The organism is Streptomyces sp. NPDC056580, from assembly GCF_042793175.1.
Taxonomy (GTDB): Bacteria; Actinomycetota; Actinomycetes; order Streptomycetales; family Streptomycetaceae; genus Streptomyces.
Genome location: NZ_JBHTVE010000006.1, coordinates 333,945 through 512,024, shown reverse-complemented (window position 1 = coordinate 512,024; position 178,080 = coordinate 333,945). Strand labels below are relative to the sequence as shown.

The window sequence follows — 178,080 nt, the reverse complement described above, 5'->3', positions numbered from 1 at the left end:
CCTGAGCTGAGGTGAACAGTGCGCATCCGTGCACACAGCTGAGGTCAGAGCAGGCTAAAGATTCGCTTCACCACCGGGCTGAAGCCCGGTGCACTGCGAATAGACCCGGTAGCGTGAGCCGGCACACCGAACTCGCAGCAGTAATCGCCATGCCACTCACCGGGGAGCAGTCCGCTTCCGTCGCCGTGCGGGCCGCGCGCCGGTGTCGTCCGCGGCGGTCGTGGGCGTCGGCCGCGGCGGTCGTAGGTCCGGCACGGCCAGGCATCGTGCGCCGACTACGGGTGCACCCGCGCCGAGTGCCGCTGGGCTACCCTGCGTGACCGCCGCCAGCGCAACCAGGACCGCGCGCGGTCTGTCCGCCCGTTTCCCACCGCATGCCGCCGCTCGGTGGGCTGTACGGCTACGCAAGCACGGCAGGTCAGCGCAGGACATCGCCGACCGGACCGGTCTGTCCGTGCCCCTGGTCCGCCCGCGTGCTCCGGACCCCACGCACGGCCAGACGGTCCGGGACATCGCCCTCACGTCCGCCGACGCCATCCTCGGCATCCCCCTCCCCCACCGCCGCAACCCCGGTATCCCCGGGCTGACCGACTCCACCGAGGCGTCCCGGCTGCCGGCCGAGCTGGCACGCGCCGGATGGCCCGCCACCACACTCGCCTTACGCCTGGACGTCACCCCCCTATCGTCGCCGAGGTCCGCGACGAACGCCCCCGCCTCCGCCTCGACCTGGCGCTACGCATACGCCGCCTGCACCGCGACCTGATCAGCCTCAAGCCCGCCGGCCACGGCATCCACCCCACCGACCTCGCCCGCACCCGCGCCGCAGCCACCCGACGCACCGCGACGGCAGCCGCCTGATCCGGATAGCTCCAACACGATGTCGCACCGTCGTCGTTGATGCGCCGCGCAAGGCCTTGATGAATGTGTGCACGAGAACCTCGTGAACAGAGCGAACCGCTGCTGTTCGCGCTTGTTGGTGTCAGAAGCTGGTGTCAAAGTCCCCCGCATGCCCGGTCCTGGCGGGGGGCTTGTGCAGGGGTCACCATGATTCGGCCTGCAAGAACAATCTGATCACTTCCGCCAAGATCCATATGGAGAACCCCAGACAGGCAAGCCACAGGCCCCACAGGATCCAGCGGGCCTCTCGTCGCATATGCATGAGGCGATCATCCTCACTCCTGGCGCTGTCGTGGGCCGATTTCACAGCCACGCGGCAGCAGTGTCAGGTACGGGGCCTCCAGCGCCCGCAAGGCCCTCACTGTCGAAGACCCTGCCGCGGCCCGGGACCCGAGCATCTGCATGACATCGCGATCCTGGCCCGGTCGCTGCTGACCTTGGGTGCGAGCTGCCCCCGCCGGGCCCCCGAACTCCCATGTCGCACTGCATCCCCTGACGGTGCGGCACGAGGCAAGACGCCCGCATTAGCCCGGCTGGGCACGCCTCTGGGCTGTTGCGGGACAGACTCAGCCTTCCCACAGAGCGCCATGCCGTGGAGTGCGGGATCAACCGGGTGAAACGCCACCGGACGGTGGCCACTCGCTACGACTGTGAGGATGTTGGGGTGCCGCCTTGGGCGGCGGTCTGGCCCGCGATACGACTGGCCCTGGTGCCTTGCGTTTGATCTGCCGACTGCCGTCTGAGGCGGTGCATGCTGCCACCGAAACGGTGGGCGTGTCCCGATAGGGGCCTTCGCGACAGGCACCGTCACAGTCCTGACCGCCACACCGTTCCGGCGTCAGCCACCGGCGTTCCCGAGGCGATCAGGAGACAGGCGACCATGTCCAGCATGACCCAGCAAAGCCATCCAGGCCACGACGCGACTGAACAGCACGAACAGGTCCTGCTCGGAGTCGGCACGCACAAAGACGTACATGTGGCTGCCGTCATCACCGGCACGGGAGTCCTGCTGGACACACGAGGCTTTCCTACGACCCGGGAGGGCTATCGCCAGCTCCTGTCGTGGGCACGTGCTTTCGGGCAGTTACAGCGAGCCGGGGTGGAGTGCACAGGTTCCTACGGAGCCGCTCTCACCCGTTATCTGCACCATGAAGGCGTCAGGGTCACCGAGGTCAACCAGCCCGACAAGGCCGCCCGGCGCCGGCACGGAAAGTCCGACTCCATCGATGCGGCGGCCGCCGCCCGGGCGGTCCTCTCCGGCCGGGCCACGGCCACCGCCAAGACGACCGACGGCCCGGTGGAGACGATTCGGCTGTTCAAGATGGCCAAGACCTCCGCGGTCAAGTCCCGGTCCATGGCCATCAACCAGCTCAAGGCCGTGCTCGTGGCGGCAGAGCCGGCCTTGCGTGAGTCGCTGGCAGGGCTGAGCAACCCCAAACTCATCCACCGGTGTTCGCAGCTGCGGCCCGCGTCCGGCACAGGGCCGCAGGCAGCATCCCGCCATACGCTCCGGCTCCTGGCGAGGCGGATACTGCACCTCACCGAGGAGATCAACGACCTCACGGCCCGGATCAGGGCTGCGATCGAAGCCTGCGCACCCAAGCTCCTGGGCCTCTACGGCGTCGGTCCGGACACGGCCGCAGCCTTGCTGACCGCGGCTGGTGACAACCCCGACCGCCTGACCAGCGAGGCCTCATTCGCTGCCCTCTGCGGTGCCAGCCCCGTGGAAGCATCGTCTGGAAAGACCCAGCGTCGCAGGCTCAACCGCGGCGGCGACCGCCAGGCCAATTCAGCGCTCTACACCATCGTCCTAGCTCGCCTGCGCTGGGACACCCGCACCCGTCACTACGTGGAACGACGCGTCACCGAGGGCAAAACACGACGCGAAGCCATCCGATGCCTCAAACGCTACGTCGCCCGCGAGATCTACCAAGCCCTCCTTATATCCAGAAGGCAATCCCCGGCACCAGCACACGCCAGTTGACATCCATAGGGGCATCAAACTCGCGGTCCGCTACGAGGCGACCGTGCTGGTCGCCGCCATCAACGAGTGGCTGCGACCAGGACGTTCACAACGGACCCTGGCTCGCCTTCTCCTCCAGCGCTCGAGTGGTCGGCCGCTCGCGACCCCAGGCGGCCAGCGGCTGGAGTGCGTCGTTGAGGCGCATGCCGTCCTCGGTCAGCGAGTACTCGACGCGGGGCGGCACCTCGTCGTAGGAGACGCGGCGCACGACGCCGTCCGCTTCCAGCTCCCGTAGGTGAGAGGCCAGCACCTTCTCGGTGATGCCGGGAAGCAGCCGGCGCAGCTCGCCGAAGCGGCGGTAGGGGTGCTCGTGGAGCGCCCAGAGGATCAGCACCTTCCACTTGCCGCCGATCACCTCCATCGCGGTATCGATCCCGCAGACGTGTCCGTCTGGTGCGCCCGGCCGGTTCAGCGTCGTCATGCCCCACCCTTCCGACGTGCTCGGTCACCCCGGGGTAACCACCCACTACCAAGTGCGTACTTGATCGCCTCCGGGCCTGTGACCAGCCTAATCGGCATGGCACACAATACTGTTGAGAAGACTTCCGTCACGCTGTTGGGCCTCGGCGCGATGGGCACCGCGCTGGCCCGAACCTGGCTTGCCGCCGGTCACCCGCTCACCGTCTGGAACCGCACCCCGGCCCGTGCCGCAACACTTGCCACCGAAGGTGCACGGGTCGCGGACAGCGCCGCTGAGGCGGTCGCGGCGAACGCCCTGATCATCGTTTGCCTGTTGGACGACGCCTCGGTCGAGGAGGTGCTGGCCGGCGCCGACCTGGCGGGCCGGGACCTGGTTAACCTGACCACCAGCACCCCTGCCCAGGCCCGCGCCCGGGCCGAGTGGGCCCGCGAGCGCGGCGCCCGCTACCTGGACGGCGGGATCATGGCTGTCCCCCCGATGATCGGCGTCCCGGAAGCCGGCGGCTACGTCTTCTACAGCGGCTCGCGGGAGCTGTTCGGGCGGCACCAGGAAACCCTGGCCGTCCCGGCTGGCACTACCTACGTCGGCGGGGACGCCGGTTTCGCGGCCCTGCACGACGTGGCCCTGCTCAGCGCCATGTACGGGATGTTCGCCGGTGCCGCGCACGCCTTCGCCCTGATCCGCAAGGAGGACATCGACCCCGCGGCCCTCGCCCCGCTGCTCACCGACTGGCTCATCGCGATGGCCCCGGCCGTTCACCAGACCGCCGACCAGCTTCGGAGCGGCGACTACACCAAGGGTGTCGTCTCCAACCTCGCCATGCAGGTGGCCGGCACGCCGACCTTCCTGGGCACCGCCGAGCAGCAGGGTGTCAGCCCGGAACTGCTCAGCCCCTACTTCGAGCTGATGCGTCGCCGTCTGACCGAGGGCAGCGGCGAGGAGGACCTAACGGGCGTGATCGACCTGCTGGTGCGCTGACCAGCCACTCGCCAGAGGCGACCGTGCTGGTCAAAGTCTGTAACGAGACGCTGTGACCAGCACTTCACAACACCCCCTATGCCGTGACCGGATAGGTTCACCGAGGTCTCGTGGTCTGCGGGTGCGTGAGGCACCACCGCTCCCCGGTTCCGACTGGTCGCAGGGCTGAACGACCTCGTTTGCGTGGTTGTAATCAACTTGCTGCCCGCCCCGTCGGGCGGGCAGGGTCTGGATCATGCTTGAACTACGCACCTTGGAAGCAGACGACTGGCCCCTTTGGCGGGAGTTGCGACTGGCCGCGCTTGTTGAGGCGCCCTACGCGTTCGGATCGACGCTGGCCCAGTGGCAGGGCTCCGGGGACCGAGAGGAACGCTGGCGTGCCCGTCTGTCGATTCCTGGCGCGCACGATCTCGTCGCGCTCCTCGACGGCCTCCCTGTGGGCATGGCCAGCGGAGTGCCGGGCGAGGGAGCAGAGAACGTGGAGTTGATCTCGATGTGGGTCAATCCCACGGCTCGAGGCAAGGGCGTGGGCGACTGTCTGATCCAGGCGGTCGAGCGGTGGGCGGCGGAGCGCGGTGCCACCACGCTGCGGTTGTCCGTCATGCCGGACAACCGCAAGGCGACCGCGCTCTATGAGCGGCACGGTTTCACGGACACGGGTGAGCCCGGCGATCTTCTGCCCGATGGCGTGGGCAGGGAGCGGGTCATGGCGAAGAGCCTGGCCGTTGTCTGATCTCCGCATCCGGGCACGGCGGGATTCCCCACGTGCTCAGACTGCGGCGGCAAGGGGGCGTCCGCCCCAGCGAATGCCCTTCTCGCTGCGGACGCGAGCACGTTCCCGGCGTTGTGCGGCGAGCATGTCGGGGTGGCGGGCGTTGGCATAGTGCCAGCACAGGTAGGCGTGCAGCGCCCGGGTCTGCACCGTGTGATTCGGATGCTTGGAGTTGGCCAGGGTGAACTGCCGCAGCGGGCCGCAGCGGGCGAAGTGCGCCTCGAGAGCTCCTTGGGCCACGCCTGGCGGCAATTAGGGCCCGTTGCGAACGTCTCGGCATCGCCTGCGGCTGCAAGCCACGGCCGGCAGGTGTCTCCTTCTCCTATTGCGGTCTCATGAGGTCCTGGTCCTCGCCCCATGCATCCAGTACCTCGCTGTGTCCGGCCTCTCGGGTGGCCGCCTCGACAAGGGCGAACAGGTGTCGCTGCAGGGATGGGTCGCCTGTTGCCGAGATGTGCTCCACGGCACGGAGCAACACGTCGGTGTTCCAGCCCGGCAGTGGATGTCGGGCAAGCTCCCACTCCAGGTACTTGTTGTAGGGGCGGGGGCGGCAGTCGATGGCGAAGAGCAGCTCGAGTAGAAACCGGATGCTGTCGGCGGCGTCCAGGCGAGCGGCCAGGGCCTGGCCGTCCCGGTGGTTCTTGATGGAGCGGTAGAGCGAGTTGGCGTAGGCGTCGAGCCAGCCACTGGCGTCCTGGAATGCCTCATCTGCATCCAGGCGCGCCTTGTCGGCGAGGATCCGGGCGATGCCTCCATCGAGCCGGTCGAGCACGACGTGGGCTCGGGCGAGGGCGTAGCGTTCAAAGCCTGGCAGACGGCGGGCGCGTCACCGGCCTGGCCTGTGGTGACGGCCAGGCCAGGGTCGTGCATGGCCGTCTGCGGTCTGGTGGATCTTGGTGCTCAGTCCGCCGTGCGTTGGTCTCCCTTGTGCGCCCTCGTACGGCCCGGGGACGGCCCGAGGCTCAGACTGGCGGATCCGGCTGTCAGTGCTCCATGGCACTGTGCCGCCATGACAAAGACCGCAGAGCTTACCCTCTTCGCCGACTACTTCCAGCTCCATGTGTCCGATGCGGATTCGGACGGTGATCTGAGCGACGCATGGACGGACCAAGCCGTTGCCGATCACCTTGCGGTTGTACGGGACGCGCTTGGCATCGGTACTGCCGTAAACGTCAATGTGTCCGTCACGGTCGCCCTCCTCCCCCAGGAACCTGAGGATGACAGTCCCGAATTCGATCACGTGGTTGAAGCCAGCCTCAACGTAACGCTGGGGCGGCTGACGGTTCTGGGCTGCACGGACTACGCGCCAGAAGCGGCAACGTTCGAGGTCCTCCCGGGGTGGAATCGCGTCCGCGTGTCCCGCAGTAACTTGGCACGGGCTACTGAGGCGGACGTCGACTCGGATAAGAGCCCCGAGACCATCGAGAAGGTCCGCATCCAAGTGTGGCCGGCCCCCGAGGCCCCGTCAAAGATCATCAAGCGGTGGATGTAAGACGCTGTCCAGTCGCCCTGGTGCGGCATCATGCCCAGAGGTCGGCGCAGCGGCTTTGGGCTGGAGTTTCAATGACCGAGTCAAGGCTGCGGTCGCCCTCCATCCGTGAGGGCGAGACCTCGTCCCGAAGGGTGGGACCAGTACGCGGGCGCGGATGGGGCACGGTACCTCGCGGGCAGCGCTGATCTATCAACACCTGACCAGCGACCGGGACCGTGCGATCGCGGATCGACTCCGGGCCATGATCCACAAGGTCGGGGGGCTCCGGATAGAAGATGTGGACTCCGCGTGGAATCGAGTGGCAAGCGTGTGGCGCGCACTCAGAAATGACGAAGAGCCAGCTTTAGCGCACGATCTGACATGGATGTTCCTCAATCCCCTTGTCCCCCGTGAGTTCGCGGAAACTGAAGGCGCTTCAGCGGGAGCCCCAGGGTCTGACGCCCCGATGTGACGGGGTGGACCCGTGGGCTCGCGGCGGAGTCGCGGGTCGGCTTCACCTGGCAACCAAGCGAAGTCGAAACACCCGTCGAGTGGATCTTGTAAGACGTTCCGTTACGTAGGGTCGGGCTTGATGAATGCCTGCCGGCTGTACGCAAGCAACTCACGTACCCCGGGGCTGTGCGCGCTCTTCCAGATCAGGGCGAGCACTGCGGGTTTATCGACGTCATCGATGGTGTGCGCGGTGAGCCGATCGCGGTAGCGCGCGGCCATGGATTCGCTGAGGATGGCTACGGCGAGCCCGCGGGCGGCGAGATCGGCAATGGCGTCGGCGGCGCTGGCTTGAAGTGTGATCGTGGGTTGAAGGCTCTGTGCGGCGCAGGCCTGGTCGAATACCGTGCGGATGCCGGTGCCGCGCGGCATGCACACGATCGGGTGTGCAACTAGGTCACGCAAGGCGACCCGTCGCTGTTTGGCCAAGGGGTGACCGGCCGGAACTGCCGCGACGAGCCGCTCGCTGATGAGGGTCAGCGCCTCCAGCCCGTCGGGGGCGGCGGTTGCGGCCCCGATGAGTGCCAGGTCGATGGTGCTGGCGCGCACCTTCTCGATGAGCCGGTCGGAGCTGTCCTCCACCAGTGAGATCTCCACGCCGGGATGCGCTTGGTGAAACGTGGCGAGGGCGTCGAACAGCGGCGTGAGGGTGCAGCCGATGACCATTCCGACGGTGAGCCGACCGCGGATCAGGTCGGTCACCTCGCCCACCGCCTGGCCGACCGCCCCAGCGGCGGCGAGCGCGGAGCGGGCGTGTTCGAGCGCGGCCTTTCCGGCGACCGTGAGGGTGACGGTGCGGGCCGACCGGTCGAACAGCTCGGCGCCGAGTTCCCGCTCCAGCTGGCGGATCTGGGCGCTGACGCCGGACTGGCTGATGTGGACCCGTTCGGCCGCCCGGGTGAAGTTCTGTTCCTCGGCGACCGCGACGAAGTATTCCAGCTGCCTCAGATCCATGACTGCAGATTGTAGCTTGCAGAAGATCCATCTGTTGGACTTCTGATCAGGAGGAGGCGACGCTGGGAAGCGCCGAAGCCCGACGTCAGGAGGAATCCATGCCGGAGTACGAAAAGGCCATGCGCCCCGAAGACATCACCCGATTGTTCGTCGAACGATCCAACGCCGGTGACGCGGCCGGGGTCGCCGCACTCTACGAAGAGGGTGCGGTGATGGCCTATCCGCCCGGCGACCGGACGGTGGGCCGGGAGGCGATCCGTATGCTGTGGGAGAAGGTGCTGGCCGACCGTCCCCACTTCGAGCGGGAACAACCGCTGCCGACGCTGATCAGCGGCGACATCGCCCTCACCTCGACCCCGCCGAAGGACGGGGCTGGCGCCCGGGCACAGGTCGTCCGGCGTCAGCCGGACGGAAGCTGGCTGCGCCTGCTCGACCAGCCCGAGTTCACGCCGCCCACCCGCTGAGTTCCCCGCCCCCCGTGTTCGCGAACGGAAGACCGTTTCATACCGCTCGCGGTGTCGTTGACCGGCGGAAATCGCAACGACGTCACACGGTTGCTGCCTCTGCTGGACAAGGTTCCATCGGTCGCGGGTGTCGTCGGCCGGCCTCGACGCAGACCCGATGCCCTGCTCGCCGACCGCGCCTCCGACCACGACGAGTACCGTCGTCCGCTCTGGGATCGCGGCATCCGCCCCGTGATCGCCGAACGAGGCGTGGAACGGCCCTGGCCTCGGCATCTTCCGCTGGGTGGTCGAGCACACGATCGCCTGGCTGCACGGCTTTCGACGGCTGCGGATCCGCTGGGAGCGGCGCGACGACATCCACGATGCCTTCCTCGCCCTCGCCACCTGCCTGATCACCTACCGAGACGTCCAACGCCTTTGTCAGGACCTCTAACGGTTCGTGGCGGCGGGCGCTGTGTGGGCGACACGGGCCAGGGTCGCGGGCAGGGCGACGACTCCGGTGACCGCCATGGCGACGGCAAGTCCCGTGCGCCAGCTCCTTCGTGGTCTGTCCTTGTGGCTGACTCCGTTCAGCTGGGGAACTGGCCCAGCGAGTCGCCGACGTTCGCGACCATGCCGAGCGTTGCCGGGCCGAAGGAGAAGGAACCCGCGGCGGTGGCTCCCGATGAGGTGGTACGGAACACCCACACGGCACCGACGCCGTGGTTCTCCCCGGGCGCCGCCACGACGGGCTCCGCCCGGCCGTCGCTGTCACCGTCGACGAGGTGGACGCCACGACCGAACAGGTCGACGGACTCGGCGGTGCCGGGGACATTCGCGGTGTTCTGGCTGAAGACCTTGGTGCCGGCACCGGTCGGCCCCTTCGGGCCGCCCGGGACCACGGCGAAGGTGCCCGCCCAGTCCAGCTTGCCGACGGCCTCCTGCCCATTGCCTGCCAGGACGTCCCCGTACCCGTCGCCGTCGACGTCCCCGATGGAGAGCGCGGAGCCGAAACTGTCGCCTTCCTCCTGGGTGCCGGGAACACCGGGGGTGTCCTGGTCGATCACCCGGGTCGTGGTGGTGCCCGGGCCGGTCGCGGTGCCGTAGTTGATGTGGAGCGAGGTCCCCCCGACGACGAGGTCGGCTCGGCGGTCGCCGTTGAGGTCTCCGAGGCCCACCTGGGTGCCGGGCGCGAGGAGTCGCCCCTTCCCGTCCTTCAGGGTGATGGGCGACAGCAGGCCGTGGCGGCTGCCGCGCAGGTAGTTCAGGTGGGACGGGGTGTACTCCTCGTCGTCCGGTGCGATCGCGCTGACGCCGACGACGAGGTCGGTGATCCCGTCGCCGTCCACGTCGCCGGCTGCCGCGGCGTAGAGGGGGTCGTAGCTTCCGGCGACTTTGATCCCCTGGATCGAGGCGGCGCTGCCGTCCCGTCCGAAGGGGCCGTACTCCACGCGGTCGGGCCGGACCAGGTCCTGGTGCCCGTCTCCGTTGAAGTCACCGGTGGCGGACACGCTCTCGCGGTAGGCGTCACTGCCGGCAGCCCGCAGGACCGTCCCGGAGACGAAGCCGCCGGGGGCACCCCACAGCACGGTCCTGCTGCCCTCCAGATCGACGCCGTCCTGCGTCCAGTTCTCGGAAGCGGCCGTGACCACCAGGTCGGTGAACCCGTCCCCGTCCAGGTCGGCTGCGTCGAGCCGGGACCCGAAGTGGTCGTTCACCTCGGGCGAACCGGGGACACCCGCGGACGCCTGCGAGTACACCTGCTTCGCACGGGTGCCGAGCCCGCTCGCGGAGCCGTACAGCACGGCGACGTATCCGGCCCCGGTCTTGCCGCTCACCGTGCCGGACGAGGCGGCGACGGCCAGATCCGCGTACCCGTCCCCGTTGAAGTCCTCCCGCACCCGGATGGTCGCGGGCGCGGCATGAGCGGCCGGCACGGGAGCGACGGCGGTGGCGGACAAGAGGGCGAGGGCGATGACGAGCGTACGTCGCATTCTGGGTGCGGCAGGCTGGAACACAGGAACTCCGGCAATCTGAAGGGATGTTGACGACCGAGAGGATCAAGATCCCTCCAGGCTGCCCAGTACGACTCACCACGTCGCCGGTTGGTTGCCCTGTTGGGTGCCGGAAGTTTCCCTGGGGTTAACCTCCCCCTTTCGCTTCAAGTGGTTGAGCTGCGGCGATGGCGGAGGACTGGTGCTGTCGGCCTCTGGTCGTTGAGTGGGCATGGCTTGGGCCCGACGCTCGGGCCGGGGTCTCCAGCGGGTTCCTTGCCACCGCTTGAGCGGCCGGGTCCGGGACAGGAGCGCTCATGTCGATCGCTTCTTTCGCGCGGATCACAGTGGGCTGCGGATACCGACGTCAGCGGTCGTGCGTCCCATTCATTCCAAGCTGCGCCTCGCCCAGGAAGACCGCCGGTGCGGACCAGCGTGGAGGTGGCTCCCGGCGGTGGTCAGGTAGGGTGAAATCGAACGATTCGGCTGATAGAGGAGAAAAGCTGAATTCGGATTCAGCATTTCTCCTGGCATTACATCGAGGCGTAACACCGAGTAGCTCACCATGACTCCAGGTGACCATCGGAGGCCGCCGTGCTCCCTACGCATCGTCGGACCGCGACCGTCGACGCCCAGCAGGTGTTCTATCGCGAGGCGGGCCCCGCGCGAGCGCCGACAATACTGTTTCTGCACGGACTCCCCAGCAGTTCCCACACGTTCCGACACCACATGCCCGGCCTATCCGACCGCTGCACGTTCGATCACCTGGCCGCCATCACCCGCAGCTCCATGAGTACTACCGCACCAGCCAGGTTCCATCGCTGGCCGTCCGGGGCGAGCGCGACGAAATCTTCGGGCCGGACGAGCTCGCCTTCTCGCAAGATCCGCCCGACGCCGAAACCCATATGCTCCCAGCCGGTCATCTCCCCCCTGGAAACGCACCTGGACGCCATAAGCGTTACATCCACGGATTCCTCGGCCGCGTGACCGGCTGAGGACGAGGAGGGTGAGCGGTGGCCACCTTGATATCAGTCAACGTAGGGATGCCCAAGGACGTCTCCTGGCACGGCAGGACCGTGTACACCGGGGTGCTCAAGCGGCCCGTGTCCGGGCCGCGGATGGTGAGGCGGCTGAACATCGACGGAGACGGTCAGGGCGACCTGGACGGACACGGCGGGGAAATGAGGGCCGTGCTGGTCTACCAACTCGACTCCTACCGCTTCTGGTCCGAGAAACTGGGTCGGGACGACCTGACGCCGGGCAGCTTCGGGGAGAACTTCACGGTCGACGGGCTCCCCGACGACGAAGTATGCATCGGCGACCGGTACCGGGTCGGCGGAGCCCTTCTGGAGGTCTCGCAACCGCGGGTGACCTGCTACCGGGTCGGCATGCGCTTGAAGGAACCGCGCATGGCGGCGCTGCTGGTCGCTCACCATCGGCCCGGCTTCTACCTGCGTGTCATCGAAGAGGGCGAGGTGGAGGCCGGGCAGCAGATCGTCAAGGTCTCCACCGGCCCGGAAGCCATGACCGTCGAGGAGATCGATTCCGTCCTCTACCTCTCCGGTCACACTGCCGACCAGGTGCGCCGTGCCCTGCGCATACCGGCTCTCAGCCCGGGCTGGCAGGGCTCGATGCGGGATCTGCTCGAACAGACCGACAAGGGCGCGACCGCGTCGTCCGGCAGCGCCGGCCTCACCGTCGCAGCCAACGTCCCGCCCCCGGCGTGGCGCGGCTTCCGTCCTCTGACCGTCACGGACGTCCATCCCGAGAGCGAGAACGTGATCTCCTTGAGCCTGGCCGCGGCTGACGGCTCTGCCCTGCCTGCCGCGCTGCCGGGACAGTTCCTGACCGTGAGGATGCGCACGACCGAAGACGGGACGTCCCTGATTCGCAGCTACTCGCTGTCAGGCCGGCCCGGCACGGGCACATACCGGATCAGCGTGAAGGTGGAACCACACGGCCTGGCGAGCACCTACGTGCGCGCGCACGTCCGGACCGGGGACAGCCTGGAGTTCGCCGCACCGCGCGGCACCTTCTACCTGCCCAGTGGTGACACGCCGGTCGTGCTGGTGTCCGCCGGCATCGGCGCGACTCCCGTGCTGGCCATGCTGCACGCACTGGCGGACGCCTCCTCCGGCAGACAGGTGTGGTGGCTGCACGCCGCCCGCAACGGCCGTGAGCATCCCTTCGCCCAGGAGGTCCGTGACCTGGTAGCACTCCTAGCCGACGCACGCTCCATCGTCTACTACAGCAAGCCCGACCGAGCCGACGAGCGCGGCAAGGACTACTCGGAAGAGGGCCGCATCTCCAGTGAGCGGATCCTCAGTCTGGGCCTGCCCACAGATGCCGACGCTTACATCTGCGGGCCGGCGGCCTTCATGGACAGCATGACCGACGCGCTGGTCAAGGCCGGCCTGCTGCCGTCCCACGTGCACACCGAGAACTTCAGCGGCGGCCCCTCCCTCACTCCAGGGGTCAAGGGCACGCCCGCGGCAAGGGCGCCACACCAGCCGGACGGCGCGCCTGGCGCCGGTCCCTCCGTCTCCTTCGCCCGCAGTGGACTGACCGTCGCGTGGAACGACAACCAGAGCTCCCTGCTGGAACTCGCGGAAGCATGCGACGTTCCGGTCCAGTGGTCGTGCCGCACCGGCGTCTGCCACACCTGTGAGCTCGCCATGATGTCCGGGGCCGTCGACTACTCTCCGGACCCGGTCGAGCCACCGGGCGAGGGCAACATCCTGATCTGCTGCAGCAGACCCGCGCAGGACGTCGTCCTGGATCTCTGACACCTGCCGGCCCCGCAGGCAGACCTTCTCGGCGGAAGGACAATCGAATGATTCCCAGGACGGCAGCGGTGGACCCGGATCAATCGGAGTGGGACGTGATCGTCCTCGGCGGTGCCACGGGGGGGGTGAGAACGCCGGACAGTACAAGCGCGGATCGCCGGGGACGCCATCGCGGCCCGCGCCGCCGGCCGCGCCGACCTGCCGTCCGCCACGGCCGGACACGTCGGGGCACCGCAGGTCGTCTTCACCACGCCGGAGGCCGGCAGCGCCGGCGCCACCGAGCAGCAGACGCGCGAGGCGATAGTTGGTATGTGATCGCAGCGAGCGGGAGTGCATTGACCAGCAAGGACATGGAGGGCGAGGTTGATCCTTTCAGAAAGACCTTCGCGAGATCGGTGTCAGCCTGCGGGACGAAGGTGATCGGCTTCGAGTGCTCGCTCGTGTGGAGCCGCTCTACGGGTTGCCGCCTCGGCCGCGCAGGCCGCCGGCAGTTCGACTGCTTCCCGGGCAGTGGGTCCGCTGGCAGTTGAACTACCGGTTCACCAGCGCCCTGGGAATCCGCGGTTGGTCGTACTGGCTCGACACGTTCAACATCGCTTATGGCCCCGTCGACCGGGAAGTCTTCCTCTCAGAGCCGACCGTGATCCTCGATGAGCGCGGGCCAGTTCGATAGAGCAGGCGGACCGCACCCAGACGGCTGCTCGTTCCGCTTGGGCACGGGTGGTGGCGAGGCGGTAGGAGTCGGTGCCGGTTTCGAAACCCCGGCCTGATCAGACCTCGCCTCGTGCGTCGGTGCCGTCCGCGACCGCTGTCTGTCGCTCTGTCGAGGGTGACCTCCTCGTGGAGCGCGACCCCAAGAGCGGTCATCGCAGGAGCGAGACCTGCGTCCCGGGCCGGGCTGACGGGCTGGCCGTCGAGCGGCAACTGTGGGATTCCCTCCGTCCGGCTGCGAGCGGCCCTTCAGGGCCGTGCGGCACCACGGCGGAAGGTCGCCGAGGAGAACCGCTTGCACTCGCCGGTGGCCTCGTCAAGCGCTTGTCGTTCACGCGAGGGGCCTTCACTTCATCTCCACCGGGCCGGCCGCGGTGACCACTGTGCGGAGACCGATGGTGGCCGTCGCCCACCACCGCCTACGGGCGTAAGAGACGGCGCACCCGCGAACGGCCCGGGCGCGAGCAAGTGATCTTCCTGGCGCCCGAGCCGTTGTGTCAGGCGCCGACCAGGTCGAAGAGACTCTGGAAACGCCAGGCGACGTACCTATCCCGACGGGCCCGCTTCACCGTGCGGCCGATCAGGACTAATAGCTCCGGACGTTCCAACTGCCGGACGCGGCTTCCTCGCTGCTGAGGCACGTCGCGGTCGATATGTTGTGGATCTTGACCCAGGCGCCGTACCGCAGGGTGTAGGAAGTGCCGCCGATCTTGTAACACCTGACGACGGCCTGGTAGGAGCCGGAGCCAGTGTTGCACAGCACGTTGAAGGAGTTACCGGTGTAGCTGCTTGAGCAGTTGTAGGGCGATGCATAGGCCGGCGTGCCGACAAGGACGGCACCCATCACTAGCGCGCCGCTGACCGCGGCGGCGCCCAGCAGTCTCGCACCGGCCTTGCGATGTACCAGGTTCACGCTCTCTCCTTCGGTTGGTGGCCGTCGAGCCAAGTGACCACGAGCTATGGGAGTGCGGGCAGTGATCCCGACCGATCACCAGCCGCTGGTCACCAGCCTGAGGCAATGCGGCTGTTGCCGCGGCGTTGAGTGGAATGATTCGAGCAGGTTCGAAGGGACAGCAGCGGTCAGTGGAAGATTCGTTGAGCAAGTCCACTGTGAATGCGCCCGGACTCGACTGTTCCCGCTTCGTCATTCGCCGCTGCACGAGGCCGTCACGATGCCCCCGGCACGAAGGGTGCCCACCTTGAGGAGCGCGGAGGCGGACTGTCACGCATGGCCGGCGTCGCCCTGTGCAGGGCTGGGCAAGCGCGTCCGCGTCGATCGTGCCGTTGCGCACGAGGTGCCGGCACATGGCTGTCGTGATTGTTGTGGCCGCTGCATCCCCGACCGACCACAGGGTTCCAACGACGAGCCGCCACCCGACGTGCTGAAGTGCTGACGTGTACAACGCCCCGGCACCGTCTGACAGGCGGTCAGGCAAGCCAGTTCACCTTGGGTCGCATGTGAGCAACTCAGTCTCCTGTCAACACCTGTCGGTGATCACGCCACTGGCATGAGCCGCTCCTCACCGACAGGCACGGTCGCAGCCACTCAGACGCCGCTTCCTGCACCTCACGTGTTCCTGTTGCTCTACCGCCACTGGCAACGAGCAACCAAGCGAAAGTTGCGTCATCGGCCGGCTAGCTACTCCCACCATGCCTCGCTCGTGCCGGATCATCCCGCCCCGATGTGGGCGTTCCTGAAGCGTGCTGCTGACGTACGGGGGAACACCGCTGTACATGAGCGGAAAGTACGGCTTCCGCACCCGACATGAACGTCAGAGCAAAGGAGCCCACTCCATGAGGCGTTGGGTGCCTCAGAATGAGATTGTGAGCCGCCTCGAGGCCCTCGAGGCCCTGCAACGCCAACCGACTCCTCCTCCCCTGCCCGGCCAGACAGCCATCAACATCGGCACGATCAGGCATCACATGTACGAAGGTCCGGGCCCCTGTCGCGCTGACCTGTTCGGCACGCCATGTGGGGCACACCGAGACGAACACCATTTGCTACCCGACGGCGAAGGTTAGGGCATCGCATCGATGCGGGACGGAGACGAAACACCGCCTGCCGTCTGCTGCGGCTGCCGTCGATCCGCAAGGAGTTCGCCGACATCGCCGACCGGGCGGTGAAGGACCAGCTGACCTACGCGGCTTCCTTGCCGAGCTGCTGACGGCCGCGACGACCTTTTGTCCATCGGCGAGTTGGGATACACGGAACTGGACCGGCACGGCGCGAGTTGCTGTTCCAGGTCCTGACCGAGCGCGAGGAGAAGTACAGCGTCGCTATCGCCTCCGACGAGTCGTTCGGCGGCTGGACGAAGGCCTTCACCGACCCCCGGCTCTGCGCGACCATCGTCGACCGGCTCTCCTTCAACGGCACCATCATCGAGACCGGCACCGACTCCTACCGGCTCGCCAGCACCCGGGCCCGGGTCGAAGCCCCGGCCAAGGTCGGCTGACCCGGTTTCTAGCCCGTTGGTCCTGCCGGCCCGGCGCCTGGACCAACGACATCACGTCTCGTCATTGAGCAGCGAATACATGAACATGTCCCGGCGCTCGTTCCCGATCTTCTGCCACCCCCGCAGCAGTCCCTCGCGTTGGAACCCCGCACGCTCGGCAGTGCGCACGGAGGCCGTATTCCACGGCTCCACCCACAGTTCGAGCCGGGGAATCCGCAGATCCCGCAGGGCCCAGCCGGCCACGGCGTTGACAGCAGCCACGGCGGCTCCCTGACCGCGCGCCGACTTGACAACCCAGTAGCCCAGCGACGCACGGCCCTGTTCCAGGTCCCTCAACCACAGCCCCACCTGGCCGACCGGAAGACCGGCAGAGGTCACGATGACGAACGTATACCCCGCCCTCGTGATCGCCCGGCCCCACTGCCGTTCGACGAACGCGACGCCTGCCGGCTCGGAATACGGCGAGGGCACCGTCGTGATCAACGGGATGTAGTCATCTTCCGCCGCCTCACGGACCAGCGGAAGGTCAGAAAGACGCCACGGTCGCAGCGCGAATCCCTCGTCAGCGGCGAGTTCAGGCACTTCAAGGGGTTGCTCCATCCGCCCATCCTGCCGTGGTCCGAGTCCGGCCCGCACTCGGGTTTCGAGCACCGCCAGTCCTCATCCTTCCGTTCAGCGCCGGCACGGCAACGAAGCACGATGCTGCTAGCGGTCGGCCTCGCCATGCACGACGCTGCGGAAGCCTTCCTGCAAGAGTTCGGCGGTTTGACTGTGACCGTCAGCGGACCAGGGATCAGCTGTGCACGCACGCCGTTCGAGCTGGACCCCGAGCTGGCCTGGGCGAGGATGACCGATTCACGGAGTGGGGCGAAGCGATCGGACGCCATCTCTCCCCGATCGGCGAGCTGGACCACGGCCGGTTCTTTCTGGGCATATACGAAGTGGGCGTGATCTATCTCGTCGAGACCTGGGTTGCCAGCTTCGGAGCGATGCCTCACGCCATGGAGAACTTGGTTCTCGGCGTGGCTCCTAGCCGAGTCGATGAGGTTCCCCTCTGCGACGCCCCAGTTCCAGGGCAGGGTGAGACCGGCGATGACAGCGTCGCGGTCGCGGTCGATACCCGCGGCAAGGGTGTGGAGGCCGGGCAGGTTGTCATTGCGGACGGCGCCGAGCCACTCGTGCAGCCGCTGGCCTTGCCGCTCGGTGAGGATCTCGGCGAAGGAACGGACGTGTCCGGTGAGTGCATCCAGTTTCGGGGCAGTGGACCAGGACGGCCTTGAGGCGGAGCTGTTCCGCCTCGGTGAGAGTGTCGGGGTGGCGGAGGATGCAGCCGGCGACCGTGCGAGGTGACGGTGACGGTGGCGGTGACGGTGGCGGTGCAGTGACCGGATCTGCCGAGAGGCGCTTGGCGCGGAAGTAGGCGCGAACTCGCTGGTAGCTGCCTTTGTAGTCGAGCGGGACGATCTCCTCCCATGCCTTCCAGGCGTTGGTGCAGCCTTGGTTTTAACGATCGTCCAGGTAGGGCTTGTACTCATCGAGTACGGAAGGGCGCCCCTGCCACACGTCCACTGATAGCATCGCCAGGTCCGGGATGGACGGGAACAGCAGCTCCTCCAGCCTGAGCAACCTCTCTTCCACGGCGCCGCACTGTCGGCCACATCAAGATCGGCACTGGTCGTTTTCGGGCAAGTTCCCGAAGGCCGATCCGAGCGTCAGCCGTCACTCAGCGTGCGCGCTTCACGGAAAGCGAGCCAGAGCCCGAGAACCGACAGCAGATGTCCACCACTTCGGGAGGCGCCCGAGCGAGCCCGGGAATCGAACTGCCGAAGGCTCCTGTCGTCGCCGGCACGCCCAGGCGACCTCCGCGCCGACATCGCGGCCGAAGACGTCGCCGCCGCCCTCATCGGCACGTTCGCGGTGGCCCCCGGCCTGAGCAGGAATCCCAGGCCGATCGCCTGCTGAACCTGCTGATGGACGGACTCCGCCGCTGCTCGTCGAGCAGGGACCTGTCACCCGGTGGCTTCGCCCCTGCTGCCGGGGCGAAGCACGAAGCCGATGAGCCGGTAGCGGACGAGCGGGGTGACGCCGTCTTCCAGCCGCACACCTCGCTCGGCGCGGGCGGACCCGACAGCGCCGGAAGGGCGGCACAGAACTCGGTCCAGCTCGCCCAGTCCTCGACGTGGCATCTGCGGGTGCTTGGCGGGTGGGCGTCGGCCACGGTGGGCAAGGCCTGGCGGTCGACGTGGTCGAGCGCGGCCCGGGTCGCGGTGTCACCCGGCACCGGCACAGAATTCTGGCGGTCACCCCGGCCGACACAGATGGTTCACCGGGCACGCATGGGTAACCCGGCAGATGTCTGCGACCGGCTGCGCACCCGCGCATGGCGGCGGCATTGGGCCACGCACGCTGGAGGAAGCTTGTGAGAGGCGAACCGGCAATCCCGTCCTGCGAGTCGCGTTTCCCTGCGGTCACGGCGAGCATCGCGGCGGCCCGGCACTGGGTCCGCGACTGTGTGGAAGGTTTCGGCGGGCCGCTGCGTCGGCACCCGGTGACTCAGATCGCCGAACTAATCGTCTCGGAACTGATCACCAATGCCATCCGTCATGGTGCCGGCCCGCCCCTGATCCGAGTCACCTGGACCGGTCGGCTGCTGCGCATCGCGGTCAGCGACCACGGCGACCGCCAGCCCCGCATGTGCGCCACTTCGAGCACCGAGCCCGGCGGCTTCGGCATGCAGCTCCTCGAACGACTCGCCCTACGCTGGGGCGTCACCCCACGCCACCCCGGCAAAACGGTCTGGGCGGAACTCAGTCTCGAATCCTGAGCTCGCCCCTCCCAGACCAGGATCGCCACGACGGGAAGAAGAGCGGGTCCCCTGACCCGCCACAGCTCACCTCACCGGGAACCAAGCTGACCCTGCCGGGTCCTGTGGCAACCGCAGGTGGATGGGCCGGTAAAGGCGAGGGACGGCCACGCGAACACCGGGTGGCGTGCGCCCGACATCCGGCGCCGGCAGGGCTGCGGGGGGGGGTGGCGTGACCGCCCCGCACATGGGCCAAACTGGGACCCCGGCCCGATACCGGCGGGCCGGGGCCTCCACAGTCACACGGTCGGCCGCGGACTAGTACTCGTCGTGGTGACGCTTGACCACCCGGAAGCTGGCCAGCACACCCTTGTCGACGTCGACGCCCTCGACGCAGCCCGGGCGCACACCGTAGGCGGAGCTGTGGCGTCCGACGGTGGCGATGGGCGCGCCGTTGTCGCAGACCGCCCCGCGGAACACCTCCACGGTCCTGCGGCTCTCGTTACGGATGTTCAGCGTCTTCGCACCCAGACCGCTGACCACCGTGATGCAGTCACCGGCGCGGGCGGAGTACGACCGCTCGTTGATCTGGATACGGCCCCCCTCCTCCTCACCCCGGCCCTCGTTGTCCTCGCCCCGGCCCTCGTTGTCCTCGCCCCGGTCGTTGCCCCCGCCCTCGTTGCCCTTGCTGTTGTTGTTGCCGTTGTTGTCGCCGTTGCTGTTGTTGCCGTTGTTGTTGCCGTTGCCGTTGCCGCCGCCGGTTGCGGCGGCAACGGCGGCCGGGGCCTCCTGGGGCGCCGGAGCGGAGGCGGCCGACGCATAGGTCATACCGGTCGCGGCCAAGGCCGCGGCGGCCAACACAGCGGCCGTGACCACGGTCGAACGAAGCTTCATCTCACTATCTCCTGTCGTACAGAGAGACGCCGACCCGTCGGCCGACTCGTGGATGAACCTACCTACAGCCGACACGACGGGCATTTTGGAAAGTCAGGGATTCAGCTCCGAACAGGGTATTCTTTGACTTTTTCATGCAACTGACGGAACCTCATAACAGGTCCCAATAAAGCTGATTGAAGTACTATTAGGCTTTCAGGGTGATGTTTTGATGCCGCCTCACGTATGGCGGCGCGTCGCTGCGGACCCGATGAGCTGAGCTGTGCTAGCCCGAGCACGTCGACGGGCCGCACGACAAGGCGGCCGGTGTCACCACACCCTTCCGCCACCCGCCGCTCAGGGCCCGGGCCGGGGCGGGCCTTGCCGCCTTCAGTCCGCTACGAGCGGGAAGCTGCGAGCCGGGCCGGAGCATCGGCTCGCGGAGGGGTGGCCATGACGCACGGGCTCAGCGGGCTCAGCCCAGGTCACCCTCGCCGCCGGCCGGGTTGGTTGCGACAGTTCGGCTGGACCTGCGCCTTTCCACGTGAGGTCTTGCGTTCAGTCGGCCTGACGCTGGAGAACCGGGTGGGGCGGAGACGGCTGTGACGACGAGGATCAGCTGACCCAGGAACGGATCGAGCAGTTGTCCGCCCTCCGTATGCGCTGGAACTGAGAGGCCGAATCAGTGCGCGAAGATCAGGAAGATGATCACGGTCGCTACCGCGCTGATGAGGAGGGAGCCTAGGCATCCGATCCGGTTACTGAAGAAGATCATGGGACCCGTGTACCCCGAAATCACCGAGTCGCATCGGGCTGGCTCCGTGGTGCGACGCCGTCAGCGTCGCACCGGGTGGCCTCGCGGGCACTGGGCGACCGCCTCGGCGTCGGCGATCACCCGGCTCATCGCGCGCTCCCGGCACCAGCGAAAGGAACCCGGGCGCCGGGGGCCACCTGCTGAGTCAGCGCGCCGTGGGTTGGGGGCCCTGGAAGGTGAGGTGGTGCGGCACGACGCGGTCGGTGGGTACGGGCACCGACGCCAGGCGGACGGCGGACCGCCCACGGGAAGCGGTTCAGCCGTGGAACTGGTTCGCCGGGACCGGAAGGCCGTAGTGCTCGCGCAGGGTCGTGCCCTCGTACTCCTCGCGGAACAGGCCCTTGCCACGCAGGACCGGCAGCACGTGCTCCACGAAGGCCGCAAGGCCGGACGGCAGGGCGGGCGCCATGATGTTGAACCCGTCCGCGGCACCGCCCTCGAACCAGGCGGTGATCGTGTCCGCGATCTGCTCGGGCGTGCCGACGAACTCGAAGTGGCCGCGCCCGCCGCCGAGCCGGGAGATGATCTGGCGAACCGTCAACTGCTCGCGCACCGCGAGATCGATGATCAGGTCCGAACGGCTCTGCGAGCCTTCCAGCTTCGGCCTGGCGAGGATGAAGTCCGGCAGAGGCGCGTCGAGTGCGAAGACCGACGGCTCGGTCTCGAACACGGCGGCCAGCTGGCGCAGCCCGTACTCCGGCACGCGCAGCTCGTCGAACTCCCGTGCGAGCTTCCGGGCCTCCTCCTCGGTCGACCCGATGTAGGGGACGATGCCCGGCAGCACGATCACACCGTCCGGGTCGCGCCCCGCCGCCCTGGTGCGGGCCTTGATGTCGGCGTAGAAGGCGACGGCGCGTTCGTACGTCGTGTGGGCGGTGAAGATCGCCTCGGCGTGGCGGGCCGCGAAGTCCTTGCCGTCCTCGGAGGAGCCGGCCTGGACGAGCAGCGGGTAGCCCTGCGGTGGACGCTCGACGTTGAGCGGGCCGGCCACCTTGAAGTAGCGGCCTCGGTGGCCGAGCCGGTGCAGCCGCGCGGGGTCGGCGTAGCGTCCGCCGGCCTTGTCCGCGAGGACGGCCTCGGATTCCCAGCTGTCCCACAGCGCTCTTGCGACTTTCAGGAACTCGTCGGCGCGGGCGTAGCGTTCGGCGTGGCCGGGACGGTCGTCGAGGCCGAAGTTGGCGGCCTCGTCGGCCCCTGCCGAGGTGACGATGTTCCAGCCGGCGCGGCCTGCGCTGACGTGGTCGACGGACGCCAGTCGGCGGGCGAGGTTGTACGGCTCGTTGTAGGTCGACGACACGGTCGCGATGAGGCCAATCCTGCTGGTCGCCTGGGACAGCGCGGTCAGCAGGGTCAGCGGTTCGAGCTGGCCCGGCGGCCGGAACTCGCCGGTGCCGACGAGGGCGGGGCCGTCCGCGAGGAAGAGGGAGTCGAACTTGGCGCTCTCGGCCAGCTGCGCCAGCTCGATCCAGTGCCGCAGGTCGAAGTCCGCCCGGGGGTTGCTGTGCGGGAGCCGCCAGGCCGCCTCGTGATGGCCCGCCTCCATGAGGAAGGCGTTGAGGTGGAGCCGCCGTTCCGCGCTCATGAGGTGACCTTCAGCTTGGAGCTGTCGTAGCCGGCGGGGAGGAGGTTGTCGGTGATCGACTTGACGTCGACCTTCCGGGTGATCTGGCCCGCCTCCAGGAAGGCGTCGGCGAGCTTCTGCTCCAGCTCGATGTCCGACTGCTGCACCGGGGTCACCCGGTTCGAGTAGGCGGCCAGGGACGCCTTGGCGTCGTCCAGCGGGATGCCCTGCTCCTTCGAGAGCGCCTGGGCGTACTTGTCGGGGTTCTTGACGGCCCAGGCGAACTCCCGCGAGAGCCTCTTCAGGACGTCCGTGAGAGCCGCGCGTTTGGTCTTGTCCTTCAGCGACGTGTCACTGGCGACGTAGTAGCTGCTCGTCTGGTCGATCGGTGGGAGCCCCTTGACGAGGATCCGCGCGCCGTTCCTGACCGCGATCGCCGACTGCGGGTTCCAGATCGACCAGGCGTCCACCTTGCCGGTGTTGAACGCTGTGGCGCCGGCCGCCGGGTCGAGGAAGACCAGCTTCACGTCCTTGGGGGTGAGGCCGACGCTCTTCAGCGCGTTCAGGGCCAGACCGTGGGCCGAACTGCCCTGCGGAACAGCGATCCTCTTGCCCTTGAGGTCGGCAGCGGTCTTCAGTGCCGAGCCCTTGGGCACGATGATGTTCTCGACCGCCTGGTCGGGTGTGAGCGAGCGGTTGACGGCCACGATCTTGAAGCCGTACTCCTTCGCGGCACCGGTGATGGGCGGTACGTCGCCGACGCTGCCGAGGTCGATGTCGCCCGAGGCCGCGGCCTGCACGAGCGGCGGGCCGTAGGTGAACCGGGCGAACTTCACCCTGTAGGGCGCTTTGTCGAACACGCCGGTCAGCTTCGCCAGCTCCTGGCTGCCGTCACCGCCGTTGTCGCCGATGGTGAAGACGTACTTGCTCCACTCGGGGTGCTTGGCGTCGCTCGTGCCGGCGGCGTTGCTCAGCGGCGCGTCGGTGTCCGGCGACGACGATCCGCAGCCGGCCAGGGTAGCCGCCAGGGCGAGCGAGCCGGCGGCGCCGATGAGTCCGGTGGTTCTCTTTCGCATGGGTTGCCGTGCTTTCTGTGGTGGGTGTTCGGGGAAGTCAGTGCTGGCCGGCGAGGCCGAGGTCTTCCAGGAGCCGGGCGCGGAGTTCCTCGCGTGCGACGCTCGCTTCGCGGTCCGCGGCACAGAGGTGCACCTCGTGCGAGGTGCCGATGCGGCCGTTGCTCATGACGACGATGCGGTCCGCCAGGGCGATCGCCTCGTCGACGTCGTGGGTGACGAGCAGCATGGCGGCGTGGTGCCTGGTCCGCAGTGCGCGTACGAGGTCGTGCATGCGCAGTCGTGTGATGGCGTCGAGGGCCGCGAACGGCTCGTCGAGCAGCACCAGTTCGGGCTCCGAAACCAGTGCTCGCGCCAGCGACACCCGTTGGGCCTCGCCTCCGGAGAGCTCCTTGGGCCATGCCTTCTCACGGCCCGCGAGTCCGACCTCGGCGAGCACGTCGCGGGCCCGCTGGTCGGCGTCGGGTCCGTGCAGGCCGAGGGTGACGTTGCGCAGGACCCGTTGCCACGGCAGCAGCCGGTCGGCCTGGAAGACGATCGCACGCCGCGCCGGGACCTCCACGCGTCCTCCATCGGGACGGTCGAGTCCGGCGAGCAGCCGCAGGAGGGTGCTCTTGCCGCAGCCCGACGGGCCGAGCAGGATCACCAACTCCTCATCGGCGATCGTGAGGTCGAGGTGGTCGAGCACCACCCGGTCACCGAACCGACGGACCACCTGCTGGACGGCGACCCCGGTCTGCCGACGGGGCTCGGACGCGACTGCGCTGCTCATGACGCCTCATAACTGGGTCGCCACCGCAGCAGCACCCGCTCGAGAGCCCGGACGAACTGGTCGGCGAGCAGACCGAGGAGCGAGTAGATCACCAGCCCCACGAAGACCTGGTTGGTCTGGAGATAGGTCTGCCCCTGAGTGATGAGGAACCCGAGTCCTGCGTCGGCGTTGACCGTTTCGGCGGCGACGAGGCCCAGGACGCTGTACGCGAGGGAGAACCGGAGGCCGACCAGGAACCCCGGCAGGGCCCCGGGCACCAGCACGCGCGTCACCAGGCGCCAGGTGCCCGCGCCCGTCGTGCGTGCCATCTCGATCAGCCGCTGGTCGACGCCCCGGATCGCGGCGAACAGGTTGAGATACATCGGGACGCCGGCTCCGAAGGAGATCAGCAGCACCTTCGTGAGCTCGTCGATGCCGAACCACACGATCATCAGCGGCAGCACCGCGAGGAGAGGGATCGTGTTGAGTACCTGCACCAGGCCGTTGAACAGGTACTCACCGCTGCGCAGCAGCCCGCCGAGCACACCGGTGATGACGCCCGCCGTCAGCCCGATGGTGAGACCGGTGCCGGCCCGCTGGAGCGAGATGGCCAGGTCGGGCCCGAGGACGCCCTGCTGCCACAGATCGGCGGCGGACTTCACGATGGAGGTCGGTGCCGGAGCGTAGGTCTTCGCCAGCACTCCGGCCCGGGCGAGCACCTCCCAGGCGATGAGGATCACGACGGGAGTCGTGTAGATGCCCAGCGGCCAGCGCAGGCGCTCGCGGAGTGTGCTGAGCGGCGCTCGACGGCGGGCGTCGCGGGGCAGGAACACCTCGCGTTCCCGCGCGCTCGTCGTCTCGGTGTCCGGGCTCTCGCTGACGGCGGGTGCCTCGAGGCTGAGCTCGGTCATGCCGCCACCTCCAGCACACTGCTGTAGTGCGAGGCGTCGCCGACGAGTTGCTCGCTGCGGCGTCCGTCGACGCCGACCGGAACGTCTCCGGCGATCGTCACCCGGTTGAGGCGGCGGGGGTGGTCGTCGTAGTTGTCCGCCCCGTAGTGCTGGGTGATCCGGTTGTCGAAGATCAGCAGCTGGTTGGGCGCCCAGTTCCAGCGCAGGATGTTCTCCGGACGGGTCACGTACGACTGGAAGATGCGCAGCAGTTCGGCCGACACGCTGCTCGACAGACCGGTGATCCGCTTGGCGAACCCACCGATGAACAAACCGCGTTCGCCCGTCAGCGGATGCACCCGCACGACCGGGTGCTCGGCCTCGTAGGGCGTCGAGACGAAGATCCGGTCGTATTCCTGCCGTTGCGACGTCGTGGCCGAAGGGCGGGCGTAGTCGTACCTGTTGGTGTGCACGACGCACAGCGAGTCCGCGAGGGCCCGCAGCGGTTCGGGCAGGTCTCGGTAGGCCGCGGCGGCGTTCGCGATGAGCGTCTCACCGCCGTACGGCGTGGTCACGACCGACCGCAGCGTGGTGGCCTGCGGCGGGTTGACCACGAACGAGACGTCCGTGTGCCACTCGTTGGCCTTGGACGTCTCGCTGTCGACGGCGAGCACGTGCGTCGTACCGTCGGCGGCCGGCACGTTCGGGTGAGCGGTGGTGAGGTCGCCGAACCAACCGGCCACACGTTCCTGACCGGCATTGTCGAGGTTCACGTCGTCGAACACGATCGCCTTGTGCTCGTTGAGGGCGTCACGCAGCGCGGTGACCGTCGAGGGTTCGGGCGGCGCGGTGAGGTCGACGCCCTCGACGACCGCGCCGATGCGGCCGGTGAGTTTGCGGATGGACGGAGGCATGAGGGGGTCCCTCCCGAACAGTTGGGGCACGCCAAGGGGTGCTGTGTGTCGGAACGTTGGGCAAATGCGCTGGCACTGCGCAGGACTGTTCGACCACGCGCCGGACGCTGGGCCGGGCGGACCGGAGAGGAGAGCACGTGGCCGCAGGACCGCTGCAGCGGCGTTCTCAGCGACCGCGGCGGCGTGCGCGAACAGGGCCCCGGCTCACACGAGAAGGAGAGGAGACGGGGAGCCCTCAGGAGGTGGGGACGACGATCCCGCGGGGAGGCGTCGCGGTGTCAGCGGCTTTGCACCGCCGCTGCCAGGCACGCGCCACGGGCGCACACCGGCCGCCGCCGGGGAGCACTTCCCGGGTCAGCGACAACAAAACGCGCTGGAGACGTGCGCCAGATCGATGTGGCGCCGCCGGGTCAGGTCCACGCGCGGGTTCATGGTTCGGGAGTTCAGCAGAAGTCCACCAGGCTGGTCAAGAAGTTCCCGGGCAGGTCTTGCATTGCGGACACGGAGAACGTCTCCGCCTCTTCGGGACGCGCTCACGTCACCTTCCGGCAGCAACGAACGTGCGGGCACGCCCACGGGGTCGGGCCTGATCGCCCCGCAGCTCGCCGTGTCCTGGCCGCCGTGCGAGCGGCATGGCGTCTTCCGCCACGCCGGCACCCTTCGCTCGGTCGCCTACCGCCCGGTCGCCCCGGGACCGGACTCCCCGGCGGCCGCGGCCCAAACTCTGCGTGACGCGGCGGCGGCGTTCGAGTGAGCGTCGCCGCCGCGCCGGCGGTGACTGCGCGGAGAGTCAGCGCGGAGCGAGGAGGCGTCCCGTGTTCTGCAGGACGTACCGTGCCACGTTCGTGCCGAGGGTGATCCCCGCCTCGTCGGCCGACCGGGTGTGGATACCGGAGAAGACCCGGGCGTCGACGTTTTCGTCCGAGAGCTGCTTCCACGTGGTGTAGGTCCGGGTCACGCCCGGCGCCGTGGGACTGGTCAGTGCGAACGGAGCGGTACGCGGACCTACAAGCGCCGACAGCACGGTCTGCGCGGCGCCCGCGTAGGTGTTGTGGCCGCTCGGGTAGTCCGGGTGCGCCGGCGTGTTGTGCAGCGGCATCCAGTCCGGGTCGGGATCGAGGCTGCCGGTGCGGATCGCGGTGACCGGACGCCAGCGTTCGTAGGCGTACTTGCTGTCGGAGGTGGCGATCTGCGTGTCCACCAGTGCCACGTGGAACAGCGCGACCAGCCGGGCCTGCCCGGCGATCCCCTGGTCCGTGCGGGAGAGCGCCACGCGCAGCGGCTCGGTGTAGAGAGTGAGGGAGGAGCCGAGCCAGAAGGTGGCGGTCTCGGTCTGGTGAGCACTGCGCACCGTACTGTCGACGGCGCCGTACGCCCGCACCTCCGCGAGGTCGACGGCATAGCGCCGCGAGTCCAGGGCGGGCGGCGGACCGAGCCGGAACTGGCTCTGCGTCCTGAGCTGGAACGGCTTGGCGAGACGGTTGCCGTACTGGGCCGCCGGCGCATAGTCGGGTGGCGTCGGCTGCCACACGCCCGGCGCCGCGGTCTTCACCGGATAGGGCGCGTTGACCGAGGCGGGGTCGAGTCCGTCGCCCTGCCTCGACGCGAGGACGATGTCCGCCTGTCGCTCTCCCTCCGTGACGCCCCGCTCTTCGGCCGGGCCGTCGGGAATCGCGTCGAGGGTCTCCTTGAACGTCGCGTCTAGCTGCTCCTTCCGGCTCGGGGCCGACGTCACCAGCGCGCGGTGTACGGCCCCGGCAAGCGCCGCCTCCTGATACGCACCGCGGTCGACACCGGCGGGCACGCTCCGGGTCGCCCGGGCGGCTGCGAGCCAACTGATGGCCCAGGTACGGCTGTTGGTGATCTGGGTGGGGGCTCCGGCCGTCGCGATGGTTTCGGCTGTCGCGTCGTACCAGGCGAGAGCCGTGGACGTGCGGCCGGCCGCCGAGGCTTGCGGAACGGCGACGGAGGCGGTCAACAGGGTCGCCGCGCCGAGGACGACGAGGGCGGGCCGGGTTCTGGTCGAACTCACGGGTACTCCTTGGGTTGCGGTGGGGTGAGGGAGCCGACGAGTGCGGCGCCCGCGCCGCGGGTGGTCAGGTCGTCTCCTTGGGGCGGGGGACCACGCCGGCGTGCTTCGCCGTCGCGGATGCCGGCGGACGGGACGGCGTGGCGGCCCGGCGCAGCAGCGACAGCAGCGACAGCAGCGACAGCAGCGACAGCGGCAGGGTCACGGCTCGGTGACATGGACGAAGCCCATTCCGGGGGCGGCGGAGCGGAGTTCGACGTGGAAGGCGTCACTGCCCGCGCCCGGGGCGTGGAGGTGGGAGAAGTCGATGACAGGCAGGGCTGTGGACCGGGCCATGGAGGTTTCCTTCACGGCAGGGCTGATGCGGGCGTCTCACAGCTACGCCCGGAGAGCGGCTGGTCGAGGACGGGAGAAGGCTGCAGGCAGAGAGAGAAGTACGAGATGGCGAGCCGTCGAACGGTGATCAGCGACAGACCTGGTCGAACTGGTCGGCGCGGCGGCTCACCCAGAACGGGTCGAGCAGCACCGTGTGTGCCCCGCCAGTGGTCTCCATGGCCCGGATCAAAGCACAACGGGAAACATGCGTCCACCATGCGTCCCAGCGGACGAGGTGCCCCTCCGCCGTGCTCGGCCTTGACACCCACAGGGGCGGGCGACGTACGTTGAACGGCAAAGTTCCTGACCGGTGGAGGCTTTGATGCACGTACTGGGCGCGGCGCCGCGCGGTGCGTGCACCGGTGCGCGGCTCATCACCCGGCGGCATGTCGACTACTGCCGTACCTCCTCCGCCGTCTGTCCTTCCGTAGGCGTCTGACCCCCGCCGGCCCGTCCCGCCGGCGGTCTCGTCGTGGCCCTGTGGCCGCGAGTCGTCGTGTTCCCGGAAGGAACCCCATTGACCGGCCCCGCCCTGCGCCTCGCCCTGGAGATCGACGGCGACGGTGCCCACCCCGCGGCCTGGCGCCGCGCCGCCCACTCCCCCGATCAGCTGCTCACCCCGCGCCGTGTGGCCCAGGTCGCCGCCGTCGCCGAGAACGCCGGGTTCACCCTGGTCACCCTTGATGACGGAGTGCTGCCACCCGGCGCCTCACCGGATCCGGTGGGCCGTATGGGTGCGGTGGAGCGGGCGGCTTTCATCGCGGCGTCCACGAGCACCATCGGGATCGCGCCCGTCGTCCCGGTCACGTATGCCGAACCCTTCCATGTCTCCAGCCAGTTGGCGTCCCTGGACCACATCTCCGCGGGGCGCGCCGGATGGGTGGTGGCGGAGGAGGAGCATCCTGAGGCGGCCCGGGCCTGGGGACGGCCGCTGATCGCCGACGCCGGCGCGCGGGTCCGGGAGTCCCAGGACGGCGTGGAGGTGGCCCGCGCCCTGTGGGACTCGTGGGAGGACGATGCGGTCATCCGGTCCGTGGCCACGAGCCGCTACCTCGACCGCGAGCGGCTGCACTACATCGACTTCACGGGCGAGACGTATGCCGTCAAGGGCCCGGCGATCGTGCCGCGCCCGCCGCAAGGGCAGCTTGTCGTCCTGGGCCGGCCGGACCGGGTTCCCGCCGCACAGCTCGACGTCGCTCTCGTCGAGGGACGCGACCTCGCGTCGGTCGGCACGGCCGCTGCCGGCGCCGATGCGCCCCGTGTCTTCGCCGAGGTCGAGGTGGCACTGGACACCCCACAGGTCACGGCCTCCGAGCGCGTCGCCGACCTGGAGCGGCACGCGCCGTGGAGGGACCGGGGAAGGCTTCGGCACATCGGTTCCGCCGATCAACTGGTGTTCGTCCTCGCAGAGTTGAGCCGTCACGTCGACGGCGTACGGCTGCATCCGCTGGTGCTGGACGAGGACCTGCCCGTCCTCTCCCGTCTCGTGCTGCCTGCCCTGTCCGAGCGGCGCCTCGTCGCCCGCCCGCTGCCCGGTACGTCTCTGCGCTCGACCCTCGGTCTGGAGCGCCCCGCCAATCGCTTCGCCGCCGCTGCCGTGGCCGCCCAGGAGGACGTCCGATGACCCGCACCGATCCCCTCGACGTCCCCCGGCCGCACGCCCAGCTGCACTTGGGGGTGTTCTTCCAGGGCGTCAACCACTGGACCATCTGGTCAGCCCCCGACAGTGGCTCCCAGATCGACCCGGCCTCTTTCCGCCGGATCGCCCAGACCGCCGAACGGGGCCTGTTCGACGCGTTCTTCCTCGGCGAGGGGCTGCGGCTGCGCGAGGTCGACGGCAGGATCCACGATCTGGACGTGGCCGGGCGGCCGGACGCGATCACCCAGCTCGCGGCACTGGCCGCGGTCACCCGCCACATCGGCCTGGTCTCCACCTCCAACTCCACGTTCAACGAGCCCGCCGACCTCGCCCGCCGTCTCTCCGGCCTCGACCTGCTCTCCGAAGGCCGCGCCGGATGGAACGTGGTGACCACGGACAACGCCTGGACCGGCGCGAACTTCCGCCGCGGCGGCTACCTCGACCACGCCGACCGCTACCGGCGCGCCGAGGAGTTCCTCACCGTGGCCCGCGCGCTCTGGGACGGCTGGGAGGACGGTGCGATCGCCGACTCCTCGGGTGCACGGGAGTGGTCCGTGCCCGGTGCCGTACATCGCGTACGCCACCGCGGACCGCAGTTCGACGTCGACCTGGCCCCGACCCTGCCGCGCAGCGCCCAGGGGCATCCCGTGATCTTCCAGGCCGGTGACTCCGGCGAGGGACGCGACTTCGCGGCCCGCAACGCCGACGTGATCTTCTCCGCGCACGGCAACGACTTCGACGACGCGCTGGCCTTCGCCGAGGACATCCGAACCCGGCTGCGCGCCGTCGGCCGACCCGACGACGACCTGCGGATCCTGCCCGGCACCGAGATCATCATCGGCGCCACCGAGGAGGAGGCCCAGGAGAAGAAGCGCTGGATCCGGCTCCAACAGGTGACGCCGGCAACGGCGCTGGGGATCGCCGGGCTGCTGTGGGGCATCGACCTGTCCGACCGCGACGCCGACGGGCCCCTGCCGAAGGAGGATCCGGTGGTCACCGAGAACGACGGCTCCTTCGGCGCCCGGCGCAACGCCGACCCGCGCGCGGTCGTGGCCGAATGGCGGGTCAAGGCGGAGGCGCACGGCTGGTCGCTGCGCGAGACCGTCATCGCGCTCGGCCCGCAGCGCGGGCACGTCGGCACTCCGTCCGGCCTGGCCGACAAGTTCGCCCACTTCGTGCGGCACGGCGCGATCGACGGGTTCAACGTCACGCCGTACCTCATCCCCGACGGCCTCGACGACATCGTCGACCGGCTCGTCCCGGAACTGCAGGAACGCGGGATCTACCGCACCGAGTACACCGGCGCCACCCTGCGCGAGAACCTCGGCCTGCGCGAACCTCTCACGCACCGGTCCGCGCGGGACCGGCAGCAGGCGAGCTGAGCACCGGGACGGCCCTTCCATTGACGTCCGAGGACAAAGGGACTGAGGACACATGACTGACAAGAAGCTGTCACACAGGGACCGGAATGCGCATGCGTCCGGCGCCCGTTCTGACTGACATGACTGTTGGAGTAGCGCTCAACGCGTCCGACGCGCCGAACCAGGTCGACGCCACCGTTCAGCTGGCCCAGGAGGCCGCGGGGTTCGGTATCACGTCGGCCTGGTTCGGGCAGACCTTCGGCGCGGACTCACCCCAGCTCGCGGCGATCGTCGGGCGGGAAGTGCCCGGACTGCAGGTCGGCACCTCCGCGATCCCCGTCTTCGGCCGCCACCCGCTGCTGGTCTCCAGCCAGGCCCAGACCGCCCAGGCCGCGACCCATGGCCGCTACCACCTCGGCCTGGCCCTGGGCACGAAGCTGCTGACCGAGACCGGCTTCGGCCTGCCCTTCGAACGCCCCATCGCCCGGCTGAGTGAATTCCTCACCGCACTACGGAAGTTGACCGAGACCGGCACAGCCGACTTCCACGGTGAACTCCTCACCGCGACCACCCCGGTCCCGGCCCGGGTACCGGGCGCCGAAAGCGGTGTCCCCCTGCTGGTCGCCGCGATGGGCCCGCAGGCGCTGCGGGTCAGCGGCGAGCTGGCCGACGGGATCCTGCCCTACCTGGCGGGACCGCGCGCCCTGGCGGAACACATCGTGCCCGCCCTGACCGCCGCGGCCGAGGCCGCCGGCCGTCCCGCGCCCAGGATCGTGGCCTTGGTGCCCGGCGTGGTCACCCACGACGTGGACGCGGTGCGGGCCAAGGCCACCGAAAGCCTCGCGTTCTACGAACAGATCCCGTCCTACGCCCGAGTCATCGAACTCTCCGGCGGCCGGCGGGCCGCCGACCTGGCCGTGATCGGCGACGAGAAGTCCGTCGAGGCCGAGGTACGCCGTTACCGCGACGCCGGCGCCACCGAAGTCGTCTTCTCAAGCACCGAGATCGCGGGAGAAGCCGACCGCCGACGCACCTGGCGGCTCCTCGGCGAACTGGCCCGCTGAGCACGCCGGTTGAACCTACGGCCCGACCTGCTGCCCCTGTCCCCCCTGACGAGGGAGATCCCATGACCACCGAGGCCACCACGACCGACTTCCACACCTTCGCCGAGAACTGGCTGGAGTGGCACCGCGCCCAGGAGGCCCGGCTCTCCGCCCCGCACGGGTTCCTGGCGATCACCGGCCTGCACTGGCTCGACGACCGGCCCCAGCGCTTCCCGGACGCACCCGGTGCATGGCGCACCGGCGCCGCCGGGATCGTCGTAGACCTCGATGACGGCGAGGAACTGCTCGTCGACGGAACGCCGGTGCACGGTGAACACCGCTTCGGCGTCCTTCCCGAACGCGGCGGCGTCGACGCCGTCTGGAAAGACGCCGTCATCGAGGTCGCCAGGCGCGGCGGCCACGACATCGTGCGCCCCCGGCACCCGGGCGCGCCGCTGCGCACGGCCTTCACCGGAACTCCCGCCTACGCCCCCGACCCGCGCTGGGCCGTGACGGGACGCTACATCCCCTTCGACATGCCACGACCGACCACCGTGGGCGCCGCGGTCGAGGGCCTGGAGCACGTGTACGAGGCTCCGGGCAGAGTCGAGTTCGAACTGCAGGGGCGCCGGCTGTCGCTGACGGCGTTCCCCGGCCATGGCGCGGGCCGACTGATGGTGCTGTTCACCGACGCGACCTCCGGGGTCACCACCTACGCCGCCAACCGGGCCCTCACCCTGGAGCCGCCCGCCGCCGACGGCACGGTCCTCCTGGACTTCAACCGGGCCGCGAACCTGCCGTGCGCCTACACGGACCTGGCCACCTGCCCGCTGCCCCCGGCCGAGAACCGGCTGCCGGTGGCCATCGAGGCCGGCCAGAAGATCCCCCGCGAGCGCGGCGGCTCCTGAGCCGTCCCCCGGCCGTTGACCAACGGAAAGATCTCTCCGTACGATCAACAGTGGCATTGAGTGTCAGCGTCAAGCCCTGGCTCGCTGACCGGCAACCCTCCCACGCGGTGTGGGGTGCTCCAGGTGAAAGCCCGGCGGGATCATCGACGATCCCGCAAGCGCGTGGCCCCGTGGCCGGGGCCCGGAATGTGGAGGACCGGCATGCGGCACGGTGGTGACCTCAGCGCCCGCTTCGCCGGCGCCACCGTGTTCTCCCGGTTCTCGCGTCGGCGCCACATCGACCTCAAGCGCTCGACCAGCTGTCTCTGTCAGGTCTGACGGGCCCTCCCGGCGCTGGTCGCAGTCCGGCACCGGTCCCGGCCGCATCCGTCTGCGCCTGAACCTCGCTTTCCCCTGATCCCCGTCTGCACAGCGCTCCCCCGGCGTCGGCATCGCGTCGGCCGGCGCCGCACGCCCACGTACGGCCGGGCCCCGTACCACACCCGCGCCTGGTGACACGAGTAGGAGAAACCCTCCGTGACCGCACTTCCCCATGTCAGAACCTCCCGGTGGGCGGCACTGACCGCCCTTGTGACCACCAGTGTCCTGCTGACCGCCTGCGGATCGGGCGGCGGCGACGCAGGCAGCGGCACCGGGCAGCCCACGTCCGGCGGCACCCTGACCTTCGCGGTGGGCTCGGACGCCGGCTGCGTGGACCCGCAGCAGGTCGCCAGCAACGAGACCATCTATTCGCTGCGTCAGATCGTGGACTCCCTCACGGACCAGGACCCCGGAACCGGCAAGATCGTGCCGTGGCTGGCGAAGAGCTGGGACGTCAGCTCCGACACCACGACGTTCACCTTCCATCTGCGCCCGGGTGTCACCTTCAGCGACGGGTCGAAGCTGACCGCTCGGGTGGTCAAGGACAACTTCGACGCGGTGCCGAAGCTCGGCGCCCTGGGGACGCTCGCCGAGGGCTATCTGAGCGGCGTCAAGAGCACCACGGTCGTCGACCCGCTCACCGTCAAGGTCACTTTCAAACAGCCCAACGCCCAGTTTCTCCAAGCCACTTCGACTCACTCGCTGGCGATCGAGTCGTCGGCGAGCGTGAAGAAGACCCCGCAGCAGAAGTGCAGCGACGGGGTGATCGGATCCGGGCCCTTCGTGTTGAAGCAATACGTGCAGAACCAGTCGATCACCCTCGTCAGGCGCACGGGATACGTGTGGGGTTCCTCGCGGTGGAGCAAGAAGGGCGAGGCGTACCTGGACCAGCTGGTGTTCAAGGTCGTCCCGGAGGCGGGTGTACGGGCGGGCAGTCTCCAGTCCGGCCAGGTGGACGCGATCAGCAGCGTCGGCAAGGCCAACGAGGCGGCGCTCAGGGGCGGCCGGGTCACCCTTCAGAGACGGGCCAACCCCGGCGTCGTATTCGGTCTCGGCCTCAACAACTCACGGCCGGCCCTGAAGGACGCGCACGTGCGCCGGGCGATCCTCTACGCCATCGACCGGCGGCAGATCGCCGACACCGTGTTCCCGACCGGCACCCAGCCGGCGACCAGCGTCCTCGCCCACACCACGCCCGACTACACCAGCCTCGCCCCGGACCTGACGTCCGACGCAGCCAAGGCCAAGTCGCTGCTGGACGGGGCAGGCTGGAAGACCGGAAGCGACGGAATCCGCGCCAAGGGCGGCAAGAAGCTGAGCCTGACCGTCAAGTGGTTCCCCAACGCGGCCACCAACCAGCCCGCGTTGGAGTTGATCCAGCAGCAGCTCAAGGCCGTCGGTGTCGACGTGGTCCTCAAGCAGCTCCAGGTCACCCAGTTCGCCCCGACGCTCCAGTCCGGTGACTTCGACGCGGTGTGGGGAAACGTGACCCGGGCCGACCCGGACATCCTGCGCAGCTCCTTCTCCACCAGGCTGGCCAACTTCTACCACCTCCCTGCGAGTTCCCTCGACACGGCGCTGTCCGAACAGGCCGCGACCGTCGATGCGGCGAAGCGCCGCCAACTGGTCGGCCAGGCACAGCGGTCGCTCGTGCAGAACGCCTACTACGTGCCGGTGGTGGAGCTCGAGACCCAGCTGGGGGTGTCGAAGAAGGCGCACGACCTGGACTTCGACGCCTCCAGCCGGCTCCAGCTGCACGACACCTGGAAGGGCTGACGCGTGCGCCGCTATGTGATCAAACGGCTCGCGCAGGCGGTCGGGGTGCTGTGGGCGGCGTACACGGTCTCGTTCCTGGTGCTGGACTATCTGCCGGGCGACCCGGTCACGGCGATGGCCGGTGCCGGGATGGACTCGGGCCAGGTCGATCCGAAGCAGATCGTCGCCCTGCGGCACGAGTACGGCTTCGACAAGCCGGTGCCGGTGCAGTACGCCGAGTACCTGGGGCGGTCGGTGCGCGGGGACTTCGGCGACTCGGTGTCCACCGGCCGCCCGGTCACCTCGACGCTGGCCGACGCGCTGCCGCAGACACTGCAGCTGACCGGCGCGGCACTGCTGCTCGCGGTTGTCCTCGGTGGCGGTCTGGCGGTGCTGGCCACCTACACCTCTGTACGCGGCCTGCGTCAGCTGCTGCTGTCACTGCCGCCGCTTGGGGTGTCCGTCCCGACGTTCTGGGTGGGGTTGCTGCTCGTCGAGACGTTCTCCTTCCGGTTGCAGTGGTTCCCCGCGTTCGGCAACGGCGGAGTCAAGGGGCTGGTACTGCCGGCGCTGACTCTGGCGGTGCCGACCGGCGCGCAGATCGCGCAGGTGCTCGCCAAGAGCCTGCTCACCGCGCTGGACCAGGCGTATGTGGAGACCGCGCGGGCCAAGGGCGCCGGCCGGTGGCGGGTCCATCTGCGGCACGCGCTGCGCAACGCGTCCCTGCCGGCGCTGACAGTCGTCGGCCTCCTGGTGGGGCAGCTGATCGCCGGTTCCGTCGTGGTCGAGACGGTGTTCTCCCGCGACGGCCTCGGCCGCGTCACCGCGGCGGCGGTCACGGCCCAGGACATCCCACTGGTCCAGGGGGTGGTGGTGTTCGGGGCGCTGATCTTCGTGACGACAAACCTGGTCATCGACCTGGTCTATCCGCTCCTCGACCCGCGGATCGTGGTGGCCTCGGACAGGAAGGCAGCCTTCGCATGAGCCAGAGCCTTGTGCCCGACATCGACGACCCGGCCGAGGCGGCACCGGGACCAGCCCGCCCGGTCGAGGCGGGGACCGATCCTGATTCCGGGCGCCGCGTGGAGGTACGGCGACTGCTGCGGTTCCTGCTTCTCCGCCCGGGACTGGTGATGTCGGTCGTCGTCCTCGTGCTGGTGGTGCTGGCCTCGTTCCGGCCCGGCCTGTTCACCTCGCAGGATCCGCTGAAGGGCGTGCCGTCGCAGAACTTCCGCGGCCCGAGCGACCGTCACTGGTTCGGCACCGACGAGTTGGGCCGCGATGTGTTCTCGCGGGTCGTCCACGGCGCCCAACTGTCGCTGAAGGCCACGCTGATCGCCGTGCTGGTGGCCTTCGTGGTCGGCGGCCTGCTGGGACTGGTCGCCGGGTTCGTGGGCCGCTGGGTGGACGACGTCCTGATGCGCTTCGTCGACGTGCTGCTGTCCATCCCCGCGCTGTTCATGTCCCTGGCCCTGGTCACCGCGCTGGGCTACGGCACGGTGAAGGTGGCGGTCGCGGTCGGCATCGCCAGTGTGGCCGCGTTCGCGCGGGTGGCGCGCGCGGAGGTGCTGCGAGTGCGGCAGGCGACGTTCGTGGAGGCGTCGCGAGCGAGCGGAGCGCGCTGGTACTCGGTGCTGGGCCGGCATGTGCTGCCCAATGCGGCGGGCCCGGTGATCGTGCTGGCCACCCTCGACTTCGGCTCCTCCATCCTGGCCGTGTCGGCGCTGAGCTTTCTCGGCTACGGGGCGCCGCCGCCGGCCCCGGAGTGGGGGACGTTGATCTCCGACGGTCGCAACTACCTCGCCAACGCCTGGTGGCTGACCGCACTGCCGGGGCTGGCGATCGCCGCGACCGTGCTGGCCGCCAACCGCATCGCCCGGGCCTTGGACGGCGAATGGTCCCGGCAGCGATGACTGACGAACGTGAGAACGGTGAGAACGTGAGCACACCCCTGCTCCAGATACGCGGCCTGTCGGTGTCGTACCGCACCCGGGGCGGCACGGTCGAGGCCGTCCGGGGCGTGGACCTCGACGTGTGGCCGGGACAGGTGACGGCGGTGGTCGGCGAGTCCGGCTCCGGCAAGAGCACGACCGCGCACGCCATCACCCGGCTCCTGCCGGCGAACGGCAGCATCGAAGCGGGCACCGTCCGCTTCGGCCGGCACGACCTGGCCACCTTGTCGGAGGCGGAACTGCGCACCGTACGCGGGAGACGCATCGGACTGGTCCCCCAGGATCCGACCGTCTCCCTCAACCCGGTCAAGCGCATCGGCGACCAGGTCGCCGAGGTGCTGCGCATCCACGGTCTCGCGACCCGTCGCTCGGCCCCCGCAGAGGCGGTCGCCGTCCTGGACCGGGCCGGACTGCCCGGCGCCGCCGTCCGGGCCCGGCAGTACCCGCACGAACTGTCCGGCGGCATGCGGCAACGGGCACTGATCGCAATCGCCATCGCCGCACGGCCCGAGCTGATCATCGCCGACGAGCCCACCAGCGCCCTCGATGTCACCGTGCAGCGGGTCATCCTCGACCATCTCCAGCGCCTCACCGCGGAGTCGGGCACCGCCGTCCTGCTCGTCACCCACGATCTCGGGGTCGCCGCCGACCGGGCCCAGCGGCTGGTCGTGATGTCGCGAGGCAAGGTGGTCGAGGCAGGTCCCACCCGTGACGTCCTCGCCGACCCCCAGGACGACTACACCCGGCGCCTGCTGGCCAGTGCCCCGAGCCTTGCGACCGCCCGGCCCCGCACCCCGGTCTCCCTCCCCAAGGCGGACGCGGCACCTCTGGTCGAGGCACGCCACCTGGTCAAGGAGTTCAGACTGCCCCACGCCGGAGACGGGCCCCGCACCCTGCGCGCCGTCGACGACGTCAGCTTCACCCTCCACCGGGGCCGGACCCTCGCCCTGGTCGGCGAGTCGGGCTCGGGCAAGTCCACCACCGCCCGCCTGGTGCTCCGGCTCGCCGACGCGATCGCCGGACAGATCCTCTTCGACGGCACCGACGTCACCGCCGCGCGCGGCGCCCAGGCCCGGCAACTGCGCCGCCGCGCCCAACTGGTCTACCAGAACCCCTACGCCTCCCTCGACCCCCGCTTCTCCATAGCCGAGGTGATCACCGAGCCGCTGCGCGCCTTCGGCGTCGGCGACCGCGCCTCCCGGCTCGCCCGCGCCCGCGAACTGCTCGACCGGGTGGCGCTTCCCTCCGCCGCACTGGAGCGCCGGCCGGCGGAGCTGTCCGGCGGACAGCGGCAGCGCGTGGCGATCGCCCGCGCCCTCGCTCTCTCCCCCGACCTGGTGGTCTGCGACGAGCCGGTCTCCGCCCTCGACGTGTCCGTGCAGGCACAGGTACTGGACTTGCTGGTCGAGTTGCAGGCCGACACAGGGGTGGCCTACCTGTTCATCTCCCACGACCTGGCCGTCGTACGCCAGATCGCACACCAGGTCGCCGTCATGCGGGCCGGCCGGATCGTCGAGACAGGGCCGCCGGAGGAACTGTTCACGCGCCCCCGCCACGCCTACACCCGCGAACTGCTCGCGGCGATCCCCGGCGGCGGTGCTCCCTCCCGCGCCCCCGAGACCACCACGAGCCGAGGACCAGCGTCATGAACACACACCCACCATCACCTCGTTGGCTTTCCCACCCCGGGCGACTTCGCCGACGACGACCCCTGCGCCGGCCCGGAGGAGACCCTCCAGCGTCCCGGCGTCATAGCCGCGGGTCACCGCGCCGACGGTGGCGGCGGCCTTCACCGACTGCGAATCGATGATCGCGGCGGTGGGCGCCTGCTTCTTCCCGGCCAGGGCGCGCAGCATTGTGCGCAGCCGGCCGTAGAGCTCCTTGATGAAGTCGTTGTCGCGCCAGCGGCGGAGGAACCGGTACACGGCCCGCCACCTGGGGAGGTCGGCGGGCAGGCTGGCCCAGCGCACACCCTCGGCGACCAGATAGCGCACCGCATCGATCAGCTGGCGGTGGCAACAGCCCTCCGGGCGGCCCCCTTGTCCGTTCAGCCAGGCCGGGACGGGCAGCAGTGGCCGCACGATCGCCCACTCCGCGTCGGTGAGGTCGGAGCCGTAGCGGCGGCTCCGGTCCGGCTGGCCGGCGGCATTCCCGAGCCAGTGTGCGAGGCAATCGCACGACATGCCGGAACCGGACGCGGACGGAGCAAGCACGCCACCGTGGGACACCAGGGCCGCCTGGAAGTTCGAGCAGCAGCCGTATCCCTCGGTTCGTAAATCGCTTCTTACCCGACGAGCGACTGCGTCCCGATGACGTTCAGGAGCGCCAGCCGGTCGGCGTCCTCGGTGCCGGGCTGGGCGGAGTAGACCATGATCCGCAGGTCGCTGCCGGTGACGCTGAGGATGTCGCAGTCCAGGGTCAGCGCGCCGACAACGGGGTGGTCGACGGTCTTGCGGGCGGCCTGGTGCTCGCCGACCGCGCCCGACTCCCACAGCGTCTCGAAGTGGGCGCTGCGACGGCGCAGTTCGGCGATGAGGGCCTTGAGGTTTCCGTCGTCGGGGTAACGGGCGGTGGTGCGGCGCAGGTCGGCGACGAGGGAGGCCTGCAGGGCGCCCCTGGATTCGGGCGTCTGGCGCACGCGGCTGTCGGGGTTGAGGAAGTTGCGCCAGACGCTGTTGAGGTCGTCGCCCTGCCATTCGCCCATGAGAGCCGTGTAGAGGGGGTTGGCGAGCAGTTGGTTCCAGGCGGCGTCGAAGACGGCGACGGGTGTGCCGGTCAGGCGGTCCAGCATGCGGTGGACGCCAGGGGTGATGTGCCGCGGGACCATGCCGGGCCCGGGCGGCGCGAGGCCGGCCAGGCGGAACAGGTGGGCGCGTTCGTCCTGGGTGAGCCGCAGGGCGCGGGCCAGGGCTTCCACGATCTGGGGTGAGGGGCTGGTGGCGCGTCCCTGTTCCAGCCGGATGATGTAGTCGGCGGAGATGCCGGCCAGCTGGGACAGTTCCTCGCGGCGCAGCCCGGCGGCACGCCGGCGCCCCCCGCCGGGCAGGCCGACGGCCTGGGGCGGGACATGATCGCGCCAGTGGCGCAGGGCCGCGCCGAGTTCTGTGGTCGCCATACCGTCGATTGTGGCAAATGCGTCGATGACCAGCCTGGTACTGCCGTTCCCAGGAAAACCGGTCTACTGGCTGGTCGCACGGTCCTCGCCGACCGTGGAGGCATGACACGAGCACGATTCCCTGAACGACCCGTCGTAGGGTTCATCGGGCTGGGTGACCAAGGCCTGCCCATGGCCACCGTGATCTCCGAAGCCGGCTTCCCCCTGCACGCCTGGGCCCGGCGCCCCACCTCCCTGGACGGCCTCGCCGAGGTCCCCCACCAGCGGCACGACACGCTCAGTGAGCCGGCCGCCGCCTGCGACATCGTCTGCTTGTGCGTGGGCACCGACGACGACGTCCTGCGGCTTGCCGATCAGCTACTCGAAGACCTTCGTCCCGGCGCCATCGTGGTCAACCATGGCACCGGCCTGCCCGGCCGCGCAGGAGCGCCGGCTGACCGTGATGGTCGGCGGTCCGCAGTCCGCGGCCGAACGCTGCACGCCGGTGTTCCGCTCGTTCTCCCGCCATGTGGTGCACCTCGGTGGCGCCGGAGCGGGTCAGACGGCAAAGCTGTTCAACAACGCGCTGCTGATGTTGAACCAGGCGGCGATCGCCGAGATCGTCGAACTGGCCACCCGGCTGGAGCTGGACCCCGCCCGGCTGGTGGAGATCCTGAAGCTGGGCAGCGCCGCCAGCGCGGCCCTGTCCCTGCTGAACACCATGGTGCGGCCCGACAACGTCGACCACCTCTCCGCCGTCGAAGCCCTCGACATGCAGCTGTTCGACCAGGCCATGCGCCAGGCCGGAATCGACTACACCCCGGTCACCGAGCGCGGCCTGGCCGGCGCACACGGGCTCACTCAGCTCGTGCACCGCCTGAGTGCCTGAACCACGACCGCCTTCACTCCGCACAAGGAGGGCCCCGATGTCGGCCGACGGCGTGACGCAGCTGGTGCTGCGCGAACGCCAGAGCCGGGACCGCGGCCGGTACACCGGGATGGCGGCCTGCTTCGCCGACGACTCCATGGTCCAGATGAGCTGGTTCACCGGCAGCGGAGCCGAGTTCGCCCGCCAGACCCGCGCTGTGGCCGGGCGCGGCGGCTACGCCGTGCACCGGCTCGGTACACCCGCCGTCCGCATCGAAGGCGACCGTGCACTGGCCGAACTGCCGCTGATCATCGAGTGGCGCATCGACGTCCACGGCACGGAGGCGGATCTGGCCTCCGCCTGCCGCTCGCAGTACCGAGCCCAGCGCGGCACCGACGGCCACTGGCGCGTCGCCCGGACCACCTCGATCTACGAGAAGGACACCCTCGTCCCCGTTCTGCCGGGCGCCCGGCTCACCGTCGACCCGGAGGAGCTGGCCCGCTACAGGCCCTCCTACCGGTTCCTGGCCTGGTACCTGAACCGCAAGGGCTACACCGTCGGCGACCACCACCTCGGCCACGACCGGACCGAGGCCGTCGCTGAGCACTACCGCGCCGAACACGCCTGGCTCCGCCAGGACCCCACCCCGGCCGCTTCGGCCACCCTCTGAAAGGAAACACTCCCATGAGCAAGCTCGCCCTCGTCACCGGCGCCACCTCCGGCATCGGCAAGGCCTTCGCCGAACGCCTCGCCGCCGACGGCTACGACCTGATCATCGTCGGCCGCAGCAAGGACCGCCTGGAGGAGTTCGCCACCGCCCACCCCGAGGTCACCGTCCGCACCGTGGCCGCGGACCTGTCCACCGACATCGGCGTCGACACCGTCGCCGACATCTGCGCCACCGAGCCGCTGACCATGCTCGTCAACAACGCCGGAGTCGCCCACTACATGCCGCTGGCCCAGCTGCCCGCAGACAAGGCCCGCGAACTCGTCCACGTCAAGGTCGTCGCACCGACCATGCTCACCCGCGCCGCCGTCGCCGGCATGCAGGAACGCGGCGAAGGGAAGATCATCAACGTGGCCGGGATGATCGCCTTCAGCGCTCCCGCCGACAGGTCCGTGATGCCCCGCCGCGCCGTTTACGCCGGCAGCCTGGCCCACCTCGTCGCCATGTCGCAGACTCTCAGCGCCGAGCTGGAGGACACCGGCGTCCAGGTCCAGGTGCTGTGCCCGGGCGTGGTCGCCACCGAGTTCCACACGCGCCAGGGCCTCGACATGAGCGTCGTACCCCGCATGAGCGCCGAGGACGTCGTCACCGCCGGCCTGCGCGGCCTCGAACTCGGCGAGGTCGTCTGCGCCCCCGGCGTCGAGGACGCCGGCCTGCTCGACGCCGTCTTCCAGGCCGACCTCGCCGCGTTCGGTGGACAGAGCCCCGCTCTCGCCTCCCGCTACCGGGCCAGCTGAACCAGGCCCCCGGCCCCGGCCATGCGGCCGGGGGCCTGGCGACACGGGAACTGCCGCCTGTCGGCTACTCGAACAGTTTGGAATTCGCTTCTGAGGCCAGCGCGCAGTAGGGAGGACCTGCCGCTGCCCGAGGCACCGAACACGGCGGGGAACCGGCGGACACGGGTCAGTTCGACCAGGCGGTCGGTGAGCTCGTCACGGCCGAAGAACAGATCGGCGTCGCCCGGCTCGTACCGGGCCAGACCCCGGTACGGAGGCTCGGCGTCCTCATCCTCGGCGCGGGCCTCCGCCGCTACTTCGGCGGCCGCCTGCCGCCAACGCTCCTCCCACTCCTCCGGATCACCGCCGCACGCCCTCACGTAGGTCAGCACGACGGGCAGGGCCGGCAGCCGCTCACCACCAGCAGCCTGCGAGAGAGTGCTTACCCCCTGACCCGCGCGCTGCGCCATGACCCGGTAGGTCGGGCTTCCGGCTTCGGCCCGGAGTTTGCCCAACTCGGCCGCGAACCGCGCCACCGGCCCGGTGCTGGGATCGAGTGGGCTCTCAGGACGTCCCGCCATCGACAGCTCACCTCTCCAGCCGCCCGCTTCCCCCGTGGACGCGGCGCGAGGCCCGACAAAGTACGCAATCTCCTGGCAGAGGACGACCCGAAGCCCCCTCTATCGGCCGACGCCGCAGCGCCACGCCCCGTGACCTGCAGCGAGTCCATTGTTCGGGGCGGCGAAACCGGCTGCCCATTCAATTCCCGACCCGCTGAACTCGGTGATGCACGGCGGTCGCCCAGGCCCAGGGTCAGTCGTCGGACGGCTCAAGGGACCTCCGGCGCACACACACGTGGCCAGGCGGCCCACCACCCGAGTGAAGCACTGAAGGAGCCAGCGTTCATGAGCGAGAGCGAACAGACACCGCCTTACCCGCAGGGCGGCGCGGGGGTCTTCGACGTCGACCCCGACCAGACCGGCGTCAGCCAGGACCCCGCCCACGAGGTCACCTCCGACCTCGACGCACTCCCCGACGACATGGAGCTCTGAGACCTGCCATGGGAACCGCACAGGGAATGATCGCCGCCGCCCGCAAGCTGCTGGGCACCACCGAGCACCCGCCCGAGGGGTAACTGCCGCAGCGCCCCGGCCAAGAGACGGCCGCCGCCCTCGGCATGGCGCCTGGAACGGTCAAGAGCGCTCTGCACCGTGCTCTCGCCCGGCTCCGTCAGGAGTTGCGGCGCCGCGACCCCGACTCCGCTTCGGCGCCGGCAGCCGGCCGTGGATGCCCACCGGCCAGCCGCCGGGCACGCTGATGCAGGGGCCGCACCGCAGCGCCAACGGATGTGAGAAGTCTGGGATGTTCAGCCACCACGGTTGGCACCATGGCCCCATGGAGAAACGCGAGGACAGCCGAACGCCGTCTGGGGGCTGCACGTTGAGGTTGCAGGTATCGGCTGAGCGGGGTGTGGAGGCGGAGGCGCATCTGGTGTCGCTGCGGGATTGGCTGGCTGCGGAAGAGACGCTGCGCGGCCGGGTGGAACTGCTGGCCCGCACGCCGCAGCCAGGGCAGATGGGGGCCGCGCTGGACGTGCTGGCGGTCGCGCTGGGTTCCGGCGGAGCGGGAGCCGTGCTGGCTCGTTCCTTGTCGACCTGGCTGGTGCAACGCCGTGCGGACGTCACCGTGCGCATGAGCCGCGGCGATGGGCGGGAGGTCACCGTCGAGGTCCGCCGGACCAGCGATGCGCAGGCGGTGATCGGTGCGGTCGGGCAGCTGCTGGAGGGCGGGGAGGAGTGAGGCAGAGCGCGCCGCGCTTCCCCGACGGTGCCACTTCCCGGGCGGTCCTCATCGGGTGCAGCGATTTCACCGACATTGATCTGCCCGCGATTCCCGCCGTGGGCGCCAACCTCGCGGGCCTTCGCTCCGCGCTCACCGACCAGACGCACGGCATTCTGCCGCCGGAACACTGCCGGGTGCTGGCCGACCCGGCCGACCACCGCAGCGTCGGTGCGGCACTCGCCCAAGCGGCACGCGAGGCTGAGGACCTGCTGCTCGTCTACTACGCCGGACACGGACTCCTGGACGAGGACGGGCTGCTCCACCTTGCACTGTCCTCCACGGATCCCGGTCACGTCGGCTTCACGGGTGTTCCGGCCGACCTGGTCAAGCGCCACCTCGGCCGGGCCCGGGCACGCCTGCGGGTCCTGGTGCTGGACTGCTGCTTCTCCGGCCGCGCGGTGGCCGCCATGACCGAATCGGGCAGCCTGCTGTCGGCCCAACTCGACGTGAGCGGCACCTACACCCTCACCTCCACCACGGCCACCGCACCCTCCCACGCGCCGCCCGGGCAGCGTCACACCGCTTTCACCGCCGCCCTGCTGGATGCGCTGAGCCATCCCGAGCCGCTCACTCTGGACGACATCCACCAGCACGTCGACACCGTGCTGCACGGGATGGGGCTGCCGCGACCTCAGCGTCGCTCCGTCAACGCCGCCGGGGAACTCGCCCTCGTCCGCGGCCCCGTGCGGCCGCACGCAGGGCCGCCGACCGGCGGTGAGGGAGAGATCCGTTTCCGTGAGCCGCCCTCAGAGCCCCCGACCAGGCACGACACCATCAAGGCCGTCCTGCTGCTTACTGTCGTCACTGCGGCGATGACGCTGTTCGGTGGAGGGCGCGTGACCTTGATCTGGGGCGCCGTCGCAGCCCTCGTCTTGGGTCCGGTCCTCCTTGTGAACGTCCGCCGAAGAGATGTCCACTACGACCTTGTCGTCGACGGGGACGGATTGCGGACCGAGCACGGCACGCGTACGGCTCATGTGCCGTGGACGGACATCGAGTGCGTGGGGGTACTACGCAGGGCGCCGGGTACGGTATCGATCGCCAACGTGCTCATCGTGCGGCTCAAGGCCGACGCTCCGCGGCCGCCAGGGTTCCACAAGAGGCTCAACCAACGTCTCCCGGACCGGCGCTACGTCATCGCGGGAACGCTGGGTACCTACGGCGCCGACCCCATGCGCCTACGCTCGGCGATCGAACGCTTCGCCGGCGGTATCTACCGCACCGACCAACAGCTACTGGAGATGGACCCACGGCTGCGTTGAACACGGATGTCCGCGCGGCCGAGAAAGGCCGACGCTCTCCGCTCGTGTCACTTGCGCCCGGTTCCAGCCACTGAGCCGTCGATCCCCCGCCCGCCGCGCCCCGGCCGTCCCGGAAGGCGGCCCGGGCGCGGCGTACCAGCCCCGCACCCGCGCCGCAGCCACCCGACGCACCGCGACGACAGCCGCCTGATCCGGGCAGCTCCTACATCCGACCGCTGATGAGGCTCCCCTGCAACGGCGGCACCGCGGACCGGGCGTCGGTCATCGACGAGGTGCCCGCGGCGTTGCGCCCACTTCTGGACGAGCCCGCCTTCCAGGACGAGGGCATCGATGCCCCTAGGATCACCGCCTGCCTGTGGCAGGAGAGCGGCGACACCGTCTGGCGCACCGGCTCGGCCATCGACTTCCCCGCGGGCAGCGAAGACCCGGACGGCTCGGGCTTCCTCTTCCACCTCCTCACAGACCGTTCCGCTGAGACCGTTCAGGCATGGTTCGAGAGCTACTACGAACGCCCCGTTCCCCTCGACGCCGTCCGCCACGTCCTCGCCGGACACGCCCTCACCCCCGCGGTTGCCAGGGCACTCAACCCGGCCGCCCACCTCCCGGACAGCGCCGCCGCACAGTGATCGGCGTAGCTGAGAGTGACGGAGGCCGCCGGTGCCTGGAGACACCGGGCCGGGCCGCAGGGGTGGAAGGGTGGCCGCCTGTTCCCGCAGGCGCAGCTCGGCGTAGATCTTGTCGGAGGCGGCGTCGGTGCGGGAGTTGCTGTGTCTTCCCCTCCCGTCCGTAGTGGGCGGCGGCAGTGTAGGCGCGCACGACGTGACGGGCCTGGGCCGGCTGCGTGGCACGCTGCACGGGCACGCCCGGGTCGTCGATGCCGCGCTCGCGGTCGCGCTGGCAGTCGGTGATATCGGGTTCGAGGCCGCGGGCACTGGGAGGCCAGCCGGCCGATGCGGGCTTCGACACCACAGCCTCGTCTAACCCCGCATCCCAGACGGCGTCGGCGGCCTGGTGAAAGTGAGCAGCCGGTCGACCTCGATGAAGTCAGCGAACAGATACGTGCGCAGGGCAGCGGCGAGATCCCACTCCGGGGCATCATGAGACTCATCCAGGTAGACGATCGTCTCGCGAGCACCGAACCCGTGGAGCACGTCCATAGCGTTGCCCAAAAGACCCAGGGGCAGGTCCAGGCCGCAGGCATCCGGGGCGACCGTGAGGCTGCGGATCACGCCGACCCCGCCGACAGGACGCCCTACGATGGCCTGGGCCAGCACCCGCCCACAGCGGCGGACCTCAAGACGCTTGCCGGGCGGCGAGACGGTGTCCTTCAGCACCACGTCCCCGAGGTGGGGCAAGCCTGCGACGGGAAGCTCGGCACGCAGATACCGGCACCGCCCCAGACCGGTGAAGCCCACAGCCAGGAGGGCTTCGTGCGTAGCCCGGCCTCGGCGCTCCGGCAGACCTATCAGGCCCCCGGTGAGGGCGGAAGCGAGCGGGAAGGCGTACACGAGACGGGCGCCGCTCCATTCCAGAGCCCGAGCGATCAAAGTCGCGGCCGTCTCGAAGCTGTCACGGCAGTGCAGCCACAAGATCAACGATGCGTCGTCGTAGGGGCGCCCGGCACAGCAGACGATGCCGCCAATGCCGCCATCGGGCGTGCACCGCACAGTAGTGACAAGCCCGTCCAGCGCCGCCCACGCAGCCGGATCAGATACTGAGCGGCCGGCCAGCGCGTCGTCGAGCATCAAAGCGGTGCAGATCGGCTGCCCAGGCAGCCGATCTTCCGCAAGCAACTCAAGCACCGCCGCCTCATCCGCCGACTCATACGGACGGAGACGGGGTGATCGGAACCGGCTCAAGCTGATCGCCACGTCATACCTTTCGGGAGTTTTCGGTCTTATCCCAGCTTCCTCCCCACAGGGCCAGCGACGCCAGCCCCCACCAGACCACCGTTGGCCTGTGCCTGGTACGGCCTCGCAACCTGGCTGCCGCCGGCCGCCGGGCCAGGCGCCACACGGAGCCCCCCGAGCGCTGCCCGTCATCACCCTGACTGCGGTGCGGTCCACTGTCAGGCGTCGTAGGGCTGGCGGAGGGTCCAGTGGGCGGATGTGAAGGCGTCTGTGGACGCGCCGCTCCGGGCGACCATTTCGTCCATCGCGCCTGGGCGTCGGTGGCACGCGATGACGCCGAAGAGGTCGAACAGCACGATGGGTCGGCGGGGGGACATGGCGAGGGTCCCCGAGGTCCGGTGGTGGGTGTCAGGGCGGTGGGGCAGGGCGCGGGCGAGGGAATCCGGGGATGTCAGGGCGTTGGTGCCGGCGGGGGCGAGGACGACGCTGGTCGCGCCGCCCGCGTGGCGGGCGTTGATCGCCGCGCGGGCCTGGTGGGGCGTGCCGGCGATGCTCAGTTCGCGGACCCAGTCGGCGGGCATGGTCCGCCTACGACCTCGACGACGCCGCGGTGAAGAAAGCGGGCATCGCCTCCGCCCGCCGCACCATCGTCGCCACCGACGCCGCCAAACTCGGCCGCACCGCCTACGCCTACGTCGGCCCCGCCACCCTCCTGCACACCCTCGTCACCGACACCACCGCACCCGTCGAAGACGTAGCCGCGCTCGAGGGGGCGGGCACCACGGTTAAGACCGTCTGACCGAACCGCCGTGCGGGCGCGCCGCCCCGGCGGAGGCCGGCCTCGTGGCCCGCTTCCCGCTCACCTGGGTCCCGACCTTGCCGGGATCCGCGCGCGAGCCTCCGCCTGCGGCTTGTCGTGCGCTCAGCCTGGTCGGGCAGCTGAGTGCCGGCCTTCCAGCGGAGTGGCCGCGGCCCGGGCTCGGTGTGAGACGTCTCGGTCCCGGCGGTGTCAGCGTCCCCGCGCTCCGCACGCTCATCGGGGAGGCCCAGGTGTCCGGCGACGATGCTCCGGCCAGCTTCCGGACGCGCTCGCGCGTTCTGGCTCGCGCCGACCGGATCACGGTCAGGGCCTTCGGGGCGCCGCGGCCAGAGTGCCGACGAGGCGGGAGACGGTCGGGGCGGAGGCCACCGGGCCGAACACGGCCGGCTCGGCCCGCGTCATTACGACATCAGCCAGGCAGTCCCCGCCCAGCGCGACCGCCAGGGCGCTGCGTCGCAGACGTTGCGGAGCATGAACGCGGCCGGCCTTGCCCGAGAGGCGGCAGGGCCTGCCGTGTCGGACGGGCCCTGGAGGGGTGGCGGGTCAGTCGCTGCCGGGGTGCTTGCCGGGGACGCCGACACCGGGTGAGAGCGGCGTGGGCGAGAGAGTGGTGTCCTCCTCACCGGGTTCCAGCAGGGTGTCGGCGGCGCCGACGATGAGCGGGTCGGGTGTGCCCACCGCCTCGTGGTCCTTGCTCGCGTAGTCGATGCGCGACAACAGACTCCGCATGGTCTCCAGTCGGGCCCGCCGCTTGTCGTTGCTCTTGACGACGGTCCAGGGGGCGTGGGAAGTGTCCGTGGCGCGGAACATGCCGACCTTCGCCTCGGTGTAGGCGTCCCAGAGGTCCAGGGACGCCACGTCGGTGGGCGAGAGCTTCCATTGGCGCACCGGGTCGACCTGCCGGATCGCGAAGCGTGTGCGCTGCTCGGAACGGGACACCGAGAACCAGAACTTCACCAGCACGATGCCGCTGTCGACCAGCATCCGCTCGAAGGTCGGGCACTGCTCGAGGAACAGCTCGTACTCCTCCTGGGAGCAGAAGCCCATCACGCGCTCCACACCGGCCCGGTTGTACCAGGAGCGGTCGAAGAACACGATCTCCCCGGCCGTCGGCAGCTGCGCGACGTACCGCTGGAAGTACCACTGGCCCGCTTCGCGTTCGGTGGGCTTGTCCAAGGCGACCACGCGTGCGCCGCGCGGGTTGAGCCGCTCGGTGAGCCGTTGGATCGTGCCGCCCTTGCCCGCCGCGTCACGTCCCTCGCACACGACGACAACGCGCGTGCCGGTGTCCTTGACCCAGCGCTGGAGCTTGAGCAGCTCGATCTGCAGCACCCGCTTGGCACGCTCGTACTCCTGGCGTCCCACCTTCCGTTCGTAGGGGTAGTTCTCTCGCCACGTCCGGATGGGGCGCCCCTCCGCGTCCAGCACGATCGGCTGCTCCCGCCGACTGGCGTCCACAGTCAGTCCATCGAGCAGCTTCATGGCGTCTTGCGCGTTCATCAACTGGCATTCCGTTCGGCTCTCGCGGTCGGTCCAAGGGAGACACGAGTGCCCCGTCCGACCCCGCCCATTGGTGGCGCCGCGATGGACGACACCGACCACCGCGAGAGCGGTCGCCGACCCAGGGCCGTCGCGCCGAACAGTTCACGGAACGCGAGGGTTGACCGGGCGGCCGGCCTTCACGGCCTGCTCACCGCCGAGCAAACGGGCCTGCGGGACTTCCGGGCGGCTACGCCCGCGGTCTCGACGAGGCTGACTCAGGCCCCGCGCTCTCCCGTACCCGCCCACATCAGGCGGACCGGCACCCAGTAGCGGTTGGCGCGGACGGCGATCTGGCTGTAGCGGTCGCCCCTGGGGTGAACACCCTCCCGGTCTCGAACGGTTTCTGCGGCAGGCCGCACCGAGCCTTGCGAAGGCCGTTCCCGCGCCTGCGGGGGTTGCTCCTACCGGTGGTGGCGGGCGCGCGATCACGACGCGTCGTCCCCGCACCCGTGGGGGTAGCTCCTCCTGGGGCGAGGGCTGGGGCGTGCGCGGCTCGTCGTCCCCGCACCCGCGGGGCCGGCTCGCGGCGCTGATTGCCCGGGGTCGGTGCGCAGTGCCCTCGCGGTCCGCTCACAGGCGCGGGCGAGCTGCCCGCGGAACCGGGCGATCCGTGAATTGGACAGCGCGTCCTGCCGCAGGGCCGCGAGCGCCTGAACCCACTCCACGGCGCGACTCCCACGCGACGGTCGACGACACGGCATCTCCGCCGTGTTCAGCTTCGCCGGGACGGGTGGCGGCGGCTGCCTCGGCCGGGCGCCAGCCGACCGATGGTGACCGGCAACCTGGAACGGGGCGCGGCCCTCGCGACAGCTTTCGCACCCCACCGGTGCGGTCAACTGAAGTTGACGGAGAAGAGTAGGTCAACTAAAGTTGACGCATGGCTGGAGTTGATATCTCGTCGATCACCGACAATGCCGATCCCCTCGAAGCACTGCGCGAGGCAGCCGCGCTGCGCCAGCGCCTGGAAGGACAGGAAGAGGTTCTGGTGTACCGGGCGCGGGCGGCAGGGACAACGTGGACGCAGATCGCCGAGGCGCTGGGGGTCTCTAAGCAGGCCGTGCACAAGAAGTACGGCGGCCGGCGCCTGTTCGGCCGGACGGAAGCCTGACGCGATCATGACCTCACTTCTCGATGATCTGGTGCGACGAACGGCGGAGCGGCTCGGCGCCCGACAGCGGGGCGTCGTCGCGGTGGGCGCCGTACGGGGCGGGCAGTCCGCACTGCACGGCGCAGACCCCGGCACGCTGTTCGAGATCGGTTCCGTCACCAAGACGTTCACCGCGCTTGTCCTGGCACAGCTCACGGTGCGCGGCGCCGTGAGTCTGGACCAACCGCTTCGCGACCTGTTGCCCCGCGACATCCCGGCTCCGGAACGCGGCGGTGAGGTCATCAAGCTGGCTCACCTGGCCTGCCACACTTCCGGCCTGCCCCGGCTACCCAAAGGCCTCATGCCGCGGAGCCTGTTCCGGTCGGACCCCTACGCCGGCTGCACGGGCGAGCTCCTGATGGACGGATTGCGGCGCACCCGTCTGCGGTCGGTGCCCGGTACCCGCTTCCGCTACTCCAACCTCGGCGCCGGTCTGCTCGGACTCGTCCTGGCACGCCATGTCGGCACCGACTACGACACGCTTATTCAGGCAGAGATCTGCCGGCCCCTCGGTATGGCCGACACACGCGTGGTTCTCGACCCCGGACGCAGCGCACGACTGGCCGGCGGCCACTCCCGCGCCGGCCGTCCCCGCCCACCCTGGCACCTGGCCGCCCTCGCCGGCGCCGGCGGGCTGCACTCCACCGTGCCCGACCTGCTCACGCTGGCCCGGGCCCAGATCGGCCCCGCGCCCGAAGAACTCGCCGAAGCTATCGCTCTCACCCACACCACCGCCCACCGCATCAACGCCAGAGCCGCTGTCCATCCCGGCTGGATCTCTACCGACCACCCGTCCCGCGGCCGGCACCGGATCCTGTTCCACACCGGCGGAACCGGCGGTTACCGCAGTCTGCTGGCCATAGCCCCCGACGACCGAGCCGCAGTCGTCGTCCTCAACGCCAACACCCGCCCAGTGGACCGTCCCGGTCTCAACCTGCTCGCACAGATCATCGCCTCCGGGCCCGGTCCGCACCCCGCCCCTGCCTCCACCGGCGCTTGACCGGGGGTGTTTCCGAACCCCGTAATGGCAGGTCACGCGCTGCTCGTCCGGATCAAGAGCTTTGTGGAAGCCTTCGGGGAACGGTCACTGTGGCCGTTCCCCGAACGGAAACCCACGGGACTCAGGCGACGAAAGCGGCAGAAGCGCGGCCATGGGGACCAACGGAGCAGCCAGTGTCAATGAGATCGGCCGTGGCCTTGGAAACCGGCCCGGCACGGCGTCAAGGTGGTGGTCACCACCTTCATCCTCAGCACTCCGGCTATCAGGCTACCGAGCCCACGCAGCGCAGCTGACTCAGGGAACATGTCTGGTGTCAGCTGACGGGGATCGGTACACCCATTGTCATCGGCTGCTGGCAGCATCACCGCTATGAACGCCACATTCACCACCCCGCCGCGGCCGTTCGACGTCACCGCGCTCTTCCCTCAACTGGCCCCGCTGGCGCGGACGGCGACTCGGCTGCACCCGCGGCCGGGGGCGCCGACCGTGCACGACAGCTCCGTCGGCGGGCCGCTCCTGTGGCCCGCCGGCGAGCTGTGGCCGCAATGCGAAGAACCGCACGACAGGCATGCGGCGCTCAGGATCAACTCCCCGGACGACATTCGGCTCCAGCGCCGCGTCCTCGCCGCAGCGGCCGAGCGCCTTCACCTCGACCCCGAGGCACCTGAGCGGACCCCCGAGGAACAGGAGACCTTGGATCTGATCAGGGCGGGCCGCCCATGGTTCGACGGCCCGATCCCTCTCGTTCCCGTCGCCCAGTTGTACGCCCGCGACATTCCCTTCCCCTGCCCGCCCGACGCGGACCTGCTCCAAGTCCTGTGGTGCCCCTTCGACCACGAGATGGCCCACCCGAAGACCGCCCTCTTCTGGCGGTCGTCCGCCACCGTCACCGACGTCCTCGAGGCACCGCCCGAGCCGCCGATCGTCCAGGTCGGCTGGTACCTCCCGGAGCCGTGCCTGCTCTCGCCGGAGCAGGTCACCGAGTTTCCCAACCCCATGGATCTGGACAAGGAGCTTCGGGACCAGCTGGACGACATGAGCCGCTGGGAGACGATCGACCCCGCGCAGTACAACGCGTACGCGGACGATCCGGGCGAGCTCTACCTGAACAACCTCTGCACCGCCCCCGGCTGGAAGACCGGCGGCTGGACCCGCTGGAGCCCCACCGACCCCGTCGACCGCGCCTGCCCGGAGTGCGGCACCGAGGCGGTCCCACTCCTCACCATCGCCTCCTCGGAATGGGACGGCGGCAGCGCGACCTGGATCGCCGAGGAGGACCGGCCGACCCCGGGCCCGCCGCCCCTGGGCGCCCGGGACGGCAACTTCACCTTGATCGACATCACCGGCGGCAACAACCTGCAGCTCCACGTCTGCCCGTCTTCTCCGTACCACCCCCACTTCGAACTGCTCCAGTGAGCTCGTGCGGACGTCCTCCGCGCCGACGCCTACACCACAATCGACACCGCGATCGACTCTCCGGTGGGCCGCCTTGGCCAACTACCGGAGATCCGAACGACGGGCCCTTAAGCCCGCAGTCAGGCTTCGTCAACGCAGGGAGCCGACCTGCCAGCGATGGCCACGCGCCACCGCAGTCGTGGAAGTAGTTGCGCATCTTCACGGTGAGACACCGAGGCATCGCGGCCGTATGGAAGGAGAAGGCACTTACCTTCGCACGACCTTGCCGGAGGTAGCTCACTCGTGGCCATTAGCAAAGCCGCCCCGCCCGAGGCGATTTCCCAGGCTCAGGCTCGGCAACCACAGGCCGGCGGGGAGCCCGGCCGACGAGGCCAGGAGGGGTGGCACTTCAACTCCTCCCTCGCCCTGACCGTGCTCCTGCTCGTCGTTGTCGTCATGCAGGGCCCGATCCGCCGGGCACTGGCCACCCCGGTGATGCAGAGCTGGATGACGGTGTTCGTCGCGATGGTGGTCCAAGCGCTGCCGTTTCTCGTCTTCGGCGCGCTGCTGTCGGCGGCGATCGCCGTTTTCGTGCCGCCCTCGTTCTTCGCCCGCGCCCTGCCCGCCCGTACCGCCCTCGCCGTCCCGGTCGCCGGTGTGGCGGGTGCGGTACTGCCCGGCTGTGAGTGCGCCTCCGTACCGGTGGCCGGTGCACTCGTGAGGCGGGGTGTCACACCGGCCGCGGCGCTCGCGTTCCTGCTGTCCGCCCCGGCGATCAACCCGATCGTCCTGACCGCCACAGCCGTCGCCTTCCCAAACGACCCGCGGATGGTCCTGGCCCGCTTCCTGGCGAGTCTGCTGGTGGCCTGTGTGATGGGCTGGTTGTGGCAGCGCCTCGGCCGCACCGACTGGCTGCGCCTGCCCTCACACACGGAGCACACCGGCCAGAGCAAAGGAGAGAGGTTCTGGGGCTCGGTGCAGCACGACACGATGCACGCGGGCGGCTTCCTGGTCCTCGGCGCGATGGCCGCGGCCACGCTGAAGACAGCGGCTCCGGCGAGCTGGCTGCGCACGGCAGCCGGCAATCCGGTGCTCGCGGTCCTGGCTCTGGCGGTCCTCGCCGTGGTGCTGTCGATCTGCTCGGAGGCCGACGCGTTCGTGGTGGCGTCGCTGACCCAGTTCTCACTGACGGCCAGACTGACGTTCCTGGTGGTGGGCCCGATGATCGACCTGAAGCTGTTCGCGATGCAGGCGGGCACCTTCGGCCGCGGCTTCGCGCTGCGCTTCGCCCCCACCACCTTCGCCCTCGCCATCGCGGGCGCGGTGCTGACCGGGACGGTGCTGCTGTGAACCGGCAGGCACAGGCGGCGGTCCTGCTCCTGATCGGCGTGGCCCTGCTGCACGCGGGCCTCACCGACCTGTACCTGCGCTACGTCAAGGGGGGCCTGCGCCCACTGCTGCTGATGGCCGGGACGCTCCTGGCCGTGACTGCGCTGACGACGGCCTGGTACGAGTGGAAGCGCGCGCGTCGCGAGGAGCGGGGGGCCTGTACCGGTGACGAGCCCCGGGGGCACGCCCACCGCGAACCTCCCATGTCCTGGCTCCTCGTGCTCCCCCTCTTCGCCCTCATCCTCGTCGCCCCGCCGGCCCTGGGTTCCTACAGCGCGATGCGCACCGGTACAGCCCTGCAGCCACCGTACGGCTACGCGAAACTCCCGACCGGCGACCCCGTACCGATCAGCCTGGTCGACTATGCGGGCCGCGCATTCTACGACCACGGCCGTTCCCTGGAAGGCCGCAGCGTGCGGATCACCGGTTTCGTCGCGGTGGCCCACTCGGGAACCCCGTACCTCGCCCGCATGGCCCTCAACTGCTGTGCCGCAGACGCCCAGCCGGTGAAAATCGGCCTTACCGGGAACATTCCGCCAGTCCTGCAACCGAACGCATGGCTGGAGGTGACAGGCAGGTACACCGCAAAACGGACCCGGGACCCTGTGAACGACGGCCCGATCCCCTTCCTCCAGGTGACCGAAGCCAGGCCGGCACCAACGCCCCACGATCCCTACGACGAAACCTGGAACAACTGAGCGACCAGACGGTGCCGTGGGCAGCCAGCAGGAGGCCGCGCCTGTACGACTGACGAATCGTCGTCATCTCCGCGAGCGTCGGCGCGGGGCACGACAGTGCGGCTGTCGAGCAGGCCGACCAACTGCCGCGTTCCGACGACCTCACCCGTGTTCGCGACACCGTAGCGACGTCAGTAGCCGGCCACCTGCGCTCTGGCGGACCGTGTACGGGGTGATGACCACCGCCGCCTGTCTGGCCTGTCACCGCCTCGGTCTGCCTGCGATCCGGTGGCCCTTTCGGGTCGAGAATTGGCGCAGACGAAACACCCCCCGGTCCACGGAAACCGTGGTAGGGAAGAGAGACTTGCCGGTCAGCAGGGAAGACGGAGGGTGACGGCCGCTCCGCTCGCCGCGTTGTCGGCATGGGCGGTGCCGCTGTGGGCGGTGGCCACCGCGTGGGCGAAGGCGAGTCCCAGGCCGGATCCGTCGCCGGTGCGGCTGGCCTCGGCGCGGGCGAAGCGGTCGAACGCCCGCGGCAGGAACTCCGGCGGAAAGCCTGGGCCTTCGTCCGTGACGCACACACTCAGCACGCCCTCCTGGACGGTCGCCGCGACGCGGACGGTGCCCTGCCCGTGCCGCAGGGCGTTGTGCACGAGGTTGCTGACGGCCGGCCGCAGCCACCGGGCGTCGACGTCGACGGTGATGCTGGGGGTGTCGACGGCCAGATCACGACCGGCCCGCTCTGCGGTAGGTCGATGAGGGGTGACGGCGGCGTCGAGGAGGTCGGTCAGGGAGGCGGGTGCGCGGGTGATGTGGCCGGTGCTGTTGAGTTCCTCCAGGTCCAGCAGTGCGTTGGAGAGGTCGATCAGGCGCTGGACCTCGGTGTCGACGGAGCGCAGGGTCTCGGTCAGTTCCTCGGCGGAGCGCGGGCGGTGCAGTGCGACATCGAGTTCGGCGCGCATCAGGGTGAGCGGAGTGCGCAGTTCATGGCTGGCGTCCGCGACGAACCGGCGCTCGCGCTCCGCGGACGCCTCCAGACGGTCGAGCATGTGGTTGAGGGTGTGCCCGAGTCGGGTGAGTTCGTTGTCGCGGTCTGCGGGGACGTCCAAACGCAGGCTCTGTTCGCCGTCGGCGAGGGTGGCGGCCGCGGTGCGGTAGCGCTCCACGGGGCGCAGGGCGCCGCGGGCGGTGCGGTAGCCGACGTAGGAGGCGGCGATCAGGGTGAGGCCGGAGGCGAGGGCCAGCTGAGCCAGGAGTTCGCGCAGCGCTTCGTCGCGATGGCCGCGCCGGACGGCGGCGATCACGATCCGCTGGCGACCTCCGGCCGTGACGCGGTGGGCCTGTAGACGCAGGGTGTCCGGCGTGATCGGCAGTAGGGAGCCGACGTCATGTCTGAGCGTGGTCCCGTGAGCGACGGAGTTCCGTTCGGTCGGAGTGAGCAGCATCTGCCGGCGAATGGCGTGGCTGGAGTCCAGCACTCGGCCGTGTGCGCCGAGCACCTGCTGGAGACTGCCGCTGGGGCCGGGCGGGAGCTGTGCTCCGTGGCGTACTGCGCGGTCGAGGCTGCGCTGGTAGGTGGTCAGGTCGTCGTCGAGCTGCTGATCCAGGGCGGTTTTGACCCGCCAGTAGACGAAGCTCGCCGCCCCTGTGAGGACCAGTGACATGGTGAGGGCGACGGCCAGCACCAGGCGCGTGACCACGGGCAGTCGTCGAAATCGCGGGAGCAGTCGACCGGGCAGGGTCACTGTGCGGTTTCCAGGCGGTAGCCGCGTCCCCGCAGCGTCGTGATCGATGTACGGCCGAAGGCCCGGTCGATCTTGGCGCGCACCTTGGAGACGTGCACGTCTATGGCGTTGCTGCGCAGGTCGGTCTCGCCGTCCCACACCTCTTCCAGCAGCCGCAACCGTGACACCACGCAGCCGGCGTTCTCCATCAGCGCCCGCAGGACGGCGAACTCCCGCCTGGACAGGTCCAGTTCGGTGCCCGCGCGCCAGGCGCGCTGCTGGTCCGGGTCGAGGACGAGGTCACCGACCTTGAGTCGGCCGGCCGGCGCCGGGCGGCGCCGGGATATGGCGCGCAGCCGGGCCAGCAGTTCCTCCATGGCGAACGGTTTGACCACGTAGTCGTCGGCTCCCGCGTCCAGTCCGGCGACACGTTCGCTGATCGCTCCGCGTGCGGTGAGCAGGAGCACGTGGACGTCGACGCCTTCGCCGCGCAGTGTCCGGCACACCTCCACGCCGCTCATGCCGGGCAGCATCACATCCAGCAGTACGGCGTCCAGCCGCGGGTCGCGGGCGGCGGCCAGGCCGGAGGGCCCGTCGTAGCGGCCCTCGGCGGTGTGTCCGGACTCGGTCAGGTAGCGGACGACCAGATCGGTCAGGCGGGTCTCGTCGTCGACGACCAGGCAGTGCATGCCGGGCAGCGTAGCCGCTGGTCGGCCGTATCCGGACACAGGGAAGGCTTCATGGTCTGTTCATGTGACATCCCTACCGTCCTTCAGGTCGCGGTGCTCCGCGGACCGCGACCGGTCCGCCGTCCGAACGCGCCGTGACGGAAGGGACAGCCATGCACACACTGGTGCTCGCCGCCAAGGGCATCACCGACCACATCGCGGTCACCGACCTCACAGCCCGGGGCGGTCTCGACGTCATCTCGCTGCTGATCCTGGTCGGCTGGCTCTACCGCCGTCGCCCCAGCGCACCCGCGATGCCACTGGTCCTGGCCGCGCTGAACATCGGCCTGTTCGCCGCGATGAGCACGATCAGCGCCGGAAAGTTTCCCGCCGGCGTTGGCTTCGGACTGTTCGGCATCCTCTCCCTGGTCCGCCTGCGCAGCGCCGCCTTCACCCTGCGAGACGTCGCCTACACCTTCGTCACCCTCGTGATAGCCCTGTGCACGGGCCTGCCGCAGCGCCAGACGTGGCTCGTCGTCGCGCTGGACGTCGTGGTCCTGGTGGCGGTGCTCGTGGTCGACGACCCGAAGTCGTACGAACCTGCGACCCGGACCGTGAAGCTCACCCTCGACCGGATCTACCCGGACCCCTCCCGGATCGCCGAAGACGTGGCCTTCCGCTTCGGCCAGGCGCCACTGTCGGTGGTCGTGGACGAGGTGGACTACGTCCGCGAGACCACCCGGGTCTCCGCCCGCTACCCCGCCGAGCCGCAGGAACCCGCGAGCACTTCGGACGGCGAGCCGCGTGAGCCGGTGACGGTGTCATGACCGCCGGCTCTTCCCTCGCGGCCGGACTGGGTCTGCACGAACCTCGCGGTGCGACACTCGCCGAGGTGGATGCGGCCGCGGCGCTCCAGCACCGCGTGGACCGCAAGTATCTGGTCCCACTCGACCGGGCGCGCCTCCTCATCGCCCAGCTGGCCAGCAGTCATCACATCCTCGATCTCGGTGGGCGTCGTACGACGAGCTATCTGAGCACCTACTTCGACACTCCGGGGCTGGGTGCCTGGCGCGCTCACGTCCAAGGGCGCCGTCGCCGCTGGAAGGTCCGCACCCGCCTGTACGCCGAGGACGGGCTGTGCCGGGTGGAGGTGAAGACGAAGGACGGCCGCGGCGCCACGGTCAAGCACGCCCTGAAGGTCCCGGCATCCGAGTATGGCGAACTGACCCGGCACGCAGCCGAGTTCGTCGACGAGGTGCTGAAGGTGGCCCGTGTCCCAGTGACCGCCGGGGAACTGTCCGCTGCCGCCGAGGTCCGCTATGTCCGCGCGGCACTCGCCGACCTCGACCACGGCAGCCGCGTCACCCTCGACGGCGCCCTCAGCTGTCACCGCGGCGACCGGAGCGCCGCGCTCGATGCCGGGCACGTCCTGATCGAGACGAAGGGCGGGGCGCAGCCGGCATCCGCCGACCGACTGCTGCTCGGCATGGGCGTCCGGCCGGTGTCGCTCAGCAAGTACATCGTCGGACAGTCCCTGCTCACCCCGGGCCTGCCCGACAACGACGTACGCCGTCTCACCCGGAACCACTTCATCACCACGGCGAACCCCGCCCCGCTCACCGAAAGGATCCCCGCTGCATGAACGTCCTGCGCGGCATCAAATGGCCCTACGCCCTGATCGCCCTGGTCGCCGTCGCGGCCGTCGCCGTCGGCGCCCTGCGCCCGCAGCTGGTCACAGCCGCCACCTCCCCGAACCCGAAGAAGAAGCCAGGCGCGACGGACAGGATCAAGCAGAACCCGCCGCCCACGCTCTTCACCGACGCGCAGATCACCGCGATCGGCGGGGAAGCGAACGGCCAGCACAAGAAGGCCAACGCCCTGTTCACGCAGTGGAAAAAGGCACACGGCACAACCCGCGACGACAAGGCATTCGCCGCCTGGGCCGCCCAGCAGGTGCCGGCACCGCCCACGGCCGCGCAGCGCACCGCCGAATTCCACCAGGTCCAGCAGCTCGCCAAGACCCGCACGGCAGCCGGGAAGAGGGCCGCCACCTGGCTGGAGCTCCGCGGCAAGAAGGACATCTGGAAGCTCTACCTCCACGACCAGCGCGAACTGATCCCCGTGCAGCGGGGCGACACCGAGAAGGCAGAGCTCAAGGCCGCCCTGAAGATGGCCAAGGCGATCAGCGCGCAGGTCGCCGCCGCGGACAAGCAACCGGCCCCCTACGTCCTGGACCCCACCCTGCGCCCGGAGAAGCACATCAAGCCCGGCGCCAAGGGGCCCTACTCCTACCCCTCCAGCCACGCTGCCCGGGCGGCCGCTGCCGTCACCTACCTCAGCGCCCTTTCCCCGCACCGGGCCGAGGACTACCGCTGGATGCAGGGTGAGGTCCTCTACTCCCGGCTGTACATGTCCGGCCACGTCCCCAGCGACATCACCGCCGGAACGCTCCTCGGCGACCTGATCGGCGACTACGAACTCGCCGTCAGCGGCCGCTGACACCCGTCGTCGCATTCGGCGCCCTCCGCTGTGCGGGGTTCATCCTCCGGCGGGGCGGCGCCGTACGACGCCAGGGGCCGGCCCGAGGGCGAGGACGACACCGAGTGCGGCGTAGCCATGGGTGAGGGGGGTGAGGGAAGCGACCACCGCGACGAGCAACGGGCCACGGCGGGTGTGGTCAACGTGTTCACCGAGTCCGGCAACACCGGGGCCCCGTTCCTGGTCTCCTCGGACAAGGTCGACGTGATCGACTACACCGGCAGTACGCCGGTCGGGCGCCAGATCGCGGCCGCGGCCGCCGCCACGCTCAAGCGGCTCGGTCTGGAACTGGGCGGCAAGGCTCCGATGGTGATCTTTCCCGACGCCGATCCGGACGTAGTGATCCCGACGGTGGTGCAGGCGCTGGTGCTGATGAACGGGCAGTTCTGCTGCACCGGTTCCCGCGTACTGGTTCACCGGGACGTCGCCGACCAGGTGCGCACTCGACTCACCAGCGCGCTCGCGCAGGTGCGGCTCGGCTCGGGCGACGACGAGAAGGCCCAGCTCGGCCCGGTGATCGACCGGGCGTCCGCCCAGCGGGTGGACGCGATCGTCGAGGAAGCCACCTCGTACCGGTCTTGGTCTCGGTCGGCTCGCCGGACGTGCTGTCGGGCAACGTGGTGCAGATTCCGATCGACATCCCGGTCAACGCCTGCGCAGGACAACGCGCACCCCCAGGTGGAGGGTTCCGGCGATGTCTGTCGGCGCTCAACTGTGTAATCCGTAGCGGAATGCAGGGTGGATTGGTCTGCGATCTTTTTTCACCTGATCAGGTCTGAGACCAATCCGCCCTGCAGGCAGAACCGGATTCCCCCCGTGAGGGATGAAGAGAAGGATCGGCGAGTACGGCCGGGGTGGCCTCGTCTGGCGCTGGGTGCGCTGAGCGGGGTGCTGGCCGGCTTCACGTCGCTGGCGGTGGCCGAACTGGTCGCGGCAGCGGTACGGCCGCAGTCCAGCCCGGTCATCGCGGTGGGCGGGGCGTCCATCGACGCGACGCCCGCCCCGGTCAAGGACTGGGCGATCCGCCACTTCGGCACCAACGACAAGGTCGTGCTGCAGCTCGGCATCCTCGTGGCGCTCGCGGTGTTGGCCCTGGTGCTGGGTGCGCTGGCGGTGCGGTTCCGGCGGGTGGGAGCCGCCGGGGTCCTTCTCTTCGGGGTCGTCGGGGCGGCGGCAGCTGTCAGCCGGCCCGACTCCACGGGACTCACCGATGCGCTGCCCGCTGTCGTGGGTGCCGTCGCCGGAGCACTGCTTCTGCACGTCCTGGTGGGACGCCTGACCGTGGTGAGGCGGACACCGGCGTCGGTAGCCGGGGCTGCGACCGAGGAAGCCGACGACGGCCTGTCTGCGTCCGTCGGATGGGACCGGCGTGGATTCGTCCTGGCGGCCGCATCCGCCGCGGCGGTCTCTGGCGCGGTCGGAGTGGTCGGCCGGTCGTTGAACGCCTCGCGCGGCCAGGACGCGGTCGCCTCGCGGAAGAAGGTCGTGCTGCCCTCTCCCGGGTCACCGGCGAAACCGGTATCCAGGCGAGCCGGGCTTCGCGTCCCGGGAATCAGTCCGTTCGTCACCCCGAACGATGATTTCTACCGGGTGGACACCGCGCTGGTGGTGCCCAAGGTGGACGCCACCGCCTGGCGGCTGCGTGTCCACGGTAAGGGCGTACGCCGTCCGGGCGTCTACTCCTTCGACGACCTGCTGCATCGTGAGCTGATCGAGCGGGACATCACCCTGACCTGTGTCTCGAACGAGGTCGGCGGCCCGTATGTCGGCAACGCCCGCTGGATCGGCGTCCGGCTGGCCGACCTGCTCGCCGAGTGCGGGGTCAGGCCTCCGTCCCGGGGAGGCCCGGCGGATCAGCTGGTGTCCCGCTCGGTGGACGGCATGACGATCGGCAGTCCGGTCGAGGACCTGATGGACGGCCGAGATGCGATGCTCGCCCTGGGCATGAACGGCGAGCCGCTGCCCTTCGAGCACGGCTTCCCGGTCCGGATGGTCGTCCCGGGCTTGTACGGCTTCGTCTCGGCCTGCAAGTGGATCGAGGAGATCGAGCTCACCACTTTCGATTCCTACGACCCGTACTGGGTCAAGCGCGGCTGGGCCCGTAGGGCTCCGATCAAGACCGAGTCGCGGATTGACACTCCCAAGCCGTTCGCCCGGCCCAAGGCGGGCACGGTGATGCTGGCCGGGGTCGCCTGGGCCCAGCACCGGGGCATCGACAAGGTCGAGGTCCGCATCGACGACGGCCCCTGGCAAGAGGCTCACCTGGCTGCCGAGGACACCCGCGACACCTGGCGCCAGTGGTCGCTTCCCTGGCAGGCCGCCAAGGGCGGCCACACCCTCACCGTCCGCGCCACCGATCGGACCGGCACGGTGCAGACCGCCAAACGCACTCGCACCATCCCCGATGGTGCCAGCGGATGGCACTCCGTCGTCGTGACCGTCGAATGATCACCCCCTTCAAGGGCTCCGTGCCCTTCCTGAACCACCTTTCCGCATCATTCCGAACGCAGCCGCATCACGCTGCACCGTCCAACAGGAGAATTCTGATGAACACCCGAATCCGCCGTACCGCTGGTCTGTTCGCCGCGGCCGCCGTGCTTCCCCTGGCCCTGACCGCCTGCTCCAGCAGTGACTCGGGCAAGTCCGACTCCTCGAACAAGGCGTCGGCTCCGGCCACCAAGAGCAGCGACGACATGGGTGGTTCGACGGCCTCCTCGAGCAGCATGGACCAGCCCTTCGGCCCTGCTTGTTCCTCCGTGCCCAAGGACGGTGCCGGCTCCTTCGACGGCATGGCCAAGGACCCGGTCGCCACCGCCGCGTCCAACAACCCCGCGCTGTCCACGCTCGTGGCGGCGGTGAAGAAGGCCGGGCTGGTCGACACCCTCAACAACGCGCAGAACATCACCGTGTTCGCGCCGACCAACGACGCATTCAAGAAGATCCCGAAGGCCACCCTGGACAAGGTCCTGAACGACAAGGCGCAGCTGACGAAGATCCTCACCTACCACGTCGTCGGCCAGAAGCTCACCCCCAAGGACCTGGAGAACGGCTCCTTCGCGACCTTGGAGAAGTCGAAGGTCATGACCTCCGGCTCGGGCGAGTCCTACACCGTCAACGACTCCGCCAAGGTCGTCTGCGGCAACGTCAAGACCGCCAACGCCAACGTCTACATCATCGACACCGTCCTGATGCCCAAGAGCTGACACCCCCACGAGCCGAGGACGCACGCCTGCCCGATCGCCGTGACGGGAGCGACTCGGGCGGCGCGCGTCCTCCTACCGGGGCACCCGCCAGCCACCCCACCGGCAGGGGCCAGGCGGGTGCCCCTCGGCGTCTGTGGTGACTGGGACTGGTCGCGGTGCGCGCTCGGTTCGGTGAACATGCGGGCCTTGAAGGGGACCTTGTCGGGTGCCGATGGTGGCCAGTCCGGCGATGCCGATGAGATAGAGGCCGGAGAGATCGACGGTGTTGCGCTGCTTGTAGCGCTGGCGGTCGAACTCGGTGGGACGGCCGCCTCGGGAACCGCGGTTGCGCCGGTGTCCTGCTCAGCAGCTATGGCGGTATGCGACGTCGTTGACGTAGGCCGACCACTCCGCTCGGGTCAGTCCGGCTCCCACCTGCCTGCACAGGTCAGTGACCGTTCGGCTGGGTGTCAGCTCGTAGGTCAGGAGGGGCACATGTTGACCCGCGGCGTGCAGGGTCCGGCCGTCTGCGGAGAAGGCGAGGGCCTCGATGGTCCCAGCGTTCATGTGCAGGGTTCCCCCGATGGGTTTGCGAGTGGTCACGTCCCAAAGCCGGACGGATCCGTCCTCCGCGCCCACGGCCAGGACCGTACCGTCGTGTGAGAAGACGAGAGCGGACACCCCTGCTGTCGAACGGGTTCCGTCGGCGGGCTCGGTCGGATCGGGCGCGGCGGTGAGGTCACCCAGGCGATGGGCCGCGGTCCCGTCCCACAGTGTGACTCCTCCCGCCTCGTCACCGGCCGCGAGGTGGCCCCCGGTCGGATCCTGGGCCACGGCGGTGGTTTGATCCGACGTGAGCGTGTGGCTGGTGCGGCGTTTGGACGGCAGGCGCACCACGTCGCCCTCGGAGGTGGCCAGCAGTCGGCCGTCGGGACTGAGGGACAGGCTCCCGGCGACGCCCGGAAGGCTGGCGATCCTGGCCGGGCGACGCAGGTCCCACAACTCCGTGCGACTGTAGGACAGGGAGGCCAGCACAGTCTGCCCTTCGGGGGTTATCGCGAGGCCGTCGACGCTGTCCGCGTCCTCGCCGGTGCCCGGGAGACGGAGTACTCGGGGCCGGGTCAAGTCGCGGCTGTCCAGCAGGGCCAGCGTCGTGGCCACCTCCTCGTCTCCGCCGCCGCCCGAATACGCGAAAGTCCGGTTGTCCGGACCGAAGGCGAGAACGTCCCCGCAGTTTGCTCCGCTGTCGTTTTCCTGAGGGAAGGTGGTGTCCAGGGGGCAGGGGGCGGTCGGCAGCGGGACGGCCTTGCCGTGGCCCGTGCGTACGTCCAGCAGTGTCAGGCGGTGCTTATTGCCGGCCTGTCGCGCTGTGGCCAGCCGTGTGCCGTCAGGGCTGAAGGCAGCGGCCGTTGTGGGGTCGGCGTGCCAGCCGCTGTCATCGGCGTGCCCCAGGGACACCGACCAGACCGTGGTGTCGGAGGAACCGCTGGTATAGCGAATGACTCCGTCAGCCCGGTCGAACCGCACCATACCCGGTGACGACTGGTGCGGCAGCGTAGAGCCCAGCACCGGCGCCGTAGGGTGATCCGCCCGCCAGAGCAGGACGTCACGGTCGTCGGTGGTGGCGAAGAGCCGTCCGTCGGGGCCGAAGTCAATCTCCCGTACCCCCTCGTGGGCGAAGGTGCCCATTGCCCGGCCAGAGGATATGTTCCACATCGCCAGTCCGTCATCGGTGGTGAGCAGCAGGGCATGGCCGCCCGGGGCGAAGACGGCTGTGGGACACCCCTGTTCCGACGATGTTTCTTTCTCCCATCGTCCGGGCAGCCGCCGACGCCGGCCGGTGACCTGCCAGACCTGGACTCCGCCGTCCGGGCGGCAGACCGCCACCAAGCGGTCGTCGGGGCTGATCGCGAGGAGACTGCTGGAGTTGACCTTGATGAAGGTGCGCGAGTCACTGGTCCCTTGGAAGGATTCCGCGAGGCCCCCGCCGTCGGTCCATGCGACGCCCGGGCAGGTGTCGAAGAGCACCGTCCGTCGGTGCAAGTCCCACAATTGAGCCGCGTGGAGCGGTGCGTCGAATCCCAGTGAACCGGTCTTCTTGCACTCCGACCTGGCGGTCGCCAGCAATGTCCTGCCGCTCGCGCCGAAGGTAACCTCCTCTACCGGTCCAGGGGTGCGCAGCACCGGACCGTCCGGCAGTCCCGTCGCGGTGTTGTACAGCTGGATACCCGACGTGGTCGATACTGCCAGCCTCTGGCCATCCGGAGACAGGGCGAACGCCGGATTGTCCTGGCTCCGGACCCGGAAGCGGCTCAGCCGGTGGTGGGTGCGCACATCCCACCGTGCGGCCCGACCGTCCCGCAGCGTCACCAGCGTGCGCCCGTCCTCGCTGAGGTCGACTAGCGCCGAGGCGGAATCGGGAACGCGGAAGGCGTCCCGCGGAAGCTGGGCTGCGACTGCCAGCAACGCTGAGCGAGTCTCCGGGAGATCGGCAATCTTCCAGGCGGCCACGCTGAGCTTCATCGCGGTGGCCGGGTCGGACAGCCGCAACGTGTCAGCCACCGCAGCAAGGCGCCTGGCCTCGGTGCGCACCCGTTCGGCGTCTGCCGCCCTGCTCTGCTGCCAGCCGAGCAGCCCGGCCAGCACGGCCAGGACTGCCAGGACCGAGACGGAAGCCAGCAGCCGGCGCAGCCGCCGAGCCGAGCGGAGCGTGGCATGCTGCTCGCGTTCGCGGGCTTCCAGCCCTGCGGCCAGAAAGGACCTCTCCAAGGCGGTGAAGTCGGCTCGTCCACCGGGCTCGTCGAAGGCTTCCTCCGCGGCGGCCAGTCGCGTGCCCCGGTACAACGCTCCCGGGTCGCGGCCCAGGTCGCTCCATACCTGTGCGTCTTCGGTCAGGCGGCGGTGCAACCGGAGCCTGGACCGTTCGCTGTCGATCCAGCCGTGCAGCCTCGGCCATGCCGTGATGAGCGCCTCATGAGCCAGGTCGACGGTGTCATCGTCCAAGGTCACCAGGCGCGCGCGGGTCAGGCTGTCGAGAACCGCGGCAGTCTCTGTCGCAGAGGCGAAGTCCAGCTCCCCGCGACGAACAGGGCGGCGAGTGTCCGGTGTCCCGTCACCGGGTGTGACCAGGCGAAGCAGCACGGCCCGGGTGAGTTCGGCCTGGGCAGGGCTCATGCCGGCGTAAACGCCCTCGGCCGTACGGGCGATCGCACCCCGCAGGCCGCCGGCTGCCTCGTACGCGGCCTCAGTGAGCACGCGGCCCTTGCGGCCGTGCCAGGTCTCAAGAAGGGCGTGGGACATCAACGGCAGGGCGCCGGGTTCCCCCTCGACCTCATCGAGGATCCGGGCGGTCAGGGAGCGCTCCACGATCAAGCCACCGGCCTGGGCAGGTTTGACTACCGCCTCGCGCAGTTCGTCGCGGCTCATGGGACCCACCAGGACGCTGCCGTCCTGCAGCATGGCGGTCAGCTCGGCATGTTCGGCGCAACGGCCGAGGAAGTCGGCGCGCACGGCGATGACGACACGCAGCCGGCTTTCGGGATGAGCAGCGGCCAGCAGGCGGTCGATGAACTGATCGCGTTCCGCAGGGTCACGGCAAAGGGTGTAGAGCTCTTCGAACTGGTCGACGATCAGCCATGTGTCGCCGTCGCCGTCCTTGGGTGTCAGACGCTGCGCGTGGGTGCGCAGGGGGTGCTCGCCGGGAGTGAGGACCCGCAGTGCCGCCGGCAGCGCACGGGCCGGGTCCGGGATGCGGATGCGGGGAATGAGGCCGGCCCGCAGCAGGGAAGACTTGCCGCTGCCCGACGGGCCGAACACCGCGGTGAACCGGCGGGAGGAGGCGAGCTCGAGCAGCCGGCCGGTCAGTTCATCCCGGCCGAAGAACAAGTCGGCGTCGCCCGGTTCGAAGCGTGCCAAGCCCCGGTAGGGAGGCTCCGTATCCTTGTCCTCGGTGCGTGGCTCGGCCGCCACTTCTGCGGCCGCCTCACGCCATCGTGACTCCCACTCCGTCTCGTCACCGCCACACGCACGCACGTAGGCCAGCACGACCGGCAGAGTCGCCAGCCGCTCCCCCGCCGCCGCCTGCGACAGAGTGCTCGCTCCCTGATTCGTGCGCTGGGCCATCACCCGGTACGTCGGACCGCCGGCCTCCACCCGCAGCTTGCGTAACTCAGCGGCGAACCGCGCCACCGGCCCCGCATTCGGATCCAGCGGACTCTCAGGCCGTCCAGGCATCAGCAGCTCCCCCCTCCCAGTGCCTCTTCCATTGCAGACGCAGCGCTGAAGCCGCAGAAGGTACGCGGGCCTACGGCAGAAGGGCAAGCCACGAGCGTGCTCTTTGGCGATGGCGCTCGGACGTGCCCCACGACCGGCAGCGAGGCCATCGATCAGGGTGGTGGGAACGACTGCCTGTTCAATTGCCAGCCGCTGAACTCAGTGGTGCACGAGGCCGCCAGGCCACCGGTGCGCCGGCGATCACCAGTGTGATCCCCGGCCGCCAGCCAGGTACGGCACGACCTCGTACGCACGTTCCCGGACCCGGGCGGCAGCGGCGAAGGAGAGGGACTGTACGAGCGAGCTGCCCAGGTGCGGCACTCCGTTGATCTGGGTACCCGCTTTCCGCTACCGGCACTGGGGAACTCCCCCGCGTCACGCCAGGACTGGAGGTCGCTGACGATGGTGGATCTGACGGTGCTACCGGGCTACGTGGCAGTGATGCTGCTCTTCCTCGGCCCTCCCGGGCCAGACATGGCCTACATGCTCGCAGTGGGCCTCGAAGGCGGTCGCCGGTCCGCGGTGAAAGCCATCCTCGGCATCGCAACCGGAATGAGCGTCTACGCCGCCGCCGTCATCGCCGGTTTGGGAGGAATCGCCCGATCTCATCCATCAGCACTTGATGCGGTCAGGATTTTAGGTGCAGCGTATCTACTGTGGTTGGCATACGTGACGATGCGTCACGCGCGTCGCGCGATCAGCGGGCACAGTGATGTCACAGCAGGCCGCTGGTATCTGCGAGGCGTCTTGGTCAGCATCACGAATCCGAAGATCATTCTGTTTTTCCTTGCGGTGCTCCCGCAGTTCATCGGAAGCGCGGACAACCCGGGATCACAGATGGCGATCCTTGGTGCGATCGACATTCTGATGGAGGTGATTCTTTACGGGTGCATCGGAATTCTGGCCGGGTTTTTTCACGCCCGTCTTGTCGACTCGACCAAAGCAACAGCCGTGCTGAACTACAGCGCGTGCACCGTATATGTTGTGTTGGCCGGGACGATCTTCGGCGAGGTCCTGCTGGCTTAGTACTCCAGCTGTAGATCGTGATCCGAGAGAGGCGCGTCGGCGAGGGACGGCCCTTATTCCAGCCACATTCCATCGCGCATGATGACTCTCCCACGTAGTTCCGGCTCGCCGCGCCAAGCGCGCACAGTCCTCGGGGCCACGCGTACATACAGAAAGGAACCCTCTTCCACGCGTGGATCCCACCCGAACTTGTCGGCGAAGGCCTCCGCTGCGTCTCCGGTCACCTCCTGGTCCGGGAAGCACTCCGCCTCCCCCTGGAGGAGCACCACGTCGAAGGTGTCCGGTAGCGCCAGGTGCACGCGCGGCTCTGCGCGGACGTTCCGCGCAGTCACGGAAGTGGCGCTGGTGCACATCCACACTGCTCGTCCATCCCACAAGAACCACAGCGGCACCTGATGCGGCCCGTGATCAGGGTGAGCCGTCGACACCCATACATCCCGCTCGGTCACGAGCCGCTCCAGAGCGTCGCGCATACGCTCCGCCGTCTGGCGGCGAACGATTCCCGTGGTCTCCATGAGGACCGACCCTAGCCAGCAGGTGCGAAGCGCGCCTGAGGCGCAGGACCTACTCCCAGCGACCGATGAGCCCCTCTCAGGAGCTGGTGGCGGCCCGGTGCCGCTCCGGGCGAGGTCGATGACGGCCCAGCCGTGGAACCGCTGTCCCTTCGCGCCGCGTCCGGCCGACAGCTTCTGCCAGACCCGCTGGGGGACCTTCTTCACCCAGGGCATCGGCGCGGAACGTGTCGGCGCCGGTGGGTACTTCGGCCGAGCAGGCCACCGCGAGGACGTGACCGATGCCGCGGTCCTCCAGCGCGGATCGCGGTTTCGGGTTGCCGCCGTAGACCTCGTCCCCCGTGACCCAGCCGACGCGGTGTCCGGCGGCCAGAAACCGTTCGATCATCACCCGGGCCAGTTCCGGCTTGGTCGCGAAGACGGTGTCCTCGCCGAGCCCCGCGGCCCGGCAGTGGTCCGGGTCGCACGTCCAGGAGCGCGGGATGTACGGCTCCCGATCCACCGCCGCGTGCCCGCGCTCGCCGGCGTAGACGAGGTAGACGGCGACCTGAGACGGGCAGGGTCTACGCCGTGACCTACGGTCACAGCGTGATCGTTTGTCTTCACACACCGATGATCAACGTGGCCGCACCCGTCTCCGCAGCGCTTCAGGGTCGCGCAGCCCACGCATGCGGTCCTGTGTCAGGAGGACATGTGCGACGTGGCGAAGTCTGGTGGGTCGAGTTCGACGAGCGGCGGCCGGTCGTACTGCTGTCGGAAGGCGACGCGTCCGGGATCCGGGTGATGCAGGTCGTGGCTCCGGCGGGCGTCGACATCAGCGGTCTGGGCGTCGAAGTGGTAGTAGGCGGCAGGGAAGGACTGCCCTTTGAAGGCGTGCTGCGGTTCGCGTTTCCGTGTCCGGGCTTTACCCCTTGCACGTGGCTGACCACCGTGTCCAGGGACGACCTGATCGAGCGGGCGGGCGCCCTGCCCTACGCGAAACTCAACGAGATCGAGGATGCCCTCCGACTCGCCGGGCAGGCGAAGGAGCGGAGCCCGGCGACGACCGAGAAGCTCAGCGAATTAAGGGACGCCCCCCGTCTCGGTGGACTTGAGTAGTCGGGTAGGCGGAGAAGGAACGGACACCCTCGGTGGCGTGGTCGTGCGAGCGCCTGCTCGAGTACGGCGAACAAGGCCTCACTCGGCTTGGGCTGTGACTGATCTGGCGGCGGTCGCTGAACCCTTACGTCGCGTTCGGGCAGGACCGCCGCAGGACCGCCTCCGCGTCAACAACGTATTCACGCACTACCTGATCCCCTACCACCTCATCACGGCCTCGGGGGGGCGGACCCGTCCTCACCCTTGTCGTGCCGGGACACGGCCGCCTGCCGGTGGCCGCATTCGACGCCGTTCCTGTGACCGGCAGAGCCAAGCAGGACGCCGTCGCGCAGGAGCTGCTGCGCCGCCGCGATGCCGCCGTCCCAGGAGCCGGCCATGATTTCGACAAGCGCAGCACGATGGTCGTCGGGCTCGGTGCCGGCCGTGAAGCCGAGCAGCCGGTACGGCGTCGGACGCCGTCGGTAGCTCCCGTCACCACGGACGGGCCCGCGACGGGCCCGGCAACCAGGCCGGGCGATGCGGAGGTCGGGTCACCCGGCGCGCTGGGTCGTCTCTCCCGCCTGAGCGGGTACGGCGGGCAGGGAGACGGTGCAGGAGGCGCAGCGCCGGGCCTGGGCGGGTACGGGGCTGAGGCATTCGGGGCAGTCCCGTTTGGGGGCCTGGACGTCCTGGTGCGGAGCGAGGCGTTCGTGGAGCTTGTTGATCGGGAGCACGACCAGGAAGTACAGGGCGCTGGCGAGGAGGAGGAAACTGATCGCCGCGTTGAGGAAGGTCCCGTAGGGGAACTTGGTGGCGCCTACGGTGAAGGTCTTGCGGCTCATGTCGCCGGTGGCGCCGGTGGCCAGCCCGACGAGTGGGGTCAGGAAGGCGCTGACGAAGCCGTTCACCACGGCGGTGAACGCTGCCCCGATGACGATGCCGACGGCCAGGTCGACCACGTTGCCGCGCAGAATGAAGCTGCGGAAGCCCTTCACCTTCTCACCCCTAAGAGGCTCTTGACGTCGACGGGCGGCACCGAAAGTTCGGTCAGCCCACTAGCTTCACTTCGAATGCCCTGCCACCCCTCACCCATGCCGGCTCCGCCACGCTGCGCGGTGATGTGCCAGTTCATCAGGGGACGCGACGACGGCAGACCATCCATGACCCGCCGCGCCGGCAGGTGCGCTGTGACCGCCGAGCGTTGAGGTCAGCCGCTGACGCGTATCGGGCCGGCCGGGGCAGGGAGTGCGCGTGACTGCGGCGTGTCGCGGTTTCCCACGAAATCCGGTGGAGTCTCAGCGGCCGGAAGTGGTTGGGTCCTGCTCAATGCTTCGCTGACACGGCCCGGCACAGTGCGAGGCGCAAGGCTCGAATCGCAGGCGCGGTCTAGCCCGCGTGTCGTCGAGTGATGGAGGTTATCGCGGTGGCTGGTTATGGGGCGCTTTCCGACGTATACGAGTGGCTGATCGGGGACGACAGGTTGACCCCCGCCAAGGCAGCCGCGGTTTACTACAGCGATGTCGTGGGATCTCTGCCGCCCAACGCGCGCGTCCTCGACTGCGCGTGTGGAACCGGCCAGCTCGCCGTCGGTCTCGCGAGTCTTGGCCTTGACGTGGTCGCCGCTGACGCCAGCAATGGGATGGTTCGCCGGACCGAGAAGGCCGCCGACGAGCAGGGTGTCTCGCTTCGAGCCCTCCGCGCGAGCTGGGACCAGCTGCCCGACCACCTGGAGGACTCCACATTCGATCTGGTGTTCTGCGTCGGCAACTCGCTCGGGCACGCCGAGGGCGCAGCCGGGCGCCTGACCGCACTGGAAGCGATGTCGCGGCTGCTGAATCCGGGCGGACGCCTCGTGCTCACGTCACGAAACTGGGAGCTCGTGCGCTCCGCAGGCTCACGGGTAGACGTCCGCGATCGACTCATCCGTCGCAACGACCGCGATGCGGTCGTCAGCTACTACTGGCAGATCGAGCAGCGCTGGGAGCAGGAACACTTCCTCGAGATCGTGGTTGCCCAGATCGAGCCGGATGGGGCAGTGCGAGCCTGCTCGGAGCGGTTGTCTATCTGGCCCTACCGGTACGAGGACTTCGTGGCGCAGTTGCGGAGTGTCGGGCTCACGGTGCAGTCCACCACCTTCGACCCCAAGAGCGACGGATACCTGGTGGTCGCCAGCCGCGACCAGAGGCGAGGCACGTCTGAACCGGCGCGCTGATCCGCCTTTCGTCGTTGCCGACCTGCCGGCTCGCGACCGCCTGCAGCGGGTTCTTCGTGAAGTGTTCAGCGCTTGAAGCGGTTGCTGCGGGTGCTGTCCTCGCCGCGCTGGCTTCCGACCTGCGGACCGCGGCCTGCACGGCGTCCACCAAGGCATTCGTGATCCTGGACGGCACGCTGCTGCCCGGCCGACCGGCCCTTCTACTCTGGCAAACCTGAGAAGCATGGCATGAACGTGCAGATCATCACCGATCCCGCCCGGGCGACTGGTGTGGGTATCGCCTGCACTGCCCGGCGCGGTCCACGACATCAAGGCCACGCGAACCCACGCCATCATCAACGCCCTGGAGGAAGCCAGCGTGGAGTGCTGGGCCGACAAGGGTTACCGGGACGCCGACGGCACCGTACGACTGCCCTATTGGGGTCGCTGGGAGACGCTTTCCACAGGTCAGCATGCTGTCAACCGCTCGCATGCAAGGATCCGTGCACTCGTCGAGCAGGCCATGGCCACCCTCAAGAGCTGGCGGCTCCTGCGCAAGCTGCGATGTTCCACGACTCGCATCACCAGCCTGGTTCAGGCCGTCCTCACCCTGCATCTGACCTGCTCAAACTGAGGTTGGAAACAGCTCACCGACTCGGGAGCACGCGTCGATGGCGGAGACGGGGCCGAAGCCGTTACCGCCGCCGCTCTCGTCGCCAGCACCCTCCCGAACAGTCCCATCGTGATCGACCCCGATGACGGCCCCAGGGAACCGCTGCCCGAACTGCCAGCCTCGCTTCACGCGGCGGCGAGACTCGCACTGGACCGGGTTCTCCGGGACGGATCAGAAGTGGCAACCGGCTGGGTGGACAGCGCCGACGCCGACCAGTGGCGCCAGCAAGTGGGACAGATCCTCGAAGCACTCGAAGCACCCGCTGATCACTAGTCGTGACCGCTTCACGGAAGTCGTGCCAGAGCCCGAGATCGGGCAGCACTTTTCATCGATGCGGCAGGCGGGGAGGGCACCGAGCCCCTGACGTACGTTCGGACCTATGACGCGCACCCTGACATTCAGGCTGGTGGCCCAGTGAGCGGCTGGTGGGACTACTTGGAGGAACGAACCTGCCGAGAGGTCGATGCCGACGTGCTGCGCGACCGTCGGCTGTCGGCGGTCAAGTCCGTCTGGGAGGCGCTGCGCCCGCTGGGAGTGGGCCTGCACGAAGCAGAACGGGTGGTCCACGCTCGATACGAGGCTCTGGGCGACCGTGTGCAGCACACGCCACCCGATCCGCTGGACCTCCCCTCGCTCGCAGCCCGCGCCGCGGCTCTCCCGGGCCGTGTGGCAGCTGTGGAAGCGTTCTGGGACGGCGATACTGTCCACGACTGGTTCGTACTTCTGGTCGCGGTCCTGGATGCCCCGGAGGGGGAGGGCCACCTGGCGACCGTCTACCACCGGCGTGACGGCCCTCCTGCTGGCGTTGCCGCCGCTATGGCCGGCCGGGCGCTGGCCGACCACCTTCACGTGCCGTTCCACTTCGCGTCTGCGGACGTCCCTGATGACGACGCCCCGCGCTGGAGGGCGATCCAAGGGTTGACGGAAGGGCCGTGACTGGTGGGCATGGACGGAGCGCGGCGACTCAAGGCCTGACTGCCTGCGCCTGCCGTTCTCGTGAACAAAGCCAGGTGCCGGGGGGCGGCTCGCCTCACACGGGGGTGGCTGCGGGTGCGGGTGCGGGCGTGGTGCTGGAGGAGGGCAGCAGTGCGCAGCCGTCGGCGGCCATGAGTGGGACGGTGAAGTGGCCGTCGAGGGGCCCGGCCAGGGCTGTGCCTCCGGCCAGGCCGAGCCGGATCGCGCTGGACATCCAGCCGACCGCTTCGGTTGACGTGCCCGGCGGGGTGAGCGTATTGACGGTCAGGCTGGCGACGGTGAGCAGGGGAACGAATACGGTGCCCGGCAGCAGTGGGAGGAGGACTGCGGGGGCGGGGAGCGGGGCGAGCAGGGGGAACCAGCAGGCCGTGTATGCGGCGCCCAGCAGCATCAGGTGACGCGGCCGTGGGGTGGTGGGGGTCCACCTGCTCGGGTGGTGGCCGCACCGTGGCGTGGCTGGGCTGGACGGCGGCCCACCCCTGGCAGGGGCCGGGAAGAGGGCGGGGCGGGTTTAGATGTCGATCTCACCGCGCTCGTGCATGACGTCGGTCAGGGCGTCCATCCGCAGCGCGTCGTCCTCGCTGTGAAGTGCGTACCGGCTCTCTTCCTTGCGCTGGCCGGGGGTGAGGCCTTCGGCGCGGGCGCGGGCTTCGGCGTACACGATGTCGGGGGCCGTGCGGCGGACGGCTTCGGGGTTGCTGTAGGCGAGGCGGGCGTGGACGAGGGTGAGGTGGCGCTCGGCGGTGCGGAGCGCTGCGGCCATCCCCGTGTTGATGTGGATGGTGACGCGGGTGGGGTTGTGCTGGTCGTCGACGGCCGGATCCTGGTAGCCGTCGGCGGGGACCGGCGTGGAGACAAGGGTTCGGTGCTGAACAGTGAACTCGTGGACGCGCAGCGTGTACTTGAGCATGAACAGGCAGGCCTTTCTGGGACTTGGCTATCAAGTGCGGCGTTCAGCCGCGATGCGGGCACCGTCGTGACTTGGGGGGCTGGTCAGGCAAGCAGCGGGCTTGGGGGCGACGCTCGTTGCTCCGCGCGTGGGCGCCCCCCTGGCGTGCTCGATCCGGTGCCGCGGCGCAAGCCGATGGCCGTGCTCAGCGCCCGTCTCCGTGCACGCTGGCTGTGGCTCCGGCTGCATGGGTCTGGGCGTGGGGGCGGACAGCTCGCCCGCCCAGATGGGGGTCGTGGGGTGCGGCCGGCGAAGGGGATCGCCGAAAGGTGGCCGACCTGGGTGCCGTCCGCGTGCTGCCAGGCGTGCTCCAAGGCACGCACGGTGGCCGAGGCCGGCGCACGGTCCAGCGGAGTCAGGCCGGTCGCTGCGGGTTTCGTTGGCGCTCGAACTCCGGTTGCTGGGTGGTGTGCAGCGCGGCGTGAAGCAGGAGCCGTGCGGGCAGTCCCAGGCTGCTGGCATCGATTGCCATGCCGAGCAGAGGTGCGGCAAGGGGGGTGAGACTACGTACAAGCGATTCCACCCGGGGAACCAGCGGGGTCCGGGGCAGTGTGATGACGATGGTGAGGGGCACGGCAGCGTCCTTTGGCTGATCAAGCCACGTAGTAGGTGGCTTGTTTTGCCGGTTTTTCTCAGGACAATCCGCTTTCATGGCGTGTCGCCAGCCTCGGGCCGACGTGCGTGCCAACGCATGGTGAACAGAAAGTGGCCTGGCTTACTCGGGCGATGAGGACCGAAGGGTTCTTGGCCTACCTTGATGAATGCTGGTCCGGCGCCTGACAGTGCTCCGCACCGTCACGGCGCATGGGTGGCCGCGGCGGCGGAGAGCAGCCGGGGGCCCGACGGCCGCGGTGAGCGTGGCAGTGGTGGCGCTGGCGGCGGCGGTGGGCCAGGCGACAGGACCCAGGCGGCTATGAATCTGCATGAATCAGACATAACGTATAAAGAGTGGGACCAGCGATGGAGTGATCACATGACCCGGACGACAGCGCAGCCCCCTGCAACGGACACCGCCGCGACGGACGCAACCGGCCGGCACCCAGGCCACGGACACGACGGGCATACGATCACCATCCCGCTCGACAGCGTCGCCCACGCCGTGCAGACAGCGGTCACCCTGCCCATCGCCGCCGCCCAGCGCATACTGCCCGCCAAAGGCGGGCTCCCCCTCTACGCGGGACTGGGTGCCCTCGCCTTGGCAGGCGTCCTGGAATGGCCAGTCGCCGCCGGAATCGGAATCGGCTACGCCGTACTACGCCGCGGAGGAGCACTCACACCCCCGCGCCCGGCACCCCAGGCGCCCGCGCAGGCGGCCACCACCGACAATGCTCCGGCCTCGAGCGCCGAAGCCGGTAGCACCCCCTGAAGGGTGCATCGACGGGCCGCGCCATCCGGGCTAGTGCTCTGATCGCGTAGCTCACACTCGCCCAGCCAGGCGAGTTGATCTCGGATATCGGCCGCTAGGAGCGCCGTAACGCGCAGCGTCCAGGTGCGCAGGTTCGCGTGGCGCGCCAGGGTCCTGAGCCCCGCAAGGCCTGCGTGCTCAAGCCCGGCTAGTAACTGTCGTAGCTGGGCTCGCCGTGAGGCCGGTAGACGCTGACGATGGTGCCGCCCTTCGTCGTCGAGACGCTGACCGGCTCCAGCGCAGTCGGGATCGCACCGTCGGCGAACAACCGCTTGCCGGTACCGATGATCACCGGATGAATGGTCAGCCGGTACTCATCGACAAGGCCGTGCTGCATGAGGGTCTGGACGAGATCACCGCTGCCGACGACATTGATGTTGCCGCCGTCGGACTCCTTCAGCTTGCGCACGGCATCGACGATGTCCCCCTTCAGCAGCGTGGAGTTCTGCCACTCGACGGACGTCAAGCTCCGAGACGCTACGTACTTGTGCATGCTGTTCATCCGACTGGTGAACGGGTTGCCGGGATCGGCGGTCGGCCAGTACGACGCGAAGATCTCGTACGTCTTGCGGCCGAGCAGCATCGCGTCGGGGTGCTCGTACCAACCGGCAACGGCCCTGCCGACTTCGTCGTCAGACACTGGTTTCTGCCAACCCCCGTGCTGGAAGCCGCTCTCAGCATCCTCATCCGAAGCGCCTGGCGCCTGCATGACGCCGTCCAGCGTCAGGAACGTGCAAACGATGATCTCGCGCATGGTGCGCTCCCTTCGTCGACGTGGGTAGACCGCGCACCCGCCCAAAACTCATCGCCGGTTCCGCCCCACCGGGCCCGCGCCGGCTGGCTGCCGAAGCCCACCGCGACAGCGGCCTCGACGACCGAGGTCCGGTGCGGCGCCCGGCCCCCGGGCGCCGCACCCTCGGGGCTGGCCCCGCCGCCACCGGGCAGTGACCGCGCGGCCGGGCCCGGTGCCGGTAGGTTCGGGCCTGCAAGCCCCGCTCGCTCCCCCGGCGTCAGATCCTGGCGGATCGCCCGGTGCAGCGTCGGGATCGACGGAGGAGACTCGCCCCTCGCCCCTGGCCGCGCGAGCGGTCAACTCACGATGCACTGCCGCGACATTGCCCTTCCACAGCCCCAGCAGAGCCCGGACCTCATCAGTAACCGTGAACCGCCCGGGATATGCAGACCGCTCCCCCGGTGCCCGGGCCGCAGCCTCGTCGCCGTCGGCCGCGGAGCGGGATTCTTGCAGCCGGGGAAGTGCACCGGCCGCCAGTGCCAGACCGACGAGGGCCATGACCGACCCGGTACCGGCGTTGCCCTGCGACTGCTCCACGGCCCCGGTTGTGATGGTGCGGGCGGAGCCGGGGGCGAACTGTTTGAGGGTGTTCAGCACCGTGTCGGTGGCCGACTTCCCGGCGATGCCGAGCAGGGAGACCAACGCCAGCAGCGCCGGGAACAGCGACAGCACCCCCTAGTACGTCAAGGCCGCGGCGCGGTCGGCCAGTTCATCGTCCTTGAACTCCTTCAGCGTGCCTTTGAAGACTTCGCCCCACGACCGCTTGGGCAACTTGGTCGGGGCATCCGGTGCCCGCCGTTCGGCCTCCGGCCCCGGCCTCCTCGGGCGCACGGAACCTGGGCTCCACTGCGCGGACCGGAAGTGGCCCCACCACGTAAGAAGTTGATCTGGCTCCGCTTACGGCCTGACCCGCGATTGATTCGGGGCGGGCTGGTGGGGCTGCTTCCGAGCCCCCTTCCTTTATTCGCAAAGCGCGGGATACCCCTGGACTTTGCGGCCGGTTGGCGGGCGAAGTGCGGAAGGGAGCGAGCGGGCTGTGGGCGAGGAGCGGTTCGAGGGGGGCTGGCGGGTCGACGAGCGGTGCACCAATTGCGACGTCGCCCGGCAGCTCGCCCCTGGCCTGATCGGCGAGGTCGACGGCCGGCCGGTCGTTCTGCGCCAGCCGCGGCCGAGCCGAGGTCCGGCGGCTGAACGCCGCGGCGCACGCCTGTCCCTCCCGGTCGATCCGTCCGCCGGCCGGGCGGCTGGAGGCGGCACTGGACCCCTTCCCGATGGCCCTGGACGACACCGTGCACCTGTGCGGGCACAACTCAACACATACCGCAGGGGCCAACTCCTACCTGCTACGCCGCCCCGGCGGCACCGCGATGATGGTGGACACGCCGCGCTGGAGCACGTCGTTGGACGCGCGCTACGAAGGGCTGGGCCCCGTCACCGATGTCCTGCTTACCCACCGCGACCACGCCGCGCACGGCCGCCGCTACGCCGACCGTTTCGGCGCCCGGTTGTGGATCCACGAGGGTGACCTCGATGCCGCCCCCGGACGCGGACTGTGTGCTTCGCGGTAACGACCCGGCGCAGATCGCCGAAGGGGTGGTCGCCTTCCCTTTCCCCGGGCACACCCGAGGCAGCGTGCTGTTCCTGGCGGACGAGCGGTGCTGCTTCAGCGGCGACAGCTTCTACTGGTCGCGCACCACAGCGGACATCGAGGTGGACGACAGTGTCACCTGGTACTCCATCAGTGAACTGGCCGCCTCCTTGGCCCGGACCGCCGACCGCCTGCGCTTCGAGTGGTTGCTGCCGGGCCACGGCGACCGCCGACACCTGTCGGCCGACGACATGGCCCAGCGGCCGCGGCGACTGGCAGCGCGTACCCGCGGACTGCGACCCCGTCCCATCGATTTCACCGCGATGCGCTGGTAACGGCCCGACTCGCGCGGTCGATCCATGTCAGCCGTGACATGACGGTCGCCGCGGTGTGAACAAGAAGTGGGCCCGCGCGGCCTGCCGACAAGAACGTTTACAACGCGCCCTTTTTAGGATGAATGCACTGTTTCGTCCGCCCGACGGCGGCAGGGTTTGTGCGTCGATCACAAGGTTGCCGCGGCGACATGAGACGGGAGGCCGCCCGGCGGGGCCGTCGATCATCTGCTTGCCCGCACCCAGGGGGATCGCGGCGGAGAGGGCAGGATTCGAACCTGCGTGGGCCCCATGGGGGCCCGACCATGAGGCGAGCTCGTCAGTCCCCGATCAACCACTCCGGGCACCTCTCCCTGCTTCCGGCTTTTAGGCTTCGCGCCGGCCACAGGAACAACGATGGCAGGAGTCGCTGACCGCGTCCTGACACCCAGCTGACCGAACAGCCGGGCCCGGTGCTGGCCGGGCATGCACCGCGAGGTCCCCTCTGCAGCGTGGGTCAGGGAGGGTTGGGCGACGGTGTCGGCCGCCTCGCTCCAGTGTGGCGCGCTGAAGGCGGCGATGAGGACGTCCGTCACTCCTGGGCATGACGCGACCGCCAGAACGCACGCCTGTGCGGGAATCAGGCCCGGCAGGATGAGGTCGGCGAACTCCTGGTCGCCCATGCCGGGCAGTTCCCCGCCGCGGCCTGCCCAGCAACCGTGGGGACGGTCAGGCCGCCGGCGCGAATGCGGTGATGGCGTCGACGAGGTCGGCCGGGGCTTCCAGCGGGATCAGGTGACCGGTGTGAGGGACCACCACGAAGTCGGGTTGGGAGAGGTAGGGCACCAGGTTTTCGCGGAGCACGCCGACGGGCTCCACCTGGTCGTGTTCTCCGGCGACGACGAGAACGGGCATGCTGACCATGCGCGTGTGTTCGGCGATGTCCTGCGCGATGCCGTGCAGCGGCCACTCGGTGCGGGCGGCGTCGGCGACGGTCCGCGAGTCGGTCACGATCTGCGCCTTGACCGGCTCGGGAAGCTCGGTCGCGGTGAGGACGTGATCCCGTGCCCCGGCCACGGACTCGGCGGAGTCGTAGGCGTGCGACAGGGCTTCCTGGTACTCGGGAGTGACCTGTGCGGCAGGCTTCGCCGGGCCGGAGCCGACGAGAACCATGCCACGCAGGCCGGCGGGCCGGGTGGCCGCGACCAGCTGTGCGACCTTGCCGCCCATCGAATGTTTGCCGTCATCGACGCCGGACCCGGCTCGGTCACCGTCGATTTCCGCCACCACCCGCTCCAAGACCGGTCCGCGGTGTGGATTCCACCCGGCGCCGTGCACCGGTGGGACGACATCGCCGACGTGGCAGGGCACCTCGTGCTGTTCGTGCCGACCGCGCCGGTCACCCACGCCACCCGAGAACTGGTCGCCTCCCCTGACCCGGCCGCACACTGGATCATCCCCGACGCCGACTGGCCCTTCGTCGACACGGCGCGCGACCATCTCCTCCTCGAAGCATCCGCCCCACCCAGTGACTCCCGGACGGAGCTGCCCGAAATCCTGCTCTCCGCGCTCATCACCCGGCTGCACCCGCCGCACGCCGAAGCACGGCTCACCCCTCAGGTGTTCCGGTTGTTCCGCTCCAGCGTCGAAGCGCACTTCCGGCAGCACCACGACGCCGGCTACTACGCCCGTGCGCTGGGATACACGCCCCGCACCCTCTCACGAGCGGTGCAGCAGGCCACCGGCCGCACCGCGAAGGCGTACATCGTCGAACGGATCGTCCTGGAGGCCAAACGGCTCCTCGCACACGACCGCCTCACCGCCGCCCGCTGCGCCGACGTACTCGGCTTCCCCGACGCATCCAACTTCTCGGTGTTCTTCCGCAAGGCGACAGGCATGCGCCCGGGCGCGTGGCAGGCGACGGTGGCCACCGAGTGAGGGCGTCGGCAGCAAGGCGGTCGGCGGAGGCGGCTGGTGTCCGCGGCCGTCAACCGGCCGGGCTGTCCGAGGGCTGGGGCTTGCCGAGCATCTGGCAGGTCGCGGCTTCGACGAGGGCCTTGTTCGTGGTGGCGGCCTTCTTTTCCTTGATGCCGAAGTTCGTGATGGTGAAGACCGCGACGCTACGGGTGCCGGTGGCGTCGGTGTAGATCTCACTGGAGTAGCCGGGCAGGCCACCGGTGTGCCCCCAGACCGTGCCGCAGGGCGTGTCCACCTTGATCAGGCCCAGACCGTAACCTCCGCCTTCCTCGGGGGCCTCCACGGTGGTGCGCATCTGCTTCATCTGGGCCTCGGGCAGCAACCGGCCGGACATGAGCGCGGTGAGGAAGCACTGCCAGTCCTGCGCGGTGGAGACCATACCGCCTGCCGCCCACGACCAGCTCGGGTCGATGGCGGAGGTGTCGACGTTGTCCCCGGGGCGTTCGGGCCCGGCGAATCCGACGCCCTCGGGCAGGTCCACGGTCCCGGAAAGGAGGGCCTTCAGGCGCTTGGCGTCCGGCTCGTAGCCGGACGCGTGGCGTTTCCCGGCGGGCCAGGCCGCGTCCGTGGCCAGGAACGAGTCCTTCATGCCGAGCGGCTTGGTGATCTTCTGCTCGATCAGCTCGGCCAGACTGCTCCCGGTGGCCTTCTCGAGGATCAGCCCCAGCGCCTCGTAATTGGCGTTGCTGTAGGAGTACGTCTTGCCGGGCTCGGTCGGCGGGTCCTGCTCAGGGGTGATGGCGAGCAGTTCCTGCGGCGTCCAGGTGCGCTGCTCCTGGCCGGTGAGGGAGGGCAGGAATTCCGGGGTCAGCAGGAAGTCTCCCAGGCCGCTGGTGTGGTTGAGCAGCATCCGTACGGTGATGTGCTCACCGCCTCTGACCAGGCCGGGCAGCCACTTCTCGACCGTGTCGTCGAGCCCGATCCTCTTCTCGGCGACCTGTTGCAGGACGAGGGTCGCGGTGACCGTCTTGGTGTTGGACCCGACTCGGAACCGGTCGCCGGCGGCGAGGCGGTGGTCCTCCTTGGTCCAGGCGGCCTGCTTGGCGATCTCGACGGGCTTCCCGTCGCCGGAGTCGACCCGGACGATGACGCCCAGGGAGCCGGTGTCTGCCGCCTGCTGCGCGAGGCGGGCCAGCCGCGCGTCGGCCGCCGGGCTCGCCGCGCTCTGCCCGGCCGCCGGTTCGGCCTCGTCCGAGCAGCTCGCGAGCGCCGCGCCCAGGCAGGTCGTCAAGGCGATGGTCAGCGCTGCGCGGCGGATTCGGTGGCGGCGGGACAGTCTGGGTGCGGACATGGCAGTTCCCTTCGGCGCGAGACGATGTGCTGCGTGCGTCGAGGGACCGGGCGATCGCCTGATGAGCGGCCGTTCGGCGGGTCCCGCGCACACCATCCATTCAGTCAGTGGCGCGCCACTGGTACATCGCTCGATGGCGGGCTTCCCACCGGCGCAAGGTCACTCCAAGGAATGACTCCGCGGGGTACGGCGCCCCGCCGGCCCGCCCTGCGACCGAGGGCGGGTCAGGACAGGGTGTTCCTGGCCAGCACCGCCGCCTGTGCCCGGCTCTGGCAGCCGGTCTTCGTCAGCACGCGGCTGACGTGCGTCTTGACCGTGTGCAGGCTCACCACGAGCCGGTCGGCGATCTCGGCGTTGCTCAGCCCGTCCCGGATCAGACGCAGCACGTCGACCTCCCGCTGGGTGAGGTCCCTCAGCCGGGCCAGGTCATCGTCGCTAGGCTGGCGCCGGCCGCTGAGATGGCCCTGGATGATCCGCTGGGTCACCGCGGGGCTCAGCGCGCTGTGCCCGGCCGCCGCGGCACGCACGGCCGCAGCCAGCTCTTCGTACGAACTGTTCTTCAGCAAGAAGCCGGAGGCCCCGGCCATCAGCGCATCGTCGACGTAGGCGTCCAGGTCGAACGTGGTCAGCATGAGCGCCCGGCTGCGCCCCGGCCCGAGCAGTCCCCGGCGGCCCAGCTCGCCCAGCGCCCACAGGCCGTCCCGGCGCGGCATCCGGATGTCCATCACCAGCACATCCGGCCGCAGCCGCGCACACACCTCGACGGCTTCCTCACCGTCGTTCGCGGTGCCCGCCACGGTGATGTCCGCCTGGCTGTCCAGGATCACGCTCAGCCCGGTGCGGATGACCGGCTCGTCGTCCACGACGAGCACACTGATCTGCTCAGACATCCGCACGCTCCAACGGCATCGTCGCCGCGACACGGAAGCCGCCGTCACCGGTGGGGCCCGCGGTGAGTTCGCCGTCCAGCGCGCCCACCCGCTCCTCCATGCTCACCAGGCCGAGCCCGACGCCCGCGCCGGCCGCGGCCTGCCGCACGCCGCGGCCGTTGACGATCTCACACCGCAGCTCTCCGCCATCTTTGCCGCTGACGGTCACCTGGACGGGCGCTCCGGGCGCGTGCCGGCGGGCGTTGACCAGTGCCTCCTGCACGACGCGGTACACCGCCAGCTGGACCGGCCCCGGCACGGACTGCGGCGCGACGTCCGTCGTCAGCTCGACCGTTCCGCCCGCGGCACGGTGGCTGTCCAGCAACGCGTCCAGCTCACCGAGGTCCGGCACGGGCTGGAGCGGGACGGCGTCCGCGGGATCACGCAGCATCCGCAGCAGGTCACGCAGCTCGCCGCTGCTCTGCCGGCCCGCCGCCGCAAGGCCGTCGACATGGGCACGGGCCCAGTCGGGCAGCTCGCCGCCGCGGGCCCGCAGCGTCTCCGCATGCACGACGAGCAGGGTCAGCGAGTGCGCGACCACGTCGTGCATCTCACCCGCGATCCTTGTCCGCTCGCGTTGCGTGGCCTGCGCCGCCTCCAGGGCCTGTGCCCGGCGCGCGTCGGCCGCCCGCCGCTCGGCCGCGGCCAGCAGTTCCTGCCGGGTACGCGCGGCGAACCCCATCACCCAGGCCAGCGGCATCGGGGCCAGCACGGCAAGGACGTCCAGGCCGCCCTGGAAGTCGCCGGAGTCGGTCGTCATCCGGTTCAGCCACACACCGGCCACGCTCAGCATGCTGACGCCGAGAACCGCCGACACGGTCCGCCGCCGGCTCACGCCGTGGTGGCCCAGGTTGTAGAGCAGCACCGCCAGCGGCAGGAAGACCAGCGGCGACAGCTTGGCCCCCTCGCCCGCACTCCCCACCAGCGCCGCCAGAAGAGCCCCGAAACCCACGACGAAGGCGGTGGCCGGCAGCCGCCGCCGCAGCAGCAGAACCACCACGCCCACCGCCTCGTACGCCATGAGCGATACCCAGGCCGGCCCGGAGGTGTCCACGTACGGCTGCGACAACAGCGCCGGCACAAACGTCAGTACGACCAGCCCGGCATCGGCACCCCAGCCGGGCCACCTGCCGTCCCTCACTCTCATCCGTCCGACACTACGACCTCGCACACAGGGCTTCGTCACTCCAAAGAGCCACTTCGCGTCACCTCGCAGAACCCATCGAGCAGCGACGACGCCGAAAGCCAGCACCGGACGTTCACGGCAGTCCGGTGGCCAATCCCGCTACGGACCGCCCACCTGCCGACAGGCCGCGGCGGACAGCGCGGCCACAGGGCGGTGGTGACGATCTCGTCCGCGACCGTGGTGAACCCGGGCTCACGTGACGGCGCGCCGCTGCTACGTCCGCTGCCACTCCACGCTCCCGGCGAACGGCCGAGGCGTAGCGCTCACCGAGTTCCAGGCATGAAACCCGGCCGAGCCGTCGATCATCACAAGACAGCCGACCACTGACCCTACGTCCGTGAGCGCGTTGACCGTGACGGTACGGAGACCGGGGGCGGATGGTGTTTTCCCGTCGCTGACCTGCGCTGTCACGAAACTGCGGCCAGAGCCGCGAAAGTGCCCAGGTGACGGCCTCGGGGAATTTGAGTTTCAGTCATGCTGATCTGCCGGCTCAGCTGGTGGGGGATTGGCGAGCGGTGTCTCGGATGAGGACGAGTTCGGGCACGGCATTCGTGCGGCCCTGCTCATGTCACGGACCGACCGGGTGATCATCACGTCCGCCGAGGCCGTAAAGCGATGGACAGTCCTCCGGTGCTGGGGCGAACATCTCCGCGATGAATCACGAACCTCTCTCCATCTCCAAACGCGTCCGTTTCGTCGAGCTCAGCGCGAAGGCTCTGCGGGCACTTGCCGACGGTGACCTCGCCGGCGGCAGCGCAGAGGCCGGGGTCGCCCTTGACGAATACTTCGTCTGCGACCGGGCCCGCTGGATCTTCGGCTATCGCGCTGACCAGCTCGCCAAGGACCCGTCTGCCGCGCCCTGGATCACGCGGGCCGCGGTGTCCGAGCCGGACGGGGCCGTTGTCGGCGACGCCGGGTTCCACGGACCACCGGACGAGGCCGGCATGGTCGAGGTCGGCTACACCGTCGTGCCCGGATATCGCCGCCAGGGCTATGCCCGCGCCATGCTGAGGGCGCTGCTCGTCAGGGCCGCCACCGAACCCGGTGTCAGGACCGTGCGGGCCAGGATCGGCTCCGACAACACCGCCTCCCTGGCCGCAATCGCGGGCTTCGGTTTCACGCGCGTCGGCGAGCAGGGGAACGAGCGCGACGGGCTCGCGCTGGTCTTCGAGGTCCCGGCAGACGCGATCCAGGCCAAGCGGCGTACGGCCTCGGCGGACATGGCGCGTGACCCGGTCGGCCCGTGACGTGAAAAGCGGGGCGTAGCCACGTGTACGCGCCCGTGGATGACCAGGCCGGGCATACGGCGGCGGGGATGCACTCGCTGCTGGACGAAGGCGGGGATCGCGCCGCGGTGCTGGCGCGGTTCGTGTCGGGCCTGTCGCCGGAGGACGAGCAGTTGCTCGAGCAGCTGCTGCACGGCGACTGACCCGGGGGGAAGTGTGTTCTGGCCGGTGCCGATGTATCTGCCGCTGTTGGTGAGCGCCGTGCTGGCGTTGGTGATCAGCCGCTTCGGCATCATGTTCTTCAGCGACCCCGCCGCCGCCTTCGCCAAAATCGCCGCCGCACTGCGCCCGGGCGGCCGCGCCGCCCTGCTGTGCGCCGCCGAACCCGAGGGCAGTGGCTGACCGCCCTGGCCACCCTCGCAGACCTGCTGCCGCTGGACGGCTTCGGCAAGCCCGGCCCCGGCATGTTCTCCCTTGCCCCGCCCGGCGCGGCGGCCGCCCTGCTGAAGCAGGCGGGGTTTCAGAACGTACGCACCGAACACGTCACGGCCTACGGCAGTTGGGGACACACCGCGGCAGAGGCCGCCGACTTCCTGCTGAACTCCGGACCCGGCCGCCACCTCCTCACGCAGACCACCCCCAGCACCGCCACCCACGCCAAGGCCCGCCTGACCGACGCCCTTCGCCCCCACGAAGGCGACGCCGACCTGCGACTCCGCAGCACCGGCTGGCTCCTCACCGCCACCACACCCGACGCCTGACCTTGCAAGCTCCCCTCCACCTGCACACAGCGCAGGCGAGGCCGCGACGAAGGGCTACCGCGTCCACTACACGCTCGCCACGAAGCTGGTCAACGAGCTGGTCGAGGCCGCCGACGAGAAGCATTCGATATATCACCGGTCCAATCATCCGCTCAGACCTATGCGCGAGGTTGTCGTCCAGCCAAGGGCGCTGGAGTAGCGAACACGGCCGGACAGGACGGTCCTGCCCGGCCGTGTCACCACCCGGACGTCAGCCGCGGAAGCGGGAGAGCCGGGTGCCACCGGCCTTCTGCTCGGGCACGTCCTGGTCGTGCTCCTGGTGCTCGAGCCCGGCCCGCTCGGCTTGAGGCTCGGCGGTGATGGCGCGCTGCCCGCGTTGGGCACCTGCTCCAACCCCGACAAGGGCGACGCCCAATCGGACATCCTCATCACCTCGCCCGAACGGCCGTACGCGCTCATCGGCCAGCTTGTGACCCTGTAGAAGTCCACCGGTGGTCTTCGGCGGCCGGAGTGCACGCCCGCGCTCGGCGAAGAGGACCCGGTCAGCACGGAGATCTACCTTCTTCGTCGGCCCGGTCGACAAGATCGGCGACGGACCGGCGGGAGGGCGATCCCTCACAGGTCGGCCGCGTCTGCTTGGGTGATCGTCACGTCGCCGGTGTATCGGTCGAAGAAAATTCGAGGAGGGCTGTCGAATCCGGGCCGGCCGTTCGACATAAGTGTGTCAGGCAACAACAAGTACCTGGAAGGACAGCCATCATGGCTCAGTACGCGATCCTCATCTACACGAAGGCACACGTCGACGATGCCGAGGTCATTCCCGGGGCGCGGGAGGCGCATGACCGCCACTTCGAGGACATGGTGGAGTCCGGCGCCCTGCTCGCGGCGTTCGCGCTGCAGCCCGCCACCGACACAGCGACCTCGATCCGCGACGACGTGATGACGGACGGCCCGTTCGTCGATGCCAAGGAGGTCATCGCCGGCTTCGCCATCATCGAGGCACCCGACCTGGACGCCGCTCTGAAGATCGCTCGGGCCAATCCCGCCACTCAGCAGGGCGGCGGTGTCGAAGTGCGGCCCGTCGAAGGCGGCTTCATCGCGCATCGGCCCGCTACGGCATGACGCCCCCGGCAGACGTCGAGACGGCGGTCTCGGACGCGCACCGTCGCGGGTGGGCCCTGGTGCTCGCCGCGACGGCACGCGTCGCGCGCGACCTGGACCTGGCCGAGGAGTGCGTGCAGGAGGCGTATGCCGCGGCCCTGGCGAACTGGGCCCGCGACGGGATCCCGGACATCCCGGAGGCGTGGCTCACTACCGCAGCCAAGCGGCGCGCGATGGACACGGTGCGGCGCGAGCAGACGTTCCGCTCGAAACTCCCGCTGCTGGTAGAGCCCGAGGAGACCGAGGACGAGGTGGCCATCGACGAACCGGCCGCCGTCGCGCCGGAGGACGTGGTCCCGGACGAGCGGTTGCGACTGATCTTCATATGCTGCCACCCGGCGTTGGCGCAGGAAGCGCAGCTGGCACTCACGCTGCGGCTGGTGTGCGGGGTGGCGACCGCCGATATCGCCCGGGCGCTGCTGGTATCAGAGTCGACGATGGCCGCCCGGATGACCCGGGCGAAGAAGAAGATCTCGGCTGCGCGGATCCCCTTCCGGCTGCCGGAAGCGGCTGAGCTGCCGGATCGACTGCGCGCGGTGCTCGGTGTGATCCATCTGCTATTCACCGCCGGGCACACCGCGCCGTCAGGCGCATCGCTGGTGCGTAATGACCTGGTGGACCAGTCGCTTCGGCTGGCCCGGATGCTGCGGGAGCTGATGCCCGACGAGCGGGAGGTGCGGGGGCTGCTCGGCCTGCTGCTGGTCACCGACGCCCGGCGTGCCACCCGGGTCGACACCGACAGTCGCCTGATGCGACTGGAGGACCAGGACCGATCGCTCTGGGACCGCTCGGCGATGGCCGAGGCGCACGACCTGATCGTGGACGGGCTGCGCGGCGGTCGGCCGGGCCGCTATGTCCTGCAGGCGGCGATCGCCGCGCTCTACGCCGAGGCACCGTCCTACGCCCAGACGGACTGGCCACAGATCGTGACTCTGTACGACGAGTTGCTGTCGGTGTGGCCCTCACCAGTCGTGGCGTTGAACCGCACGGTAGCGGTGTCGATGGTCTCCGGTCCGGCACAGGCACTGAAAGAGATTGCGGAGCTGGAGAAGGACGGCCGACTCGCGCGATACCAGTACCTACCGGCGATCAAGGCGGACCTGCTGCATCGCCTCGGCCGCTCGGAAGAGGCTGCGCTCGCCTACCGCCAGGCGCTGGAGTTGACCGGCAACGACGCCGAGCGCCAGTTTCTGACCGAACGCCTCGCCGGTCCGCATAGGGCATAGGCACCGGGCTCTCGATGACCGGCCCTCATCCGAGACTGCCCCGGGAGCCAGCTTCGGCAGGTCGGCCGCCCCGGCTTGGTACTCCTCCGAACTCAGGGCGACCGTGCGATGTGCCGCCTTAGAAGTCATTTCACTTGGTGAGTCTGCGGTGACATATGAGAGTCGCGGCGATGGCGGTGAAAGCGAGGAAGTGTTCCGGCTTGCGCTCGTAGCGGCGGTGGAGGCGTCGGCAGCCGGACAGCCAGGACACGGTCCGCTCCACGACTCCGCAGGTGGCGGTAGTCATAGCCCTTGTCACCATGCAGCTTGCCGGGCCGCCGGCGTCGCGGGCCGCGACGGGAGCGGATGGGCGGAATGCCGCGGACCAGCGGGATGAGAGCCTGGCTGTCGTGGAGGTTGGCGGCGGAGATGCCGACCGACAGAGGCAGTCCCTGGCGGTCGACAATGAGGTGATTTTCGATCCCTTCTTGCCGCGGTCGGTCGGATTCGGTCCCGTCAGCTGCCCCCTTTGAGGGCCCGGACGCTGACGGAGTCGATCGCCCACCGCGACCAGTCCAGCTCACCCCGGGCACCGAGTTCGTCGGTCCACTCGGTGAACCGCCTGAAGGCGGTGACCCCCGAAAGACCGAATCCCGGCGGCAGTTGGTTCCAGGTGCAACCCGAGGTGGCCACGAAGATGATGACGGCCAGCACCTCCCGGTCCCCTCGTCGACGGTGCCCTCCACCCTGCGGGCGAACCGGCGCCGGCGGCACCACCCGCTGGAACAACGTCCACAGGTCATCCGGCGCCATCCGCTCGACAAGCGCAGCAGTCATCACCCCAGACTGCCGCAAGATCACGCCAACTGAAATGGCGTCTAGATGGTCACTGCTGAAGAGGGCCGCACCCGACATCCCGCTCCACAGCGACGTGCCCCCCGGTGACCGGTGGCGACCCCGTCTCGATCTGCAGGTTCAGGCACCGCACCCGGTGCCGCAAGCCGGATTGCGGGAGTACCTGCCCCCGTACGTCCTCCGGGTTGACCAGACGCTTGGCGCCGGCCTGTGCCACACCCGACCTCGGAAAGCCCAGTGCCTGAGCGGGAACCGCCTTTTCTCCGACGAGACGTCCCAGCCGGACGGGTCCGCAACGGCCGCCCGATTCAGGCTCGAAGGGAGCGCGGGAGGTGGACTCCAGGAGTGCGAAATCCAGTTCCCCGGTCTCCCGTACCACGACGCGAAAAGCGTGCGCCTGCGGCAGATCGTAACGGCCGTTCGTCCGTGAGTATTTGCGGACCTCGACAGTGGAGCCCTCCGGTCCTACGCAATGGCCCGCCGTGAGTGCGGCTTCCGGTGTCAGCAGATAACCCGAACCCCGGCGGTCGGCGGCGCGCAGGGAAATCAGCCGCTCGATTTCCGGACCCGTCATTCCGCGTCATCTCCCTTGTCGGATACTTGAGTGCCGGACGGCAGCGTGAGCTTCACGGTGACCCGGTGCGTGCTGGATCTGGCGTGCGTGAACTCGCCCCCGGCCTGAACGACCCAGAACTGCACACCCGCCTTGCCCCCGGCGTTGTTAGTGATCTCCACGGCGGCCTCCACCTCGACCTCCGCGACGCCGAAGCGCAGTTCTTCCCCCCGCGCGCCACTGAGCCGCCAACAGCTCGCTCCGCAGCGCCGTGATCATGCCTCCGAGGCCCAATTCATGGTCCTCGACTGGTTGTTGCTCGTCGGTCATGGCGGTTCCTTCACCGCAAAGCCTTCCGGTCAAAAAGGTGACGGGGAAGGGAAGGCGGGGAGCGGCCCCTTTACTTCCGTGCTCGAAAGTCCACGGCCGAACGGCAAGCCCAAGCCTTGATCGGCGGAGGAATTCCACGCTTCAACGGTGTTCGGTTCAATGACTTCGGGGTTGCGAATTCGATTTTACAGTGGGAGCGTTGTAAGGGAGTGTCCTGCATCCCGCCCTCGTCGGGACCGCAGGAATCCGGCAACCCTTCCCGTCGCGAAAGGCGACGTTTTCTCCTGGGAAGAGGAGGCCTCGAATGACCAGGACTGCTCACAAGTACGGCCGTCGCGCCCCGTCCCGGCGCCCGTCCCTCGCGTTCGCCCGGGTTTTCACCGGCCAGGTGCCGGCGCATCCCCCGGCCGAGGACTACCTCGCCGCCATGAAAGGCGGCTGGAACATGCTCGGGAACGACACCGCAGGTGACTGTGTGGCCGTGACCTGGGCCAACGTCCGCCGGCTAGTCACGGCGGCCTCGGGTGACGAGCGCTATCCGGACCAGGACGCGGTCTGGAGGGTGTACGCGACGCAGAATCCCGACTTCGATCCGCACGGCAGCGCGGACACCAACGGGCCCGGTTCCTCCGCCGACAACGGCATGGACATCCAGACGCTGCTGGAGCGCCTGGTCCTGGAGGGCGGGCCGGACGGTGCCAAGCCCCTCGCGTTCGCCCGCGTGGATCCGACGAGCCCCGACGAGGTCAAGGCCGCGCTGGCGATCTTCGGCTTCGTGTGGACCGGTGTCGTCGTCCAGAAGGCGAACGAGGCGGAATTCGCTGCGGACAAGCCGTGGGATTACCACCGCAACTCGCCCGACGCCGGGGGCCATTCGGTGATCACCGGCGGCTACGGGCCACCCGGCCCTGGTCCGCTGGGTGGCGACGAACGTTTCATCACCTGGGCCGAGGAAACGAGCTTCACGGATGCCTACTGGGGACGCAACACAGACGAGGCCTGGGTGGTGGTCTGGCGGGAACACCTGCAGCACCCGGCGTTTCTTGAGGGTGTCGACCTGGAGACGCTGGCCGCCGACTACACCGCGTTGACCGGGCGGCGGTTCCCGTCGGTGACCCCCGCCTGACCGCCGGTCCCCGGTCATTTGCGTGATGTATACATGGGCACCGTGCATGCCGGGCTGGACGCCGGGGGACTGCGGGTCGCGGCCAACGAGCCCTCACCACATAGGACACGGTCTTAGATGGGCGAGGATGTCAAGGCAGAAGATGCGGCACCTGCACAGCTCACATCTCGAGCAGAGTTGGCAGGGCAGGTCGAGCAGGAGTTGTCGTGGTCCGGACGGCGATGAGCCGGTGGCAGGGCATCGTGGAGACCAGACCGAGAGGTTCGTGCCTATGGCGAGTACTTCGCCTTCGACCGGGCGCGGACCCTGCTGCGTGGATCACCCGTCAGGCTTGGTGTCGTTCATGCGGGGGATGGGATGCACACATCGTTGGAAGGCTTCAGAAGCAAGGCTTCCCTTGTGCCACCGCAAGCGCATCGTCAGCCGTCGACTCGCCCCAGGATCGGCTCTCGGTCGCCCAGCCCCTCCCCGGCACGCTTCGCGGCTCCAGCCCATCGACGTGAGCGGGATGTGGCTGAGCTGGGCTCAGTCCTCGTCCTGGGCGCGCCGGTAGAGCTTGGCGATGTCGTCCTCGAAGTATGCGGCGTAGGAGACATCGTCCTGGTCGCCGCCGCCCTGGTGGCCGCCCAGGACGCCGATGACGGTGCCGGTGTGGCTCTTGGGGTCGTAGTCGGTGAGCCAGGGGCTGCCGCTGGTCCCGTCCTCGAGGTGGGTGCACTGGATGCGCAGCTGGGTGTCGCTGAACTTCGTGGTGCGGTTCCGGCATGAGATGGGGGTGTCGCGGCTGGTGGGGTAGCCGGTGATCTCGACCTCGTTGTCGAAGCGGCGGTCTGTGCCGAGAGTGTTGCCGCCCAGGAAGTCCTGAATGTTCTTGCCGTCCTTCTGGTCCAGGAGGAGGAAGGCGACGTCGAGGTCCTCGTCCCGCGACTTGGCCCAGCGGTCGTCGACGACCACCTTGCTGACCTTCCACAGGCCGGTGGGTTCGTCGCCGTTGCGGTAGCCGGGGGCGAAGACCAGGTCGTTCAGCGGCTGTCCGGAGTCGGCGTCGAAGGCGCAGTGGGCCGCGGTAATCAGCATGTTCCGGCCCGGACTCCGCACCACGCTCGCCGTGCAGAAGTGGGAGCCGTGGTCGTCCTTCTCGAAGATCGCGCCGATTCGGGCGTTGCCCTCGGTCCTGCGGGGGGTGTACGCGTTGCCGTCCTTGGCCGGGGGCGTAGCGGGGAGGTCCTGGTCCTGGCCCCGCTGGGACTGGCCCGGCTCGCCGGACTTGCCGAAACCGCTGCGCCCGCCGCTTCTGGCCGCATGGGTTTGCCCCGCGGCGTCGCCCATCACTGCGGCTGCCCCGACGATGACCAGGGTCAGGGGCAGGATGGAATTCCTGACTAGCGAGCGCACAAGGTCATTATCCTCGCGGGCCGGGAGTTCGCGAGGTCCTTCACCGGGAGGCTCCCGTCACAATCCACCGCCGGGATCGGTCGTCGGCACCCGGAACGCTACCGGGTCTATTCGCAGTGCACCGGGCTTCAGCCCGGTGGTGAAGCGTATCTTTAGCCTGCTCTGACCTCGGCTTTGGGCACGGATCCGTACTGGTCATCTCGGCCAGCGTCACAGCGGCCGGTTCTGCTGGTCGATGTACTGCTTCACGATGCTGAGCGGCTCCCGGGCAGGAAGCTGCGCCTGCCGAAGATCGGAGACGTGCGGGTGAAGTGGTCGCGCGCGCTGCCCTCGACGCCGTCCGCGGTGAGCGTGGTCAAGGACTCGGCCGGCCGGTACTTCGCCTCCTTCGTGGTGGAGACCGGCCCGTGCGAGGTGCTGCCAAAGGCGACACCAGGAGTCGGCATCGACCTCGGGCTCGGGCACTTCGCGGTCCTCTCCGACGGAACGAAAATCGACAGCCCGCGGTTCCTGCGCCGGGCCGAGAAACGCCTGAAGAAGGCGCAGCGGGCCCTCTCACGCAAGGAGAAGGGGTCGAAGAACCGGGACAAGGCCAGGATCCGTGTCGCCCGGGCGCACGCGCGGGTCGCCGACGCGCGCCGCGAGTTCCACCACCAGCTCTCCACCAAGCTGATCCGCGAAAACCAAGCGGTCGCCGTGGAGGACCTGGCGGTGAAAGGGACTCGCCCGCACACGTCTGGCCAAATCCGTCCACGACGCCGGATGGTGGGCGTTCGTGACCATGCTGGAGTACAAGGCCACCCGGTACGGGCGCACCTTCGTGCGCATCGGCCGGTTCGAGCCTACCTCCCAGGTGTGCTCGCGGTGCGGCGTCAAGGACGGCCCCAAGCCCCTTAACGTCCGAGAGTGGACCTGCGGTGCATGCGGGGCCGTCCTGGACAGAGATATCAACACGGCGCTCAACGTCGCACAGGCGGCCGGACTGGCCGTGACAGCCCGTGGAGCGCAGGTAGGACGGGGACCCGTCCCCGCACAGCGCGGCGAAGCGGGAACCCGCCCGGAGCCGCACCCGAAAACATTGCGGCAGACGGGAATCGCCGTACTTTAGATGGGCGAAGATGTCAAACCTACGCGCTGATCGGCAAGAGAGCTCAGCACCGAAGGCACGCAGCGCCTCCGGGGGTCGGCGCCGGCACGCCCCACTCCCCCACGGTGATCGTCGAGGTGACCTGAGCGAAGCCTGCAGTACAGGTCGCAGTCCCCGCAGCAGCGGTCGAGGGCCGCCGGAGGAGTTCGCCCGCGATCTCCGGCCGCTCGCGCTCCCACGCCTAGCACGGGTCGAAGCGGCTGGTTGCACGGCCTCGACCCTCAACTCACCCCCGCTGCGCCGGCTCGGCCGGTCGCGCCCGACCATCGCGGCTTCAGGGCAGGGGCGTGCGGCACCAGCTGACTGCTCCCGACCGCCAGGCGCCTGACCAGGGCAGATGGAGAATTTGGACGGGATTCTCTACGGTCAGCACGTGGCTTTCATAATGGTGTGTGAAGACGACGCGGCGGTCCGTGACGTCCTCAAGCGCGCCCTGGAGTACGACGGCCACACCGTTTCGGTCGCCGCCACGGCCGACAGCCTGCTGCGGCAGCTCGCACCGACGCCCCATCTGGTCGTCCTGGATCTCGGGCTCCCGGACGCCGACGGCCGCGACGTCTGCCTGGCCCTACGGGCTCGCGGCGTCGACGCGCCGGTATTGATGCTCACCGCCTTGGACGGCCTGCATCACAAGGTGGGCGGCTTTGAGGCCGGCGCCGACGACTACATGACCAAACCCTTCGACATCCCGGAACTGCTGGTTCGTGTCCGAGCCCTCCTGCGCCGAGCCACCGTCGCGCCCGCACCGCGCGAGGTTGTCCTCGATCCGGCGAAGCACGTGGTGACCTACGATTCGGTGAGCATGAGCCTGACCCCGACCGAGTTCCGGCTGCTGGGCCGCCTGATCGCCTCACCGGGCGACGCGGTACGCCGCCACGCCCTCATCGCCGCTGGCTGGCCGCACGGGGCGCAGGTCAGCGAGAACACCCTCGACTCCTTCGTGCGCCGGCTGCGGAGCAAGCTGGGTCCGCTGGGCGTGGCCGAGCGTCTGGTGACCGTCCGCGGCGTGGGCTACCGATGGCAGTGACGGGATTCCGCAGCAGAGTCGTCGCACTCACGGTGCTGATCGCCACCGCCGTGGTCGCGGTACTGGTCGTGGTCTCGCATGTGCTGCTGAGCCGAGTGACGGACGCCGACGCGCACGATCTAGCCCGGACCCGCGCCGAGGTGGTCGCGGCGAACGTCACCGCCAAGGGCGGCCGTGTCGTACTGACGGAGAACGGCAGCGAGGCGTTGGACGAGGTCGCCTGGGTGTATGCCGACGGCCGTCTGATCGACGGGAACGTACCGGCAAGCGTGGTCGATCGCGTCAAGGAGCTGGCGGACTCGAGGCGATCGCAGACCGCGTCGGTGGGCGACTACCTCCTGTACGCGCGGCTGGTGCCGGTCGACGGCCACCACGTCATGGTGGTTGTCCGGGTGGACCTCACGCCCTACGAGACATCCGAGCAGCGCAGTCTGACCTTGTCGTTGATCCTGGGCGGCCTCACGATCCTCCTCGCCGGCGGTGTCGCGCACCTCGTGGTACACCGCGCGTTGCGGGTCGTGCATGAGATGGCCGCCCTCGCCGACGACTGGGGCCATCAAGAACCCGGGCGCCGTTTCGACCTCGGAGTCCCACGCGACGAGTTCGGGGAACTGGGACAGACCCTGGACCGCCTCCTGGAGCGTGTCGATAACGCGTTGGCGGATGAGCGTCGGCTCACCGATGAGATCGCCCACGAGCTGCGGACCCCGCTCACGGTCCTGCGGGCCGAGGCGCAGCTGGCGCAGCTGTCCGGGGAGCCGGTGGCGCCGGCGGCGGTGTTGAGCGAGGTCGACCGCCTCGATACGGCGATCATGACGATTCTGCGCGCCGCGCGCGCTCGGACGGACGAGGGGACCCGGTGCGATCTGCGCTCCGCCGCGTGGAAGGCGATCGGCGGCCGGCCCGTCGAGGTCGCCTTCCCGGCGAAGGTCGAGGTGGCGGTGGCGCCCGACGTCGCAGTGTCGATGCTGTCGCCCCTGTTGGAGAACGGTCTGCGGCATGCGCGGTCGCGTGTGTGGATCACCGCGCGCATTCAGGGTGAGGCCGTCGTGGTCGATGTCCTGGACGACGGCCCCGGATTCGATCCAGCGGACGTCGACCGGGTCTTCGAAGCGGGTGTGACCGGCGGCGACGGGTACGGGCTGGGGCTGCCGGTGGTCCGGCGCATCGCCTCCTCGGCCGGTGCGGAGGTCCGCGCGATCGCGGACGGCCGCGGTCACGTCGAGGTGACACTCCCAGCCGCCCGCGCAACCGCGTAGTCAGGTTATGTGCAGGTTCCCCGCGTAAACCTCCCGGCATGACAACGACAACCGAAGCACGCATAAGCAGCGGGCGCCTCATGCTCAACAAGGTCCCTGAGGTCACCATCTGGTTCTGGGTGATCAAGATCTTGTGCACTACCGTCGGTGAGAGCTTCGCCGACTGGATCAACATGAAGCTGGGCGTCGGCCTGGTCAACACCGCCTGGATCTTCACCGCGGTGTTCGTGGTGGTCCTGGCCGTCCAGTTGCGGCTGAAGCGGTACGTCCCCTTCCCCTACTGGCTGACCGTCGTCGTTGTCAGCGTCACGGGCACGCTGTACACGGACATCCTCACCGACCAGCTCAACGTGCCGCTGTGGATCAGCTCCGCGGTCTTCTCCGTGCTGCTCGCGGCGGTCTTCGGCGTGTGGTGGGCGCGGGAGCGCACGCTGTCGATCCACTCGGTCACCACGCTGCCGCGGGAGTCGTTCTACTGGCTCGCCGTACTCGTCACCTTCGCGCTCGGCACCGCGACCGGCGACTGGACTCTGGAACTGACCGGCTGGAGCCCGGGAGTCTCGGTCCTTCTGCCGCTCGGCCTCATCGCGGCGATCACGGCGCTGTGGAAGTTCGGCGCGAACCCGGTGCTGTCCTTCTGGCTCGCCTACATTCTGACCCGCCCGCTGGGCGCCAACATCGGCGACTGGCTCGCCTCCCCCAAGGTCGCCCAGAACCCGGGCGACCCGACCGGCCTCGCACTGGGCACCTTCACCACCAGCCTGATCTTCCTCGGCCTGATTCTGGCGACTGTCATCTACCTGACGGTGACGCGCTCCGACGTGACCGAGACCCACGACGCCACGCACACTCCCCAGATCACCGCGAACCCGCGCAGGGAGCGCTTCGCGCTGGCCGGCTTCGGACTGCTCGCCGTCGCCACCGCGAGCCTGCTGATCTGGGCCCACAACCAGCCGCACGTGGGCCCGGCGCCGGAGACCGACAACACCTCCGCCGTCCAGATGGCCCCGGGCGTGGCGGTGAAGAAGTTCCCGCCCGCCAAGGTGTCCGCGCTGAAGACCCTCGCCTCCACCTCGCTCAAGGACGCACGCTCGGGGAACACGACCGGCGCGCACACGGCCGCCCAGTCGCTGCGTGACCTGTGGGACGCCGACCAGGCGTCGCTGCAGCCGCTGGACCAGACCGGCTGGACCTCCATCGACGCCCAGATGGACAAGGTGCTCAAGACGTTCGGCATCGACCACTCCAACCCGCCGATGTCGCCTGCGCAGCAGGAGAAGGAACTGAAAGCTCTCCTGACGGACATGGGCTGACGCCGACGAGTCGCGGGCAGCGCAGCGGCCGGGCCGCCTGTGGCAGCCCGGGCATGTCCGCGGACTCCCGTGGGGCGGTCGAAGCCGGCATCAATGGCTTCGACCGCCCTACTGTTGCCCCAGACTGATCAGTCGCGGTGGCGGCGGATACGCCGGAAGCAGGCTCCGGCGACCACTCTGACCCGGGCCCTTCACGCGTGCCTGCGCCGGCGCAACACCAGGGCGCGGTAAGCGGGGCAGGTGCTGCATGTGCCAGTCCAGCCGGCGAGCTTGAAGCGTCCGGCGGCGTCGGTCATGGCAAAATCACGCAGAGCAGGTGATGCGGTACCGCACGGTGTGGCCTGAAAATCACGGTTGGCCGTCGTGCTGTCTCGCCTCACCCCCATGGACTGGCACAGGGCGGTTGCGGCTGTGTATCCGCCACTCAGCACTGCCGAGCCCTACAGAGACCTCGGTGACGGCCCATGGTGGTAAACCACGCCGGGTTGCAGGCCGCCGGTCGTGGCGAACACCTGGGGGACGGTGACCACGACGTAGCCGCGGCCCCTTCCAGTCCTTGGCGCTGATGCTCCACGTCACCACTGACAGACCTTCCGCACCGGGGGACAGTCCTGCTGAATCGGACGCGTCCCAGTGTGGGCAAGCAGCGGACGGACTCCGGCGAGACCCATCGCCAACCGCAAGATCGAGGACCTGTTGCGCGAATACGAGTGACTATGTGCGGCATCGGCTTAGGGTCGGTGCAAATCTGCAACCTTCCCTGGGGTCTCGGCGTCGAGGCGAGAGCGATATTGCCACCATCGGGATGAAAGGTTAGCCTGCCCTAAGCTACTTTGTCGGGCGATTCCGGGGTTTGGGGATGTCGATGGTCTCAGCGCAGCTGAGTGTGCGTCAGAAGTGCGACTCGTCCGTGCTGGTGGGTTCCGCACCGGACGGGCGACTGGCCGACCTGCGACCCGGGATGAGTGGCGCGGTGATCGACATCGACGAGTCGGTCGAGCCGAGCACCGCGCGACGGCTGTTCGATTTGGGGTTCGCCCCCGGCGCCGAGGTCACCGTGCTGCGAAAAGCGCCGCTCGGCGACCCCGTCGTCCTCCGGGTCGCGGAGTACGAGGTGGCGCTGCGCAAAGCACAGACCGCTGGCATCCGTGTGCGACGCACCGTATGAACTCGCACTGCGGTCCGGTAGCCCAGACGGTCACCGGTGAAACCCGTCTGGCTTTGGTCGGCAGCCCGAACTCAGGCAAGAGCACGCTTTTCAATGCCCTGACCGGCCTGCGGACCAAGACCGGCAACTACCCCGGAGTGACCGTCGCTCGCTATGAGGGGGTGGCGCGGGTCGGCGGTCACGAGGTGGTTATCGAGGACCTGCCCGGCACCTACAGTCTCGACCCGATCAGCCCCGACGAGCAGGTCGTCGCTGATGTGCTCAGTCCGGACAACCCGGACCTCGGCACACCCGACGGCATCCTTGTCACGATCGACGCGACGACGCTGCGCCGTTCCCTCGGGCTACTCGCCCAGGCCATGCAGACCGGTCTGCCGATCTGCGTGGTGCTCACCTTCCGCGACGAGCTGGCCCGTCGCGGCGGGACACTCGACATCTCGGCCCTCCGCCGTGCGCTGGGTGTGCCGGTCGTCGGGGTGACGAGCGGGTCGCGCAACGAACTGGCGCAGTTGCAGTCCATGCTGGACCAGGCCGCATGGGAGCGGCCGGTCGTCCCGCCGCCCACCGACCCCTTGCAGCGGCGGGCCTGGGTGGAGTCGCTCATCCAGAGCGCGGGCTACGAGGTGCCCGAGGTCGACCGCCGCACGCGGCGCATCGATGCCGTGCTGCTGCACCCGCTGTGGGGCACCCTCATCTTTTTCGCGACCATGCTCGCGTTCTTCCAGATCATCTTCACCGTCGCGGCCCCGCTGCAGGATGCGGTGCAAAGCGTCTTCGACTGGCTCGGCACGCTGGTCACCGAGCACGTCTCGAATTCGTTGCTCTCCGGCTTCCTCGGCAACGCCCTTATTGGCGGCGTGGGCGGCGTGGTGGTCTTCCTGCCACAGATCGCCCTGCTGTTCCTCATGATCTCGCTGCTGGAAGGCAGTGGCTACCTCTCCCGCGCGGCGTTCCTGATGGACCGGCTCATGGCCAGGGCCGGGCTGGAGGGCCGGGCGTTCGTCGCCCTGCTCTCCAGCCTCGCCTGTGCCATCCCGGGCATCATGGCCACCCGCTCACTCCCGTCGGCCAGGGACCGCTTCGCGACCATGATGGGCGCGCCGCTGATGACCTGCTCGGCGCGCCTGCCGGTCTACGTGCTGCTGATCGGCCTGCTGGTGAGTCCCGACACCAGGGTCGGTCCCTTCGGTGCTCAGGGCGTCGTCATGTTCGCCCTGTACATCGTCGGTGCGCTCTCGGCCATGGTGACGGCCTGGGTCTTCAAACGGTTCAGCAGCCGGGGCGGGCCGGCGCTGCCGTTCTACATGGAGATGCCGTCCTATCGGCTGCCGCGTCTACGGTCGGTGGCCGACGCCATCTGGAGCGCCTGCAAGGGCTTCTTGCAGAAGGTCGGCCGGATCATCCTGCTCGTCACCGTCGGGCTGTGGCTGCTGCTCAGTCTGCCGATGCACAGCGACGCGCAGCTGCGCTCCGCCGGGGTCGACACGGCCGACCAGACCGCGGTCTCGGCCTATACGGTCAACCACAGTTACGCCGCCGACATCGGTCACGTCATCGAACCCGTCTTCGAACCCCTCGGCTTCGACTGGCAGATCAACATCGGCGTGCTGGGGTCGCTGTCCGCCCGCGAGGTCTTCGTTGCCACCCTCGGCCAGGTCGCTGCCGCCCAGAACCCTGATGACCCGACCAAGGCGCTGGCGCACATGACCTACACCGACGGGCCGCACAAGGGACAGAAGCTCTTTACTCCTGCCACGACGGCCGCCTTGATGGTCTTCTTCCTCTATGCGCTGCAGTGCATGTCCACCATCGGGACCATGCGCCGTGAGACCGGCTCGTGGAGATGGCCCGCGATCGCCTTCGGCTACATGTTCGTACTGGCCTGGACCATGTCCTTCCTGACGCACATCGTCGTGGGACTGGTGGCATGAGCGTCATTCCCATGCACCCTGAGGCCACGGCCGATCCGCAAACCGTCCGTTGGGTGATCCCTGTTGGCACGCTGCCGGTCGTCGGGGAGGTCGCCGAGGCACCGGACGAGCTCGGGAGGATGCTCCACTGCGGAGACGTGGCCTCCATCGAGGTAGAGCCACAGGCCCTGGTGATCCGACTCGCCGACGGCCTGAGCTGGTCTGGCACGGGAGCGCAGGTGCGAGACGCGCTCAGTGCAGCACTGCAGCACCCTCGGCGGTGGCGGCCGGCCGACGTGGTCACCGAGGACGACGTGCTGCGCGCCGCACTGCGGGACGTCCTGGACGGATCCGTCGGTGACTACATTCGCTCCCACGGCGGCGAAGTGACGATCGTGTCCGCCCACGACCGGCGCGCGGAGGTGCGAATGGCGGGCACCTGCTCGCACTGCCCGGCTGCCGGATCCACCCTGCACTCCCGCCTCGAGTCGGAGCTGCGTGCTCGGTTCCCCGACCTGGTGGATCTGCGGGCAACGGAGGAGCCCGGCAAGGCGGCAAGGCGCACATGGCTCACTCTGCGCCGCCGCAGCGCGTGACTACCGACGATCCCTGTACTCCTCTAGCGTGATGCGCCGGAAACTGCGGGCTTAAGTTTCTTGCTGGTTTTCGGTGGCTGGCGGAGTGACCTTGGTGAGGTAGTCGGCGAGGGATTAGAGGATCTCGTCGGCGGTCTTGGTCCAGGTGAAGGGCCGGGGGTTCTCGTTCCATGAGTCGATCCGGGCCCTGATGTCGCTCTCCAGTGCCTTCACCGAGGTGTGGACGCCGCGGCGGATGAGCTTGTCGGTCAGCAGGCCGAACCACCGCTCGACCTGGTTGATCCAGGAGGAGCCGGTCGGGGTGAAGTGGACGTGGAAGCGGGGGTGCTTGTCGAGCCACGTCTTGATCTAAGGGGTGTTGTGGGTGGCGTAGTCTTCGCACACGAGGTGCACATCGAGTCCCGCGGGAACCGTCTTGTCTGTGGTGACCAGGAACTTCTTGAGCCTTGGCGGATGGCTGGTTTGCCACGGGTGAGGCGGCGGAGCATGAGGTCGGTCATGGCCCAGCGGATCACGGTCTCGGCGTGGGCCGGGTCACGTTCGTAGTCGCAAGGCGGACGATGTCGAGGTCCCGCTGGTGGTCTTCGAGACGGTGTCGGCGGACCGCACCGACAGCGAGTCGATCAGTGCGGCGGCCGGTTCCGGAATCCGGCCGTCGGCCTGCCGTGCCTTCGCCCTCAGCGCGTCGGCAACCTTCTCCACGGTGCCGTCGTCGTGCCACCAGATGAAATACCGGTACACCGTTGGCCATGGCGGGAGGTCCTTGGGCAGGTTACCCCCACGGGCAGCCAGTCCGGGCCAGGGCTTCGATCACGCGGCCGATCAGCGGACTTGCCCTGTTGAGCCGTCGCAGCGCCGACGGCTCGTCGGGCTCCAGTTGCGCCTTGGCGGTGCGCGCCGCAGGCTGCCCCTATGGACCACACCGCGGCAGCCGGTGTGCTGCCCATTCCGGTGACGGGCGCAACGGGCAGCGACGGAAGCATCAGAGTGCCCTTCGGCCGGGCGAACCTCCCCCTGTGGCGGCCGGCGACGTCGCCGCGGTCGTGCAGGAGATCCTGGCCGACCCGGCCCCGCACATCGGCCGGGTCCATGAGCTGACCGGCCCGCGCTCGGAGGGCATCGCCGCCATGACGGCGGAGGTCTCCGCAGCGCTGGGCCGACCGGCCGGGTACGCCGAAGTCCCACTGCAGGGATGGATCGACGATGATCTCAGGCCGCTGGGGCTGTCCGACCACGTCTTCCAACACCTCGCACCATGACTCGCCTTCATGCGGAGAATCGCTACGACCGCAAGGCGGAAGGGGTCGAGTAGGTCACCGGGCGGTCTCCATCGGGCGTCCGGAAGAACCCCAGCCTCTTCGCCCCCTGAAGCCGCGTCCTCGGCGTGCGTTGTCTAGCAGACGGCCGACAACGGCACCCGTCCCATTGACGACTCTGCCGCCAGCGCCCTGTCCGTCTCTCAAAACGGACACTCCGTGGCCGCCGCCTGTAGGCGCCAGCCCAGGGTTCTCGCCCTGCTGCGGCACATGGCGGCTCAGGATGGAGGGAGGACACTGCTTGGTTGCCGTGCCACCACCTCACCGAGGCGGATTGCGATGATTCAGATGCATCGGTTCACCGCGTGGTTGCGCCGCCGGGATCCGGGCCTCGCCGCCATGCGGCGGGCGGCCAGGACCGCGGTGGTGATGCCGTCCCTCTTCGCGCTGTGCACCCAGGTCTTCCACGCGCCGGTCACGGGCACCTTCGCCGCGTTCGGCGCGTTCGCGATGCTCTTGCTGGTCGAATACACCGGCCCCGTGGTGCAGCGGCTGCGCGCGCACGCGGCGCTCGGCGCGGCCTGGCTGGTGCTGGTCTCACTGGGCACCCTCGCGTCGCGGTCGGTCTGGAGCGCGACTGCGGCAACGCTGGTGGTGGGCTTCGTCCTGCTCTTCTCGGGGGTGGTCAGCTCGGTCCTGGCCGGCGCCACGACGTCGCTGCTGTTGGCATTCATCCTGCCGGTATCTTCGCCCGCTCCCCTGGCCCAGCTGTCCGACCGGCTGATCGGCGTGGCGCTGGCGACCGGGACGTCCATGCTCGCGGTCTGGCTGTTGCAGGCGAGGACGCAGGCCGATCCGCTCAGCGCGCCGGCGGCTCGGGTCTGCCGGGCTGCGGCGGTGCAGTTGCGCGCTGATGCGGACTATTTCACGGGCCGTGCCGCCGGCGCCGCCTTCGGGGAGTGCCGTGCCTGCGCCGAGGAGACCAGGGCGAGCACACAGAGGCTGCGGCAGGCGTTCACCGCCACCCCCTACCGGCCCACCAGCCTGTCCACCGGATCCCGGGCACTGGTCCGCCTGGTCGACGAGCTGACCTGGCTGAGCGCAATCCTCGCGGAGGCCTCCCCCGCCGCCGAGGACGGTTCGACGGGCACCCGGCAGTCCTCGGTGGTGCGCAGGGCCGCTGCCGCCGTACTGGATCTGGCGGCGGAGATGCTCGATGATCCGCGCGTCACGCCGGACCGCCTACGCGCCGGGGTGGAGGAGCTCCGTCATGCGTTGACCGTGCTGGAGGACGGGGCGGTCGAGCGGCTGCCGGTGCCGGACGGCGGCTCCGGTGGCAGGCGTGGCCTCGACACCTTGGTCGACAGCCTCGACGTGACCTTTCGGGCTCAAAAGGTGGCCTTCGTCGTCCTGCAGATCACCCGGAACGTCGACATCGCTCGGACCGCCGATCACCGCAGCTGGCCGGACCGCCTGCTCGGCCGCGAGCCCGGATCCCCGACCGGTCGCCTGGCCAGCGTCACGGAACGCGCCGCCGCACATGTCGAGCCGCACTCCGTATGGCTGCACAACAGCATCCGCGGCGCCGTCGGCCTGGGCATCGGCATCGCACTGGCCGATGTGACCGGCGTCCAGCACGGCTTCTGGGTCACGCTGGGCACCCTGTCGGTGCTGCGTTCCAACGCTCTCAGCACCGGGCAGAACGCCTTCCGCGCCCTCGGCGGCACCCTGGTCGGCTCGATCCTCGGCGCCGGTCTGCTCCAGGTCATCGGACACCACACGAGCGTGCTGTGGATCCTGCTGCCCGTCGCGGTGATGGCCGCGGGTGTCGTCCCGGCCGCGATCTCGTTCGCCGCCGGGCAGGCGGCCTTCACGCTTACCCTGGTCATCCTGTTCGACATCGCCCGGCCGGCGGGTCTGTCGGTCGTCCTGTTCCGTATCGAGGACATCGCGCTCGGCTGTGCGGTGAGCCTGGTCGTCGGTCTGCTCTTCTGGCCGCGCGGCGCGTCCGCCGCCCTCGCCAGGGCATTGGCGGAGGCGTATGTCGACAGCGCGCGCTATGTGCTCGGGGCAGTGGGCTATGCGGTGTCCTGCTGTACTTTCAGGCCCGAAACCATCGAGCGCCCGCGGGAGGGCCGCCGGGCGGCGGCCGCGGCGCGCCGACTGGACGACGCCTTCAGGACCTACCTGGCCGAGCGCGGAGCGAAGGACGTCTCGTTGTGCGAGACGACGACTCTGATCACCGGTGTCGTAGGGCTCCGTCTGGCCGCCGACGCGGTTCTAGAGCTGTGGCGGCGGGCCCCGGTCGGCCGACCGCTCGAGGACCGCGCCGCCGCGCAGAGGGAGCTGCTGGTCATGGCGGAACGGGTCTTCCGGTGGTACGAGAGTCTGGCCGGGGGGCTGGAGAGCGAAGGGCCGGTGCCGGAGCCGCTGGAGTCCGACCGGGAGCACCACGCCCGGCTGGTCGAGGCGGTCCGCCGGGACCTGCGTGATGCGGACGGGCGGGCGACAGGGACCGGCATCCGCATCATCTGGACCGGCGACCATCTGGAAGCAGTGCGGCGGCTCCAGCGGCCCATCGCGGCGGCAGCCGGTCACACCGACGCGCGCGTTGCCGTGATGGGATCAGTTTGACTCCGCAGGTGCCGACAACCCACTCAGTCGCGCTTGGCCAGGGCCTGACGGGCGGAGTGGCCCTCGGCCCAATGGGAATCCGGGCGGCGCACCGGAAACCTGCGCCAGCCCAAGCGATACAACCGCAGACTGCACTGGGTGTTCTACCTCTCTGCCCAGAGTGCCCATGTTGCGTCCCTCAGCAGCCACGTGCTGCCGCCGGTTCCAGGCGTCGGCAGCCCAATCGACCTGGGCCGGCGGACTCGCCACAAGACGCGGGCGGACTCCGACGCTCCTCACACGTCGAGTTCAGCGAGGTCGCTCCCCGATCCGCTCGGCAGCCTTTTCGGCGATCATGATCGTGGGTGCGTTGGTGTTTCCACTGATGACAGTCGGCATGACCGAGGCGTCGACGACACGGAGTCGCTCGACTCCGTAGACCTCCAGATCCGAATTGACGACAGAGTTGTCTCCCGTTCCCATGGCACAGGTTCCCACCGGGTGATACGCCGTGGCACTCCATCTGCGGACGTGCTCTTCAAGAGCCGCGTCGTCCAGACGGTCGAGGTCGTCACTGGCGGGCAGGTACGACCGCCCCAGGTAGTCGGCGAACGGCGCGCAGTGGGCGATACCCATGACCGCTCTGAGCCCCGCCACCATGACCGACGCATCCGCGGGCACGTCGAAGTACCGCGGATCGATCAGCGGTGGGGTCTGAGGATCAGGCGACGCGAGACGGACGGTGCCGCGAGTCTGCGGGTGCAGGGGGACGCAGTTCATCGTGAACACCGGCCGGTCAGGTCTTTCCTCACCGCTGAGAATGAGTGCTGTGGCTCCTCCTACCAGTTGGACGTCAGGACGGCTGCTGCGGCCGCCCGTGACGTTGAGGAACGCGCCGACCTCTCCGTAATTCGAGGCGAAGGGCCCGTCACCGTGGGCGCGCCACCGGTCGAGGTTGTCCGGGGTGAGCAAATCCCGCACGACATCGGTGGAGTTCTGGGTCTCCCACACGACAGGAGTCATCAAATGGTCCTGCAGGTTACGCCCGACCCCGGGCAGGGGGACTCGGACCTCTATCCCCACCTCGTGCAGCTCGTCGGGATCGCCTATGCCCGACAGGAGCAGCAGTTGGGGCGAGTTGATGGATCCGCCGCAGAGCAGTACCTCCCTGTCGGCGTGAGCCGTGCGTTCCTGTCCGTTCCGGACATAGGTGATGCCTGCTGCGCGTGATCGAGATTGGGTCGGCTCAGGGCCGGGCGCAGATAGGCGTCGGCCGTGGACCATCGTCGCCCGTGATGGCATGTGACCTGGTACATGCCGGCACCGACGGGGGACGCACCCGCGAAGTCGTCGTTGCGGTCCAGTCCCCATTCCACGGCGGCGTCCAGCCAGGATTGTGAGAGTTCGTGGGTGTAGGCGCGGTCCTCGACGTGCAGGGGTCCGTTCGAACCGTGGTAGGGCTCGCCGAGGCGGTGGTTCGACTCGGACTTCATGAAATAGGGCAGGACGTCGTCGTAGCCCCAGCCTTTGGCTCCGTGCTCGTCACGCCAGCTGTCGTAGTCGTTCCGGTTGCCCCGGGTGTAGATCATGACGTTGGTGGATGATGAGCCGCCCAGTGTCTTGCCCCGGGGCCAGGAGAAGGTGCGTCCCGGCTGGGGCTGCTCGAGCGTCCGGTAGCTCCAGTCGCTATGCGATCCGAAGAGCATTCCGAGCGCGGCTGGGATGTGGATGAGCTCGTCGGTGTCAGGACCGCCCGCTTCGAGGAGCAGCACCCGAACGCGGTCGTCGCGGCTCAGGCGGTCCGCGAGCACACAACCAGCGCTGCCGGCGCCCACGATGACGTAGTCGAATCCTTCGGTTCCGGTGGAAGTCATGCTGGTTCCCTCGCGGGCGAGCGGCCGTCGCCCGGACTCGCCCGAGTTGGGCGACGGGCGCCGGCTGGTCGCATCAGGGGTGGTAGATCGACTGGAGTTGCTGGTATGCGTGAAGCCCCTCGGGCCCCAGTTCGGTGCCGAGCCCGCTGGCTTTCCTGCCTCCGTAGGGGGAGGTCAGGTCGGGCAGATAGCCGTTGAGCCCGACGGTGCCGGTCCGCAGACGGCGGGCCACCTGGGCCCCATGGTCCAGGTCCGTGGTCCAGACGGTGCCGGCGAGGCCGTAGGCCGACTCGTTCGCCAGGCGCACCGCCTCGTCTTCGCCGTCGTAGGGCGTGATCGTGAGGACCGGGCCGAAGATTTCCTCCTGCGCGATGGTCGATGAGTTCTCGACGTCGGTGAATACGGTGGGTTCGACGAACCAGCCCCGATCGGGGCCGGGTGGCCGGCGCCCTCCGGTGGTGAGCTGAGCCCCTTCGTTGAGGCCGGTCTTGATGTAACCCAGGACCCGTTCGCGCTGGCGCTGGCTGACGAGCGGGCCGATTTGGGCGTCGGGGTCGAGCGCGTCACCGACGACGGCGGCACGGGCCATCGCCGTACAGAACTCGACCACCTCCAGATACCTGCTGCGGGGGGCCAGGATCCTGGTACTCGCGTAACATGTCTGACCGTTGTTCAGCAGACTGGCCATGAAGAACTGCTCTGCGTTCGCGGAGAGGTCGGCGTCGTCGAGGACGACGGCGGCGGACTTGCCTCCTAGTTCCAGGGTCACCGGCCGCAACAACTCGGCGCATGCGGCAGCCACTTGGCGTCCCGCTCTGGTGGATCCGGTGAACGACACCTTGTCGATGTCAGGATGGGAGACCAGATACGCGCCGGTGTCACGGCCGCCCGGAACGATGTTGATCACTCCGTCGGGGATTCCCGCTTCCTCGACCGCCTCCGCCAGCAGCACCGAGTCGAGGACGGTCTCCGGAGCCGGCTTGAGGACGAGCGCGCAGCCGGCGGCCAAAGCCGGGGCCACCTTGAAGAAGGCGATGGTCTGAGGGAAGTTCCAGGTCATGATGGCGGCTACGACGCCGACGGGTTCCCGGCGGACCAGGGTGGTGCCACGGGGCAGTCCGGTGCGCAGTTCCTCGGACGTCATGCCGTCGGCCAGACCCGCGTAGTAGCGCAGCAGGGCTGATGGCACCACACCTTCGAAGGACCGGGCGACAGTGATCGGCATGCCGTTCTGGGCGCTGACGGCGGCGGACGTCGCCCCCTTCCTCGCCTCGAGCGCGTCCGCGAGATGGATCATGGCGGCCGCGCGATGCTCAGGGCCCCAGGAGGACCAGCCGGCCGGCGCGTCGAATGCGGCACGAGCGGCTCCGACCGCTCGGTCGATGTCGTCCGGGGAACCGTCCGGCACGGTACCGAGATGATCGCCGGTACTCGCGGATGCGACGTCGATGAAACGGTCGCTGGACGTGTGCACCCAGCGTCCTCCGATGAACAGATGGTTGGGATCCATGGTGAACTCTCCCCACGGCGTGCCATGGGACCCCGACAGTACGTGGTGTTCTATAGGTGGATGACCGGCGGGCACGAGGGTGCTCAGCGCGGTACGCAGGCCGCTGACGGTGATGGTTTTCCTGCGCGGTGGCCCGGCGCGTCGGATCTGCGGGTGGGCCACGTCTGCGACGCCCCTTCGCCTGGTGCCGGCCCTGGGGGAGCGCTTTCATGATTCACAACTGAATAAATCCGACGTTACACCCATCTGGGGTAATCTGTCACCAGATAGGTGCACACTAGGGAAATATCCCCAGACGTGGCCGACGCCCGAGCGGGGAAGTCAGGCAGCCGGCTCAAGACCTCACACGAGGCCCCTGAGCATCGTGGCGGCAGGCCGGGCCCCGGTGCATGACATCGCACCGTGAGCAGTACGCCTCAAGGAGGTGGCCCATCGTGAGGACGTATGGCGGAGTCACGGCGGAAGAGCGGGCTTCGCTCCGCCGTCGGCGCCTCATGGAAAGCGGTCTGGAACTCTTCTCCAGCCGCGGATATGCCCATACCTCCATCCGTGCGGTACTCCGTCACGCCGGACTGAAGGACAGGTACTTCGCGGAGAGCTTCACATCCCTCGACGATCTCATGGCGGCGCTCATGAGGGACATCTACGAGGAACAGATCACCCGGTGCGTCGGCGTGATCGCCACAGACCAGCCGCTGCGCGACCGGGCTCGGAACGTGATCGACGCCATCGTCGCGCTCTCTGTGGAAGAACCGAGAAAAGGGCGCGTCAAACTCACGGAATCCCTGGGAGCCGGTCCTCTCACAGCACACGAACGGCGTCAGGGCCTGCAGCGCATGAGCGGCCTCGTGGACTCCCTCCTGAGGGAAGGGCTTCACGATCCTCGGATGGACCCCGCCACCCTGTCCGTGGCCGTCGTGGGGGCCGTCAGCGAGATGCTGCTGAGCTGGTTCAACGGAGAGCTGGGCATCTCAAGGGAGGAACTGGTGGATCAGGGCCTGGTCCTCTTCGAGGCCATCACCGAGCACGCCGCCACCTCGGAAACATCACGAGATTGACCTCCTCCCCCGCATAAAGGCGGTGGATTCCAGCGGTCGCCCGCTGGGGTTCCTGCTTCACCGACGGCCGCCCCGTCCGGGAGGACTCCCGTTGAGGTCTTACACCGTCTCCACAGGCAGACGCCGCCAGCCCGGCGGCCAGGAGGTTGCATGCCGCGTTCACGTCGCGGTCATGCACGGCGCCACAGGCGCACGTCCGCTCGCGGACGTTCAGCGGCAGCTTCCCGCGAACCGTGCCGCCTTCCTGTCGACGATGACTCAGGCGTTCACGGACGGGCCCTCGAGCTTCGGCCTCCCCGCACGAGCGGGGTTGCTCGTCAGCTCAGCAGCGATCGAGGCCGTGAGGCCAGGATCGCCTCGGCCTCGTCACCGATCGTCCGGACCACTTCTGCGGCGGGACGGACGGCATCGACGAAGATCGCCGACTGTCCATAGAGAATCGCGCTCGTGTCAGGGTTGGGCGGGCGCTCCACGGGACTGACGTTCTTGGGAGGCGCGAATTCCTCCTTGCGGTCCCGCAGAGTCGCCTCGCGCTCTGACCACTCATCGGTGAACCGATTGCGGTGAACTCGTTCACCGATCGTCTCCGGCCACGGCAGCCCCGACACGATGTCGTAGGTCCGTGTCCATACGGTGTCACTGCCGTCACTCTCCACGATCAGGCGCTTGTGGGCATCGTGTACCTCGATCGCTTCGGGCGTGGCGAGAAACGCCGTGCCCAGCCATGCGCCGTCCGCCCCGGCGGTGAGGACGGCCGCCAGTGTCCGGCCATCGCCGATTCCTCCTGCGGCCAGCACAGGAACATCGGGGTAACGCCTTACGATCCCGGCCAGGAACGGCAGAAGGCCCATCGTCCCGGTATGGCCACCGGCCTCCGTGCCCTGCGCCACGAGGACATCGGCACCGGCGGCGACGGCCGCCTGCGCGTCATCGTAGTTCTGCACTTGGCACATCACCCGCGTTCCAACGGCCTTGGCACGAGCAAGCCACGGCTGCGGGTCCGCGAACGACAGCGCGATGACCTCTGGTCGCTCTTCCAGAGCGGCCTCGAAATGCGGTTCGGTGAAGGGGAGGAACGGCGTGATGAAGCCGACTCCGTAAGGAAGGTGGGTCGTAGCGCGGATGGTTGCGATCTCCGCATGGATCCAGTCCGGCCCTTTCCAGGGATGTGTACCCCCGAAGGAGCCGAGCCCGCCGGCCGCGGAGACAGCGGCGGCGAGTGTTCCGCCGCTGTGCAGTGCCATCGGGGCCGCCATCACCGGGTAGTCGATACCGAACATTTCGGTGAATCTCGTATGCAACATGGGTCGACGCTAGCGAACACAGAGCGCCCAGCCCACCAGCAGCGCGCCGTCTCGCCCGCGCCAAGCTACTCGATCTCGGAAGCGGAACCACGGAGCGTCCGAGCCGGACGGATTTCTAGTACTCCAGTGACCTCCTCGCCCCCTAAAGGGAGGCGATTCCCGTCTGCCGCACCGTTGTAGGGTGCGGCTCCGGGCGGGTTCCCGCTTCGCCCCGCTGTGCGGGGACGGGTCCCCGTCCTACCTGCGCTCCACGGGCTGACACGACCAATCCGGCCGCCTTGGCGACGTTGACCGCCGCGTTGATGTCCCGGTCCAGGACGGCCCCGCATGCCTCCGTTCCCTCCACCGTCACCACTTGGTGAGGTTACGCGGCGGTCCATCCCGTCGCCGCGCCGTCGCCGGCTCGCAGACGAAGACCTGCAGCGGCACCATCGCGACCAGCGGTTGGAGCGGAGTCGGGATAACGGGGACGCGGATGAGGTGCTCGGCGTGCAGTGCGCCGCCGGGTCCCCAGACCCCGGCCGATACGCTCTTCCGGTTCGACCCGGAACCGTTCGCCGCGGTCCCCGCTCGCCTCGCCGCCAAGGCGCGGGAGCGCCCTTGAGACGATCTTGGACCTGCTCGTTCTCGTCTCCGCAGGCACCCCTTGGACCACACCACCAGGAGGAACCCGTGTCACACCCGCAACCGCTCACCCCCGAGGAGAAACTCGCCGACGCGAAGAAGCTGTTGAGCCTCCCGCGGATCGTCGTGATCTGCGGCTCCACCCGTTTCATGCCCGAGATGACCGAGGCCGATCTGCGGGAGACCGAAGCCGGGAAGATCGTCGTCAAGCCGGGTTGCGACATGAAGTCGCCGCACGAACTCTGGTCCGGTCCTGCCGAGGCCGAGGCGCTGAAGGTTCGACTCGACGATCTGCACCGGGCGAAGATCCGGCTCGCTGACGAGGTGCTCGTAGTCGGCGACTACATCGGGGACAGCACCCGAGCCGAAATCGCCTACGCCCGGTCGCTGGGCAAGCCCGTGCGGTTCACGCACCACGAAGTCGACCCCGACGCCTGACCGCCCGCCCCCACTCCCCCCGCGGGCACCACTTGGGAGTCCGCTGACGCTGGTGGTCACCGCGCGGTACTACTCGGCCGACCGCGGGCTGACCGCGGTCGGCGCTTGAGTGGTCGTCTGCATGCCGCCGTACCGGCGGCCGCCTACCTGATGGCGGCATCGCTGCGCCGGCTTCCGGGTCCCCGGCGGATCGTGGGACTGTCCCTCAGCGACGCAGCTTCACCGTGCCGACAGCGGCGACACGGGGGCCGCGAGGGCAATACGGACAGCACACGACCGGTGCCTCAGTCCTCGTCTTCCTCGTCGCCCTCGAAGAAGTCACCGATCTCGTCGACGACTTCCGCCGCGACCATGCCGCCGACGACACCGACCGCCAGGCCCGCGGCGCCAGCGGCGATCGCGGTGCCCGTGCCGGGCCCGGAGCGGTGGGGTGCACCATGATGGTCGTCGTGGTGGCTGTAGTGGCCGCCGTGGCCGTCGCCCGCGTACGGGTCGCCGTGCCCGTAGGAAGCGTGGGCTCCGTGGGAGGCGCGGTGTTCCAGGAGCTGCCCGATCCAGCCCTCGACCAGCGTGTTCCAGTCCTGGGCGGCATCGTGGGAGACGGTGAAGCGGGTGAGCGCGTCGTGGCCGGCCGTGAACAAGCCGCCGCGCTTGTCGGCCTCCAACACGATTTCCAGACCGCCGGGACCGGCGAGGAAGGTGACCTCCAGCTCGTTGAGCTGGTGCGCGTACTGCGGGGCGGGAGTGAGCTCGATCTCCTGGTAGAACGGCAGCTGCTGGCCGGTGCCGCCGATGTGACCGAGTTCCAGGTCGGCCGACTTGAACCCGAATCCCAGCTGCCCCAGAGCCTCCAGGATCGCCTCCTGCGCCGGCAGCGGGCGAACTGCGAGCGGATCCAGATCGCCCTTGTCCTTCGCCCCGGCGACCGCCAACTCGGTGCGCACACCGAGCACGATGCCCAGCGGCTGCCCGCGCAGTTCGGTGACCGGGGTCTGCCACGGCAGGCCGATACGGAACGGGACGCTGCGGTGCTCACCCTCGCCCAGGCGGAAGCCGCCGCCGACGGTGAACCTCTCGAAGACGACGGCGCCTTCGCTCTCCCCATGCTCGTGCTCCGCTTCAACGCGGGCGACGAGCTCGAGGGTGATGTGGTCGATGCCGAAGTCGGCGTTGCCGCCCCGTAGGTGGACCTGCCCCGACAGGGCGCCTCCGGGGAGGGCGGCGCCGGGGTCGAGGACGGTATCCACCGTGGGCCCGCCCACGCCGAGCGAACCGAGCAGCCGTTTGAACACCATCGGGGCGTTCACTCCTTCACGTGCGTGTCACTTGCGGCGCCGGGCAGTCGGCACACACCCTCGGGACAAAGCGGGCTGCCGGCGCGTTGACCCGTCACCGGCCGTTTGCAGCATCTCGTACCTCATCTCGGTGCCCTCCCTTCCCGGCGGACGTCCGGGGAAGCAGCCGGGGGTATCCGGCTCCGCCCCTCACTTTTTCTACATGCCTGTAGAAGCATAGGGCCGGGGCAGCCGTCCAGGGCCGCTCAGCGGCGCGCCTGGAACGAACGACCGAAAAGAGCCCTTCCGATGGCAGACCCAGCCTGCTCGACGAGGGCGCTTTGGTGCGGCCGCGAGGCGTCGCTCCAGCTCCCCTCGAATGAAGTAGGGGCGGTCGAGACGGCAGGAACGCGACCTCGCGCGCACCCGCCGGTGGATCGCGGATGAGGAGCGCCGGCGGGCGGAGCAGCGGCAGGGCGAGCAGGCCGACCCACGGCGCCGGACTGGTTCCTCGAGCTCGGCCTCAATCAGGACAGCGTGCCGGTGTACGCGCGCACCGGCGACTGCTGGAACGTCACGAGACGGAGCCGGGGCGTGCCGCGGGAGGCGGCGCTCCGGGCGCTCGCCGACGGTGTGGCGTGCCCGCTATACCGGCCGGACGCCGAGCCGGGGCACCTGGAGTGAAGGTTGTCCACCTGCCGGGTAGCGGCCAGGCTGGCTGACTCCGTCGCGCGCAGAGGCCGTCAAGAGCTGTGGTTGATGGTGGCGCTTCCTCAGGCAGCAGGCCGGGGGGTTCTCGGCGGCTCCGCCGTCCGTGTGATCCTGGTCAGCGCCATCTTCATCCGTTGAGAAGGACACCTGTTGAGCACCGGCAGCTACTTCGAACCCATCGACGCCCGCCGCTACAAGCCCACCGCCCACGCGAGCGGAGCATGGGACCCCGACGAGCAGCACTTCAGCCCGCTGGGCGGCCTCATCGTGCATGCCATGGAGAGCCACCTGGCCGGCCGGGCGGACGACGGCCTGGTGCTGTCCCGGATCAGTTTCGACATCCTCGGCCGGCTCGCCCTCGACGAGTGCGAGATCCAGGTCGAGACGATCCGGCCCGGCCGCACCATCGAGCTGGTCGAGGCCGTCGTGCTCATCGCCGGCCGCCCCGTGGTTCGGGCCCGCGCCTGGCTGCTCGCCGCCGGTGACACCTCCGCCGTCGCCGGCGGCGCCCCGGCACCGCTCACCCCTCCCGACGAGCTCGCCCCGTGGCCCATGAGCGAGGTGTGGCCCGGCGGCTACATCGCGTCCCTGGACGTGCGGCCCCTCGCGACCCCCCAGCCGGGCCGGACGACCGCCTGGATCTCCACCGGGCTCGACCTCGTCGCTGGAGAGAGTTCGAGTGCGCTCGCTTCCTACATAGCGCTCGTCGACACCGCCAACGGCATCGCGGTACGCCAGCCGCCCACCGCCTGGATGTTCCCCAACGTCGACCTCACCGTCCACCTCCACCGCCGGCCCGAGGGCCGCTGGACCGGGCTCGACACCACCGTCACCTTCGGGCCCACCGGCCAGGGCGTCACCAGCACCGTCCTGCACGACGTCCACGGGGCGATCGGCCACGCCCAGCAGATCCTCACCGTCCGCCCGCAACCGGCGGCGGCCCCGCCCGGACGCCACGCGTGATCGACGCCGTGACCGCGTGGGATGCGGCTGTGGCCGCATGGAAAAGGCCCGGGTGACCGGGCCTTTTCAACTCGTAGCGGAGCGTGGTGAAGTCAGCCCCGGACGATGTTCTCCGCCTGGGGGCCCTTCTGTCCCTGTGTCACGTCGAAGGTGACCGTCTCCCCCTCCACCAGCTCGCGGTATCCGTTCCCGGCGATGTTGGAGTAGTGCGCGAAGACGTCCGGTCCGCCGCCGTCCTGGGCGATGAAGCCGAAGCCCTTCTCGGCGTTGAACCACTTCACGGTGCCGCTGGCCATGCTGTTGTCCTTCGTTCTCGCCGGGCAGACCCGGCTGGTGGGTGGGGACGCCCTCGGGGGGCACCCAGCGTCCTTTCTACCCGAGACCTCTCCCGGTTATCCGACTTTTCTGCTGCCCTCCGGCACACGGCCTGTGGTCAGAGGGTGAAGGCCTCGACGAGCGTCCAGATGGCGAGACCGGCCATGCACAGGCCGCCGATGCGCTGCACGGTCTTCAGGGGGACGCGCTTGGCGATGAACCGGCCGACGAGCAGGGCGAGGGCGGAGACGGACATCAGGGCCGCGGCGGAGCCGATGGCGGTGGGGAGCCAGCCGTTGGTGGCGGCGAGGTTGGCGGTGGTGATCTGGGTGAGGTCGCCCCATTCGCTGATGAAGACGGCCATGAAGGCGGTGGTGTAGACGGGCCAGAAGCCGGTGACGGCCCTGGAGCCGGCTTCGTCGTCCGCGTCGTCTCCGCCGCTGCGCAGGAGGACGAACGCGCCGAAGGCGAACAGGGCGGCGGAGACCAGCTTGACGGCCATGCCGGGGAGCAGGCCGAGGAGGCTGCCGGCGCCGACGGCGATGGCGACGTGGACGATGAACGCGGTGGACGTGCCGAACCAGACGTACAGCGGGCGCATGCGGGTGCCCATGGCCAGTGAGGCGAACATCGTCTTGTCGGGAAGTTCCGCGAGGAAGATCAGCCCGAAGGCGGTGATGATCGCCAGGGGGTCGAGAGTCATCCTTGAGGCTTTCTGCTGGGGCCGGGCCACACCGTCCTTCCGACACCCTGAGGCGCTACGGGGAACCGTTCGGCCCGGCACGACGGATCTGCCCGCACAGTGTGCGCGGGCAGGGTCATGCGTGGCCGAAGGTCTCGTCCGCCTCGGTGGTGAGCCGCGGCCCGGTGGCCGGGACGGATGTCCGTCCAGTGTGTCGACCAGCGGTGTTGCAGGACTACTCCCCTTCGCTCGCCCCAGTGTAAACGAAGAGCAAAGTGCTTTGTGCGTCGCGGGCCGCGCGCGCTCGACCGGCCGGATACGTCCGCCGCAGCGGACGGACATCTTGTGCGGGCCAGGCGCCGGCCGGGCCGGAGGCTCCGGTCAGAGGCTCAAGGTGATCGCGGCGGCCACGCCGCCGAGGCCGAGGGCGAACCCCGCCTCCTTCCAGCCCCCCTGACCCCACGGGAGGAAACGGTCGGCCGCCAGCCGGCCCGGGCCGATGGCGGCGACCGCGAGGGCGACGACGGCGATGCACACGTTGTACTCCACGCCACCGTCCGTGTCCCACAGGCCGTGGGCACCGGTCACCGTGGCCATGGCGTTGATCATGACGCCGATCAGGGCGGCGGCGGCCAGCGGGGTGAACAGCCCGACGGCCAGACCCAGGCCGCCGAGGAACTCGGACAGACCTCCGACCGTGGCGAAGAGCTTGCCCGGGTGGAAGCCCAGGGCCGCGAACCCCTTGCCGGTCGCGGTCAGACCCTGGCCCCCGAAGAGCCCGAAGAGCTTCTGCGCACCGTGGCCGGCCATCAACAGGCCGACGGTCAGCCTGATGAGCAGCAGGCCGGCGTCGGCGGCGGTCGGGGTGGCGGTCGTGTCCCGGTCAGCGGTGCCGGTGGGGTGCGCTGCCGGTTCCTTGGAACGAGCCGAGCGGTTCAGGTTGAGCTTGGCGAACATGACGATGCTCCGGTTGAACGCCAGAACGGGCGTTTCCCCCAGCTCGGGCAGACGCCGAGCAACCGGTGACGAGCGAGCCCCACGCAGTGTCCTCTTCCCGAAGCTCGCCGATTTGCCCCTGGACGAGCTCGTCCACGCCGGCCCGCTGCGCGCCCACTACGAATCGCCCGACGGAATCCGCGAGGCCGGCCGGAGACCCAAGGTCCACGAGACCGCCGAAGCGCGGATCACCGTGGGCGTCCCCGACCGGCGCCACGAGTTCCCGGCCGGCCTGCTCCTGGCCACACGACCACGTTAACTCCCGCGCGCACGGGCACAAGCGCTCGTCGAGTCCGATCTCCTCCCCCGCTCACTCCGCCTCGAACGCCTGGGCGACGGCGAGGCTGTCCTCGTAGACGTGGTGCCGGGTGACAAGACCGTCGTCGACGGTGAGGTGAAGGGCGAACCGCGCCCGGTAGTCCCGTCCGGTGGAGCGGGCGGTCTGCCGGATCTCGCCGAGCACGACCGCGTCGCGTCCGTCGACGAGGATGCGCTCGATCTCGGTCGCCGCGTGCCCGGGCACATGGTGCTCGGCGAGCTCGCGGTAGTGGGCGGCGGCATCGGCGCGGGTGGACCGGTGGCGGATCCACGGGGTGGCGGTCCGGCCGTGCTCGGCCTCCGGCCAGTCCAGCTTCCAGTCGACCTGTTCGGCGTACATCTCGGCGATGCTCTCGGGGTCGCCCCCGCCTATCCTGCGCAGCAGTTCGTGCACGACGGCGCGGGTGGTCCCGGGTGCGGCCGTGGTCATGCCTCATCACTCCGATCCGACATCCGCGTCCGTCCGACGCGGCGAGATCGGCATTCTCACCAGCGACGACGGACCGGCGCCATTACCTCCCGGGTAACGGCGCGCATCGCCAAGCTCCGCTCCCGCGACACGGCTCCGAGTCCAGCGCGCGCATTCACGCCGAGGCCGTGAGGCGGAGGTCGGCCGGATCGGGCCGTTGATTCACATGCTCATACAGAGCGCTCCCACTCTCGCGTCCATGATCAATCCGCCTCTCGATGAGCCCGACAACGCCGTCGTCTCACAGGCGCTGTCACGCCGCCGCATGCTCGCCATGGGCGGGGCCGGGGCCGCCGCCCCCGCGCCGGGAGCGGCACTGTCGCCAACGCCGCCACTCGCGGCGCCGGCCACCGGCCTCGGCGCCACGGAAGCCGGTGCACCGGGCGTGCCGTCCACGTCCACACCAAGGTGCACACCGGCGGCCGCCGCACCTCGGCCGGTTGCACCGGCGCGCGCACCTGCCACACCGGACAGTTCCACTTCGCCGAGAACACGGTGAAGACCACGGTGGGCGTCGCCCCGTACGCGGCGAACACGGTGGCCCGGGTCACCCTCGACGAGGACATGCTCTACCCGGGGACCGGGACACAAGGCGGCCCGCTCCGGCTCGCCCACGACCGCCGGCGGATCGAGCGTGGCATCCTCGGCTCCATCACGATGGCCGCGGACCCCACCGCGACCGGCGAAGGCGGAGACGGCCCCGGTGGCAGCCCGGGTCACGGCCCCTCCGCGTCGCCCACCGCCTGACGGACGGCCCGGACGACCCGTTCCCGGGCTGTGCATGCGGGCTCACCCACGCGCACCGCCCCGCAGACGGACGGGGTGCCGGTCAAGCCGTCGTGGCTGGGGCGCACCGATCCGCCGTGAAGACGTCGGCCGACGACCAGTGAGCGGTCGCCCCCTCGGCAGCGCCGAACCCCCCTCATATGATCCGTGCATGATCCAACCGATGCAGCGGTTCGAGGAAGAGGACACCCGCAAGGTCCAGACCGCCGTGGCGGGGCGTCCCGGATCGGACGAACCGGTCTTCCTCCCGTTCGACCACGAGGAGTTCCCCGATTTCCTCGCGCGCTATCCGGACATCGAGTTCTTCTGCGGCTCACTCCTCGGCGGCTGCGGGCAGAAGCTGTCGGCGAAGCGCTACACCAGCAAGAAGTGCCACTTCGCGCATCATCCGCCGGTGCGGTGCCGGCGGATCGCGAACAACGAGTCCAGCGCGGATCACCTGTATGTCGGGCGGGCCCTCAAGCGGTGGCTACAGCAGCAGGGCAAGCGTGACGTGAGCGTCTCGTACGACCTGTTCGGCGCCGATTGCGGCGGTTGCGTCGACCTCTCGTTCGACGGCGGGCGTCGCGCCGTCCGAGTCCAACTGAACCGCATGGAGCGGAAGTCCTGGCTCGCCCGCCACAAGGAACTGGACCGGGCCACCCGCGGCGGCGGCGACTGGCTCTACGGTCCGGACAGCATGCTCGCCCACAACGAGGTGGACGCTGCGGGCTATGCGCTGCGCGTGCAGTGCCGCACTGTCGGAGCCACACGCGAGGTGCAGATCGGCACGCAGCTCCCCGGGCACACCATCGAGTGGACCACGCTGGACCACTGTCGCCTCACCGACTCCGCGATTCTCACTCCGCACCTCGAGGAGACGGACGAAGGCGTTCGGGTCCGCACGCCCGGACGGGGCACGCCCGCCCCTGAGGCGTCCGACCCCGCATCGCCCGCGCCCCCGCACCGGGCCGCCCCGGCGGTCTTCCAACTCGCGCCGGGCACGGTGGCCTTCACCGCCGCCGTTGCCGTCGCGGACGCGGACGGTTCCCGGCGCCTCTACGACGCCGACGTCCAGTCGACGGGATCGGCGGTTACCCCCGGCCGCATCTCGCTCCCCGTGGAGGCGGCTGTACCCGACCGTGATCAGATCTGGCTGCTGCTCGGTCCCGCGACCGTCCGGCTGCCCGTCCCCGGCGATGACGGCACGCGTGATTCCCGCGTCGTCATCACGGCGGAGAGCATCGCCCGGCTGGAGGGCAACGCGCTTGAGCCGTGGCAGGGCCTGCGTCCACCGCACACGCCGGCCCCCACCGCGGCACCCCCATCCCCGAGGGAACCGGCAGCCACTGGCGCGACACACGTCCGCGCGCGGAAGCAGGCGCCCGCCGATGCGCCACAGTCCGGTCCCTCGGGCCCGCACGTCGCCGGCCCTACCGCTACCGGGCGGTCCGGGCCCGAGCGGGAGGCGAGGGCGGCCCTGCAGGCGCTGCAAGACCAGAGCCGCGAGGCGAGGGACACCGGCGACTGGGACGCCGTACGGCAGACCGCGAGGTATCTGGCCATGCTGCGTGACGACCCGACCGTCGTCGAAGCCGTACGGGACGCCGCCGCAGCCGAGTGCGACGTGCTGTCGGCCTGGTCGGCAGGCCCGACCGTCTCCGGCAACCGGCTCGCCGGCCTCTTGGAGCGCCTGAGGCACGAGGGCGAGAACCTGCCCCTGGCCGCGCTGCGCCGCCTCGTCGACGACGCGGAGGCGGAAGCCGACAAGCTGGACCGCTACCTCACCACCGGCGAACTGGACGAACTGGGACGCTGGAGCGACGAGCTCGCCAGGCGGTCGGGGCGTCCCGCGCTGGACGCCCTCGAGCGGCTCGGCGGCGAGGTCCGCTCCGCACTGGAACGGTACGCGCGAGCGGGAGCCGTCGTCCGCTGGTCGGTCGTCGGCGCCGAGGTGGACGGAGGTGTCCTCGACCTGCACCCCGACGACCAGATGGAAGTACTGATTCAGGCGGACGGCGCCACCGCCCGGGACGAGCCCCTCCTGTCCGCCCTCGTGACCGACGACGATTTCCGGGTGCATCCCTTCTACATCCGGATCCTCGACCACCTGGACCGCCCGGTGCCCGCTCAGGCCGACCTGCGGGCGCAGTGGGAGCGCGACGTCCTGAGGCTGCACCTGCTCTGGAGCGGGCCTTCCCACCGCGCCGGTGTCAGGTTCCCGGGCAGCTCCTAGGCGCACGATGCCGGCCGGGGCCGCGCGCGTGCCGGTCGTTCTGCGGCCGGTGTTCTGCGGCCGGTCTTCAGCGAGGCCGGCCATGGGGCGCCTCGTCACCAGGTCCCGCTACCGCAGGTCAGCCGACGTCCTCGCAGGGCCTACCGCAGCCCCTGGCGGCCGGAGCGGTCTCTGGCCGGCGCCAGCAGCCAGGCCACCGGCGGCCGGGTGAGGGGCCGGGCCAGTCGGCGCACGGGCGGTGAGGCGAGGAGCGCGGTGAGCAGGACGCCGCCCGTCAGCAGGGCGATCAGCTCCGGCATGGTGTCGGCCCGCTCGATCAGGCCCTTCTCCCGCATCGGCAGGATGACGAGCGGATGCAGCAGGTAGACGGTGAAGCCGCCCGCGCCGAGCACGGAGATCAGCGGCAGCCGCCGCTTCGGCACCAGTCGCAGCAGGCACAGCACCAGCGCCGCCGCCGAGGCCAGAACCGCGAGCCGCACCAGCCAGGCGCCCTCCATGCCGAGTGCGGTGTCCGCCTCGTAGGCGTGCCGCATCGACAGCCAGGTCCCCTGGATGTCCCGGTGCCACTGCCAGGCCGCGAGTCCCGCGGCGAGGACCCCGGCCGCCGCCATCGGCAGGCTCCAGCGGCTCTCGAACCACTTGTTGCACATGCCTTGGCCCAGCCGCCAGCCGAAGTAGAACAGCGGCATGTACACCAGGGTCCGGCTGGCCGAGAACTGCAGGCCGAACTCCTCCACGTACCCGACCGCGAGCGCCACGGCCGTGGTCACCGGCAGCGGATGGCGCAGCTGGGCCACCAGTGGCAGCAGCAGCCTCCAGAAGAACAGGGACATCAGGAACCACAGGGTCCACGGAAGCTGGGTGATGTGCAGGGTGAAGGGCGAGCCGAGGGCGTAGGACTCCGCCGAGAACAGCAGGCTGAACAGGAGCGCCGGGAGCACGATGCTGCGCAGGAGGGTGCGCAGATGGCGTGGGCCGAGGGGCCCGGCGCTGCTGAACACCCCGGCCAGCACCACGAAGGCGGGGACCCGGAACGCCCAGGCGGCGACGTGGAAGGCGTGCAGCGGTCCGTAGCGGTCCATGATGCTGCCCATGGTGTGCAGGACCACGATCAGCGAGGCGGACACGAACCGGGTGTTGTCCCACCAGGGATTGCGGGCCGGGCTCTGCTCCGGGGCACCGGTGGGGTCGGGAGGGCCGGTGGGGCCGTGGGTCTCGGCGGGTCTCGGGGACGGGCTGTCCATCGCGGGCGCGTACTCCTGACAAAGCTGCGGCAACGGAAAGCGCCACCTTCGCGATCTCGTTGGAGCGCACGGTGACGCCCCGAGGCCCGGCCGGTGAACGACGCGTGTACGGCAAGGGCCGTGGTGGACGCCGTACTTCGCCGGCCCGGCCCGAGGGCCCCGCCCTCGGAGGCGATGTGCGTCAGGACACCTTGCTGCGTGAGGCCCTGACGTCCTGACGTCCCGGCGGGAAACGAGCCGGCTCGCCCTCTGTCTGCCGCAGACTTGGGCCGAGGTGTTTTCCCTGAGGAGGACTGTTTCATGAATGACCGGCCCCTGACGCTCATGGCGGTGCACGCCCATCCCGACGACGAGGCGACCGGAACGGGAGGCGTGCTCGCGCGGTACGCGGCGGAAGGCATCCGCACGGTACTCGTGACATGTACCGACGGCGGTTGCGGTGACGGACCGGGAGGGGTCAAGCCGGGTGATCCCGGGCACGATCCGGCGGCCGTCGCCTCGATGCGGCGGCAGGAACTCGAGTCGAGCTGCGAGATCCTGAAAGTCGGTCACCTGGAGATGCTGGGTTACGCCGACTCCGGAATGATGGGCTGGCCGACGAACGACGCACCCGGATCCTTCTGGCGGACACCCGTGGAGGAGGGCGCAGCGCGACTCGCGGCGATCATGCGCCGCTATCAACCCGATGTGGTCGTCACCTATGACGAGAACGGCTTCTACGGCCATCCCGACCACATCCAGGCGAACCGCATCACCATGAGGGCCCTGACGATGACCGCGCCGACGCCGAAGGTGTACTGGACGACGGCGCCCCGCTCGATGATGCGGCGGTTCGGGGAGGTCATGCGCGAGTTCGGTGCGGACTGGCAGGAGCCGGATCCCGCCGAGGCCGCCGCGATGGCTGAGATCGGGCTGCCCGACGAGGAGATCACCACCTGGGTGGACATCTCCGCGTTCGGCGGCCAGAAGTTCGATGCGCTGGCCGCGCACGCCAGCCAGGGCGAGAACATCTTCTTCCTGAGGATGGGCCAGGAGAGGTTCACCGAACTGATGGGCGTCGAGACCTTCGTCCGCGTCCAGGACACCACCGGCGCGGCGGTGCCAGAGAACGACCTCTTCGTCGGACTGCGCTGAATCCGCCCGCCCCGTTCGGCCCGGTGGCGGTGGAGCGACCCGCGGGCGACCGCCGCCGGTCCGTGATCAACCGCCGAGGTGGCCCCGCGTGAACACGCCGGCCCGTGCCGCGGCCACGGCTGCCTCGGCGGCGCGGTCCGCGGCGGGTTCGTCGAGCGGGGCGCCGGTGGTCAGCAACTAGGACGGCCCCCTATCCCTACTTCCCGTACCAGCGCCAGAAAGGATCCGCCCCGTCCGGCGTGCGGCTCCGACGGCGGGCCGCTCCTGATCACGCGGAAGGGGAGAGCTGGGCGCGCACCCACGCGGGATCGGGGTTCGTGTGCGGCCGCCCCATCACGACGACGGTCGGCACGGTCTCGTCGCCGCCGTTGGCCGCCCGCACCGCCGCCGCTCCGGCCGGGTCACGCCAGATGTTCACCCAGTGCAGCTCGCGGGCGCTGCGGCCCAGCCGGATGCGCAGCCGCATGCAGTACGTGCAGCCCGGCCGCAGTAGACGACGGGCCGGCCGTCCTTCGCGCTGCGGCGTTGTGCTTCGCTCGCGCTGATGGACCTCGGGAAGACGAGGGGCGAGTTCACGCCTGCGAGCAGCACGAAGGCCAGCAGGAGTGCCACGGCCTCACCGGGGCTGCCACTGAGGAACCGCCCAGCCGCGACGGCTGAGCCGCAGAGCACGAACAGCATCGGCAACATCCAGGCGCGCATCATGGTCACGAAGACTATCCGCGAGCGGAAGCGCTCCGCCCGGCCGCCGGGTCTGCGCCGGCCGGTACCTGGCCGAGCGTCTCGAGATCCTCGGGGCGGGCGGCGGCGACGTCACTTGCCCGCGCGCATCAGCAGATGCCCCCGGCGGAACCGTTCCCCCTCGCACGGCTCACGCAGCATGCGGCCGACCTCGGTGAAGCCGGCCTCACCGGCCAGCCCCGCGAGGTCGTCGATCGGCCATCGGTAGGCTGTGGTCACCTTGTGGTCGAACGCCGTGACCGGCTCGCCTTCCGACTCGAAGAAGGCGAGCAGGAGAGTTCCGTCGGACGCGAGCACCCGACGGAACTCGGCGAGGTACGGCGGCACGTCCCGCGGTGCGGCGTGGATGACCGAGTACCAGGACACGATGCCCTGCAACCGGCCGTCGGCCAGGTCGAGGGCGTCCATGGAACCGACCTCGAACCGCAGATCCGGATACGTCTCGCGGGCGAGACCGATCATCACCGGTGACAGGTCGACGCCGAAGACGTCCAGACCCAGATCCCGTAGATGCGCGGTGACAGGTCCGGGGCCGCATCCCAGCTCGGCGACGGGCCCGGCGCCGGCCGCCCGTACAGCCTCGGCGAAGGCGGCGAGCACCGCGCGATCCAGCGGAAAGGTGTGGAGGTCGTCGCGGGGCAGTCCGGCGTAGCGAACGGCGACGGCGTCGTAGGCGTCGGCTGTCGCACGGTGGCGGGAGGAAGGGTGGGTCATGAGCGAGGACCCTAGAGCCTTCCCCGCGCCGATGGCTGACTATCGGACAGGACCACCGGCGGCCACCGGGCCGGCATCCTGACCCGTGGCGCGTCACTGCTGCGCCAGGTGCCTCCTGATCCAGGTGAGCAGGGCCGCGAACGCGGGCGTCATGGCGGCGTCCGACTGTTCGAGGACCGTCACACCGTCGGCGGCCTCCGCGGTGATCGTGTAGCTCATCGCGTCCCTGGCGCGGTCGGCCCCTTCCGGCGGGGTTGTCGAGGCGGCCTCCGCCAGCAGCCGGGCCAGCTCCGCCGTGGCGCCCTCGGGTAGGGCGTTCGTGTCCAGCACCTCGGGCGGGCGGCGGAGGTTGGCCGCTGCCGCCAGCCCGCCGTAGGCCTCCAGGGTCACCTTCACCTGGCGCCCTTGAGCGCGGCCATTTCCTTGGCCAGCCCGGTGACCTTGTCGCTGAGCGCGCCGATCTGCCTGGCGAGCGCGGCAAGTCCGTCCTCCCGGCCCGTGCCGCCGTTGCCGTTGCCGTTGACCGCCGAGCTCCGTACCCGGGCGACTCCGGACGGGACGCCCTTGACCGGGACTTCCACCTCCTGCCACGCCGACAGCACGGCCGACTGCTCGGAGCCGCCGACGCCGAACAGTTCCCCGGCCTTCTGGAAGGTGGTGCCCGCGAAGTCCTGGAACTGGTCCTTGGCGCTGGACGCCTTGAGCGATTCGTACCAGATGGCTCCGGCGGCCTCCCAGGCGAATCCGCCGATGCGCACGGCCGTCAGGTAGAACGCCTTGTTCGGGATGCCGGAGTTGAAGTGGACCCCTCCGAAGTCGCCCCGCTTGGTGTCGGGCAGGTGGATGAACTTGCTCATCCGGTCGGGCTGGGGGTCCTTGCCGAACTTCGGGTTGTTGTAGGCGTGCCCCGGGTCCTTCATCGACCGCAGGGCGTCCCCGGCGATCCCCGGAGTCCACACGTCGGCCCCGATCAGCCAGTCCGCCTCCTCGGCCGTCTGCTTCAGCGACCACTGCTTGACCAGCGATCCGAAGACGTCCGACATCGACTCGTTCAGGGCCCCGGACTGGTTGTGGTACTCGAGTTCCGCCGTGTGGTCCGTGACTCCGTGCGTCAGCTCGTGGGCGATCACTTCGAGGGATCCGGTGAGGTTGCTGAACTCCCTGCCGTCCCCGTCGCCGAAGAGCATCTGACGCCCGTCCCAGAACGCGTTGTTGACCTGGAAGCCGAAGTGCACGTATCCGTCCAGGCGCATGCCCTTGTCGTCGACCGAATTGCGCTGGAAGACCTCCTTGTAGAAGTCACGTGTGAGGCCGAGGGCGTCGAACGCCCGGTTGACAGACGGGTCCGCGACCTCGGGGCCGTCCTCCGGCCTGGCCAGGACGGCGTTGGTGAGGGATTCCCCCTGCTCGCAGTCGAAGACCGTGCGCCGGCCGTCACCGGGCGCGGCCGCGCCGGCGAAGGCCGCTCGGACCGCTCGCTCGCCTCGCAGACGAGCCGTGACCAGCAGGGTGTCCAGGGCGGCCTGGCGCACCTCGCTGTCTTCGCTCTCCAGGAGCTTGTCGAGGATGTACGGGGGGATGATGCAGTTGACGGGGCGAGCCGTGGTCATGGGAGACCTCCTTGGTGAGAGGGCGGTTCCGTCGGCCGTCAGTTCTTCACGCCGTTGATGCCGCCGGCGAAGGCGACCAGCTCGGCCTTGGCCGCGAACCTGGCCACGCTGGTGTCCAGCGGCTTGTCGGTGTACTGGTGGAACATCCACTTGCTCTGGATGTCGGGCTTGCCCGCGGGCACGCCGTACTCGGCGATCCAGAGGAAGTCACCCGCGTCACCGGTGGTGTCCCGGTGCCGCCAGAAGTCCCGGTTGCAGTACAGCCCGACCTTGTGGTTGGCGCCGCGCAGCCGCTTGACCTCGGCGATGAAGGCGTCCTTCTCCGCGCAAGTCGCCGCGGTGCCGTCCGGGTTGGTCTCCCAGTCGACGACCATCAGGTCGTACTCGTTGCTCGCGCAGCCCTCCACGAAGTGGGCCGCCTGCTCCTTGATGTGGCCCGGGTGCAGGAAGTGGTAGAAGCCGACGACGAGCCCCGCGGCGCGGGCGTGCGCGGCCTGCTCCTTCTGCTTGGGATTGACGTAGGAACGTCCCTCGGTGCCCTTGATGAACGCGAAACTGGTGCCGGCGGTGGGGAAATCCGCGTCCTGGAAGACGGATACGTCATAGCCTTTGATCATCACGCTGAGCCTCCCGATGCGTTGATCCGGAGGGAGCACCGCGGGCCGGCCACGCGGACGACGTCGCGTCTGGTCCGAGGGGAACCCGTCGACGACTTCGGCGTCCCTGACGCCGAACGCCTGGAGCTCTCGCGGTCACTGGCGAGCGTACCGGGTCCACGGGCCGCTGCTCTCATCGGCGGGCCCGCTCGGGCCGGTGATCTCCACGAGCACCACCGCGTTCCCGCCGTGGTGCTCGTGGCACTCGTGGTGCTGCCGTCCAGCTACCAGGCGTCCGCGCGCCGATCCGGCACGGTGCGGTCCTCCACGGTCTCCTTCCACCTTCTGACCAGTAGCCGAACCGCGCAACTTGCGGGTGGCGAGCCGCGTGGTAGGGCCGCCGCGTCGAGTCCGGCGGCCGCCTTCCCCGGGTGAGCGGTGATCGCGCTGGACACCCCCAGGTGCGAGAGGGACGCTGGCACCAGGACGGTACGCGCCGGCCGCGGAAGCGCTCGCTCCGGCCGGCCGCCGGCGTCCGGGCGATGCCACGGTCCGGCCGGCGCCCGCCCCCTTCGAGCAGGAAGGGACCATCATGGCCAAGCGTCTCGTCGTCTGCTGCGACGGAACCTGGAACTTCGCCGACCAGCCGAGCAGGACCAACGTCGCCAAGCTCGCCCTCTCCGTGTGCACGGGGGCCTGCGCGGGCAAGGACCAGCGTGTCTACTACCACGGTGGCGTCGGCACCAGCCGCTGGGAGCATCTCAGCGGAGGCGCTTTCGGCGTGGGCCTGTCCAAGAACGTGCTCGACGCCTACCGCTTCCTCGTCGAGACCTACGAGCCCCGCGACGAACTGTTCCTGTTCGGCTTCAGCCGCGGTGCGTTCACCGTGCGGAGCCTCGCGGGTCTCGTGCGCAATTCCGGCATCGTGCGCCCCGCGCACGCCGACCGGGTCCCGGAGGCCTGGCGCCTCTACCGCGACCGGATCGAGAAGCCGAGCGGCGCGGCCTCCACGCTGTTCCGCCGTTCCTACGCGCAGGAGACGGGGATCCGCTTCATCGGGGTGTGGGACACGGTCGGCGCCCTCGGCATCCCGGTTCCGGCGGCCAGGAGCCTGGAGCCGGCCGTGGCACGCTTCAACCGCCAATGGGCTTTTCACGACACCGAGTTGAGCAGCTGGGTCAGGGCGGCGTGCCACGCGTTGGCCATCGACGAACAGCGCTCCTCCTTCCGGCCGACGCTGTGGCACCAGCAGCCCGGCGCAGAGCGGCAGGGCCAGGAACTGAAGCAGGTGTGGTTCGCCGGAGTGCACTGCGACATCGGCGGCGGTTACCGGGAGACGGGCCTTTCCGACATCACCCTGCTCTGGATGGTCGACCAGGCCCGCAGGTACGGGCTGGTATTCGATCCGCAGGCGCTCAGCGTCCACGGGCCGAGCGTGATGGAGCCGGACGACAGCATCGAGTTCCGTGTGCAACCGGATGTCCTGGGCGAGGTGCACCTTTCACGTACCGGCCTGTACCGGCTGGCCGAGCCGCTGCACCGGGCCGTCGGACTCGCGGCGGACCGGGAGGGCCGCCTCGACGGCAACGAGTTCCTGGCGCTTCCGGCCATGGAGCGCCACGACAAGGACGCCGACTACCGTCCGCCCGGGCTCGAGCAGTACCTCACCGACCGGCAGCGGGTCCGCCTGGACTCCTGAGGAGCCCCAGGGGCTGACCCGGGTCCGGCGGCGCCGCGAGGGCGCCGCCGGACCCGGCGGCCGCACCGATTCGTCCCGGGTCCGCCCGGCCCGGCGGAGCCCCGGGCCGCGTCGTGACCCGTCTAGCAGGCCCCGAGGTCTTCCCAGACACCCCACTGGCCGGTGGCACCGGGCTTGTCGCCCGTGACCCACCACTTGGCGCGCCAGTTGTGGCCGCCGTAGGACACGGTGTCACCGCCGTTGTAGACCCGTGCGGCGTCCCAGGCCGGCGCTGTGCAGGTGTCCCCACCGCCGCCGGTGCCGCCGCCGGTGCCGCCGCCGATGTTGACGTCGACGCAGGAGTAGAACGCGTTGGCGGTGTCCGCGATGTTCCAGACGGCGAGTACCTTCTGGCGGCCCGTGAAGCGGCCGAAGTTCACCTGCTGACTGACGTCCGCGGCCGGCTGCTGGTTGTGCCCGTCGAACTCGGCGATCTTCTGGCCGCCGATGAAGTACTGCCAGTTGGCGGTGGAGTGCCGGGCCGTGTTGTGCCACGTGAACGTCGCCGTCGTGCCGACCGGAGTGACCTTCCAGCCCTTGCCGTCGTTGTCGAGCTCGGCGTACTCCGCGTGTCCGCCGCTGCAGCTCTGCAGGCCCTTCGGCCCCTCGACGCTCTGCGGTTCGTACTTGATCTGACCGCAGTCGACGACGCCCTCGGCGCACTGTTCCTGCCGGCTCGTGGGCAGCGTCACCCAGCCGTGGGCACTGGCCGTGCTCGCCGGGAGGCTGACGGCGAGCACCGGAGCGACCAGCGCGCCGATCGCGAAAGCGGCTCGTCTTTTTGCGTTCATGCCATGTCACTTCCTTAGGGGCGGTCAGGTTGCGGGCATGGTGAGGACGCGACGCGCACATCACGCGCCGCATCCTGGTGCGACCGATGCCATGGGTCGGGTCGAGGGCGGGCAAAGGTCTGGACCTTCCGCGCTACTAGGTCTAGACCATAGCCTCATGTGTCGCCGGGTCAAGAGGCCCGGCAAGGCGAACCGCCGCTTCGGGCAGTTCATTCGGGAACTCGCCCGGGCCGATGTCGGGAGCCGCGGCGCGCCCGGAATTTCTCGCCCTATTGGTCTAGACAAGCCTGCCGGGATGGCTCACAGTTCGACTGCACGCGCGCCACCGGACGACACCGCGACCGCCACCCTGCCGCGCCCCGCCCCACGAACACCGCGACGGCACAGACGCCCGACCCAGCACCGCCCCGAGCGCCCTGCACCGAACCCGTCCGGATCGGCACGCCCGCGAGCGCAACCCGGCGTCACCACCGCCCTTCCCCCACCGCGACGCAGCGCCTTCGGGGTCGCCGCGCGAGAGAGGAGCACCTCCCATGGAAGCGCTGGAAAGAAGCAAGGAACACGTGCTCGCACTGTTCCGGATCGTCGTGGGACTGCTGTTCGCCTGCCACGGGGCCGCGGCGCTGTTCGGCGTCCTGGGCGGTCCGCACGGCACCGAGCCGCAGTTCGCCGCATGGCCGGACTGGTGGGCCGCGGTCATCCAACTGGTGGGCGGCGCACTGGTCATGTGCGGTCTCGGGACCCGGGTCGCCGCCGTACTGTGCTCGGGCTCCATGGCGTACGCCTACTTCGACGTGCACCAGGCCCACGCGCTGTTCCCCATCGAGAACGGCGGCGAACCCGCGGCCATGTTCTGCTGGTCCTTCCTCCTCATCGCCGCCCTCGGGCCGGGCAGGTGGGCGCTGGCGTCCCTGATGCCTTCCCGCCGGCGGTCCGGTCACGGGCCGACCGGTCCGACGCGGCCACGGAGCACACCGTCGCGCGCGTGACCCGGGCGTGGTCCAGTCCGCCGCCTGGCGCCCTGTGCAGGGACATGGGCGCCGGGCGGCCCAAATTGGTCTAGTCCCTTTTTGGTCCAGACCATTGACACGCCCATGTCACGAGGTCTATCCCAGTAGTCGGCAACACCCTGTCCGCACAAGGACATCGGCCACCCCCTCCACACACCGGGACTGACATGAGACTCGTGCGTTCCTTCCGCGCGGCCCTCACCGCGGCAGCCACCGCCGCGGCCGCGACAGGCCTCGCCCTCACGGGAACCGGCACCGCCCAGGCCGCGACTCCGCTGCCGAACCACGTCTTCGCCCCCTACTTCGAGGCGTGGACCGGCGAGAGCCCCGCCGCCCTGTCCGCCCAGTCCGGCGCCAAGCACCTGACGATGGCGTTCCTCCAGACCGCCTCCAAGGGCTCCTGCACGCCGTACTGGAACGGCGACACGAGCATGCCGGTCGCCGCTTCGGCCTTCGGCGCCGACATCATGACGATCCAGGCCAACGGCGGTGACGTCATCCCCTCGTTCGGGGGCTACACGGCCGACACCACCGGCACCGAGATCGCCGACAGCTGCACCGACGTCCAGCAGATCGCCGCCGCGTACGAGAAGGTCATCACCACCTACGACATCTCGCGGCTCGACATGGACATCGAGGTCGACTCGCTCGACAACGCCGCCGCCATCGACCGCCGCAACAAGGCCATCAAGCTGGTCGAGGACTGGGCGGCGGCCAACGGGCGCAAGGTGGAGATCTCCTACACCCTGCCGACCACCACGCAGGGTCTCGCCGACAACGCCGAGGCGCTGCTGCGCAACGCGGTGAGCAACGGCACCCGGGTCGACGTCGTGAACCTGATGACGTTCGACTACTACGACAACCAGGCCCACGACATGGCGAAGGACACCCAGACCGCCGCCCAGGGCCTGTACGACCTGCTGGCCCAGCTGTACCCGGGCAAGAGCCCGGCCCAGCTGTGGAACATGGTCGGCGTCACCGAGATGCCGGGCGTCGACGACTTCGGCAAGGCGGAGACCTTCACCCTGGCCAACGCCCGCACCGTGTACGACTGGGCCGTCTCCAAGGGCATCAACACCCTGTCCTTCTGGGCGCTGCAGCGGGACAACGGCGGCTGCGCGGGCGGGGCAGCCGCGGACAACTGCTCGGGCATCCAGCAGAACACATGGGACTTCACACACATCTTCGCGCCGTTCACCGGCGGCACCACCACACCGTCCAACGACTTCTCCGTCGCGCTCAGCCCGGCCTCCGGGTCCGTGACGGCCGGCCAGTCCGCGACGGCCACCGTGAAGACGACCGTGACGAAGGGTCACGCCCAGAGCGTGAAGCTCAGCGTGAGCGGAGCTCCGGCGGGCGTCACCGCCTCCCTCAGCCCGGCGTCGGTCACCGCGGGCGGCACCTCGACACTCACCCTGGCCACCACCTCGGCCGCGGCCTCGGGCACCTACACGGTCACCGTGACCGGCGCGGGCACCTCGGGCAGCCACTCGGCAACCTACTCACTGACCGTCACCGGCGGCTCCGGCAGCCAATGCACCGATGCCCCGTGGGCCAAGGACAAGGTGTACACCGGCGGCCAGCGGGTCTCGTACAAGAGCCACGCCTGGAAGGCCAAGTGGTGGACGACGGGCGAGGAGCCCGGCACCACCGGGGAGTGGGGCGTCTGGCAGGACCTCGGCGCCTGCTGAACCGCCCGTCATCCGCCCTGATGACGCGACCCGCGCGGGCGCTCCCGGACGACGCGTCGTAGACGGCCGTCGTCCGCCCGGATCGCCCGCGGGGGTGCGGCGCTGCGTGTTCGGCGCCTACGGCTCCCTCAGCGCACCGCCTGCTTCACGAGTGCGGCGATCCGCTCCTCGACCTCGGGTGTCACCTCGGTCAGGGCGAACCCGGCGGCCCACATGGGACCGTCGTCCAGCTTCGCCTGGTCGCTGAACCCGAGCGTCGCATAGCGTGCCTTGAACTTCTCGGCGCTCTGGAAGAAGCAGACCACCTTGCCGTCCAGCGCGTAGGCCGGCATCCCGAACCAGAGCCTCGGAGCGAGGAGCGGGGCGCTCGCCGTGACGACGGCGTGCACGCGCTCGGCCATGGCCCGGTCAGGGTCCCGCATCTCGGCGATCTTCGCGAGTACGTCCCCCTCCGCCTCCGCCGCCTTGTCCGCACGCGAACTCCGGCGGGCCGCCTTCCTCAGCTCCTGGGCGTGGTCCTTCATCGCGGCCCGCTCCTCGGCCGAGAACCCCTCGTGCGTGCTGCCTTCGGCACTGCTCATGACTGTGTCCCCCCACAGGATCCCGGTGCTCGAATGCCGGGGGGGACCATATCCCGGCCCACCGACACGCGACTAGCGGACGCGACGGCCCCCGGCGCCTCCGGCTTCCGGGCGCCCTGATCAGCGAGCCCTCCCGCCCGGAAGCCGGGCAGAAGGGCGAGACACCGAGCGGGCGCGAGCGGCGCGGAGAGTACGGAGAGTACGGAGAGTACGGACGCGGCCTACGACGGAGTGGGCTTGATCATGGCGAACGGGGCGCCCTGCGGGTCGGCGACCACCGTCATACGGCCCGCGATCGTGTCGAACGGCGGGGCGAGGACCGTGCCGTTGCGCTTGACCAGGGCGTCCACGGTGGAGTCGACGTCGTCCACCGCGAAGTACGTCAGCCAGTGCGGCGGGGTGCCGGGCGGGTCGCCGGCGAGCAGGGTGACGCCTCCGACCACGCGCCGTCCGAGCCGCAGTTCCCAGTAGGAGTCCGTGCCTTCCAGCGGCTCGATCTCGATGCCGAAGGCCTCCCTGTAGAAGGCGGTGGCACCGGGCACATCGTTGGTGTGCAGCTCGTTCCAGGTCAGGGCGCCCGCTTCGTTGACCACCCGGGCGCCCTGGAACTCGCCGGCCTGCCAGACCCCGAACACCGCGCCCTGCGGATCGGCGGCGATCAGCATCCGGCCGAGCGGGCCGACGTCCATCACCGGGACGATCACGGCGCCGCCCGCGGAGACGATGGCGTCCTGGGTGGCCTGGGCGTCGGTGCTGGCCAGGTAACTGGTCCAGACGGTGGGCGGTTCCGGGGCTCCTTCGGGGGCCGTCGCCGGGCCGATCCCGGCCACCGCCCTGCCGTTCAGCTCGCAGACGGCGTACCCGCCGAACTCGGCCGGACCGGGCCGGCCCTGCCAGCCGAACAGGTCGCGGTAGAAGTCCAGCGCGGCTTGCTGGTCCTTCGCCATCAGGTCGACCCAGCATGGCATGCCCGTCGGATACGGAGCGGTGACTTCTGTCATCTTCCGTCCTTTCTCGTGCGGTGTGTCCGCCAGCCTTCCGCCGGTGGCGGCGATCCGCCGCCCGACACGCCGCCACCCTTCGCCGACGAGCACGTGCGGGCTCGGGCGCCGCCCTCGGTACGCCGTTCACGGCCCGGTCCTGGCCGACCTCGGGCAAGCACACGGTCACCGTGGTGAACCTGGCCACCCACGGCCGGCCCACCGTCGGCATCGACGCGATCGCCCGACTCCTCTGAGCGGAACTTCCCGGGGCGCCGGCAGAGCCCCCTGCGCTGCCCGCTACCCGGGGAGCACGGCGTCCGCCGGCTCCGGGTCGGCCGATCGGTTGATGCCGCACGGGGCCGCCTGGGTCACCATTGACCCCTACTACGAGGCCGGACGGGCTGCGAGAGGTGAACGATGGAGCACGACCCGGACGCCCGGTGGCTGCCACGCGTCATGCACATCGCGTTCCTCCTCCTCGGCGCCTCACTGGCCCGCTTCCTGCTCCGGCACCCCTGGCAGGAGCTCGGTCCCTGGATCGTCGCGCTGTCCGGCGCGCTGGCCGCGCTGTACCTCCTCGGGCCGGTCGTCGGCACCCGGGCAACCGCACGCCGCACCGCCTGGCTGGGCACGGTCGTCGCCGTGTGGGCGGTACTGGTCCTCCTGGCGCCGACCGCCGCCCAGCCGGGCTCCGCCGCCCCGGCCGCGCTGAAGGGCAAGGCCACGACCACCAGCACCCATCTCACGATCGGCGCCGCCGCCGACGCCGCGCGGGCCGCGCTGAACGCCGCAGAGAAGGAGAACCAGCGGGTCGCCGTCGCCGTCGTGGACCGCAACGGCAACACCGTCGTCACCCTGCGGGGCGACGGCGCCGGCCCGCAGTCCTACGAGTCCGCGATCGAGAAGGCGTACACCGCCGTCTCGTGGAACGCGCCGACCTCCGAACTGGCCAAGCGCCTCGAGCAGGCCCCGAACCTGAAGGACATACCGGGGACCCTCTCCCTCGCCGGCGGCGCTCCCGTGGCGGCCGCCGGCGCCCCGATCGCGGGGATCGGCGTCGCGGGCGCCCCCTCCGGCGACCTGGACGAGGAGTTCGCGCGCGCGGGCGTCGCCGCGATCGGCCAGGGGCGCTGACCCCGGCTCGCCGGGAGCGCCGCGAACGCTCGGGGAGCCCGTGCGACACGGGCTCCCCGAGCCGTCGCGCTCGTCGGTTCCGGATCCGGTCCAGGGGCCGAGCAGCCTAGGCGGCCTCCTGGGACGTGGCCGCACCGGCGTGCAGGTCGTCGAGGGTGAGCTGGTGCGCCGGTGCGTCGGGCAGCAGGATCTCGCGACTGACGTGCAGGTCGGAGCCCACGTGGAGGAGTTCGCCCGGCTCCAGCAGGCGCCAGCCGGGATGGTCGTCCATCCGCTCGCTGGCGACGACGACCGCGGGGTGCTCGGCGAGGGACGCCGAATGGACGTGCATACGTCCGTGGCTGCCGCTGTGGTCGAGATGCCGGTTCCCGTGCCGGCCGCCCGCCGGACGCTCCAGGACGTACAGCTCGTGGGTGTCCGGGTAGCGCAGCGCCCACAGCTCCAAGGGCGTGATGAGGATCAGGTTCATCGCGAAGACGGGCAGGTTCGCGGCGATCCACCGGGCGGCCTGCCGGATGCCCTCGGTCACGTCACCGCCGTTGCGCCGGGTCTCCCGGGTGATCAGGGCGAAGAACCGCTCGGAGTCCGTTTCGCCGCGGACCAGCGACCGGTCGTCTCCCAGGTGGTCGTCGAGGGCGTCGAGGCCCTCGATCACCCCGTTGTGCGCGAAGAGCCGCCCGTCCTGCTCGAAGGGGTGGGTGTTGCGGGCGTCGAGGCCGCCGGTCGAGGCGTAGCGCACGTGGGCGATGAAGGTCGCCGACTCGTCCTGCCGGGCCTCCTGCGCGAAGGCGCGGTCGCGGTAGGCGGCGATGGGGGCCTTGTCGACGCGCGGGGTGCCGTCGGCGGCGAAGCGGCCGAGGCCGGTGCCGTCGGGGTCACGGTGGCTCTGCCGGCTGAGGCTGTCGGGGGCGTCGAGCAGCCAGAAGGTGGCGTGCGTACGGAGCGGGGCGCTGCTGAGGCCGAAAAGGCGACACATGGTTTCCTCCGTGGTGACCGGCTTCCGCCGGGATGCCGACCGGGTTTCCCCTCGGTGATCCGCCATGCGTCCGAAGATCCTCGGCGCGCTGTGGTCCTGGCCCCCTCAGGATCGGCTGTGGCGTGAGCGCCGGCGAGCGGGCTCACGGGGCGAGCACGGCTCGCCGACGCGCCGGGGTGCGTCCCGCTGGCCGTGACTTCGCCCCGGTGGGTGGGCGGCTCGGGCGGGGCGGGGGGAGCGGCCCACTCCCCCGCGGCGCGACGCGGCGGAAGGTTCAGGAGGCGTGGCGGTAGGGGACGGTGGCGGCGGGACCGACGGCGTCGGGGCCGAACTTGTCGCGGATGCGGTCCAGGACGAGTTCGGCGGCCAGCCGGGACTCGCGTGTCTCGTCGAGGGTGATCTGCCGCGCGACGCGGTCGGCGTCGATGAGGTCCTCCGCCCTGAGGGTGAGTCCGGTCAGACGGGCGCGTTGCAGGCCGGCCGCGTCCATGAGCTGGTAGGCGAGGGTGCGCAGATCTTCGTCGTGGTGGGAGGGTTCGGGCAGGCGGCGGGTCTTGTCCCAGGTGGTGCCGCCGGCGAACCGCAGGGTGAGGGTGAGCGCTCGGGCGGCCTGGCCGCGGTGGCGCAGCAGGAGTCCGAGTCGGACGACCAGGTCGAGCAGGGCGGACCGGACACTGGCGCCGTCGAGGGTGTGCCGCTCGAAGATGTGGCGGACGGCCGCCGAGGCGGGCAGCGTCCTCGGGACGACGGGCCGGGGGTCGATGCCGCGGGCCCGGTCGGCGGCGAGGCGTCCGTGGGTCCTGCCCAGCAGGCGCTGGACCGTCCCCGGTGAGACGGAGGCGAGCAGGCCCACGCTGTGGATCCCGTAGTCGCGGAGTGCCGCCGCCTGGCGGGGGCCGATGCCGTGCAGGGCCTCCACCGGCAGCGGGCCCAGCCACTCCGCGGCCTGCCGCGCGGCGACGGTCAGCACTCCCCCGGGCCCGGTGACCTGCGCGGAAGCGGTGGCCGCGACCGTGATGGTCGGACCGACGCCGATGCGGAGGTCGACGCCGAGACGGGAGATGGCGCGCACGCGCAGGATCTCGCCCAGGTGACCGGCGTCGGTGCCGTGGTAGCGCAGGGCTCCCTTCAGCTCGACCAGGGCACAGGTGGGCGGCAGCGCCTGGACGACCGGGGACAGCTCGGCCAGCAGCTCCAGCACCCTCCGGTAGGTCTCCTCCGGCAGCCGGTCGGGGCAGCGCACGTGCATCACGGTCGCCTCCGTCTTGTTGCTCATCGCCTTCACCTCCTGCCGCTACCGTATCGAACATAAATTCGAACACGCGACTGCGGCACCACCCGATCATCGATCTAGAATCGGAACTGTGTTCGATGACCTGCCTCCCGACCTGCCCAGTCTGCGCGTGCTGCGCATCTGGCACGCGATGTGGCTGGCCCGGGTCGACGCCAAGATCACCCGGCTTCGGGAGCGGGAGGAGCAGCAGGCCCGGGCGGCCGCCGCGGCCGCCGACCGGGCGCCGGAGTGGCTGCTGGAGTACGGGCTGAACCGGGACGCCCGGCCCAACGCCGTGCACACCGGGGACTGCCGCATGGCCGGCGGACGGGCCAGGCCGGTCGGCGCGGACGCCGCCCGGCACGCGCTCGCCGACGGCGTCGCCGCCTGCTCGTTCTGCCGTCCTGACACCGACCTGGGCATCATCGGCTGACCGCCGGCCTGCGGAACGCGCGCGGGCGCGACCGTGCGGCCGTCAGGTCGCGGCGGCCCAGCACACCGGCGAGGCGCTCGCGCTGGGCGGGCCGTGCCGCACGCCAGGTCGCGGCGAGCAGGGCGGTGGGCCGCCGGCCCCGGATGTCGTCCAGGCTCGCCTTGCCGGTGCGACCGGGTTCTCCGAACAGGCCCAGCAGGTCGTCGCGGAGCTGGAACGCCTCGCCCAGCGGCAGCCCGTACGCGGAGAGGCCGGCCCGCAGCCGGGCGGTGCCGCCGGCGAGCAGGGCGCCGATGAGCAGGGGCTGCTCGACCGTGTACTTCGCGGTCTTGTAGCGCACCACCTTCAGCGACACCTGCGGATCCGGGTCCGTTCCGGTGCTGAGGATCTCCAGGCACTCGCCTGCGATCAGCTCCCTCGCCAGGTCCGCCCACACCGGCCGCGCGCGGGCCAGGTAGGCGGTGGGCGGACCGCTGGTGGCGAACAACTGGCCCGCGAGCGCCATCAGATGGTCACCGACCAGCATGGCCAGACAGCGGGCGGCGGCACGGGCCTGGGGCCTGCCGGTGACGGCGGTCCGCAGCGCGACGTGCGCGGTGGGCAGGTTGTGGCGCAGCGGGCCGTCGTCGATCAGGTCGTCGTGCATCACCGCGGCGGCGTGGACCAGTTCCATGGAGGCCGCCGCGCGTACGAGGGGCTCGCAGAACCCCGCCCGCAGCCGCTTGCCGTGTCCGGCCGCCGCCCGCGGTTGCTCGGCCACCGGCTCCAGCGCCTGGTCGATGGCGCGGAGCTGCTCGGCCTCCGCCGCGAGGAACTCGCCCAGGACGGTGTCGACACGGGCCTTGAACTCGGCGGGTTCGAAGCGCTCAGCCATCGCCGCCGGAGGCCGGGCCCACGACGCGGTGGCGACCTTCTTCCTGGTCGGACCCCACGCCCTGCAACGACCGATGACGGTCCGGCGCGAGCAGCGCGACGGAGACGCGATAGGCGACCACACGGTCACCCACCCGCACCTCGTCGCCCTCTCCCCCGACGGCGTCCGCTTCGGGCTGAGCGGCACGGCCAGGGACATCGCCTCGGTCACCGGGCGGCGGCCCACACTGCTGCGCCCCCCCGTTCGGCAGCTACGACGCCCGGGTCCGGGCGGTGGCCGGGCAGGAGGGGCTCGCCGTCGTGATGTGGAGCCTGGATCCCCAGGACTGGAAGAGGATCGCTCCCCTGACCATCGAACGGCGTGTCCTCGATTTCGCCCGTCCCGGTGCCATCGTCTCCCTCCACGACCGGTACGCGCGCACGCCCGTGGCACTCCCGCGCATCCTCACGGGCCTGACCGCGCGTGGCTACACCTTCGTCACCGTCCCCGAGATGTTCGCCGACAGCGGTGGAACACACCCCGGCATCGTCTACCACCACGGTCCGAGGCTCTGACCGCCGATAGCGCACAGCCGCGTTCGGGCCGAAGGGAAGTCGCTCATCCCGTAGAAACGGGGCGTTCCACCCGTATTATCGCTGCACCAGGGCACATTGCGGCCGCAACGCCACCCCTGGCCCGCCTCCACGGCCCGCCAGAGCCACGTCCCGGCCGCCGACCAAGGAGACGACCATGTCCGAAGAAACGGCGTCAGCAACCGCGTTGACCTCCCAGTACATCAGCCAGGTGGCCGGCGACCTCGAACGGAACGTCAAGGAGCAGGAACGCGTGAGCGCGGAACTCAGCGCATTGCAGGAGCAGTTGATCGCGCTCCAGCACGACCACGCCGTACTGGTGAGCATGCAGCAGGCGCTCGGTGTCCCCGCTCCCGTCGCCGCGCCTGCGGCCTCCGGCGGTGCCGCCGTGCCGTCCCCCAGGAAGCAGGCCACCGACGCCTCCGGTGGGCGGCGAACGGCGAAGACGGCCGCGGTGAAGTCGCCCAAGAGCCTCAAGCGGACGAAGCGGACCGGTGCGAAGCCCGTCGCCGGTGAGCCGGTCACCGGGAAGCCGGTCGCGCGGGAGGGGGCCCGCCCCACCCTGGTCGATCTCGTCCACCGCCACCTCACCGAGCAGAGCGAACCCCGGTCAGCGGCGGAAGTGGCCAAGGCGGTCGCCGACGCGCACCCCGACCGCAGCATCTCGTCCAACGTCGTGCGCACCACCCTCGAGAATCTCGTCGCCAGGAGCCTCGCGCAGCGGAACAAGCAGGGCAGCTCCGTCTTCTACACCGCTTCCGCGCCGGCGGAGCCGTCCTCGGCGCCCGAGGAGGAGGCGCAGCCCGACGCCGTGAAGTGAAGTGGCCGCCGTCGAGGCGGACACGGGGCCGGGGTGCGGCCGCGGGCGTCCCCGCGGCCGCCGTGCCGCCCAGCCTGCTCGTTCACTAGCTGGCGTACCACCCGGAGCAGGTGCTCTCGGCCACGTAGGGGACGCCGTTGGAGTGCATGCGCCAATAGGCGCCGCAGATCTTCACCCAGCGTCCGCGGATCCAGTTGACCGCCTTGGTGTGCGCCTGGAAGACGGGGCCGTCCTCGCGCTGGACCACTCCGGCGTCCAGCATCACCTTGTGGTACGGGCTGCCACAGGCGTGGTAGGTGCGGCCGTGGTCGTCGGACCAGTCGAACCAGACCTCGGTACCGGGTTCGGTCGCGGCGTCGATGCCGGCGTTCACGCGTGCCCAGGCGAACCAGGTGCCGTGCGACTTGGCGTTGCGCAGTTCGATCAGCGTCGGTCCCACGGCGAGCTTGTGGGCCGTGGTGGCATGCGGCAGGGGACGGGGTTCGAGTCCCTTGCCGTGGTTGTAGCCGCACGACCAGTTCTGGAACCCGGACGCGGCCCGGACCGCCGCGACGGGCCGCTGCGCGGCCTGCGCCGGCACGGTTCCCGCGAGGCCTGCGCTGAGCGCCGCCGCCGCTGCCGCGAGGGCGATCCGCTTGTGAACGTTCATCTTGCGATGTCCTTCCGCTCGGTGGGCCGGGCAGCCCGTCAGGTGGCTGCCGTGGCGTGCGACCTCGACTTTTCCGCCCTCGGCATTGATCGGACAGCCAGTTGTGCCGGTCTGATCAATGGCCGTCGGGCAGCACCAGCCCAAGGCGCTCGCTCTCCGGCGCGGACGCGTGCCGGTACCGACGTCTTCACGAACTCCGCCCGTACGGTGCGGAGTTCGGCGCGCCACGATCAGGTGCGTGACCGCTTCGGAGCCGACCATCCTCGCCGCGTCCGGAGGGCACCGTGTCGGCACGCGCACGCGGTTGCTGACCGGCGACGGCCGGTCCGATGGTCGTCGCGGCCCGTTCGACCGCCGCCGACAGGCCGGTCCCGCGTTCCAGCAGCACCCGGGCCGCGCGGGTCGCCACCGGCACGAAGAGGCCCTTGGCCCCGTTGGCCGGGCCGTCCGCCGCGCCGACCACGGCCAGCAGTCCCAGCAGCAGGCCGAAGGACAGGTGTCCGGTGAGGTAGAGCAACGGGGCGGTGGCCATCGCGACGGTGGAGGCCAGGTCACCGGCCACGCTGCTGCGTTTGGTTGGGGCCGACCCGGTCGATGACGCGACCCGCCGGCGCCTGGGCTGTCACGTAGGGGACGATGTGGCAGAAGGCGACCAGACCGGTCTTGCCGACGCTGCCGGTCGTGGTGAGGACGAACCAGGGCAGGGCGATCGAGAGCACCCGGTCGGCCGAGAGGGCCGCCGCGTTGGCCGACGGCATGCCGACCGGTCCGCGCAGGACCCGGGGCCCGTCGGCCGGGGAGGACGCGGGTGTGCCACTGTCCGCCGCCTGCTGGGCGGCCGCGTGCCGAGAGGTCATCTCTCTCACTCCGAGTCGGTGGGGTGGGAGACGTGCCGGTCCGCACTGGTGCGCCCGGCAGCGGGGTGGCCGTCGACCCGGCGAAGGCCCTCACCGGCTACTGGACCCCCGAACTCCGCAACGCCGCGGACGATTTCCGGCGCACACCGCGGGGCGCCGGAGCCCCGGCGTCGTACACCGCGTTCGCCCAGGCCCTGACCTGGGCGGGTGCCCGCGGCGGCCGGGCCCGGCCGCCGGTGACGTACCGTCGGGGCCGCTCGGCCGGACGGCCACACGCGCGTGGTGCGCCCGGGTGACGACGCCGTGCCCGATCTCCTTGCCGACCCTACGGTGGTGGCATGGTGGTGATCAGCGACAAGAACCGGCGAGCGCCGGCCCGGATCGGCGTGGTGCACGCGCTGGGCCTGGCCGTGCTGTTCGTGCTGTCCGTGGTGGCCGCCTCGATCGAACCTCACGAGGACCGCTTCCTGTGGCGCTGGACCGCCGTGGTCCTGGCGGGCGTCGGCTGCTCCGCACTCGTCTGGCGGCGCCGCCACCCGGTCGGCGCACTGGCCGTCGCGCTCGGCTGCGGGGTCGGCTTCCTGGCCCTCGGGTTCCGGGAGAGTCCGCTGGTGATCAGCCCGGTGCTGGTGTCCGTCTACACCGTCGGCCTGCTCACGGACCGGCGCACCACCTGGACCAGCGCCACCGCCTCGGCCGCCGTCCTGGTGGGCACCGCCATCCTGTGCGCCCCGCAGGACTGGCTGAACCCCGACAACGCGGCGCTGGTGGCCTGGACGGCGCTGCCGGCCGCCGTGGGCGACGGGCTGCGCTCCCGCCGCGCCTACGTGGCGGCCGTGGAGGAGCGCGCGGTGCACGCGGAACGCACGCGTGAGCAGGAGGCACAGCAACGGGTGGCGGCCGAGCGGGTGCGCATCGCCCGCGAGCTGCACGACATCGTCGCCCACCACATCGCGCTGATCAACGCCCAGGCCGGCGTCGCCGCCCACCTCGCGAAACGACAGCCGGAACAGGTGCTGACCGCCCTGGAGGACATCAGGGACACCAGCCGGTCGGCGCTCGACGAGCTCCGGGTGACCGTGGGGCTGCTGCGACAGTCGGGCGATCCGGTCGCACCGCGCAGCCCCGCGCCGGGTCTCGCCGACATACCGGTGCTGCTGGCGTCCTTCGCCCGGGCCGGACTGACCGTCGACCACACCCGCCACGGAGCCGCGGCCGCCCCCCTGACACCGGCGGTCGATCTGACCGCGTACCGCATCGTCCAGGAGGCCCTGACCAACGTGCGCAAGCACGCCGGGGCCGACCGTGCGCGGCTGACCCTGCACCACCACCCCGAGCGGCTGACGATCACCGTCGAGGACGACGGGGGTACCGCGCGGCATCACCCCGCGCCCGCAGGCACCGGGCACGGGCTGGTCGGCATGCGGGAGCGGGTGGCGATGGTCGGGGGCCGGCTGCACGCGGGACCGCGCCCGGAGGGCGGCTTCCGGGTGACGGCCGACCTGCCGTTGCGGCCCGGCCGGCTGATCAGCGAGACAGCGAGGAGAGACGGGCATGACGATTCGCGTACTGCTTGCCGATGACCAGGCCCTGCTGCGGGGCACCTTCAGGATGCTGTTCGACGCCACCGGCGACATGGAGGTGGTGGGCGAGGCGTCCAACGGTCAGGAGGCGGTGGACCTGGCGCGGACCCGGCACCCCGACGTGGTGCTGATGGACATCCGCATGCCGGAGACGGACGGACTCGACGCGACCCGGCTGATCAGCGAGTCCGAGGACCTGGCGGCGGTGAAGGTGCTCATCCTGACCACCTTCGAGGACGACGAGCACGTGGCCGAAGCGCTGCGCGCGGGCGCGAGCGGCTTCCTGGGCAAGGGTGCGCGCCCCGAGGAACTGGTCGAGGCCGTCCGCACGGTCGCCGCCGGCGACGCACTCCTGTCACCCGCGGCCACCGGAGCGCTGATCAGGCGTTTCCTCGCACAGCCGGACCCTCGCTCAGGAGAGGTGCACGAGCGGCTGGAGTGCCTGACGCGCAGGGAACGCGACGTCCTCGGCCTGGTGGCCCTGGGGCTGTCGAACGACGAGATCGCCGAGCACCTGTTCGTCAGCCCGTTGACGGCGAAGACCCACGTCAACCGGGCCATGACCAAGCTAGCGGCACGCGACCGGGCCCAGCTCGTGGTCATCGCCTACCAGTGCGGCCTGGCCGGCGCGCTGCCATGACCCGGCCGTTGGGGGCCGCGTACCCGGCGCGTCTGTCCCGGCCGTAGGCGGGCGCCCGGAGTACCGCAGCCGTGGTACCGGGGATTCGCTGCGGGAGGACGACGCGCGAGGGGCTGTCGCTGGGCGAAGGTGGGATCACGAACGGAGGTCTCACCATGAACGAACGCTTCCGCCAGAACAGTGGTCACGACCGGACGACGGTGGCGGCCCGCCAGGAGCACGACTGCCTGGCGGCCGTGGCGCCGCAGCTCTCCCTCCTGCGGCGTTCCCTGACCGCCGACGCCCCCCGCGACCGGCGCGGACGCCTTGTCGGCGGATACGTGCCGCCCCGTCGTCGCAGGCCGGCTCCGGAGGCCGAGCGGCTCACGCTGCCCCAGTGGGTCAGCCGGACCGCGAGCGTCTGCTGAGGTCGGCCCCGAGCCGCGACCCGCACCGCCGCGTGCGGGGCCCGGCTCAGCCGCGCCCGGTGTCGTCCGGCCGGTCCCGGCGCGCCGGCGGTTCGTCGGCGGTGATGACGAGAGCGGCCTGGTCGTCCTCCACGTTGGCGCCGGCCACGTAGCGGCGGACGTCCTCGGCCACCGTCTCGACGATGTCCGCCGCGGCCGGCCGGCGCGGCACGGAGGCCAGGGCCTTGGCCAGCCGGACGTCGCCGTACTGCTCGGTTCCCTCGGTCCGGCACTCGGTGATGCCGTCGGTGTAGAGGAACAGGCTCTCACCGGGGCGGAGGGTGAAGCGGCGGGCGGTGAGTCTGGGCGGGATGCCGATCCCGAGCAGTCCGCCGGGCGCCTCCACCGTGTCGACCCTGTGGTCGGCGTCCAGCAGCAGGGGCAGCGTGTGGCCGGCCCGGACGAGGTGGACGGCGAGTCCGTCGGCGGAGGGCCTGAGGTGGCCGTGGACGAGGGTGACGAAGCCGTTGTTCTGGTGGGCGTAGCGGTCGTTCAGTGCCTTGTCGACGGCCTTGACGACGTCGACGGGGTCGTCGAGCAGCGGGGCGACCGCGCGCGCCGTGTGGCGGACCAGCGCCGTCGTGGTGGCCGCCTTGGCGCCGCGCCCGCAGACGTCGCCGAGGATGAACGCCCAGCTTCCGTCGCCGCGGGGGAAGACGTCGTAGAAGTCGCCGCCGATCTCCAGTCCCTCACCCGCCGGATGGTAGAACGCGGCCAGCTGGGCGCCGGGTATCTCGGGCAGGTCGGGCAGCAGCAGACCGGTCTGCAGGTCGCGGGCGAGGGCCGCGCGCTGCTCGTACTGGCGGGCGTTGCGGGCGGCCGAGGCGGCGCGGCGGGCCAGCTCCTCCGCGAGGGCGACCCGATGACCGTCGAAGGAGTGCGCGTCGGTGGAGAGCAGGGTCAGCGCTCCGAAGGGCCGCCCGCGGTCCAGGAGGGGTACGCAGACGTAGCCGGTGACGCCGAGATCCCGCCACGGCCCCGGGCCGGTGGGGGTGCGCCGGGCCACTTCGGTCAGTCCGGAGGCCAGGACCCGCGCGACGGCGTCGTCGTCGCGGGCCGGGACGTAGGAGGCGAGCAGGGCGCGCGCATCCTCGGCCGGGGCCGCGGCCGCCACCCGCTGGACGCGCCCGGACTCCAGGACGTCGACCGCTGCCAGCGGCGCCAGCACCGGACTGGCCAGGGTGGCCAGACGCTGGAGCATCTGCCTCTCGTCCAGCTGCCCGGACAGGGCGGTGCTGGCGGCCAGCAGGAAGGCGAGGTCGTCGCGGGCCGTCTTCTCCCGGGCGTCGGCCGCCAGCCGGGCCTGTTCCGCGCGGTGACGCTCGATGGCGAGGGCCGCGGTGTCGGCGATGACGCGGGCCAGCGCCAGGTCGGTGTCGTGCGGGGCCCGTGGTGTGCGGTGGTACATCGCGAAGGTGCCCAGGAGCTGCTCGTCGCGGCCGAGGATCGGCGTCGACCAGCACGCCGCGAGTCCGGCCCGGCCGGCCAGGCCGCGGAACTCCTCCCACAGCGGGTCGGCGGCGATGTCGGTGACGATCACGGTCCGGCGCCGGTGGCCGGCGGTGCCGCACGAGCCGATGCCCTCGCCGGTGGCGATGCCGTCGATGGCCTGGTTGTAGAAGTCGGGCAGGCTGGGGGCGGCGCCGTGGCGCAGGTGACGGCCGTCCTCGTCGGCCAGCAGGACCGAGACGATCACATCGGGCGACAGTTCCTCGATCGACCTGCACATGCCGTCCAGCACGTCCGAGAGCGGCGCCTGGCGGGCGATCTGCTCCAGCAGGGCGCGCTGTTCGGCGGCCAGGCGCCGGGCGTGCTTGACGTGAGTGGTCTCCACTCCGATCATGCGCACCCCGATGATGTTGCCGCCGACGTCGCGGCGGGCCTCGTAGGTGAAGTCGAAGTACGCCTCCCGGGCCTCGTCACCGAGGCCGATGAGAACCCGGGCGTCCCGGCCGACGTGCCGTGTGCCCGTCCGGAACACCTGGTCCAGCAGGGCGATGAAGCCCTGGGCCGGCAGCTCGGGCATCAGCTCGGCCAGCGGGACGCCGGCGCGTTCCCGCCGTCCCTCGCCGATCGCCGTGAAGAAGGCCGGGTTGGCGGCCTCCAGCACGTGCGCGGGCCCCGCCATTGAAGCGAACAGCGCGGTCGAGGTGCCGAACAGCACCGACAGGTCCTCGTCCGTGTCACGCACCGCCCCGGACCGGCGGACTTCGCTGGTCGACCTGCGCTCGCGCTCAGCCGTCATCTCGTCCTACCCTCGCCGAACCGCCTGCCGCGTCCGTCAGGCAGGTCACTGTCTCGCGCGACAACGGTCAGCGCCCTGTCAGGCTCGTATGCACATGAAAGGCCCGGCTTACGCTTCCGGAGAGGAATCCGTGACCCGGTGCGGGGCTGCCGGCTCATGCCAGCGCTACGTGCAGGCGCACGACCAGACCGGCCGGCAGCGTCCGGATCTCCACCAGGTCGCAGAGCTGGTGCATCATCCAGACGCCTCGGCCGCCGTTCGGGGAGAACGGATCGGGGCGGCGCCGGCCGACGAGCGGGTCCGTGAGCCGTCCCCGGTCCCGTGCCTCGGCGACGACGCTGCCGTCCGCGCGCCACAGGCGCAGGGTGCCTCGTCCGCCGCCGTGGCGCACCGAGTTGCCGGTGGCCTCGTTGACGGCCAGCAGCCAGTCGGTGCGGCGGCGTGGCGCCAGGCCCGCCTGCTCGGCCCAGGTCGCGGCCGCGTCGCGCACGGCTCCGAGGTCCTCCTCCTGGAAGTGCAGGACGACCGGGTCGTCCGGTTCGGGCAGAGGTGCGTCGCAGTCCTGGCAGACCGTGTGCGGGTCCGCGTAGCGCGGGCTGGGCCGGAAGCCGTCGGTGCCGCCGATCGCGGGATGCGTGCGGTGCGCCTGTTCCAGCACGTCATCGGGCAGGGCGGTGTCGTAGGGGCACAGGAGCGCGGTGCGGCGGCCGGTGAACGCCAGGTTCGTCAGCGCCTCGTGGCGGGTGGCCTCCCGTACCTCCGCGGGGGTGCGCCCGGGCCACACCGGCTCGCTGACGACGGCGGGGTGGCGGTCCGCGTGCCGGTCGCAGAACTGCTGGAGCAGCGACAGCAGACGACCCGGGTTGCGTCCCTCGTGCCGCATGTCGGCCCAGTTGACGTCCTGGTGTTCGCCGCCGACGGCGTCCTGGAGGAGTGTGAGGCGTTCGCCGGGTACCGCCACCAGCACAGGGCGGCCGCGGCCCGCTTGCGCGCGGATGAAGTCGCCGACGTTCTTCGCGTAGTCGTCGTCGCCTGTGTAGAAGAGGGCGGGGTGGCTGAAGGTCGCGTCGGTCCGGGTGGAGACCGAGGTCTGCCGGGTGCTCGTGGTCACCGTCCGGCCACCTCCAGGCCGTCCCTCAGCTCCGGGAAGAGTGCCAGCATGCGCTGGAGCGCGGGCGGGGCCCCGAGGAGACGCACGGGTATGCCGGAGGGCCGTCTGCGCGCCGCGGCGGCGAGGTCGGCCAGCGCCGCGACGTCGAGATGGTCCAGGACCGACAGGTCGAGTGTGACGCGCTCCGCCGGGGACGCGGCGAGCGCGGCCGCCGTCGAAGCGACGACGCGGCGGCTCTCGTAGCCGGCCGACCCGGCCAGCCGGAATCCGGGCGGCCCGGCCAGAGGGGCCGCCGACAGTTCCCGCCGGCCGGCGGCCGGGGCCGCGCCGGCGCCGGTCCGCGTCAGGTGCGCTCCCGACAGCATCCGCAGGTCCCGGCGGGACAGCAGGCGCCGGTCGTAGAAGCACCACGCCCGCAGGGGCAGCCGCTCGAACACCTCGTGGTGGATGCGCAACTCGTACTCCAGCAGGCGCTCGGCGCCTGCTATGTCCCGGGCGCCCCAGGACATCTCACCGATCGCCCGCAGACCGCGGAATCCCCGCGCGGCGACGTCGTCCACGGCTTTCCGCCACAGGCCGACCATCGCGTCCGGATCGAAGCGGGCACCGGCCAGGTAGGTCTCGTCGGCGGTCGTCACGAGGAGCTGTCCCCGCCGCAGGGCGGCGGCGGCGTCCACGCCCCGGTTCGTGAGCGTGCGCGTGACCAGGGCGGGGTCGGTGGCGTCCGCGAAGTACTGCACGTGCTCGCCCCCGTCCAGTCCCGCCCGGACGAAGGCCACGAGGTGGTCCGCCCACTCGGCGTCGCTTGAGTAGTCCACCGCGAGATGGCGGTCCGCGGCGGTTTCACCGCTCGCGGGCGGCCATGTCCCGTGCATCGGGCCTCCTCCCTCGTGCGACCGGACCGGGATGTGTCAGGAATAAGCGCCATGCAGCTTATCGCAAGGTATTGCCGCCCTGGTCGCGGCAGGTACCGCGCCGGTGCTCGACGGCCTGGCGGCGGCCTGGGCAGGGGCGTCAGCCGACGGAGCGGGCCTCGCCGCCGGCACGGCCGGCCGGATCGTCCTCGGCCTGCACCGCCAGCGCCTCGGCGACCGTTGCGTGGACGGGGATCAACTGGGAGATGCCGGTCATGGTGACCATACGGGCCAGCCGCTCGGGGACGGCGGCGAGGCGCAGCGAGCCGTGCGCCTCCTGCGTCGCGTGCATGAGGTTGATGAGGGTGCTCAGGCCGGTGGAGTCGACGAAGTCGACCTGCGCCAGGTCCAGGACCAGGTGCGGGGCGCCTTCCTGCACGACGGTCAGGGCGTGCTCGCTCAGCACGGACGCCGTGTGCAGGTCCATGTCCCCAGCGACGGTGACGACGGCGGCGGTGGCGCCGACGTGCTGAACGGTCACGCGGAGGGTCTCGGTCACGTTGGTCATCACTCCTGGCCGGCGGGCTCGGGTACTACGGACGCGGGCGGGGCCCCAGGGCCCCGCCGGGTCACCGTTCATGATGCGGCACGTCCTCCGGGCCGGGGCCGCGGACGGTGACCAGACCGATGAGGCCCGAGACGCTCAGGACGGGCTCCAGCAGCGGCGTCACGACGAGTTCCAGCCGGTCGGCGTGGGCGAAGAGCACGCTCAGCCCGGCGCTGTCGAGGTACTCCACCTCGGTCAGGTCCAGGACGACGGGCCCGGTGTCCGCGTCGAGGGCCTCGGCCAGGGAGCCGGCGTTGCTCATGTCGATCTCGCCGCTGACCGCGAGCCGGAGGGTGCCCTCCGGGCCCCGGCCGGCGTTGAGGACTAGAGGGGTGGTCATCAGGCGATCCTCATCTGCATGTCGACGGTGGTGCCGGCGGGGCCGGGACTGATGGTCACCTGCTGCATCATGGCCCGCATCAGGGCCACGCCCCGGCCGCGGTGCGGGTTGAGCTCCGGCTGGGGAGTCTTCCACCGGCCGCTGTCGGCGACGGTCAGCCGGAGGATGTCGGCGAGGGCTTCGGCGCGCAGCCACACGGCCTCCCCCGGGGCGTGCCGGTGGCCGTGCTCGATCGCGTTGGCGCACGCCTCCCCGGCGGCGACGAGGATGTTCTGGACGGTGTTGGGCGGGAGGTCGCACCCGTCGAGCCAGGTGCGCAGCGCCTTGCGGACCGGCGCGAGCTGGGAGGACTCGGCGGGGAAGGACATCTCCAGCGGCGCCGGATGGCGGTAGAGCAGCAGCGCCACGTCGTCGTCGTAGCCGCCGGCCGGCGCGAGCCGTGCCATCACCTCGCTGGCGAGGTCGTCGAGCGGGATCTCCCGGCCCTCCTGCACGGCCTTGCTCGCCTGGTCGATCCCCGCGCTGAGCGGGCGCCGGCGGCGCTCCACGAGCCCGTCGGTGTACAGCAGCAGCGTGGCACGCGCGGGCAGGGTGCACGCGGCCTGCGGCCGCTGCCTGCCCGGCCGTACGGCCAGAGGCAGGGAACGGCCCTCCTCCAGCAGAGCGGTGGTGCCGTCGGGGTGCGCAATGATGCCGGGCGGGTGCCCGGCGCTGGAGTAGGTCAGCTCGCCCGTGCCGGGGTCGAGGACGCCGCAGAACACGGTCGTGCACAGGGCGCCCGGCACGCTCGCCGCGAACCGGTCGAGGGCCATCAGGGTCTTCGCCGGGCTGGAGTCCTCCAGCATCAGCGCGCGGCACGCGCTGCGCAGCTGCCCCATGACGCTGGCCGCCTCCAGACCCCGTCCGACGCAGTCGCCGACGACGATGCCGATCCGCCCGTCCGGGAGGGCGACGGTGTCGTACCAGTCGCCGCCCACCTCGAGCGGCCGGGTCGCGGGCTCGTAACGCACGGCGAAACCGTCGGGGAGCCTGGCCGGGCCCAGGATGGCCCGCTGCAGCGCGATGGCGGTCTCCCGCTGCTGGTCGATCTGGTGGGCCCGGACCAGGCCCTGCGCGAGGTGCCCGGCCAGCAGCGACAGCAGCAACTGGTCCTCACAGCTGAACGGCCGGTCCTCGCCCAGGTCGACCCACAGGGCGAGCGAGCCCTCGGGGTGTTCCAGCAGGACGCCGGCGCCCGTGTCCTCGGCCATCGGCGCCAGTGGTGGCCGGTGGCGCACCTCGGCGAGCGCGTCGCGGCGCTCGGCCGGCAGGTCCTCCCACCGCAGGTCCCCGTCCGTGGCCGTGAGGGCCGGTACGTCGCCGCGCTCGAAGACGGCGGCCAGCACCTGCCGGGCACGCCAGATGACCTTGAGCTCGGCGAGGGCGCCGGAGAGCGCCTCGGCCAGGCTGGTGGCCCGGGACAGCGAGGTGCTCAGCGCGGCCAGCGCCGTCTCGCGCTGGACGGCGTAGTGCTCGGCGGTGACGTCGCGGAAGGTGCAGACGGTGACCCGGCGTCCGGTGTCGGGGTCCTCGGCCTTGTTCCAGGTGACGGCCACCCACAGCCGGTGCCCGTCGCGGTGGGTGACGGGCACCGTGCAGGAGCCGCGGGGGCGTTCCAGCAGGTCGGTGAAGGCCTCTCCGACCAGCCGGTGCGCCTCCGGGTCGGCGGCGGCGTCCGGCCACCACGGGTGGATCGGGGTGTACGGGAGGTCTTCGGGGCCGTAGCCCAGGATGTCGGTGAACGCGGTGTTGGTCTCGATGACGGCCCCGGACTCGTCGCAGACGAAGAACGCCTCCTGCAAGGAGTCGATGAGCGCCGCCCGCCACCGCAGGTGGTGGCTGCGCAGCCGGGCCAGCAGTATGTTCGCACGCACCCGGGCCAGCAGCTCGGCGGCGACGAACGGCTTGACCAGATAGTCGTCGGCCCCCGCCTGCAGGCCCTCGATCGACGCCTCCTCCCCGGCCCGGGCCGACAGCAGCAGCACGGGCACCGAGGCCGTGCGCGCGTCGCCGCGGAGCCTCGCCACCAGTTCCAGCCCGTCGAGCCGGGGCATCATCACGTCGCTGACGAGGAGGTCGGGCGCGTCGCGGCGGACGGAGTCGAGGGCCTCCACGCCGTCGGTGACGGTGGCGACCTCGTATCCCGCGGCGGCGAGGATACGCGTGAGGTACTCGCGCATGTCGGCGTTGTCGTCGGCCACCAGCACCCGGGCGCCGGCCGTCCGCTCGACGCTCGGGTCGGCGGCGCCGGACTCGGCCCGCACCCCGGTGCTCCCCGGCGCGTCGCCGTCGCTGCCCGGCAGCCAGCGCAGGGCCTCCAGGACGTAGGGGTCGGCGTCGGTGGGGATCACGGTGCCGTCCGGTGCGGCCACCACGGAGTCCGCGGGCAGATGGGCGGTCCCGAGCGGGATCCGGATGGTGAAGGCGGTGCCTTCGCCCTCGGTGCTGACGGCAGTGATCTCACCGCCGTGCAGGCCGACGAGTTCCTGCACCAGGGCGAGGCCGATGCCGCTGCCCTCGTTCGAGCGGGAGCGGCCGTTCTCGATGCGGTGGAAGCGTTCGAACAGCCGGGGCATCTCCGCCTCGGGCACACCGATGCCGGTGTCGGCGACGGTGACGACGGCGTGCGCGTCCTCGCCCCGCACGCTGACCCGGATCCCGCCTTCGAAGGTGAACTTCAGCGCGTTGCTGAGCAGGTTGAGGATCACCTTCTCCCACATGCCGCGGTCTACGTGCACCGGCTGGTCCAGGGGCGGACAGTCCACGTCGAAGGTGAGCCCGGCCTTCTCCACGGCCGACCGGAAGACGCTGGCCAGTTCGGCGGTCACCACGGCCAGGTCGACCGGCCCGTAGCGGGCCTGCATCCGCCCGGCCTCGATGCGGGAGAAGTCCAGCAGCGCGTTGACCAGCTTGCCCAGCCGCAACCCGTTGCGGTGGACGGCGTCCAGGTCCTGCCGCACCTCGTCGTCCGCGTCGCCGAGCCGGCTGCGCAGTTCCTCGACGGGGCCCATGATCAGGGTCAGTGGAGTGCGGAACTCATGGCTGATGTTGGAGAAGAAGGCGGTCTTGGCGCGGTCCAGTTCGGCCAGTTCCTCGGCACGCCGCTGCTGCGCCTCGTAGCTGCGGGCACTGCCGATGCCCGAGGCGATGTGTCCCGCGGCCAGCTCGATGAAGCCCCGGTATCCCTGGTCCAGGACGCGGTACCGGTTGAGGGCCGCGACGAGGAAACCGTACGGTGCGCTGCCCTGTTGCAGCAGGGGGACGACGAGTGCCTCGGCGGGCGGCTCCGGCCAGTCGCCGCACGGCAGGCCGGTGGCGGCGTCGCCGGTGAGCGGCACGAGCGCGGCCTCTCCCCCGAGCAGGGACGCGGCCGGCCAGAGGCCGTCCGTGCCGCCGGCCGGCAGGGCGGCCGGAGCGGCCGGGTGTCCGGCGGGTATCCCGGTCGATCCGGCCAGCCGGGCGGTGTCGCCGTCGAACAGGTAGGTCAGGGTGAAGGGCAGGTCCTGGAGGTTGCGGGCCAGTTGCCGGTCCGCGAAGGCCAGCACCTCCTGCTCGGTGCGGATCACGCTCGGATCGGATCCCAGGTCCCGCAGCGTGGCCATCCGCCGCTCGCCGATCACCCGGTCGGTTTCCTCGGTGACCACGCACAGCATGCCCACCACGGCGCCGGCGTCGTCGCGCAGCGGGCTGTAGGAGAAGGTGTGGTAGGTCTCCTCGCTGTAACCGGAGCGTTCCAGGAACAGCCGCAGGCCCTCGTCCCAGGTCGCCTCGCCGGTGCTGAGCACGGTCTCGATGCGGGGGCCGATGTCGTCCCAGATCTCCGCCCACACCTCGTTCGCGGGCCGTCCGAGCGCCCAGGGGTACTTGCGGCCGAGCGTGTCACGCCGGTAGGCGTCGTTGCAGAAGAAGGTCAGCTGCTCGCCCCAGGCCATCCACATGGGGAACCGGGAGGAGAGCAGGATGCTGACGGCCGTCTGCAGGCTCTGCGGCCATCGGGGCGGCGGACCGAGCGGGGTGGCGCCCCAGTCCACCCGGGCGAGATACCTGCCGACCCCCGGGTCGGCGGCGAACACCTCGTCACCGGCCGCTGTCGTCGGCCTGTCCCCAGCCTCGTCGGCGCGTGCCACGCGACACCCTTCCCTTCATGCCGGTCCAGCCCCGTGGCCCTCACCGGAGCCGACGGTGTCCGCGGCCGTCCCCTGACCCCGTACCCACGCCCGTCTGCCCCGGGATCGCCGCCCGACGCCGACGCGCGCCGCCCGCCCCCGCACGGGTGACGGCCCCCACCGCTCCGGCAGGTGTTCGGCCGAACACCGCGAACGTATGATCCATGACGGCGGGTCGCGCAATCCCGGGCGGTTGGCCGCGGCCTCATAGGATAATCCAGGCCGATGGGGAAACCCGCGCGGGGAAGGCATGGCGACAAAGGGCGCGGGAGCTGGCATGGGGCTCCTCGTGAGACACGACCGCCGGACGCGACCCGCCGCCCCGCAGTGGCCGACCCGCCGCACAGGAGACCTGGTGAACGACACAGAGGGCGCTCTCGCCATCAGCATCGACCCCTCCCCCACGGGGGCGGTGGTCATGCGCCTGGCCGGAGAGCTGGACCACTACACGGGTCCCGGCTTCCGCCAGGCCGTCGAGGAGGCGCTGCGCGGCACGGGCGTGGGCGTCGTCGCCGACCTGTCGGCGCTGGACTACTGCGACTCCACCGGGATGACCGCGTTCGTCACGGCCTACAGTCAGGCGGAGGCGCTGGGTTCCTCCTTCTCGGTCGCGGCGCTCAGCCCGGCGATGGTGCAGCTCTTCCGCGTGGCCGGACTCGACCAGGTGATCACCTTGCATCCCAGTGTGCAGGTGGCCGTGGACGCGCTGAGTTGACGTTCACCGGGTGATCGTTCACCGGTTCCGCGCCCGTCGAGGAGCCGTGTCCACGGTGCGCCGGTACTCGACGCCCGGCGATCGGACCGCAACCGCGCCGGGCGACGTCACCGAGGTTCGGCGGGCTCGCCTGCACCTGCGACGCCGCCGCCCGGACCGCCACGGTCACCTGGGACGTCAAGATCTACGCCGGGAACGCCGCCCGCCGGTACACCGACTCCCGGACCCTGACCGTCACCGTCCGACCCGCGGTCCCCGCCGCGGCCGCCCGGGCTGGCGGTTCCTCCGGGCGGCGTGCCCGCTCCCGGCCGCCCGGGAGCGGGACTCCCGGACCTTACCCGGCGGCCGACGGGTGAGGCCCGAGCCGGATCCGGTCAGCTCCCGTCCGGCTCTCCGTGGCTGCGCACGACCTCCTTGACCTTGGCCAGCGCGAAGCCCCAGCCCTGCTCGACGGTCGGCTTGGCCGGGACGGCGATCTCGTCGGGGTTGGTGAGGACGTCGAGCAGCACCGGGCCCGGACTGTCGAAGGCGCGTCGCACGGCGCCCTCCACGTCCGCGGGGTCCGTCACGCGGATGCCGGTGACGCCCATGGCCTCGGCCACGGCGGCGAAGTCGGGGTTGTCCAGCACCGTGCCGAACTCGGGCAGCCCGGCCTGCTCCTGTTCGAGCTTGACCATGCCCAGCCGGCGGTTGTCGAAGACGACCAGTTTGACGGGGAGCCGGTACGTCTTCAGGGTCATGAGGTCGCCGAGGAGCATGCTCAGTCCGCCGTCGCCGCAGAAGGCGACGACCTGCCGTTCGCGGTCCAGACACTGGGCGCCCAGGGCCTGGGGCATGGCGTTGGCCATCGAGCCCAGGTTGTAGGAGCCGATCAGGCGCCGCTCGCCGCGCATCTCGACGAAGCGGGAGAGCCACACCGTGGCCATGCCCGTGTCGGAGGTGAAGACGGCATCGTCCGCCGCCGCCCGGTCGACGGCCGCGGCCAGGGCCTCCGGGCGGATGTCGTGGGCGCGGTTGTCCAGCGCGGAGCGGATGCGGCCCACGACGCCCTTGTCGTGCGCGGGGTCGGCCAGCCGGGCCTGACCGGTGCGCCACTTGTCGAAGCGTTCCCGCGCCTTCTCCAGGTGCGAGCGGTCGCGCGCGCCACCGGATCCGGCGGGCGCGGCGGTCAGGTGGGCCAGCAGGTCGCGCACGGTGGCGCCGGTGTCCCCCACCAGGCCGACCTCGACCGGTACGCGGCGTCCGATGTGGGTCGCCTCGGTGTCCACCTGGATCACGGTCCGGCCCTCGGGATACCAGTCCCGGTAGGGGAAGTCCGTGCCGAGCATCAGCAGCGTGTCCGCGTCCTGCAGGGCCTGCGCCGCGGCGGGATTGCCGATCAGGCCCGTCTGACCGACCTGGTACGGGTTGACGTCCCCCTCGAAGCCGGCCTTGGCCTTCAGGGTGAGCACCATGGGCGCGGCCAGCCGGTCGGCGAGGGTGAGCACGTCCTGGCGGGCGGCCCGGGCCCCCTGGCCGACGAGGAGGGTGACGCGCTCGGAGCGGTCGAGGAGTTCCGCGGCGCGGCGGACGGCGGACTCGTCCGGGCGGCTCACCGGAGCGTTCAGGGAGAACCGGGCCGGCCGGTCGGCGGTCAGTTCGCGCTCGCCCAGGTCGCCCGGCACGGTGAGGACGGCGACGCCCTTGCGGCCCAGCGCGTGGCGTACCGCCGTCTCCAGCATCTGCGGAAGCTGGTCGGGCGAGGTGACGGTGGCGCGGAAGACGGCGACGTCGCTGAAGAGGGCGTCGTTGTCGACCTCCTGGAAGTAGTCGGTGCCGAGTTCGGCGAGCGGCACCTGGCCGGCGATGGCCAGGACCGGGGTGTGGCTCTTGGCCGCGTCGTACAGTCCGTTGAGGAGGTGCACGGAGCCGGGTCCGACGGTGCCCATGCACACGCCGAGGGTGTCGGTGAGCTGCGACTGGGCGCTGGCGGCGAAGGCGGCCGCCTCCTCGTGCCGGCAGCCCACCCATTCCAGGCCGTCGGTGGTCCGGATGGCGTCCGTGAGGGGGTTGAGCGCGTCTCCGACGACGCCGAACACCTGGCGCACGCCGAGTTCGCTCAGCGCGTCCACGATGACTTGGGCAACGGTACGGGGCACGTGGGTCCTCCAGGTCACACGGTGAAACGGTCGGGGTCGGCGGCCTGCCAGTCGGCCGCCCAGGAAGCCGGCGGCCCGGCGAGCAACTGCCCTGGCTCGAGCCACTCGTAGAGCTCCTCGTAGGAGCGTTCGGTGATGGGGTCGATGCGTCGGCGGAGCATGTGCGGGCGCAGCTCCGCGGGGTCGGTGACGCCCATGGACGCCATGATCTGCAGTGCGCCGGCCACAGTCGCCTCCTGGAAGCGCTGGACGCGTGGCGCCTTGTCCCGCACGTCCAGGGCGCGGGCCCGGCGGGGGTCCTGGGTGGTGACGCCGGTGGGGCAGGTGTTGGTGTGGCACCGCTGCGCCTGGATGCAGCCGACGGCGAACATCATGGCCCGCGCCGCGTTGCCGTAGTCGGCGCCCTGCACCATGCGCTTGACGAGATCGGTACCGGTGGCGATCTTGCCGCTCGCCCCGATCCTGATGCGGTCGCGCAGTCCGGCGCCGACCAGGGCGTTGTGCACGGTGAGCAGGCCTTCGGTGAGCGGGGTGCCCACGTGGTCGGCGAACTCCAGCGGCGCGGCCCCGGTCCCGCCCTCGGCACCGTCCACCACGATGAAGTCGGGCGCCGTGCCCTCCTCCAGCATGGCCTTGCACACGGCCAGGAACTGCCGGCGCGAGCCCACGCAGAGCTTGAACCCCGCGGGCTTGCCGCCGGACAGCTCGCGCATGCGGGCGATGAACCGGACGAGTTCACGCGGGGTGGAGAACACCCGGTGGTACGGCGGGGAGACGACCGTGCGTCCCTCGGGCACGTCCCGCACCCGGGCGATCTCGGTGTTCACCTTGGCCCCCGGCAGCACACCGCCGATGCCGGGCTTGGCGCCCTGCGAGAGCTTCAGGGACACGCACTTGACGTGGTCGTGCGCGGCCTTGTCGGCGAACTCGGCCGCGTCGAAGCCGCCGTCGCGGGTCCGGCAGCCGAAGTACCCGGTGCCGATCTCCCACACGAGGTCGCCCCCCGGCCGCAGGTGGTACTCCGACAGCCCGCCCTCGCCGGTGTCGTGGGCGAAGCCCCCTGCCGCGGCACCGCCGTTGAGGGCCAGGACCGCGTTGGCCGACAGGGAGCCGAAACTCATCGCCGAGACGTTCAGCAGGGCCATGTCGTACGGGCGGGCGCAGTCCGGGCCGCCGATGCGTACCCGCGGCGGCGACTCGGGCACCGGGCACGGCGCCATCGACGGCACCAGGAACTCGTAACCGGGCTGGTACACGTCCCGTTCGGTGCCGAACGGCTCCTCCGCGTCCGTGCCCTTGGCGCGCTCGTAGACGATGCTGCGCACGTCCCGGTCGAAGGGGCGGCCGTCGTAGTTCCGCTCGATGAAGTACTGCTGCAGCTCCGGGCGTATGCGCTCCATGAGGAACCGGGCATGGCCGAGGACCGGATAGTTGCGCAGCACCGAGTGCCGGCGCTGCACCAGGTCCCAGGCGCCCAGCAGCCCGAGCAGGACCAAGGGCACGGCGGCGAGCAGCCACCAGGGCGAGAGCCAGGCCGACGCCAGGGAGGCGAGCACACCCGCGACGAGGGTCAGGGCGACGATTGCTATGCGTGTCACCACCTGCTCGTTGCCGGGTGATCGCGCTTCAGTCCTGCGGCCGTGTCAAGAACCTCCCAAGCACCGCCGTGCCGCCGTGTGGGCGCAGCTGGGACGATGTCCGGGTGAACTACTTCTCGTACGCGGGCGACGGTCCCGGCCGGGACGGGTGGTGGCCTCCGGAACCCCGTCCGGCCGAGCCCGGCCGGTGGCCGAAGCTGGAGGCCGCGCTCGCCGTGGTCAACCGCGACCTGGTGGCGACCCTGCCGGGCCAGGACGCGCTGATACTGATGGTCGACCCGCCTCGGCGGCCCGCGCCGCCGGGCGAGGTCGATCGGGGTCAGGTCTACGTGGCGATGCCCGACGGCCGTTGGCACGGCAACCCGGTGAACGCCGTCGACCTGGAGGAGGGCGATCCGCCGGAGCCGGACGACGCCGAGACGGTCCTGGCCGTGGTCGCGGATGCGGCGCAGTCGACCGTCATGGAGCTGCTCTGGCAGGTGTGGCCGGTCTGCCGGGAGCACAAGACCGGCGTGCACCCGCGTCCCGCGGGGACCGGTGGCGACTGGGACTGGGACGGGACGGAGGCCGCGGGCCCGACGGTGTGGTGGTGCCGTGGCGGCCGGGACGGCGCGTGCCACGACGTCGCCCCGGTGGGCGAGTTGGCCGCAACTCTGCCGGGAAAGCAGCGGCGCGCGCTGCGGCGCGCCGAGCGCGGACGGGGCGGCCGGCCAGCAGGCGGCGGCCCGCGGCAGGCGTGAGGGTCCCCGTCCGAGGCGCGCGCGAACGAACGGCGTCACGCGCGAAGGGCGTGAACCGGCGCCGCGCCAGGACCGGGCGTAGGCGCAGCGCCCGGACCCCGGGCGTGAGCGGGTGCCGGGCCCGGAACGGGTGGGAACACGCCGCGCCCCCAACCGGGCACGAATCGGTGCCGCACCCGGAGCGAGCGTGAACCGGCCGCACCCGCAACCCAGCCGTGGACCGGCCGCGTCCGGACGGTGTGAACCGGCCGCGCCCGGGCTCCGGGCGTGAATCGGCGCCGCGTCCGCGGCGGGTGTGAACCGGCTCCGTGCCCAGGCCGGGTGTAAGCCGGCGCGACCCCAAACCGGGTACGAACCGGCCACGCCCAGGTCCCGGGCGTGAACCGGCGCCGCACCCGGACCGGACGTGAACCGGCCGCGCCCAAACCGGCTGTTAACCAGCGCCACACCCGGACCCCGGGCGTGAACCGGCGCGGCGCCCGGCCCTCGGACGTGAGCCGGCGCCGCACCCGGACCGGACGTGAACCGGCCGCGCCCAAACCGGGTTAACCAGCGCCACACCCGGACCCCGCGTGAGCGGGTGCCGCTCCCGGAGGGGCGTAGGTGGGCGCCGTGCTCGGGCGGGGCGGGCGTGCCGGTCCGCCGGAGGCCGGGCCAGTCGGGCTTGCCGGTGTGTCATGCGGTGCTGGGGGACGGTTCCGGTTCGTGCCGCGACGTCTGGTCGCGCCGGGGAAGCAGGAGCGGGCTGGCCAGGATGAGCAGTCCCGCGACCGCGAGCGCGGTGCGTGGGCTGGTGGCGTCGGCGAGCAGCCCGCACAGCGCGGTGAGGACCGCGATGGACGCCTGCTGGCCGATCGACCAGGCCGACAGGGTGCGGGCTACGAGGTGCCTGGGCGTGCGTTCGAGCCGGTAGGCGGCGAGCACCGGGGTGTAGAGGCTCATGTTGACGATGATCGCCAGCTCGACGGCCATCACGGTGAGCAGGCCGACGACACCCGGACGGACGAAGGCCAGGCCGATCAGCCAGACGGCGCGCAGGGTGCCGACGGTCCGGAAGACCCGGTGCCGGCCGTGGCGGGCCACGACACGGCGGGCCAGCCGCGAACCGACGAGTCCGCCGAGGCAGGGGGCGGCGAAGGCGAGCCCGTACTGCCAGGGCGGGAATCCGAGCCGGCGCAGCAGGAGCACGGCCAGGACCGGCTCGGTGGCCATGATCAGACCGGCGACGAGCATGTTGTTGAGGTAGAGCGCCCGCAGTCCGGGATCGCCCATGATGTGACGCCAGCCGTCCAGCACGGCGCCCGCCCGGACCGGGCCCTCCCCGGCCGGCCGCGGCGCCGCCTCCTCGCGGCCCCGGATCGCGGCGATGCCCAGCGCGGAGAGCAGGTAGCTGACCGCGTCGGCCACCACGGTGGTGACCGGCCCGAACAGACCGATGGCGGCTCCGCCCAGGGGTGGTCCGACCGCGATGGAGCTCCAGTTCGTTGACTCGAACCGCGCGTTGGCCACGAGCAGGTCGTCCGGTCGCACGAGTGTCTTCAGGTAGGCCCCGCTCGCCGCGTTGAACGCGATCTTGGCGGCGGCGACCAGGGCCGACACCACGAGCAGCTGGACGAAGCCGAGCCCGTCGAAGGCGTAGGCGACCGGGATCGTCGCCATGACCGCGAACCTGGTCAGGTCCATCGCGATCATGACGGGCCGCTTGCGGCGGAACTCCACCCACGGCGCCAGCGGCACCGCGATCAGCGCGCCCACGGCGGGTCCCACCGCGGACAGCGCGGACACCTCCGCGGGGCCGGCGTGCACCACCAGCACAGCGATCAGGGGCAGTGCCCCGAACCCCAGCCCGGACCCGTACGCGCTCACCGCGTACGCCGACCACAGCCAGCCGAACGGCCGGCCCAGTCGTCTCCTGCCCATCATGTTCAGCGCGCCCCTCGAGTCCCACCGGAACAAGCCAACGTTGCCCGAGGGGAGCTAAACGGGACGCCCCGCGCCAGGTCAAACAACCGCATCGCCGACCGGCCACAACCATCCGTTGTCGACTAAGGTGGCGGCCGTGGACCTCGGGGCCGTACACACCTTCGTCGCCGTCGCGGAGGCGGGCCAGTTCCAGAAGGCCGCCGCCGACCTGTCGATCACCCAGCAGGCCGTCTCCAAACGGGTCGCCGCGCTGGAGCGCGAGCTCGGCGTGCGGCTGTTCACCCGCGTGCCGCGCGGCGCCGAGCTGACCATCGACGGGCGGGCCTTCCTGCCCCACGCGCGCGAGCTGCTGCGCGTCGCCGAGCGCGCGGTCGCGTCCGTGCGCGCCGGCCGCCGTCCCCTGCGCGTCGACGTGATCAACTCACGCGGCGCGGCATCGGGTCTCATGCGCGGCTTCCACCGCGCGTACCCCGAGATCGACCTGGACGTGCTGATGCTGGTCGAGATCGAGACCGCCGTCGCCGCCGTCCGGTCCGGTGCGATCGACGCGTCCTTCCGCGCCGTCGCCATGCCCGGCCGGCCCCTGCCCGAGGACCTGGAGTCCGTCCGCGTGGTCGACGAGCCGCTCCAGCTCCTCACCGGTCCCGCCCACGCGCTGGCCGACGTCCGCTCGGTGACCGTTGCCCAGCTCGCCGGGCACCGGATCTGGATGCCCGGCATCACTCCCGGGACCGAGTGGGCCGCCTACTACGACGACCTCGTCGCCGAGTTCGGCCTCACCATCGAGGCGACCGGACCCAACTTCGGCTCCGACGCCCTGCTGGACACCATCGCCGACACGCCGGGCCTGGCCACCTTCATGGGTGGGCACACCCGCCTGATCTGGCCCGCCGGGCACGGGCTGCGCCGTATCCCGGTGACCGACCCGACGCCCGTCTACCCGCACTCGCTCATCTGGCGCCGCGACAACCCCCACCCGGCGCTGGCCACCCTGCGCGCGCACCTGGCCGCCGCGACGGCCGGGCACGACGCCGCCGGGACCTGGCGGCCGGGCTGGGTGGCTCCGCACTGACGCCGTCGGGCGGCGGGACCGGCGGCCGCCGACACCTCGCCTTCTACTTCTTCTTGCGGGCCTGTGTGACTCCGAAGACGATGAAGGCCACGATGGCGATCCCGAACAGGACCCGGAGAGGAATGCCGTCGAGTCCCTTGTAGGCCAGTGACGTTTCAGCCGAAGGTCGCACGAGATCTCCTTCGTCGTGGTGCGGGACCATAGGGGGCGGGGTCAGCTTGTGGCGTCTTCGTAGGCCGCGTCCGTGGCCTCACCGACCGCCATTCCACGCCGACGGTGTCCGTCACGCCGCTCAGGCTGAGGGTGCCGGCCGGGTCGATGCGGTTGACGGGGTCGCCCTCGGCGTAGAGGTAGGGGTTCTGTTCCTGGCCGGAGGGGTCGGGCTGGGTGAAGCGGCCGACGTTGGCGTCGTAGTAGCGGGCCTGGAGGTGGTACAGGCCGGTGGGGCTCCTGGTAGTTGCCGGCGAAGCGGTACGGCTGGGCGACCGGTTCGGAGGACTGGGCCAGGATGCGCACGCCGCGGGGGCTGTAGGTCTAGGTGTCGACCTTGTTTCCGTCCACGTCGGCCAGGCCGATCACGGAGCCGATGGCGTCGGTCGTTCTCCTGCGGCCACCCCGGACGAGCATGCCGAAGGGACGTGTGCGCGTGGCTTCCCCACAGGAAGACGGAGGCCGGCGACCCCACTGGTCACCGGGCGCACACAACCTGACACAGGAATCGCACAAGCGACCGAGCCGTGCCCTCGCATCTGATCGCGGGCAGGAATCAGCCCCTCCTCATCCGAACAAAGGGAAACGGAGGGGCGAATGACCTCGAAGCGAAGCTCTGGAGGGATCACTGCGGCGCCCGCGGCCGATGAACGATGGCTGAAAAGTTTTCGCACAACAACAGTTGAGCCTAGGACTGCCGAAGATCGGGCAGCGGTAGGTCTGGACGCCCGCCAGAGCCGCTGAGGCGTCCGCCTTCACCTTTGGGGGGATCCGCGATGCCGAGTTCCGGCGCACGAAGACGTACGAAGGCTTCCGGCCCGGCGGGTGAGTCGCCGCCGGCGTTCGAGCTGTCCCTGCCGGAATACCAGGCCGTGCTCCGCGTGATCGAGCACGCCCGGGCCTGTCTCGTCCTGCGCAGCGGCAGTGACGCCGCGACGATCCACAACGCCAGCGGCGCCGAGTTGGCGTCCCTGCTGCACCAGCGGGCCTCCGCCGCCAGCGCCCGTGGCGTCTGCGAGGTGCCGATGCTGGCCGGCGAGATCCGGCACCTGGAGGCGGCGGTCCTGAACCTGGAGTCGTACGGCGGCCACGAAACCGTGCTCTGCGACGGCTACGCTCTGCTCGAACGCTGCGAAGCCCTCGCCGCCGTGCTGTCCCGCCGGTCTACTTGAGGTAGACGACGCCGTCCGTAGTGACGGTGGGCCGTCCCGGAGGCCCTACGACCACGGTCCTGACGGTGTGCTTGGCACTCGTGGACCAGCCAGCCGGCCCACCGGCCGGAGCAGAGCCGTCCCGTCACGCCGACTGAGTGCGAGGGGCGGTAGGCGCCCATGTGCGGCGGCTGCGGCATCCGTACGACCCGGGCCGGGCCGCGCCGCGCTCGTCGACCTCGACCGCGTGGCACCCCACACAGTGGTCCGGCTCAAAGAAGCCCTGTACCACCTCGGCCATTCCCAGGTTGGTGAGCGCATCGACGCCGCATTGCACACTCCGCTCACCGACGCGGCCCGCCGGCCGGTCCTCGTTCCGAGGTTTCGACGTCGAGACGCTGTGCCGGGCCGTGCAGGATGCGTGGCGCGGCATCAGGGACTCATTGCTGCTGGGATCGCGAATGACAGACTCTTTCCCTGGTCAGGTGACCGGAGGGGCTGGTCAGCGCCGGGCCTTGATCTCATCGAGCGTTTCTTCGACCGGGCCCGCCAAGACGTCGAGCAAGCCGTAGCGGCTCCGTACCTCGCGGTCCGCCCGCTCGGAAAGGGTATGGTTTTCCTCACCTACCGGCGCGATGGCCGGCACCACGTTTACACCATGTACGCCAAAGCACCAATAGGTAGTGATGCGGCGCTTCTTTCTCGTGATTTGATCGATCGCATTGATTTCTTGCACATCGGCCCCCTGAATGATGGTGTCGTACTTTTTTTCTTTTTGGTCCTCCTTCATCCATTGCGGCACAGCAGCACCCCGCCAGGAATAGTTAGAGCCCTTGAATAGGCCCATATCGAGCCGGTCTTTACGCGCCAGGTTCAGGGTAGCGTAGAACGTCAGCTTGTCGAAGCTCGTGTTGCTGGGAAGTTGAACAACGGTCCGCGTGAGCAATTCGTCGTTAGGTTCGACCCAACTTCCGGGGAGCATCCACGGCTGCGCCGCCACCAGCTTGCCCGGCTGGTAGACCTCCCTGCGGGTGAGTGGGTGCTTCTCCTGGTATTTTGCCCATTGCTCGGCGTCCTGTCGCCATTTCGCCTGGGTCAGGTCCTTCTTGCTCACCGTCACGCTCTCTCCCATGGCATGGAACTCGGCGCCCAGCACGTAAAATCCCATATCATTGTGATTCACGAGCTTGATGTCGACCGGCACGGAGAGCACCATTCCGTCCGCGCTGAGCACTGCCTTACCCGGGTTCAGTTGCACGAGAGGGGTGGCCTCGCGCCGGTATGGCTGGAAAAGGTATTGGTAGCTGAAATTGGCGACCGCGACGAGCGCGGAGACGATGAGCGCCGCAGCCACCCGCTTCGGCGTGGGGATCTCATCCAGTCTTCGCCACACCAGGACGACAGCGGATAGCGAACTTAGGATGAGCACAACGGACAGTACTTTATAGCCGACCTTCTCCCCGTCGTTCCACACCTGTAACGCGAGCAAGACGTTCGTCAGCAACGCCACGCCAGTAGAGATCAGCGCGACCACTCGAAAGTTGGAACTCGGCCCGCGGACCCAGCAGTCCATGACCGCGGCGATACCCACGGCCATGATGAGAGCCGCCACCATGAGAGCTACTCCGGTGACGCACCCCGCGAAAGTCAGAGCCAGGCTGAAGTCCTTGAAGCCGAACCAGCCCACGGGCACCGCCGTCGCGAGCAGGACCAGCACAATCCATGCCATCTCTGTCCGCGAGCATGGGCATCTCAGGCCTCTTCGCCCCATCACATACGCGCCGGAGCGAACCCCTGGGTTGGGCCCTGGGGAAGTCGTCACATGATCACCTTCCTGGCTGCACACCGGGATCCGATCACCATGGTCCGAGTGATCCACGCGGAGCACTCAGTGATCTACGCGATCACTGCACACATTCCGCCGGGATCACTACACACATTCCACCGTTCGGCCCACTCATCCAGCGCCAAGCCATGACGCTGCTTCACGCGGCTACTCGCCACGGCGACGCGCGGTCCCGGCGCCCCGTTGGCGCCGTCGGCGCCGTCGGCCTCGTGACGTGCCTGTCTCGCGGACACCGTTGCCGCTTCCGCAGCCCGCATCTCACCCACGCCCACCGCATAACGGCCGCCGCGTAGCGGGCCGAACACCGCCTCTCAGTCACCGGATCACCCGTCAGTCTGTCGTTCGGCAGCCGTTGCGTCCGGGCCGGCTCCGCGGGGGAAGGCGGCAGCCCGAGCCGGGCCGATCACGGCTCGGGCTGCCGATGCCACCATCCCGACGGCGTTCGCTCCCCGTCAGCATGCCGCCGCTCGGTGGGCGGTGCGGCTGCGCGGGCAGGGCATGTCCGCTCAGTACATCGCCGACCGGGCTGGGCTGTCCGTGACCCTGGTCCGCCGCGTGCTCCGGACCCCCATGCACGGCTCCACGGTCCGGGACATCGCCCGCACCACTGCGGACGCCATCCTCGGCATCCCGCTCCCCCGGCGCCACACCCCCGGCGCCCCCGGCCTGACCGACTCCACCGAGGCGTCCCGGCTGCTGGCCGACCTCGCGCGCGCCGGATGGCCCGCCACCGCACTCGCCCAGCGGCTGGACATCAACCCCGTACCGTCGGCGAAGTCCGCGACAAACGCCTCCGCCTCGACCGGGCGCTGCGGATACGCCGCCTGCACCGCGACCTGATCGGCGTCGATCCCGCCAGCCATGGCATCCACCCCACCGACAGCGGGCACGGCCCGCACGCGGGGAACGCCAGAGCCCGCGCCTGGGCACCCGGAAGAGGGTGGGCCAAGGCGCGGGCCCTGTGTCGCGGACGGTGTCAGTCGGTCCGCATCGGCACGTCGATGTAGGTACGGCTCACCCAGCCCCACTGGAGTTTGTGCGCGCTGTAGTAGGGCTTGAGGTAGCCCCGGTTGCCCTTGTAGCAGGCCCAGTAGACGCCCTGGCCCTTGGGGAGCAGGCCGAGGCTGGTGTAGCTGGTGCCGGGGCCGGTGCGGAAGTTGACGGGGGCGGTGACCCGGGTGTCGAGCTTGACCTGGTGGGTGCACGCCTTGGAGCCCGTCGCCGCGCTCGCCGGCGCGGCCGCGGCGAGCGACAGTCCGAGAACCGAGGAGGCGGCGACGGCAGTGGCAACCGTCGTGGTCCGGACACGGTGCGCGGGTGCGGTCCGACGGGGGACGGACGGAAACGGCACGGTGATCTCCCCTTGCTCGGTGGTAGTGAGGGGAGCGTCCATGCGGGCAGCGGCCCGCAACGGGTGCGGCGCACGGGCGTGCCAGGGCCCGGCATGGCGACCGGGGGCGGCGTTCCGCACGGTGGGACCACTCCCCCGCAGTGTGCCCCGCCTGTCGTCATCTGGAGACGGCGAAGCCGCCACGGACCCAGCCCCATGTGCCGGATGCCAGACCGCTCTTGGAGCGGTGGCTGAGCTTGGCGTAGAGCCAGGCCTGGGGGTGGGCGGCGGTGCCCTTGCGCACGCCGCAGTGGGCGACGTACGTGTCGCCCTTGTAGAGCAGCCCCTTGGAGGCGTAGCCGGTGCCCGGGCCGGTGCGGAAGTTGACGCCGTTGACGGTCACCGTCGAGGTCTCGCGGGTGACGTTGTAGTGGCATGCCGATGAGCCGACGGCCGAGGCGGTGGGCGCGGCGACCGCTGCCGCACCGGCGAGGAGGGTGACGGCGGTCGCGAGGGTGGCAAGTCGCCGGCCGGCTGTCGACGGGATGCGCGTACGGGGTATCGCGATTTCTCCTTGATCAGCGAGGTGCCGGGGCCCGTAGCGCGGAGCGGTGCATCCGATTGCGGGCCCGGCGCTGGCAGGCCGGCTGCATCCTGCGCGCCGCGATCGGCTGCCGCCCGGCCCACGGCGCCTCGCTCCCGCGTACCGGCTTCGTGACGTGCCCTGCCCTCCCCGGAGGCGGGATACGGTCGGGCCGGGTGCGAGGCCGCCGCGCTCCGCTGCCGTGGGGTGGGTCGCGTCGTCGTGCCGGTCTCGGCCTTTAGCGGGGCAACCGGCGCTCTGCCCCGGCGTCGCCGGATGGGTCAGGAACCGACGGGAGGGGTCTTCGCCGGGGTCGTCCGGTCCGTCTTGAAGGTTCCGGCCTCTTCGGCCGCTTCCCGGAAGGTGACGACCGCCTCGCCGTTCTCCCGCGCCCATGCGGTGAGCATCCTGATGGGCTCCTCCAGGGTTCGCCCCAGATCGGTCAGGCCGTACTCCACGCGCGGCGGCGCCTCGGCGTACGCGCGCCGCTCGATGAGCCCGTTGGCCTGGAGTCGGCGCAGCGTCTGGGTCAGTACCTTGCGGGAGATGCCACCGCTCAACTCGACCAACTCGCCGTGGCGCAGCGGGCCGTCGGTCAGCGCGAAGAGCGTGACCATGGACCACTTGCTGGCGATGATCTCCATGGCCAGGAGGGCGGGGCAGTCGGCGAGGAAGGCGATTTCGGGTCGCAGGCTCACACCCCGAAGGTTACCTGGAGGTACCTATCGGCTGCCTATCGTCGTCGAGGTGCGCACGTCCCTTTCCCGCATCTCGCATGATTGAGGTTTCAGCCGTGTTCGTCTCCCTTGCTGTCGTCACCGTGCTTATGTCGGTGGTTCTCCTGGTATCGGCCGCGGCCAAGTCCCTGCGGACGCGGCACATCGCCGAGCAGATGTCCGCCCTCGGAATACCGCCGGGGATGATGACCTTCCTGATCTGCGCTCAGGTCGCGGGTGCGGCCGGCGCGGTCGCCGGACTGCGGTGGGAGCCCGTCGGGATCGCCGCCGCGATCGGCCTGACGCTCTACTTCGCCGGGGCGGTCGCCGCCCACCTGCGCGTCGGCGACCGCGAGGGCGCGCTTCCGGCGGCGGTCCTCACCGTGGTCTCGGTCACCCTGATCGTGCTGCGCGTCGCCACCCTGTGATCCGCCGTGACGACGCGGACCAGGCGGCACGGTGGTCATCGTGCCGCTGTCGGCTCCGGTGCGTTGTGGGCGCGGCAGTAGGCCAGTGGTGACAGGCCCAGGTGCGGCCCGCGGCAAGGACGGCGGGGCGGCCGCGTGAAGAAGCGCGGTGAGGAGGTGCGGCGGCTCCGCGTCTTCGTGCTGGACGGCCAGGCCCTGTCACTCCCGGTCCGCGGTGATCATACGATGATCGCGCGCGGCACGGATGGCCTGCATGGCCTTGTCCCGCAGGCTGCGAGGGCGTCGATGAGGCGGAAGACCGTCGGGTCGGAGGCGACCGGCCCGAACACGGCCGGCTCGGCCCGCAGCATGGCGACATCCGCGAGGCAGTCCCCGCCCAGCGCAACCGCCAGGGCCACGTCCAGCAGGATCTCGCCCGGATCGTGCACCGCCCGAGCCTTCCGCCACGGCATCATCGCCGCTGATATCGCGGCGTCTAGCGGGCGGGTCGTGTTTGGCCTGCTCGTGGCCTGTTTCAGGCGGTGACGGTGCGGTCGGACACGAGGCCGGCGATAGCGCGGTAGGTGTCGGGCAGGCGGTCGCGGCGGTGGGTCCAGCGGGTCAGTTGCTTCCAGCGTTTGTGATCGGCGAGGGCGTGTTCGACGGTGATGCGGTCGGAGGAGTGGCCGTGGCGGTCGCGTTCCCACTGCTCGACTCTGCCGGGCAGTGCTCCCGGACGCGGTTTTCTGGGCGGTGTGATCGCTTGCCCGCGGTGGTCGCGGCTCAGGCCGAGGCAGCCGTCGTCCAAGAGGACCTCGACATCGGGAAAGTGCTGGAAGCAGCTGGCGATGCCTTCGTTGCGGGCGGCCGTGGCATCGTGCATACGCCCAGGCCGCAGGGCATCGGTTCATAACGTGCGGCCCCGCCAGTCAGCGATGACGGTGGCCTTCATCGTGTTCTGTTTCTTCTTGCCGGAGACGAACGCACGCCGTCCACCGCGGCCGGCCGGGGCCGTCGGACCTGGATCTCGGTGCCATCCAGCCGCAGCTCGATGCCCTCGGCCTGGGCGTAGGCGAAGACGTCCGCCAGTGTCCGCAGCCGCAGACCGGGACGGTCGGGAACCGCGCACCCCCGATCGGCCAGGAGCGGACGTATCTCTGCGATCGCACGGGTGATGGTGGAGCGGTCGACGCCGAACAGCAGCCCCAGCACGGAGTGCGGCAGGTCGTGCCGCAGGTGGATCAGTGTGGCCACCAGCCGGTCGACGAAGACCAGCTGGTGGCGGGCGCCGGCTCCCGCGGCCCGCTTCCTGGCTCCACCTCGTGCAGCATGACGACGGCCCTCGACCCCGGCCTGCCACGACACAGCCAACTCCTCAACCAGGCAAGCGAGATGACGCCGAGAGATTCCCGTGAGCAGCCGGTGTCCCAGGCCTGCGAGACCACCGCCCGGCCGCCGCCCTCAATGCGGACACGCGGGTACGACCCGATACGGCCGCGCATGCCAGTGTGGCGCTCGAGGATGGCCAGGCCGCTCAGGCGTGAGGTGGCGTGGTCACAGCGCGATGCGGACGGTCTTGACCTGAGTGTAGGTGTCGAGTCCTTCCAAACCGCCTTCGCGGCCCAGGCCGGACTGCTTGTAACCGCCGAAGGGGAGGTTGCCGGTGCTCATCTCGGCCCAGGTGTTGATCCAGACGGTGCCGGCCTCGATGGCTGCGGCCATGCGGTGTGCGGTGGTGAGGTTGGTGGTCCACACGGAGGCGGCCAGTCCGTAGTCGGTGTCGTTGGCCTGGGCGATGGCGTCGTCGATGTCGGTGAAGGTAGTGATCACGCCGACGGGGCCGAAGATCTCCTCGCGGACGACGCGCATGTCGGGGCTGACGTCGTCGAGGAGAGTGGGGGCGAAGAAGTATCCGTGGTCACCGAAGCGCCCGCCGCCGGTCACCACGTTCGCGCCCTCCTCGCGGGCGATGTCGAGGTAGGAGCTGACGCGGTCGAACTGCGCCTTGGTGGAGAGCGGTCCCACCAGCGTGCCCTGGATCAGCGGATCGCCCGGGGTGAATGCCTCCATCGTCTTCAGCAACTTCTCGACGAACTCCTCGCGGATGCTCTCCTCGACGAACACCCGTGATCCGGCGACGCAGACCTGTCCCGCGTTACCCAGGAAGCCAGCCGCCACGCCGCGGACCGCGACGTCAAGGTCGGCGTCGGCGAAGACGACCGACGGCGACTTGCCGCCCAGTTCGAGCGTTATGCGCTTGAGCGTGTCGGTGGCCTGGCTCTGGACAAGCTTGCCGGTCGCGGTCGACCCGGTGAAGGCGATCTTCGCGACACCGGGGTGCGCGACCAGCGCCTGGCCCGCCTCCGCGCCCCGGCCGGTGACGACGTTCACGACACCGGCCGGCAGGTCGGTGCCGGCCAGCAGCTCGGCCAAGCGCAGCGTGCTCAGCGAGGCGGTCTCGGCCGGCTTGAGCACGACGGTGTTACCGGCGGCCAGGGCCGGGGCGAGCTTGCCGGGCAGTTGGCCCATCGGACCGTTCCAGCCCCAGATGACGCCGACGACACCGAGGGGCTCCTTGCGGGTGTAGGCCATGTGGTCCTTGCCTGCGGGAACACTCACACCGGACAGCTTGGTAGGCCAGCCGGCGTAGTAGCGGAAGACCTCACTCGCCTCGGCCAGCATGTGTGCGGTCAGCATGCGGGGTGCGCCCATGTTGACCGAGTCAATGGTGGCCAGTTCGTCGGCGTGCTCCTCAATGACGTCGGCGATCTGGTTCAGGATCCGACCGCGCCGGTCGGGGCTCATTTCCGCCCAGGCGGGATCGGTGAACGCCGCGCGCGCTGCGTGGACCGCGGCGTCGACGTCGGCTGCCTCGCCGCGCGGCACACTGGCCAGCGCTTCCTCGGTGGCCGGGTCGGTGTTGGGCAGTGTTCGTCCGGAGACTGCGGCGACCTGTCGACCTCCGATCCACATCATCCGCTCCCCGGCCCGTACGAACGCGGGGATGTCACGGCGGGCGATGTCGGCGACGGGCGGGACGCTCACCGTTGCAGTCATGGTTGTTCCTCTCCTGGTGTCCTGAGCAGATCCGCCCTAAACGGATTGCCTGTCCACTTAACGTATCGGACAGGCTATCCGTTTACAAGAGGAAGTGAGAAGGCTATCCGGTACGCTGGGTTCTGGACTCCAAAGGAAGGAAGCATCTGCCGTGAGCGCTGAGTCCGCACCTGCCCGACGTGCCGACGCCGAGCGCAATCGGTCGAAGATCATCGCGGTCGCCCGCGAGGCCTTCGCCGAACCCGGTGCCGCACCGTCCATGGCCGAGATCGCCCGACGTGCCGGAGTCGGCATGGCCACGCTCTACCGCAACTTCCCCGGCAGACTCGAACTGGTTGAGGAACTCTTCCGTCACACCGTCGACGACATGTGCCAAGCCGCCAAATCCGTCAGTGGCGACACCCCTGGCGAGGCCTTCTTCGCCTGGCTCATGCGCTTCCACGCCACCGGCACCCGCAAAGGACCTCTCGCCTCCGTCCTCCTTTCCGAATCCGCCAATGGCACCCCCATCCTCCGCGCCAGCCGCTCCCGCACGATCGCGGCCGGCGAACCACTTTTCCGCGCCGCGCAACGCAGCGGAGAAGTACGCGACGACGTCTCTCTAGGACAGATCCTCGACGGCCTCGTCGCGCTGGCCGGCATCGACAACGACCCGGACTTCCCCGGCGCCCTGATCCGCATCCTGCTCGACGGTCTGCATCCGAATCCGCACACCACGGGCGGATCGCCGACTACCAGTGAAAACACGGACATCCCCACGAGCACGGGAAGGAGCGAGTGATTGGCGTCCGTCTCCCCGGAAGACCCGCGCCTACCTGCGCCGCCGCAGGATCCGCTGCACCGTTACAAGGCCGACCAAGCGTTGCCGTCGGAAGCCTGGGCGTCGAGGCATGAGCCCGGGATCCCTGACAGCCCGCACCCGCGACCAGCACTTTCACAACGGGTAGAGGGGCATGCCCGACTGCGCTTCTACACCTGGAGAGTGCTTCCTTCCTGTCAGCGGACAGGACCCAGACAAGCCCTCATCGTTGCAGGTCGGAGCCGCTCTTCACTCGCTCGATCAAGTCCCGGAGAGGCTGGCTCCAAAGCCCGAGGCTAAGCGGTAGCCAGCGGCACACAGTGGAGGCGGAGATCGTGTCCGTGATAGCCCGGGTGACGGCCTCGCGCGCGAGTTCGGGGCCTGACCAGCGCGAGAGCGGGGCTCCGGACAGGCCAGTGCCTTGACCTCGGCGATCTGCAGCGCGGTGAACGTCGGAGGCCGCCCCGACCGCTTGCGGTCGGCCAGGGCGGGCACCCGGCCGGCCGCGAATCGGCCGCGCCAGCGGCGCACGGTGTCCACGTGCAGGTGGGTTTCGGCGGCGATCCGGGCGTTGCTGCGGCCTCGTGCTGCCAGGAGCACGATCGTCGCCCGCTGGCGTGCCTGGTGCGGAGTCTTGTGGCCGTAGGCCATCTTCCCACCTGCGGCCCGCAGGTGAGGAACTCGTAATCGTGGCGGTCGCCTCGTGCGGGACTGCTCACCATCGTGCTGCTGCTCCTGCTCGGCCCGTCCAACGCCGGCACGCGGGCGCCGTGACCGCCCTGTTCGGGGTGTTCCTGGCCTGTGCCGCACTGCATCTGATGCACGCCAGCCGCTACGCCTACCTCTACTACGCCGCCGACGGCGGGATCGACTTCAATTCCGGACTGCCGCCCGCGTACCGCGACTTCCTCTACTTCAGCTACAACCTCGGCATGACCTACCAGGTGTCCGACACCGCGGTGTCGAGTACGGCCATCCGCGCGATCGTGCTGCGGCACGCGCTCCTGTCGTACGTCTTCGGCACCAGCATTCTCGCCACCGCCATCAACCTCGTCACCGGACTCGTCACCAGCTGAGGTCCCCGCGACGTCCCCGCGCGGTCGCGCCCTGGAGACAGCAGGATGGGAGAGAGGGCCGCACGGCCCTCGGGCGATGGGTTCCGCCGTATCGGATGAGGAGGACGGGCCGTGTTCGAGTCGCAGCCCGTGGTCGTCGAACCGGCCAAGACCGCCGTGTTCCTCGTGGTCACCATCACGCCGGGCCACGAGGAGACGGTCCGCGATCTGCTGGAGGACGTCTCTGGCCTGTGCCGCTCGGTCGCCTTCCGCGCCCCCGGCGAGCAGCTCAGCTGTGTCGTCGGCATCGGCTCGGCCGCCTGGGACCGGCTGTTCCGCGGACCGCGGCCACGGGAGCTCCACCCGTTCGTGGAACTGAACGGCGAACGTCACCGGGCCCCGGCCACCCCGGGAGACCTCCTCTTCCACGTACGGGCCCGCCACATGGACCTGTGCTTCGAACTGGCCCACCTGCTCACGGAACGGCTGCGCGACGCGGTCGCGGTGGTGGACGAGGTCCATACCTTCAAGTACTTCGACGAGCGCGACCTGCTCGGGTTCGTCGACGGCAGTGAGAACCCCGAGGGACGGCGCGCGACCGACGCGGTGTTCATCGGCGACGAGGACCCGGACTTCTCGGGGGGCAGCTATGTGACGGTGCAGAAGTACCTGCACGACATGACGGCGTGGAACGCCCTGTCGTCGGAGGAACAGGAGAGGGTCATCGGGCGCACGAAGCTCGCCAACGTCGAACTGTCCGACGACGTCAAGCCCGCCGACTCCCACGTGGCGCTCAACACCGTCACGGACGAGAACGGGGACGAGCGCAAGATCGTGCGCGAGAACATGCCGTTCGGCACCCTCGGCAAGGGCGAGTTCGGCACGTACTTCATCGGCTACGCGCGCACCCCGGACGTGACCGAGCAGATGCTGAGGCACATGTTCCTCGGCGACGGGCGCGCCACCCACGACCGCATCCTGGAGTACTCGACCGCCGTCACCGGGTGCCTGTTCCACGTGCCGACGGCCACCTTCCTCGACGACCTTCCCCCCGCCCCGGGCTGAGTCCGGTCAGCCCTCAGGCTGCTCGCCCAGCCCCACACACTTCTCGCGCGCGGCGATCACATGGGCACGAGCGGCTGGGCGGCCGGCACGGCTCCCGCGTGGTGCTCGACCACTATCTGGAGGCCCTGCTGCGCAAGCCGGGAGCCTTTCCCGGCTCGACCGCGCTGGAACAAGCCCGCTCCGCGGGCCGCTTCACCCCCGTCCACGACAAGTGGTGGGCCGCGGCGAAGGCCGCCCACGGTGACGCGGCCGGCACCCGTGCGCTGATCGAGGTGCTGCTGCTGGCCCGACACATGGACCACGAGCAGGTCGTCGCCGGTCTGGCCGCCACCTACCGGTAGTTCGTCAAATCCGGTGGTGGTGTGGGTTGACGGCAGGTCCGGGTTGGTCGTAGGCCGGTGATAGGAGTCAACTGGCTTGCGTTCGCCGGCCGGACGAACCGGACGATCACGCCCTCGGCCGATCCCGAGGCGGACTGACCACCAAAGCCCACCTCGCCTGCGACGGCCGCGGCCGTCCTCTTGCCATCCTGCTGACCTCTGGGCGTGACAGCGTGACAGTTGTCCCGTGCCACTGGATCTTGACCGTTTGCCATCGGACTTTGACAGACGCGAGTTCGTGTCATCGGAGTTTGATCACCTCAGGTCAGCAACTCAGCGCACCTTCGGTGCGCGCCGGGGGCGTGGTGCAACCCATGGCGCAGTGGAGGTGCTTCTGTCTGCCTTGACGGCCATCTGCACGGGTGGAGCCTCTCGTCACCGTTCCGTCACAAGTAGTCGCCGCACGAAACCCTGCCGCTCTCTCACCCTGTCTGCACTCACGTACCACGACCACACGTACCGCGGGGTAACACCGACGACCGAAACTCGCGGACGAGACGACTCAGGGGGACGACAGCATGCGGCACAGCAACGGCATTCGCAGGGCGGCTCTGGCGACGACGGCGGTCACGGCCGTCGCGGCGGCGGTGACAGGCGTCCTGCCCGGCACCGCCATGGCGGCGAGCACCACCACCTCCACCCCGCCGCCCGCCTGCCCGGCTTCCGCCCTCCAGGTCAGCGCCTGGCAGGCCGGCCACCGGCCCGTCGGGACCGGGACCGGGGCGGCAGTCGTGCAGTTCACCAACGTCTCCCGGAGGACGTGCGTCCTGAAGGGCCATCCGACGGTCGCGGGCGCCGGCAACGGCTCCCCCGCCCACAACACCCCGCTCAAGGTCACTCCCACCGGCAGGGCGGCCACCGTGACGGTCCGGCCGCACGGCAAGGCGTGGGTGAAGCTGACCTTCGTCCAGGTCCAAGGGGAGGCCGACGGCTACTGCGTGTCGGGCAAGGACCCGGTGACGTATCCGACGATGGTCATCGGGCTGCCGCACTCCGGGAAGCACCAGGTCGCCCTGAACGACGGGGTGTGGGCCGAGTGTGACAACAAGGTGACCGTCACCCCGGTCTCGGCGGTCAAGCCTTCCTGACCCCACCGTCCCCAAAAATCGAGCAGCATGCACGACGATCGCAACGCCTTGACCTGCACCTTTTCGAGACGCTGCACATAAGTGCAGGCCAGCGACTCAGCGCACGGTGCGCTGAGTCGCTGACCTGCGGTGATCAAACTCCGATGACATAATCCCGGGCGCGCTGACTCCGGCTCGATCCCGGCCCGCCGCTCCCCGCGCATCCGGGGATGGTCTACTGCCGACGAATCTCTGACTCAGGTCACTAGGTTCGGTGCGGTAGGCACTGGCCCAATAGCGCTTGGCTATGGAAACCTCCTGTGTTGGGACAAGCGTGCCAGGCCACCGGCCCGGCATCTCATGATCCAGCGATGACGGAACACCGATTCTTCACCTAACGCCCTCTGAGGTCCGGCCTCATGTAAAGCTGGTGTATCCGGGCTCAGGGTTGCGATTTTTTCGTGTACCTGAGAGTGAGGAACAATCCCACCCAAAAAATGATGGAAAATGCGACTAGGAACCATCCCTGATGGCTTACCCAACACCCCGAGCGCTATTCCGGAAATTGCAAGAACTACTGCAGCTATAGAGGCCATCTTGTAGAACATCTCACTGCGCGTCCGCTGTTCCATGGATGGACCTACACGTGACATGAGTCATTCTCCTTCGAGATAGGGGCGGGCAGCCGTGGCGCTGCCCGTCTATCAGTGATCAGTACTAGCCGCCAACGAGGTTTGAGACTCCCGTGCTAGCTCCCCAGGCTGCGGCGTAGCAGATTGGTTGCGCAGTCTCTGACGCTCCCAGGGTGGGAACGGCGCCTACTCCCAGTACAGCTTCGCACCCGAGACCGGCTGCGGCTCCGGCAGCAAGACCGGCGTCTCCCAAGAGCCCTGTTGTGTCACCGGTGTAGAGGTGATAGCCGGCTTGAATGACGTCGCCTACAGGACCCAGCCAGTCCACGGCCGAAAGACCGGAAGGGTCGACGTTATTGATGGGGGTCGCCGGCGGCGTACAGGTACGCGTTGGTTTCCTGGCCGCTGGGGTCGGTCTGTGTGAAACGGGCGGTGGAGGGGTCGTAGTAGCGGGCGCCCATCAGGTAGTAGTAGGTCTTCCCGCCGGTCGTCATGCCGATGAGCGTGCCCGCGGGATCGCGGATGAATCCGGTCTTCCCGCCGCTGCCGCTGGTGGTGGTGGAGATGCCGAGGGGGCCTTCGTCGGTGGTGGTGTCGGCGGTCAGGCGGGCGGAGGAGTCGGTGCCGGCGTAGGTGTAATGGTGGGTGGTTGCGCCGGTGGTCAGGGCGGTGAGCTGATTGAAGTCGTTGTAGGTCTCGCCGGTTCGGGCGTTGGATTCGCCCGACGCGCCACTAGGGCTACCACCTGCGCGAAGGGAACGATTCGCCTTCCCCGCTCCGAGGGACAAAGCGCCTACCGCACCTCTTGTGAGGGCATCGCTGGCACTGACCGCACAAGCACCGGCAGAAAGAGACCCCCACTGTGTCAGTCCGCTCCCTCACCTCGGCCCTGGGCGCCGCCTGCAGCGCCTTCGCCCTGCTGCTCGCCGTACCTGGTTCAGCCTCAGCGGCAACCGGCCAGTTCCGCTACACCTACACCACCGCCGAGGGATACGAGGCCGTCGGCTTCCTGAACAACCCCACCAGCGGCACCTGCATCAACCTCACCGCACCCGGTTCCACCCCCGGAACCGCCTCACGGGCTCCCCAAAACCGCACGGACGCCACCGCCACCGTCTTCCTCAACGCCGACTGCGAAGGCGACACCTACTACACACTCCACCCCGGCGCAGGCGCCTCCGACCGCCTGCTCCCGCGCTCCGTCGTCTTCTCCTGAAAACGCGCACCCCGGGGCCATCGCACAGGGCGGGAAGCGCTGCGGCATCGGACGCAGCCCTTCATCAACGCCCCGCACGCCACCGCGGCGGCCACGGCCGCCGCGGTACGGCAGATCCCGGGTGAGGTGGGCCGACCTCGGTCCGCCGGAACCACGGTGGCTGGGACTCCTGCCGGGAGCATGGCGCGCTGGAGGGCGAGGGCGACCTCGCGTTCGCGGGCGTGAGCGCGGCGCAGGCGTTCGTTGACCTGGTGCAGTTGCCGCATCCGGCTGAAGAGCTCTGCCTCGAACTGCTGGGCGCCGTCCGGCTGGCCGGTGGCGCGCAGGACTTCGGTGACGTCCTCGACGCGGTGGATGATCAGGGCGATGTGGCCGTCGGG

The 178,080-nt window shown here is 70.0% G+C and carries 162 protein-coding genes, 1 tRNA gene, 34 pseudogenes and 1 riboswitch (1 of these 198 cut by a window edge); of the genes and pseudogenes, 103 read left to right on the top strand and 94 right to left on the bottom strand.

What is annotated here, in order from left to right; all coding sequences use genetic code 11:
* Window positions 1-454 precede the first annotated feature (454 nt).
* The gene (locus ACFQ9Z_RS16355) at window positions 455-763 is read left to right on the top strand and encodes a hypothetical protein (RefSeq protein ID WP_383017116.1); all 309 of its coding nucleotides are present in this window, start codon (window positions 455-457) and stop codon (window positions 761-763) included.
* Window positions 764-1,786: 1,023 nt separating this feature from the next.
* A complete protein-coding gene (locus ACFQ9Z_RS16350) occupies window positions 1,787-2,881 on the top strand; it encodes an IS110 family transposase (RefSeq protein WP_383017188.1) in 1,095 nt (364 codons plus the stop codon).
* A gap of 85 nt (window positions 2,882-2,966) precedes the next feature.
* Here the strand turns inward: ACFQ9Z_RS16350 and ACFQ9Z_RS16345 are convergent, their stop codons facing one another.
* Window positions 2,967-3,341, bottom strand: coding sequence for a winged helix-turn-helix transcriptional regulator (locus ACFQ9Z_RS16345; protein ID WP_383017113.1), 375 nt, complete (start codon window positions 3,339-3,341; stop codon window positions 2,967-2,969).
* A 96-nt stretch (window positions 3,342-3,437) separates the two neighbouring features.
* Between ACFQ9Z_RS16345 and ACFQ9Z_RS16340 the strand changes: the two genes are divergently transcribed.
* Window positions 3,438-4,319 (top strand): NAD(P)-dependent oxidoreductase, encoded by an 882-nt coding sequence (locus ACFQ9Z_RS16340; protein ID WP_383017110.1) that lies wholly within the window; start codon window positions 3,438-3,440, stop codon window positions 4,317-4,319.
* A gap of 235 nt (window positions 4,320-4,554) precedes the next feature.
* The gene (locus ACFQ9Z_RS16335; protein ID WP_383017107.1) at window positions 4,555-5,052 is read left to right on the top strand and encodes a GNAT family N-acetyltransferase; all 498 of its coding nucleotides are present in this window, start codon (window positions 4,555-4,557) and stop codon (window positions 5,050-5,052) included.
* Between the two features lie 36 nt (window positions 5,053-5,088).
* Here ACFQ9Z_RS16335 and ACFQ9Z_RS16330 read toward each other — a convergent pair.
* A pseudogene (locus tag ACFQ9Z_RS16330) lies at window positions 5,089-5,316 on the bottom strand (IS630 family transposase); the annotation flags it as partial.
* 97 nt (window positions 5,317-5,413) lie between these two features.
* Window positions 5,414-5,917, bottom strand: a pseudogene (locus ACFQ9Z_RS16325) (hypothetical protein); the annotation flags it as partial.
* Window positions 5,918-6,100: 183 nt separating this feature from the next.
* On the opposite strand from ACFQ9Z_RS16325, the gene ACFQ9Z_RS16320 reads away from it, so the two are divergent.
* A complete protein-coding gene (locus ACFQ9Z_RS16320) occupies window positions 6,101-6,583 on the top strand; it encodes a hypothetical protein (protein ID WP_383017104.1) in 483 nt (160 codons plus the stop codon).
* Between the two features lie 552 nt (window positions 6,584-7,135).
* On the opposite strand, the gene ACFQ9Z_RS16315 is transcribed toward ACFQ9Z_RS16320, so the two are convergent.
* Window positions 7,136-8,026, bottom strand: a complete 891-nt coding sequence (locus tag ACFQ9Z_RS16315) for a LysR family transcriptional regulator (protein ID WP_383017100.1) — start codon at window positions 8,024-8,026, stop codon at window positions 7,136-7,138.
* A gap of 98 nt (window positions 8,027-8,124) precedes the next feature.
* On the opposite strand from ACFQ9Z_RS16315, the gene ACFQ9Z_RS16310 reads away from it, so the two are divergent.
* Window positions 8,125-8,490 (top strand): YybH family protein, encoded by a 366-nt coding sequence (locus ACFQ9Z_RS16310; protein ID WP_383017097.1) that lies wholly within the window; start codon window positions 8,125-8,127, stop codon window positions 8,488-8,490.
* Window positions 8,491-8,529: 39 nt separating this feature from the next.
* A pseudogene (locus tag ACFQ9Z_RS16305) lies at window positions 8,530-8,923 on the top strand (transposase); the annotation flags it as partial.
* A 136-nt stretch (window positions 8,924-9,059) separates the two neighbouring features.
* Here the strand turns inward: ACFQ9Z_RS16305 and ACFQ9Z_RS16300 are convergent.
* On the bottom strand, window positions 9,060-10,463 hold the full coding sequence (locus tag ACFQ9Z_RS16300) for an FG-GAP repeat domain-containing protein (protein ID WP_383017094.1): 1,404 nt from the start codon (window positions 10,461-10,463) through the stop codon (window positions 9,060-9,062).
* A 761-nt stretch (window positions 10,464-11,224) separates the two neighbouring features.
* Window positions 11,225-11,386, bottom strand: coding sequence for a hypothetical protein (locus ACFQ9Z_RS16295; RefSeq protein WP_383017091.1), 162 nt, complete (start codon window positions 11,384-11,386; stop codon window positions 11,225-11,227).
* 90 nt (window positions 11,387-11,476) lie between these two features.
* Between ACFQ9Z_RS16295 and ACFQ9Z_RS16290 the strand changes: the two genes are divergently transcribed.
* The gene (locus ACFQ9Z_RS16290) at window positions 11,477-13,249 is read left to right on the top strand and encodes an MOSC domain-containing protein (RefSeq protein ID WP_383017088.1); all 1,773 of its coding nucleotides are present in this window, start codon (window positions 11,477-11,479) and stop codon (window positions 13,247-13,249) included.
* A gap of 373 nt (window positions 13,250-13,622) precedes the next feature.
* Window positions 13,623-13,922 (top strand): annotated as a pseudogene (locus ACFQ9Z_RS16285) (hypothetical protein); the annotation flags it as partial.
* A 624-nt stretch (window positions 13,923-14,546) separates the two neighbouring features.
* On the opposite strand, the gene ACFQ9Z_RS16280 reads toward ACFQ9Z_RS16285, so the two are convergent.
* On the bottom strand, window positions 14,547-14,873 hold the full coding sequence (locus tag ACFQ9Z_RS16280) for a hypothetical protein (RefSeq protein ID WP_383017191.1): 327 nt from the start codon (window positions 14,871-14,873) through the stop codon (window positions 14,547-14,549).
* Between the two features lie 352 nt (window positions 14,874-15,225).
* Window positions 15,226-15,363 (bottom strand): annotated as a pseudogene (locus ACFQ9Z_RS16275) (CHAT domain-containing protein); the annotation flags it as partial.
* Between the two features lie 763 nt (window positions 15,364-16,126).
* On the opposite strand from ACFQ9Z_RS16275, the pseudogene ACFQ9Z_RS16270 reads away from it, so the two are divergent.
* A pseudogene (locus ACFQ9Z_RS16270) lies at window positions 16,127-16,413 on the top strand (ATP-binding protein); the annotation flags it as partial.
* Window positions 16,414-16,464: 51 nt separating this feature from the next.
* Here the strand turns inward: ACFQ9Z_RS16270 and ACFQ9Z_RS16265 are convergent.
* Window positions 16,465-17,013, bottom strand: a complete 549-nt coding sequence (locus tag ACFQ9Z_RS16265) for a GNAT family N-acetyltransferase (protein WP_383017084.1) — start codon at window positions 17,011-17,013, stop codon at window positions 16,465-16,467.
* Between the two features lie 99 nt (window positions 17,014-17,112).
* Between ACFQ9Z_RS16265 and ACFQ9Z_RS16260 the strand changes: the two are divergent.
* Window positions 17,113-17,693, top strand: a pseudogene (locus ACFQ9Z_RS16260) (SUKH-3 domain-containing protein).
* Between the two features lie 223 nt (window positions 17,694-17,916).
* On the opposite strand, the gene ACFQ9Z_RS16255 reads toward ACFQ9Z_RS16260, so the two are convergent.
* A complete protein-coding gene (locus tag ACFQ9Z_RS16255; RefSeq protein ID WP_383017081.1) occupies window positions 17,917-18,051 on the bottom strand; it encodes a hypothetical protein in 135 nt (44 codons plus the stop codon).
* Between the two features lie 742 nt (window positions 18,052-18,793).
* Between ACFQ9Z_RS16255 and ACFQ9Z_RS16250 the strand changes: the two genes are divergently transcribed.
* Complete coding sequence (locus tag ACFQ9Z_RS16250; protein ID WP_383017078.1) at window positions 18,794-19,237, top strand: ATP-binding protein; 444 nt, start codon at window positions 18,794-18,796, stop codon at window positions 19,235-19,237.
* A 297-nt stretch (window positions 19,238-19,534) separates the two neighbouring features.
* On the opposite strand, the gene ACFQ9Z_RS16245 is transcribed toward ACFQ9Z_RS16250, so the two are convergent.
* From ACFQ9Z_RS16245 to ACFQ9Z_RS16205, 9 genes are all read right to left on the bottom strand, one after another.
* Entirely contained in the window at window positions 19,535-20,110 is a 576-nt protein-coding gene (locus ACFQ9Z_RS16245) for a hypothetical protein (RefSeq protein WP_383017074.1), read from the bottom strand.
* Between the two features lie 1,049 nt (window positions 20,111-21,159).
* Window positions 21,160-22,485, bottom strand: a complete 1,326-nt coding sequence (locus ACFQ9Z_RS16240) for an LLM class flavin-dependent oxidoreductase (protein ID WP_383017071.1) — start codon at window positions 22,483-22,485, stop codon at window positions 21,160-21,162.
* Window positions 22,482-23,540, bottom strand: a complete 1,059-nt coding sequence (locus ACFQ9Z_RS16235) for an aliphatic sulfonate ABC transporter substrate-binding protein (protein WP_383017068.1) — start codon at window positions 23,538-23,540, stop codon at window positions 22,482-22,484. The genes ACFQ9Z_RS16240 and ACFQ9Z_RS16235 overlap by 4 nt, the downstream gene beginning before the upstream one ends.
* Window positions 23,541-23,577: 37 nt before the next feature.
* Complete coding sequence (locus tag ACFQ9Z_RS16230) at window positions 23,578-24,309, bottom strand: ABC transporter ATP-binding protein (RefSeq protein ID WP_383017065.1); 732 nt, start codon at window positions 24,307-24,309, stop codon at window positions 23,578-23,580.
* The gene (locus ACFQ9Z_RS16225) at window positions 24,306-25,199 is read right to left on the bottom strand and encodes an ABC transporter permease (protein ID WP_383017062.1); all 894 of its coding nucleotides are present in this window, start codon (window positions 25,197-25,199) and stop codon (window positions 24,306-24,308) included. The genes ACFQ9Z_RS16230 and ACFQ9Z_RS16225 overlap by 4 nt, the downstream gene beginning before the upstream one ends.
* The gene (locus ACFQ9Z_RS16220) at window positions 25,196-26,092 is read right to left on the bottom strand and encodes a TauD/TfdA dioxygenase family protein (protein ID WP_383017059.1); all 897 of its coding nucleotides are present in this window, start codon (window positions 26,090-26,092) and stop codon (window positions 25,196-25,198) included. Before ACFQ9Z_RS16220 ends, ACFQ9Z_RS16225 begins: the two co-directional genes overlap by 4 nt.
* Window positions 26,093-26,882: 790 nt before the next feature.
* Window positions 26,883-28,124: a vanadium-dependent haloperoxidase gene (locus ACFQ9Z_RS16215; protein WP_383017056.1), complete on the bottom strand. Its 1,242-nt coding sequence runs from the start codon at window positions 28,122-28,124 to the stop codon at window positions 26,883-26,885.
* A gap of 64 nt (window positions 28,125-28,188) precedes the next feature.
* Entirely contained in the window at window positions 28,189-28,326 is a 138-nt protein-coding gene (locus ACFQ9Z_RS16210) for a hypothetical protein (RefSeq protein ID WP_383017053.1), read from the bottom strand.
* A complete protein-coding gene (locus tag ACFQ9Z_RS16205; protein ID WP_383017049.1) occupies window positions 28,323-28,457 on the bottom strand; it encodes a hypothetical protein in 135 nt (44 codons plus the stop codon). The genes ACFQ9Z_RS16210 and ACFQ9Z_RS16205 overlap by 4 nt, the downstream gene beginning before the upstream one ends.
* 556 nt (window positions 28,458-29,013) lie before the next feature.
* Here ACFQ9Z_RS16205 and ACFQ9Z_RS16200 point away from each other — a divergent pair.
* The 9 genes from ACFQ9Z_RS16200 to ACFQ9Z_RS16160 all read left to right on the top strand — a co-directional run bounded on the left by ACFQ9Z_RS16200 (window position 29,014) and on the right by ACFQ9Z_RS16160 (window position 39,163).
* On the top strand, window positions 29,014-30,120 hold the full coding sequence (locus tag ACFQ9Z_RS16200; RefSeq protein WP_383017046.1) for an LLM class flavin-dependent oxidoreductase: 1,107 nt from the start codon (window positions 29,014-29,016) through the stop codon (window positions 30,118-30,120).
* Window positions 30,117-31,517, top strand: a complete 1,401-nt coding sequence (locus ACFQ9Z_RS16195; RefSeq protein WP_383017044.1) for an NtaA/DmoA family FMN-dependent monooxygenase — start codon at window positions 30,117-30,119, stop codon at window positions 31,515-31,517. Before ACFQ9Z_RS16200 ends, ACFQ9Z_RS16195 begins: the two co-directional genes overlap by 4 nt.
* 119 nt (window positions 31,518-31,636) lie before the next feature.
* Window positions 31,637-32,560 (top strand): LLM class F420-dependent oxidoreductase, encoded by a 924-nt coding sequence (locus ACFQ9Z_RS16190; RefSeq protein WP_383017041.1) that lies wholly within the window; start codon window positions 31,637-31,639, stop codon window positions 32,558-32,560.
* Window positions 32,561-32,622: 62 nt separating this feature from the next.
* Entirely contained in the window at window positions 32,623-33,447 is an 825-nt protein-coding gene (locus ACFQ9Z_RS16185) for a DUF1684 domain-containing protein (protein ID WP_383017039.1), read from the top strand.
* 52 nt (window positions 33,448-33,499) lie between these two features.
* Window positions 33,500-33,614: riboswitch (SAM riboswitch) on the top strand.
* A gap of 19 nt (window positions 33,615-33,633) precedes the next feature.
* Window positions 33,634-33,765 (top strand): putative leader peptide, encoded by a 132-nt coding sequence (locus tag ACFQ9Z_RS16180; RefSeq protein ID WP_383017036.1) that lies wholly within the window; start codon window positions 33,634-33,636, stop codon window positions 33,763-33,765.
* A gap of 198 nt (window positions 33,766-33,963) precedes the next feature.
* Window positions 33,964-35,583 (top strand): ABC transporter substrate-binding protein, encoded by a 1,620-nt coding sequence (locus tag ACFQ9Z_RS16175; RefSeq protein ID WP_383017033.1) that lies wholly within the window; start codon window positions 33,964-33,966, stop codon window positions 35,581-35,583.
* 3 nt (window positions 35,584-35,586) lie between these two features.
* Entirely contained in the window at window positions 35,587-36,546 is a 960-nt protein-coding gene (locus tag ACFQ9Z_RS16170; RefSeq protein WP_383017030.1) for an ABC transporter permease, read from the top strand.
* Window positions 36,543-37,475 carry an ABC transporter permease gene (locus tag ACFQ9Z_RS16165; protein ID WP_383017027.1) on the top strand — a complete coding sequence of 311 codons (933 nt, stop codon included), beginning with the start codon at window positions 36,543-36,545 and terminating at the stop codon, window positions 37,473-37,475. The genes ACFQ9Z_RS16170 and ACFQ9Z_RS16165 overlap by 4 nt, the downstream gene beginning before the upstream one ends.
* Window positions 37,472-39,163 carry a dipeptide ABC transporter ATP-binding protein gene (locus ACFQ9Z_RS16160; RefSeq protein WP_383017024.1) on the top strand — a complete coding sequence of 564 codons (1,692 nt, stop codon included), beginning with the start codon at window positions 37,472-37,474 and terminating at the stop codon, window positions 39,161-39,163. The genes ACFQ9Z_RS16165 and ACFQ9Z_RS16160 overlap by 4 nt, the downstream gene beginning before the upstream one ends.
* On the opposite strand, the gene ACFQ9Z_RS16155 is transcribed toward ACFQ9Z_RS16160, so the two are convergent.
* Together ACFQ9Z_RS16155 and ACFQ9Z_RS16150 are read right to left on the bottom strand one after the other, a co-directional pair.
* Window positions 39,158-39,727 (bottom strand): transposase, encoded by a 570-nt coding sequence (locus ACFQ9Z_RS16155; protein ID WP_383017021.1) that lies wholly within the window; start codon window positions 39,725-39,727, stop codon window positions 39,158-39,160. The genes ACFQ9Z_RS16160 and ACFQ9Z_RS16155 overlap by 6 nt on opposite strands.
* 71 nt (window positions 39,728-39,798) lie before the next feature.
* Entirely contained in the window at window positions 39,799-40,629 is an 831-nt protein-coding gene (locus ACFQ9Z_RS16150; RefSeq protein ID WP_383017018.1) for a helix-turn-helix transcriptional regulator, read from the bottom strand.
* Between ACFQ9Z_RS16150 and ACFQ9Z_RS16145 the strand changes: the two are divergent.
* From ACFQ9Z_RS16145 to ACFQ9Z_RS16130, 4 genes and pseudogenes are all read left to right on the top strand, one after another.
* Window positions 40,582-40,983, top strand: a pseudogene (locus ACFQ9Z_RS16145) (NAD(P)-binding domain-containing protein); the annotation flags it as partial. The gene ACFQ9Z_RS16150 and the pseudogene ACFQ9Z_RS16145 overlap by 48 nt on opposite strands.
* Before the next feature lie 43 nt (window positions 40,984-41,026).
* Entirely contained in the window at window positions 41,027-41,497 is a 471-nt protein-coding gene (locus ACFQ9Z_RS16140) for an NAD-binding protein (RefSeq protein ID WP_383017015.1), read from the top strand.
* A 37-nt stretch (window positions 41,498-41,534) separates the two neighbouring features.
* On the top strand, window positions 41,535-42,146 hold the full coding sequence (locus ACFQ9Z_RS16135) for a nuclear transport factor 2 family protein (RefSeq protein ID WP_383017011.1): 612 nt from the start codon (window positions 41,535-41,537) through the stop codon (window positions 42,144-42,146).
* A gap of 14 nt (window positions 42,147-42,160) precedes the next feature.
* Window positions 42,161-42,940, top strand: a complete 780-nt coding sequence (locus ACFQ9Z_RS16130) for an SDR family NAD(P)-dependent oxidoreductase (RefSeq protein ID WP_383017008.1) — start codon at window positions 42,161-42,163, stop codon at window positions 42,938-42,940.
* Here the strand turns inward: ACFQ9Z_RS16130 and ACFQ9Z_RS16125 are convergent.
* Entirely contained in the window at window positions 42,925-43,455 is a 531-nt protein-coding gene (locus ACFQ9Z_RS16125) for a helix-turn-helix domain-containing protein (RefSeq protein ID WP_383017005.1), read from the bottom strand. The genes ACFQ9Z_RS16130 and ACFQ9Z_RS16125 overlap by 16 nt on opposite strands.
* A 369-nt stretch (window positions 43,456-43,824) precedes the next feature.
* On the opposite strand from ACFQ9Z_RS16125, the gene ACFQ9Z_RS16120 reads away from it, so the two are divergent.
* From ACFQ9Z_RS16120 to ACFQ9Z_RS16100, 5 genes and pseudogenes are all read left to right on the top strand, one after another.
* A complete protein-coding gene (locus ACFQ9Z_RS16120) occupies window positions 43,825-43,971 on the top strand; it encodes a hypothetical protein (protein WP_383017002.1) in 147 nt (48 codons plus the stop codon).
* A gap of 89 nt (window positions 43,972-44,060) precedes the next feature.
* A pseudogene (locus tag ACFQ9Z_RS16115) lies at window positions 44,061-44,271 on the top strand (sigma factor-like helix-turn-helix DNA-binding protein); the annotation flags it as partial.
* Between the two features lie 43 nt (window positions 44,272-44,314).
* Window positions 44,315-44,719: a hypothetical protein gene (locus ACFQ9Z_RS16110; protein WP_383016999.1), complete on the top strand. Its 405-nt coding sequence runs from the start codon at window positions 44,315-44,317 to the stop codon at window positions 44,717-44,719.
* A complete protein-coding gene (locus ACFQ9Z_RS16105; protein WP_383016996.1) occupies window positions 44,716-46,023 on the top strand; it encodes a caspase domain-containing protein in 1,308 nt (435 codons plus the stop codon). Before ACFQ9Z_RS16110 ends, ACFQ9Z_RS16105 begins: the two co-directional genes overlap by 4 nt.
* A gap of 218 nt (window positions 46,024-46,241) precedes the next feature.
* Window positions 46,242-46,649 carry a hypothetical protein gene (locus ACFQ9Z_RS16100; protein ID WP_383016993.1) on the top strand — a complete coding sequence of 136 codons (408 nt, stop codon included), beginning with the start codon at window positions 46,242-46,244 and terminating at the stop codon, window positions 46,647-46,649.
* A gap of 351 nt (window positions 46,650-47,000) precedes the next feature.
* Here ACFQ9Z_RS16100 and ACFQ9Z_RS16095 read toward each other — a convergent pair whose 3' ends face one another.
* On the bottom strand, window positions 47,001-47,825 hold the full coding sequence (locus tag ACFQ9Z_RS16095) for a GNAT family N-acetyltransferase (RefSeq protein ID WP_383016990.1): 825 nt from the start codon (window positions 47,823-47,825) through the stop codon (window positions 47,001-47,003).
* A 266-nt stretch (window positions 47,826-48,091) separates the two neighbouring features.
* The gene (locus ACFQ9Z_RS16090) at window positions 48,092-48,454 is read right to left on the bottom strand and encodes a hypothetical protein (protein WP_383016987.1); all 363 of its coding nucleotides are present in this window, start codon (window positions 48,452-48,454) and stop codon (window positions 48,092-48,094) included.
* Between the two features lie 2 nt (window positions 48,455-48,456).
* Between ACFQ9Z_RS16090 and ACFQ9Z_RS16085 the strand changes: the two are divergent.
* A pseudogene (locus ACFQ9Z_RS16085) lies at window positions 48,457-48,672 on the top strand (decarboxylase); the annotation flags it as partial.
* 250 nt (window positions 48,673-48,922) lie between these two features.
* Here the strand turns inward: ACFQ9Z_RS16085 and ACFQ9Z_RS16080 are convergent.
* Together ACFQ9Z_RS16080 and ppk2 are read right to left on the bottom strand one after the other, a co-directional pair.
* Window positions 48,923-49,182, bottom strand: a pseudogene (locus ACFQ9Z_RS16080) (IS1380 family transposase); the annotation flags it as partial.
* 54 nt (window positions 49,183-49,236) lie between these two features.
* A complete protein-coding gene (ppk2, locus tag ACFQ9Z_RS16075) occupies window positions 49,237-50,193 on the bottom strand; it encodes a polyphosphate kinase 2 (RefSeq protein ID WP_383016984.1) in 957 nt (318 codons plus the stop codon).
* Window positions 50,194-51,112: 919 nt separating this feature from the next.
* On the opposite strand from ppk2, the gene ACFQ9Z_RS16070 reads away from it, so the two are divergent.
* The 5 genes from ACFQ9Z_RS16070 to ACFQ9Z_RS16050 all read left to right on the top strand — a co-directional run bounded on the left by ACFQ9Z_RS16070 (window position 51,113) and on the right by ACFQ9Z_RS16050 (window position 55,864).
* Window positions 51,113-51,343, top strand: a complete 231-nt coding sequence (locus tag ACFQ9Z_RS16070; RefSeq protein WP_383016981.1) for a hypothetical protein — start codon at window positions 51,113-51,115, stop codon at window positions 51,341-51,343.
* Between the two features lie 7 nt (window positions 51,344-51,350).
* A complete protein-coding gene (locus ACFQ9Z_RS16065) occupies window positions 51,351-52,382 on the top strand; it encodes a serine hydrolase domain-containing protein (RefSeq protein WP_383016978.1) in 1,032 nt (343 codons plus the stop codon).
* 369 nt (window positions 52,383-52,751) lie between these two features.
* Window positions 52,752-53,798 (top strand): hypothetical protein, encoded by a 1,047-nt coding sequence (locus ACFQ9Z_RS16060; RefSeq protein WP_383016975.1) that lies wholly within the window; start codon window positions 52,752-52,754, stop codon window positions 53,796-53,798.
* A 282-nt stretch (window positions 53,799-54,080) separates the two neighbouring features.
* Complete coding sequence (locus tag ACFQ9Z_RS16055) at window positions 54,081-55,127, top strand: permease (protein ID WP_383016972.1); 1,047 nt, start codon at window positions 54,081-54,083, stop codon at window positions 55,125-55,127.
* Window positions 55,124-55,864 carry a TIGR03943 family putative permease subunit gene (locus ACFQ9Z_RS16050; protein WP_383016969.1) on the top strand — a complete coding sequence of 247 codons (741 nt, stop codon included), beginning with the start codon at window positions 55,124-55,126 and terminating at the stop codon, window positions 55,862-55,864. The genes ACFQ9Z_RS16055 and ACFQ9Z_RS16050 overlap by 4 nt, the downstream gene beginning before the upstream one ends.
* A gap of 350 nt (window positions 55,865-56,214) precedes the next feature.
* On the opposite strand, the gene ACFQ9Z_RS16045 is transcribed toward ACFQ9Z_RS16050, so the two are convergent.
* The gene (locus ACFQ9Z_RS16045; RefSeq protein WP_383016966.1) at window positions 56,215-57,543 is read right to left on the bottom strand and encodes an ATP-binding protein; all 1,329 of its coding nucleotides are present in this window, start codon (window positions 57,541-57,543) and stop codon (window positions 56,215-56,217) included.
* Window positions 57,544-57,584: 41 nt separating this feature from the next.
* The gene (locus tag ACFQ9Z_RS16040; protein ID WP_383016963.1) at window positions 57,585-58,256 is read right to left on the bottom strand and encodes a response regulator transcription factor; all 672 of its coding nucleotides are present in this window, start codon (window positions 58,254-58,256) and stop codon (window positions 57,585-57,587) included.
* Window positions 58,257-58,408: 152 nt separating this feature from the next.
* On the opposite strand from ACFQ9Z_RS16040, the gene ACFQ9Z_RS16035 reads away from it, so the two are divergent.
* The 7 genes and pseudogenes from ACFQ9Z_RS16035 to ACFQ9Z_RS16005 all read left to right on the top strand — a co-directional run bounded on the left by ACFQ9Z_RS16035 (window position 58,409) and on the right by ACFQ9Z_RS16005 (window position 63,976).
* Window positions 58,409-59,062: a DUF4956 domain-containing protein gene (locus ACFQ9Z_RS16035; RefSeq protein ID WP_383016960.1), complete on the top strand. Its 654-nt coding sequence runs from the start codon at window positions 58,409-58,411 to the stop codon at window positions 59,060-59,062.
* Window positions 59,059-59,877, top strand: coding sequence for a polyphosphate polymerase domain-containing protein (locus ACFQ9Z_RS16030; RefSeq protein WP_383016957.1), 819 nt, complete (start codon window positions 59,059-59,061; stop codon window positions 59,875-59,877). Before ACFQ9Z_RS16035 ends, ACFQ9Z_RS16030 begins: the two co-directional genes overlap by 4 nt.
* A complete protein-coding gene (locus ACFQ9Z_RS16025; RefSeq protein WP_383016954.1) occupies window positions 59,874-60,734 on the top strand; it encodes a phosphatase PAP2 family protein in 861 nt (286 codons plus the stop codon). The genes ACFQ9Z_RS16030 and ACFQ9Z_RS16025 overlap by 4 nt, the downstream gene beginning before the upstream one ends.
* 117 nt (window positions 60,735-60,851) lie before the next feature.
* Window positions 60,852-61,331, top strand: a pseudogene (locus ACFQ9Z_RS16020) (aldehyde dehydrogenase family protein); the annotation flags it as partial.
* A 44-nt stretch (window positions 61,332-61,375) separates the two neighbouring features.
* Window positions 61,376-61,552 carry a chaplin family protein gene (locus tag ACFQ9Z_RS16015; protein WP_383016951.1) on the top strand — a complete coding sequence of 59 codons (177 nt, stop codon included), beginning with the start codon at window positions 61,376-61,378 and terminating at the stop codon, window positions 61,550-61,552.
* Window positions 61,553-61,589: 37 nt separating this feature from the next.
* Entirely contained in the window at window positions 61,590-63,221 is a 1,632-nt protein-coding gene (locus ACFQ9Z_RS16010; protein WP_383016948.1) for a molybdopterin-dependent oxidoreductase, read from the top strand.
* 98 nt (window positions 63,222-63,319) lie between these two features.
* Window positions 63,320-63,976 (top strand): fasciclin domain-containing protein, encoded by a 657-nt coding sequence (locus ACFQ9Z_RS16005; RefSeq protein ID WP_383016945.1) that lies wholly within the window; start codon window positions 63,320-63,322, stop codon window positions 63,974-63,976.
* Window positions 63,977-64,318: 342 nt separating this feature from the next.
* Here ACFQ9Z_RS16005 and ACFQ9Z_RS16000 read toward each other — a convergent pair whose 3' ends face one another.
* Window positions 64,319-68,143, bottom strand: a complete 3,825-nt coding sequence (locus ACFQ9Z_RS16000; RefSeq protein WP_383016942.1) for a DNA-binding protein — start codon at window positions 68,141-68,143, stop codon at window positions 64,319-64,321.
* 486 nt (window positions 68,144-68,629) lie between these two features.
* Between ACFQ9Z_RS16000 and ACFQ9Z_RS15995 the strand changes: the two genes are divergently transcribed.
* A complete protein-coding gene (locus ACFQ9Z_RS15995; protein WP_383016939.1) occupies window positions 68,630-69,253 on the top strand; it encodes a LysE family translocator in 624 nt (207 codons plus the stop codon).
* Between the two features lie 53 nt (window positions 69,254-69,306).
* On the opposite strand, the gene ACFQ9Z_RS15990 is transcribed toward ACFQ9Z_RS15995, so the two are convergent.
* Together ACFQ9Z_RS15990 and ACFQ9Z_RS15985 are read right to left on the bottom strand one after the other, a co-directional pair.
* Window positions 69,307-69,768: a pyridoxamine 5'-phosphate oxidase family protein gene (locus tag ACFQ9Z_RS15990; protein ID WP_383017185.1), complete on the bottom strand. Its 462-nt coding sequence runs from the start codon at window positions 69,766-69,768 to the stop codon at window positions 69,307-69,309.
* A gap of 111 nt (window positions 69,769-69,879) precedes the next feature.
* Window positions 69,880-70,318 (bottom strand): annotated as a pseudogene (locus ACFQ9Z_RS15985) (transposase); the annotation flags it as partial.
* A 140-nt stretch (window positions 70,319-70,458) separates the two neighbouring features.
* Between ACFQ9Z_RS15985 and ACFQ9Z_RS15980 the strand changes: the two are divergent.
* Window positions 70,459-70,863, top strand: a complete 405-nt coding sequence (locus ACFQ9Z_RS15980; protein WP_383016936.1) for a type II toxin-antitoxin system PemK/MazF family toxin — start codon at window positions 70,459-70,461, stop codon at window positions 70,861-70,863.
* A gap of 530 nt (window positions 70,864-71,393) precedes the next feature.
* Here ACFQ9Z_RS15980 and mscL read toward each other — a convergent pair.
* Entirely contained in the window at window positions 71,394-71,837 is a 444-nt protein-coding gene (gene mscL / locus ACFQ9Z_RS15975) for a large conductance mechanosensitive channel protein MscL (RefSeq protein ID WP_383016933.1), read from the bottom strand.
* Between the two features lie 413 nt (window positions 71,838-72,250).
* Here mscL and ACFQ9Z_RS15970 point away from each other — a divergent pair, with 413 nt between their 5' ends.
* The 4 genes and pseudogenes from ACFQ9Z_RS15970 to ACFQ9Z_RS15955 all read left to right on the top strand — a co-directional run bounded on the left by ACFQ9Z_RS15970 (window position 72,251) and on the right by ACFQ9Z_RS15955 (window position 74,642).
* The gene (locus ACFQ9Z_RS15970; protein ID WP_383016929.1) at window positions 72,251-73,054 is read left to right on the top strand and encodes a class I SAM-dependent methyltransferase; all 804 of its coding nucleotides are present in this window, start codon (window positions 72,251-72,253) and stop codon (window positions 73,052-73,054) included.
* Between the two features lie 80 nt (window positions 73,055-73,134).
* Window positions 73,135-73,667, top strand: a pseudogene (locus tag ACFQ9Z_RS15965) (transposase family protein); the annotation flags it as partial.
* A gap of 42 nt (window positions 73,668-73,709) precedes the next feature.
* Window positions 73,710-73,979 (top strand): annotated as a pseudogene (locus tag ACFQ9Z_RS15960) (DUF4259 domain-containing protein); the annotation flags it as partial.
* A gap of 141 nt (window positions 73,980-74,120) precedes the next feature.
* Entirely contained in the window at window positions 74,121-74,642 is a 522-nt protein-coding gene (locus ACFQ9Z_RS15955; RefSeq protein WP_383016926.1) for a hypothetical protein, read from the top strand.
* A 94-nt stretch (window positions 74,643-74,736) separates the two neighbouring features.
* On the opposite strand, the gene ACFQ9Z_RS15950 is transcribed toward ACFQ9Z_RS15955, so the two are convergent.
* From ACFQ9Z_RS15950 to ACFQ9Z_RS15940, 3 genes are all read right to left on the bottom strand, one after another.
* Window positions 74,737-75,072 (bottom strand): hypothetical protein, encoded by a 336-nt coding sequence (locus tag ACFQ9Z_RS15950; RefSeq protein WP_383016923.1) that lies wholly within the window; start codon window positions 75,070-75,072, stop codon window positions 74,737-74,739.
* A 120-nt stretch (window positions 75,073-75,192) separates the two neighbouring features.
* Complete coding sequence (locus tag ACFQ9Z_RS15945) at window positions 75,193-75,591, bottom strand: hypothetical protein (RefSeq protein ID WP_383016920.1); 399 nt, start codon at window positions 75,589-75,591, stop codon at window positions 75,193-75,195.
* A gap of 394 nt (window positions 75,592-75,985) precedes the next feature.
* A complete protein-coding gene (locus ACFQ9Z_RS15940) occupies window positions 75,986-76,204 on the bottom strand; it encodes a hypothetical protein (RefSeq protein ID WP_383016917.1) in 219 nt (72 codons plus the stop codon).
* A gap of 399 nt (window positions 76,205-76,603) precedes the next feature.
* On the opposite strand from ACFQ9Z_RS15940, the gene ACFQ9Z_RS15935 reads away from it, so the two are divergent.
* The gene (locus ACFQ9Z_RS15935) at window positions 76,604-76,996 is read left to right on the top strand and encodes a hypothetical protein (RefSeq protein ID WP_383016914.1); all 393 of its coding nucleotides are present in this window, start codon (window positions 76,604-76,606) and stop codon (window positions 76,994-76,996) included.
* Window positions 76,997-77,183: 187 nt separating this feature from the next.
* Here the strand turns inward: ACFQ9Z_RS15935 and ACFQ9Z_RS15930 are convergent, their stop codons facing one another.
* The gene (locus tag ACFQ9Z_RS15930) at window positions 77,184-77,789 is read right to left on the bottom strand and encodes a dihydrofolate reductase family protein (protein WP_383016911.1); all 606 of its coding nucleotides are present in this window, start codon (window positions 77,787-77,789) and stop codon (window positions 77,184-77,186) included.
* 510 nt (window positions 77,790-78,299) lie between these two features.
* Window positions 78,300-78,659, bottom strand: a pseudogene (locus tag ACFQ9Z_RS15925) (YihY/virulence factor BrkB family protein); the annotation flags it as partial.
* A 205-nt stretch (window positions 78,660-78,864) separates the two neighbouring features.
* Here ACFQ9Z_RS15925 and ACFQ9Z_RS15920 point away from each other — a divergent pair.
* A pseudogene (locus tag ACFQ9Z_RS15920) lies at window positions 78,865-79,751 on the top strand (4Fe-4S domain-containing protein).
* Between the two features lie 254 nt (window positions 79,752-80,005).
* Here the strand turns inward: ACFQ9Z_RS15920 and ACFQ9Z_RS15915 are convergent.
* Both ACFQ9Z_RS15915 and ACFQ9Z_RS15910 read right to left on the bottom strand, forming a co-directional pair.
* Window positions 80,006-80,101: transfer RNA gene (locus tag ACFQ9Z_RS15915), tRNA-OTHER, on the bottom strand.
* Window positions 80,102-80,456: 355 nt separating this feature from the next.
* Window positions 80,457-80,963: pseudogene (locus ACFQ9Z_RS15910) on the bottom strand (alpha/beta fold hydrolase); the annotation flags it as partial.
* A gap of 3 nt (window positions 80,964-80,966) precedes the next feature.
* On the opposite strand from ACFQ9Z_RS15910, the pseudogene ACFQ9Z_RS15905 reads away from it, so the two are divergent.
* Window positions 80,967-81,665: pseudogene (locus tag ACFQ9Z_RS15905) on the top strand (helix-turn-helix domain-containing protein); the annotation flags it as partial.
* A gap of 49 nt (window positions 81,666-81,714) precedes the next feature.
* Here the strand turns inward: ACFQ9Z_RS15905 and ACFQ9Z_RS15900 are convergent.
* The 3 genes from ACFQ9Z_RS15900 to ACFQ9Z_RS15890 form a co-directional block, all read right to left on the bottom strand.
* Complete coding sequence (locus tag ACFQ9Z_RS15900; protein WP_383016908.1) at window positions 81,715-82,995, bottom strand: serine hydrolase domain-containing protein; 1,281 nt, start codon at window positions 82,993-82,995, stop codon at window positions 81,715-81,717.
* 224 nt (window positions 82,996-83,219) lie between these two features.
* A complete protein-coding gene (locus ACFQ9Z_RS15895) occupies window positions 83,220-83,885 on the bottom strand; it encodes a response regulator (protein WP_383016905.1) in 666 nt (221 codons plus the stop codon).
* Window positions 83,878-85,071, bottom strand: a complete 1,194-nt coding sequence (locus tag ACFQ9Z_RS15890) for a sensor histidine kinase (RefSeq protein WP_383016902.1) — start codon at window positions 85,069-85,071, stop codon at window positions 83,878-83,880. Before ACFQ9Z_RS15890 ends, ACFQ9Z_RS15895 begins: the two co-directional genes overlap by 8 nt.
* Window positions 85,072-85,763: 692 nt before the next feature.
* On the opposite strand from ACFQ9Z_RS15890, the gene ACFQ9Z_RS15885 reads away from it, so the two are divergent.
* The 8 genes and pseudogenes from ACFQ9Z_RS15885 (at window position 85,764) to ACFQ9Z_RS15850 (ending at window position 89,484) form a co-directional block, all read left to right on the top strand.
* Window positions 85,764-86,357 (top strand): GNAT family N-acetyltransferase, encoded by a 594-nt coding sequence (locus ACFQ9Z_RS15885; protein WP_383016899.1) that lies wholly within the window; start codon window positions 85,764-85,766, stop codon window positions 86,355-86,357.
* Between the two features lie 17 nt (window positions 86,358-86,374).
* Window positions 86,375-86,539: pseudogene (locus ACFQ9Z_RS15880) on the top strand (BlaI/MecI/CopY family transcriptional regulator); the annotation flags it as partial.
* Between the two features lie 13 nt (window positions 86,540-86,552).
* Window positions 86,553-86,738: a hypothetical protein gene (locus ACFQ9Z_RS15875; RefSeq protein ID WP_383016895.1), complete on the top strand. Its 186-nt coding sequence runs from the start codon at window positions 86,553-86,555 to the stop codon at window positions 86,736-86,738.
* Window positions 86,708-87,097, top strand: a complete 390-nt coding sequence (locus ACFQ9Z_RS15870) for a hypothetical protein (protein ID WP_383016892.1) — start codon at window positions 86,708-86,710, stop codon at window positions 87,095-87,097. Before ACFQ9Z_RS15875 ends, ACFQ9Z_RS15870 begins: the two co-directional genes overlap by 31 nt.
* A gap of 40 nt (window positions 87,098-87,137) precedes the next feature.
* A pseudogene (locus ACFQ9Z_RS15865) lies at window positions 87,138-87,218 on the top strand (AAA family ATPase); the annotation flags it as partial.
* Window positions 87,219-87,407: 189 nt separating this feature from the next.
* Entirely contained in the window at window positions 87,408-87,578 is a 171-nt protein-coding gene (locus ACFQ9Z_RS15860) for a hypothetical protein (RefSeq protein ID WP_383016889.1), read from the top strand.
* A 278-nt stretch (window positions 87,579-87,856) separates the two neighbouring features.
* Window positions 87,857-88,219, top strand: coding sequence for a YciI family protein (locus ACFQ9Z_RS15855; protein WP_383016885.1), 363 nt, complete (start codon window positions 87,857-87,859; stop codon window positions 88,217-88,219).
* Entirely contained in the window at window positions 88,216-89,484 is a 1,269-nt protein-coding gene (locus ACFQ9Z_RS15850; RefSeq protein WP_383016882.1) for an RNA polymerase sigma factor, read from the top strand. The genes ACFQ9Z_RS15855 and ACFQ9Z_RS15850 overlap by 4 nt, the downstream gene beginning before the upstream one ends.
* 130 nt (window positions 89,485-89,614) lie before the next feature.
* Here the strand turns inward: ACFQ9Z_RS15850 and ACFQ9Z_RS15845 are convergent.
* The 3 genes and pseudogenes from ACFQ9Z_RS15845 to ACFQ9Z_RS15835 all read right to left on the bottom strand — a co-directional run bounded on the left by ACFQ9Z_RS15845 (window position 89,615) and on the right by ACFQ9Z_RS15835 (window position 91,065).
* A pseudogene (locus tag ACFQ9Z_RS15845) lies at window positions 89,615-90,300 on the bottom strand (IS5 family transposase).
* 49 nt (window positions 90,301-90,349) lie between these two features.
* Entirely contained in the window at window positions 90,350-90,892 is a 543-nt protein-coding gene (locus ACFQ9Z_RS15840; RefSeq protein ID WP_383016879.1) for a hypothetical protein, read from the bottom strand.
* Window positions 90,889-91,065, bottom strand: coding sequence for a trypco2 family protein (locus ACFQ9Z_RS15835; RefSeq protein WP_383016876.1), 177 nt, complete (start codon window positions 91,063-91,065; stop codon window positions 90,889-90,891). The genes ACFQ9Z_RS15840 and ACFQ9Z_RS15835 overlap by 4 nt, the downstream gene beginning before the upstream one ends.
* A gap of 440 nt (window positions 91,066-91,505) precedes the next feature.
* Here ACFQ9Z_RS15835 and ACFQ9Z_RS15830 point away from each other — a divergent pair, with 440 nt between their 5' ends.
* Window positions 91,506-92,327 (top strand): hypothetical protein, encoded by an 822-nt coding sequence (locus ACFQ9Z_RS15830; protein ID WP_383016873.1) that lies wholly within the window; start codon window positions 91,506-91,508, stop codon window positions 92,325-92,327.
* Between the two features lie 525 nt (window positions 92,328-92,852).
* Here ACFQ9Z_RS15830 and ACFQ9Z_RS15825 read toward each other — a convergent pair.
* Window positions 92,853-93,722 (bottom strand): trypsin-like serine peptidase, encoded by an 870-nt coding sequence (locus tag ACFQ9Z_RS15825; protein WP_383016870.1) that lies wholly within the window; start codon window positions 93,720-93,722, stop codon window positions 92,853-92,855.
* A gap of 273 nt (window positions 93,723-93,995) precedes the next feature.
* On the opposite strand from ACFQ9Z_RS15825, the pseudogene ACFQ9Z_RS15820 reads away from it, so the two are divergent.
* The 7 genes and pseudogenes from ACFQ9Z_RS15820 to ACFQ9Z_RS15790 form a co-directional block, all read left to right on the top strand.
* Window positions 93,996-94,830: pseudogene (locus tag ACFQ9Z_RS15820) on the top strand (RNA-guided endonuclease InsQ/TnpB family protein); the annotation flags it as partial.
* A 376-nt stretch (window positions 94,831-95,206) separates the two neighbouring features.
* A complete protein-coding gene (locus tag ACFQ9Z_RS15815) occupies window positions 95,207-95,896 on the top strand; it encodes a response regulator transcription factor (protein ID WP_383016867.1) in 690 nt (229 codons plus the stop codon).
* 32 nt (window positions 95,897-95,928) lie between these two features.
* Window positions 95,929-97,155, top strand: a complete 1,227-nt coding sequence (locus tag ACFQ9Z_RS15810; RefSeq protein ID WP_383016864.1) for a sensor histidine kinase — start codon at window positions 95,929-95,931, stop codon at window positions 97,153-97,155.
* A 38-nt stretch (window positions 97,156-97,193) separates the two neighbouring features.
* Window positions 97,194-98,468 carry a hypothetical protein gene (locus tag ACFQ9Z_RS15805; protein ID WP_383016861.1) on the top strand — a complete coding sequence of 425 codons (1,275 nt, stop codon included), beginning with the start codon at window positions 97,194-97,196 and terminating at the stop codon, window positions 98,466-98,468.
* A gap of 859 nt (window positions 98,469-99,327) precedes the next feature.
* Window positions 99,328-99,636, top strand: a complete 309-nt coding sequence (locus tag ACFQ9Z_RS15800) for a ferrous iron transport protein A (RefSeq protein WP_383016858.1) — start codon at window positions 99,328-99,330, stop codon at window positions 99,634-99,636.
* Window positions 99,633-101,567, top strand: a complete 1,935-nt coding sequence (locus ACFQ9Z_RS15795) for a ferrous iron transporter B (RefSeq protein WP_383016855.1) — start codon at window positions 99,633-99,635, stop codon at window positions 101,565-101,567. Before ACFQ9Z_RS15800 ends, ACFQ9Z_RS15795 begins: the two co-directional genes overlap by 4 nt.
* Before the next feature lie 53 nt (window positions 101,568-101,620).
* A complete protein-coding gene (locus tag ACFQ9Z_RS15790) occupies window positions 101,621-102,142 on the top strand; it encodes a NifU family protein (protein WP_383016851.1) in 522 nt (173 codons plus the stop codon).
* Between the two features lie 114 nt (window positions 102,143-102,256).
* Here the strand turns inward: ACFQ9Z_RS15790 and ACFQ9Z_RS15785 are convergent.
* Together ACFQ9Z_RS15785 and ACFQ9Z_RS15780 are read right to left on the bottom strand one after the other, a co-directional pair.
* A pseudogene (locus ACFQ9Z_RS15785) lies at window positions 102,257-102,580 on the bottom strand (transposase); the annotation flags it as partial.
* Between the two features lie 96 nt (window positions 102,581-102,676).
* Entirely contained in the window at window positions 102,677-102,883 is a 207-nt protein-coding gene (locus ACFQ9Z_RS15780) for a hypothetical protein (protein WP_383016848.1), read from the bottom strand.
* A 275-nt stretch (window positions 102,884-103,158) separates the two neighbouring features.
* Between ACFQ9Z_RS15780 and ACFQ9Z_RS15775 the strand changes: the two genes are divergently transcribed.
* On the top strand, window positions 103,159-103,401 hold the full coding sequence (locus tag ACFQ9Z_RS15775; RefSeq protein ID WP_383016845.1) for a hypothetical protein: 243 nt from the start codon (window positions 103,159-103,161) through the stop codon (window positions 103,399-103,401).
* A gap of 336 nt (window positions 103,402-103,737) precedes the next feature.
* On the top strand, window positions 103,738-106,032 hold the full coding sequence (locus ACFQ9Z_RS15770) for an FUSC family protein (protein ID WP_383016842.1): 2,295 nt from the start codon (window positions 103,738-103,740) through the stop codon (window positions 106,030-106,032).
* 288 nt (window positions 106,033-106,320) lie between these two features.
* Here ACFQ9Z_RS15770 and ACFQ9Z_RS15765 read toward each other — a convergent pair whose 3' ends face one another.
* The 3 genes and pseudogenes from ACFQ9Z_RS15765 to ACFQ9Z_RS15755 form a co-directional block, all read right to left on the bottom strand.
* Window positions 106,321-107,034 carry a GMC family oxidoreductase gene (locus ACFQ9Z_RS15765; protein ID WP_383017182.1) on the bottom strand — a complete coding sequence of 238 codons (714 nt, stop codon included), beginning with the start codon at window positions 107,032-107,034 and terminating at the stop codon, window positions 106,321-106,323.
* A gap of 60 nt (window positions 107,035-107,094) precedes the next feature.
* Window positions 107,095-107,885 (bottom strand): annotated as a pseudogene (locus ACFQ9Z_RS15760) (GMC family oxidoreductase); the annotation flags it as partial.
* Window positions 107,886-107,958: 73 nt separating this feature from the next.
* Window positions 107,959-109,557 (bottom strand): aldehyde dehydrogenase, encoded by a 1,599-nt coding sequence (locus ACFQ9Z_RS15755; protein WP_383016839.1) that lies wholly within the window; start codon window positions 109,555-109,557, stop codon window positions 107,959-107,961.
* A gap of 272 nt (window positions 109,558-109,829) precedes the next feature.
* Between ACFQ9Z_RS15755 and ACFQ9Z_RS15750 the strand changes: the two genes are divergently transcribed.
* Window positions 109,830-110,453, top strand: a complete 624-nt coding sequence (locus tag ACFQ9Z_RS15750; protein WP_383016836.1) for a TetR/AcrR family transcriptional regulator — start codon at window positions 109,830-109,832, stop codon at window positions 110,451-110,453.
* Here the strand turns inward: ACFQ9Z_RS15750 and ACFQ9Z_RS15745 are convergent.
* Both ACFQ9Z_RS15745 and ACFQ9Z_RS15740 read right to left on the bottom strand, forming a co-directional pair.
* Window positions 110,413-110,691, bottom strand: a pseudogene (locus ACFQ9Z_RS15745) (zinc ribbon domain-containing protein); the annotation flags it as partial. The gene ACFQ9Z_RS15750 and the pseudogene ACFQ9Z_RS15745 sit on opposite strands and share 41 nt — an antisense overlap.
* A gap of 79 nt (window positions 110,692-110,770) precedes the next feature.
* Entirely contained in the window at window positions 110,771-111,757 is a 987-nt protein-coding gene (locus ACFQ9Z_RS15740) for an NAD(P)H-dependent flavin oxidoreductase (protein WP_383016833.1), read from the bottom strand.
* Between the two features lie 672 nt (window positions 111,758-112,429).
* Between ACFQ9Z_RS15740 and ACFQ9Z_RS15735 the strand changes: the two genes are divergently transcribed.
* Complete coding sequence (locus ACFQ9Z_RS15735; RefSeq protein WP_383016830.1) at window positions 112,430-112,819, top strand: hypothetical protein; 390 nt, start codon at window positions 112,430-112,432, stop codon at window positions 112,817-112,819.
* A gap of 284 nt (window positions 112,820-113,103) precedes the next feature.
* Here ACFQ9Z_RS15735 and ACFQ9Z_RS15730 read toward each other — a convergent pair whose 3' ends face one another.
* Window positions 113,104-114,114: a sporulation protein gene (locus tag ACFQ9Z_RS15730; protein ID WP_383016827.1), complete on the bottom strand. Its 1,011-nt coding sequence runs from the start codon at window positions 114,112-114,114 to the stop codon at window positions 113,104-113,106.
* 516 nt (window positions 114,115-114,630) lie between these two features.
* Here ACFQ9Z_RS15730 and ACFQ9Z_RS15725 point away from each other — a divergent pair.
* Both ACFQ9Z_RS15725 and ACFQ9Z_RS15720 read left to right on the top strand, forming a co-directional pair.
* Window positions 114,631-114,777: a DUF6233 domain-containing protein gene (locus ACFQ9Z_RS15725; protein WP_383016824.1), complete on the top strand. Its 147-nt coding sequence runs from the start codon at window positions 114,631-114,633 to the stop codon at window positions 114,775-114,777.
* A gap of 177 nt (window positions 114,778-114,954) precedes the next feature.
* The gene (locus tag ACFQ9Z_RS15720; protein ID WP_383016821.1) at window positions 114,955-115,767 is read left to right on the top strand and encodes a thioesterase family protein; all 813 of its coding nucleotides are present in this window, start codon (window positions 114,955-114,957) and stop codon (window positions 115,765-115,767) included.
* Window positions 115,768-115,859: 92 nt separating this feature from the next.
* On the opposite strand, the gene ACFQ9Z_RS15715 is transcribed toward ACFQ9Z_RS15720, so the two are convergent.
* The 3 genes from ACFQ9Z_RS15715 to ACFQ9Z_RS15705 all read right to left on the bottom strand — a co-directional run bounded on the left by ACFQ9Z_RS15715 (window position 115,860) and on the right by ACFQ9Z_RS15705 (window position 117,721).
* On the bottom strand, window positions 115,860-116,063 hold the full coding sequence (locus tag ACFQ9Z_RS15715; RefSeq protein WP_143638655.1) for a cold-shock protein: 204 nt from the start codon (window positions 116,061-116,063) through the stop codon (window positions 115,860-115,862).
* Window positions 116,064-116,200: 137 nt separating this feature from the next.
* Window positions 116,201-116,785 (bottom strand): TMEM165/GDT1 family protein, encoded by a 585-nt coding sequence (locus ACFQ9Z_RS15710; RefSeq protein WP_383016817.1) that lies wholly within the window; start codon window positions 116,783-116,785, stop codon window positions 116,201-116,203.
* A gap of 360 nt (window positions 116,786-117,145) precedes the next feature.
* On the bottom strand, window positions 117,146-117,721 hold the full coding sequence (locus ACFQ9Z_RS15705; RefSeq protein ID WP_383016814.1) for a DoxX family protein: 576 nt from the start codon (window positions 117,719-117,721) through the stop codon (window positions 117,146-117,148).
* Between the two features lie 112 nt (window positions 117,722-117,833).
* Between ACFQ9Z_RS15705 and ACFQ9Z_RS15700 the strand changes: the two genes are divergently transcribed.
* Complete coding sequence (locus ACFQ9Z_RS15700; protein ID WP_383016811.1) at window positions 117,834-118,019, top strand: hypothetical protein; 186 nt, start codon at window positions 117,834-117,836, stop codon at window positions 118,017-118,019.
* A 51-nt stretch (window positions 118,020-118,070) separates the two neighbouring features.
* On the opposite strand, the gene ACFQ9Z_RS15695 is transcribed toward ACFQ9Z_RS15700, so the two are convergent.
* A complete protein-coding gene (locus ACFQ9Z_RS15695; protein WP_383016808.1) occupies window positions 118,071-118,508 on the bottom strand; it encodes a nuclear transport factor 2 family protein in 438 nt (145 codons plus the stop codon).
* Window positions 118,509-118,955: 447 nt separating this feature from the next.
* Between ACFQ9Z_RS15695 and ACFQ9Z_RS15690 the strand changes: the two genes are divergently transcribed.
* Window positions 118,956-119,294 (top strand): hypothetical protein, encoded by a 339-nt coding sequence (locus ACFQ9Z_RS15690; protein ID WP_383016805.1) that lies wholly within the window; start codon window positions 118,956-118,958, stop codon window positions 119,292-119,294.
* Between the two features lie 190 nt (window positions 119,295-119,484).
* Window positions 119,485-121,548 carry a competence protein CoiA family protein gene (locus ACFQ9Z_RS15685; RefSeq protein WP_383016802.1) on the top strand — a complete coding sequence of 688 codons (2,064 nt, stop codon included), beginning with the start codon at window positions 119,485-119,487 and terminating at the stop codon, window positions 121,546-121,548.
* A gap of 140 nt (window positions 121,549-121,688) precedes the next feature.
* On the opposite strand, the gene ACFQ9Z_RS15680 is transcribed toward ACFQ9Z_RS15685, so the two are convergent.
* Window positions 121,689-122,792, bottom strand: coding sequence for an acyltransferase family protein (locus tag ACFQ9Z_RS15680; RefSeq protein WP_383016799.1), 1,104 nt, complete (start codon window positions 122,790-122,792; stop codon window positions 121,689-121,691).
* Window positions 122,793-123,092: 300 nt separating this feature from the next.
* On the opposite strand from ACFQ9Z_RS15680, the gene ACFQ9Z_RS15675 reads away from it, so the two are divergent.
* Complete coding sequence (locus tag ACFQ9Z_RS15675; protein ID WP_383016797.1) at window positions 123,093-123,926, top strand: PIG-L family deacetylase; 834 nt, start codon at window positions 123,093-123,095, stop codon at window positions 123,924-123,926.
* A gap of 268 nt (window positions 123,927-124,194) precedes the next feature.
* Here the strand turns inward: ACFQ9Z_RS15675 and ACFQ9Z_RS15670 are convergent.
* The 5 genes and pseudogenes from ACFQ9Z_RS15670 to ACFQ9Z_RS15650 form a co-directional block, all read right to left on the bottom strand.
* A pseudogene (locus ACFQ9Z_RS15670) lies at window positions 124,195-124,631 on the bottom strand (glutaredoxin domain-containing protein).
* 108 nt (window positions 124,632-124,739) lie between these two features.
* Window positions 124,740-125,381, bottom strand: coding sequence for a class I SAM-dependent DNA methyltransferase (locus ACFQ9Z_RS15665; protein ID WP_383016793.1), 642 nt, complete (start codon window positions 125,379-125,381; stop codon window positions 124,740-124,742).
* 93 nt (window positions 125,382-125,474) lie between these two features.
* Window positions 125,475-125,777 (bottom strand): protealysin inhibitor emfourin, encoded by a 303-nt coding sequence (locus tag ACFQ9Z_RS15660; RefSeq protein WP_383016789.1) that lies wholly within the window; start codon window positions 125,775-125,777, stop codon window positions 125,475-125,477.
* Entirely contained in the window at window positions 125,774-126,991 is a 1,218-nt protein-coding gene (locus ACFQ9Z_RS15655; protein WP_383016786.1) for a M4 family metallopeptidase, read from the bottom strand. Before ACFQ9Z_RS15655 ends, ACFQ9Z_RS15660 begins: the two co-directional genes overlap by 4 nt.
* A gap of 38 nt (window positions 126,992-127,029) precedes the next feature.
* Window positions 127,030-127,608, bottom strand: coding sequence for a glycoside hydrolase family 25 protein (locus tag ACFQ9Z_RS15650; protein ID WP_383016783.1), 579 nt, complete (start codon window positions 127,606-127,608; stop codon window positions 127,030-127,032).
* A gap of 571 nt (window positions 127,609-128,179) precedes the next feature.
* On the opposite strand from ACFQ9Z_RS15650, the gene ACFQ9Z_RS15645 reads away from it, so the two are divergent.
* Window positions 128,180-129,286 carry a DUF2235 domain-containing protein gene (locus ACFQ9Z_RS15645; RefSeq protein ID WP_383016780.1) on the top strand — a complete coding sequence of 369 codons (1,107 nt, stop codon included), beginning with the start codon at window positions 128,180-128,182 and terminating at the stop codon, window positions 129,284-129,286.
* A gap of 122 nt (window positions 129,287-129,408) precedes the next feature.
* Here ACFQ9Z_RS15645 and ACFQ9Z_RS15640 read toward each other — a convergent pair whose 3' ends face one another.
* A complete protein-coding gene (locus tag ACFQ9Z_RS15640) occupies window positions 129,409-130,116 on the bottom strand; it encodes a lytic polysaccharide monooxygenase (RefSeq protein ID WP_383016777.1) in 708 nt (235 codons plus the stop codon).
* 533 nt (window positions 130,117-130,649) lie between these two features.
* Here ACFQ9Z_RS15640 and ACFQ9Z_RS15635 point away from each other — a divergent pair.
* Complete coding sequence (locus ACFQ9Z_RS15635) at window positions 130,650-131,105, top strand: DoxX family protein (RefSeq protein ID WP_383016774.1); 456 nt, start codon at window positions 130,650-130,652, stop codon at window positions 131,103-131,105.
* A gap of 188 nt (window positions 131,106-131,293) precedes the next feature.
* Complete coding sequence (locus tag ACFQ9Z_RS15630; protein WP_383016771.1) at window positions 131,294-132,817, top strand: chitinase; 1,524 nt, start codon at window positions 131,294-131,296, stop codon at window positions 132,815-132,817.
* Window positions 132,818-132,945: 128 nt separating this feature from the next.
* Here the strand turns inward: ACFQ9Z_RS15630 and ACFQ9Z_RS15625 are convergent, their stop codons facing one another.
* A complete protein-coding gene (locus ACFQ9Z_RS15625; protein ID WP_383016768.1) occupies window positions 132,946-133,398 on the bottom strand; it encodes an iron chaperone in 453 nt (150 codons plus the stop codon).
* 221 nt (window positions 133,399-133,619) lie between these two features.
* A complete protein-coding gene (locus ACFQ9Z_RS15620; RefSeq protein WP_383016765.1) occupies window positions 133,620-134,399 on the bottom strand; it encodes a VOC family protein in 780 nt (259 codons plus the stop codon).
* 624 nt (window positions 134,400-135,023) lie between these two features.
* On the opposite strand from ACFQ9Z_RS15620, the gene ACFQ9Z_RS15615 reads away from it, so the two are divergent.
* Window positions 135,024-135,515, top strand: coding sequence for a heme-binding protein (locus ACFQ9Z_RS15615; protein WP_383017179.1), 492 nt, complete (start codon window positions 135,024-135,026; stop codon window positions 135,513-135,515).
* Between the two features lie 106 nt (window positions 135,516-135,621).
* Here the strand turns inward: ACFQ9Z_RS15615 and ACFQ9Z_RS15610 are convergent, their stop codons facing one another.
* Entirely contained in the window at window positions 135,622-136,491 is an 870-nt protein-coding gene (locus ACFQ9Z_RS15610) for a class II glutamine amidotransferase (RefSeq protein WP_383016762.1), read from the bottom strand.
* Between the two features lie 274 nt (window positions 136,492-136,765).
* Window positions 136,766-137,767: a hypothetical protein gene (locus ACFQ9Z_RS15605; RefSeq protein WP_383016759.1), complete on the bottom strand. Its 1,002-nt coding sequence runs from the start codon at window positions 137,765-137,767 to the stop codon at window positions 136,766-136,768.
* 88 nt (window positions 137,768-137,855) lie between these two features.
* On the opposite strand from ACFQ9Z_RS15605, the gene ACFQ9Z_RS15600 reads away from it, so the two are divergent.
* Complete coding sequence (locus tag ACFQ9Z_RS15600) at window positions 137,856-138,197, top strand: DUF6233 domain-containing protein (RefSeq protein WP_383016756.1); 342 nt, start codon at window positions 137,856-137,858, stop codon at window positions 138,195-138,197.
* Here ACFQ9Z_RS15600 and ACFQ9Z_RS15595 read toward each other — a convergent pair.
* Window positions 138,187-139,071 carry a polyprenyl synthetase family protein gene (locus tag ACFQ9Z_RS15595; protein WP_383016753.1) on the bottom strand — a complete coding sequence of 295 codons (885 nt, stop codon included), beginning with the start codon at window positions 139,069-139,071 and terminating at the stop codon, window positions 138,187-138,189. The two genes, ACFQ9Z_RS15600 and ACFQ9Z_RS15595, sit on opposite strands and share 11 nt — an antisense overlap.
* On the opposite strand from ACFQ9Z_RS15595, the pseudogene ACFQ9Z_RS15590 reads away from it, so the two are divergent.
* The 3 genes and pseudogenes from ACFQ9Z_RS15590 to ACFQ9Z_RS15580 form a co-directional block, all read left to right on the top strand.
* A pseudogene (locus tag ACFQ9Z_RS15590) lies at window positions 138,977-139,303 on the top strand (polysaccharide deacetylase family protein); the annotation flags it as partial. The gene ACFQ9Z_RS15595 and the pseudogene ACFQ9Z_RS15590 overlap by 95 nt on opposite strands.
* Window positions 139,304-139,343: 40 nt before the next feature.
* Window positions 139,344-139,625 carry a hypothetical protein gene (locus tag ACFQ9Z_RS15585; RefSeq protein WP_383016750.1) on the top strand — a complete coding sequence of 94 codons (282 nt, stop codon included), beginning with the start codon at window positions 139,344-139,346 and terminating at the stop codon, window positions 139,623-139,625.
* Window positions 139,626-139,800: 175 nt separating this feature from the next.
* Window positions 139,801-140,463, top strand: coding sequence for a hypothetical protein (locus tag ACFQ9Z_RS15580; protein WP_383016747.1), 663 nt, complete (start codon window positions 139,801-139,803; stop codon window positions 140,461-140,463).
* Between the two features lie 85 nt (window positions 140,464-140,548).
* On the opposite strand, the gene ACFQ9Z_RS15575 is transcribed toward ACFQ9Z_RS15580, so the two are convergent.
* From ACFQ9Z_RS15575 to ACFQ9Z_RS15565, 3 genes are all read right to left on the bottom strand, one after another.
* Window positions 140,549-141,112, bottom strand: coding sequence for a hypothetical protein (locus ACFQ9Z_RS15575; RefSeq protein ID WP_383016745.1), 564 nt, complete (start codon window positions 141,110-141,112; stop codon window positions 140,549-140,551).
* A 187-nt stretch (window positions 141,113-141,299) separates the two neighbouring features.
* Window positions 141,300-141,674: a hypothetical protein gene (locus ACFQ9Z_RS15570; protein ID WP_383016742.1), complete on the bottom strand. Its 375-nt coding sequence runs from the start codon at window positions 141,672-141,674 to the stop codon at window positions 141,300-141,302.
* Window positions 141,664-141,969 (bottom strand): hypothetical protein, encoded by a 306-nt coding sequence (locus ACFQ9Z_RS15565; protein WP_383016739.1) that lies wholly within the window; start codon window positions 141,967-141,969, stop codon window positions 141,664-141,666. The genes ACFQ9Z_RS15570 and ACFQ9Z_RS15565 overlap by 11 nt, the downstream gene beginning before the upstream one ends.
* Before the next feature lie 47 nt (window positions 141,970-142,016).
* On the opposite strand from ACFQ9Z_RS15565, the pseudogene ACFQ9Z_RS15560 reads away from it, so the two are divergent.
* The 4 genes and pseudogenes from ACFQ9Z_RS15560 to ACFQ9Z_RS15545 all read left to right on the top strand — a co-directional run.
* Window positions 142,017-142,106, top strand: a pseudogene (locus ACFQ9Z_RS15560) (DUF4232 domain-containing protein); the annotation flags it as partial.
* Window positions 142,107-142,307: 201 nt separating this feature from the next.
* On the top strand, window positions 142,308-143,552 hold the full coding sequence (locus ACFQ9Z_RS15555) for a sensor histidine kinase (RefSeq protein WP_383016736.1): 1,245 nt from the start codon (window positions 142,308-142,310) through the stop codon (window positions 143,550-143,552).
* Window positions 143,524-144,192, top strand: coding sequence for a response regulator (locus tag ACFQ9Z_RS15550; RefSeq protein ID WP_383016733.1), 669 nt, complete (start codon window positions 143,524-143,526; stop codon window positions 144,190-144,192). The genes ACFQ9Z_RS15555 and ACFQ9Z_RS15550 overlap by 29 nt, the downstream gene beginning before the upstream one ends.
* 155 nt (window positions 144,193-144,347) lie before the next feature.
* On the top strand, window positions 144,348-144,599 hold the full coding sequence (locus ACFQ9Z_RS15545; protein WP_383016730.1) for a hypothetical protein: 252 nt from the start codon (window positions 144,348-144,350) through the stop codon (window positions 144,597-144,599).
* Window positions 144,600-144,645: 46 nt separating this feature from the next.
* Here the strand turns inward: ACFQ9Z_RS15545 and ACFQ9Z_RS15540 are convergent, their stop codons facing one another.
* From ACFQ9Z_RS15540 to ACFQ9Z_RS15515, 6 genes are all read right to left on the bottom strand, one after another.
* The gene (locus tag ACFQ9Z_RS15540; protein ID WP_383016727.1) at window positions 144,646-146,883 is read right to left on the bottom strand and encodes a SpoIIE family protein phosphatase; all 2,238 of its coding nucleotides are present in this window, start codon (window positions 146,881-146,883) and stop codon (window positions 144,646-144,648) included.
* A 154-nt stretch (window positions 146,884-147,037) separates the two neighbouring features.
* Entirely contained in the window at window positions 147,038-147,994 is a 957-nt protein-coding gene (locus tag ACFQ9Z_RS15535) for an anti-sigma factor RsbA family regulatory protein (RefSeq protein WP_383016724.1), read from the bottom strand.
* Window positions 147,991-148,869, bottom strand: a complete 879-nt coding sequence (locus tag ACFQ9Z_RS15530) for an MEDS domain-containing protein (protein WP_383016721.1) — start codon at window positions 148,867-148,869, stop codon at window positions 147,991-147,993. The genes ACFQ9Z_RS15535 and ACFQ9Z_RS15530 overlap by 4 nt, the downstream gene beginning before the upstream one ends.
* A gap of 139 nt (window positions 148,870-149,008) precedes the next feature.
* Entirely contained in the window at window positions 149,009-149,416 is a 408-nt protein-coding gene (locus ACFQ9Z_RS15525; protein ID WP_383016718.1) for an STAS domain-containing protein, read from the bottom strand.
* Window positions 149,417-149,477: 61 nt separating this feature from the next.
* Window positions 149,478-149,795, bottom strand: coding sequence for an STAS domain-containing protein (locus ACFQ9Z_RS15520; protein ID WP_383016715.1), 318 nt, complete (start codon window positions 149,793-149,795; stop codon window positions 149,478-149,480).
* Entirely contained in the window at window positions 149,795-153,961 is a 4,167-nt protein-coding gene (locus ACFQ9Z_RS15515) for a SpoIIE family protein phosphatase (protein WP_383016712.1), read from the bottom strand. The genes ACFQ9Z_RS15520 and ACFQ9Z_RS15515 overlap by 1 nt, the downstream gene beginning before the upstream one ends.
* A 394-nt stretch (window positions 153,962-154,355) precedes the next feature.
* Between ACFQ9Z_RS15515 and ACFQ9Z_RS15510 the strand changes: the two genes are divergently transcribed.
* Complete coding sequence (locus ACFQ9Z_RS15510) at window positions 154,356-154,715, top strand: STAS domain-containing protein (RefSeq protein ID WP_383016709.1); 360 nt, start codon at window positions 154,356-154,358, stop codon at window positions 154,713-154,715.
* Window positions 154,716-155,089: 374 nt separating this feature from the next.
* Here the strand turns inward: ACFQ9Z_RS15510 and ACFQ9Z_RS15505 are convergent, their stop codons facing one another.
* Together ACFQ9Z_RS15505 and ACFQ9Z_RS15500 are read right to left on the bottom strand one after the other, a co-directional pair.
* Window positions 155,090-156,853, bottom strand: coding sequence for a thiamine pyrophosphate-dependent enzyme (locus ACFQ9Z_RS15505; RefSeq protein WP_383016706.1), 1,764 nt, complete (start codon window positions 156,851-156,853; stop codon window positions 155,090-155,092).
* A gap of 14 nt (window positions 156,854-156,867) precedes the next feature.
* Window positions 156,868-158,451, bottom strand: a complete 1,584-nt coding sequence (locus ACFQ9Z_RS15500; protein WP_383016703.1) for an FMN-binding glutamate synthase family protein — start codon at window positions 158,449-158,451, stop codon at window positions 156,868-156,870.
* Window positions 158,452-158,555: 104 nt separating this feature from the next.
* Between ACFQ9Z_RS15500 and ACFQ9Z_RS15495 the strand changes: the two genes are divergently transcribed.
* Entirely contained in the window at window positions 158,556-159,191 is a 636-nt protein-coding gene (locus tag ACFQ9Z_RS15495; protein ID WP_383016700.1) for a hypothetical protein, read from the top strand.
* 675 nt (window positions 159,192-159,866) lie between these two features.
* Here ACFQ9Z_RS15495 and ACFQ9Z_RS15490 read toward each other — a convergent pair.
* Complete coding sequence (locus ACFQ9Z_RS15490; protein WP_383016697.1) at window positions 159,867-161,114, bottom strand: MFS transporter; 1,248 nt, start codon at window positions 161,112-161,114, stop codon at window positions 159,867-159,869.
* 136 nt (window positions 161,115-161,250) lie between these two features.
* On the opposite strand from ACFQ9Z_RS15490, the gene ACFQ9Z_RS15485 reads away from it, so the two are divergent.
* Window positions 161,251-162,186: a LysR family transcriptional regulator gene (locus ACFQ9Z_RS15485; protein WP_383017176.1), complete on the top strand. Its 936-nt coding sequence runs from the start codon at window positions 161,251-161,253 to the stop codon at window positions 162,184-162,186.
* A gap of 43 nt (window positions 162,187-162,229) precedes the next feature.
* Here ACFQ9Z_RS15485 and ACFQ9Z_RS15480 read toward each other — a convergent pair whose 3' ends face one another.
* Window positions 162,230-162,358, bottom strand: coding sequence for a hypothetical protein (locus ACFQ9Z_RS15480; RefSeq protein WP_383016694.1), 129 nt, complete (start codon window positions 162,356-162,358; stop codon window positions 162,230-162,232).
* Window positions 162,342-162,783: pseudogene (locus ACFQ9Z_RS15475) on the bottom strand (RHS repeat-associated core domain-containing protein); the annotation flags it as partial. The gene ACFQ9Z_RS15480 and the pseudogene ACFQ9Z_RS15475, both read right to left, overlap by 17 nt.
* 389 nt (window positions 162,784-163,172) lie before the next feature.
* On the opposite strand from ACFQ9Z_RS15475, the gene ACFQ9Z_RS15470 reads away from it, so the two are divergent.
* Window positions 163,173-163,568: a hypothetical protein gene (locus ACFQ9Z_RS15470; protein ID WP_383016691.1), complete on the top strand. Its 396-nt coding sequence runs from the start codon at window positions 163,173-163,175 to the stop codon at window positions 163,566-163,568.
* Between the two features lie 481 nt (window positions 163,569-164,049).
* On the opposite strand, the gene ACFQ9Z_RS15465 is transcribed toward ACFQ9Z_RS15470, so the two are convergent.
* Window positions 164,050-165,276, bottom strand: a complete 1,227-nt coding sequence (locus tag ACFQ9Z_RS15465; protein ID WP_383016688.1) for a hypothetical protein — start codon at window positions 165,274-165,276, stop codon at window positions 164,050-164,052.
* A 615-nt stretch (window positions 165,277-165,891) separates the two neighbouring features.
* Between ACFQ9Z_RS15465 and ACFQ9Z_RS15460 the strand changes: the two genes are divergently transcribed.
* Window positions 165,892-166,233 (top strand): hypothetical protein, encoded by a 342-nt coding sequence (locus tag ACFQ9Z_RS15460; protein WP_383016685.1) that lies wholly within the window; start codon window positions 165,892-165,894, stop codon window positions 166,231-166,233.
* 136 nt (window positions 166,234-166,369) lie between these two features.
* Here the strand turns inward: ACFQ9Z_RS15460 and ACFQ9Z_RS15455 are convergent, their stop codons facing one another.
* The 3 genes from ACFQ9Z_RS15455 to ACFQ9Z_RS15445 all read right to left on the bottom strand — a co-directional run bounded on the left by ACFQ9Z_RS15455 (window position 166,370) and on the right by ACFQ9Z_RS15445 (window position 167,950).
* Window positions 166,370-166,744: an SH3 domain-containing protein gene (locus ACFQ9Z_RS15455; protein WP_383016682.1), complete on the bottom strand. Its 375-nt coding sequence runs from the start codon at window positions 166,742-166,744 to the stop codon at window positions 166,370-166,372.
* 157 nt (window positions 166,745-166,901) lie between these two features.
* Window positions 166,902-167,126 carry a hypothetical protein gene (locus tag ACFQ9Z_RS15450; RefSeq protein WP_383016679.1) on the bottom strand — a complete coding sequence of 75 codons (225 nt, stop codon included), beginning with the start codon at window positions 167,124-167,126 and terminating at the stop codon, window positions 166,902-166,904.
* A gap of 461 nt (window positions 167,127-167,587) precedes the next feature.
* Window positions 167,588-167,950, bottom strand: coding sequence for a winged helix-turn-helix transcriptional regulator (locus tag ACFQ9Z_RS15445; protein WP_383017173.1), 363 nt, complete (start codon window positions 167,948-167,950; stop codon window positions 167,588-167,590).
* A 131-nt stretch (window positions 167,951-168,081) separates the two neighbouring features.
* Between ACFQ9Z_RS15445 and ACFQ9Z_RS15440 the strand changes: the two genes are divergently transcribed.
* Window positions 168,082-168,450, top strand: a complete 369-nt coding sequence (locus tag ACFQ9Z_RS15440; protein WP_383016676.1) for a DoxX family protein — start codon at window positions 168,082-168,084, stop codon at window positions 168,448-168,450.
* A gap of 272 nt (window positions 168,451-168,722) precedes the next feature.
* On the opposite strand, the pseudogene ACFQ9Z_RS15435 reads toward ACFQ9Z_RS15440, so the two are convergent.
* The 3 genes and pseudogenes from ACFQ9Z_RS15435 to ACFQ9Z_RS15425 all read right to left on the bottom strand — a co-directional run.
* A pseudogene (locus tag ACFQ9Z_RS15435) lies at window positions 168,723-168,929 on the bottom strand (transposase); the annotation flags it as partial.
* Window positions 168,930-168,964: 35 nt separating this feature from the next.
* A pseudogene (locus tag ACFQ9Z_RS15430) lies at window positions 168,965-169,860 on the bottom strand (transposase family protein).
* A gap of 123 nt (window positions 169,861-169,983) precedes the next feature.
* Window positions 169,984-171,486 carry an aldehyde dehydrogenase family protein gene (locus tag ACFQ9Z_RS15425; RefSeq protein ID WP_383016673.1) on the bottom strand — a complete coding sequence of 501 codons (1,503 nt, stop codon included), beginning with the start codon at window positions 171,484-171,486 and terminating at the stop codon, window positions 169,984-169,986.
* Between the two features lie 151 nt (window positions 171,487-171,637).
* On the opposite strand from ACFQ9Z_RS15425, the gene ACFQ9Z_RS15420 reads away from it, so the two are divergent.
* Window positions 171,638-172,267, top strand: a complete 630-nt coding sequence (locus ACFQ9Z_RS15420; RefSeq protein ID WP_383016670.1) for a TetR/AcrR family transcriptional regulator — start codon at window positions 171,638-171,640, stop codon at window positions 172,265-172,267.
* Between the two features lie 279 nt (window positions 172,268-172,546).
* Here the strand turns inward: ACFQ9Z_RS15420 and ACFQ9Z_RS15415 are convergent, their stop codons facing one another.
* Window positions 172,547-172,936, bottom strand: coding sequence for a helix-turn-helix domain-containing protein (locus ACFQ9Z_RS15415; protein ID WP_383016667.1), 390 nt, complete (start codon window positions 172,934-172,936; stop codon window positions 172,547-172,549).
* Here ACFQ9Z_RS15415 and ACFQ9Z_RS15410 point away from each other — a divergent pair.
* From ACFQ9Z_RS15410 to ACFQ9Z_RS15390, 5 genes and pseudogenes are all read left to right on the top strand, one after another.
* A complete protein-coding gene (locus tag ACFQ9Z_RS15410; protein WP_383016664.1) occupies window positions 172,870-173,361 on the top strand; it encodes a DUF1345 domain-containing protein in 492 nt (163 codons plus the stop codon). The two genes, ACFQ9Z_RS15415 and ACFQ9Z_RS15410, sit on opposite strands and share 67 nt — an antisense overlap.
* 111 nt (window positions 173,362-173,472) lie before the next feature.
* Window positions 173,473-174,405 (top strand): Dyp-type peroxidase, encoded by a 933-nt coding sequence (locus ACFQ9Z_RS15405; RefSeq protein WP_383016661.1) that lies wholly within the window; start codon window positions 173,473-173,475, stop codon window positions 174,403-174,405.
* A gap of 98 nt (window positions 174,406-174,503) precedes the next feature.
* A complete protein-coding gene (locus tag ACFQ9Z_RS15400) occupies window positions 174,504-174,746 on the top strand; it encodes a hypothetical protein (protein ID WP_383016658.1) in 243 nt (80 codons plus the stop codon).
* Window positions 174,747-174,838: 92 nt separating this feature from the next.
* A pseudogene (locus ACFQ9Z_RS15395) lies at window positions 174,839-174,952 on the top strand (IS5/IS1182 family transposase); the annotation flags it as partial.
* Between the two features lie 351 nt (window positions 174,953-175,303).
* Complete coding sequence (locus ACFQ9Z_RS15390; RefSeq protein WP_383016655.1) at window positions 175,304-175,873, top strand: DUF4232 domain-containing protein; 570 nt, start codon at window positions 175,304-175,306, stop codon at window positions 175,871-175,873.
* 964 nt (window positions 175,874-176,837) lie between these two features.
* On the opposite strand, the gene ACFQ9Z_RS15385 is transcribed toward ACFQ9Z_RS15390, so the two are convergent.
* Window positions 176,838-177,272 (bottom strand): RHS repeat-associated core domain-containing protein, encoded by a 435-nt coding sequence (locus ACFQ9Z_RS15385; RefSeq protein WP_383016652.1) that lies wholly within the window; start codon window positions 177,270-177,272, stop codon window positions 176,838-176,840.
* A 74-nt stretch (window positions 177,273-177,346) separates the two neighbouring features.
* Here ACFQ9Z_RS15385 and ACFQ9Z_RS15380 point away from each other — a divergent pair, with 74 nt between their 5' ends.
* Complete coding sequence (locus ACFQ9Z_RS15380; protein WP_383016649.1) at window positions 177,347-177,700, top strand: hypothetical protein; 354 nt, start codon at window positions 177,347-177,349, stop codon at window positions 177,698-177,700.
* Between the two features lie 167 nt (window positions 177,701-177,867).
* Here ACFQ9Z_RS15380 and ACFQ9Z_RS15375 read toward each other — a convergent pair.
* Window positions 177,868-178,080, bottom strand: a pseudogene (locus tag ACFQ9Z_RS15375) (PAS domain-containing protein); its annotated part runs 339 nt beyond the window's last position; the annotation flags it as partial.

Bases quoted from the DNA above. Each gene is read 5' to 3' on its own strand.
- ACFQ9Z_RS16350 (WP_383017188.1), top strand. From the start codon at position 1,787: ATGACCCAGCAAAGCCATCCAGGCCACGACGCGACTGAACAGCACGAA.
- ACFQ9Z_RS16345 (WP_383017113.1), bottom strand. From the start codon at position 3,341: ATGACGACGCTGAACCGGCCGGGCGCACCAGACGGACACGTCTGCGGG.
- ACFQ9Z_RS16340 (WP_383017110.1), top strand. From the start codon at position 3,438: ATGGCACACAATACTGTTGAGAAGACTTCCGTCACGCTGTTGGGCCTC.
- ACFQ9Z_RS16335 (WP_383017107.1), top strand. From the start codon at position 4,555: ATGCTTGAACTACGCACCTTGGAAGCAGACGACTGGCCCCTTTGGCGG.
- ACFQ9Z_RS16320 (WP_383017104.1), top strand. From the start codon at position 6,101: ATGACAAAGACCGCAGAGCTTACCCTCTTCGCCGACTACTTCCAGCTC.
- ACFQ9Z_RS16315 (WP_383017100.1), bottom strand. From the start codon at position 8,026: ATGGATCTGAGGCAGCTGGAATACTTCGTCGCGGTCGCCGAGGAACAG.
- ACFQ9Z_RS16310 (WP_383017097.1), top strand. From the start codon at position 8,125: ATGCCGGAGTACGAAAAGGCCATGCGCCCCGAAGACATCACCCGATTG.
- ACFQ9Z_RS16300 (WP_383017094.1), bottom strand. From the start codon at position 10,463: ATGCGACGTACGCTCGTCATCGCCCTCGCCCTCTTGTCCGCCACCGCC.
- ACFQ9Z_RS16295 (WP_383017091.1), bottom strand. From the start codon at position 11,386: ATGACCGGCTGGGAGCATATGGGTTTCGGCGTCGGGCGGATCTTGCGA.
- ACFQ9Z_RS16265 (WP_383017084.1), bottom strand. From the start codon at position 17,013: ATGGAGCAACCCCTTGAAGTGCCTGAACTCGCCGCTGACGAGGGATTC.
- ACFQ9Z_RS16250 (WP_383017078.1), top strand. From the start codon at position 18,794: ATGGCGGCGGCATTGGGCCACGCACGCTGGAGGAAGCTTGTGAGAGGC.
- ACFQ9Z_RS16245 (WP_383017074.1), bottom strand. From the start codon at position 20,110: ATGAAGCTTCGTTCGACCGTGGTCACGGCCGCTGTGTTGGCCGCCGCG.
- ACFQ9Z_RS16240 (WP_383017071.1), bottom strand. From the start codon at position 22,485: ATGAGCGCGGAACGGCGGCTCCACCTCAACGCCTTCCTCATGGAGGCG.
- ACFQ9Z_RS16235 (WP_383017068.1), bottom strand. From the start codon at position 23,540: ATGCGAAAGAGAACCACCGGACTCATCGGCGCCGCCGGCTCGCTCGCC.
- ACFQ9Z_RS16230 (WP_383017065.1), bottom strand. From the start codon at position 24,309: ATGAGCAGCGCAGTCGCGTCCGAGCCCCGTCGGCAGACCGGGGTCGCC.
- ACFQ9Z_RS16225 (WP_383017062.1), bottom strand. From the start codon at position 25,199: ATGACCGAGCTCAGCCTCGAGGCACCCGCCGTCAGCGAGAGCCCGGAC.
- ACFQ9Z_RS16220 (WP_383017059.1), bottom strand. From the start codon at position 26,092: ATGCCTCCGTCCATCCGCAAACTCACCGGCCGCATCGGCGCGGTCGTC.
- ACFQ9Z_RS16205 (WP_383017049.1), bottom strand. From the start codon at position 28,457: ATGGCCCGGTCCACAGCCCTGCCTGTCATCGACTTCTCCCACCTCCAC.
- ACFQ9Z_RS16195 (WP_383017044.1), top strand. From the start codon at position 30,117: ATGACCCGCACCGATCCCCTCGACGTCCCCCGGCCGCACGCCCAGCTG.
- ACFQ9Z_RS16190 (WP_383017041.1), top strand. From the start codon at position 31,637: ATGACTGTTGGAGTAGCGCTCAACGCGTCCGACGCGCCGAACCAGGTC.
- ACFQ9Z_RS16185 (WP_383017039.1), top strand. From the start codon at position 32,623: ATGACCACCGAGGCCACCACGACCGACTTCCACACCTTCGCCGAGAAC.
- ACFQ9Z_RS16180 (WP_383017036.1), top strand. From the start codon at position 33,634: ATGTGGAGGACCGGCATGCGGCACGGTGGTGACCTCAGCGCCCGCTTC.
- ACFQ9Z_RS16165 (WP_383017027.1), top strand. From the start codon at position 36,543: ATGAGCCAGAGCCTTGTGCCCGACATCGACGACCCGGCCGAGGCGGCA.
- ACFQ9Z_RS16160 (WP_383017024.1), top strand. From the start codon at position 37,472: ATGACTGACGAACGTGAGAACGGTGAGAACGTGAGCACACCCCTGCTC.
- ACFQ9Z_RS16150 (WP_383017018.1), bottom strand. From the start codon at position 40,629: ATGGCGACCACAGAACTCGGCGCGGCCCTGCGCCACTGGCGCGATCAT.
- ACFQ9Z_RS16140 (WP_383017015.1), top strand. From the start codon at position 41,027: ATGGCACCGGCCTGCCCGGCCGCGCAGGAGCGCCGGCTGACCGTGATG.
- ACFQ9Z_RS16135 (WP_383017011.1), top strand. From the start codon at position 41,535: ATGTCGGCCGACGGCGTGACGCAGCTGGTGCTGCGCGAACGCCAGAGC.
- ACFQ9Z_RS16130 (WP_383017008.1), top strand. From the start codon at position 42,161: ATGAGCAAGCTCGCCCTCGTCACCGGCGCCACCTCCGGCATCGGCAAG.
- ACFQ9Z_RS16120 (WP_383017002.1), top strand. From the start codon at position 43,825: ATGAGCGAGAGCGAACAGACACCGCCTTACCCGCAGGGCGGCGCGGGG.
- ACFQ9Z_RS16110 (WP_383016999.1), top strand. From the start codon at position 44,315: ATGGAGAAACGCGAGGACAGCCGAACGCCGTCTGGGGGCTGCACGTTG.
- ACFQ9Z_RS16100 (WP_383016993.1), top strand. From the start codon at position 46,242: ATGAGGCTCCCCTGCAACGGCGGCACCGCGGACCGGGCGTCGGTCATC.
- ACFQ9Z_RS16090 (WP_383016987.1), bottom strand. From the start codon at position 48,454: ATGCCCGCCGACTGGGTCCGCGAACTGAGCATCGCCGGCACGCCCCAC.
- ppk2 (WP_383016984.1), bottom strand. From the start codon at position 50,193: ATGAACGCGCAAGACGCCATGAAGCTGCTCGATGGACTGACTGTGGAC.
- ACFQ9Z_RS16070 (WP_383016981.1), top strand. From the start codon at position 51,113: ATGGCTGGAGTTGATATCTCGTCGATCACCGACAATGCCGATCCCCTC.
- ACFQ9Z_RS16065 (WP_383016978.1), top strand. From the start codon at position 51,351: ATGACCTCACTTCTCGATGATCTGGTGCGACGAACGGCGGAGCGGCTC.
- ACFQ9Z_RS16060 (WP_383016975.1), top strand. From the start codon at position 52,752: ATGAACGCCACATTCACCACCCCGCCGCGGCCGTTCGACGTCACCGCG.
- ACFQ9Z_RS16040 (WP_383016963.1), bottom strand. From the start codon at position 58,256: ATGCACTGCCTGGTCGTCGACGACGAGACCCGCCTGACCGATCTGGTC.
- ACFQ9Z_RS16035 (WP_383016960.1), top strand. From the start codon at position 58,409: ATGCACACACTGGTGCTCGCCGCCAAGGGCATCACCGACCACATCGCG.
- ACFQ9Z_RS16030 (WP_383016957.1), top strand. From the start codon at position 59,059: ATGACCGCCGGCTCTTCCCTCGCGGCCGGACTGGGTCTGCACGAACCT.
- ACFQ9Z_RS16025 (WP_383016954.1), top strand. From the start codon at position 59,874: ATGAACGTCCTGCGCGGCATCAAATGGCCCTACGCCCTGATCGCCCTG.
- ACFQ9Z_RS16005 (WP_383016945.1), top strand. From the start codon at position 63,320: ATGAACACCCGAATCCGCCGTACCGCTGGTCTGTTCGCCGCGGCCGCC.
- ACFQ9Z_RS15995 (WP_383016939.1), top strand. From the start codon at position 68,630: ATGGTGGATCTGACGGTGCTACCGGGCTACGTGGCAGTGATGCTGCTC.
- ACFQ9Z_RS15990 (WP_383017185.1), bottom strand. From the start codon at position 69,768: ATGGAGACCACGGGAATCGTTCGCCGCCAGACGGCGGAGCGTATGCGC.
- ACFQ9Z_RS15970 (WP_383016929.1), top strand. From the start codon at position 72,251: ATGGAGGTTATCGCGGTGGCTGGTTATGGGGCGCTTTCCGACGTATAC.
- ACFQ9Z_RS15950 (WP_383016923.1), bottom strand. From the start codon at position 75,072: ATGCTGCTGGGCGCCGCATACACGGCCTGCTGGTTCCCCCTGCTCGCC.
- ACFQ9Z_RS15945 (WP_383016920.1), bottom strand. From the start codon at position 75,591: ATGCTCAAGTACACGCTGCGCGTCCACGAGTTCACTGTTCAGCACCGA.
- ACFQ9Z_RS15935 (WP_383016914.1), top strand. From the start codon at position 76,604: ATGACCCGGACGACAGCGCAGCCCCCTGCAACGGACACCGCCGCGACG.
- ACFQ9Z_RS15930 (WP_383016911.1), bottom strand. From the start codon at position 77,789: ATGCGCGAGATCATCGTTTGCACGTTCCTGACGCTGGACGGCGTCATG.
- ACFQ9Z_RS15900 (WP_383016908.1), bottom strand. From the start codon at position 82,995: ATGTCCGCACCCAGACTGTCCCGCCGCCACCGAATCCGCCGCGCAGCG.
- ACFQ9Z_RS15895 (WP_383016905.1), bottom strand. From the start codon at position 83,885: ATGTCTGAGCAGATCAGTGTGCTCGTCGTGGACGACGAGCCGGTCATC.
- ACFQ9Z_RS15890 (WP_383016902.1), bottom strand. From the start codon at position 85,071: ATGAGAGTGAGGGACGGCAGGTGGCCCGGCTGGGGTGCCGATGCCGGG.
- ACFQ9Z_RS15885 (WP_383016899.1), top strand. From the start codon at position 85,764: ATGAATCACGAACCTCTCTCCATCTCCAAACGCGTCCGTTTCGTCGAG.
- ACFQ9Z_RS15855 (WP_383016885.1), top strand. From the start codon at position 87,857: ATGGCTCAGTACGCGATCCTCATCTACACGAAGGCACACGTCGACGAT.
- ACFQ9Z_RS15850 (WP_383016882.1), top strand. From the start codon at position 88,216: ATGACGCCCCCGGCAGACGTCGAGACGGCGGTCTCGGACGCGCACCGT.
- ACFQ9Z_RS15840 (WP_383016879.1), bottom strand. From the start codon at position 90,892: ATGACGGGTCCGGAAATCGAGCGGCTGATTTCCCTGCGCGCCGCCGAC.
- ACFQ9Z_RS15830 (WP_383016873.1), top strand. From the start codon at position 91,506: ATGACCAGGACTGCTCACAAGTACGGCCGTCGCGCCCCGTCCCGGCGC.
- ACFQ9Z_RS15815 (WP_383016867.1), top strand. From the start codon at position 95,207: ATGGAGAATTTGGACGGGATTCTCTACGGTCAGCACGTGGCTTTCATA.
- ACFQ9Z_RS15805 (WP_383016861.1), top strand. From the start codon at position 97,194: ATGACAACGACAACCGAAGCACGCATAAGCAGCGGGCGCCTCATGCTC.
- ACFQ9Z_RS15800 (WP_383016858.1), top strand. From the start codon at position 99,328: ATGTCGATGGTCTCAGCGCAGCTGAGTGTGCGTCAGAAGTGCGACTCG.
- ACFQ9Z_RS15795 (WP_383016855.1), top strand. From the start codon at position 99,633: ATGAACTCGCACTGCGGTCCGGTAGCCCAGACGGTCACCGGTGAAACC.
- ACFQ9Z_RS15770 (WP_383016842.1), top strand. From the start codon at position 103,738: ATGATTCAGATGCATCGGTTCACCGCGTGGTTGCGCCGCCGGGATCCG.
- ACFQ9Z_RS15765 (WP_383017182.1), bottom strand. From the start codon at position 107,034: ATGACTCCTGTCGTGTGGGAGACCCAGAACTCCACCGATGTCGTGCGG.
- ACFQ9Z_RS15740 (WP_383016833.1), bottom strand. From the start codon at position 111,757: ATGTTGCATACGAGATTCACCGAAATGTTCGGTATCGACTACCCGGTG.
- ACFQ9Z_RS15730 (WP_383016827.1), bottom strand. From the start codon at position 114,114: ATGGTGTTCAAACGGCTGCTCGGTTCGCTCGGCGTGGGCGGGCCCACG.
- ACFQ9Z_RS15715 (WP_143638655.1), bottom strand. From the start codon at position 116,063: ATGGCCAGCGGCACCGTGAAGTGGTTCAACGCCGAGAAGGGCTTCGGC.
- ACFQ9Z_RS15710 (WP_383016817.1), bottom strand. From the start codon at position 116,785: ATGACTCTCGACCCCCTGGCGATCATCACCGCCTTCGGGCTGATCTTC.
- ACFQ9Z_RS15705 (WP_383016814.1), bottom strand. From the start codon at position 117,721: ATGTTCGCCAAGCTCAACCTGAACCGCTCGGCTCGTTCCAAGGAACCG.
- ACFQ9Z_RS15695 (WP_383016808.1), bottom strand. From the start codon at position 118,508: ATGACCACGGCCGCACCCGGGACCACCCGCGCCGTCGTGCACGAACTG.
- ACFQ9Z_RS15685 (WP_383016802.1), top strand. From the start codon at position 119,485: ATGATCCAACCGATGCAGCGGTTCGAGGAAGAGGACACCCGCAAGGTC.
- ACFQ9Z_RS15680 (WP_383016799.1), bottom strand. From the start codon at position 122,792: ATGGACAGCCCGTCCCCGAGACCCGCCGAGACCCACGGCCCCACCGGC.
- ACFQ9Z_RS15675 (WP_383016797.1), top strand. From the start codon at position 123,093: ATGAATGACCGGCCCCTGACGCTCATGGCGGTGCACGCCCATCCCGAC.
- ACFQ9Z_RS15665 (WP_383016793.1), bottom strand. From the start codon at position 125,381: ATGACCCACCCTTCCTCCCGCCACCGTGCGACAGCCGACGCCTACGAC.
- ACFQ9Z_RS15655 (WP_383016786.1), bottom strand. From the start codon at position 126,991: ATGACCACGGCTCGCCCCGTCAACTGCATCATCCCCCCGTACATCCTC.
- ACFQ9Z_RS15650 (WP_383016783.1), bottom strand. From the start codon at position 127,608: ATGATCAAAGGCTATGACGTATCCGTCTTCCAGGACGCGGATTTCCCC.
- ACFQ9Z_RS15645 (WP_383016780.1), top strand. From the start codon at position 128,180: ATGGCCAAGCGTCTCGTCGTCTGCTGCGACGGAACCTGGAACTTCGCC.
- ACFQ9Z_RS15640 (WP_383016777.1), bottom strand. From the start codon at position 130,116: ATGAACGCAAAAAGACGAGCCGCTTTCGCGATCGGCGCGCTGGTCGCT.
- ACFQ9Z_RS15635 (WP_383016774.1), top strand. From the start codon at position 130,650: ATGGAAGCGCTGGAAAGAAGCAAGGAACACGTGCTCGCACTGTTCCGG.
- ACFQ9Z_RS15630 (WP_383016771.1), top strand. From the start codon at position 131,294: ATGAGACTCGTGCGTTCCTTCCGCGCGGCCCTCACCGCGGCAGCCACC.
- ACFQ9Z_RS15625 (WP_383016768.1), bottom strand. From the start codon at position 133,398: ATGAGCAGTGCCGAAGGCAGCACGCACGAGGGGTTCTCGGCCGAGGAG.
- ACFQ9Z_RS15620 (WP_383016765.1), bottom strand. From the start codon at position 134,399: ATGACAGAAGTCACCGCTCCGTATCCGACGGGCATGCCATGCTGGGTC.
- ACFQ9Z_RS15610 (WP_383016762.1), bottom strand. From the start codon at position 136,491: ATGTGTCGCCTTTTCGGCCTCAGCAGCGCCCCGCTCCGTACGCACGCC.
- ACFQ9Z_RS15605 (WP_383016759.1), bottom strand. From the start codon at position 137,767: ATGAGCAACAAGACGGAGGCGACCGTGATGCACGTGCGCTGCCCCGAC.
- ACFQ9Z_RS15595 (WP_383016753.1), bottom strand. From the start codon at position 139,071: ATGGCTGAGCGCTTCGAACCCGCCGAGTTCAAGGCCCGTGTCGACACC.
- ACFQ9Z_RS15580 (WP_383016747.1), top strand. From the start codon at position 139,801: ATGTCCGAAGAAACGGCGTCAGCAACCGCGTTGACCTCCCAGTACATC.
- ACFQ9Z_RS15575 (WP_383016745.1), bottom strand. From the start codon at position 141,112: ATGAACGTTCACAAGCGGATCGCCCTCGCGGCAGCGGCGGCGGCGCTC.
- ACFQ9Z_RS15565 (WP_383016739.1), bottom strand. From the start codon at position 141,969: ATGACCTCTCGGCACGCGGCCGCCCAGCAGGCGGCGGACAGTGGCACA.
- ACFQ9Z_RS15555 (WP_383016736.1), top strand. From the start codon at position 142,308: ATGGTGGTGATCAGCGACAAGAACCGGCGAGCGCCGGCCCGGATCGGC.
- ACFQ9Z_RS15550 (WP_383016733.1), top strand. From the start codon at position 143,524: ATGACGATTCGCGTACTGCTTGCCGATGACCAGGCCCTGCTGCGGGGC.
- ACFQ9Z_RS15545 (WP_383016730.1), top strand. From the start codon at position 144,348: ATGAACGAACGCTTCCGCCAGAACAGTGGTCACGACCGGACGACGGTG.
- ACFQ9Z_RS15540 (WP_383016727.1), bottom strand. From the start codon at position 146,883: ATGACGGCTGAGCGCGAGCGCAGGTCGACCAGCGAAGTCCGCCGGTCC.
- ACFQ9Z_RS15530 (WP_383016721.1), bottom strand. From the start codon at position 148,869: ATGCACGGGACATGGCCGCCCGCGAGCGGTGAAACCGCCGCGGACCGC.
- ACFQ9Z_RS15525 (WP_383016718.1), bottom strand. From the start codon at position 149,416: ATGACCAACGTGACCGAGACCCTCCGCGTGACCGTTCAGCACGTCGGC.
- ACFQ9Z_RS15520 (WP_383016715.1), bottom strand. From the start codon at position 149,795: ATGACCACCCCTCTAGTCCTCAACGCCGGCCGGGGCCCGGAGGGCACC.
- ACFQ9Z_RS15490 (WP_383016697.1), bottom strand. From the start codon at position 161,114: ATGATGGGCAGGAGACGACTGGGCCGGCCGTTCGGCTGGCTGTGGTCG.
- ACFQ9Z_RS15470 (WP_383016691.1), top strand. From the start codon at position 163,173: ATGCCGAGTTCCGGCGCACGAAGACGTACGAAGGCTTCCGGCCCGGCG.
- ACFQ9Z_RS15465 (WP_383016688.1), bottom strand. From the start codon at position 165,276: ATGGCATGGATTGTGCTGGTCCTGCTCGCGACGGCGGTGCCCGTGGGC.
- ACFQ9Z_RS15460 (WP_383016685.1), top strand. From the start codon at position 165,892: ATGTCCGCTCAGTACATCGCCGACCGGGCTGGGCTGTCCGTGACCCTG.
- ACFQ9Z_RS15445 (WP_383017173.1), bottom strand. From the start codon at position 167,950: ATGGAGATCATCGCCAGCAAGTGGTCCATGGTCACGCTCTTCGCGCTG.
- ACFQ9Z_RS15440 (WP_383016676.1), top strand. From the start codon at position 168,082: ATGATTGAGGTTTCAGCCGTGTTCGTCTCCCTTGCTGTCGTCACCGTG.
- ACFQ9Z_RS15425 (WP_383016673.1), bottom strand. From the start codon at position 171,486: ATGACTGCAACGGTGAGCGTCCCGCCCGTCGCCGACATCGCCCGCCGT.
- ACFQ9Z_RS15415 (WP_383016667.1), bottom strand. From the start codon at position 172,936: ATGGCCTACGGCCACAAGACTCCGCACCAGGCACGCCAGCGGGCGACG.
- ACFQ9Z_RS15390 (WP_383016655.1), top strand. From the start codon at position 175,304: ATGCGGCACAGCAACGGCATTCGCAGGGCGGCTCTGGCGACGACGGCG.